This is a genomic window from Devosia sp. WQ 349K1 (assembly GCF_016595685.1).
In the GTDB taxonomy this organism is placed as follows: domain Bacteria; phylum Pseudomonadota; class Alphaproteobacteria; order Rhizobiales; family Devosiaceae; genus Devosia.
Window position 1 is genome coordinate 115,344 of record NZ_JAENGO010000003.1, and the last position, 230,686, is coordinate 346,029.

The 230,686-nt window shown below is 58.2% G+C and carries 213 protein-coding genes and 1 pseudogene (2 of these 214 only partly in view); 100 read left to right on the forward strand and 114 right to left on the reverse strand.

What is annotated here, in order from left to right; translation table 11 throughout:
* Positions 1–872, reverse strand: partial view of a bifunctional sugar phosphate isomerase/epimerase/4-hydroxyphenylpyruvate dioxygenase family protein gene (locus JHL21_RS06690; RefSeq protein WP_200212627.1) — the start only. The gene continues 1,009 nt to the left of window position 1, outside the view; 872 of the gene's 1,881 nt are visible here — the first part of the coding sequence; its start codon is at positions 870–872; its stop codon lies beyond the left edge, outside the window.
* A 329-nt stretch (positions 873–1,201) separates the two neighbouring features.
* Positions 1,202–1,879, reverse strand: a complete 678-nt coding sequence (locus JHL21_RS06695) for a TetR/AcrR family transcriptional regulator (RefSeq protein WP_200212628.1) — start codon at positions 1,877–1,879, stop codon at positions 1,202–1,204.
* Between the two features lie 156 nt (positions 1,880–2,035).
* Between JHL21_RS06695 and JHL21_RS06700 the strand changes: the two genes are divergently transcribed.
* Positions 2,036–2,950: a shikimate dehydrogenase gene (locus tag JHL21_RS06700; RefSeq protein WP_254081976.1), complete on the forward strand. Its 915-nt coding sequence runs from the start codon at positions 2,036–2,038 to the stop codon at positions 2,948–2,950.
* On the opposite strand, the gene JHL21_RS06705 is transcribed toward JHL21_RS06700, so the two are convergent.
* A complete protein-coding gene (locus tag JHL21_RS06705; protein ID WP_200212629.1) occupies positions 2,947–3,612 on the reverse strand; it encodes an FCD domain-containing protein in 666 nt (221 codons plus the stop codon). The genes JHL21_RS06700 and JHL21_RS06705 overlap by 4 nt on opposite strands.
* A gap of 190 nt (positions 3,613–3,802) precedes the next feature.
* Between JHL21_RS06705 and dctP the strand changes: the two genes are divergently transcribed.
* The 4 genes from dctP to JHL21_RS06725 all read left to right on the forward strand — a co-directional run bounded on the left by dctP (position 3,803) and on the right by JHL21_RS06725 (position 7,141).
* Positions 3,803–4,783: a TRAP transporter substrate-binding protein DctP gene (gene dctP, locus JHL21_RS06710; protein WP_200212630.1), complete on the forward strand. Its 981-nt coding sequence runs from the start codon at positions 3,803–3,805 to the stop codon at positions 4,781–4,783.
* Between the two features lie 86 nt (positions 4,784–4,869).
* Positions 4,870–5,388 (forward strand): TRAP transporter small permease, encoded by a 519-nt coding sequence (locus JHL21_RS06715; RefSeq protein ID WP_200212632.1) that lies wholly within the window; start codon positions 4,870–4,872, stop codon positions 5,386–5,388.
* Complete coding sequence (locus JHL21_RS06720; protein WP_200212633.1) at positions 5,385–6,698, forward strand: TRAP transporter large permease; 1,314 nt, start codon at positions 5,385–5,387, stop codon at positions 6,696–6,698. The genes JHL21_RS06715 and JHL21_RS06720 overlap by 4 nt, the downstream gene beginning before the upstream one ends.
* Entirely contained in the window at positions 6,695–7,141 is a 447-nt protein-coding gene (locus tag JHL21_RS06725; RefSeq protein ID WP_200212634.1) for a type II 3-dehydroquinate dehydratase, read from the forward strand. Before JHL21_RS06720 ends, JHL21_RS06725 begins: the two co-directional genes overlap by 4 nt.
* 94 nt (positions 7,142–7,235) lie before the next feature.
* Here the strand turns inward: JHL21_RS06725 and JHL21_RS06730 are convergent, their stop codons facing one another.
* From JHL21_RS06730 to JHL21_RS06755, 6 genes are all read right to left on the reverse strand, one after another.
* Positions 7,236–8,087 carry a sugar phosphate isomerase/epimerase gene (locus tag JHL21_RS06730; RefSeq protein WP_200212635.1) on the reverse strand — a complete coding sequence of 284 codons (852 nt, stop codon included), beginning with the start codon at positions 8,085–8,087 and terminating at the stop codon, positions 7,236–7,238.
* 320 nt (positions 8,088–8,407) lie between these two features.
* Positions 8,408–9,457 (reverse strand): ABC transporter substrate-binding protein, encoded by a 1,050-nt coding sequence (locus tag JHL21_RS06735; RefSeq protein WP_169194762.1) that lies wholly within the window; start codon positions 9,455–9,457, stop codon positions 8,408–8,410.
* 25 nt (positions 9,458–9,482) lie between these two features.
* Positions 9,483–10,727: a DUF1501 domain-containing protein gene (locus JHL21_RS06740; protein WP_200212636.1), complete on the reverse strand. Its 1,245-nt coding sequence runs from the start codon at positions 10,725–10,727 to the stop codon at positions 9,483–9,485.
* Between the two features lie 13 nt (positions 10,728–10,740).
* On the reverse strand, positions 10,741–12,468 hold the full coding sequence (locus JHL21_RS06745) for a DUF1800 family protein (protein ID WP_200212637.1): 1,728 nt from the start codon (positions 12,466–12,468) through the stop codon (positions 10,741–10,743).
* Positions 12,469–12,591: 123 nt separating this feature from the next.
* Positions 12,592–13,407 (reverse strand): ABC transporter ATP-binding protein, encoded by an 816-nt coding sequence (locus tag JHL21_RS06750; protein WP_200212639.1) that lies wholly within the window; start codon positions 13,405–13,407, stop codon positions 12,592–12,594.
* Positions 13,404–14,222: an ABC transporter permease gene (locus tag JHL21_RS06755; RefSeq protein WP_199531754.1), complete on the reverse strand. Its 819-nt coding sequence runs from the start codon at positions 14,220–14,222 to the stop codon at positions 13,404–13,406. The genes JHL21_RS06750 and JHL21_RS06755 overlap by 4 nt, the downstream gene beginning before the upstream one ends.
* 140 nt (positions 14,223–14,362) lie before the next feature.
* Here JHL21_RS06755 and JHL21_RS06760 point away from each other — a divergent pair, with 140 nt between their 5' ends.
* The 8 genes from JHL21_RS06760 to JHL21_RS06795 all read left to right on the forward strand — a co-directional run bounded on the left by JHL21_RS06760 (position 14,363) and on the right by JHL21_RS06795 (position 22,048).
* Positions 14,363–15,340 (forward strand): LysR family transcriptional regulator, encoded by a 978-nt coding sequence (locus JHL21_RS06760; RefSeq protein ID WP_200212641.1) that lies wholly within the window; start codon positions 14,363–14,365, stop codon positions 15,338–15,340.
* Positions 15,341–15,426: 86 nt separating this feature from the next.
* Positions 15,427–15,756, forward strand: a complete 330-nt coding sequence (locus JHL21_RS06765; protein WP_200212643.1) for a DUF2322 family protein — start codon at positions 15,427–15,429, stop codon at positions 15,754–15,756.
* A 226-nt stretch (positions 15,757–15,982) separates the two neighbouring features.
* Positions 15,983–16,957, forward strand: coding sequence for an ATP-binding cassette domain-containing protein (locus JHL21_RS06770; RefSeq protein WP_200212645.1), 975 nt, complete (start codon positions 15,983–15,985; stop codon positions 16,955–16,957).
* Positions 16,954–17,769: an ABC transporter permease gene (locus JHL21_RS06775; RefSeq protein ID WP_248305919.1), complete on the forward strand. Its 816-nt coding sequence runs from the start codon at positions 16,954–16,956 to the stop codon at positions 17,767–17,769. The genes JHL21_RS06770 and JHL21_RS06775 overlap by 4 nt, the downstream gene beginning before the upstream one ends.
* Complete coding sequence (locus tag JHL21_RS06780; protein ID WP_200212647.1) at positions 17,766–18,587, forward strand: ABC transporter substrate-binding protein; 822 nt, start codon at positions 17,766–17,768, stop codon at positions 18,585–18,587. The genes JHL21_RS06775 and JHL21_RS06780 overlap by 4 nt, the downstream gene beginning before the upstream one ends.
* 178 nt (positions 18,588–18,765) lie before the next feature.
* Positions 18,766–19,356 (forward strand): c-type cytochrome, encoded by a 591-nt coding sequence (locus JHL21_RS06785; RefSeq protein ID WP_169194753.1) that lies wholly within the window; start codon positions 18,766–18,768, stop codon positions 19,354–19,356.
* Positions 19,357–19,405: 49 nt separating this feature from the next.
* Positions 19,406–21,163 carry a PQQ-binding-like beta-propeller repeat protein gene (locus tag JHL21_RS06790; RefSeq protein ID WP_182395131.1) on the forward strand — a complete coding sequence of 586 codons (1,758 nt, stop codon included), beginning with the start codon at positions 19,406–19,408 and terminating at the stop codon, positions 21,161–21,163.
* A gap of 63 nt (positions 21,164–21,226) precedes the next feature.
* A complete protein-coding gene (locus JHL21_RS06795; protein ID WP_200212649.1) occupies positions 21,227–22,048 on the forward strand; it encodes an ABC transporter substrate-binding protein in 822 nt (273 codons plus the stop codon).
* Between the two features lie 3 nt (positions 22,049–22,051).
* On the opposite strand, the gene JHL21_RS06800 is transcribed toward JHL21_RS06795, so the two are convergent.
* Positions 22,052–22,657, reverse strand: coding sequence for a hypothetical protein (locus JHL21_RS06800; protein ID WP_200212651.1), 606 nt, complete (start codon positions 22,655–22,657; stop codon positions 22,052–22,054).
* Between the two features lie 219 nt (positions 22,658–22,876).
* Positions 22,877–23,320 carry a pseudoazurin gene (locus tag JHL21_RS06805; protein WP_169194749.1) on the reverse strand — a complete coding sequence of 148 codons (444 nt, stop codon included), beginning with the start codon at positions 23,318–23,320 and terminating at the stop codon, positions 22,877–22,879.
* A 401-nt stretch (positions 23,321–23,721) separates the two neighbouring features.
* Here JHL21_RS06805 and JHL21_RS06810 point away from each other — a divergent pair, with 401 nt between their 5' ends.
* The 10 genes from JHL21_RS06810 (at position 23,722) to JHL21_RS06855 (ending at position 36,168) form a co-directional block, all read left to right on the forward strand.
* Complete coding sequence (locus JHL21_RS06810; protein ID WP_200212653.1) at positions 23,722–24,579, forward strand: NADPH-dependent oxidoreductase; 858 nt, start codon at positions 23,722–23,724, stop codon at positions 24,577–24,579.
* A 99-nt stretch (positions 24,580–24,678) separates the two neighbouring features.
* On the forward strand, positions 24,679–26,571 hold the full coding sequence (locus tag JHL21_RS06815) for an adenine deaminase (RefSeq protein WP_200212654.1): 1,893 nt from the start codon (positions 24,679–24,681) through the stop codon (positions 26,569–26,571).
* A gap of 137 nt (positions 26,572–26,708) precedes the next feature.
* Positions 26,709–27,749 carry a PotD/PotF family extracellular solute-binding protein gene (locus JHL21_RS06820; RefSeq protein ID WP_182395121.1) on the forward strand — a complete coding sequence of 347 codons (1,041 nt, stop codon included), beginning with the start codon at positions 26,709–26,711 and terminating at the stop codon, positions 27,747–27,749.
* A gap of 70 nt (positions 27,750–27,819) precedes the next feature.
* Positions 27,820–28,644 carry an ABC transporter permease gene (locus JHL21_RS06825; RefSeq protein WP_169194745.1) on the forward strand — a complete coding sequence of 275 codons (825 nt, stop codon included), beginning with the start codon at positions 27,820–27,822 and terminating at the stop codon, positions 28,642–28,644.
* Positions 28,641–29,432, forward strand: coding sequence for an ABC transporter permease (locus JHL21_RS06830; RefSeq protein ID WP_169194825.1), 792 nt, complete (start codon positions 28,641–28,643; stop codon positions 29,430–29,432). Before JHL21_RS06825 ends, JHL21_RS06830 begins: the two co-directional genes overlap by 4 nt.
* Before the next feature lie 9 nt (positions 29,433–29,441).
* Complete coding sequence (locus JHL21_RS06835) at positions 29,442–30,503, forward strand: ABC transporter ATP-binding protein (protein WP_169194744.1); 1,062 nt, start codon at positions 29,442–29,444, stop codon at positions 30,501–30,503.
* A gap of 268 nt (positions 30,504–30,771) precedes the next feature.
* Complete coding sequence (locus tag JHL21_RS06840; protein ID WP_200212655.1) at positions 30,772–32,097, forward strand: amidohydrolase family protein; 1,326 nt, start codon at positions 30,772–30,774, stop codon at positions 32,095–32,097.
* A complete protein-coding gene (locus JHL21_RS06845; protein WP_200212656.1) occupies positions 32,094–33,479 on the forward strand; it encodes a M20/M25/M40 family metallo-hydrolase in 1,386 nt (461 codons plus the stop codon). Before JHL21_RS06840 ends, JHL21_RS06845 begins: the two co-directional genes overlap by 4 nt.
* 3 nt (positions 33,480–33,482) lie before the next feature.
* The gene (locus tag JHL21_RS06850; protein WP_200212662.1) at positions 33,483–35,285 is read left to right on the forward strand and encodes an adenine deaminase; all 1,803 of its coding nucleotides are present in this window, start codon (positions 33,483–33,485) and stop codon (positions 35,283–35,285) included.
* Positions 35,278–36,168, forward strand: coding sequence for a nucleoside hydrolase (locus tag JHL21_RS06855; RefSeq protein ID WP_200212664.1), 891 nt, complete (start codon positions 35,278–35,280; stop codon positions 36,166–36,168). Before JHL21_RS06850 ends, JHL21_RS06855 begins: the two co-directional genes overlap by 8 nt.
* On the opposite strand, the gene JHL21_RS06860 is transcribed toward JHL21_RS06855, so the two are convergent.
* A complete protein-coding gene (locus tag JHL21_RS06860; protein ID WP_200212666.1) occupies positions 36,165–37,334 on the reverse strand; it encodes a M20 aminoacylase family protein in 1,170 nt (389 codons plus the stop codon). The two genes, JHL21_RS06855 and JHL21_RS06860, sit on opposite strands and share 4 nt — an antisense overlap.
* A gap of 74 nt (positions 37,335–37,408) precedes the next feature.
* On the opposite strand from JHL21_RS06860, the gene JHL21_RS06865 reads away from it, so the two are divergent.
* A complete protein-coding gene (locus JHL21_RS06865; RefSeq protein WP_200212667.1) occupies positions 37,409–38,089 on the forward strand; it encodes a phosphoribosyltransferase in 681 nt (226 codons plus the stop codon).
* Here the strand turns inward: JHL21_RS06865 and JHL21_RS06870 are convergent.
* Together JHL21_RS06870 and JHL21_RS06875 are read right to left on the reverse strand one after the other, a co-directional pair.
* The gene (locus tag JHL21_RS06870) at positions 38,086–39,336 is read right to left on the reverse strand and encodes a sensor domain-containing diguanylate cyclase (protein WP_200212668.1); all 1,251 of its coding nucleotides are present in this window, start codon (positions 39,334–39,336) and stop codon (positions 38,086–38,088) included. The two genes, JHL21_RS06865 and JHL21_RS06870, sit on opposite strands and share 4 nt — an antisense overlap.
* A 144-nt stretch (positions 39,337–39,480) precedes the next feature.
* Entirely contained in the window at positions 39,481–39,819 is a 339-nt protein-coding gene (locus tag JHL21_RS06875; protein WP_248306562.1) for a helix-turn-helix transcriptional regulator, read from the reverse strand.
* A gap of 81 nt (positions 39,820–39,900) precedes the next feature.
* On the opposite strand from JHL21_RS06875, the gene JHL21_RS06880 reads away from it, so the two are divergent.
* Genes JHL21_RS06880 through JHL21_RS06895 form a run of 4 tightly spaced genes read left to right on the forward strand, consistent with a single transcriptional unit; the run spans position 39,901 to position 42,023 of the window.
* A complete protein-coding gene (locus JHL21_RS06880; protein WP_200212669.1) occupies positions 39,901–40,329 on the forward strand; it encodes a YeeE/YedE family protein in 429 nt (142 codons plus the stop codon).
* A 1-nt stretch (position 40,330) separates the two neighbouring features.
* Entirely contained in the window at positions 40,331–40,759 is a 429-nt protein-coding gene (locus JHL21_RS06885) for a YeeE/YedE family protein (RefSeq protein ID WP_200212670.1), read from the forward strand.
* A 20-nt stretch (positions 40,760–40,779) separates the two neighbouring features.
* A complete protein-coding gene (locus tag JHL21_RS06890; RefSeq protein ID WP_200212672.1) occupies positions 40,780–41,694 on the forward strand; it encodes an MBL fold metallo-hydrolase in 915 nt (304 codons plus the stop codon).
* A gap of 5 nt (positions 41,695–41,699) precedes the next feature.
* Positions 41,700–42,023, forward strand: a complete 324-nt coding sequence (locus JHL21_RS06895; RefSeq protein WP_169194735.1) for a TIGR01244 family sulfur transferase — start codon at positions 41,700–41,702, stop codon at positions 42,021–42,023.
* Positions 42,024–42,095: 72 nt separating this feature from the next.
* Here the strand turns inward: JHL21_RS06895 and tal are convergent, their stop codons facing one another.
* Together tal and JHL21_RS06905 are read right to left on the reverse strand one after the other, a co-directional pair.
* Complete coding sequence (tal, locus tag JHL21_RS06900; protein ID WP_169194821.1) at positions 42,096–43,040, reverse strand: transaldolase; 945 nt, start codon at positions 43,038–43,040, stop codon at positions 42,096–42,098.
* A 360-nt stretch (positions 43,041–43,400) separates the two neighbouring features.
* Positions 43,401–44,186, reverse strand: coding sequence for an EAL domain-containing protein (locus tag JHL21_RS06905; RefSeq protein WP_254081979.1), 786 nt, complete (start codon positions 44,184–44,186; stop codon positions 43,401–43,403).
* Positions 44,187–44,724: 538 nt separating this feature from the next.
* On the opposite strand from JHL21_RS06905, the gene JHL21_RS06910 reads away from it, so the two are divergent.
* From JHL21_RS06910 to JHL21_RS06920, 3 genes are all read left to right on the forward strand, one after another.
* Positions 44,725–45,393 carry a response regulator transcription factor gene (locus JHL21_RS06910; RefSeq protein ID WP_199531726.1) on the forward strand — a complete coding sequence of 223 codons (669 nt, stop codon included), beginning with the start codon at positions 44,725–44,727 and terminating at the stop codon, positions 45,391–45,393.
* Positions 45,390–47,849: an extracellular solute-binding protein gene (locus JHL21_RS06915; protein WP_210338864.1), complete on the forward strand. Its 2,460-nt coding sequence runs from the start codon at positions 45,390–45,392 to the stop codon at positions 47,847–47,849. Before JHL21_RS06910 ends, JHL21_RS06915 begins: the two co-directional genes overlap by 4 nt.
* 123 nt (positions 47,850–47,972) lie before the next feature.
* Positions 47,973–48,143 (forward strand): hypothetical protein, encoded by a 171-nt coding sequence (locus JHL21_RS06920; protein ID WP_169194732.1) that lies wholly within the window; start codon positions 47,973–47,975, stop codon positions 48,141–48,143.
* Between the two features lie 64 nt (positions 48,144–48,207).
* On the opposite strand, the gene JHL21_RS06925 is transcribed toward JHL21_RS06920, so the two are convergent.
* From JHL21_RS06925 to JHL21_RS06950, 6 genes are all read right to left on the reverse strand, one after another.
* Positions 48,208–49,755, reverse strand: coding sequence for a tripartite tricarboxylate transporter permease (locus JHL21_RS06925; RefSeq protein WP_182395099.1), 1,548 nt, complete (start codon positions 49,753–49,755; stop codon positions 48,208–48,210).
* Positions 49,755–50,255 carry a tripartite tricarboxylate transporter TctB family protein gene (locus JHL21_RS06930; RefSeq protein ID WP_169194730.1) on the reverse strand — a complete coding sequence of 167 codons (501 nt, stop codon included), beginning with the start codon at positions 50,253–50,255 and terminating at the stop codon, positions 49,755–49,757. Before JHL21_RS06930 ends, JHL21_RS06925 begins: the two co-directional genes overlap by 1 nt.
* Positions 50,252–51,196, reverse strand: coding sequence for a tripartite tricarboxylate transporter substrate binding protein (locus tag JHL21_RS06935; protein WP_200212674.1), 945 nt, complete (start codon positions 51,194–51,196; stop codon positions 50,252–50,254). The genes JHL21_RS06930 and JHL21_RS06935 overlap by 4 nt, the downstream gene beginning before the upstream one ends.
* A gap of 192 nt (positions 51,197–51,388) precedes the next feature.
* A complete protein-coding gene (locus JHL21_RS06940; protein ID WP_200212675.1) occupies positions 51,389–52,381 on the reverse strand; it encodes an acryloyl-CoA reductase in 993 nt (330 codons plus the stop codon).
* A gap of 72 nt (positions 52,382–52,453) precedes the next feature.
* Entirely contained in the window at positions 52,454–52,942 is a 489-nt protein-coding gene (locus JHL21_RS06945; RefSeq protein WP_199531723.1) for a group III truncated hemoglobin, read from the reverse strand.
* Positions 52,939–53,541: a metalloregulator ArsR/SmtB family transcription factor gene (locus tag JHL21_RS06950; protein ID WP_200212676.1), complete on the reverse strand. Its 603-nt coding sequence runs from the start codon at positions 53,539–53,541 to the stop codon at positions 52,939–52,941. Before JHL21_RS06950 ends, JHL21_RS06945 begins: the two co-directional genes overlap by 4 nt.
* A gap of 239 nt (positions 53,542–53,780) precedes the next feature.
* Between JHL21_RS06950 and JHL21_RS06955 the strand changes: the two genes are divergently transcribed.
* From JHL21_RS06955 to cysQ, 7 genes are all read left to right on the forward strand, one after another.
* Positions 53,781–54,350: a flavin reductase family protein gene (locus tag JHL21_RS06955; protein ID WP_210338865.1), complete on the forward strand. Its 570-nt coding sequence runs from the start codon at positions 53,781–53,783 to the stop codon at positions 54,348–54,350.
* Between the two features lie 61 nt (positions 54,351–54,411).
* Positions 54,412–54,690, forward strand: a complete 279-nt coding sequence (locus JHL21_RS06960; RefSeq protein ID WP_169194724.1) for a hypothetical protein — start codon at positions 54,412–54,414, stop codon at positions 54,688–54,690.
* 315 nt (positions 54,691–55,005) lie between these two features.
* The gene (locus tag JHL21_RS06965; RefSeq protein WP_200212679.1) at positions 55,006–59,643 is read left to right on the forward strand and encodes an NAD-glutamate dehydrogenase; all 4,638 of its coding nucleotides are present in this window, start codon (positions 55,006–55,008) and stop codon (positions 59,641–59,643) included.
* Between the two features lie 108 nt (positions 59,644–59,751).
* Entirely contained in the window at positions 59,752–60,699 is a 948-nt protein-coding gene (locus tag JHL21_RS06970; RefSeq protein ID WP_200212680.1) for a class 1 fructose-bisphosphatase, read from the forward strand.
* 78 nt (positions 60,700–60,777) lie between these two features.
* Positions 60,778–62,037 carry an AGE family epimerase/isomerase gene (locus tag JHL21_RS06975; RefSeq protein ID WP_254081963.1) on the forward strand — a complete coding sequence of 420 codons (1,260 nt, stop codon included), beginning with the start codon at positions 60,778–60,780 and terminating at the stop codon, positions 62,035–62,037.
* A gap of 72 nt (positions 62,038–62,109) precedes the next feature.
* Positions 62,110–62,892 carry an SDR family NAD(P)-dependent oxidoreductase gene (locus JHL21_RS06980; protein WP_200212682.1) on the forward strand — a complete coding sequence of 261 codons (783 nt, stop codon included), beginning with the start codon at positions 62,110–62,112 and terminating at the stop codon, positions 62,890–62,892.
* Positions 62,893–62,983: 91 nt separating this feature from the next.
* A complete protein-coding gene (cysQ, locus tag JHL21_RS06985) occupies positions 62,984–63,817 on the forward strand; it encodes a 3'(2'),5'-bisphosphate nucleotidase CysQ (protein ID WP_200212683.1) in 834 nt (277 codons plus the stop codon).
* Positions 63,818–63,891: 74 nt separating this feature from the next.
* On the opposite strand, the gene JHL21_RS06990 is transcribed toward cysQ, so the two are convergent.
* The 8 genes from JHL21_RS06990 to JHL21_RS07025 form a co-directional block, all read right to left on the reverse strand.
* Positions 63,892–65,787, reverse strand: a complete 1,896-nt coding sequence (locus tag JHL21_RS06990) for an ABC transporter ATP-binding protein/permease (RefSeq protein ID WP_200212684.1) — start codon at positions 65,785–65,787, stop codon at positions 63,892–63,894.
* Positions 65,787–66,143: a helix-turn-helix transcriptional regulator gene (locus JHL21_RS06995; protein WP_169194717.1), complete on the reverse strand. Its 357-nt coding sequence runs from the start codon at positions 66,141–66,143 to the stop codon at positions 65,787–65,789. The genes JHL21_RS06990 and JHL21_RS06995 overlap by 1 nt, the downstream gene beginning before the upstream one ends.
* Before the next feature lie 72 nt (positions 66,144–66,215).
* Positions 66,216–67,814 (reverse strand): LysM peptidoglycan-binding domain-containing protein, encoded by a 1,599-nt coding sequence (locus JHL21_RS17680; protein WP_200212686.1) that lies wholly within the window; start codon positions 67,812–67,814, stop codon positions 66,216–66,218.
* A gap of 196 nt (positions 67,815–68,010) precedes the next feature.
* Entirely contained in the window at positions 68,011–69,615 is a 1,605-nt protein-coding gene (gene cimA, locus JHL21_RS07005) for a citramalate synthase (RefSeq protein WP_200212687.1), read from the reverse strand.
* Positions 69,616–69,634: 19 nt separating this feature from the next.
* Positions 69,635–70,123: a GFA family protein gene (locus tag JHL21_RS07010; protein ID WP_200212688.1), complete on the reverse strand. Its 489-nt coding sequence runs from the start codon at positions 70,121–70,123 to the stop codon at positions 69,635–69,637.
* On the reverse strand, positions 70,110–70,493 hold the full coding sequence (locus JHL21_RS07015) for a VOC family protein (protein ID WP_200212689.1): 384 nt from the start codon (positions 70,491–70,493) through the stop codon (positions 70,110–70,112). The genes JHL21_RS07010 and JHL21_RS07015 overlap by 14 nt, the downstream gene beginning before the upstream one ends.
* 73 nt (positions 70,494–70,566) lie before the next feature.
* Positions 70,567–71,946, reverse strand: a complete 1,380-nt coding sequence (gene cysS, locus JHL21_RS07020; RefSeq protein ID WP_200212690.1) for a cysteine--tRNA ligase — start codon at positions 71,944–71,946, stop codon at positions 70,567–70,569.
* Between the two features lie 310 nt (positions 71,947–72,256).
* Positions 72,257–73,264 (reverse strand): fumarylacetoacetate hydrolase family protein, encoded by a 1,008-nt coding sequence (locus JHL21_RS07025; protein ID WP_200212692.1) that lies wholly within the window; start codon positions 73,262–73,264, stop codon positions 72,257–72,259.
* Between the two features lie 140 nt (positions 73,265–73,404).
* On the opposite strand from JHL21_RS07025, the gene JHL21_RS17965 reads away from it, so the two are divergent.
* Positions 73,405–74,541 carry a DUF2865 domain-containing protein gene (locus JHL21_RS17965; RefSeq protein ID WP_200212694.1) on the forward strand — a complete coding sequence of 379 codons (1,137 nt, stop codon included), beginning with the start codon at positions 73,405–73,407 and terminating at the stop codon, positions 74,539–74,541.
* Here JHL21_RS17965 and gltX read toward each other — a convergent pair.
* From gltX to rpiA, 6 genes are all read right to left on the reverse strand, one after another.
* Positions 74,486–75,814 carry a glutamate--tRNA ligase gene (gene gltX / locus JHL21_RS07035; RefSeq protein ID WP_200212695.1) on the reverse strand — a complete coding sequence of 443 codons (1,329 nt, stop codon included), beginning with the start codon at positions 75,812–75,814 and terminating at the stop codon, positions 74,486–74,488. The two genes, JHL21_RS17965 and gltX, sit on opposite strands and share 56 nt — an antisense overlap.
* A complete protein-coding gene (locus tag JHL21_RS07040; protein ID WP_200212696.1) occupies positions 75,811–77,478 on the reverse strand; it encodes an NAD+ synthase in 1,668 nt (555 codons plus the stop codon). Before JHL21_RS07040 ends, gltX begins: the two co-directional genes overlap by 4 nt.
* A 132-nt stretch (positions 77,479–77,610) precedes the next feature.
* Positions 77,611–78,990: a class II 3-deoxy-7-phosphoheptulonate synthase gene (locus JHL21_RS07045; protein ID WP_200213032.1), complete on the reverse strand. Its 1,380-nt coding sequence runs from the start codon at positions 78,988–78,990 to the stop codon at positions 77,611–77,613.
* Between the two features lie 80 nt (positions 78,991–79,070).
* Positions 79,071–80,447, reverse strand: a complete 1,377-nt coding sequence (gene gor / locus JHL21_RS07050; RefSeq protein ID WP_200212697.1) for a glutathione-disulfide reductase — start codon at positions 80,445–80,447, stop codon at positions 79,071–79,073.
* A 108-nt stretch (positions 80,448–80,555) separates the two neighbouring features.
* Entirely contained in the window at positions 80,556–81,080 is a 525-nt protein-coding gene (locus tag JHL21_RS07055) for a DUF2059 domain-containing protein (protein ID WP_200212698.1), read from the reverse strand.
* Between the two features lie 20 nt (positions 81,081–81,100).
* Complete coding sequence (gene rpiA / locus JHL21_RS07060) at positions 81,101–81,799, reverse strand: ribose-5-phosphate isomerase RpiA (protein ID WP_200212700.1); 699 nt, start codon at positions 81,797–81,799, stop codon at positions 81,101–81,103.
* 249 nt (positions 81,800–82,048) lie between these two features.
* On the opposite strand from rpiA, the gene JHL21_RS07065 reads away from it, so the two are divergent.
* Both JHL21_RS07065 and moaA read left to right on the forward strand, forming a co-directional pair.
* On the forward strand, positions 82,049–82,639 hold the full coding sequence (locus tag JHL21_RS07065; protein WP_169194705.1) for a L,D-transpeptidase: 591 nt from the start codon (positions 82,049–82,051) through the stop codon (positions 82,637–82,639).
* A gap of 92 nt (positions 82,640–82,731) precedes the next feature.
* Positions 82,732–83,745 carry a GTP 3',8-cyclase MoaA gene (moaA, locus tag JHL21_RS07070; protein WP_200212701.1) on the forward strand — a complete coding sequence of 338 codons (1,014 nt, stop codon included), beginning with the start codon at positions 82,732–82,734 and terminating at the stop codon, positions 83,743–83,745.
* A gap of 26 nt (positions 83,746–83,771) precedes the next feature.
* Here moaA and JHL21_RS07075 read toward each other — a convergent pair whose 3' ends face one another.
* On the reverse strand, positions 83,772–84,257 hold the full coding sequence (locus JHL21_RS07075) for an Lrp/AsnC family transcriptional regulator (RefSeq protein WP_169194703.1): 486 nt from the start codon (positions 84,255–84,257) through the stop codon (positions 83,772–83,774).
* Between the two features lie 280 nt (positions 84,258–84,537).
* Here JHL21_RS07075 and JHL21_RS07080 point away from each other — a divergent pair, with 280 nt between their 5' ends.
* Both JHL21_RS07080 and JHL21_RS07085 read left to right on the forward strand, forming a co-directional pair.
* Positions 84,538–86,064, forward strand: coding sequence for a sensor histidine kinase KdpD (locus tag JHL21_RS07080; protein ID WP_254081965.1), 1,527 nt, complete (start codon positions 84,538–84,540; stop codon positions 86,062–86,064).
* A 72-nt stretch (positions 86,065–86,136) separates the two neighbouring features.
* Positions 86,137–86,805, forward strand: coding sequence for a DUF6683 family protein (locus JHL21_RS07085; RefSeq protein WP_200212702.1), 669 nt, complete (start codon positions 86,137–86,139; stop codon positions 86,803–86,805).
* Here JHL21_RS07085 and cobT read toward each other — a convergent pair.
* The gene (cobT, locus tag JHL21_RS07090; RefSeq protein WP_200212703.1) at positions 86,802–87,824 is read right to left on the reverse strand and encodes a nicotinate-nucleotide--dimethylbenzimidazole phosphoribosyltransferase; all 1,023 of its coding nucleotides are present in this window, start codon (positions 87,822–87,824) and stop codon (positions 86,802–86,804) included. The two genes, JHL21_RS07085 and cobT, sit on opposite strands and share 4 nt — an antisense overlap.
* Before the next feature lie 65 nt (positions 87,825–87,889).
* Here cobT and JHL21_RS07095 point away from each other — a divergent pair, with 65 nt between their 5' ends.
* The gene (locus tag JHL21_RS07095) at positions 87,890–88,708 is read left to right on the forward strand and encodes an adenosylcobinamide-GDP ribazoletransferase (protein WP_200212704.1); all 819 of its coding nucleotides are present in this window, start codon (positions 87,890–87,892) and stop codon (positions 88,706–88,708) included.
* A gap of 66 nt (positions 88,709–88,774) precedes the next feature.
* Positions 88,775–89,461 carry a TIGR02281 family clan AA aspartic protease gene (locus tag JHL21_RS07100; protein WP_200212705.1) on the forward strand — a complete coding sequence of 229 codons (687 nt, stop codon included), beginning with the start codon at positions 88,775–88,777 and terminating at the stop codon, positions 89,459–89,461.
* On the opposite strand, the gene dusA is transcribed toward JHL21_RS07100, so the two are convergent.
* Complete coding sequence (gene dusA / locus JHL21_RS07105; protein WP_200212707.1) at positions 89,458–90,462, reverse strand: tRNA dihydrouridine(20/20a) synthase DusA; 1,005 nt, start codon at positions 90,460–90,462, stop codon at positions 89,458–89,460. The two genes, JHL21_RS07100 and dusA, sit on opposite strands and share 4 nt — an antisense overlap.
* 247 nt (positions 90,463–90,709) lie before the next feature.
* On the opposite strand from dusA, the gene JHL21_RS07110 reads away from it, so the two are divergent.
* From JHL21_RS07110 to JHL21_RS07125, 4 genes are all read left to right on the forward strand, one after another.
* Positions 90,710–91,180, forward strand: coding sequence for a hypothetical protein (locus JHL21_RS07110; protein ID WP_200212708.1), 471 nt, complete (start codon positions 90,710–90,712; stop codon positions 91,178–91,180).
* A gap of 820 nt (positions 91,181–92,000) precedes the next feature.
* Positions 92,001–92,453: an SMI1/KNR4 family protein gene (locus JHL21_RS07115; RefSeq protein WP_200212709.1), complete on the forward strand. Its 453-nt coding sequence runs from the start codon at positions 92,001–92,003 to the stop codon at positions 92,451–92,453.
* Between the two features lie 1,464 nt (positions 92,454–93,917).
* Positions 93,918–95,303 carry an FGGY-family carbohydrate kinase gene (locus JHL21_RS07120; protein ID WP_200212710.1) on the forward strand — a complete coding sequence of 462 codons (1,386 nt, stop codon included), beginning with the start codon at positions 93,918–93,920 and terminating at the stop codon, positions 95,301–95,303.
* A 30-nt stretch (positions 95,304–95,333) separates the two neighbouring features.
* Complete coding sequence (locus JHL21_RS07125) at positions 95,334–96,623, forward strand: NAD(P)/FAD-dependent oxidoreductase (protein ID WP_200212711.1); 1,290 nt, start codon at positions 95,334–95,336, stop codon at positions 96,621–96,623.
* Between the two features lie 32 nt (positions 96,624–96,655).
* Here the strand turns inward: JHL21_RS07125 and JHL21_RS07130 are convergent, their stop codons facing one another.
* Both JHL21_RS07130 and JHL21_RS07135 read right to left on the reverse strand, forming a co-directional pair.
* On the reverse strand, positions 96,656–97,570 hold the full coding sequence (locus JHL21_RS07130) for a DMT family transporter (protein ID WP_200212713.1): 915 nt from the start codon (positions 97,568–97,570) through the stop codon (positions 96,656–96,658).
* A 175-nt stretch (positions 97,571–97,745) separates the two neighbouring features.
* Entirely contained in the window at positions 97,746–100,265 is a 2,520-nt protein-coding gene (locus JHL21_RS07135; protein ID WP_200212714.1) for a glycoside hydrolase family 2 protein, read from the reverse strand.
* Positions 100,266–100,472: 207 nt separating this feature from the next.
* Between JHL21_RS07135 and JHL21_RS07140 the strand changes: the two genes are divergently transcribed.
* Positions 100,473–100,769, forward strand: coding sequence for a type II toxin-antitoxin system RelE/ParE family toxin (locus JHL21_RS07140; protein ID WP_200212715.1), 297 nt, complete (start codon positions 100,473–100,475; stop codon positions 100,767–100,769).
* Here the strand turns inward: JHL21_RS07140 and JHL21_RS07145 are convergent.
* The gene (locus tag JHL21_RS07145; protein ID WP_200212716.1) at positions 100,759–101,040 is read right to left on the reverse strand and encodes a type II toxin-antitoxin system RelB/DinJ family antitoxin; all 282 of its coding nucleotides are present in this window, start codon (positions 101,038–101,040) and stop codon (positions 100,759–100,761) included. The two genes, JHL21_RS07140 and JHL21_RS07145, sit on opposite strands and share 11 nt — an antisense overlap.
* A 301-nt stretch (positions 101,041–101,341) precedes the next feature.
* Positions 101,342–103,174, reverse strand: coding sequence for an ABC transporter ATP-binding protein (locus JHL21_RS07150; RefSeq protein ID WP_200212717.1), 1,833 nt, complete (start codon positions 103,172–103,174; stop codon positions 101,342–101,344).
* 285 nt (positions 103,175–103,459) lie between these two features.
* Here JHL21_RS07150 and pepN point away from each other — a divergent pair, with 285 nt between their 5' ends.
* Both pepN and JHL21_RS07160 read left to right on the forward strand, forming a co-directional pair.
* Positions 103,460–106,096 (forward strand): aminopeptidase N, encoded by a 2,637-nt coding sequence (gene pepN / locus JHL21_RS07155; RefSeq protein ID WP_200212719.1) that lies wholly within the window; start codon positions 103,460–103,462, stop codon positions 106,094–106,096.
* Between the two features lie 283 nt (positions 106,097–106,379).
* On the forward strand, positions 106,380–107,912 hold the full coding sequence (locus JHL21_RS07160; protein ID WP_200212720.1) for a HAMP domain-containing sensor histidine kinase: 1,533 nt from the start codon (positions 106,380–106,382) through the stop codon (positions 107,910–107,912).
* Here JHL21_RS07160 and JHL21_RS07165 read toward each other — a convergent pair whose 3' ends face one another.
* The 8 genes from JHL21_RS07165 to ccmI all read right to left on the reverse strand — a co-directional run bounded on the left by JHL21_RS07165 (position 107,913) and on the right by ccmI (position 118,658).
* On the reverse strand, positions 107,913–110,783 hold the full coding sequence (locus tag JHL21_RS07165) for a bifunctional [glutamine synthetase] adenylyltransferase/[glutamine synthetase]-adenylyl-L-tyrosine phosphorylase (RefSeq protein WP_200212721.1): 2,871 nt from the start codon (positions 110,781–110,783) through the stop codon (positions 107,913–107,915).
* Between the two features lie 89 nt (positions 110,784–110,872).
* Positions 110,873–112,288: an ATP-binding protein gene (locus JHL21_RS07170; RefSeq protein ID WP_200212722.1), complete on the reverse strand. Its 1,416-nt coding sequence runs from the start codon at positions 112,286–112,288 to the stop codon at positions 110,873–110,875.
* Positions 112,289–112,292: 4 nt separating this feature from the next.
* Positions 112,293–112,964 (reverse strand): response regulator transcription factor, encoded by a 672-nt coding sequence (locus JHL21_RS07175; RefSeq protein ID WP_169194685.1) that lies wholly within the window; start codon positions 112,962–112,964, stop codon positions 112,293–112,295.
* 58 nt (positions 112,965–113,022) lie between these two features.
* A complete protein-coding gene (locus JHL21_RS07180; protein ID WP_200212724.1) occupies positions 113,023–114,558 on the reverse strand; it encodes a Do family serine endopeptidase in 1,536 nt (511 codons plus the stop codon).
* A 131-nt stretch (positions 114,559–114,689) separates the two neighbouring features.
* Positions 114,690–115,145 (reverse strand): cytochrome c-type biogenesis protein, encoded by a 456-nt coding sequence (locus JHL21_RS07185; protein WP_169194683.1) that lies wholly within the window; start codon positions 115,143–115,145, stop codon positions 114,690–114,692.
* Entirely contained in the window at positions 115,142–117,115 is a 1,974-nt protein-coding gene (locus JHL21_RS07190) for a heme lyase CcmF/NrfE family subunit (protein ID WP_200212726.1), read from the reverse strand. Before JHL21_RS07190 ends, JHL21_RS07185 begins: the two co-directional genes overlap by 4 nt.
* Positions 117,112–117,585 carry a cytochrome c maturation protein CcmE gene (gene ccmE / locus JHL21_RS07195; protein ID WP_254081966.1) on the reverse strand — a complete coding sequence of 158 codons (474 nt, stop codon included), beginning with the start codon at positions 117,583–117,585 and terminating at the stop codon, positions 117,112–117,114. Before ccmE ends, JHL21_RS07190 begins: the two co-directional genes overlap by 4 nt.
* Positions 117,582–118,658, reverse strand: a complete 1,077-nt coding sequence (gene ccmI / locus JHL21_RS07200; RefSeq protein ID WP_169194681.1) for a c-type cytochrome biogenesis protein CcmI — start codon at positions 118,656–118,658, stop codon at positions 117,582–117,584. The genes ccmE and ccmI overlap by 4 nt, the downstream gene beginning before the upstream one ends.
* A gap of 137 nt (positions 118,659–118,795) precedes the next feature.
* On the opposite strand from ccmI, the gene JHL21_RS07205 reads away from it, so the two are divergent.
* The gene (locus JHL21_RS07205) at positions 118,796–119,869 is read left to right on the forward strand and encodes a hypothetical protein (protein ID WP_200212727.1); all 1,074 of its coding nucleotides are present in this window, start codon (positions 118,796–118,798) and stop codon (positions 119,867–119,869) included.
* The gene (locus JHL21_RS07210) at positions 119,866–121,800 is read left to right on the forward strand and encodes an FAD-dependent oxidoreductase (protein ID WP_200212729.1); all 1,935 of its coding nucleotides are present in this window, start codon (positions 119,866–119,868) and stop codon (positions 121,798–121,800) included. The genes JHL21_RS07205 and JHL21_RS07210 overlap by 4 nt, the downstream gene beginning before the upstream one ends.
* Here JHL21_RS07210 and JHL21_RS07215 read toward each other — a convergent pair.
* The 13 genes from JHL21_RS07215 to JHL21_RS07275 form a co-directional block, all read right to left on the reverse strand.
* Entirely contained in the window at positions 121,797–123,011 is a 1,215-nt protein-coding gene (locus tag JHL21_RS07215) for a hypothetical protein (RefSeq protein ID WP_200212731.1), read from the reverse strand. The genes JHL21_RS07210 and JHL21_RS07215 overlap by 4 nt on opposite strands.
* Positions 123,012–123,096: 85 nt before the next feature.
* Complete coding sequence (locus JHL21_RS07220; protein WP_182395051.1) at positions 123,097–123,582, reverse strand: RT0821/Lpp0805 family surface protein; 486 nt, start codon at positions 123,580–123,582, stop codon at positions 123,097–123,099.
* Between the two features lie 56 nt (positions 123,583–123,638).
* Entirely contained in the window at positions 123,639–125,018 is a 1,380-nt protein-coding gene (locus JHL21_RS07225) for a HAMP domain-containing sensor histidine kinase (protein ID WP_200212733.1), read from the reverse strand.
* A gap of 9 nt (positions 125,019–125,027) precedes the next feature.
* Positions 125,028–125,696, reverse strand: a complete 669-nt coding sequence (locus tag JHL21_RS07230) for a response regulator transcription factor (RefSeq protein ID WP_169194675.1) — start codon at positions 125,694–125,696, stop codon at positions 125,028–125,030.
* Between the two features lie 23 nt (positions 125,697–125,719).
* Positions 125,720–126,019 carry a hypothetical protein gene (locus JHL21_RS07235; RefSeq protein WP_200212734.1) on the reverse strand — a complete coding sequence of 100 codons (300 nt, stop codon included), beginning with the start codon at positions 126,017–126,019 and terminating at the stop codon, positions 125,720–125,722.
* A 145-nt stretch (positions 126,020–126,164) separates the two neighbouring features.
* Entirely contained in the window at positions 126,165–126,902 is a 738-nt protein-coding gene (locus tag JHL21_RS07240) for a glycoside hydrolase family 108 protein (protein ID WP_200212736.1), read from the reverse strand.
* A complete protein-coding gene (locus JHL21_RS07245; RefSeq protein WP_200212738.1) occupies positions 126,895–127,254 on the reverse strand; it encodes a hypothetical protein in 360 nt (119 codons plus the stop codon). Before JHL21_RS07245 ends, JHL21_RS07240 begins: the two co-directional genes overlap by 8 nt.
* 85 nt (positions 127,255–127,339) lie before the next feature.
* Positions 127,340–128,596, reverse strand: coding sequence for a DNA-packaging protein (locus JHL21_RS07250; protein WP_254081967.1), 1,257 nt, complete (start codon positions 128,594–128,596; stop codon positions 127,340–127,342).
* Entirely contained in the window at positions 128,574–128,978 is a 405-nt protein-coding gene (locus tag JHL21_RS07255) for a hypothetical protein (RefSeq protein ID WP_200212740.1), read from the reverse strand. The genes JHL21_RS07250 and JHL21_RS07255 overlap by 23 nt, the downstream gene beginning before the upstream one ends.
* Before the next feature lie 80 nt (positions 128,979–129,058).
* Entirely contained in the window at positions 129,059–129,556 is a 498-nt protein-coding gene (locus JHL21_RS07260) for a DUF2165 family protein (RefSeq protein ID WP_200212742.1), read from the reverse strand.
* 96 nt (positions 129,557–129,652) lie between these two features.
* Positions 129,653–130,912 (reverse strand): Hsp70 family protein, encoded by a 1,260-nt coding sequence (locus JHL21_RS07265; RefSeq protein ID WP_169194669.1) that lies wholly within the window; start codon positions 130,910–130,912, stop codon positions 129,653–129,655.
* Positions 130,913–131,001: 89 nt separating this feature from the next.
* Positions 131,002–131,634 carry a diguanylate cyclase gene (locus JHL21_RS07270; RefSeq protein ID WP_200212749.1) on the reverse strand — a complete coding sequence of 211 codons (633 nt, stop codon included), beginning with the start codon at positions 131,632–131,634 and terminating at the stop codon, positions 131,002–131,004.
* A gap of 76 nt (positions 131,635–131,710) precedes the next feature.
* Positions 131,711–132,166: a YcgN family cysteine cluster protein gene (locus JHL21_RS07275; RefSeq protein WP_169194667.1), complete on the reverse strand. Its 456-nt coding sequence runs from the start codon at positions 132,164–132,166 to the stop codon at positions 131,711–131,713.
* Between the two features lie 137 nt (positions 132,167–132,303).
* Between JHL21_RS07275 and JHL21_RS07280 the strand changes: the two genes are divergently transcribed.
* The 5 genes from JHL21_RS07280 (at position 132,304) to JHL21_RS07300 (ending at position 137,337) form a co-directional block, all read left to right on the forward strand.
* The gene (locus tag JHL21_RS07280; RefSeq protein ID WP_200212751.1) at positions 132,304–134,454 is read left to right on the forward strand and encodes a transglycosylase domain-containing protein; all 2,151 of its coding nucleotides are present in this window, start codon (positions 132,304–132,306) and stop codon (positions 134,452–134,454) included.
* Positions 134,455–134,807: 353 nt separating this feature from the next.
* Positions 134,808–135,494: an outer membrane protein gene (locus JHL21_RS07285; RefSeq protein ID WP_200212753.1), complete on the forward strand. Its 687-nt coding sequence runs from the start codon at positions 134,808–134,810 to the stop codon at positions 135,492–135,494.
* A 171-nt stretch (positions 135,495–135,665) separates the two neighbouring features.
* Entirely contained in the window at positions 135,666–136,238 is a 573-nt protein-coding gene (locus tag JHL21_RS07290) for a DUF1214 domain-containing protein (RefSeq protein ID WP_200212755.1), read from the forward strand.
* Complete coding sequence (locus JHL21_RS07295; protein ID WP_200212757.1) at positions 136,235–136,780, forward strand: hypothetical protein; 546 nt, start codon at positions 136,235–136,237, stop codon at positions 136,778–136,780. The genes JHL21_RS07290 and JHL21_RS07295 overlap by 4 nt, the downstream gene beginning before the upstream one ends.
* Positions 136,777–137,337 carry an NUDIX hydrolase gene (locus JHL21_RS07300; protein WP_200212759.1) on the forward strand — a complete coding sequence of 187 codons (561 nt, stop codon included), beginning with the start codon at positions 136,777–136,779 and terminating at the stop codon, positions 137,335–137,337. Before JHL21_RS07295 ends, JHL21_RS07300 begins: the two co-directional genes overlap by 4 nt.
* Here JHL21_RS07300 and chrA read toward each other — a convergent pair.
* Together chrA and JHL21_RS07310 are read right to left on the reverse strand one after the other, a co-directional pair.
* On the reverse strand, positions 137,334–138,512 hold the full coding sequence (gene chrA / locus JHL21_RS07305) for a chromate efflux transporter (RefSeq protein WP_367948164.1): 1,179 nt from the start codon (positions 138,510–138,512) through the stop codon (positions 137,334–137,336). The two genes, JHL21_RS07300 and chrA, sit on opposite strands and share 4 nt — an antisense overlap.
* A gap of 18 nt (positions 138,513–138,530) precedes the next feature.
* On the reverse strand, positions 138,531–139,382 hold the full coding sequence (locus JHL21_RS07310; protein WP_200212763.1) for a hypothetical protein: 852 nt from the start codon (positions 139,380–139,382) through the stop codon (positions 138,531–138,533).
* Positions 139,383–139,710: 328 nt separating this feature from the next.
* On the opposite strand from JHL21_RS07310, the gene JHL21_RS07315 reads away from it, so the two are divergent.
* Entirely contained in the window at positions 139,711–140,853 is a 1,143-nt protein-coding gene (locus tag JHL21_RS07315) for a DUF2336 domain-containing protein (protein WP_200212764.1), read from the forward strand.
* Here JHL21_RS07315 and JHL21_RS07320 read toward each other — a convergent pair.
* Genes JHL21_RS07320 through JHL21_RS07330 form a run of 3 tightly spaced genes read right to left on the reverse strand, consistent with a single transcriptional unit; the run spans position 140,850 to position 144,238 of the window.
* The gene (locus JHL21_RS07320; protein WP_367948165.1) at positions 140,850–141,191 is read right to left on the reverse strand and encodes a DUF1491 family protein; all 342 of its coding nucleotides are present in this window, start codon (positions 141,189–141,191) and stop codon (positions 140,850–140,852) included. The two genes, JHL21_RS07315 and JHL21_RS07320, sit on opposite strands and share 4 nt — an antisense overlap.
* The gene (locus tag JHL21_RS07325) at positions 141,192–142,433 is read right to left on the reverse strand and encodes a peptidoglycan-binding domain-containing protein (protein WP_200212767.1); all 1,242 of its coding nucleotides are present in this window, start codon (positions 142,431–142,433) and stop codon (positions 141,192–141,194) included. It lies immediately after the preceding gene.
* On the reverse strand, positions 142,430–144,238 hold the full coding sequence (locus JHL21_RS07330) for a PAS domain-containing sensor histidine kinase (protein ID WP_199531433.1): 1,809 nt from the start codon (positions 144,236–144,238) through the stop codon (positions 142,430–142,432). Before JHL21_RS07330 ends, JHL21_RS07325 begins: the two co-directional genes overlap by 4 nt.
* A 319-nt stretch (positions 144,239–144,557) precedes the next feature.
* On the opposite strand from JHL21_RS07330, the gene JHL21_RS07335 reads away from it, so the two are divergent.
* Together JHL21_RS07335 and JHL21_RS07340 are read left to right on the forward strand one after the other, a co-directional pair.
* Positions 144,558–144,854 (forward strand): hypothetical protein, encoded by a 297-nt coding sequence (locus JHL21_RS07335; protein WP_200212768.1) that lies wholly within the window; start codon positions 144,558–144,560, stop codon positions 144,852–144,854.
* 52 nt (positions 144,855–144,906) lie between these two features.
* Positions 144,907–145,329 carry a SufE family protein gene (locus JHL21_RS07340; protein ID WP_169194652.1) on the forward strand — a complete coding sequence of 141 codons (423 nt, stop codon included), beginning with the start codon at positions 144,907–144,909 and terminating at the stop codon, positions 145,327–145,329.
* A 104-nt stretch (positions 145,330–145,433) separates the two neighbouring features.
* On the opposite strand, the gene JHL21_RS07345 is transcribed toward JHL21_RS07340, so the two are convergent.
* The 10 genes from JHL21_RS07345 to JHL21_RS07390 form a co-directional block, all read right to left on the reverse strand.
* Positions 145,434–145,910, reverse strand: a complete 477-nt coding sequence (locus tag JHL21_RS07345) for a DUF6456 domain-containing protein (RefSeq protein ID WP_200212769.1) — start codon at positions 145,908–145,910, stop codon at positions 145,434–145,436.
* On the reverse strand, positions 145,907–146,263 hold the full coding sequence (locus JHL21_RS07350) for a helix-turn-helix domain-containing protein (RefSeq protein WP_200212770.1): 357 nt from the start codon (positions 146,261–146,263) through the stop codon (positions 145,907–145,909). Before JHL21_RS07350 ends, JHL21_RS07345 begins: the two co-directional genes overlap by 4 nt.
* 153 nt (positions 146,264–146,416) lie before the next feature.
* Positions 146,417–146,836 (reverse strand): MucR family transcriptional regulator, encoded by a 420-nt coding sequence (locus tag JHL21_RS07355; protein ID WP_169194649.1) that lies wholly within the window; start codon positions 146,834–146,836, stop codon positions 146,417–146,419.
* Between the two features lie 131 nt (positions 146,837–146,967).
* On the reverse strand, positions 146,968–147,321 hold the full coding sequence (gene mnhG / locus JHL21_RS07360) for a monovalent cation/H(+) antiporter subunit G (RefSeq protein ID WP_182395926.1): 354 nt from the start codon (positions 147,319–147,321) through the stop codon (positions 146,968–146,970).
* Positions 147,321–147,572 (reverse strand): monovalent cation/H+ antiporter complex subunit F, encoded by a 252-nt coding sequence (locus JHL21_RS07365; RefSeq protein WP_367948172.1) that lies wholly within the window; start codon positions 147,570–147,572, stop codon positions 147,321–147,323. The genes mnhG and JHL21_RS07365 overlap by 1 nt, the downstream gene beginning before the upstream one ends.
* A gap of 53 nt (positions 147,573–147,625) precedes the next feature.
* Positions 147,626–148,105 carry a Na+/H+ antiporter subunit E gene (locus JHL21_RS07370; RefSeq protein ID WP_200212772.1) on the reverse strand — a complete coding sequence of 160 codons (480 nt, stop codon included), beginning with the start codon at positions 148,103–148,105 and terminating at the stop codon, positions 147,626–147,628.
* Positions 148,102–149,709, reverse strand: coding sequence for a proton-conducting transporter membrane subunit (locus JHL21_RS07375; protein WP_200212773.1), 1,608 nt, complete (start codon positions 149,707–149,709; stop codon positions 148,102–148,104). Before JHL21_RS07375 ends, JHL21_RS07370 begins: the two co-directional genes overlap by 4 nt.
* A gap of 4 nt (positions 149,710–149,713) precedes the next feature.
* On the reverse strand, positions 149,714–150,091 hold the full coding sequence (locus tag JHL21_RS07380; protein WP_169194645.1) for a Na+/H+ antiporter subunit C: 378 nt from the start codon (positions 150,089–150,091) through the stop codon (positions 149,714–149,716).
* A gap of 1 nt (position 150,092) precedes the next feature.
* Positions 150,093–150,518, reverse strand: coding sequence for an MnhB domain-containing protein (locus JHL21_RS07385; RefSeq protein ID WP_169194644.1), 426 nt, complete (start codon positions 150,516–150,518; stop codon positions 150,093–150,095).
* Positions 150,515–152,923 carry a putative monovalent cation/H+ antiporter subunit A gene (locus JHL21_RS07390; RefSeq protein ID WP_367948166.1) on the reverse strand — a complete coding sequence of 803 codons (2,409 nt, stop codon included), beginning with the start codon at positions 152,921–152,923 and terminating at the stop codon, positions 150,515–150,517. Before JHL21_RS07390 ends, JHL21_RS07385 begins: the two co-directional genes overlap by 4 nt.
* Before the next feature lie 206 nt (positions 152,924–153,129).
* Between JHL21_RS07390 and JHL21_RS07395 the strand changes: the two genes are divergently transcribed.
* The 5 genes from JHL21_RS07395 (at position 153,130) to JHL21_RS07415 (ending at position 159,308) form a co-directional block, all read left to right on the forward strand.
* On the forward strand, positions 153,130–155,211 hold the full coding sequence (locus JHL21_RS07395; protein WP_200212774.1) for a S9 family peptidase: 2,082 nt from the start codon (positions 153,130–153,132) through the stop codon (positions 155,209–155,211).
* 98 nt (positions 155,212–155,309) lie between these two features.
* Positions 155,310–155,918 (forward strand): superoxide dismutase, encoded by a 609-nt coding sequence (locus JHL21_RS07400; protein ID WP_200212775.1) that lies wholly within the window; start codon positions 155,310–155,312, stop codon positions 155,916–155,918.
* A gap of 155 nt (positions 155,919–156,073) precedes the next feature.
* The gene (locus tag JHL21_RS07405; protein ID WP_200212776.1) at positions 156,074–156,613 is read left to right on the forward strand and encodes a two-component system response regulator; all 540 of its coding nucleotides are present in this window, start codon (positions 156,074–156,076) and stop codon (positions 156,611–156,613) included.
* A 162-nt stretch (positions 156,614–156,775) separates the two neighbouring features.
* Positions 156,776–158,167 (forward strand): autotransporter outer membrane beta-barrel domain-containing protein, encoded by a 1,392-nt coding sequence (locus JHL21_RS07410; protein WP_200212778.1) that lies wholly within the window; start codon positions 156,776–156,778, stop codon positions 158,165–158,167.
* 130 nt (positions 158,168–158,297) lie between these two features.
* Positions 158,298–159,308, forward strand: coding sequence for a hypothetical protein (locus JHL21_RS07415; RefSeq protein ID WP_200212779.1), 1,011 nt, complete (start codon positions 158,298–158,300; stop codon positions 159,306–159,308).
* A gap of 77 nt (positions 159,309–159,385) precedes the next feature.
* Here JHL21_RS07415 and JHL21_RS07420 read toward each other — a convergent pair whose 3' ends face one another.
* The gene (locus JHL21_RS07420) at positions 159,386–159,919 is read right to left on the reverse strand and encodes a hypothetical protein (RefSeq protein ID WP_200212780.1); all 534 of its coding nucleotides are present in this window, start codon (positions 159,917–159,919) and stop codon (positions 159,386–159,388) included.
* Between the two features lie 8 nt (positions 159,920–159,927).
* Complete coding sequence (locus tag JHL21_RS07425) at positions 159,928–161,424, reverse strand: helicase HerA-like domain-containing protein (protein WP_200212781.1); 1,497 nt, start codon at positions 161,422–161,424, stop codon at positions 159,928–159,930.
* Between the two features lie 168 nt (positions 161,425–161,592).
* Between JHL21_RS07425 and JHL21_RS07430 the strand changes: the two genes are divergently transcribed.
* On the forward strand, positions 161,593–161,955 hold the full coding sequence (locus tag JHL21_RS07430; RefSeq protein WP_200212782.1) for a hypothetical protein: 363 nt from the start codon (positions 161,593–161,595) through the stop codon (positions 161,953–161,955).
* Here the strand turns inward: JHL21_RS07430 and JHL21_RS07435 are convergent.
* Both JHL21_RS07435 and JHL21_RS07440 read right to left on the reverse strand, forming a co-directional pair.
* A complete protein-coding gene (locus tag JHL21_RS07435; RefSeq protein ID WP_200212783.1) occupies positions 161,952–162,956 on the reverse strand; it encodes an asparaginase in 1,005 nt (334 codons plus the stop codon). The genes JHL21_RS07430 and JHL21_RS07435 overlap by 4 nt on opposite strands.
* 89 nt (positions 162,957–163,045) lie before the next feature.
* Complete coding sequence (locus tag JHL21_RS07440; RefSeq protein ID WP_169194634.1) at positions 163,046–163,387, reverse strand: SH3 domain-containing protein; 342 nt, start codon at positions 163,385–163,387, stop codon at positions 163,046–163,048.
* Between the two features lie 266 nt (positions 163,388–163,653).
* Between JHL21_RS07440 and JHL21_RS07445 the strand changes: the two genes are divergently transcribed.
* Positions 163,654–164,913 (forward strand): DUF3422 domain-containing protein, encoded by a 1,260-nt coding sequence (locus JHL21_RS07445; protein ID WP_200212784.1) that lies wholly within the window; start codon positions 163,654–163,656, stop codon positions 164,911–164,913.
* A gap of 41 nt (positions 164,914–164,954) precedes the next feature.
* Here JHL21_RS07445 and rhaM read toward each other — a convergent pair whose 3' ends face one another.
* The 7 genes from rhaM to JHL21_RS07480 all read right to left on the reverse strand — a co-directional run bounded on the left by rhaM (position 164,955) and on the right by JHL21_RS07480 (position 171,370).
* The gene (gene rhaM, locus JHL21_RS07450) at positions 164,955–165,284 is read right to left on the reverse strand and encodes an L-rhamnose mutarotase (protein WP_367948173.1); all 330 of its coding nucleotides are present in this window, start codon (positions 165,282–165,284) and stop codon (positions 164,955–164,957) included.
* On the reverse strand, positions 165,284–166,279 hold the full coding sequence (locus JHL21_RS07455; protein ID WP_200212785.1) for an ABC transporter permease: 996 nt from the start codon (positions 166,277–166,279) through the stop codon (positions 165,284–165,286). Before JHL21_RS07455 ends, rhaM begins: the two co-directional genes overlap by 1 nt.
* A gap of 84 nt (positions 166,280–166,363) precedes the next feature.
* A complete protein-coding gene (locus JHL21_RS07460) occupies positions 166,364–166,720 on the reverse strand; it encodes an endonuclease domain-containing protein (RefSeq protein ID WP_200212786.1) in 357 nt (118 codons plus the stop codon).
* A 121-nt stretch (positions 166,721–166,841) separates the two neighbouring features.
* Positions 166,842–167,810 (reverse strand): ABC transporter permease, encoded by a 969-nt coding sequence (locus JHL21_RS07465; protein ID WP_200212787.1) that lies wholly within the window; start codon positions 167,808–167,810, stop codon positions 166,842–166,844.
* A complete protein-coding gene (locus JHL21_RS07470) occupies positions 167,807–169,312 on the reverse strand; it encodes a sugar ABC transporter ATP-binding protein (RefSeq protein ID WP_200212788.1) in 1,506 nt (501 codons plus the stop codon). Before JHL21_RS07470 ends, JHL21_RS07465 begins: the two co-directional genes overlap by 4 nt.
* 218 nt (positions 169,313–169,530) lie before the next feature.
* Positions 169,531–170,523 (reverse strand): rhamnose ABC transporter substrate-binding protein, encoded by a 993-nt coding sequence (rhaS, locus tag JHL21_RS07475; RefSeq protein ID WP_169194629.1) that lies wholly within the window; start codon positions 170,521–170,523, stop codon positions 169,531–169,533.
* 40 nt (positions 170,524–170,563) lie between these two features.
* Positions 170,564–171,370 (reverse strand): DeoR/GlpR family DNA-binding transcription regulator, encoded by an 807-nt coding sequence (locus JHL21_RS07480; RefSeq protein WP_169194628.1) that lies wholly within the window; start codon positions 171,368–171,370, stop codon positions 170,564–170,566.
* 262 nt (positions 171,371–171,632) lie between these two features.
* On the opposite strand from JHL21_RS07480, the gene JHL21_RS07485 reads away from it, so the two are divergent.
* Together JHL21_RS07485 and rhaI are read left to right on the forward strand one after the other, a co-directional pair.
* Positions 171,633–173,729 carry a bifunctional rhamnulose-1-phosphate aldolase/short-chain dehydrogenase gene (locus JHL21_RS07485; protein ID WP_200212789.1) on the forward strand — a complete coding sequence of 699 codons (2,097 nt, stop codon included), beginning with the start codon at positions 171,633–171,635 and terminating at the stop codon, positions 173,727–173,729.
* Positions 173,730–173,842: 113 nt separating this feature from the next.
* A complete protein-coding gene (gene rhaI, locus JHL21_RS07490; protein ID WP_200212791.1) occupies positions 173,843–175,132 on the forward strand; it encodes an L-rhamnose catabolism isomerase in 1,290 nt (429 codons plus the stop codon).
* Positions 175,133–175,178: 46 nt separating this feature from the next.
* Here rhaI and JHL21_RS07495 read toward each other — a convergent pair whose 3' ends face one another.
* Both JHL21_RS07495 and JHL21_RS07500 read right to left on the reverse strand, forming a co-directional pair.
* Positions 175,179–175,640 carry a DUF5680 domain-containing protein gene (locus JHL21_RS07495; protein ID WP_200212792.1) on the reverse strand — a complete coding sequence of 154 codons (462 nt, stop codon included), beginning with the start codon at positions 175,638–175,640 and terminating at the stop codon, positions 175,179–175,181.
* A gap of 152 nt (positions 175,641–175,792) precedes the next feature.
* Positions 175,793–176,683: a LysR substrate-binding domain-containing protein gene (locus tag JHL21_RS07500; protein WP_200212793.1), complete on the reverse strand. Its 891-nt coding sequence runs from the start codon at positions 176,681–176,683 to the stop codon at positions 175,793–175,795.
* Positions 176,684–176,790: 107 nt separating this feature from the next.
* Here JHL21_RS07500 and JHL21_RS07505 point away from each other — a divergent pair, with 107 nt between their 5' ends.
* Together JHL21_RS07505 and ybaK are read left to right on the forward strand one after the other, a co-directional pair.
* The gene (locus tag JHL21_RS07505) at positions 176,791–176,982 is read left to right on the forward strand and encodes a hypothetical protein (protein ID WP_200212794.1); all 192 of its coding nucleotides are present in this window, start codon (positions 176,791–176,793) and stop codon (positions 176,980–176,982) included.
* Between the two features lie 36 nt (positions 176,983–177,018).
* Complete coding sequence (gene ybaK, locus JHL21_RS07510; RefSeq protein WP_200212796.1) at positions 177,019–177,492, forward strand: Cys-tRNA(Pro) deacylase; 474 nt, start codon at positions 177,019–177,021, stop codon at positions 177,490–177,492.
* Positions 177,493–177,584: 92 nt separating this feature from the next.
* Here the strand turns inward: ybaK and JHL21_RS07515 are convergent, their stop codons facing one another.
* The 4 genes from JHL21_RS07515 to JHL21_RS07530 all read right to left on the reverse strand — a co-directional run bounded on the left by JHL21_RS07515 (position 177,585) and on the right by JHL21_RS07530 (position 180,867).
* Complete coding sequence (locus JHL21_RS07515) at positions 177,585–177,731, reverse strand: DUF1127 domain-containing protein (RefSeq protein ID WP_169194622.1); 147 nt, start codon at positions 177,729–177,731, stop codon at positions 177,585–177,587.
* Positions 177,732–177,984: 253 nt separating this feature from the next.
* Entirely contained in the window at positions 177,985–178,119 is a 135-nt protein-coding gene (cydX, locus tag JHL21_RS07520; RefSeq protein WP_200212798.1) for a cytochrome bd-I oxidase subunit CydX, read from the reverse strand.
* A 10-nt stretch (positions 178,120–178,129) separates the two neighbouring features.
* Entirely contained in the window at positions 178,130–179,275 is a 1,146-nt protein-coding gene (cydB, locus tag JHL21_RS07525) for a cytochrome d ubiquinol oxidase subunit II (RefSeq protein ID WP_200212799.1), read from the reverse strand.
* The gene (locus JHL21_RS07530) at positions 179,272–180,867 is read right to left on the reverse strand and encodes a cytochrome ubiquinol oxidase subunit I (RefSeq protein ID WP_200213039.1); all 1,596 of its coding nucleotides are present in this window, start codon (positions 180,865–180,867) and stop codon (positions 179,272–179,274) included. The genes cydB and JHL21_RS07530 overlap by 4 nt, the downstream gene beginning before the upstream one ends.
* Positions 180,868–180,997: 130 nt before the next feature.
* Between JHL21_RS07530 and cydD the strand changes: the two genes are divergently transcribed.
* Positions 180,998–182,743, forward strand: a complete 1,746-nt coding sequence (gene cydD / locus JHL21_RS07535; protein ID WP_210338867.1) for a thiol reductant ABC exporter subunit CydD — start codon at positions 180,998–181,000, stop codon at positions 182,741–182,743.
* Complete coding sequence (gene cydC / locus JHL21_RS07540; RefSeq protein WP_200212801.1) at positions 182,740–184,392, forward strand: thiol reductant ABC exporter subunit CydC; 1,653 nt, start codon at positions 182,740–182,742, stop codon at positions 184,390–184,392. Before cydD ends, cydC begins: the two co-directional genes overlap by 4 nt.
* On the opposite strand, the gene JHL21_RS07545 is transcribed toward cydC, so the two are convergent.
* Positions 184,389–185,075, reverse strand: coding sequence for a Crp/Fnr family transcriptional regulator (locus JHL21_RS07545; protein ID WP_282567673.1), 687 nt, complete (start codon positions 185,073–185,075; stop codon positions 184,389–184,391). The two genes, cydC and JHL21_RS07545, sit on opposite strands and share 4 nt — an antisense overlap.
* A gap of 210 nt (positions 185,076–185,285) precedes the next feature.
* Here JHL21_RS07545 and JHL21_RS07550 point away from each other — a divergent pair, with 210 nt between their 5' ends.
* From JHL21_RS07550 to JHL21_RS07560, 3 genes are read left to right on the forward strand one after another with little or no spacing between them, the layout of a single operon-like run.
* Positions 185,286–187,544, forward strand: coding sequence for a heavy metal translocating P-type ATPase (locus tag JHL21_RS07550; RefSeq protein WP_200212802.1), 2,259 nt, complete (start codon positions 185,286–185,288; stop codon positions 187,542–187,544).
* Positions 187,541–187,948, forward strand: coding sequence for a Cu(I)-responsive transcriptional regulator (gene cueR, locus JHL21_RS07555; protein WP_169194615.1), 408 nt, complete (start codon positions 187,541–187,543; stop codon positions 187,946–187,948). The genes JHL21_RS07550 and cueR overlap by 4 nt, the downstream gene beginning before the upstream one ends.
* Positions 187,949–187,950: 2 nt before the next feature.
* Entirely contained in the window at positions 187,951–188,151 is a 201-nt protein-coding gene (locus tag JHL21_RS07560; protein WP_199531402.1) for a heavy-metal-associated domain-containing protein, read from the forward strand.
* A 61-nt stretch (positions 188,152–188,212) separates the two neighbouring features.
* Here JHL21_RS07560 and JHL21_RS07565 read toward each other — a convergent pair whose 3' ends face one another.
* From JHL21_RS07565 to JHL21_RS07575, 3 genes are all read right to left on the reverse strand, one after another.
* Positions 188,213–189,160 carry a substrate-binding domain-containing protein gene (locus JHL21_RS07565; protein ID WP_169194613.1) on the reverse strand — a complete coding sequence of 316 codons (948 nt, stop codon included), beginning with the start codon at positions 189,158–189,160 and terminating at the stop codon, positions 188,213–188,215.
* A 65-nt stretch (positions 189,161–189,225) separates the two neighbouring features.
* On the reverse strand, positions 189,226–190,251 hold the full coding sequence (locus JHL21_RS07570) for an ABC transporter permease (protein ID WP_169194612.1): 1,026 nt from the start codon (positions 190,249–190,251) through the stop codon (positions 189,226–189,228).
* Entirely contained in the window at positions 190,232–191,770 is a 1,539-nt protein-coding gene (locus JHL21_RS07575; protein ID WP_200212804.1) for a sugar ABC transporter ATP-binding protein, read from the reverse strand. The genes JHL21_RS07570 and JHL21_RS07575 overlap by 20 nt, the downstream gene beginning before the upstream one ends.
* A 191-nt stretch (positions 191,771–191,961) precedes the next feature.
* On the opposite strand from JHL21_RS07575, the gene JHL21_RS07580 reads away from it, so the two are divergent.
* The gene (locus JHL21_RS07580; protein WP_367948167.1) at positions 191,962–192,981 is read left to right on the forward strand and encodes a LacI family DNA-binding transcriptional regulator; all 1,020 of its coding nucleotides are present in this window, start codon (positions 191,962–191,964) and stop codon (positions 192,979–192,981) included.
* On the opposite strand, the gene JHL21_RS07585 is transcribed toward JHL21_RS07580, so the two are convergent.
* Positions 192,978–193,898 (reverse strand): helix-turn-helix domain-containing protein, encoded by a 921-nt coding sequence (locus JHL21_RS07585; protein ID WP_182395024.1) that lies wholly within the window; start codon positions 193,896–193,898, stop codon positions 192,978–192,980. The two genes, JHL21_RS07580 and JHL21_RS07585, sit on opposite strands and share 4 nt — an antisense overlap.
* A gap of 159 nt (positions 193,899–194,057) precedes the next feature.
* Here JHL21_RS07585 and JHL21_RS07590 point away from each other — a divergent pair.
* The 4 genes and pseudogenes from JHL21_RS07590 (at position 194,058) to JHL21_RS07605 (ending at position 200,139) form a co-directional block, all read left to right on the forward strand.
* Positions 194,058–196,135, forward strand: a pseudogene (locus JHL21_RS07590) (ABC transporter substrate-binding protein).
* 139 nt (positions 196,136–196,274) lie between these two features.
* Positions 196,275–197,273, forward strand: a complete 999-nt coding sequence (locus JHL21_RS07595; RefSeq protein WP_200212805.1) for an ABC transporter permease — start codon at positions 196,275–196,277, stop codon at positions 197,271–197,273.
* 56 nt (positions 197,274–197,329) lie between these two features.
* A complete protein-coding gene (locus JHL21_RS07600) occupies positions 197,330–198,463 on the forward strand; it encodes an ABC transporter permease (protein ID WP_200213042.1) in 1,134 nt (377 codons plus the stop codon).
* 11 nt (positions 198,464–198,474) lie between these two features.
* Entirely contained in the window at positions 198,475–200,139 is a 1,665-nt protein-coding gene (locus JHL21_RS07605) for an ABC transporter ATP-binding protein (RefSeq protein WP_200212806.1), read from the forward strand.
* A gap of 62 nt (positions 200,140–200,201) precedes the next feature.
* Here the strand turns inward: JHL21_RS07605 and JHL21_RS07610 are convergent, their stop codons facing one another.
* Positions 200,202–201,656 carry an alpha-glucosidase/alpha-galactosidase gene (locus JHL21_RS07610; protein ID WP_200212807.1) on the reverse strand — a complete coding sequence of 485 codons (1,455 nt, stop codon included), beginning with the start codon at positions 201,654–201,656 and terminating at the stop codon, positions 200,202–200,204.
* 96 nt (positions 201,657–201,752) lie between these two features.
* Between JHL21_RS07610 and JHL21_RS07615 the strand changes: the two genes are divergently transcribed.
* A complete protein-coding gene (locus JHL21_RS07615; RefSeq protein ID WP_200212808.1) occupies positions 201,753–202,619 on the forward strand; it encodes an AraC family transcriptional regulator in 867 nt (288 codons plus the stop codon).
* A 65-nt stretch (positions 202,620–202,684) separates the two neighbouring features.
* Here JHL21_RS07615 and JHL21_RS07620 read toward each other — a convergent pair whose 3' ends face one another.
* The 4 genes from JHL21_RS07620 to JHL21_RS07635 form a co-directional block, all read right to left on the reverse strand.
* Positions 202,685–203,422 (reverse strand): glucosamine-6-phosphate deaminase, encoded by a 738-nt coding sequence (locus tag JHL21_RS07620; protein WP_200212809.1) that lies wholly within the window; start codon positions 203,420–203,422, stop codon positions 202,685–202,687.
* Between the two features lie 219 nt (positions 203,423–203,641).
* Positions 203,642–204,742 carry a Xaa-Pro peptidase family protein gene (locus JHL21_RS07625; RefSeq protein WP_200212810.1) on the reverse strand — a complete coding sequence of 367 codons (1,101 nt, stop codon included), beginning with the start codon at positions 204,740–204,742 and terminating at the stop codon, positions 203,642–203,644.
* A gap of 141 nt (positions 204,743–204,883) precedes the next feature.
* Positions 204,884–206,467 carry an ABC transporter substrate-binding protein gene (locus JHL21_RS07630; RefSeq protein ID WP_200212811.1) on the reverse strand — a complete coding sequence of 528 codons (1,584 nt, stop codon included), beginning with the start codon at positions 206,465–206,467 and terminating at the stop codon, positions 204,884–204,886.
* Positions 206,464–207,132 (reverse strand): helix-turn-helix domain-containing protein, encoded by a 669-nt coding sequence (locus tag JHL21_RS07635; protein WP_200212812.1) that lies wholly within the window; start codon positions 207,130–207,132, stop codon positions 206,464–206,466. Before JHL21_RS07635 ends, JHL21_RS07630 begins: the two co-directional genes overlap by 4 nt.
* A 203-nt stretch (positions 207,133–207,335) precedes the next feature.
* On the opposite strand from JHL21_RS07635, the gene JHL21_RS07640 reads away from it, so the two are divergent.
* The 5 genes from JHL21_RS07640 to JHL21_RS07660 all read left to right on the forward strand — a co-directional run bounded on the left by JHL21_RS07640 (position 207,336) and on the right by JHL21_RS07660 (position 211,353).
* Positions 207,336–208,340, forward strand: coding sequence for an ABC transporter permease (locus tag JHL21_RS07640; RefSeq protein ID WP_367948174.1), 1,005 nt, complete (start codon positions 207,336–207,338; stop codon positions 208,338–208,340).
* The gene (locus JHL21_RS07645; RefSeq protein WP_169194600.1) at positions 208,337–209,239 is read left to right on the forward strand and encodes an ABC transporter permease; all 903 of its coding nucleotides are present in this window, start codon (positions 208,337–208,339) and stop codon (positions 209,237–209,239) included. The genes JHL21_RS07640 and JHL21_RS07645 overlap by 4 nt, the downstream gene beginning before the upstream one ends.
* Positions 209,239–210,072, forward strand: coding sequence for an ABC transporter ATP-binding protein (locus tag JHL21_RS07650; RefSeq protein ID WP_200212814.1), 834 nt, complete (start codon positions 209,239–209,241; stop codon positions 210,070–210,072). Before JHL21_RS07645 ends, JHL21_RS07650 begins: the two co-directional genes overlap by 1 nt.
* Positions 210,069–210,797 (forward strand): ABC transporter ATP-binding protein, encoded by a 729-nt coding sequence (locus JHL21_RS07655; RefSeq protein WP_200212815.1) that lies wholly within the window; start codon positions 210,069–210,071, stop codon positions 210,795–210,797. The genes JHL21_RS07650 and JHL21_RS07655 overlap by 4 nt, the downstream gene beginning before the upstream one ends.
* A 61-nt stretch (positions 210,798–210,858) precedes the next feature.
* Entirely contained in the window at positions 210,859–211,353 is a 495-nt protein-coding gene (locus JHL21_RS07660; RefSeq protein ID WP_200212817.1) for a GAF domain-containing protein, read from the forward strand.
* Positions 211,354–211,506: 153 nt separating this feature from the next.
* Here the strand turns inward: JHL21_RS07660 and putA are convergent, their stop codons facing one another.
* Positions 211,507–214,884: a bifunctional proline dehydrogenase/L-glutamate gamma-semialdehyde dehydrogenase PutA gene (gene putA, locus JHL21_RS07665; protein WP_200212818.1), complete on the reverse strand. Its 3,378-nt coding sequence runs from the start codon at positions 214,882–214,884 to the stop codon at positions 211,507–211,509.
* Between the two features lie 124 nt (positions 214,885–215,008).
* On the opposite strand from putA, the gene JHL21_RS07670 reads away from it, so the two are divergent.
* From JHL21_RS07670 to JHL21_RS07680, 3 genes are read left to right on the forward strand one after another with little or no spacing between them, the layout of a single operon-like run.
* Entirely contained in the window at positions 215,009–215,476 is a 468-nt protein-coding gene (locus tag JHL21_RS07670) for an Lrp/AsnC family transcriptional regulator (protein ID WP_200212819.1), read from the forward strand.
* 49 nt (positions 215,477–215,525) lie between these two features.
* Positions 215,526–216,404 carry a hypothetical protein gene (locus tag JHL21_RS07675; protein WP_200212820.1) on the forward strand — a complete coding sequence of 293 codons (879 nt, stop codon included), beginning with the start codon at positions 215,526–215,528 and terminating at the stop codon, positions 216,402–216,404.
* The gene (locus JHL21_RS07680) at positions 216,397–216,759 is read left to right on the forward strand and encodes a hypothetical protein (RefSeq protein ID WP_200212821.1); all 363 of its coding nucleotides are present in this window, start codon (positions 216,397–216,399) and stop codon (positions 216,757–216,759) included. Before JHL21_RS07675 ends, JHL21_RS07680 begins: the two co-directional genes overlap by 8 nt.
* On the opposite strand, the gene JHL21_RS07685 is transcribed toward JHL21_RS07680, so the two are convergent.
* From JHL21_RS07685 to JHL21_RS07715, 7 genes are all read right to left on the reverse strand, one after another.
* A complete protein-coding gene (locus JHL21_RS07685; RefSeq protein WP_200212822.1) occupies positions 216,756–217,703 on the reverse strand; it encodes an N-acetylglucosamine kinase in 948 nt (315 codons plus the stop codon). The genes JHL21_RS07680 and JHL21_RS07685 overlap by 4 nt on opposite strands.
* Positions 217,700–218,365, reverse strand: a complete 666-nt coding sequence (locus tag JHL21_RS07690) for an N-acetylmannosamine-6-phosphate 2-epimerase (protein ID WP_200212824.1) — start codon at positions 218,363–218,365, stop codon at positions 217,700–217,702. The genes JHL21_RS07685 and JHL21_RS07690 overlap by 4 nt, the downstream gene beginning before the upstream one ends.
* The gene (locus JHL21_RS07695; protein ID WP_200212826.1) at positions 218,366–219,241 is read right to left on the reverse strand and encodes a carbohydrate ABC transporter permease; all 876 of its coding nucleotides are present in this window, start codon (positions 219,239–219,241) and stop codon (positions 218,366–218,368) included. It abuts the gene before it with no gap.
* Positions 219,238–220,158: a carbohydrate ABC transporter permease gene (locus JHL21_RS07700; protein WP_169194589.1), complete on the reverse strand. Its 921-nt coding sequence runs from the start codon at positions 220,156–220,158 to the stop codon at positions 219,238–219,240. Before JHL21_RS07700 ends, JHL21_RS07695 begins: the two co-directional genes overlap by 4 nt.
* A gap of 127 nt (positions 220,159–220,285) precedes the next feature.
* Positions 220,286–221,527 (reverse strand): extracellular solute-binding protein, encoded by a 1,242-nt coding sequence (locus tag JHL21_RS07705; RefSeq protein WP_200212831.1) that lies wholly within the window; start codon positions 221,525–221,527, stop codon positions 220,286–220,288.
* A gap of 49 nt (positions 221,528–221,576) precedes the next feature.
* On the reverse strand, positions 221,577–222,638 hold the full coding sequence (locus tag JHL21_RS07710; protein WP_200212832.1) for a sn-glycerol-3-phosphate ABC transporter ATP-binding protein UgpC: 1,062 nt from the start codon (positions 222,636–222,638) through the stop codon (positions 221,577–221,579).
* 143 nt (positions 222,639–222,781) lie between these two features.
* Positions 222,782–223,630 carry a MurR/RpiR family transcriptional regulator gene (locus JHL21_RS07715; protein WP_200212833.1) on the reverse strand — a complete coding sequence of 283 codons (849 nt, stop codon included), beginning with the start codon at positions 223,628–223,630 and terminating at the stop codon, positions 222,782–222,784.
* A 110-nt stretch (positions 223,631–223,740) separates the two neighbouring features.
* Between JHL21_RS07715 and murQ the strand changes: the two genes are divergently transcribed.
* The 8 genes from murQ to JHL21_RS07755 all read left to right on the forward strand — a co-directional run.
* Positions 223,741–224,667 (forward strand): N-acetylmuramic acid 6-phosphate etherase, encoded by a 927-nt coding sequence (gene murQ / locus JHL21_RS07720; protein WP_169194585.1) that lies wholly within the window; start codon positions 223,741–223,743, stop codon positions 224,665–224,667.
* A 1-nt stretch (position 224,668) separates the two neighbouring features.
* Positions 224,669–225,157: a GNAT family N-acetyltransferase gene (locus tag JHL21_RS07725; RefSeq protein ID WP_200212835.1), complete on the forward strand. Its 489-nt coding sequence runs from the start codon at positions 224,669–224,671 to the stop codon at positions 225,155–225,157.
* A 5-nt stretch (positions 225,158–225,162) separates the two neighbouring features.
* Positions 225,163–226,188, forward strand: coding sequence for a glycoside hydrolase family 3 protein (locus tag JHL21_RS07730; RefSeq protein ID WP_200212837.1), 1,026 nt, complete (start codon positions 225,163–225,165; stop codon positions 226,186–226,188).
* A 28-nt stretch (positions 226,189–226,216) separates the two neighbouring features.
* Positions 226,217–227,875, forward strand: coding sequence for an ABC transporter substrate-binding protein (locus JHL21_RS07735; protein ID WP_200212839.1), 1,659 nt, complete (start codon positions 226,217–226,219; stop codon positions 227,873–227,875).
* An 83-nt stretch (positions 227,876–227,958) separates the two neighbouring features.
* Positions 227,959–228,936, forward strand: a complete 978-nt coding sequence (locus JHL21_RS07740; RefSeq protein WP_169194581.1) for an ABC transporter permease — start codon at positions 227,959–227,961, stop codon at positions 228,934–228,936.
* 3 nt (positions 228,937–228,939) lie between these two features.
* Positions 228,940–229,827 (forward strand): ABC transporter permease, encoded by an 888-nt coding sequence (locus JHL21_RS07745; RefSeq protein ID WP_200212841.1) that lies wholly within the window; start codon positions 228,940–228,942, stop codon positions 229,825–229,827.
* The gene (locus JHL21_RS07750) at positions 229,824–230,642 is read left to right on the forward strand and encodes an ABC transporter ATP-binding protein (protein ID WP_200212843.1); all 819 of its coding nucleotides are present in this window, start codon (positions 229,824–229,826) and stop codon (positions 230,640–230,642) included. The genes JHL21_RS07745 and JHL21_RS07750 overlap by 4 nt, the downstream gene beginning before the upstream one ends.
* Positions 230,639–230,686 carry the 5' portion of an ABC transporter ATP-binding protein gene (locus tag JHL21_RS07755; RefSeq protein ID WP_200212845.1) on the forward strand. The gene runs 858 nt beyond the window's last position, so 48 of the gene's 906 nt are visible here — the first part of the coding sequence; the start codon lies at positions 230,639–230,641; the stop codon falls past the right edge of the window. Before JHL21_RS07750 ends, JHL21_RS07755 begins: the two co-directional genes overlap by 4 nt.

A 230,686-nucleotide genomic window follows, 5' to 3' on the forward strand; every position in this document is an offset into this window, starting at 1 on the left:
ACGCCTTCAACCTTGGCGCGGGCCGGTAATGCAGGGGTAATGATGGGGGCGTCCGGCTCGGCCAATCGGGCCTGGTCGGCAAGAAAGATCAACGAGCGTTTCCCATCTGCGGCGATGGTGCGTGGCGATCCGGCACGGAACTGATCGTTAAATATCTCCAATGACAGAGGACCAGAGTAGCCCGTGGCAAGAACGGCGCGGGTGAAATCTACCACGGGGAGATCGCCCTCGCCCGGCATATTGCGGTAGTGGCGGCTCCAATAGAGAAGGTCCATCGAGAGCGCGGGAGCGTCTGCGAGCTGGACAAAGAAGATCTTGTCACCCGGAATAGAGCGAATGGTGTCTGGGTTGATGCCGCGCGACAGCGTGTGAAAGCTATCGAGAATAAGCCCGACATTGGGATGATCAGCGCGCCGAACGACCTCCCACGCGTCACGGTGATCGAACACATGACGACCCCAAGCTAGCGCTTCAAAACCCACCTTCAGGCCGCGCTTGGCAGCGCGCTCGCCCAGCTCGCGGAAGTCAGCGGCAGCGCGATCAATTCCGCCCAGTGCTGCTGGGGCAACGCTGGAACAGACCAAAACTAGGGGCGCACCCAATTGCTCCATAAGATCGAACTTACGCTCGGCTCGTTCGAAGGCGGCGCTGCGATGCGGTTCTGGCAGGCCTTCAAAGTCCCGAAATGGTTGGAAGAGCGTAATCTCAAGCCCTAGATCGGCGCACATTTTGCGCACTTCAGCGGGGGATTGGTCGTAGGCGAGGAAGTCGTTCTCGAAGATTTCGACCCCGTCAAAGCCAGCAGCAGCAATGGCCTCCAGCTTCTCGCGCAGATTGCCGCTGATCGAGACAGTAGCGATCGACGTGTTCATAACCCCTCCACTAACTAACTAGTTCGTACAAAGTGACATGGAGGAATTGGGAGGTCAACGGGGGCAATATTTTGGAGGATGTGGGCGCAATCTCGGAGGGGGCAACCCGGTGGAGGCAGCTCAAGGGGGCACCGCCCACGAGGCTCCATGGGCGGCGTGCCGGGAGGGGCAGAATGACGGACTGCCCTCTATACCTGCACCGAGATCAGCCAGGTTCGCGGGGTAAGCTGGCGATGAGAACGGGGAACTAAGGCAGCGTCGAGCCATGCTTTATGGGTCCGCACTCATTGAGCACGCCCGGGCATGGTCGAGACAAGGCTGGCCTAGAGTTAGCCGAGGGCCTCTGGTTTTGAGACAAAACGCAGAACAGCGTTCACCGCGTGTTCTTTCAAGCGGATCTGGCTATCCGGCGCACCAAAATCGCGATCGAACAGTTTTGAGAATGTCGCGCGATTGGAGACGTTGAAAAAGCAGAGCGCACTGATCTGCCAGTGGATGTCCAGCGGATCAATGCCGGGGCGGAAATTGCCTTCGGCAACGCCCCGCTCATAGAGATCGCGGATATTGGTGATGGCCGTGACATTGAGTTCGCGCACGCCCGGTGAGGTTTCAAGATATTGGCCGTGATGGATGTTTTCGATCATCACCATGCGAATGAAATCTTCATGCTGATGGTGGTGTTCGAAAGTGAACTCGACCAGTTTTTTGAGACCGTCGATCGGCGAAAGCCCTGCGATGTCGAGCTTTGCTTCACCCTGTCGAACCTGCGCATAGGCGTGCTCGAGGGCGCTGCGATAGAGCCCTTCCTTGTCGCCAAAGTAGTAGTAGATCATGCGCTTGGACGCACGGGTCTTGGCGGCAATTTCATCTATGCGGGCGCCCGATAGGCCATTGAGCGCGAACTCTTGCGAGGCAATTTCGATGATATTCTGCTTGGTCCCTTCCGGGTCCTGCTGCCGTGTTGGCGTACGGCGACCGGACGGCTTGGGAGCCTGAACATCACTCATTATAGGCACCTCTCTCGCGCGCGCCAGAATTGACTAAACTAACCAGTTCGTACATTGTGACGCAAATCGTCTGCTATCGTTGTAACGGGGCAGCAGCGCATAAAACAAGTGCGCGGGTGAACCAACGCCCAGCGACGGGGAGCATTGGTCGTGTCTATGCAGTTTGAGCGTGCAAAAGCGGCACTTTCGCGTGTCGACGCCATGCGATCCGACCTCAATCAATCTGGCCCAACACTTCGAATCGGACTGCTGGGACGCGGTATTGGCGCGTCGCTGACCCCGATCATGCACGAGAAAGAGGGCGAACGTTTAGGCCTCGCTTATCGCTATGATCTGATTGACTTTGATGCGTTGGACCTGCCCGACAGCGCGCTTGCCGAAGTGCTCAGCGCCATGAAGGCAAAGGGCTATCGCGGATGCAATGTGACCTTTCCATTTAAGCAGGCGATTGTTCCGCTGCTTGATGGATTAAGCTCGGAGGCCCGCGCTATTGGCGCAGTGAACACTGTCGTGTTCGAGGCGGGCGCGTCCCACGGTTACAACACTGATTGCTCTGGCTTTGCGCAAAGTTTTACGGCGAGCTTTGGCACCCAAGATTTGGGCCGAGTGATCCAGTTGGGCGCAGGTGGTGCTGGCTCTGCCGTGGCACAGGCGCTGATTGGGCTTGGCGTTAGCGCACTCGATATTGTCGATGTCGATGTTGAAAAAGCCCGGGCCTTGGCGGAGCAAATGGAAAAGGCGAACGGCGCACGGGTTCGGGCTATTTTGCCAGATCAGCTGCGGTCAGCGATTGTTGGGGCCGGCGGCGCGGTCAATACCACGCCAGTGGGCATGGATAAGCTGCCGGGAATGCCTCTGGCGCCAGACCTGCTTTGCGCCGAGCAATTCATTGTCGATATTATCTATTTTCCGCGCGAGACAGAGCTGATCAAAACGGCTCGGGCAAAGGGATGTCGGGTACTCTCCGGCGGCGGCATGGCGATCTATCAGGCCGTTGGAGCATTCACGCTGTTTGCCGGGCAAGCAGCGGACCCGCAGGAAATGGCCAAAACCTTTGCGCGCTTTGCCTAAGCCGCGAGGAGCTTGGTCTGCAGCACATGGTTGAGGCCGCTCTCAATATGGGTGCTGAGCATGGCGAGTGCGCCTTGCGTATCGCGCGCTAAAGCAAGCTCAAGGAGTGCTCTGTGGTCGGAAACGACGCCTGATCCGCGAAAGCTTGCTGCCAGCATGTGATAGCGCAAAAAGCGGTCGAATATGGTGGCGTGCATAGTGAGCAAAGACCGCGATCCGCAGGCGGAAATCAGCGCATTGTGGAAGGCAAAGTCATAGCGCACCCACTCCACCGTCTGCTTGTTCTGCCCGCCCAGAAGTTGCTTTTCGATGGCCGCAAGCTTGTGATGGGCCGAGACGATTTCGCCTTCCCAATCAAGGTCACCACGCGCGATAGAGAGCTTTAGCGCGTGGCTTTCAAGCAGGAGGCGCAGGTCTGCTGTTTCGCGCAAATCGGCCACTGTGGCGGGTGCCACCGCAAACCCCTTTTGCCCTTCAGCGACCACCAAATCTTCACTCGCCAAGCGGTTCAGGACTTCGCGGAGGGTACCTAAGCCCGTGTCATAGCGTGCTTTTAGCGGCTCAAGCTTGAGCTTTTGACCGGGGGCAAGGTCGCACGAAATAATATCGGCGCGCAGACGACGATAGATTGCCTCGCCTATCGTCTCTTCCGAATTGATCACCGCATCGCCTCACCGCTTGCATTCAACCGATGATTATAAGAATATCGGATGAAATGAAAGATCGCATATTGATGCGACGGAAACAATGTTGACATGAACGTACTAGTTCGTACAAAGTGACAGAAGCCGGTGGAGAGGGCCTTCGGCGACGTCGGAACAACCGACAAATGTTTTCTGAGGGAGGAAAATCATGATGCTAACGCTATCGCGCCGCGCGCTGATGGTTGGCGGGCTTATGCTCGCTTCACTGTTGCCCACAATGGCTCAGGACAAGCCTGTCCTGCGTTTCTCGGCTGTATTTTCTGAAGCCGATATTCGCGCTGAGATGATGAGCATGCTGTCTGCGCAAGTGGCAGACGACTACACCATCGAAACCTATCTCGGCGGCAACCTCTTTAAGCAGGGCACTGAGCTCGTCGCGCTGCAGCGCGGCAACCTCGAAATGGGCAATATCGCTCCGCAAGATATCTCCAATCAGATCCCGGCCTGGTCGGTTCTGACCTCGGCTTATCTCTTCCGTGACGCGAACCATCTGCGCACCTTCTTTGATAGCGACGTTGGCGCTGAGTTCAAGAAGATGGCCGAAGACCAGCTGGGCATTCACATCATCGGCCCAACCTATTTCGGCGCACGTCACGTGGGTCTGATCAGCGAAAAGAAGATCAACACCCCTGCCGACCTCGCTGGCGTAAAGCTGCGCATGCCGGGTGGTGACGCTTGGCAGTTCCTCGGTTCGTCCATCGGCGCCAACCCAACGCCAATGGCTTATGCCGAGGTGTATACCGGGCTTCAGACCGGCGCGATTGACGGGCAGGACAACCCACTGCCGAACGTCGAGAACATGAAGTTCTACGAAGTTATGAAGCAAATTGCCCTCACTTCGCACTTGGTTGGCTTTGACCTTCTCGTGATCTCCAAGTCGTCTTGGGATGCAATGAGCCCAGAGCAGCAGACCAAGTTTGAAGAAGCCGCCAAGGCAGCCATCGACTTCAGCCAGAATGAGCACGTTGCCCGCGAAGCCGAACTGGCCGAGCGCTTCCGCAGCGCAGGTCTTGATGTCTATGAGCCTGATCTTGCTGCCTTCCGCAGCTTTGCGCAGCAGAAGTACCTTGAGTCTGATCTTGCCAAGGATTGGCCAGAAGGCGTGGTTGAGCGCATCAACGCCCTCTAATTTGCTCCAAATTTGAGGCGGCGCAATCGCGTCGCCTCTTCCGTCTTGCCGCTGGCCGCGTGCTAGCTCCCGAGGAGAGTGGACGGATGTCTCCCAAGATTTCCGCAATTGGCCGCTGGCTGCATGCCCGGGCAGAGAACCTGCTTGCCGCTATGCTGGCAATCATGTTCATCGTTTTCATCCTGCAGATCGTGTTCCGCTATGTGCTGAACCTGCCGATTGGCTGGACACATGAAATCAGCGTCATTATGTGGCTCTGGATGGTGCTGTTCGGCACGGCCTTTGTCGTGCGCGACAACGAAGAAATTCGTTTTGACCTGTTTTATGGTGCGGCTAGGCCCGGGGTGAAGCGTGTGATGGTGTTGATCACGTCGCTCACTTTGGTGGTGCTCTTTACGTTCTCGCTGCCAGCGGTGATCGACTACATCTTGTTCATGAAGGTGGAAAAGACCGCCTATCTCAAGATCCGCTTTGACTATCTCTATTCCATCTACGGGATTTTTGCCGTCGCGATGATCGTACGCCAGCTCTATGTGGCTTGGCAGGCTGCCTTCGGGCGTCTCGCAGATGACGCTGATCCAACCAAGGTGAGCTCGGGCATATGACCACGATTTCTCTGGCCTTTGGCATTGCACTGGGTCTGATCACGCTCCTCGCCTTCCTCGGCTTGCCGATGGGTGTGTCGATGATCTGCGGCTCACTGGTCTACCTCTTCATGCGCGGCCAAGACCCCGGCATTGTCGCTGAGCAGTTCCTCAACGGCATGTATTCCAACTACATCATGTTGGCTGTGCCGCTGTTCATTCTCGCCGCCGAGATTATGAATTCGGGCACACTATCTGACCGTTTGCTCAAGTGGTGTGACGCGCTCGTCGGTCGCTTCCGAGGCGGTCTGGCGCAGGTGAACGTGCTGCAATCGATTGTCTTTGCCGGCATGTCAGGCTCGGCCGTGGCCGATGCTGCAGGCTCTGGCAAGATGATGCAGCACATGATGACCAAGGACAATAAATACACCCCGTCCTATGCTGCAGCGCTGACAGCTGTGACCGCGGTTATTGGCCCGATCATTCCCCCGTCCATTCCTATGGTTCTCTATGCCTTGGTGGCCGATACCTCCATTGGCTATCTGTTCCTGGGCGGCGTGGTGCCGGGCCTGATCATGGCGGGCTTTATGATGGTGCTCATCGCCATCACGGCACGGGTGAAGAACTTCCCCATTGAGCCGCCAGTGCCATTGCGCCAGCTGCCGAAAATGACATGGGAAGCGCTGCCGGTGCTGATGATGCCGGTCGTTCTAATGTACGGGATCTATGGTGGCGTAACGACACCAACCGAGGCCGCCGCAGTGGCCGCTGCCTATGCACTTCTCGTATCGGTGATCTTTTATCGTGCCGTCAAAATGCCGGAGCTTTATCAATCGCTGCTGACGAGCGCCAAAACCACGGCCTCCATCGGCATGCTGATCGCTGGCGCGCTGGTGTTCAACTATGTCGTCACCATCGAGAATATCCCCCGCACCATCAGCGCCATTTTGCTGTCTTGGGATATGGACCCGATCACCTTCCTGATCGTCGTCAACATCCTCCTGCTGTTGTTGGGCTGTGTTCTGGAAGGCACGACCATTCTGCTGGTGATTGTTCCAGTGCTGATCCCAGCGGCGCAGGCACTTGGCATCGACATGGTCCACTTCGGCGTCGTTGCCGTGGTCAACATCATGCTCGGGCTAATCACCCCGCCCTACGGCCTATTGCTGTTCATTATGACGCGAATAGCCAAAACGCCGATGCGCGCCTTAATCAGCGAGGTTCTGCCCTTCCTTTGGGTCTTGATTGGCGCACTGATCCTGTTCACTTTCGTGCCGGATACGGTGCTGTGGTTGCCGAAGATGTTCGGATACCAAGGGGTCTCGCTGTGAAGCCGCTCTATATTCTCAACGGTCCCAACCTCAATCGTCTGGGGAAGCGCGAGCCGCATATTTATGGCACGACGACGCTCGCCGAAGTCGAGGAGATGTGTCGGCAGGCGGCAGGCCGTCGCAAGGTTGTCTTTCACCAGACCAATAGTGAAGAACAGCTGATCAACTGGGTCCATGAGGCCATCGACGAAGGGGCTGGGATTGTTATCAATCCCGCCGCCTTCACCTTCACCTCACTGGCGCTGCTTGATGCGCTTAAGATGTTTGAAGGCCCGGTGATCGAACTCCATATCTCCAACATTCATAAGCGCGAGCCGATCTACCACCGCTCCTATGTTTCTATGCGGGCCGACGCAGTTATCGCCGGTCTTGGAGCGCGGGGTTATTCCGTCGCGACGGCCGCCATCCTCGACATTTTGGATGAGCGCGCGAGCGAGGGCTGATGCGATACTAGGCCCTTGAGGGGAAAACTCTCTCTGGGCAAAGTCGGCAGTTTGGCACGTTCTATGGGGGCGGGGATAAGTCCTCGCCCCTGCCCTATTCCGCTACAGCCCAAGTCTGCCGAATGAAGCTGGCGCTTTCAGAGAAGAGGGTTTCGTGATCGGGGAAGAGCGGGCGCCAGACGCGGGTGGCGGCGACTATGCCCGGCAGACCGGCACCAAAGGCTTCCAGGGTGAGCCAGCCGGCATAGCCGGATGCGCGTATCGCTTTGAAAATGTTAGCAAAGTCGATGTGGCCACGACCGGGGATGCCACGGTCATTTTCTGAAACATGGACAATGCCGACGTGGGGCGCGACGGTTTGGAACGCCGCGACTTGGTTGCCGTCTTCGATATTGGCGTGGAAGGTGTCGTACATGATCCGGAAGGCGGGATGGTCGACACGAAGCGCGTAATTGCGGCACTGGGTGGTGGTATTGAGGAAATAGGTCTCGAAGCGATTAAGCGGTTCCAGACTTATAAAAAGACCATTATTTTCAGCGCGCTGAGCGAGATCGCGATGGGCTTCGGCGCCATAATTCAACTCGCTTTCGGTGGGACCAGAGCCGGTGAAGTGACCGATGGGCGCGTGCATGGGCCCACCTAGACTTTGCGCGCCCAGAGCAATTGCGCAATCGAGCGCCCAGTTGAGGTGGGCGCGGCCTCTGGCGCGGGTTTCTGTGTCTGCCGCAATGGGGCTGACGTCGGGTGTCGGCACGATGGCTGTGGCGCAACGCTCTAGACCAATGGCGGCAAGCTGGCGACCAAGCCACGCGTAATGGTCAGGCTCGCCGGAGAGGATGGGGATTTCGATGCCGTCATAACCCAGAGCCTTCAGGCGGCGCAGAACGGGCAGGTGATCCTCTGTCACGAAATCGGTGAGACAGAGCAGGTTAATGCCGAGCTTCATAAATCCTCCAAAACCGTCCTCCAACGGTTTGGGCACTATGCGACCAAGAAATTGGTTCGGCTAGTCGCCTGCGATGGATATGGGGATTTTGCCATGGACGCGCGAGGCGGGCATGAACATCGGAAAAGGGGCAGTGACGCAAGGGCTTAGCGCGTTTGCGCTGGCGCATTTCGAGGCGAAATGCCGGAGACTAACGGCGTGATTTTGGTGGGGCGTTTGAGTGGCCTCAATGGGCCGATTATTGGCTTTTGGCCAGCCTTTATGGGCTCCCGGCGCGGCATGGTCACCGCGCCGAGGGGCTTATGGCAGAAATGTGCCTCTTAGCGTGCGTCGAGAATATTGCCTTCGGCCTTGCCGAGGGTTTCCATCATCTTTTCGGCAAAGCTGGCGTCGTAAACGTCGCTGGCCGGGATTTCCTTCACTTCGGCGAAATCAGCGGTCGAGTAGGCATAGGCGACGGTCTTGTCGAGGCTCTCTGGGTTCATACAGCCATTGACGCACCAACGGCGGACGTTGATCTCGGCGGTCGATTTGATCGCTTCTGGCGTGAGGTCTTCGCGGGCTGCGGAGATCGCATCGATCCAGATTTGCGGATCCTGCTGCATGGTGCGCGATGCATCGGCGAGAGCATTGGTGAAGCGCTGAAGAGCTTCACGCTTGCCTTCGAGGGTTGGCTCCAAAGCGGCGACGAATTTGGACTGGCCAGGCGAGCGCTTGGCGAACTCGTCGGCATCGACCAGAACGTGGACGCCTTCAGTGCCAGCGATGGACTGATAGGTGCCGAAGGAGACGGTGGTCGCATCGACACGGCCGACGGCCAGGGCCTGAACGCGAATGTCTGGCGCGCCAATGGCGACGAAATCTGGACCGTCAATGTCGACGCCGAAGCTGTCGATCACAGCACGCGAGAGGTTGTAGTCCAAGCTGCCGTTATCGGCGACGGCGTAGCTACGGCCAACGAGCTGTTCAACCGAGGTGATGTCGGTCTTGGTGGCGATGAGGAAGGGGTTGCCGAGGGCAACGGAGGTGAAGCCCTTAATGGCGACATCATTTTCGGCGCGGAGACGAACCGCTGCGTCGATGGAGATGTCGGCGATGTCCACCGCACCCGAGTTCAAAGCTGCAACAGCCTGTGGCGTGCCATCAAGCGCGACGATCTCAACCTTTACGCCGTGCTTTTCGTAAAAGCCCAGAGTGTCGGCAAGACGATAGACCGATGCCGTGGTGGGGTTGAAGTTGACGTCGGCAGTGCCGAGCGCCAGCTTGAGCTCGAGCATGTCGGCTGGCTGGGCGAAAGCGCCAGTCATGGCAGTGGCACTGGCAAGGGTGAAGGCAGCAGCGGCTAGAATAGAACGGCGGGTAAGAGACATCGGATTTTCTCTGCTTCTCGTTGGTTCAATGATTTCGGGCAAACAAGTCGATTGGGGCGAAGTCGGATTTGAGGATTTCTGAGGTGTTTTCGTAGCCCATCCACCCATTGATCAGGGTCGAGTAGATGCGCCGGAAGTCGGTGGTGTATTTGAGGTTGCCGTCGTCGAGATCGGTCAGGCTCGGCATAGCGCCGTATTGACCGCCCTTAACACCCTTGCCGATGACGAAGGCAGGACCGGCGGTGCCATGATCGGTGCCGAGGCTGGTGTTTTCAGCGACGCGACGACCGAATTCAGAAAAGACCATGACGACAACATCGTCGCCGCGGCCAATGCGCTCCATGTCTTCAACAAAACCGGCAATGTGGTCTGAGGTGTAGGACCACAGACGCGAATGCAGATCGGACTGATAGACGTGGGTATCAAAGGCGTTGTTCCGATAGGGAACGTAGTAGACCTTGGTCGGGAAATCGGCAGCGATGAGAGCGGCAACGCGCTCTAGGCCGAAGGGGATGAGGCCGTAATCCACCGGGGTCTCATAAGACGAGCAGGCGTCGCGCACCAATTGCTCGGATGAGTTGGCGCTGGCGGCAATGTCGAGCAGGAATTGCTCGGAGGCATTGGTCGAGCCATTGCCATAGTTGCGGTCGAGCGCTGCAATGGCAGCGTGTTCCTCGTCGAGCAGGCGACGGGTGAAATTGTCCGGATTGTTGAAGACCAGCGGCACGTGATGCATGGAGCGTACGGCGAGCGACTGGCTATCGTCGATGTTGACGAGGAAATTGGTCGAGTGGCCCTGCGGGTCGATGGCATCGGCCATGCGGCCAAGCCAGCCATAAGCTTCGCCAGAGTTCGGTGCGCCGGTCTGCCAGAAGGCCATGGACGAGAAGTGCGAGAACGATGGCTGGTCATAACCAACCCCGTTCACAATGCTCATATTGCCGTCTTTGTAGAGACGCTCAAAGCCGGTCATGGTGCGCTGGAAGCCGATGTGATCGTCGATCTTGAGCAGTTTTTCCTTGCGGATGCCGAGATTGGGGCGCGCGCGATAATAGGCGTCGTCGGCATAGGGCACGACGGTGTTGAGACCGTCATTGCCGCCGGAGAGTTCGACAATGACCAGAATACGATCATTGGCCTGAGCGTCGGCAACTTTGGAGAACACGGGCGAGGTGGTGATGCCCCCTGCCCCGTTCATGACCATAGAGGAATAGCCCTGCTCGATCAGGTTGAGCTTTTCGGTATTCGAGAGTTTTGGAGTTTTGGCCATGGTCAAAAATTCCTCACGCCAGCTGATATTGGGGCGCGCTCATGATCATGTGCGCGACGAGGCGGAGGCCGTATTCCATATAGGTTTGGGCTTCGAGAAGAGAGGTGGTGCCAAGCTCGGCGTCGAGCGTGTCGATAAGGGCTTGGCGGGCCGGCGGGGCGATGGGCACGCGCAGGAGACGCACAAGCAGATGATCGACCGCTGCTTCGGTGGTTTCAGCGCCGGCTGCGAGAACCAGCTGTGACAGCGAGAAGTTTGCGGCAAAGCGGGGTGTTGGTTTTAGGCGGCGGAGCGCTTCGTTATAGCCCTGAAGGCTGGCGTAACGCGTGTTGAAGGCTTCCTGAATGCCAGCGGTCGCGCTGGGGGATGCACCCTCTTCCAAAGTGGCTTTGGTGATTTCCATGCCAGCATTGATATTGGCGTTGACGCGGCGCACTTCAGCGCCGGGATTATAGAGCGGATCACGGAATTCGATGATGTTGGGGAACATCACTTCCTTGGCAAAATTACCGCGCTCGAAGAGCAGGCCCGGGGTCATCCAAGAGCGACCGGAACCCCAACCAGCAACGGTGGGCGGATAGAGCGGCACCTGGCCCAAGGACTTGGTGACCGACACAGGATCGGGAATGGTGGGCAGTTCAGCCAGACCGAGCTTGCGATAGGTCGAGACCAAAAGTTCGACGGGCGATTTGATGTGGGTGCCAACGGAAGGCTGGCTATAGAAATCTTCGGAGAGGAACAGTTCTTCGAGGAAGGCCGAGATGTCGTAGTTGAGAGCCTGCAGCAGCGCGCCGACCTCTTCGGCAAAGGCGGGACTGAGGTCTTCGCGCACGAAGAAGCGGTAGAGCTTGGAGGCGATATAGATGCCGGTTTGGCGCTGGGTGAGAATGATGCGCAGGATATCGTCGCCGTTGAAAGCGCCGGTGTAGCCGAGGAAGTTCTTGTCGCCACCGTCATGCTTGGCGCGATCAAAGACGAACTTCAGATCCTCATTGCCCCAGCCTGTGAAGGCACGGGCGGCTTCACGGATGTCGTCTTCCGAGTAATGGCCCACACCCATGGTGAAGAGCTCCATGACCTCACGGCCAAAGTTCTCATTGGGGGCGCCTTTGACGTTTTGCGCGGCATCGAGAAACACCAGCATGGCCGGATCTTTGGAGATGGCGTTGAGCAAATCGCCGAAATTGCCAGCGGCATGGGTGCGCAGGGTTTCGAGATAGAGCCCGATCTTGCGGACGTCGCGGAGCTTTTCCTCGGAGACGGCGAAATGGCCGTGCCAGAACAGGGTGAGCTTTTCTTCGAGCGGAGCGGAGGTGCGCACCATGCGATCGAGCCACCACATGGAGAGACGGCGCGTTTCGAGCGTGGTGGCGCGGAGCCAATAGAAGAACCGGTTGGTGACAGGCTGCAGCGGGCGGGAGCCTGCGGGCTTGACCTTAACGCCCATAGCCTCGCCGGTGCGCTCAGCTCCTTCGGTGGCGGCGGGACGGCTGACCGGGAACTGGACGAGACTATCGTCCCAGATGTCAGAGCCTTCGAAAGTGGGCAGAGCCACATTCACCGAATAGGAGTGGTAACCCACCAGACTACGGACGGCACAGACAGGGTCTAAGGCGGCGAGGCGATCGATTTCTGCCGGAGTGCCACCGAAACCCGCGCGTTCAAGCAGATGGGCTGCAGTTTCCCGCGTCCAATGCGCTGGACTAATGGGGGCAAGGCGTTCCGTACAAGGCGTAGTCATGGCAGTTCCTAAGCCGCCGGAACACGCTTTCGCGCAAAGAAATCTCCGACGTGGAAATTACTCACCATCAATCGCCGCCCGCTTCACTCTATGCGTGCTATTGGAAAAGCTTATGCCGCTAAGCTATGGCAGTTCCTTGGGAAATGCGCCGGACAATTCCTCAAGCTTTGTGCCCTCTTTGGCCATGTCCTGAATGCGCTGCCAAATACTGGAGCGGTAGGTGGCGAACTGGGGATAAGTACGCGGGTCTTGCGCAAAGCGCGGCTCGGGCAGATCGACATTGATCACGCTATCGACGCGTCCGGGGCGCGGCTTCAGCAGCACAATGCGCTGGGAGAGCAAGATGGCTTCTTCGATGTCGTGGGTGACAAAGACGATGGTGGTCTTGCGGCGGGCCCACATCTCGTAAAGCTCGCGGCGGAGCACCTCACGGGTGATGGCATCGAGCGCGGCGAAGGGTTCGTCCATAAGAAGAACTTTTGGCTCAACAGCCAAAGCGCGGGCGAGACCAACACGCTGCTGCATGCCGCCGGAGAGTTCATGAGCAAAGGCCTGGGCGAAATCGCGGAGGCCGACGGCACCGAGCAAGGCATCGGCGCGCTGGCGACGTTCGGCTTTGCCCATGCCCCGCAGCTCTAGCACGAACTCAATATTGCCGCTGACAGTGAGCCACGGCAGGAGGCGCGCAGACTGGAACACCATGGCCAGATCGGGACCGGGTTCTGGCGCTTGGCCAAGCGAGATAACCTCGCCATGGTCAACATCAATCAGGCCATTGATGACGCGCAGAAGCGTGGTCTTGCCGCAACCGGAGGGGCCGACAAGGGACAGAAACTCGCCCTCGGCAACGTCGAAGGAGACGTCCTGCAGCGCGGTCACTTCGCCGTTTTTGAATGTCTTGGTGATTTTTTTGACGGAAATAATCGGGGCGCGGCTCATGAGGCTTCTCCCTGCGCAACGCGCCAGCGGCCAAGGCGGCGCTCGATATAGCGCAAGAGCGCAGTCAGCGCTGTGCCCAGCGCCATGAGTACTAGCACGACAGCAAAATAACGATCCATCTGGAAGCGATTGCCGGCCTGCGCCAAGAGACCGCCGAGGCCAGACTGGGCCATGGTCAGCTCGGCGATGACCGTGCCGACCGTGGAGATGGCAGCGCCAATGCGCAGGCCGCTCAGAATGGAGGGCAGCGCATCGGGGATCATGACGCGCCAGAACAGGGTCGCCTTTTTGGCACCGAAGGCGCGGCCCATTTCCACCAGATCTTTATTGGCATTGGAAATACCAGCGGCAGTGTTGATGAGAATGGGGAAGAGCGCCGCATTCCACACGACCACAATCTTGGCTTCGGTGTAGAGGCCGAACCAGACAATGATCAGCGGGATGAAGGCTGCGCCGGGAGTGGAGTTCAGCGCGTTGACGAAAGGATCGAAAACGCGGGCCAGAATCCGGTTACCACCCAGCAGCACACCGAGCAGAATGCCGCTGACCGCCGAGAGCAGAAAGCCCAAACCAATCACCGTGACCGACTCGCCCAGAGCCTTGAGCATGGTGCCATCGGACCACAGGCGAATGCTCTGATTGAGCACATCGGTGGGCTTGGGCATGACCAATTTGCCCGCGACAGCATTGAGGGCGAACATGCCCAGAATAATCGCCAAACCCACCAGAATCTGAAGGCCGAAGACGGCCGAACCGGAGAGCTGGCCCGGCTTTCGCGGGGTGGATTTGGAGGGTGTAGTAGGCCTAAGGCTCATCCGACTAGTGCCGATCAGACTGAAAGTTTGCGCATCTGTCGCATGAGAGCTATCGACGCGGGGACCCTTTGCGCTTTAACGGAAAGCCAGCAAAGATGCTACACGCTGCTTCGGCGCTGTCCGAAGTCAATTCGAGGAGAGTGACCCTGAGCACGCGCGATCTAACGCTACACCAGCTAAAAATATTCTGGGCTGTCGCGCAATCGAAGACGCTGACGAAGGCGGCAAAACAGCTTGGCCTGACCCAGCCCTCGCTCTCCCAACAGCTGGCAAAGCTCGAAACAAATACAGGCACTTTGCTGTTTGAACGGCGTGCCAGCGAAATGGCGCTGACGGAGGCTGGTGGCTATCTATTGCCTAAGGTGGAGCATCTGTTGCGCACCCTAGGCGAGGTCGAAGACGGGCTGCAGCAGTTTCAAGACGGCAAGCGCATGACCATCGGCATTGCCGGGGTGAACTCGCTGTTGCGCGTGTTGCTGCCGCAGGCCTTGGCCGACATGCAAGACAGCGGCCATGCGCTGGATTTTGATATTCTGGAAGCTGCGCCCAATGAGGTGCTCGAATATCTTTATGCGCGCCGGGTGAAAATCGGGCTGTTGGCGGCGAACTCGGTGGCGGAGGCCGGGGTGGGCTTTGTGCAGGTGCCGCTTCTGGAAGACCCCTATGTGCTGGCGGTGCCGAGCAGCCTCAAGCTGGAGGCAACGCGGTCCATCGATGACCTCAACGACGAACAGCAGACACAGCTCAATCGGGCCATTCAGTTTTCCTTCGGCACGCAGCACACCAACCAAAGCATTGATTGGTATGATCGGGTTTTGCCCGACCACCACATCACCGCGCGCTGCCGCAGTTTTGAGACAGCCATGGCGCTGGTAAGCGCGGGCAATGGCGTGTGTCTGACCCCGCTGATGGTGGCGCATGGATTGGATCGAAGCGGGGTGACGTTCTATCGGTTCCCCAACCAAATCCGCCGCATCGTAGCGCTGGTGCCGACGCAATATATGCGCGCCGAACCCTATGCGAGCCTCATTGGGGCGCTGGAAACAACGGCGAAGGGGTATCAGGCACCAGAGACGGTGGGCGCACCGGACTGGCTGGTGGCGCGGGCGCTGGGGTGAGATGGGGGGCAATGCCCCCTCTCCCCATCCTCGCCGTTCCCTGCTAAACGGCCTCGAACCAAAACTCCTTCCCTTACGAGGCACTGATGATTGAACCTGGCGCGGATTTTAAAGAGAATTTGGGCCTGCTCCCGGCTATCGACGGGGTGGCGCGGATTGAGTTGGTGGATGGTGCGGGCGCAGTTGTGGCCACAATAGAAAATGCGCCGGGTAAGCAGGGCTCGCTCAAGGTTTATCAGTATCTGCAGCAGGAATTTGGCGCGCTGAACGTGACTGCCGCCGAGCATGGCTTGCTGGTTTTTGGTGAACACACCGAAGACGCCTGCAACAATCCGGGCGCGCACCCCAATATCGACCGCCTGATCGACGTAGTCTCTTCGGGCGATGCGCTGACAATCAATGTGATTGCTGCCTGAGTTTTAACGGCAAAAGCAATTGGGACGCCCCGAGTTATGCTTGGGGCGTTTTTGTTTGAGCCGGATTGCGCAAGCCATTCACAATGCTCAGATTTAGCATTGAACCCGGGTGTTGCAGGCGCAGTTGTCACCAAAAACTGCGCAGCTGCGTTACAGCTTGGCTTTGACCTCGCTGCGGAAACGTGGCAACGCCCGGACAAGTAACAAAGAGATAAGGCCCATTTCCATGACGGCCAATGCTGTGACTGTGGAACATGTCGTTGCCCGCTATGGCGACCACACAGTGCTCAAAGACGTCAGCCTGACCATTCCGCGCGGCGCCAGCTATGCGTTGCTCGGGCCTAATGGCGCGGGCAAGACCACGCTGGTGAGCATTTTGTGCACGCTGCGCCGCCCCGAGGCGGGCTCGGCGAGCATTGCCGGGTTCGACGTGGTCAAGCAATCGGCCAAGGCGAGACGCTCGCTGGGCGTGGTGTTTCAAGATTCGAGCCTCGACGACCGGTTGAGCGCCTGGGAGAACCTTGATTTCCACGGACGCGTTTATGGCCTCTCGCCCAAGGAGCGCAAGCAACGCAGCGCTGAAGTGCTGGCGCTGGTCGAGCTGACCGAATGGGAAGACGACATTGTGCGCAATTTCTCGGGCGGGATGCGGCGGCGGCTCGAGATCGCACGGGCGCTGATGCACAATCCGGAAATTCTGTTTTTGGATGAGCCGACGGTTGGGCTCGACGCGCAGACGCGCAATCGAATTTGGCTCTACTTGGACAAGCTGCGTGCCGAGCGCGGGCTGACCGTGCTGACCACGACCCACTATATCGAGGAAGTGGAAAGCGCTGACCTCGTGTGTGTGATCGACCATGGCGAGATTATCGCCAAGGGCACGCCGGGCGAATTGAAGGATCAATATGGTCGGCGCTGGTTGCAGGTGATGCCCAAGAGCGAGGCCGTTGGGCAAGCGATTTTGGGCAGTTATGCGGGTGGGCAGACCATGGCCGATGGGCGGATCATGCTGCCGGCCGACGACAAGGGCGCGGTTGACGCGTTTCTGGCGCAGTATCAGGGCGATCTCGCCAGCATTCACTTCCAGGACCCATCGCTGGAAAGCGTGTTCCTGTCGCTGACCGGGCGTGCGCTGCGCGACACAGCCGAGGGCAAGCGTGACGCAGAAAAAGCCGCTGGCCGCCGAGGGGGCAGACGATGAGTTCAACGGCAATGATCTGGCTGCGCGGCGTGCATGGCGTCTGGCTGCGCGAAATTTTGCGGGCAACGCGTGACCGGGGGCAGATGATCGGGGGCGTCAGCCGACCCCTCATTTGGCTGCTTATTCTGGGCGTAGGGCTGAACCCCTATTTCCGCGGCGAGGTCTATGGGGAGGTGCGCTATGTCATCCCCTATACCTATCTGCAGTTCCTGTTCCCGGCCGTGATCGTGCTGAACATCATGTACACCTCGATACAATTCGCGGTGTCGGTGATCTGGGATCGAGAGTTTGGGTTTTTGCGCGAGGTGCTGGTTTCGCCCCTGCCCCGGCCGCTGATCCTCCTGGGCAAGGTTTTGGGTGGGGCGACGATTGCCACCCTGCATGGCGCGATCGTGCTCATTCTGGCGCGGTTTGCCGATGTGACGCTGGGCGTCGATCAGGTGCTGCTGGCGCTGTTTTTGATGTTCTCGCTATCGTTCGGGCTGACATGCTTTGGCGTGGTGCTGGCGGGCAAGGTGCGCAGCTTTGAAGGCTTTGGGGTGTTCTCCAACACCATCATCCTGCCGCTCTATTTCACCTCATCCTCGGTGTTCCCGCTTGATCCGGCGCTGACGCGCACGCAGACGGCGGTGATGTATCCGGAATGGCTGGTGTTTCTGGTGCAGATCAACCCCGTGACATATGCGGTTGATATGTTGCGCGGCGTGCTGATCAACTTCAATCAGTTCCCGGCCTATATCGGGCCGACGATGACGGCATGCATGGCCGTGGGCTTCTTCCTGCTCGCGCTTTGGGACTTTGGCCGCAAATGAGGCGCAAGGGCCGAAACCGCTGGCTGAGCACGGCCATCAATATTGGCATTATCGTTGTCGGCCTGACGGCGGTGAGCTTTCTGCCAGCGGACACCTCGCTCAAGGAGCGGCGCGACGCGGGCTTTATCAAGCTGTGCGTGCCACCAGCCTTCCCGCCGCTGGTGACGGGCAATCCGGAAGCGCCCGGCTATGACATCGAGCTGATGCAGATGATCGCCGATCGCATGGAACTGCGACTGGTGGTGAATACGCTCGCCTCGATCGGCGCGGATTTTAACCCACGGAATTGGCTGCTGACGCGCGCGCAATGCGACGTGATCGCGGGGGGTGTTGCCGATAGCGAACAGACCCGCGGCTATTTGCAGACGATTCCAACCGACGCAGTGACGGGCTGGGTGCTGGTCGCGCGCGATGGAACCATACCTGTCGCAGGCGACTCGGTTGCGGTTTTGCCGGGCACATCAGGGCTAAATCGCCTCGCCGTCTCGGGTTGGCTGCGTGAGAGCGGATTTAAGGCGAAACCCGCGCGAAATAGTGAACAGTTTAAGGCGGAACTCCTTTCAGGTGCTGTCAGTTTTGGTGTCACGGAGCGGTTTATAGCCGCATCCGCGAACCTCGAAGATGCTGACTTCTCACTGTTCTGGCTTCCCGAACAGTCCGTTCAACTCACCGTGACAGCCATTGGCATGTGGAAAGGCGACCAAACCCTAAAGTCCGAAATTATTCACTCATTATCGGAAGTTAAGGCCTCAAAAGCCTACGAACTCCTAAGGGAAAGATATCAGATTGATGGGGAAATCGGTCGACTTGGATCATAAGTTTCTATTGATCTTACCGATAGGAGAAACCTATACCTCCTTAGGCCTTTAAACGTTCAAACGACCGGATGTTTGCTGGCTTCACGCTCCCACGGCTGTACGACGCTCTGCCGCACGACCGTATCAAATAACCAAAGCAACTTTGGTTGCTCCACCTCACCTTGTTGGGAGGGTAATCGTGACTCGAACCTCTAAGCGGCTCACTGCCGCTATGGTGGCATTCACCGCCTTTGCAGGCGTAGCGAATGCTGCTGGCTTCACCGCAGAACAAGCAGCCGCTGGTAAGATCGTTTATGACCAGCAGTGCGCTGCATGTCATGGCCGTCAGCTTGAAGGCCCGGACGCTCCAGGCCTTTTCGGCATGGACGTTATGCAGAACTGGGATTCTGCAGGCGGTCTTTATGACTTCATCGCTGTTGCTATGCCGCCATCTGGCGCTGGCACCCTCGGCGACGAAGCCTATCTGAACATCGTTGCATACATCATGGAATTCAACGGCGCTGAGCCGGGCGATGAACCGATGGTTGCCGACGAAGATCTGCTCTACGCGATCTCGCTTCAGGCAGAAGTTGAAGCTGGCTTGGCTAACCGCCCTGCAGCAGCAGCTAGCGAAGTTGCCGCGCCGGCAACGGGTCCAGCCGTTCCGCAGGCTTACACTTGGGGCAAGCAGCTCCCGGGTGGTGCTGAACCAGCTGCACCGGCCGCTCCAGCAGCGCCGTCCGTGCCGCAGGCATTCACTTTCGGCAAAACCCTGCCGGTTGCTAACTGATCTAAGAATTCCGGGCACACAGACTATGTGCCACGTGAAGGAGCATCTTATGAAATCGAACGTCCTCAAGAGCATGCTGATCGCCTCGACGGCTTTCGTTGCTGTTGCTAGCCCGAGCTTTGCTCAGAACGTGATCGAAGGCTACGAGCCGGTCACTGCTGAAATGCTGCTCAACCCACCAGCTGAAGAATGGCTGATGTGGCGCGGTAACTACGAAAACCACGGCCACTCCAAGCTCGACAAGATCAACAAGGACACCGTTGGTGACCTGGAACTCGCTTGGGCATGGCCAATGGCTGTTGCTGGCATCCAGGAAACTGCACCGTTGATCCACGACGGCATCATGTTCCTCCAGACCAACAACGCTATCGTTGAAGCGCTCGACGCGAAGACCGGCGAACTGATCTGGAAGTACACCCACGCTGCTGCGGAAATCCCAGCAACTTGGTCGTACCAGGCGAACCAGGCACGTCGTCAGAAGAACTCGATCGCCCTCTATGGCGACAAGGTTATCCTGACCACTCCTGACGCGAAGATCGTTGTGCTGAACGCAGCAGACGGTAAGGTCGCATGGGAAAAGCAGGTTCTCGATTACAACCTCGGCTATTCCTACACCATCGGTCCAGTCATCGCTGACGGCAAGATCATCTCGGCTATCTCGGGCTGCTCGATCGCCGGCACCGCTGGCGGCTGCTACATCATGGCTCACGACGTTGAGACCGGTGATGAGCTGTGGCGCTTCAACACCATCAACGATCCAAACAACCCCGAGCAGCAGGCTTCTTGGGGCGACGTTCCACCAGAAAACCGTTGGGGCGGCACGCCTTGGGCAACTGGCGCATACGACGCTGAAACCAACACCACCTACTGGGGTGTCGGTATGCCTGGCCCATACGCAGAACTCATCCGCGGTTCGGGCGATGGCGACGTGCTCTACACCAACTCGACCCTCGCTATCGATGCTTCGACCGGCGAACTGAAGTGGTACTACTCGCACCTGCCACGCGATAACTGGGACCTTGACGCTCCGTTCGAACGTATCCTGGTTGACCAGGAAGTCGACGGCGTAACGCACAAGATGGTTGTCTCCGTACCAGGCAAGATCGGTATCGCATGGGGTCTCGACCGCGACACCGGTAAGTACCTCTGGTCCAAGGAAACCGTTGTTCAGAACGTTGTTTCCTCGATCGACGCAGACGGCAAGGTCAACATCAACGAAGACCTCGTGTTCTCGTCCGTTGGCGAAACCCACATGATCTGTACCTCGGTTTCCGGTGGTAAGCTGTGGCAGGCTGCTTCGTACAACCCAGACAACGCATCGTTCTTCATTCCGCTGAACGAAGCTTGCAACACCGTTGCTCCGACCCAGACTGAATTCACCGCAGGTAACGCTGTTGGTGCAGTTAAGTTCGGCCCACGCGTTCTGCCAGAAGGCATCACCGAAGCTGGTCTGGTTCAGGCTCTGACCGTTTCGCCAACTGCTGGTGAAGACAAGTGGAAGGTCCGTTCGCGTCCATCCATCACCTCGTCGGTTCTCTCGACCGCAGGTGGCCTCGTGTTCGGTGGTGACGCTGGTCGTTACCTCAAGGCATGGGATCAGGAAACCGGTGAAGAAGTTTGGTCGCAGCGTCTGAACGCTCCGATCGGCGGCTACCCAGCAACCTATGAAATCGACGGCGAACAGTACCTGGTTATCCCAACCGGTTACTCGAACTCGGCTTCGTCGATCTCGTCGGCTCACCCGGAAGTTTCGCTTCCAACCGGTACCGGCAACTCGATCTTCGTTTACAAGCTGGCAAAGAACTAATTTGCTGACTGTGCGATTTGGAAAAGGGGCTTCGGCCCCTTTTCTCGTTTATAGGAGAGCCAAATGATCCGCATGACCGCCGCAGCCCTCGCAACCGCCTTGCTGGCAGGCACAGCATTTGCTCAGACAGGCATTCCCCAGGAGCTGTTCGACAACACCCGCCGCGTTGCGGGCGACAGCCTGACCGCATGCTTCGACATGACCAGCCAGGCCCGTCAGTTCGATGATGCCATCGCCCGTGCCATTGGCGACGCCCTGTTCCTCGAGGTCAAATCGCTCGAAGGCTTTGGTGGCTTCCCCCTCAATGGTGAAGGGTTCATCGACGAGCTGTCGCTGGCGATGAACAATGACTGCGATATTTTCATGGGCATTTCGGTTTCGGTGAACTCGCCGATATCGGAAGCTTTTGCGATCACCCGTCCCTACGCGTCAGTACCCTTCGTACTCGCCGTCAAAGACACCGACTATCAGAGCCTTGCGGACATTCCCAAGGACGTGCGCCTTGGCACGGCTATGGCCAGCCTTGGTGAGCTCAATCTGATCAACTGGAACTTGCAGCAGGCAGAAGATCAGCGTTGGCGCCGCCTGCCCTATGCCGACCCGAATTTGATGGCCACACGCGTACTCGATGACACCATTGGTGGCATGATCCTGTGGCAACCCGTTTTGGCCAAAATGCAGCGTGAGCGCGAAGACACCAAGGCCCTGCGGATCATCGGCTCAACGCCTTTGCCAGAAAGCGTGGTGCATATTGGCGCGCTGGTCACCAGCCGCAATACGTTCCTCCGTGATCAGGTCGATCAGGCAATTGATGCCCTCGTCGCCGATGGCACGATCGCCGCGATTATGGACGAGTTCGGATATACCGGCCACGCCGGGGAATAGTTCCTAGAGCCGCGACAGGAAGGGCAAGGTGTAGCTGGCAAGATTGGGCACAATCCCAACCACCAAGGCGATGATCACCAAGCCCACACCCAGCGGCTCATGACGCAGCAAGCGCTTTTCGCGCTCCGGCCAGAGTGCCGTCCAGATAGAGCCCATCGCGAGACCCGGGATGGGCAGCAGGTTCAAGAGAATTGAACCGGCGGCAAGCAGCTGGAATTGCTGCAGGATGAGAATTACAGCGTAGCCACCCGTGCGCGGCAGCATCAGCGCCACGCTGCGCAGCCAATCGGCAATCGGAATAAAGAGCGCAACAGCCACAAGGCTCAGCACGACCGCCGCGATCACTCCAGCAAGGCCGAAGCGATTGGCGGAGGCGCGCATGCGCATAGGGCGCGGCCATGTCAGCGCAAAGAGCGCGCCAATAACGGCACCCCAGACAGAGAGCTGCGCAAAGGGATTGGGCGTCAGACGGCCTTCATTCTGCGGACGGCGATCGCCCATAAGGCGCGCAAAGAGGGCGAGGAAGAACCCTTGCAGGGCGACGAAAATCAACACGCCCGCAACGCGCGAGAGCAGAGTTTCAAGACTGAGTTCGCGTAACAAGGCCATTGACCGCACTCCCATGTTACCGCCGAACCATTAGATCAGCGCTGCCCATATCCACCCATAGGTGTTCGCATAAGTCAGTGCCGAGCGACAAGCAAAGCGCGCGTGAAATAGCCGATTTATGGGGAGTTAGAGGATCGGAGCCATGCTCAACGATCAAAACGCTTGCGAGCAAGCGAAGAGGGCGCGGGCGACGAAACGCCGCCCGAACCCAACAGCAGTTTACTTAACCATTGCTGCCATTGCTGCGAAGGCGTCTGCCGACTTCTTCGGCATCTTTGCAGCAGTGATGTCAGCAAGGTTTGCTGGTGCGTCGCCAACGACGATCAGACCAACCATGCCCATGCCCAGGTGCGGAAGGCACTTGTAAGCATATGCGCCTTCAACGTCGAAGGTTACGGTGATTTCTTCGTTCAGCTTGCCCTTGAATGGGGTAGCGCCTTCAGGAATCAGATCCTTGATCGATTCAGCGTTGTGCGACTTGTCGGTTGGGATGAAGGTTACCGAGTCACCAACTTCGATCTGCAGGAAAGCAGGCTCGAAAACCATTGGAGTGCCGTCAGTGCCCTTGTTGAGCATCTTAACTTCGTAGTTAGCGGCAGAAGCTGCTGCGATGGTCATAGCAGTTGCCAAACCAGCGAAAGCGATCGTGCGGAGAAGGTTCATTTGTCTCACCAAAAAAGCGCGTAATCCGGCAGGGGGCGCCAGTACGCAGTTGAACGCGGAGTATTCCCCGCGCTGGTTTCACCCTGCGGGTGTATGTAGTCGCATCGCCCCCAGTCCGCCAGAGGATGAAACCATTGTGACTGGGATGGCAAATCGCCGCAGCCAAATTAATCCCAAACACCAGCGGATTACAGTGGGTAACGCAGGAAATTGTGCCCGCGTTCCACCGCCAATACCATCGACCGTTTGGCGTAATTAAGGCGCGGTGTGCGGTTCGCCATCTAGCACGCTGAACAGATTACGCATGATGGACGTTTTAACACTCGCCAATGGCCCTTACCGCGGGAAGCGGATAACGCTCAAATCCTGGTACGGACACGTAAGAGAGTTTCGATATTCCTATGTCGCCTGCGCAAGTGAACACGGACGCCAAGTCGCAAAACACCACCGCCGCAACCCGTCTGGCGCGGCGCTATGGCGTCGATGCCCCACAGACCGGAGCGGTGTGGTCTGACACCATTGGTCTGATGCTCGACCATAAGTCGGCGCGCGCCTACTTGCCGAAGCCCGTTGAGCCTGGTGCCGTTGAGGCTTTGGTGGCGGCAGCGCAATCGGCACCGACGTCATCCAATGTGCAGGCCTGGAGCGTGGTGGTGGTGCGCGACGCGGCGCGCAAAGCGCGGCTGGCGGAATTGAGCGGGGGCAATCCCCATATCGTCGCCGCACCCGTGTTTCTCGTCTGGATCGCGGATCTGGCGCGGTTGCGGACACTGGCGCAACGCGAAGAGCTGCCCGGAGACGGTCTCGCCTATATGGAGAGCTTTCTCATTGGCGTTATCGACTCCACTCTAGCGGCACAGAATGCAGTTGTGGCGGCGAGTTCGCTCGGGCTCGGCAGTTGCTACATTGGGGGCATGCGCAACAAGCCAGCAGAAGTGGCCGCCGAACTCGGGCTGCCAAAAGAATGCGTGGCCGTTTTTGGGCTGACGCTGGGCTATCCGGACGAGGAACGCGCCTCGGAGGTGAAGCCGCGACTGCCACAAAGCCTCGTGTTGCATGAGGAGACCTATGGCGATGCCGCTGATGCTGAGACGCTGGCGCGTTACGATCAAACCATGCGCGGCTTTCAGGAGAACCAGGGCATGACTGTGATCGACTGGACCAAAATGATCGCTAAGCGCGTGGGCACGGTTAAGGCTTTGCGCGGGCGCGAGGCGCTGAGTGGTGTGCTCAAGGGCTTGGGGTTTGGGTTGAAGTAGGGGAGTTTTGGGGGCCGGGTGTGGGGAAGGTTCGGGCTGCGCGCTTTCGGTAGATCGATCATCGTGTTAGGTCAAAATTGAACGCTGGCAGCCCGGCAGATGGATTCTACGATGACCGATTTCCCAAATGACCTCCTCATCAATGCGCGCGACGAAGTGGCGATCCGCAAGCATTTGGCACTGGTGGCACTGGGCAAGAAGCCTGCCGACACAGCTATTCGCGTCGGTCGGCTTTTGGACGTCTATGGCCGCAATTGGCATGAGGACCAAGAGATCGTCATCTCGGGGCGTCGCATCGCCTGGGTTGGACCAGCCGGCGCATATCCGGGCGAAGTGGGCGAGCGGATCGACCGCAGTCATCTCTCGGTCGTGCCGGGCTTTGGCGAAGTGCATAAGCATATTGAATCGAGCCACCTCACCCCGGAATGGGAAGCGGCGCTGGTTTTGCCCTTTGGCTGCACCTGGACCTGCGAAGCGAGCCACGAATTTTCCAATGTCGATGGGCCGCACAATCTCGAATTCTGGATGACCGCGCGCGCCGCAGGTTCGCCAGCAAAGATCTTCCCCCTACCCGGCTCCGCTGTGCCACCCACTGCCTATGAGCATGGTGGCGGGCATTTCGGCTATGGCGAGCAGCTCAAGTTCATGACCACAAATCTGGCTGTTTCGGGCCTTGATGAGGTGATGGATTGGCCAGCGGTGTGGAACCCAGAGAACCCGTCGCACGAGCGCCTTTGGGGCATGATCGAAGCGACGTTTGAAGCGCGCGGTGTGGTCGAAGGCCATGCGGCGGGGATGCGGGCGATTGACGATATCAACGCCTTTGCCGGTGCGGGCATGGCTTCGGACCACGAAGCGTGGACCGCCGAGGAAGTGGCAGACAAGCTGCGTCGTGGTCTCTTTATGGAGCTGCGCCCGCATTCACTGACCGACATGGTGAAAGGCTTGCTCGAGCGCGGGCAGCAGGATTGGTCGAACTTTGCGCTCTGCACCGATGACCGTTCGTGCTCGGACACGATGAAGCTGGGAGCGACGGATCATAACGTGCGCCTCGCCATTCAAGCCGGGCTACCGATGGAAGTGGCCGTGCAGATGGTGACGATCAACCCCGCGCGCCACATGCGCCTCACCCCTTGGGTTGGTTCGATCTCGCCGGGGCGTTACGCCGATCTCGTGTTCCTTGACGACGAAGCGACACTGTCGATTTCGGAAGTTTGGGCCGATGGGATGCAGGTTTCGAAGGGCCGCGAATATATCGCTGAGGTCCCCACGATCGACTGGCCACAATGGGCGCGCCAGACGGTCAATATCGGCCGCGACCTGACCGCCGCCGATTTTGCCATCGCCGCGCCAGAGGGAGCGACGGACAGCTGCAAGGCGGCGCTGCTGCGTCCCTTCCATTGGCATGACGAGTTCATCACCACCGATCTGTCGATTGTCGACGGCTTGGTGCAGCGCGACGACAGCCGCAACATCACGAAGTTCGCTATTGTCGACCGGTTCTCAGGCACGGCGAGCGTTTCAAAAATGTTCTGGCTGGGGACAGGCCCCAAGACGCCGAACACGGCGCTGGCCTGTTCGATGGGGCACGACAAACACAACATCTGGGCGGTCGGCTCGTCCGACGAGGCTATGGCGCTGGCGGTCAATGCGCTGCAAGAGCAGCAAGGCGGGTGGGCGCTGGTGCACGACGGTAAAGTGCTGGCCCGGGTAAACTATGAAATCGGCGGGCTGATGACCTGCCGCCCTGCCCCTGAACTCGACAAGGAAATGCTTGAGCTTTACGCGCAGGGCGAAACCATCGAGTGGATGTATGAGCCAACCTATTCGCCGCGTTGGTGGGCTGGCTTCCCTGAGCGTCTGGCTTTTGCGACTCTGACCTGCGCGCCATGGCGCTGGGTGCTCGTTGCCCCCTCTCCCTTGGCACCGGAAGGCTTTGTAAACGTGCAGAACGGCCAGATTCACCCGATTGTGTGGTGCGGCAAATTGTAAACAAGAGGTAAATCTTGTGAGGTCCGTACCACACGCCTAAATATGCAACTTGCACCGGCATAGCCGAAAAAATAGGCTTATTCCCAAGATACCCACGTCTGCGAGACAAGTATCTAAAGGGAACAAGGATTTTCGGTATGCACAAGAACCTAGCGCGTACGCTGGCATTGGCAATTTCGGTCGGCACCCTCGCGAGCGCAGCGCCCGCTATGGCACAGACCAAGACTCTCACCATTTCCTGGTGGGGCTTTAACGGTGAAAAGCTCGAAAGCCTCGTGCTCGCGCCGTTCCGCGAACAGTGCGGCTGTGAAATCGTTTTTGAAACCGGCAACAACGGTGAGCGTCTGAATAAGATCCAGATCCGTAACGGCGGCGGCGTCGACGTTGCGTATTTCTCGGATAGCTTCTCGCAGCAGGGTATCGAGCTGGGCCTGTTCCAGCAGATCGACCAGAGCAAGCTCCCGAACCTAGCCAATATCTATGAAATGGCTAAGGACCCTCAGGACGGCTTCGGCCCAGCTTACACCATCGGTCGCGTTGGCATCGTTTACGACAGCGAAGCTGTGACCACTCCAGTGACCTCGTGGAACGACCTGTGGCGCGAAGACTTCAAGTCCTCGCTCTCGCTGCCAGGCATCACCACCACTGCAGGCCCAATGGTTGTTCTCAAGGCCGGTCTCTACAAGGGCACTGACGCGTTTGACGACGATACCGCAGCTTTCGAAGCTCTGAGCGAACTCAAGCCAAACGTAGTCAAGAACTACAACACTGGCTCGGAAATGATTAACCTGTTCTCGACCGGCGAAATCACCGCGTCGATCGCACAGGACTTCACCCTCGCACAGATCCAGGCTGCTAAGCCATCGGTCGTCTGGGCTGATCTTGAAGAAGGTTCGATTGCGACCCTCAACACCGTCAACATCCCAGTTGGCGCTGCTGAACCAGAACTCGCATACGAATTCATCAACTTCATCCTCTCCGATGAAATCCAGCAGAAGCTGGCTGAAGAAGGCGTCGACGCTCCAGTCAACACCAACGTCAAGCTGACCCCGGAACAGGCTTCGATCTGGACCTATGGCGCGGACGTTATCGGCTCGCTCGAACGCATCCACTACGGCAAGATGAACGCAGCCAAGGGTGGCTGGGTTGACCGTTGGAACGAAAACTTCGGCATGTAATGCATAGCGCTGCGCGGGTTCCCTTTACCCGCGCAGCACCCTTTTATTCCTCTCTCGAAATGCCAGGCTCATGAAACGCTTTGCCGGCTGGACCCTAGCCTCACCTGCGACACTGCTGATCCTCCTCGGCCTCGTCGCTCCTGTGGCCGCGACCATCTACGCTACCTTCGGAACGCCCGGTGGCCCCTTCGCCACCTATCAGGCCTTTTTCAGCAGCGGTTTCCGCCGCACCGTTCTGATGCGCACCATCACCATCTCGCTGGCTGTGACTGTCATCGCTTTGGCGGTAGGCTTCATCACCGCCTTTGTGGTGTCGCGCGCGCCGGGCTGGTTGAAGTCTGTGCTGATTATCGCCGCTGTGTTCCCGCTGCTCACCGGTGTGGTGGTCCGCTCGTTCGCTTGGCTGATCATTCTGGGCAAGAATGGCATCGTCAATTCGACGCTGATGAACCTTGGCATTATCTCTGAGCCCTTCCAGATGCTCTACACGCAGGGCTCTGTGATCGTGGCGATGGTCTATCTGTTTGTGCCGCTGATGATCCTGACGCTTGTTGGCGTGCTGGAAGGCATTCCGGACGATCTGATCCAAGCCTCGTCTTCGCTCGGCGCAAAGCCATTCGCGACCTTCATGCAGGTTATTTTCCCGCTGGCCGTCCCCGGCCTGATCGTTGGCGCGGTGCTCGTGTTCACCGGCTCGTTCACCTCCTATGCAACTCCCCAGCTTTTGGGTGGCGAGCAGGTGATGGTGATGGGCACGCTGATGCACCAGCAGGCCATGGTCACCTTTGACTGGGTAAGCGCCTCCACCATCGCTGCCATTATGGTGGTGATCACTATCGCAATCGTGCTGGCAATGACCAAAATTGCTCGCAAACTGAACCCAATGGCCGTCTGATGCCCACCAAGCTCCATCCGGCCCTTATCGGCTTTACCGTTCTCGTCTTTATCTTCCTTGTCGGTCCGCTGGTGATCATTCTGGGGTCGTCGATTTCCGACACCACCTATCTCACCTTCCCACCACAGGGACTGTCGCTGCGCTGGTTTGAAAACATCTTTGCGATGGAAGCTTTCCGTCGGACGATGATGACCTCGCTGCAGGTGGCGGTGATTTCAACCTTTGTGGCGCTGCTCATTGGTATTCCGGCGGCGTATGCGCTCAACCGTCATCGCATTCACCTGCCCGGTTGGCTGTCGAGCTTCTTCGTGCTGCCAGTTCTGGTGCCAGAACTGGTGCTCGGCTTCTCGCTGCTCAAGAATGTCGCCTATACGTTCAACGCGCCGCTGATGGTGTCGCTGATCGTCGGGCACACGATCCTGATCCTGCCCTATGTGATCCGCGTGATTTCGGCATCGCTGGCCTCGTTTGACTTCTCGATCGAAGAAGCAGCGGTCAGCCTTGGCTCGCCACCGCTGAAGACCTTCTTCACCGTGCTGCTACCGAACGTGCAGTCGGGCGTGATCGCGGCCTTTATTCTGGCCTTCATCACCTCGATCAATGACGTATCGATTTCGATCTTCATGACGGGTCCTGGTCTCTCGACCCTCCCCATCCAGCTGCTCGCTCACATGGAGCAGTTCTTTGACCCCACCGTGGCCTCGGTCTCGGTGCTGCTCATGCTGCTCACCGTTGGCGTTATGGCCGTGGTGGAACGGACCTTGGGCCTCACCTTCCTTGCCAAATAGAGATCAGCTGTGACCAAACCTCTTTCTATTCGCAACATCACCGCCCACTACGGCAAGACCAAGGTTTTGGAAGACCTCAATCTCGAGATCGGGGAAGGTGAGCTCGTTTCGCTCCTCGGTGCTTCGGGCTGCGGCAAGACCACCACACTGCGCCTTGTCGCTGGCTTCTTGCAGCCGACATCGGGTTCGATCTCTCTGGGCGGTCGCGATCTGACCACCCTGCCAGCGCATGAGCGCGACATTGGTCTGGTGTTTCAGAACTATGCGCTGTTCCCGCACTTGAGCGTTGCCGACAACGTAGGCTTTGGCCTGAAGCAGCGTGGCGTTGCCACTGCGGCCAAGAACAAGCGCGTGGCGGATATGCTTGAGCGCGTGGGCCTGGCGCACCTCGCTGAACGCCTGCCAGCAGCGCTTTCGGGCGGGCAGAAGCAGCGTGTGGCTCTGGCCCGTGCGCTGGTTATCGAGCCGCCGCTCCTGATGTTCGATGAGCCGCTTTCCAACCTTGATGCGAAGCTGCGTATCGACATGCGCGTCGAAATCCGCAAGCTGCAGCGCGCTAATGGCACGACTTCGGTTTACGTGACACACGATCAGGAAGAAGCCTTCTCGATCTCTGACCGCGTGGCGATTATGCACGCCGGTCGCATCATGCAGCTCGATACGCCAGAAAACCTCTACCAGCGTCCGGCCAATGCGTTCGTCGCGCGCTTTGTGGGCTTTGAAAACCTCATCTCGATGAAGGTTGTGGCGCGCAATGGCGAGACCGTGACGGCAGAAGCGCTCGGTGGCGTGCGGCTTGATCTCAACCAGAACCTGTTTGGCCCGATCCAAGACGAGTTCATTCTCGCTTGCCGCGCCGATGGTCTGAATGTGACCAATGATCCAGCAGCAACTGGCTTCCCGGCTGATCTGGGCCTGCGCACCTATCTTGGTCGCGCGTATCAGTATCAGGCGGAAACCACTGCGGGTTCGCTACTGGCCAATGGTTCGCTGACCAATATCTTGGAGCCGGGTTCTCAGGCTAAGCTGGTTCCAGTGCCGGAGCAGTGCACGATTTTGGCGCACGAGTAGTCGGTTAAGGCCCCCACCTGACCTCCCCCGCGAGCGAGGGAGGGACGAAGGGGCACCCGATTTTATCGTCGACCTTGGGATAGTCGCCCCCACCCTCTGTCCCTCCCCGCAAGGGGAAGGGAGGAAGAGCGGTATTTAAGGAAAGACCGAGGGGATAGGCCCCCTCACCCGATGCTGCGCATCGACCTCTCCCCCTAAGGGAGAGGTGAAGAGAGGCACCGAAGTATTCCTTCCCCTTACGAGGGGCGGTGAAAAAGGACCAAAAACAATGACCACGCTGCTCACCAATGCTTTAATCGTCACGATGGACGATGCTCTTACGTTTCATGAGAGCGGCTGGGTGCGTGTGGATGACGACACCATTACCGCGATTGGCTCTGGGCCCGCGCCGCAGGTGGATGGGGCGGAAGTGGTCGATTGCGCTGGCGATATCGTTATGCCAGGCATGGTCAATACGCACTGCCATATGGGGATGAGTGTTTTCCGTGGGCTGGGCGAAGATGTCGATGATCGGCTCTATCGCTATATTCTGCCGCTTGAACGCACGTTCGTTTCGCCCGAAATGGTCCGCATCGGGTCGGCCATGTCGGCGCTGGAGATGATTGCGGGCGGGGTCACAACCGTCGCGGACATGTATTATTTTGAAACCGAAGTGGGCGATGTTTGCGACCAAGCTGGGTTGCGCGCCATTGTCGGGCAGACGCTGGCGGACTTTGATCCGCCGGACCACAAGACCTTTGATGAAGGTTTTGCGCGGGTTGAAGAGCTGGTCGAGCGCTTTGCAGGCCACAAGCTCGTCACCCCATCTATTGCGCCGCACGCTCCCTATTCCACGGGTTTGAAGACCATGGAGCGCATTGCGGAGTGGTCGGCAGCGCATCCCGATGTGCCGGTGCAGATGCATTTGGCGGAAAGCACCTTGGAAGTGAATTGGGCGCGCGACACCCACGGCAAGTCGACCGTCGCCGTGACGGCGGACGCCGGGCTTTTGAAGCCGAACCTGATCGCCGCGCATTGCTTGCAGCTTGATGATGCGGACATCGCGATGATGGCTGAGCATCAGGTGTGTGCAGTCACCAATCCGCGCTCGAACGGCAAGGCGGGACGCGGAATTGCGCCGGTCGAAAAGATGCGCAATGCGGGCATTCCGGTCGGCATTGGCTCGGATGGGGCGATGAGCGGGAATACGCTCGACCTCTTCTCGCAATTTGCGCCGGTTTCGATGTTTGCCAAGCTGCTCGCTGGTTCGCGAAAACCGCTCCCTGCGCTCGAAATCATCAGAATGGCGACCATTGAGGGGGCGCGGGCGTTGAGCCTCAACCTCAAGACAGGCTCGCTTGAAGTGGGCAAGCAGGCGGATCTTATTCGGATTTCGCTGTCCGCGCCGCGCATGCACCCTATGTACGACCCCTACTCCGCGCTCGTGTTTGCCGCCATGCCGAGCGACGTGACCGACACCATGGTCGCGGGCCGCTGGCTGATGCGGGATCGAAAAGTTCTCACCCTCGACACGGCGAAAACCGTGGCCGATGCCAACCAAATCGCCCGCCAGTTCAAAACGGAAATGGCGCGGCTGGATAGTCTCGCACAATGACCCAACTCGACGCTGTTCTTGCCCATGCCGATGCAAACCTTGAGAACAGCCTCGAGCGGCTGTTTGAGCTGATCCGTATTCCCTCGGTTTCGACTGAGCCGGAATATAAGGACGACGTGCGCCGTGCGGCGGAGTGGCTGCGGGACCAACTCGCAGAACTCGATTTTGACGCCAGCGTGCGGGACACCACCGGCCACCCAATGGTGGTTGGTCATGGGCCGAAAACGCCCGGCCCGCATGTGCTGTTCTACGGGCACTATGACGTGCAGCCGGTCGACCCGATTGAGCTTTGGAATACCGATCCGTTTGAGCCGTCGCTCTCCCCGCAGCCCGATGGCGAAACCCACATTCTGGGCCGTGGCGCATCGGACGATAAGGGGCAGCTGCTCACCTTCGTTGAAGCCTGTCGCGCCTGGAAGGCGGTGACGGGGAGCCTCCCCATTCAGGTGTCGATGCTGTTTGAGGGCGAGGAAGAAGCAGGCTCGCCATCGCTTGGGCCATTCCTTGAAGCCAATGCGGACGATCTCAAGGCGGATACGATCCTCGTCTGTGACACCGACATGTGGGATCACGAAACCCCGGCGATCACCACCATGTTCCGGGGCTTCGTCTCGGAAGAGTTCGAGATCACGACGGCAGATCGCGATTTGCACTCCGGCATGTTCGGCTCGGCGGCGCGGAACGCGACCCAAGTATTGGGCACGATTATTGGCAAGCTGCGTACGGATGATGGCGTGGTTGGCATTCCCGGATTTTACGACGGCGTCGAAGAGCTTCCAGAAGCCAATAGACGCGAATGGGAACGCCTACCGTTCGACCCGGAAAAGTTCCTTGGTGATATCGGTCTTTCCATCCCGGCGGGCGAGCAAGGCCGCTCGGTGTTGGAGCAGGTCTGGGCGCGTCCGACGGCGGAAATCCACGGCGTCTGGGGCGGATATTCGGGTGAGGGTTTTAAAACCGTCATTCCGGCAAAGGCTGGCGCCAAGATTTCGTTCCGGCTTGTTGCAGGGCAAGACCCACATCGCATTCGTGAGCTGTTCCGCGACTTCGTGCGTAGCATAATCCCAGCCGATTGCTCGGTGAAGTTCAAGAGCTATGCGGCGGCTGAAGCGCAATCTATGTCGCTGGATGGCGCGCTGCTCCGCAAGGCGCAGGCGGCGCTGACGACGGAGTGGAACCGCGAAACTGCGCTGGCAGGCACAGGCGGCTCAATCCCTATTTTGGGCGAATTCAAGAACCGCCTAGGCATGGAATCCCTGCTCATTGGGTTTGCGCGCTTTGATAACCGCATCCATAGCCCGAACGAAAAATACGACCTCTCCAGCTTCCACAAAGGCATCCGCTCTTGGGTGCGCATCCTCCACGCTTTCTCGGAGCAATAACCTATGGCGATGATCACGCGCTTCTCTGTAAGCCCGCTCTATACGCAAATTACCCAGCTCGCGGCTGTTGCCGGGGGCCGTGCTGCAGCCGATGTGGTCATTACGGGTGCACGCGTGCTCTCGACCTATTCCGAGCGCATTCTCGACAATAAGGAAATCTGGCTCTCGGGCGGTCGTATCGCGGCGATCAAGCCAGCGGGCGCTTATAAGTCGGCACCGGCACCCAAGCAGGTTTACGACGCCAAGGGCGGTATTATCGCGCCGGGTCTGGTGGACCCACATATTCACATTGAAAGCTCGATGGTGACGGCCTGCGCATATGCGGAAGGCGCGCTGCTCAACGGCACGACGACTATTTTCTGTGACAGCCACGAAATCGGTAACGTCATGGACGTTGCAGGCGTTGAGGCCATGCTCGAAGACGCGCGTTTGGCGCCGCTCTCGATCTTCCTCACAGTGCCGTCCACGGTTCCGGCGACCTCGCCAGAACTCGAAACCGCTGGTGGCGATCTGACGCCTGAAAAGATCGGTGCGATCTTTGACAAATGGCCAGAAGCCGTGGCGCTCGGCGAGAAGATGGACTTTGTGCCGGTTGCTATGGGCGACCCGCGCTCGCACGCCATTATCGCGGAAAGCCTCAAGCGCGGCCGTCCGGTTTCGGGCCACGTCTATGGCCGTGAGTTCGTTGCGCCCTATGCGGCAGCAGGCGTGACCGACACGCATGAAGCGGTCGACAAGGACATTTCGGAAGATTTCCTCGAAGCTGGGATCTGGGTATTCCTGCGCGGCGGCAACCCAGCGACGCCTTGGAACTCGATTGTTGAGGCGATTAAGCCGATCACGGAAATGGGTGCGAGCCACAAGCGTTATGCGGTGTGCACCGACGACCGTGATGCGGACGACCTTCTTACATTCGGTCTCGACTGGGTGGTGCGTGAAGCCATCCGTTGCGGCGTGAAGCCTGAACAGGCTTGGGCCATGGGCTCGCTACACGGCGCGACACGCTTTGGCATGGACGATGAAATCGGTGGTCTGGGCGGCGGTCGTCGCGCTGACCTCGTGCTGCTCAATGACGATCTTAAGCCAGTCAACACCTGGTACGGTGGCGAGCTGATGGTCGAGGGTGGCAAGATCACATCGCTGCTCGATGAAACGCTGGAGCAGCGCTACGTCTATCCACGCGCGGCGTATAATACAGTCCATTTGCCAAAGGGCCTAAAGCTCACCCCAGAGCTGCCCGCAGGTCCGGTGACAGCCAATGCTATCGGCATCGAAATGCCAGGCATCACCCTGCCCCATCGCAAGGTTGAAATCACCCCAACGGGCGATTGGGCGACAACACTCAAAAACCACGACCTCTGCTTCGTTACCGTGGTTGAGCGTCACGGCAAAACCAATGGCGGCATCGCGCATGGGTTCTTGCATGAGTTCAATCTCAAGGGCGGCGCGGTTGCGTCTTCGGTTGGGCACGACAGCCACAACATCATCATCGCCGGCACCAATGAGGCCGACATGCAGCTGGCGCTCAAGACCATTGAAGACGCCAATGGCGGTATCGTTGTGGTCAAGGACGGCGCGGTGCTGTCCTTTGTAGCGCTGCCTGTTGCGGGTCTTATCTCCGACAAGCGCGTTCATGAGGTGGCGGAAGAAACCAAGGTTCTCAAGAAGGTCTGGGACGAGATGGGCTGCGCCATTCCGTATATGGGCTTCAACCTCATCCCGCTCTCGGTGATCCCGGAAATCCGCATCACAGACAAGGGTCTGGTAAAGGTTCCTGAAATGGTGATTCAGCCGCTCTATGACTAATCGCTCAGTTATTATCGACACCGATCCCGGTCTCGACGACGCAATCGCTGTGCTCTTTGCCTTTGGCAGTGAGCGTTTCAATGTTCTCGGCCTCACTACTGTGGCCGGGAATATCGGGATTGAGCGGACCACGGCGAATGCTGCAAGCCTTGCGACTTTGATGGGTCGCGGGGATGTGGCGATTGCCCGGGGCGCAAACGCGCCGCTGGTGCGAAACGCTATTGATGAAGTGGCGATCCACGGCAATGACGGGCTCGGCGGGGTCACTTTAGCGTCCGGTCAGAATCCGGTTACTGCCCCGGCGCATCTGTGGATGGCTGAACAGCTGCGGGCAGCACCCGCTGGCTCCATCGATATTCTGGCTCTCGGCCCGCTGACCAATCTGGCTTTGCTCATTCAGCACGATCCGGAAGCGGCGCGTCGGATTGGCCGTGTGATCGCTATGGGCGGGGCTATCGTTGAGAAGGGCAATGTCGGCCCGCGTTCGGAATTCAACTTTGCCGTTGATCCGGAAGCGGCGGAGATGGTGTTCGGCTTTGGGTTTGACCTGACGCTGATCCCGCTCGATGTGACGCGAAAAGTGCGGGCAGATGAGGGATACGTCGCATCCTTTAATGGCACGCCGCATGGCGACGTCGCCGCGAAATTGTTGGAAGCCTATTTTCTTGATGGCCGCCAGAGCCGCCCGCTGCACGACCCTTGCGTCATGCTCTACGCGCTTGAGCCGGAGATTTTCGGGATTGAAGAGCTGACCATTGCTCTTGATCTGACCGACGATCCGGGTGCGTTGGTGGTCTCGAACGCAGGCGTGCCGTTAAAAGTCGCCATGACGGTGGATGTGCAGAAGACGCTGGATCTCCTGCACTCCGGTTTCGTTTCTTAAGCCGGCAGATCCTGCTCGACGAGCGTTGCCCAATAGCGCGCGCCGGTCAGGATCGCGTCGTCGTTAAAATCGTAGCGGGAATTGTGGTGCAGCGCGCCGTCTTGCGCAGGGCCATTGCCCAGCCAGACATAGCACCCAGGTACGCGATTGCCGAACTCAGCAAAATCATCGCCAGCCGTGGACGGCGGGAAATCCGTCACCACGGCGCGGCCTGTCGCAGCTGTTGCCGCCTTGTGTGCACGGGCGGTGACCTCGGCATTGTTCACAACAGGCGGAATACGGCGATTGAAGGTGTAGTTCACCTCAATGCCAAAGCTCGCAGCGACGCCATGGGCGAGACGGCCGATTTCTGCTTCGAGCTGATCGCGCACCGCAGAGGTGTAAGCACGCGCAGTGCCGCCGATGCGGACGACATCAGGAATGACGTTGAGCGCTTTGAAATCACCTGCCGATAGGGCGCAAGCGCTGACCACGGCGGGCTGAAGCGGATCGACAACGCGCGCCACAATGGTGTGGAGCATGGTGAGGAAATGGGCGGCAGCGGTAACCGCATCCTTGCCCAAATGCGGCTTGGCGCCGTGGGTACCAACACCAGTGAAGGCGACTTCCCAGCTGTCGGATGAGGCCAGTTGCGGGCCGGTTACGACGGCCATTTCATCGGTGGCGAGACCGGGCATGTTGTGGAGGCCATAGACGGCGTCGCAGGGGAAAAGATCGAAGAACCCATCCTCGATCATCGCCTTAGCGCCACCGCGGCCTTCTTCAGCGGGCTGGAAGATGAAGTGGACAGTGCCGTCGAAATTCTTGGTGCGGGCAAGGTAGCGCGCGGCAGCGAGCAGCATGACGGTATGCCCGTCGTGGCCGCAGGCGTGCATGGTGTTGGGCGTGGTGGATTTGTACTCGCGGTCGGCAAGCTCGGGCATAGCGAGCGCATCCATATCGGCACGCAGGCCGATGAAACGGGTGCCATTGCCGACTTTGAGAGTGCCAACGACGCCGGTTTTGCCGAGGCCGCGATGAACGGTTATGCCGACCTCCGCGAGTTTTTCGGCGACGATGCCGCTGGTGCGCACTTCCTCAAAGCCAAGTTCGGGGTGGGTGTGCAGATCGCGCCGCAGGGCGATCATGTCATCAAGTTCGAACGGGGCGTTATCGAGGTGTTCCATTGGCTCAAGAGTCTGGGTAAAGGTGCTGGCACATTGCGTTATTCGGAACGCAGCGACAAGAAAAGAGACGCGCTTTGCCCCTAGAACCGCATCACTTCTGGCAGGAGGTTTTCCCAGCAGGCACGCACGCTAAGGGTGAGAGCTATACGGGCTTTTATCCGGCGGAGTTTGCCGATGGGCGTCAGCTCGCCCTGCCCTTGCGCGTGCTGCCCGGCGACGGGACGCGGGCAGTGTCGTCGCTGATCGTCAATCAGGCGAGTTTTGTGGTGGAGGATGCGCTCGCACAAGGCATGGCGGACCTGATCGCGCCGTATAATGTCGATGCGGTGATTGGTGTGCCGACGCTGGGCTTGCCGTTGGCCAATAACGTGGCGCGACGGCTGGGGCACGCCAGAATGGTGCCACTGGGGACGTCGCGAAAATTTTGGTATGTCGATGAGCTGTCGGAGCCGCTGAGCTCGATCACCAGCCCGACCCATGCCAAGACCATCTTTATCGATCCTCGCATGTTGCCGCTGGTTGAAGGCAAGCGCGTGTGTCTGATCGACGATGTGATCAGCTCCGGCTCTTCGATGGTGGCAGTGCTACGCCTGCTGGAAAAGGCGGGTATTGAGCCCGTGGTGATTGCAGCGGCGATGCTGCAATCGAACCGTTGGAAAGACGGGCTGGCGCGGTATCAAGACCGCATCGTCGCCCCGCTCAAGTCTCCGCTCTTTGAAAAGACCGAAGACGAGCGCTGGGCTCCAATTGCTTAGCCTTTGGGCGTGTCCAGATAGACCATTTCTACGGCACCGACACTGCGCTTGAGCAGCTTGCAATGATATTGCTCGGTCGAGCCTTTGATCCGCAGATCAAAATGGTCGGGCAGGACAGTGGTCAGGGCCAGTGTCGCTTCAGCGCCGTCGTCCCATAGGCTGCGGATGGTGCAATCATAGGTCGAACGGCCATCGTTGAAGATGATCTGACCGGCCTTAAGCACGCGACGCCGATTGAGCTTGGCTGCTTCATCGGGCTTTGGCGCAAGGTGGACACGATCTCGTCCCGTCCGCTTGGCCGTATAGAGCGCCGCATCGCTGCGCGCGATCAGCGCTTCAATGTCGTCGCCGGGAACCAGCGATGCCACACCGAAAGACGACGTCACTGAAATGGGCGGGCGGCTGTGTGGGAAACGCAGCTTTTTGACAACCTGGCGCAGCTTTTCAGCGACATCCATAGCTGTCGCTTCTTCAGTCTGCGGCAGAAGCACGGCAAACTCTTCGCCACCGAGGCGGCCGACAATATCGCTCTGGCGCAGCGTCTCTTTGAACGCCTTCACGACACCGGTGAGGACCTGATCGCCAGCGGCATGACCGTAGGTGTCGTTGATCTGCTTAAAGTGGTCGATGTCGAGCGAGATGCAGCTCAGCGGCGAGTTGTTACGGTTCGACAGCGAAATGTGCTTTTTCGCTTCTTCCTTGAAGGAGCGGCGGCTGCTGGCACCGGTCAGAACGTCCGTGATGGCTTCCTGTCGTAGCTCCAGGCCCTGCATGACAACGGCTGCGAGGTGACGGAGGATTTCCATCTCGCGTGGGCCAAAGGTCCGTTTCTTGGTGTCGACAGCGCAGATTGTTCCGACCATCAGCCCCTTTGAGGTGAAGATGGGGGTGCCTGCGTAAAAGCGGATATAAGGCGCACCGACGACTTTCTCGTGGTCAGCGAAACGAGCGTCTTCGGTCGCGTCATTGACGATGACCGTATCGCCCGCTTCGAGCGTGAAGCGGCAAAAGGCGCTATCCAAGTCCTGCTCGGTATTGGTCATGCCGACAGAGGCTTTGTACCACTGACGATGCGCGTCGATCAGCGTCACAAGCCCGATGTCGACGTCAAACACCAAGCGGATCAGGTCTGAAATTCGGTCGAAGGCCGGTTCGCGCGGACTGTCTAGAATATCCAGAGCTTGTAACGCCGCGAGGCGACTATTGTCACCGCTGACATCCTGCCAACACTGTGTAGGCGACGACATGCGACCTCCATGCCCTAAAGACCACAAACGGACCAATCGCTTGCTCAATGCGCAAGCCGCTAGCACAGTTGGCGCAGCGTCAAAAGTCTAACTGAGAATGCTTTCGGGTCCGTGAAGGCATTTGCGCAGATGATCCACACCCAATTAAGCGCAGTAAATCTCATAGAGGGTCGTGAGAAGCCGCGTGACGTTCTCGGACGAGAGCCGATAGTAGATCGTCTGGCCATCGCGCCGGGTTTTCACGAGGCCTAAGGCGCGCAGCTTGGAGAGATGTTGGGACAGCGGCGACTGTTCCAGGCCCACGAGTTTGGCCAGATCGCTGACGCTACGCTCTTGATGCAACAGGTTACACAAGACCAGCAGGCGCTTTGGGTTTGCCATGGCCGTAAGCAGTTGCGCGGCTTCTTCAGCGCGTGGCTCAAGTGCCGCCATGTCCATCGGCTTCTCCGACGCGTTCGGGATAGCGCTTTCCTGAGTTGACATATTAGGACATTCGAATATATTGATCCACTGAACATTAGCGGTTTCGCATAGACGCCGCGCTTTTGCAACTTTGGATGGCCGATGATCACCCAGTTCACCCCTATTGAGGCCATATTGGGCGGCAGCCTGATAGGCCTTAGCGCTGTGCTTCTCATGGCATTTCATGGCCGTATCGCTGGCATGACCGGCATTTTGGCAGGAGCGATCATGCCAAAAGGAGACGCCGGTTGGCGTATTGCCTTCCTTCTCGGCGCCATCGCTGCGCCTGTGCTGCTGACGCTCGTTACCGGCAGCCCCTTGCCATTCGCGGCCGATTTCCCGGTCTGGGCGATTGTCCTGAGCGGTTTGCTCGTTGGCGTGGGCGTAACCTTTGGCGGCGGCTGCACCTCGGGACATGGCGTTTGCGGCATAGCGCGGCTGTCGACCCGTTCGATCGTTGCAACGGTGACGTTCATGGCGACGACGCTGATCACCGTTTTTGTTATTCGGCACGTGCTCGGAGGCTTCTAATATGATCCGCATTCTGTCTGCTGGTCTTATCGGCCTCGTTTTCGGCGCTGGAATTGTAATTTCGGGCATGGGCAATCCAGCCAAGGTGCTCAATTTCTTCGACGTCTTCGGCACTTGGGACCCTAGTTTGATGCTGGTGATGGGATCTGCCCTCGCCGTCACATTCATTGGCTATCGCTTTGTGCTCAAACGCCCGATGCCCGTCTTCGACAAAGTGTTTCACCTGCCGACGAAAACCACCATCGATAAGCCGCTGGTGATTGGCGCGGCGGTGTTCGGCATTGGTTGGGGGATCGCGGGATTTTGTCCGGGCGGAGCCATTCCGGCGCTCGGCTCAGGTAACATCCAACCGTTTATCTTCGTTATGGCCATGATCGCCGGTATCGTCGCGACCACCGTCTTACGCACACGCGCCACCAAGGCGGCGTAAAGTTAGATTGAGAGACTAAAATGACTGCTGCCCCGATCCCGTTCACGCCGGACCTCAGGGTGAAACCAGACGTCGTCGCCTTCTTCGATGATGACTCCAACACCATCAGTTACGTGGTCAAAGACCCCAATTCGAACGCCTGCGCTGTGATCGACAGTGTGATGGACTTTGACTACGCCTCGGGGGCCATTTCCTATGAAAGCGCAGATGAGATCATCGCGTTCATCATGGAAAAGGGCTGGACCGTTGAGTGGCTGATCGAAACCCATGTCCACGCCGACCATTTGTCCGCCGCTCCCTATATTCAGGGCAAGCTCGGCGGCCAGCTCGGTATTGGCGACCAGATTTCGGTGGTGCAGGACACGTTTGGGAAGATCTTCAACGAAGGGACGGAGTTCCAACGTGATGGCTCGCAGTTTGACCGTCTGTTCAAGGACGGCGACAGCTATCAGATCGGCACGCTAACCGCCCACACCCTGTTCACTCCCGGCCATACGCCTGCGGATATGGTGCATGTGATTGGCAATTCTGCCTTTGTCGGCGACACGCTGTTCATGCCGGATGGTGGCTCGGCGCGTGCGGATTTTCCGGGCGGAGACGCACGCACACTCTATCGCTCGATCCAGCGGCTGTTGCAGCTTCCGGACGAGTTGCGCCTGTTTATGTGCCACGACTATGGACCGAATGGGCGCGACATCCGTTGGGAGACCACTATTGGCGAACAGCGGGAATTCAATATCCACGTCGGCAAGGGCACGACGGAAGATGAGTTTGTGGCGATGCGTGAAGCGCGCGATGCCACACTCTCCATGCCGCGCCTAATCATCCCTTCGCTACAGATCAATATGCGCGCCGGTCATCTGCCCAAAGCCGAAGACAATGGCACGAGCTATCTAAAAGTGCCCCTCAACGGGCTCAATAAGAAGAAGGATTAAGTTTGATGAACATCAACATTGTTGACGAACGCTTTGGCCAGACCGGGCAGATCCAGACTTCCGACATCCCCGAAATCGTCGCAGCAGGCTATAAGGGCATTGTGTGCGCGCGTCCGGACGATGAAGACCCAAACCAGCCAAGCTTTGACGACATCGCCGCAGCAGCGAGCGCAGCCGGACTGCAGGCCTTTCATGTTCCGGTGTCGGGCCCACTCGGCGAAGGTCAGCTGATCAAGTTCACCCAAGCCCTTGAGGCCATTGATGGCCCAGTGCTCGGCTATTGCCGCTCTGGTGGCCGTGCCGGCAGCCTTTACGCTGCAACGCGCTAAAGCTTAGCTAGACAAAACAAAACGGCGGCCCGGTTTCCCGAGCCGCCGTTTAATATTTACAGCAGAAGCGACTTAGCGCGCTGCGATCTTTTCGTTGATCAGAGCGTAGAGCTTCTTGGTGTCGGCGTTGAAGTTGCGGATGCCTTCCGAAAGCTTTTCGGTAGCCATTGCGTCTTCATTGAGCGCCCAGCGGAACTTGGCTTCCGTCAGGTCGATCTTGGCAGGCGAGCCCTTTGCGCCGTCGAGCGCACGTGGCAGTTCGCCGGTGTCGGCAGCAAGCTGTTCGAGCAGCGCTGGCGCGATGGTGAGGCGATCGCAACCAGCAAGGGCTTCAATCTGGCCGGTATGGCGGAAGGAAGCACCCATCACGATGGTCGGGATGTTGTGCGCCTTGAAATATTCATAGATGCCGCGAACCGAAATGACGCCGGGATCCTGATCTGGGGTGTAAGTCTGGCCCGTCGACTTGGAGAACCAGTCGGTGATACGGCCAACAAATGGCGAGATCAGGAACGAGCCAGCGTCTGCGCACGCAATAGCCTGAGCCTGCGAGAAGACGAGGGTCAGGTTACAGTCGATGCCAGCCTTCTGCAGAGCGCGGGCGGCAGTGATGCCTTCCCACGTCGCAGCGAGCTTGATGAGAATGCGGTCCTTGGAAATGCCACGGGCAGCATAGGCGTCGATGATCGCCTTGGCCTTGGCTTCAGATGCGACAGCATCAAAGGACAGGTCTGCGTCAACTTCGGTGGAAACGCGACCGGGAACGAGTTCGGCAAGAGCTGCGCCGACGTCGATGGTCAGGCGGTCAGCAATCTTGGTGACGGCATTGGCTTCGCCAGCGAGCGCGCCAACAGCTTCGTCGAAATGCGAAGCAAAAGCTGGGCTCTGCAGCGCCTTCAGCACGATAGAGGGATTGGTGGTGCAATCCTGAGGTACAAATTTGCGCACCGCTTCCAGATCGCCTGTATCGGCGACAACCACCGACATTGACTTCAACTGTTCAAGCTTACTTGTCACCATCAACTCCGGGACTCTTTGCGTTCACTGCTCTGGCCATATGGCCAAGCTCCGAGGAGAGCAATATCTCAACCGCTTCACTGTGCAAGTCGGTCATTCGCCGCCTCGTCCACTTGCAACGCGTTTGCGCGCGCATTGTAGCGACAAGCGGGGGATGTTGCACCCCTTAAAGAGTGGAAAGTGTTTGTCGAATTGGCAGCCAGATTAGCCAAATTTGGCGCGGTTGTCGTCAGAGCTTGGCCCATTGGAGCCCCCCACACTCACCATATCGCGCGGCGCGGTGATCGTACCGAGGGCCCGTTTTGTTGCACCGACGACAGCCCGAAATTCACGCGAGATGCGGACAGGAGCTTAGTCCGGCTACTGGCTCACGCCAAACCCTTGAATCCACGAAATTCCTGCCATGAAAGCTGTGTTTCGATCGAACTCGGTTTCTATGCCCTCGAGGACGAGAACACCGCCAAAGGCGCGCAGATCTTGCGCGACGCCGCGCAGTTCGATGGCCGCGGGTTCACCCTGTCGCGCATTCCGCGTGTAGTGCCCGTTGATCTTAACAATGTCAGGCCGGATTTGCGTCAAGCGCTCTTGCGTGCTGTGGCCGACGCCATAGTCATCCAGCGCGATCTTGATGCCGCGCGAGCGCAGAGCTTCTATGAAACTTCCATAGCCTACCGGTAGAGCGGCCGTCTCTGTAACTTCGACCACGAGGCGCGTGGCCACTCCGGCATGTGCGTCAACGAGAGCAAAAAACTCGCCCCATTGATCGTCGAGCACAGCGCTGTTTGCCGAGATATTGACGCCAAGGCGCGCCTCCGGCTGGTCAATCAGCCACTGCGCCACTGTGAGTGCCACGAAATGGTCTATCGGGCGGATACGACCAAGTCGCTCTGCGGCAGCGATGCCTATGAATAGAGATGGACCGTTTAGTTCACCGGAACAGCGGCGCAAAAGGCATTCATGGTAGAGCGTGTGTTGCGGGTTATCACGCTGATGGATGCCCTGCTGCACAAGCGTCAAACGGCCAGCCGACAGATCGGCCAGCAGACGCTCAGCCTCTTCCGATTCCATTACGTCCGCTTCTGAGACCCTCGCCGGAATGACCGTGTCGAGTTGATCGTCTGAAACGGCTCCATTGCCGTTTTCCATCGACAACTGGTCCTTCTGTGAGTAGGCCCGACCCATACGCTTCCAAACCTGCGAAACTATATCCGACCCACAATATCCCAGCACCACCTTAAGAAGACATCATTGGTTATGCTTTGAAACGAGTATGGCCACTCTAAAGAATTATATCTATTTTTCCGTTCACACCAGAACCTTATTCAATATATCTCAGAGTATCTCAATCTGAATACGCGCCAATAGCAGCTGCCCCGCTTACCGAAACGGCCCGCAAGATATTCATAACTGACAAATAGATTTTGAAACTATAGCCTCAACAGGGCGCATTTACCGCTCGTCTGCAGCAACACAACTATCAACTACATCTATAGGCAACGAGAAGTTGGCGGCGATACCAGCCTGCGGAAGCGCAGTACTGCCCGGCTGGCGCGGCATTATTTTCGCGGCGGACTCGAGTTTTTTACAGAACGAGTAGGGCCGCATATAGTCTTGAAAAACAACTCGCTACCCCACGCCAAAGCACAGGAAATGAGCTAGTATACATGCAGGGAGACTCTGGCGCATGCGTATACTGCTGGTGGAAGATAACGAGGACCTTGGGGAAGCTATCGAACAGCGCCTACGCAATGCGGGCCATTCGGTGGAATGGGTCAAGGACGGAGCGGACGTGGTGGCCACGGCCGAGAGCGATGCTTTCGATGTGGTCGCACTGGATTTGATGCTACCCAATAAGGACGGCATTACCGTGATCGCAGAACTGCGGAAGCGGCGGTTTAGCGCGCCAGTATTGGTCATGACCGCACGGTCTGAGATCGACGACAAGGTCTCGATCCTTGACCTTGGGGCGGATGATTACATCGTCAAACCCTTCGATTTGCGAGAGCTGGAAGCGCGTTTGAGGGCCTTGCTGCGTCGCTCTGGCGGGCAAACCTCAAGCCTGGTGGAAGTGGGCAATCTCACCCTTGATGTGGCGGGCATGCATGCACTGATCGGCGGCACGCCGGTGGAATTAGGGCGCCGTGAGTTTCGCTTGCTGGAAATTTTGATCGTCAACATTGGTAAGGTGGTGGCGAAAGAACGGCTGATGAACCAGCTGTTCAGCTTCGATGAAGGCGTATCCATCAACGCGCTGGAGTTGCACATTTCGCGCCTGCGCAAGAAGCTGGCGGAAGCGTGTATCGAAATCGGCACTGTCCGCGGCGTTGGCTATATCGCGCGAGTTGTATCTTGAGCACAGACTTGCCTGCACGACGTTTTTCGATCCGCAAGCGCATCTTCATTCTGGCGATATGCCTCTTATTGGTGTCGTCGCTGAGCCTGATCGTCTTCATTCGGGACTATTCCGAACGCGCAGCGGACCGCGCCTTTGATCGGCTTCTGGCGGCCTCTGCACTGACAATCGCGGGCGCGGTTCAGGTGGAGAATGACGATGTTATCGTCGAACTGCCGTTCGCGGCTTTTGCCATGTTCTCCGGTCAGGATCGGGTATTCTACGCTGTAGAGGACCCCGATGGGCGCACCGTGACGGGCTATGACGATCTCGCCCAGTTCATGCGCGAGACGACAGAGGCCGTGCCCCTGTTTCATGACGTTTCCTATCGCGGCGAGTTGGTGCGTGTCGCCAGTGTGGGGCGGTTGATTTCGACCCCAACGGACACGGGTTGGGTGACAATCCATGTGGCAGAGACCCAGCGACAGCGAGAAGCCTTGGCGGCGGAAATTCTCTCCAATGCCGTGCTGCCGGTGGTGGCGCTGACGGTCCTCGCAATCGGTCTCGTTTGGTTCGGCATTTCGCGCATGTTTGCGCCACTGACCCAGCTGGAACACAATTTGCGCGCGCGTCGTCCGGAGGATTTGGATCCGGTGGATGTGCCTGTGCCGGTGGAAGTCGATCATCTGGTGGTGGCGCTGAACGGGTTTATGGCCCGTCTGCGCAATGCCATGGAACGTGTGTCGGGCCTTGTGGCGGAAGCGGCACATGAAGTGCGCACGCCTCTCGCCTCCATCCGCGCCCAAGCAGAGGTGGCGCTGGAAGAACAAGACCCGAAAAAGCTTCGACAGCGCGTCGCACGTATTCACGGTAGTGCGGTGCAGGCCAGCCAATTGGTCAATCAGCTGCTGATGGAAGCGACCGTTTCCCATCGGCTGGATAATCATGAGGGCAGCACAACGTCGATTGCTGCTCTCGTCGACGAAGTGGTGACCCGATTGGATGAAAAGCAGAGCGCGCGTGTGGGCGTGAGCATTTCCCCTGCCGCTGCGCTCGCGACGATACCGGGCGACCGCGTGGCATTGCGCGAGATGCTGCGCAATGTGGTCGATAATGCACTGACCTATTCCGATGGGCCCATCGACATCGCCGTAACCAACTCAGAGAGCGATGTCGTCTTGCGCGTGCTTGATCGCGGACCGGGGCTGGAAGCGCATGAGAAGAACGAAGTGATGGGCCGCTTTAAGCGGGGTAAAGCCAGTGCGGGCAAGGTCGGATCGGGGCTCGGATTGTCCATCGTCGCGCGCGTGGTCGAAGCGCATAAGGGGCAGCTGACACTGAAAGATCGCGCTGAGGGTGGATTGAACGTCGAGATGAAGTTTCCCGTGCCAAAGAACCATTTGACGCAATGGACTTGGGTTGTCGGCGTCGCTTTAGCAGTCAGCCTCATCCCCATGGTGTCGCCATTGGCGGCGTCGACCCGGTATCCTGCACTCGATGAAACCAGCCCTACGGTTCTGACCATTGTAGGGGTAACCGATACCCCGCTCTTTGCGCATTTTATAGAACGGTTCCAGCAGCTGCATCCGCAGGTCGAGGTGCATTATGAGGAAATGGCATCCCTGCCCCTCTATGAGGCATTCCTCGATGGTACGATCATTGAAGGTACCGACCTCATCATCAGCTCGGCTTCCGACTTGCAAGTCAAGCTGGCCAATGACGGTTATGCGCTGGCCTATGACAGCCCCTATCTCGGCGCGCTGCCGGATTGGGCGCATTGGCGCAATGAGGTTTTCGGGTTCACGTTTGAGCCCGCGGTGACGATCTATAATCCCGATTTGGTCGCTGCAGAGGAAGTGCCACGCACCCATCTCACTCTGGCAGAACTGCTCGAAGCGCAGGCGGAGAGATTCTCCGGGCGCATCTCGACATATGACATCGCCCTATCAGGCGTAGGTTATTTGTTGGCTGCGCAGGACCAGATGATTTCATCGACCTTCTGGCGATTAGCGACCGCTTTTGGGCGGGTAGGCGCGGAGTTTTCAGGATCGAGCCCGGCCATCTTGAATGGCGTTGCTGAGGGACGCCTGGCGCTGGGGTTCAATGTCCTGGGGTCCTATGCCTTTGCTCGCAAAGCGGAGGGCGCCAATATCGAAATCGTGGTGCCGGACGATTACGTGTTGGTGCTGACACGCTCGATGTTCATCCCGCAGACGGCGGACCACACCGATCTCGCCAAAGCGTTTGTCGACTTCGCGCTGTCGCCCGACGGGCAAGCTGTGGCAGCGGGCCCCACCGCGCTTGGCTCGGTTATTCCCAATACGGACGGCGAATGGTCGAGCGAGACGATTGCCGCGCTCGGGCGCGGCGTGATCCAGCCTATTCCGCTGGGACCGGGGCTGCTCGTTTCGCTCGATACGTTGCGGCGCCAAAGGTTTTTGGAAACCTGGCAGGAGATCGTATCGCCAAAGAACTAAGCAAGGCCAGGCGCTCAGTGCATGGCTGTTTTGAGCAAAGGCCCGGTACTCTTGGGCGGAAAGCAACCTATCTTAAGGGATGCAACGTCCCGTGACTGTCACGGGCCCAGAAAGGATAGACCGATGAGCACCGCCCGCAAGAACAAGTTCTTTGCGACCCTCGACACCTTTGTGACCGTATTCGGCAGCGCTGCTGCAGTTTCGGCAGCTGTTGAAGGCGGACGCGCACCGAAGGCTAAGCATCTCAACGCATTGGGCATTGACCCAGCGCAGTTCGAGAGCATCCGCCGCTAAGGCTCGATAGCCTTTCCTCGCAGAAGAATTAAGCCCGGCTGATCACTCAGCCGGGCTTTTGTTTTTAGTCTTCGTCGCTGGCGAGGCTGCCGAGCACTTGCCCCTTGCCTTTGAGGCGGAAGTACATCGGCACCGCCACCGCGATAAAGGCCGCCACATAGAGCACGATGGCGATTGGCGAGGCGAAGAGATAGCCAATGTCGCCCTGGCTGATCGCCAGCGCCCGGCGCAATTGCTGCTCTGCCATCGGGCCGAGAATAAGCCCGACCACCACAGGCGCGATTGGATAGCCAAAGCGGCGCAGGATGTAACCCAAGACGCCAAAGACCAAGAGCAGTACCAGCTCGAACGAGATGCGAACTGGGCCAATACCCATGGACATAGCGCCATTGGCACCGAGTGTGCCCAGTGTCGCGAACACTAGAATGCCGCCGTAGAGCCACGGCTTTGGCACGGTGAGCAGCTTCACCCAGAGACCAATCAGCGGCAGGTTGAGAACCAGCAGCATGAAGTTGGCGACCAGAAGCGAAGCAATCAACGCCCAGACGAGGCTGGAGTTGTTGGTGAAGAGTAGCGGGCCCGGCTGCAGACCGAACTGCTGGAAGCCCGCCAACATAATCGCAGCGGTTGCTGTGGTCGGCAGGCCGAGCGTCAGCAGCGGTACGAGCGTGCCCGCGGCGGAGGCATTGTTGGCAGCTTCCGGGCCGGCAACACCTTCGATGGCGCCATGGCCGAACTCTTCCGGCTTTTTGGCAAAGGACTTTTCGGTGCTGTAGGAGAGGAAGCTCGCGACGTCCGCGCCACCCGCAGGCATGGCCCCGATTGGAAAACCGATGGCCGTACCGCGCAACCACGGCATCCACGAGCGTTTCCAATCCTCAATGGTCATCCACACAGAGCCTTTGACGGCCATCACCTGAGCGTTGACCTGATCGCGATCCGATGCGGTTTTGAGAGTTTCCCCGATTGCAAAGAGCGCAACCGCGAGGGTGGTGACCTCGATGCCGTCGAGCAAATCCATGACACCAAAGGCGAGACGGGTCTGACCCGATTGAAGATCGATGCCAATCAGGCCCAGGCCGAGACCAATGAACAGCGCGGTTAGTCCGCGCAGCGCACTATCGCCAAAGGCGGCCGAGACGGTGACGAAGGCCAGAACCATGAGTGCGAAATAGTCGGCAGGGCCAAAGGCGAGCGCGAATTTTACGACGAATGGGGCGATGAAGGCTAAGCCAAGGGTTGCCAAGAGACCGGCGACGAACGAGCCAATCGCGGCCGTGGCGAGAGCAGGACCACCCCTGCCCTTGCGTGCCATTTTGTTCCCTTCCAGCGCGGTGACGATGGACGCACTCTCGCCGGGGGTATTGAGCAGGATGGAAGTGGTGGAGCCGCCATACATGCCGCCATAGTAAATGCCCGCAAACATGATCAGCGAACCTGCTGGATCAAGCTTGTAGGTGACGGGCAAAAGCAGCGCGACGGTGAGCGCCGGGCCGATGCCGGGCAGAACACCAACGGCCGTGCCGAGGGTTACGCCGATGAGCGCGTAGATCAGGTTTTGCACCTGCATCGCGGCCATAAGGCCTTGGGCGAGAAGTTCGAATGTGTTCATCAGACGAAACTCCCCGTGGTTAGAAACCGCTCAAGCACGCCCATGGGAAGCGAGAGTTGCAGCCCCTTGGCGAAGATGAACCAGACGACAAAGGCAAAAACGATGCCGATAGGGATGGTTTGCCAAAGCGGACCGCGGCCGAATGCTTTTGCCGTAAAGGCAAAAAGAAGACCTGTAGCGATCGAGAAACCAGCCGTTGAGAGCAGGAGTATCTGTGCGACGAGACCGCCAACCACCCAAAGGATCGGCCCGATGTCGTCTTTACTGCGTTCTGGGAAACCATTTCGTGCAGCGGAGATAAATGTCCCCACGGAGAGAAGCGCCAACCCGGTCGCGATGACATAGGGGAATACGTGCGGACCCATTTTTTGCTGAATGGGCGGTATGCGCATCTGGCTGGTTTGCCAGAAGATCACAGCAGAAATGATGGCGAGGATGACGCCGATAATAAGCGCCGCCCCATCGGGGCGACGCGTCGGCTGTGGTGAGCCGTTGATCATTGGACGAGGCCAATGTCTTTCAGAATGGCTTCGGTGGCAGAAATATCTGCTTCGAGCTGAGCGGTGAAAGCATCGCCATCGAGATAGGTGTCGACCCAACCGCGGCTTTCAAGGGCGGCCTTCCATGTTGCGGATTCGGCCATCTTCTTGATGTCGGCAGTGATAGTAGCCTTCTGCTCATCGGTGATGCCGGGTGCAGCTGCAACCATGCGCCAGTTCTGAACAGCGGTATCAACGCCGGCTTCCTGAAGGGTTGGCGCATCAAAGCCTGGAACGCGGGTGTCGGTCGACACGGCCAGGAGGCGGAGATCGCCGGTTGCGATTTGCGACGCAAATTCGCTGATACCGGAAACGCCAACAGTCACCTGATTGCCGAGGATAGCAGCGAGCGCTTCGCCACCGCCGGAATAGGCAATGTAGTTTACTTGGGTCGGATCAACGCCAACGGCCTTGGCGATGAGACCTGCAGTGATGTGGTCAGCGCCACCAGCAGAACCACCAGCCCAAGACACGCCGCCTGGGTTTTCCTTGAGCTTAGCGACGAGGCCGTCCATGTCCTGAATGTCGGACGCGCCTGGAACGACGATACCAACGGCTTCACCAGTGAGGCGCGCAATTGGGGTCACATCAGCAAGCGTAACGGGCGATGCGTTGGTGAGGATGGCGCCAACCATCACATAGCCGCCGACGATCAGGGCATTGGCATTGCCAGATTCCTGCGTGGCGAACTGGGCAAGACCAATGGTGCCGCCTGCGCCCGGTACGTTGGTAACCTGCACGTTAGCCGAGATACCATCAGCAACGAGTGCTTCTTGCATGGTACGGGCCGTCTGGTCCCAACCACCGCCCGGCGCGGCCGGAGCGATGATAGAATAGTCAGCGGCGAATGCGGGTACGGCCATAGCGCTGGTGACCAGCGCTGCTAAAAATAGCTTGTTCATGGTTCCTCCCTAGAACAATAGCGAACGTTTTTCGTCCGTCCCTCAGCTTACGGCGCAGAGTCTGTCAGCGTCCTGTCATCCTCCCTCCCCGGCCGTAATCCGCAAACGGGGCGACCTCTTCGATCCAGATAGTTGTGGCGACAAATCGGATGCAATTGCAAGACCCGGCACTTTTGCGCGCGAGAATGGGTCCTAGAGCGATGGATTGACGACCAGCTTGCCGTGGGTTTTTCCGGCAAGGATTTGCCGCGCCTTTTCCGGCAATACCGCGAGGCCTATCTCTTCGACATTGCTGGCGTATTGGGCTTGATCAAAGATATCCCCCAAGCGCCCCCAGGCGGCCATCCGCGCCTCATAGGGCTGCATGACACTATCGATGCCGAGGATGTTTGCGCCGCGCAGCAGGAAGGGCAGCACATTGGTGTTCAGCTCAAGGCCCGCAGCATTGCCCAGGCTTGCGACAGAGCCATCATAAGCAAGCTGACGCAAGACCTTACCCAAGATATTGCCACCCACACAGTCGACAACGCCTGCCCAGCGGGCGGTTTCGAGTGGTTTGTCGGGCTCTGCCAGAAAATCGTCTCGGCTGATGATGCTCTTCGCGCCAAGCGCTTTCAGCATTGGCGTGTGTTCAGCGCGACCTGAGAGTGCGGTGACGGCATAACCCAAATTGGACAGAAGGCCGACCGCGATAGAGCCGACGCCCCCGGCAGCGCCTGTCACCAAAACATCGCCAGAAGCTCGGGTCAGGCCATGCCCCTCAAGACGATTGATGGCCAGCATGGCCGTAAGCCCGGCAGTACCGAGCACCATGGCGGCACGGGTATCGAGCTTGGTATGAAGGGGCACGAGCCAATCGGCGTTGACGCGCGCAAGTTGGGAGAAGCCGCCCCAATGGAGCTCGCCCACCCTCCAGCCGGTGAGCACAACGGCGTCTCCGGGAGCATAGCGCTCGTCCTTGCTATCGCGAACAATGCCCGAAAAATCTATGCCGGCGATGTGCGGGAAGCTGCGAACGAGACCGCCTCTACCGAGCAGGCAAAGGCCATCTTTGTAATTGAAACCGGCGAAATCAATGTCGACGACGACATCACCGGGCGGCAGTTGCGCGTCGTCGAGGGTGACAAGTTGGGAGACGAGGCCAGCCTCATCAGTCTTGCTCGTCAGCAGTGCTCGAAAACTCATGCTCGCTCTCCCTTGTGTCCACCCAGCTATGTGTGGCGCATATGGGGGCGATCCGAAAGAGGGTTTTGTGCCTTAGTCTTCTGGCCGCCAGACAGGCGAGGCTTCTCGTGGCAGTGGGGCGAGACGCGTGATGTCATCGCCGCGACGCATGAAGATATTCATGCGGAAGGAATTGCCAATACGCTCAGAGCGCTCAATGAACACGGCCGCGATATCGGGCGGACACAGCTCGGTTACGGTTTCGCGGAACAGACGGAGCCAGCGCATGAAATGGGCGTCCGACAGTTCGGGGATGCCCATATGTTTGGGCATGGGGCGACCATCGTAGCGCCCGGAGCCGAGCAGCATGGAACTCCAGAAGTCGGCGATTTTACTGAGATGGTGAGGCCATTCGTCAGCGGCGATTTTGGAATTGAACACCGGGCCAACGACATCATCCCTGCGCGCCCGGGCATAGAACTCATCCACGACAGCGCGGATCAGCTCTTCGCTGAGGCCATCGGGCGTATCCCAGCCTATGCGGTGCAGGCGCGTGCCAACGGGGCGGTCTGATTGGGTCATGATGAAATGGGCCTAATGGAGTAGGAGCAACGACGACCACCGGAGACAACGTGCTCGAGCCGCTCAACGGCAACATCGTCGCCCAATACCGATTGGAACACCGATAGTTCTGATCGGCAAAAGCCTTGGCAGGACGTCGCGGCAGCGCAAATTGGGCAATGGTTCTCGATGAGCAGGATCGATCCGTCTTCGGCCTGCGACCAAGAACTCATATAGCCTTCGGTGCTGCGGGCCTGCGCCAAGGCGTCGACGCGATCGGTGAGCGCGGTGAGGTCTGCGGTGGCGGCAGAATAGAGCTTGAGCGTATCGGCCTCGCGTTGCGCGACGATCTGGTCCAAGGCGGCTTCACCGAGGGTGGCGCGCACGATGTCGAGGATTTGAACGGTCAGTGCGGCGTGCGTATCCGGGAAATGGGACTGTGCCGCCGGTGTGAGTGACCAAATCTGGGTCGGGCGGCCCGCTTTGGAGGGGACCGGGCACGCTTCGACCAGACCGTCCGCCGCTAGGCGCAAAAGCTGCTGGCGAGCAGCCTCTCCGGTGATTCCGAGCTTATCGCCAACATCGGCAGACGACAGCTCGCCGTGCATTTTCAGGACCATCAACAGACGCTCCGACGGGCTGCGGGGCGACCACTGAGCGTCTTGACGATCAGAGCTTGACTTATCTTGCTGCACGGTTTTCAAAGGCATGACTTGGAAATACCGTTTCTGAGCTCCGTATGCAAGCGAGTAACATCTGAAACCTCGGAGCAGCGTTGATCTGCTGCCTAACGGACCGCCGATGGGCATCAGAGCATCACCTGCCAAACGCTTTACCGAACGCGAGCCGCGTAGACATTTTGACCACGAAACGACCGTCCCCGCCGATGATTGCTGAATTCGATTTGCCCGACACCATGCGGATGCGTCCGTTACGCAATTCTACGGTCGGCGAAGCAGAGTTTCGGCAGGCTATGGCGACCCTCGCCTCCAGTGTGCATGTGGTTACGGCGAGACGGGGCGATGAAATGGTTGGGCGTACGGTCACCTCGGTGATGTCGCTTTCGGCGCAGCCTCCATCCATTTTGATTTCCATCGATATTGTTAGCCGGTTGGCGGATGTGATTGCCAAAACAGGCGGTTTTTCTCTGGCGCTGCTCAGAGATGATCAAAGCGATATTGCAGACGCTTTCGCCGGCAAGCTTGCACCAGAGCGGCGCTTCGATGTGGGGCGCTGGACACGCTGGCACTCGGGCCATCCCAAACTCTTGGGCGCGGCTATGACAGTGGATTGCGAAGTGATCGGTTCAATGGAAACGGGAACGCATGTGCTGTTTGCCGGAGCGTTGATCGAGGCAGAAACCAACACAAAAGCGACACCATTGCTTTGGCATAATCGTAACTATGCCCTGCCCAAAAACAGCGGGTAACACAGGAGTGGCAACGGTTTTGCCCTCTGTCGCGTTATCTTTGGGTGATTGGAGATCGAGCGTGCCGCGTTTTTATTTCAACCTTCGCATAGACGACGAGTTGTTCCGCGATGACGTGGGCAGCGAACACAGTAATCTCGACGCCGCAGAGCAGAATGCTGCTGAGATGGGGCGAGCTATCATCGAGAGAATTGCAGGCGATCATGAACAGCTCGGCGTGCCGCGCTGTATCGAAATCACCGACGAGGATGGGCGCGATCTGCTCTACATCGTCTTCTGGCAAGGGCCAGAGATCGATACTCGAGATTTCGCAGCGCTGCCGCAGCAGACCCTACATTAGAGATCAGAAGAATGGACCGGCGTGGGTCGTGACCACGATGCCTAGGATCAGCGCGCCCGCGAGGGCTGCGTAAGAGACATAGCGTTGGAGTTGGCGCATGAGGGCCTCCGAACTTTACCCCCTAACACTACCACTCTGGTCGGCATTAACAAGCGTTTAACAATTCGTTCTCAGGCCGAATTGAGAAACAGTTTGCCCCAATGTGACATTCTGATGAAACAAGTGCCGTAGCATAATGGGCGTTTGAAACAGACGATGGAGACATATCGTCCGTTTCCGGCCTACTCTTGGCACGCGAGTCAGGGAGCAAGCGGCATGAATGACGAAGTCATTTCACGGATTCTAGAAACATCTCAGCAGTTTAATTCAGACGACAGCGGTGAAAATGACTTCCTCAAATCAGCACTCAGGACGATAGACGCTAGCGATCTTGAGCGCGCAGACAGCGCAGTATTGCTGGCAGACCTGCGGAACACTTACCAGCGTCTCCAAGAGATCGACACCACCAAGCTGAAATTGTGGGTCACCCCACCAGCAGGCGCAGGTGCGCCCCTGGTGCTCGATATTATCTCTCCAGACATGCCCTATATCGTCGATAGCGTGTTAGCGGCAGTGCGCAGCGGGGGCGGGAATGTGCGCCTGTTTGCCCATCCTATTGTCCGCCCGCAAAGCGCGGCCGAGCGGCAAGTAAGCGTTTTGCATATCCAGACTGATCCGGTGGCTGATCAATCTGCATTGATCGAAGAGATTGCGCAAACCCTGCGCGATGTGCATAGCGCCGTGACCGACCTATCGCCGATGTTGTCTGCGGTGCGTGCTGCAACGCAGGCCATACCTGAGACAATGGCAGGGGCCGCTGAGGCAAAGGCGTTTGTCGAGTGGCTGACGCATTACAATTTCATCTTTGTGGGCGTGAAAGACTTCCGCCTTGTGGGCGATGAGTTGATTGAGGCCGATGGCCCTGGTCTTGGCCTTTTCCACGAGCCTAATTTTAAGGTGGTGCGCAGCGGGGCGGACTATGTCCACTCGACGCCGGAGCTGGTTGGCTTTGCGAAAAGCGACGAGCCGATCCTTGTGACGAAAGCCAATTTGCGCAGCCGCATTCATCGGCGTGCGCATCTCGATTACATCGGCATCAAGCGCTATGGGCCGAGCGGTGAGCCAATCGGGGAGCTGCGCGTTGTCGGGCTCTATACTGCGCAGGCGCAATCAGCGGCGCATACGGACGTTCCGATTATCCGGCAAAAAATCGCCGAGGTTATGCAGCGCTCAGCGGTTGATCCGCTAGCTCACGCGGGGCGGATGCTGCTCAGCGCGCTCAATAGCTACCCACGCGATGAATTGTTTCAGGTTTCGACCGAGCAACTCACCGAGTTCGCGGAAGCTATCGCTGCGCTCTACGACCGACCACGGGTGCGCGTGTTACCGCGGGCGGATCGGTTTGATAATTTCGTGTCGATCTTGGTCTATGTGCCCCGCGATCTCTATGACGGCGATTTGCGATCACAGATCACGCAATTCCTAGCGCAGGAATACGACGGGCGCGTCTCGGCATTTTATCCGCATTTCCTCGAAAACGAGCTCGTCAGGCTGCATGTGATTATCGGGCGCAATGGTGGCCCGACGCCGCGCCCCGAGAGACAGCGTTTGGAACACGCTATCGAGGCGCTGACGCATAATTTCGGCGATCGTCTGGCCGACGCTGCGAGCGACCCGGCGCATATCAGCGATTGGCGCAATGCGTTCACCACCGCCTATCAGAGCCGCTCGAGCGTAGAGGATGCGCTTGAGGATATCGGCGTGTTCAACCGGCTGGGCGAGGACATAGCGGTACGGCTGCGGACACGGGCCGAGAACGATGGTTCGCTGGGGTTGAAGTTCTACAAAAAGGGTCAGCCTATCCCGCTGAGCGATCGTGTGCCGATGCTGGAGCACTTTGGCTTCCGCGTGATTGATGAGCGCAGCTACACCATCACCCCACGCGACGGCGAAGTGCGATATTTGCACGATATGCTGCTGGAAGTGGGAGACGATGCGCGCTCGGACATTGCGCAGGTGGCGCGGGACATCGAAGCGGGGATTTTAGCTGTTTGGCACAAGGATGCTGAAAGCGACCAACTCAATACGCTGATCACCACCACTCCCCTCACCTGGTCGCAAGTGGCGCTGCTGCGCGCCTTTTCGCGCTATTTGCGACAGGTCGGAACGCCGTTCTCACAGCGCTACATCGCGCAGGTACTGGTGACCCAGAGAGAGGCCGCCTGTGCCTTGATCGACCTGTTTGCGGCGCTTCACGATCCATCGCAGAGCGACCCGACTCGTGCTGCCGAAGACGCACGGAGCCGTTTGTCGATCCTGCGCGGCCAGACAAGTTCGCTCGACGAAGACACGATCCTCGCGCGGTTCCAAAACCTTATGGAAGCGTCGCTGCGCACCAATGCCTATCAGGCGGACCGCCCGGCGCTGGCGATCAAGTTTGAGAGCGCCAAGATTGAGGGGCTGACTGAACCGAAACCCTATCGCGAAATCTCTGTGTATTCGCCGCGCGTTGAGGGCATTCACATGCGGTTTGGCGCGATTGCGCGCGGCGGCCTCCGCTGGTCGGATCGTCCTGAGGACTATCGGACTGAAGTGCTAGGTCTAGTCAAAGCCCAGCAGGTCAAGAATGCGGTGATTGTACCCGTCGGGGCCAAGGGCGGCTTTGTGCCTAAACATCTGACGGCGGGGATGGCGCGCGAGGATTTCCTGAAAGAGGGAACCGAGAGCTACAAGATCTTCATCGGCTCGCTGTTGGATGTGACCGACAATCTGATCAAGGGCGCGGTGGTGCCACCGCAAAGTCTGGTGCGACGCGATGGTGATGATCCCTATCTCGTGGTTGCAGCGGATAAGGGGACGGCCAGCTTTTCGGACTTGGCCAACTCTATCGCGATATCGCGTGGCTTCTGGCTCGGCGATGCTTTCGCCTCAGGCGGCTCGGCCGGCTACGACCACAAGAAAATGGCGATTACAGCGCGCGGCGGTTGGGAAGCTGTGAAACGTCACTTCCGCGAAATGGGGCATGACACGCAGTCTGAGCCCTTCATCGTGGCTGGTGTTGGCGACATGAGTGGGGACGTTTTTGGCAATGGCATGATGCTGAGCGAGCATATTCGCCTGGTCGCCGCTTTTGACCACCGTGACATTTTCCTCGACCCAAACCCAGACGAAGTCACAAGCTTTGCCGAACGCAAGCGGCTCTTTGCCCTGCCCCGCTCCAGTTGGCAGGACTACGACAAGGGCCTCGTTTCCGATGGCGGTGGCGTTTATTCACGCGCGGCTAAAACGATCCCGCTGAGCCCGGCGATGCAGGAGCGGCTTGGACTGCTCAAGGCCGAAGCGACGCCTGCCGAAGTTATGCGCGCGATCCTGCGAGCACCGGTGGACCTGCTTTGGTTTGGCGGCATTGGCACCTACATGAAGGCGGCCAGTGAAGATGACGCACAGGTCGGCGACCGCGCCAATGATGGCATTCGCGTTGCGGCCGAAACGGTCCGAGCCAAGGTGGTGGGCGAAGGGGCAAACCTAGGCGTGACGCAGTTGGGCCGCATTGCATTTGCGATGGGCGGCGGGCGGATCAACACCGACGCTATCGACAATTCCGCTGGTGTGAACTCGTCTGACCTTGAGGTGAATATCAAGATCGCGCTGTCGCCCGTTGTTGCGCAAGGTGCGTTGGACGCGGAAAGCCGGGTGCAATTTCTAGCCAGCATGACCGATGAGGTGGCGCAGCTGTGTCTCGACAACAATTATCGACAGACGCTGGCGCTGACCCAATCGGAGCAAGCAGGGATTGGCGAACTTGCGGCCCACCGAGGGCTCATTGCGTTTCTTGAAGCGGAGGGGCGGCTCAACCGTCTCGTTGAGTTTTTACCCAGTGACGAGGCGCTCGATGCGCGGGCGCGCGACGGAAAAGGGCTGACGCGGCCAGAGCTGGCGGTGCTTTTGGCCTATGCCAAGCTTTCGCTGTTCGATCATTTGATTGACGGCCCTGCCCCAGACCATGCTTACCTGGCCAAAGAACTAAACCGTTATTTCCCGACCGCGCTCAATGAGCGGTTTGGCGAAGCGGTGGAAAATCATCAGCTGAAGCGTGAAGTTGTGGCGACGGTTCTCGCCAATGAGATGATCAACTTCGGCGGCCCAAGTTTTGTTTCAGACTTGAGTGCTGCGACCAGTGCCACTGCAGCTGACGCCGCATTGGCCTATATTGCCGTCCGCGACAGTTTTGGCTTGGAGGCTTTGATCGCGGCAATCGACGGGCTTGATGGTCGTGTGTCGAGCGCGGTGCAGCTCACCCTTAATGATCAGATCCGCGATTTGTTGCGGCGCGAAACACTCTGGTTCATCCGTAACACGGAGCTGTCGGGTGATTTTGCGTCAATCGTCGAAACCTATCGCCAAGGCGTCGAAACGCTTCTTGCTGAGGGGCACCTTTTGACCAGCAGCCAGCGCGACGACCTCAACGCGCAAGTATCGGCATTAACGCAGAATGGAGTGCCATCAGAGCTAGCCCAGCGGATAGCGGAGCTGCCGATTATGGCCCACGCAACCGATATTGCGCTGGTGGCGAACCGCTCAAACACAAGCATCACGAAGGCGGCGAAGGCCTATTTCAGTGTCGCTGGGCAGTTTGAGCTTTTTGGCCTTATGGCCGAGGGCAAGGCGATTGAGCTTAGCGATCCGTTTGAGCGCATGGCGCTGGATCGGGCGCAGGCAAATCTGATGCGGGCGCTGCGCGATCTGACAACAGATGCACTCGCTGCTGGTTCGTTTGAAACGCTGCTCGCGCTGCGCGGTGACAGTATGTCGAAGGCGAGCCAAGCGATTTCTCGCCTCCGCGAGAGCGCGCTGAGTGTTTCAAAACTCAGCGTCGCAGCGGGGCTACTCGCTGACCTCGCTCAAGAAGCGTAACGGCAAGCTGACAAACGGGATGGGGTCGTCAAGGGCCTCATCCCAAAGTCGCGCTTGTATGCCAGGCCGCATTCCCCAATGTCGGTTTCAGCAAATCGAGGACACCCTATGACGACTCTCGCGCAATGGCTCGCCCTAGAAACACCTGACACAGCATTGGCGAGCGTAATCGCCTCCATGGCTTCAGCCGGAGCGGACATCGCCGCGACTTTGCGGATGGCGCCGATTACCGGAGATACCGGACTGGCAGGGGCGACCAATGTGCAGGGCGAGGCGCAGAAGGCACTCGACATTATCTCCAATGACATTGTGCTGGCGCATCTTCGGGACAATCCCAAGGTTTCGCTGCTCGTCTCTGAGGAAATGGATGATGCCGTAGAGCTGTCGGTCGATGCACCGTTTATCGTCGCCACAGACCCCCTTGATGGGTCATCCAACCTCGACGTGAACGTTACCGTTGGGACGATCTTTTCCGTCCTTCCGACGCTCGGCGGACCACTCCAGAAGGGCACAGCGCAGGTCGCTGCAGGCTATATTGCCTATGGCCACGCCACCACGATGGTTTTGCGCATCAAGGGCAGAACCTCTGGCTTTGCGCTCGACACTTCGGGCGAATGGATCGAGATCATTGCCGAGGCAAAGATCCCCGAGGCCACAGGTGAATTTGCCATCAATACGGCGCGCGAGCGCTTTTGGGATGCGGCAACCGCCGGCTATGTGCGCGAGAGCATTGCCGGAGAAACCGGCCCCGCCGGCAAGCGCTACAACATGCGTTGGGTCGGTTCGATGGTGGCGGACATGCATCGCATTCTCATGCGTGGCGGCATTTTCCTTTACCCACTCGACAGTGAAACTGTGAGCAAGGGCGGCCGTTTGCGGCTGCTCTATGAAGCAAACCCCATGGCATGGCTGGCGGAAGGCGCTGGCGGACGCGCCTCGACCGGCACCCAATCGCTTTTGAGCGTCCAGCCGACAAGCATTCACCAGCGTATTCCGGTTATTCTGGGCTCCGCCGAGGAAGTGCTCCGCGTTGAGGCTTGGTACGCCAAAAGCTAATCGCACTTCCATACATCAAGCAAATTGCATCGACTCTGGGGCTTGGATAGAACCATGCAAGCCCCGGAGGAGATTGCATTGACAGACGCACCTATTCACCTGCCCAAAACCAATGCTGGCGCTTGGCAGGATCGCCCGTTTCACCGTCAGTATCTGACGGCTCAGGCCAATCAGCTTTTTGATTTCTTCGAGGCGACATCGGTCAATCCCAAGGGTGGGTTCTTTGAGCTCAACGATGACGGCACGCCGGTTCAACCCGACAATGCCACCCGTCAAATCCATGTCACCTGCCGCATGATTCACTGCGCGGTGATTGGAAGCCTGCTGGGCCGCCCTGGGTCCGCCGCGATCGTTGACCACGGCATGAACTATCTCTGGAACAAGCATCGCGACACCAAGAACGGTGGCTATGTCTGGTCGCTCAATGACGACGGCTATCAGGACGACACCAAGCAGGCCTATGGCCATGCGTTTGTGCTCTTGGCCGGAGCAAGCGCAAAGCTCGTTGGACACCCACTCGCCGATCAGGTGATCGCGGATGTCACCGAGGTGATCAACACCAAGTTCTGGGACGAGAGCATTGGTGCCGTGCGCGAAGAGTTCGGCAATGATTGGTCTGAAATCACCGCCTATCGCGGGCAGAACTCAAACATGCACCTGACAGAAGCGCTGATGGCCGCGTTTGAGGCGACAGGTGATGCGGAGTATCTCAATAAGGCACAGCGCATTGCCGAGTTGATTATCCGCAAGAACGCAACCGCGCTTGATCATCGCGTTGCTGAGCACTTCCATTCAGACTGGTCGCTCGACAAGGAATTCAAAGGCTCGGAGATGTTCCGCCCTTCGGGCACGACGCCGGGCCATGCGCTTGAGTGGTCGCGCTTGCTCTATCAGCTCTACACTCTCGGCGAGAAGAAACACGCGTGGATGACGGATGCGGCACGCGGACTGTTCCAGCAGGCCGTCACACTGGGCTGGGATAAGTCCCACGGCGGGTTCTTCTATACGCTGGACTGGGACAACCAGCCCATCATGCGCGAAAAGCTGTGGTGGCCGGTGGCGGAGGCCATTGGGGCAGCGGCGTTCATTGGCGCTCATGACAGCGACGACTATTTCCAGCACTGGTATCGCCAGCTCTGGGACTTTGCCGACGCCCATCTGATCGATCATGCGCGCGGCGGCTGGTTGAGCGAGCTTAAGGAAGACCTGACGCCAACCTCGCGCCTGTTCGTGGGCAAGCCCGATATTTATCACGCGCTGCAAGCCTGCCTGATCCCGCTTTATCCGGCAACTGGCAGTCTGACCCAGGCCATTATCGAGGCCGATCACGGCCACTAAGGGCAAAACGGGCTAAGTCTGACAACCAAACAGCTTTCTCCTGCGTTGGGCGACTAATGCAGGAGATTTTTTATGGGTCAACTAACGGGGAAAACAGCGCTTGTGACAGGCGCTGGTTCGGGGATCGGGAAAGCCGCTGCGCTGGCGCTTGCCGCAGCGGGCGCGCGCGTTGTGGTGCTCAGTCGTACGGCCAAGGAAATTGACGCCACGGCCGCCGAAATAGAAGCACGGGGCGGCAAAGCGCTGAGCATCGCGGCCGATACCACTGACGATGGAGCCATGAAGGCCGCTGTCGCACAAACCGTGAAAGCCTTCGGTGGGCTCGACATCATCGTGGCCAATGCAGGCATCAATGGCGTTTGGGCACCCATTGACGATCTCAAGCCTGACGAGTGGAATGAGACCATTTCGGTGAACCTCAAGGGCACCTATCTCACCCTCCACTACGCTGTGCCTCACATGCGCAAAACGGGCGGCTCAATCGTCATCATATCGTCGATCAATGGCACGCGGACATTTACCTCCGCCGGCGCGTCTGCCTATTCGGTGACGAAGGCTGGGCAGCTCGCCCTTGCCCAGCAATTGGCTTTGGAGCTGGGCAAAGACAAAATCCGCGTCAATGCGATATGTCCGGGGGCAATTGAAAGCGAGATTGACGACAATACCGATCAGCGCGGGGCCGATATCGCTGGCGTTCGCGCCACGTTTCCAGATGGCGACATCCCTATGACTGGCGGCAAGCCAGGCAAGGCCGAAGAGGTCGCTGAGCTTGTGGTTTTCCTCGCCTCGGATGCATCAAAGCATATTACCGGGTCGCCGATCTGGATCGACGGGGGGCAGAGTTTGCTGCGTTAGCAGCGAACGAAACAAAACCATACCCTTGGCGCGAATTGTCAGCGCGCAAGGCACGGAGTAAGCGTGACAGATCGCAATATGCTGGTCTGCCATGCTTCCCCTCTCGACTAATCCCATCACCGCGCTTGCCATCCGCGCGTCCATCGACGCCGCTAAGGTGATCTGCGAAGTTTACCATCGGCCTATCGCCGTGGTCAGCAAGAGCGATGGATCGCCCGTGACAGAGGCGGATGGCGCAGCTGAAGCGGTCATTTTGGAGCACCTCAACACAACGGGCATTCCCGTTCTCGCTGAGGAAAGCGCAGCCGCAGGCTACATCCCCGAGCTGGGTGAGAAGTTCTTCGTCGTGGACCCGCTCGACGGGACGAAGGAGTTCATCAAGCGCAATGGCGAGTTCACGGTCAATATTGCGCTCGTCGAGGGCGTAAAGCCCGTCATGGGCGTCGTTCTCGCCCCCGTCAGCGGGGAGCTGTTCGTTGGCGACAGAAATGGCGCTTGGAGCGCTGTGGTTGTCGATGGGGAGGTCACCAATATCGTGCCGCTGCAAGTGCAGTCCTCCGACATCATGCGTGTGGTGGCCAGTCGCTCGCATGGGCATGTGGCCCTAGAAAAGCTTTGCGCGCACTTCGCTATCGAAGAAGATGTGTCGGTGGGCTCGTCACTCAAGTTCTGTCTTTTGGCTCGCGGAGATGCGCAACTTTATCCGCGTTTCACGCCGACCAATGAGTGGGATACAGCGGCAGGCCAAGCGGTTCTGGAAGCCGCTGGAGGCGTTGTTCTAACCCTCGATGGCCTCCCGCTCGCCTATAAAAAGGCAGAGAGCAATTACCTCAATCCGTTCTTTGTCGCGGCCAATAGCGAAGAGCTGGCGCAGCGCGCGGCACTGAAAATGGTCACGACGCTGAACGAGCTCGAGCCGAGTTAGTCGGCTCAGCACAAAAGAAACGGGGCCATAAGCAAGCTTACGGCCCCGTCGGGTACATTGGCGTTAGACGATGACTACTGCCCGGCAGGTGTGCCACGGGTGACAAAACCGTCGGGATCGTCCTTGGTCTGCGCCAGCTTTTCTTCAGCTTCGGTCGCTTCGCGCTGGCGGCTCCACATCTGTGCGTAGAGGCCATCCTGAGCCAAGAGCGACGTGTGATTACCGCGCTCAGCAACGAGACCATCACGCAAGACCAGAATTTCGTCAGCGTTGACGACCGTAGAAAGACGGTGGGCAATAACGACTGTGGTGCGGTTGCGCGAAACTTCGTCCAGCGCCTGCTGAATGTCGCGTTCGGTTTTGGTGTCGAGGGCAGATGTGGCCTCGTCAAGGATCAGGATCGAGGGCGATTTGAGGATCGTGCGCGCGATCGCAACACGTTGCTTTTCACCACCCGACAGCTTTAGGCCACGCTCGCCAACGGGGGTTTCATACCCCTTGGGAAGACGGGTGATGAAATCGCCAACCTGCGCCATGCGCGCCGCTTCCTTGACCTCCTCGATGGAGGCTCCCGGACGACCATATTGAATGTTGTAGCCGATGGTGTCGTTGAACAGCACGGTATCCTGCGGAACCATGCCGATGGCCGAGCGCAGGCTCTCCTGCGTGACATCACGGAGGTCTTGACCGTCAATGGTGATGCGGCCGCCCGTGACATCATAGAAGCGGAACAGAAGACGCGAGATGGTCGACTTGCCCGCGCCGGTTGGCCCAACGATAGCAACCGTTTTGCCTGCCGGTACTTCGAAGCTTACGCCCTTTAGGATGGCGCGGTCAGGATCGTAGTGGAAGGTAACGTCTTCAAAGCGAATAACCGGCCCTGTGACGGTCAGCGGCTTGGCCGTCGGCTTGTCCTGAATTTCAGGGTCCTGATCCAAGAGCTTGAACATTTCTTCGATATCGGTGAGGCCCTGACGGAGCTCGCGATAAACAAAGCCAATGAAGTTCAGCGGACGATAGATCTGCATCAGGAAGGTGTTGAGCAGAACGAAATCACCGAGGGTGAGCGTGCCGTCCATGACGCCACGGATCGACATGATCGAGATGATCAGGAAGCCGCTATAGAAGATCAGCGCCTGACCGAAGTTCAGGAAGCCGAGCGAGGTCCAGATACGAACCGCAGAGCGCTCATAGCGCGCCATGGCTTTATCAAAGCGCGCCGCTTCCATCTTCTCATTGGCGAAGTACTTCACCGTTTCAAAATTGAGAAGGCTGTCGATCGCCTTACCATTGGCATCGGTGTCGCTGTCGTTCATGTCGCGACGGATCGCGATACGCCAGTTCGACGCCTTGATGGTGAAATAGAGATAGGCCCAGATCATCACCACCAGCACGCCAAGGTAGCTGATGCCGAAGAGCCAGACGAAAATCACGCCAACAATGATGAATTCAACAATCGTCGGGGCGATGTTGAGCATGGCAAAGCGCACAACGGCTTCGATGCCCTTGGTGCCACGCTCGATAACACGGGAAAGACCACCGGTACGGCGCTGCAGATGGAACCGCAGCGACAGCTTGTGCATGTGGTGGAAGGTCTGTAGCGCCAGCTTGCGCACAGCATTCTGGCCGACGCTGGCAAACAGAACGTCACGCAGCTGCTGGAAACCAGCATCGATGACGTTGCCGAGCACATAGGCGATCACCAAGGCGATCGGTACGGCCAGACCCAAGATCAGCTGGTTGTCGGGCTGCGCACCATCGAGACTGTCGATGACACCCTTGTAGGCGAATGGGATGAGTGTGGTGGCGACCTTGCTGAGCAAAAGTGCGCCAATAGCGAGCATGACCCGTGTTTTCAGATCAGGACGATCTGCAGGCCACATATAGGGCCACAGGTTCTTGACCGTAGAAAATACGGAACCTTCGTCCGCGTTAACGGACGGCTTCTTTTCGGCAGTGGGAGGCACCATTAGGCTGGTTCCGCTTCCTTGGTTGCGGTTAGAGGCAAGAGCCCCTGCAGAAGTCCGCCAAAAGCTGAGTTTAGCTCAGCCAAAGTGTCATGGCGGATGCAATAGCGATTGCGCGTGCCGTGTGGTCGACGCTCGATCAGTCCAACATCCAGAAGCACTTTAATGTGCTGGGACACCGTGGACTGGGCCAGAGTGAGGCTATCGGTTACGTCGCCGCAGCAACACTCGCCTTGTTGTTGGGAGGCCATAATACGCAAAATCTCTAGGCGCACAGGGTGGCCTAGGGCTCGCATCATGTTGGCAATATCGTCGTCGCGCATGGGGCTTTGCTTGATCGGTGAATTGCGATGGAACATGGCCCTTTGTGTCCGTAATTGCAATAGGCGTAAAAACGGCGCCCGCAGGCGCCGTTTCGTTTTCCTATAAGATTAGTTAGCCGCTTCAGGCAGGCTGAAGACCTGCCCAGGATAGATGCGGTCCGGATCGCGGATCTGGCCAGTATTGGCTTCGTAGATCGTGGTGTACTTCAAACCTTCGCCATAAACGCGACGCGCGATGGTCCAGAGATTATCACCACGGCGAATGATCGCCTTGCCCGAGGCAAAACGCTGCGCGTTCGGATCACCCAGGGAAACTGCGACCATGGTTGGTACTGCAGCTTCTGGAGCCGCTGCAGGCGCCTCAGCGACCGCAACAGGCTGTTCAACAGCTGGGGTTTCAACTGGCTGTGCAGGTGCCGCCGGCGTTGCCGGTTCGGTCTGGGCCGCAGGTGCTTCAGCAGGCGCAGGTGTTGGCTCTGGAGCTGTTGCAGCGGCAGGCGCTTCCGCCACGACGGTTTCCGGTTCGACTGGCACGTCGAGGACGAAGTCCACCTCAGCGCGGCTGATGACCTCGGAGGTTCCAGACTTGAGCATATCAATGCGGACGCGCTGGTTGCCAGGCTTTAGCACCGACTCGCCCTCAATCAACCAGCGGCCATCTGCGATGGTGGTGTCAGCAATAAAGCCATCGTCGACATAGAGGCGGATCGTGGCATCGTTGGTGCCCGCACCAGCAAAGAAGCTGCGCGTGCCTTCGAGTTCGATTGCGTCAATCGTTGGCGGGATGACAGCAGCGACGACGGCAGGAGCAGGAACAGCCTCCGTTGGCGCGGGAGCCTCAACAGTTTCTGGCGCGACCGGTGCCGCAGGTTCTGCAACGACAGTCTCGGTCGATGGCGTTGCGGGCTCTACGGGCACAGCTGCCGGTTCCGTCGTCGCAACTGGCTCTTGCGCAACGACAGGCTCTGAAGTTGTAGCAGAAGGTTCCGTTGGCGCGGGTTCGGCCTGAGCAACGGCTACCGGTGCGTCTGCCACGTCAACCGACGGTTCCGCAGTTTCGGTGACTGCAGGTACTGCTTCGCTTGGCGCAACAGGTGCTTCGGGTGTAGCAACTGCCGCTGCGGGGGCCATAGCCACCTCTACGGCTGTATCATCGGATGCGTCAGCGTCGGCTGTTCCGGCCGCAGCGTTGGACGCGACCAAGCCCTGCAACACTTCGCTGATTTTTCCAGGCGCGCTGGCAACGACGAGCGGCTGCGTGGTCTTGTCTTCGTTGATGACAACGATGAAGGCCTGATCGGTCGAGCTTGGCTCACCATTCTGGCCCAGCGTGATTTCAAGGCCGCCCGTCGCGAGCGGCTGCTCAGGAACGAAGACCCAGTCGCCGCTCGGCTCAACTTCGGTTTCACCCAGAAGGTCGCCATTAGCAAAGAGCTGAATGTCAGCGCCCGGCTGACCGCTACCCGCGATAACAACAGAACCATCGGGCTCTGCACGCAGCAGGGAGAAGGTGGCAGCTACAACGCCGTCAACGTCGATTGCCGGTGCGGCTTCGGCAGGCGGGGTAACGTCGAGCACTGGCTCGCTCGAAACCGCTTCCGGTGTTGCTTCAGCCACAACTGGCGCAACCTGCTCAGCAGGCGCTTCAGCAGGAACTTCAGCGACAACAGGCGCAGGCTGAGCGGGCACAAGTCCAGCATCGGCCATTTTGCCGTGCAGGCACTGGCCCAAGCCTACAGGGCTATTGAAGCAGCTAACAAACGACGGGCCAACGAGCACGCCGAGGATGACAAGAAGTGTGACCGCCGCCGCTCCGATCGTCAGAGCAAGTGGTCTTTTCGGAGCAGTGTCGGCCAGTTTGCCCTCCCGGAGAATAGTTAAGCCCGATAGTTATTATGAGGCTTTAGACTGTTTGCGACTGATGCGCTTCAGTTTTCAGCAGCTTGAATGTGATCGATTCATACAGAGCTTCAAAGCTTGCATCAATGATATTGGCGGAGACTCCGATTGTAGACCAGCGCTCGCCGGTGCCGTCGCGGCTTTCGACCAGTACACGAGTGACCGCGCTCGTGCCGCCGTCAAGGATACGCACCTTAAAATCAGCGAGTTCGAGGTCTTCGATCCGCGAAGAATAAATGCCGAGGTCCTTACGCAGTGCCACGTCTAACGCATTAACAGGGCCGTTGCCCTCGGCCACGGACATCAAGCGCTCGCCACCAACGACAATCTTCACCACCGCCTCGGTGACCACTTCATCTCCCTGAGCATTAGGGCGGCGTTCGACCATGGCGCGGTAATGCTCAACTTGGAAGTATTCGGGCAGCGTGCCGAGGATACGTCGGGCAAGAATAGCAAAGGAAGCATCGGCCCCGTCGTAAGAATAACCGCGCGCTTCTCGCTCTTTAACTTCAGCCAGGAGCTTTTCGAGACGCGGATCGTCCTTTTCGAGGACGATGTTATGGCGCGCGAGGGCGGTGAGCAGGTTCGACTTACCGGCCTGTTGCGACACCATAATGGCGCGCTCATTGCCGATGCTTTCGGGCGGAACGTGCTCATAGGTCGAAAAATCTTTGAGCAGTGCCGAGGCGTGGATACCGGCCTTCGTGGCGAATGCAGCCTTGCCTACATAGGGCGCTTGCGGCGCAGGGGCGCGATTGAGCCGATCATCAAAGGCGCGGGAAATATGGGTGAGACGCTCAAGCTGGTCCGCTGTCACGCCGGTTTCAAAACGGTCAGCGTAGAAGGGTTTTAGAACAAGCGTCGGAATGAGCGTGATGAGATTGGTGTTGCCACAGCGCTCACCAAGACCGTTGAGTGTGCCCTGAACCTGACGCACGCCGCTTTCAATCGCAGCAAGAGCGTTCGCCACCGCTTGGCCCGTGTCATCGTGCGGGTGAATGCCGAGACGGTCGCCGGGAGCGATTTCCAGCACCTTGCCAATGATCTGGCGGATTTCAGAAGGCATGGTGCCACCATTGGTGTCACACAGCACGACCCAACGCGCGCCAGCGGCTAGGGCAGTCTTGACGCAGTCGAGGGCATAGGTGGGATTGGCTTTAAAGCCATCGAAGAAGTGTTCGAGATCGACGAGCACTTCCTTGCCCGCCGCCGCAGCGGTGCGGACCGTATCGGTGATGCCTTCCAAATGCTCGTCAGTGGTCGAGCTGAGGGCGAGTTCGACCTGATAGTCCCATGCCTTGGCGACAAAACAAGTCGCGTCGGCAGCGGACTGCACAATGGCGGTCACGCCGGGATCGTTGGAGGCAGAGCGCCCTGCCCGCTTAGTCATACCGAAGGCGGTGAATTTGGCGTTTCTGGTGCGACGTTTTTCGAAGAACTCGGTGTCGATGGGATTAGCACCGGGATAGCCGCCTTCGATGTAGTCGACGCCAAGCTGTTCGAGCAGCTTGGTAATAGCAATCTTGTCTTCCAGCGAGAATTCAATGCCAGCCGTTTGCGCGCCGTCGCGCAGCGTGGTGTCAAAGAGATAGAGGCGTTCGCGAGACATGATTGAGCCTAACTGAGTTTTATTGTTCTTGCGGCCAGACGGCCGTGTCGTGGTCAGGGTGTTGGTGGTTGCTGAGCCGGATCTCTTCGACGGTCTCCAACTCCTCGGCAGAGTATGGCCCTATATCGGGCAGTTGGCCGAGCTGATTGGCCCAGGACAGTCGGGATTCCGTGCCGTGTTGATCTTTGGGAGGGAAGGCTTCCGGCGTATCGAGCGAGCCAATGGAAACACTCATCCATTCGCCATCACTGTATTTGAAACTGAGCGGCGTACCGCAGGCATTGCAGAAGCCGCGCTCGACCAGATCGGAAGACCGGAACAGGGTGATCGTTCCGCGCGTGACTTCGAAGTTGCGAACATGTTCGCCAACAAGGGGCGCATAGAAGCCGCCAAACGCCTTCTGGCACATTCGACAATGGCAGATATGTGCGCCACGAGGGCGCACATTGAAGCGATACCGGACAGCGCCGCACTGGCAGCCGCCACTGAACGTCTCACTCTGGGGCATGAATGACCGCCTCTATGTTGTTTCCATCCGGATCGATGACGAAAGCGCCGTAGTAGTGCTGGTGATACTGGGGGCGTGGGCCGGGGGCACCATTGTCCTGCGCACCAACCGCCATTGCCGCAGCGTAAAACGCGTCCACTGCGGCGCGATTTTCCGCCGTGATCGCATAATGACGACCGGTGCCAGGATTTGGGTGTTCGGTCAGCCAGAAATCAGGCTTGGTCTTGCCATAGCCACCGACCTTGACGCCGCCGGTGTATTCCAGAGGTACCTCAGCCAGCATGGTGATGCCTAAAGGCGCAAAGGCAGCATCGTAGAAGGCCTTCGAACGGGACCAATCCGAAACGAGTATGCCGATGTGGTCGATCATTTTTCTCTCCTAGAATGATGTACCAAGGCTTTAGGCGTTTACCGTGACAAGTTATGTCAGTAGCTTCAATGGATTAGCGCTTTAGCTCCCACTTGGTGGTGCGCTGACCGTTTTCATCCTTACCATCAAGAAGCGCGATCCCCTGTGCCGCGAGTTCATTGCGGATTGCATCGGCCTCAGCGAAGCTTTTGGCGTTGAGTGCAGCAAGACGGGCGGCGACCTTTTCGGCTACGCTCGTATCAACAGCCATATCACGCTTGATCTTGATACCCATGAGATCGGCCAGCGCCAGACCGTCGGCAGCGCGCCCTTCATCCATGATCAGAGCATGGATTTTCGCGACCGCGCCGGGCGTATCGAGATCGTCTGCGAGCTGGGCGACAAGGTCTGGGGCGAGTTCAGCCGCAGGCGCGGTGTCACCAGCGGCACGTTCCCATTTTTCGAGCAGGTTCAGCGCCTCTTCCAAACGCCGCTGCGTAAAATCAATCGGCTCACGATAATTGGTCATAAAAATCGCAAGGCGCAGGACTTCACCGGGCCAAGTGCGGCCGCCGAAATCCGTGGTTTCGAGCAGCTGCTGGATGGTGAAGAAGTTGCCCAAGGATTTGGACATCTTCTGGCCTTCCACTTGCAGGAAGCCATTGTGCATCCAGACGTTCGCCATCGCGTGCGAGCCATGAGCGCAACGGGACTGAGCGATTTCGTTTTCGTGGTGTGGGAAGATCAGATCAAGCCCGCCGCCGTGGATGTCGAAGGTCTTGCCGAGATACCGCTCGGACATGGCAGAGCACTCAATATGCCAGCCCGGACGGCCGCGGCCCCATGGGCTATCCCAACCAGGCTCCTCGGGAGAGGACTGCTTCCAGAGCACGAAGTCCGCAGGGTTGCGCTTGTGGCTTTCGACGGCAATGCGCGCGCCGGCGAGATTGTCCTCAAGGCTGCGGCCCGAAAGCTGGCCATATTCGTCCATGCTATCGACAGCAAAAAGCACTTCGCCATTGGTTTCGTAGGCATGGTCGCGTTCGATCAGCGTCGCGATCAAGCGCTGCATTTCTTCGATATTATCGGTGGCGCGCGGCTGAACGGTCGGCTCCATGCAGCCGAGAGCGGCGACGTCCTTCTGGTACTGCGCAGCCGTCGTTTCGGTGACTTTTCGGATCGCTTCATTGAGCGGCAGATCGGGATGATCGCGCAGTGCACGAGCGTTGATCTTGTCGTCAACGTCGGTGAGGTTACGAACGTAGGTCACGTGTTCAGCGCCATAGGTGTAGCGCAGCACGCGGAACAGCAGATCGAAGACGATAGCTGCACGACCATTACCGATATGAGCAAAGTCATAAACCGTCGGCCCGCACGCATACATGCGGACGTTGTTGGCATCCATAGGCTCAAACGGCGCTTTCGAGCGCGTGAGCGTATTGTAGAAATTCAACTTCGGCTTTGCCGTGCTCATGGATGGGTCCTGTAGGCCAGACGGTTTGATGCCCTGGCGGGAGCCTCTATCCATTGCGCACTATCAGGATGAAGAAGACTGCTCCGCCAACGCTTGGTTAGCAGCTAATAATGCAGGTGATAATCGTGCACAGAGTCTTCATGGGCGGGACATTGGCCGTGCCCTTGAAGAAAAGCAAGTGAAAACAAAAAATGGGCGACCCCACGGGGCCGCCCTATCGCTTTGGAGGCGAATAATCTGGCAGCGCGGCTGCCTTTACAGACACTCTACACCGACGCCACATTGCACCAAGGCGTACACGGGAATGTGATCACGCTCCGGCGACACGAACCGTTTGATTGATATCACCAAAAACGGACTGCCCCGCTTCGTTGATGGCGGCGATGCGAACCCGATCGCCGCTCTTCAGGAAGGGCGTGCGCGCGCCCCCGAATTTGGCCTTTTCGGCCGTGCGTGCTTCGGCGATACAGGCAAAGCCAATGCCGTTTTGCTTGATCGGCAAGGTCTCGTCATGAGCATTGGAAACGGTGCCGCTCCCGATGATTGTGCCAGCAGCGAGAGAGCGCGTTCTTGCAGCCTCGACAATAAGATCGGCAAAATCAAAGTGGACACCAACCCCTGCATTGGGCTGCCCGTAGAGCGTGTCGTTGACCTCGATTTTCACCGGCAAGTGCAGGCGGTTTTCACGCCAGAGAGCCCCTAATGCGTCGGCTGTCGCCACCACTGGAGCAAAGCTCGTGGACGGTTTGGCGTGGAAGAAACCGAAGCCGTTTTGGAGGTCATCAACGACAAGCTTGCGCAGCGAAACGTCGTTGCAAACGGTGATGAGCCGAATGGCGGCAGTGGCCGTTGCTTTGTCCGCACCCATCGGCACTGCGCCGATGATTACGGCAACTTCCGCTTCGAAATCGGTCGCGAGGTCATCCGAGGGGACCAAAATCGGATCCGTCGGGGCAGAAAGCGAATCAGAACCGCCCTGATAGAGCAGCGGACGGACCGACTGCAGCTCTTCGTCCTTGCTTCCCTTCAGCGACCGAACGCGTTCGAGATGGCTCATATAGCCGGACCCATCAATCCACTGATAGGCGCGCGGCAGGGGCGCTAAAACCTGTGCGGAGGCGAAGGGCTGGCCGGCGATCTGGTTGGCTTCGAGCTGAGCCGAAAGGGCCGCAAGAGCAGGCTTGGCACTGTCCCAGTCATCTAACGCAGATTGCAGCGTTGCTGCGATGCGGCCCGCCGAAACATATCGCGACAGGTCATTCGATACGACGACCAGTTGTCCATCAGGGCGGCCGTTGCGCAGCGTTGCCAGTTTCATCCTAGGTATAACTCCAAAGCTTTGCGTCACAGCATAGAGGTAACAATCCCTCGCGCCGGGCGTATAATGTTGCGAGGAGCCCTAGCGATGTCTTAAGGACTCCAAGGTCGCTTAGGTTGCGACTCGTCAAGGGATATTACGTGACCAAAATTTCGACCGGTCTTCGTTCCGTCTTTCTTTTCGCTCTGGCCGCGATCATGCTCGTGCTGGACGTGAATACCGCCTACGCGCAAGCCGCCCAATGTGCGCAGCTGCAGAATGCGCTGGTGCAGTTCAACAGCAATGGCGACTTCCAGAGATTTGGCAATAATCCCAATGTTCTGCGCCAATTGCAGCGTCAGGTGCAGGATGCGGAAAGCCGCTATATCCGTCGCGGTTGCAATGACGACGCGCGTGCGGGTCGGCAGCTGAATCAGGAATGCCAAGGCATCGCGCGCGATGTGCTAAAGGCCCGCGAAGACTTGGCCAATGCCTCCCAAGGCATGCAGAATGCCACCGCAGTAGCCCAACAGCGCGAAGCGATTTTGCAGGAAATGGCCCGCTTTGGCTGTGCGGCGAACACCGGCATGTCCGGCGACCGTCAAAGCATTTTTGATCGTATTTTCGGGTCGTCCTCAGAGCAGGACTTCACCAATGGCGATTTTGTCGAAGGCGGCTGGGGCAATTCTGGCTACAACACCGTTCGTACACTCTGCGTGCGCCTGACGGATGGCTACTTCTGGCCAATCAGCTATTCGACCTTGCCGGACTATCTGACGAATGACGCGCAGGCGTGTCAGCAGATGTGTCCCAATACGCCGGTTGATTTGTTCTATTACAACAATCCCGGCGAAGAACCCGAGCAGATGCGTAACACTGGCGGCGTCGCATATAGTGCGATGCCCTATGCCTTCGCCTATCGCGAAAAGTTCGACAATGCGTCGAGCTGCAAAGCCGCTCCGTCCATTGCAGGCGCGGTTAAGGTCGCCAGCACAGACGCTGGTCAGCAGGTTGAAATGATGGAAATCAACGGGATGACTTTCCCGATGCCACGACGGGACCCGCGTGGCGTTGCGCCCGTTCAGGCAGCAGTTCAGCCCGAAATGCTTGCAGTTCAGGCTGTCGCTATGGTCGACGTCCCCCTGCCCCGTCCACGACCATCTGGCCCGGGAGAGATTGCCCGTCGACCCGAAGCCCCTGCACCGCAGGAACTCCGGATCGTCAATTTTGACGGCAAGGCCGTTAGGGTAGTCGGGCCAGACACTCCGTACGCCCAAGCAGGACGATCAGGCTCTTAAGTTCTGGGCCGTCATGACGGCCAGTTAGCGCCATGCGCAGGGGCAAGAACAGTGCTTTGCCCTTGCGACCGGTCGATGCTTTGAGCGCGTCGGTCCAAGTCCCCCAAGTGGTCAGATCCCAAGGCTCTGGTGGCAATGCCGCCTTGGCAAGCGCGAGGAACTCGCGATCTTCGTCGGCAACGACGGGCGTGATCGGGCCGGTGAGGAGCTCATTCCACTCGACGATATCACCGAACTTGTTGAGGTTTTCACGCAGCAGGTTCCAACCTGCCTCGCCCTCAACACCAAGCGCTGACAGGCGATTAGCGGCCTGTTCGTAGGGCATGGCGTGCAAGAGGCGCGCGTTGACCGCGGCGAATTCCGCCGGATCAAACCGAGCCGAACCGTGTGAGATCATCGAGAGTTCGAGCTTTTCGGCGATAGCGTCGAGGCTATCGAAGGCTTCGACCGAAACGCTCGTGCCGGTGAGCGTTGCCATGATCGCAACAGCCAGAGGCTCAAAACCTTCTTCGCGGTAATCGGCAATCGACTGCGAGCCAAGGCGCTTGGAGAACCCTTGCCCCTGAGCATCGGTGAGCAGATTGTGGTGACCGAAAATCGGCGTCGGTCCGCCCAAGGCTTCGAAGATTTCGATCTGCGTACCGGTGTTGGATACGTGGTCTTCGCCGCGGATCACATGGGTTATGGCGAGGTCGATATCGTCGACAACAGATGGCAAGGTATACAAATAGCTGCCGTCAGCACGGATGAGGACGGGATCGGACATGGAGGCGGTATTGACCGTCTGCTTTCCCTTGATCAGGTCTTCGAAAATGACGGGCTTGCCATCGAGCTTAAAGCGCCAATGTGGCTTACGGCCTTCGGCTTCGAGACGGGCCTTGTCTTCGTCCGAGAGGTCGAGCGCGGCACGATCATAGATCGGGGGCTTGCCCAGAAGACGAGCGCGTGCACGCTTACGATCAAGCTCTTCTTCCGTTTCGTAGCATGGGTAGAGACGCCCGGCGGCGATGAGCTTGTCACGCGCTGCATCGTAAAGCGCAGTGCGCTCTGACTGACGGACCAGCAAATCTGGCTTAACGCCGAGCCAGTCGAGGTCAACCTCGATGCCGTCGGCGAATTCACGCGTCGAACGGGCCCAATCTGTGTCGTCCATGCGCAGCACATATTTGCCACCATGACGACGTGCAAAGAACCAGTTCAGCAGCGCAGGACGCGCATTGCCGAGGTGGATACGACCTGTGGGGGACGGCGCCCAGCGAACAGTTACGCTCATCCGACGATCAAATCCTTATAGCCATTGGTGATTGGATACTTTCTGCCAAGGCCAAATGCCTTAGCGCTCAGCTTAGGGCCCGGAGGGGCCTGTCGCCGCTTATATTCTGCAATATTTATCAGGCGCTGCATCCGCAGCACCATTTCGCTATCGAAACCGTCAGAGACGATCTCCGCAACCGATTTCTCATCCTCCACTAGTGCTGTGAGCACGGCGTCGAGAACTGGGTAAGGCGGGAGAGAGTCTTGGTCCTTCTGGTCCGGGCGCAGCTCGGCGCTCGGGGCCTTGTCGATGATGTTCTGCGGAATGACCATGCCGGATGGTCCAAGGCAATCGCCCGGCACATTGGCATTGCGCCATGCCGCGAGGCGATAAACTTCCATCTTGAACATGTCCTTGAGCGGATTATAGCCGCCGTTCATGTCGCCATAGATGGTGGCGTAGCCAACAGCCATTTCGCTTTTATTGCCTGTGGTGAGCAGCATGCTGCCCAGCTTATTGCTGACCGCCATCAGCACCACGCCGCGCATACGCGACTGGATGTTTTCTTCGGTGAGGTCTGCAGGACGCGTCCCGAAGACGGGCTGGAGTTCGACCAGGGCCTGATCAACGGGATTGCCGATGGAAACAACGTCGTAGCGTACGCCCAAAAGCTCTGCGCATTCGCGCGCATCTTTGATGCTGGCTTCGGAGGTATATCGGTATGGCAGCATGATGCAGTGAACGTTCTCAGGGCCCAGAGCATCAACCGCCATGGCCGCAACAACAGCACTATCTATGCCGCCAGAAAGGCCGAGAACGACATTTTTAAAGCCGTTCTTTTTGACGTAATCTCGCAAGCCCAAGACGCAGGCGCGCCAAGGGGCTTCATCAGTCGATGTCAGCTCTTCAATCTTGCCATTGGTGCAGGTCCAACCCGCCTCACCACGAGCCCAGTCCGAAATGATAAAGTCGGCTTCAAAGGACTTGCCCTGGAAAACGAGCTTATTGCCCGGCTCCATGCCAAAGGAGGCGCCGTCATAAACCAGCTCATCCTGCCCGCCGATCTGATTGAGATAGAGCAACGGGATTTGATCTTCCTCGGTGCGAGCTCGGACGAGATTTTTGCGCACGTGCTGCTTGTTACGCCAATATGGCGAACCATTCGGGCAGAGTAGGATTTCCGCGCCCATTTCAGTGAGCTGCGCGCAGACTGCTTCGTGCCAGATGTCCTCACAGATCGGAATGCCAACAGTTACACCCTTGATCGTCACCGGTTCTGGAAGAGCGCCCGCTGTGAAGTAGCGCTTCTCAAAGAACACATCTGAATTGGGCAGTTCATGCTTGGTGCGGATGGCGGTGATCTCGCCATTCTCGGCAACGATGACAGCGTTATGCAGACCCAAGCTATCCTGCCAGATCGTCGGCAAGATAATGACTACGTCTGTCCTATCCGTCGCTTTGACGAGCTCTTTTGCCGTTGCTACCGCATCAGCGATGAATTTGGGTTTGAACAGGAGGTCGTCGGGGAAATAGCCGGTTAGGAACAGCTCGGGGAACATTAGAATGTCCGCCTGAGCGCTGACAGCATCGGCGAGAGCCTGACGACCGAGCGCGAGGTTGCCAACAAGGTCACCGACCTTGGGATTGAGCTGTGCGAGGGCGATGCGAAGCTGATCGGTCACGTGGTTGAGCCTGTTCGAAGGGCAGAAACCCGGAGTCCGCCGGGCTAGGTGGCGAGACTTAGCCCCTCACTGATTGAAGGGCAAGCCAGCGCGAAACGGATCGCGTTCCGCGCCGGTTGCGAATGTAAGGTCTTATTCGGCTGCCGGCGCGACTTCACGCACTGGCTTCTGAGCGTGAATTTCTTCAGCCACCAAGAATGCCAGCTCAAGTGCCTGAGCACCGTTGAGGCGTGGGTCGCAATAGGTGTGATAACGATCCGACAGAGACTGCTCAGTGACCGCCGACATACCGCCGACGCATTCAGTGACGTCGTCGCCAGTCATTTCGATGTGCACACCACCTGCGTAAGTGCCCATTTCGCGGTGAACGGAGAAGAACTCCTTCACTTCTGTAAGGACGCTATCGAATGGACGGGTCTTATAGCCAGTGGAGGCCTTGATGGTGTTGCCGTGCATCGGATCGCAGCACCAGACAACGGTGCGACCAGCCTTCTGGACGGTTTCGATCAAGCGCGGCAGGTGATCACGAACCTTGTCAGCACCGAAGCGCGAAATGAGCGTGATACGACCAGCCTCGTCAGTCGGGTTGAGACGATCGAGCAGACGCAGGAGATCGTCATTCGACAGGCTCGGGCCACACTTGACGCCGATTGGGTTGTGAATACCGGCAAAGTACTCAACGTGCGCATCGTCTGGATTACGCGTGCGATCGCCGATCCAGAGCATATGGCCCGAAGTGGCGTAGAAGTTTTTGGAAATACTATCGCGACGGGTCAGCGCTTCTTCATAGCCCAGGAGCAGCGCTTCGTGGCTGGTGTAGAAAGACGTCTGCTTCAGCGCAGGGGTGTTTTCTGGGTTGAGGCCGAGCGCGCCCATGAAGGTGATCGCGTCGTCGATCTTCTTGGCAACTTCTTCAAAGCGGGCGTTCGAATTTGAGCCCTTCATGAAGTCCATGGTCCACTCATGGATGCGGGTCAGTTCGGCATAACCGCCGCTCGAGAAAGCGCGCAGCAGGTTGAGCGTTGCGGCAGACTGGCGGTAGGCCATCAGCATACGAGCCGGATCTGGAACGCGCGAGCCTTCGGTGAAGGCGATGTCATTGATGATGTCGCCGCGATAGCTCGGCAGCTCGACGCCATCGATCACCTCGGTATCGGCAGAACGAGGCTTGGCAAACTGCCCTGCCACGCGGCCAATTTTGACGACCGGCTTAGAGCCACCATGCGTGAGCACCACCGCCATCTGCAGGAAGACGCGGAAGAAGTCACGAATGTGATCCGCACCGTGTTCTGCAAAGCTTTCGGCGCAGTCGCCGCCCTGAAGCAAGAAGGCCTCACCGCGCGCAACAGCCGCAAGACGGGACTTAAGCTCGCGGGCCTCACCAGCAAAGACCAATGGAGGGAAGCTGGCGAGCTGACGCTCCGCATCTGCCAAAGCAGCCATATCAGGGTAAGCAGGCACCTGCTTAACAGGCTTCTGGCGCCAAGAGCTCGGGGTCCAGTCGGTCATTATTCGTCTCGCTTGAGGCAGGCAGGCGGAAGTGTTGCGCTCGGCTCTAGCAAGACCGAGGGCTGGTGCCAAGTTTAAACGCGTTAGACCTTGGTGCCATTTCGATAGGAATAGCTCGGTGACTTGAACGTCACGAGTTCTTCGGCTGCACTAGGATGCAGAGCAATTGTCCGATCTAGGTCCTTTTTGGTCGCGCCCATGCCAACGGCAATGGCAACCATCTGGATCATTTCGCCCGAACTTGGACCGAGCAGATGCACACCCAAGACCTTGCCCTCGTCTTTTTCGGTGATCAGCTTGATCACCACACGCTCCTGCCGATCGGAGAGCGTATTCGCCATGGGGCGGAAACGAGCAAGGTAGACGTCGACATCACCTGATTGAGCGACGGCTTCGTCTTCGGTCAGGCCAACAGTCCCGATCTCCGGCTCCGAGAACACAGCGGTGGGGATCAGGGAATGATCGACCGTCAGCGGATTGTTGTTGAATAGTGTTTCAGCGAAGTACCACCCTTCGCGAATAGCCACTGGGGTCAATTGCACGCGACCGGTGACATCGCCCACCGCATAGACGGATGGAACGTTCGTCTTCGAAAACGCGTCGACGACAATGTTCTTCTGGCCATCGAGAGCGACTCCTGCGGTTTCAAGCCCAAGACCATCAGTATTGGGTGTGCGACCGGTGGCGAACATAACTTGGCTATAGCTGGCGCTGTCGCCAGATTTGAAGGTGACAGTGACGCCGTCTGCGCTCTTTGCCAGGCCTGCAACACCATCGTTATAGCGCAGCGCGATGCCACGCGCCTTAAGGCCAAACTCGAGCCCGTCGCTCATGTCCTTGTCGAAAGTGCGCAGCAGCCTATCGCGGCGATAGACGAGTGACGTGTCCACACCTAGGCCCGCGAAGATGGTGGCGAACTCAACGGCGATGTAACCGCCGCCCTCAATAAGGATCGACTTAGGCAGTTCAGGCAGATCGAAGGCTTCGTTGGAAGAAATGCCCAGTTCCTTGCCCGGAACGTCGGGAATGAACGGGGTCGCGCCTGTGGCGACGAGAATGTACTTAGTCGTCAGCTCGCGGTCGCCCTTGAGCAGCTTTACGCTGTTTGGACCGGTAACGACGGCGCGGTCGCGAATGATTTCTGCACCCGGCTTGGCCAGATTGGTTGCGTAGGCGTTTTCGAGACGGGTGATCTCTTTTTCCTTGGCAGCGACAAGGGTCGGCCAATCAAAGCTTGCATCCACCTGCCAGCCAAAACTCTCGGCGAGCTCAAACTCGTCGCGGAAGCGCGAGGCATAAACATAGAGCTTTTTGGGAACGCAGCCACGGATCACACACGTGCCGCCAACCCGGAATTCTTCAACGACCGCGACTTTGGCACCGTAAGTCGCCGCCATACGCGCCGCGCGAACTCCGCCAGAACCTGCACCAATAACAATCAGGTCGTAATCAAAGCTCATCGCGGCACCTAAGTTTCATCGCCAATACGCGCTGTATATGGGGCAAAAGCTTAGGCAAAAAAAGACCCCGCACTGGGCGGGGTCAATCAGATTATTTTTGATCACGCCTTAGAGCGTGATGCCCTTGTCACGCAGACCCGCGCGAACCTTGGCAAAGAATTCGACGCGCAGGTTGTTTTCGTAAACCTGAAGAATGCGCTGGAGGTCCATGTTCACTTCCGAATTCGCCGCTGCCAGCTTCTGGCCAACCGCAGAATCGTAGAAGTTCACGATTTGCTGCAACTCATCGGTGGTGAAACGCAGAGCGTAAACACGTGCGAACTGATCGAGCAGATCACCCTTACGGCCGTTGTATTCCTTGATAACGTCGCCGATGACTTCATCGAGCTGCGCTTCAATTTCAGGGTTCTGCGTCAACAGCTGAGCCATGCTGTCGATACCAACCGTAACAACGGTGGTTTCGAAAACCGCAGCACGGTCCGTCAGATCAACATACTTACGAGCCAGCGCCAGCTGCTCTGGAGCAACTTCCTGCGCAAAGGTCGGGGCGCTAAACGCAAGCGCGCCTGCTGCCACTGCCGCAAATGCGGCGACTCGTGCGCCACGAATCCAATTACGGTTCACAAAGGTCATCAGCCCCGGTCCACCCTCAATCAATTACCTGTTTCAATCACCACTACGCCATCTGGCGTCGCGACATAAGCCTTGCGGCACATATTCAGGAAAAGTCCGTGTTGGACAACACCCGGAATGTTCAGCAGGTCGTTCGAAAGCACTTCTGGCTGCGAAATACGGCCAAAAAAAGCGTCAAGGATCAAGTGTCCACCGTCAGTGACAAAGACTTGCCCTTTATCTTCGCCGCGTAACTTGAGGCCGCCCTCCGCTCCATGGGCCTTAAGAACCTCCTCGACAGAGCGGCGCGTCGCGCCCAAGCCGAAGCGGTTGACCTCAATAGGCAAAGGAAAACGACCGAGCATTTCGACGCGCTTGGTGCCATCGGCGATAACAATCATCGCGTCTGAGGCAGCGGCCACAATCTTTTCACGCAGCAGCGCGCCGCCACCACCCTTGATGAGATTGAGGTGTTCATCGAGTTCATCGGCACCGTCAACAGTCAGATCAAGGCGATCCAAAGTATCGAGATCTGACAAAGGGATATTCAGGCTTTTGGCTTGTGCGGCAGTGACTTCAGAAGTCGGCACACAGATCACGTCCAGACCGTCTGCAACACGCTGGCCCAACAGATCAACGAAGTGCTTGGCGGTCGAGCCGGTGCCCAATCCCAGCCGCATGCCGGACTTTACGTCCGCAACAGCCATTTCCGCCGCTTTACGCTTGAGGTCTTCGCTCATGCCAAAATCCTTCTATCCGATGGCCCGCGATGTGGCAGGACCCAGTGTTCGCGTCAACCAAACCTTCGTCGCGTATGCGCGCCGACCAGGAGCAATTGTAACCGACTAGCAACACAATAACCGTATGATGCGTCGCGGAAAGCCGCCAATGGCCTGCATTATCTTTTCTAGTGCCCTTGGTCGCAGTAAGTACACAAGTTGTCGCGACATAGGTACTGAGTCGCACAGTCAATAAGGCCAAGTGGACGCATGAGCATTACAAAAATAGCACTGGCGTTCGGTCTGTCGATCCTGCTGGCGATCAGCACGGTCCTACCGAGCTCCGCCGCACGCTGGTACAACCCAGATACAAATCAGTTCGAAGAACGTGTCGCGACACCGGGTGGCCGCGGCGGCAGCCCAATCAAGAAGCAAGTGGTTGATTACGAAACCAACCAGAAGCCCGGCACGATTGTTATCGAAACCGGTGAACGCCGCCTGTATCTCGTCTTAGAAGACGGTAAAGCGATGAAGTATGGTATCGGCGTTGGCCGCGACGGTTTCACTTGGAGCGGCGCGCACCGGGTAACCCGCAAGGCAGAATGGCCCACTTGGACGCCGCCGCCAGCAATGCGCAAGCGCGTCCCAGACCTGCCAGCCTTCATGCCGGGCGGCCCTGATAACCCGATGGGCGCACGGGCTCTCTACATCGGCTCGACGCTCTACCGCGTCCACGGCACGTCTGAGCCTTGGTCGATTGGACAAGCCGTTTCATCCGGTTGTATTCGTCTGACCAATGACGACGTTATCGACCTTTATGATCGTGTTCAGGTTGGCGCACGCATCGTCGTCAATCACTGATCGACGCCAAATAGATTTTGAAGGGTCGCTTCGGCGGCCCTTTTTGTTTTCTACGCTTTCCGTCGCATCATTCGGCCATTAGATTGGGCGACATGAATGCATCTATCGCGCCATCACGACCGCTCATTGACCGCTATGGTCGACAGATCAGCTATCTGCGCATTTCGGTGACAGATCGCTGTGATTTCCGCTGCGTCTATTGCATGGCCGAAGAGATGACCTTCCTGCCCAAAAAGGAAGTGCTCAGCTTTGAAGAAATCGAAGCGATTGCTGAGGCGTTTATCGCACGCGGTACGACCAAAATCCGCCTGACCGGCGGGGAGCCTCTGGTCCGGCGTGATATCATGGATTTGGTGCGCAGCCTCGGAAGCCATATCGGCGAGGGGCTCGAAGAACTCACACTGACGACGAATGGTAGCCAGCTGGCGAAATATGCCGAAGACCTAAAGGCCGCCGGTGTTGAGCGGATCAATGTGTCTCTCGACACTCTCGACGAACAGCGATTTCGGGAGATCACTCGGCGCGGACGGATCGGTGACGTCTTCCAAGGCATTGACGCTGCATTAGCTTCTGGCCTCAAGCTCAAAATCAACATGGTCGCCATGCGTGGCGTCAATGACGATGAGATTGGCGCCATGATGGCTTGGGCCCATGGCAAGGGCATGGGCCTCACGCTGATCGAAGGCATGCCGCTCGGCGAGGTGGGGCTAGATCGCGTCGATAGCTACCTGCCCCTGCGCGAGCTCCACGATCAGCTAAAGCAGCGGTATACGCTCACGCGTTTGGATAAGCGCACGGGCGGGCCTGCCCGCTATGTGCATGTGGCCGAGACCGACGGCATTTTGGGTTTCATAACGCCGATGAGCCACAATTTTTGTGAGAGCTGCAATCGGGTCCGTCTAACGGCGACAGGCCAGCTGTTCTTGTGCCTTGGCCAAGAGGACCAAGTCAGTTTACGTGATGCGTTGCGTGATGGCGGCCTCGAAGGGCTTGAAGCCGCCATGGACCAAGCGATGCTCATAAAGCCCAAGGGCCATGATTTCGTGATTGATCGTGCGCGACCAGAGCCAGCGCTGGGGCGTCATATGAGCGTGACCGGGGGCTAGTCGCCCCCAATCGCTACCCGCAAAGCCTATTTGTCGTCGTCAACAACGATGGCGAAATCGAGCGGCAGAGCCGTCGTGTATTTGATCTGCCCCATCGCGAAGGCCGAGCTGACGTCGGTCAGGTTAATTTTGCTAATGAGGCGCTTATAGAATGTGTCATAGGCACCAATGTCTGGCACCACCACGCGCATCAAATAATCGACCTCGCCGCTCATGCGATAGAATTCCACGACTTCTGGAAATTCATCAATCACACCAGCGAATTTGCGCATCCAAGCATCGTTGTGCTCGTTTGTTTTGACCGAGACAAATACGGTAACGCCAACATTGACCTTGCCCGGATCGAGGACAGCAACACGACGCTGAATAACGCCGTCTTCTTCCATTTTTTGAATGCGGCGCCAGCATGGAGTGGTCGACAACCCGACTTTACGCCCAATCTCGGCGACCGGCATCGTCGCGTCTTTTTGTAGAATGGTGAGTATTTTACGGTCAATTTTGTCGAGCGCCATTCTGCTCCCCCAGAAATCAGATTCCACTACAAGGCCGAACCAACCGGCCAACTGGCCCTTCTGAGTGCCACATCGGCGAATTTTGCGCAATAAAATTGCGCACGACAACGTGTTCGAACGTCTCAGGAGAATATTAACCAGTTTCTAGCCGCGCACCGCCGGTCGGATATGCCCAATGCGGCGGGTTAGATACACGCCTCGTTAACCACGAGACGCCTAATGTCCCACAAAGATGGTGCGAGCGCGTAATTGCTCGCTGTTGTGTAACGAGTAAGAGTCCATGGCGTCCATGCCGGCTTATATTGCCGATGACCGTTTGCGTTCGGCGCGCGACGGCAAGCGCATCGCCCAAAAAACGGTGTTGGAAGCACGTCAACGATTGACGTCCAGTTCTGGCACGCGCGCTGATTTCGATTATGAATTGATGCGGGACTACGCCAACGCCCGCCTCGGCGCAGCGCTGCCCATGGCAGCAATCATTATCATTCTTGCCGTCGTTGCCAGCTTCTGGGTCCCGTTGACCATTACGGGCCTATGGGCCGGGGTCGTTATTGCGAGCCTGCTCGTGGTCGTGCTGATGGCGCGCCGCTTCTTGTCGGTGCCCCCAAACCGTTTCAACGCTGCCCGCTGGACCACTAACTTCGCTATCGCTGAAACCATCGGCGGCATGGCCCTCGCCTTGCTTGCAGTCTTCCCAATGCTGGAAGCACAAGCGGGCCTGACGCCGGTACTGTTTGCCATGGTGCTGGTGACCATCGCCAGCAATGCCATAGCCACGCACACACTGCCCATTGCAACGCTCGCAAGCACCCTGCCCGTAACAATCTCAGCATCGGCTGTGATGATGCTGGCTGGTGGCACATTGAACTTCACCCTGTCGGCCGTGGCCATCTGTGGGGAAGTGTTTTTCCTCTACCTCGCTCGCCAGCTTCACGCTTCCGAACTTGAGACGATCGCGCACCAGGCCGAAAAGGATGCGCTGATCGCTGAGCTGGAAGAAGCGCGCAACATGTCGGACGAAGCGCGCCGCCACGCTGAGCAGGCCAACATTGCCAAGAGCCAGTTTCTGGCAACGATGAGCCACGAATTGCGCACGCCACTGAACGCGATCATCGGCTTCTCCGAAGTGCTCAAATCCGAGCTATTGGGCGCGCACCAAGTTGCGCAGTATCGCGAGTATGCGACCGATATTCACGCCAGTGGCCAGCATTTGCTGAACCTTATCAATGAGCTGCTTGACCTCAGCCGCATTGAGGCAGGCAAATACGAGCTCAACGAAGAAGCAGTATCGCTGATCGACATTTCGGAAGATTGCCGCCGCATGATGGAACTGCGCGCGCGCTCACGCGGTATCGAGTTGGCCTATAATTTTGGCGACAACCTGCCAAAACTCTGGGGTGACGAACGCGCCATCCGCCAAGTTGTGCTCAACCTTCTGTCCAACGCCATCAAGTTCACCCCCCAAAACGGCAAGGTGGTTTTGGTCGTGCAGCGCAGCGCTGACGGCGGGCAAATGATCTCGGTTAAGGACAATGGTCCGGGCATCCCAGAAAACGAAATCGAGACCGTTCTGTCGTCATTCGGTCAGGGATCTCTGGCACAGAAGACGGCCGAACAAGGCGCTGGACTGGGCCTGCCGATCGTTCAAAAGATCATGGACCTGCACCAAGGTCGTTTTGATCTCTTCTCCAAGCTACGCTTTGGCACAGAGGTCATTGCGACTTTCCCGCGCCAGCGCGTGATGGATGCCGTTGCGCCAGTTGTTGAACGCCAAGACCGCCTCGAGATTTATTCCGCAGCGGGATAAGCTTTCACATCGCCTGACATAGGATCGACATTTTCGACGCGGATAGCGACTATGTCCGCGTCGGAGGATTTTATGCGAATTTTAGCGTCTCTACTGTTTTTCGGTTTCAGCCTGACTGTTGGCATTGCGCAAGAGGCCACTTCCACTGCACCGATGGCGCCAACCGAAGAGGTTGAAGACGAGACGTTCGACACTTCATACCATTTTTCTCCCACCACCTCGGCGCGCATTGAGCGCGAGTTCCTTGAAGAAATCCGCTGGTCGGCAGGCGTGGAAGCGCGCGACAATCTGCGAGAGGCTTTTGAGAAAAACTCGGCTCTGGACACTTGGCAGGAGCTCGTGGCCAAGGATGGGCTGGAGCTGGGAAATGTCGCGGATGCGCTGACGTCGTATTGGATTCTCAACTGGATCACGGCTAACGGCGCTTACTCGACCAAGGTCGACAATTCCGCCGTTCAGACGCAACTCCGCGCTGCGTTTTCGATCGATCCTGCCTTCGCCCAGCTGAGCGACCAGCAAAAGCAGATCATGGCCGAGACTTACATCCGGCACTTCCTGGTGGAGCACGCGGCCCTCAATGCCGCAGTGAAGGCAAAGGACATCACCGCGCTCGAAATGCTTGCGGCAGCTTCGGTATTGCGCTTCCGCAACGACATGAGCGTTGACCTTTTGGCCCTTGAACCGGGGCCAAAAGGTTTTGATTTTAAGCCGCTGCCAGATGAAACCTCGGCAGAGAACTAGGCCTGCTTGTTCGAGACCGAGGCCGATTCAAAGGTTGCCATATTGTTGTGAAGGTGCAGCGCGGTCTTGGCCATGACGGCTGCGAGTGCGGCACCCGTGCCTTCACCAAGACGCATACCAAGATCGAGCAAGCCAACCTGCCCCAGGTTTTCCAAGACGCGCGCGTGGGCGGTTTCGGCCGAAACATGCGCAAAGAGGCAGTGATTGATCGCGGCTGGGTTGATCGCGTGGGCGATAGCAGCGGCGGCCGTGGCCACATAACCATCAATAACAACAGGAACTTTCTGGTGGCGAGCCGCGAGCAAGGCGCCGAGCATGGCCGCGATCTCCCGGCCGCCGAGGCGTGCGAGAATCTCAAGCGGGTGCTCGAGATTTCCGGCATGGAAGGCCAAAGCACGATCGACTGCATCGGCCTTGCGCGCGAGGCCCGCATCGTCAACGCCGGTACCCCGACCAACCCAGTCCGCGCCATTGCCGCCATAAAGCGCTGCGTAAATGGCGGCAGCGATTGTGGTATTTCCGATCCCCATTTCGCCCAAGCAGATCAGATCCGGCTTACCGGCGACGGCTTCCATGCCATAGGCGATGGTTGCAGCGCACATCTGATCGTCGAGGGCTGGCTCCTTAGTGATATCGCCTGTGGGCAGTTCAAGGGCGAGTTCAAAGACGCGCAGATTGATCTCGTGCAGTCCGCAAATCTGCGAAATCGCAGCGCCACCATTCGTGAAATTCTGGACCATTTGCGCGGTCACTTCACGCGGATAAGGCGACACACCCTGATCCGTAACCCCATGATTTCCCGCGAAGATCGTGACCATAGGATTGTCGAGACGCGGCTTGGAACGGTGCTGCCAACGCGCAAGAAACTCGACCAATTCTTCCAGACGCCCGAGCGAGCCGACGGGCTTTGTGAGCGCTGCGTCGCGCTGGCGCACTGCCGCGACCGCGGCATCATCGCCATCGGGTACTGCAATCAACAGTTCAATGATGTCGGCAAATGCGGGATTGAGAGCGGGCATGGTAGGTCCGGCGCAATATGTTAGAGAAGCGCGGGTCTTGTTGCCCATATCGGAGCTGAATGCAATTGACCGATTTGCCGAAAGAACCGGGCGAAACGCACGCTAAGAGCAATGCCCTCACCCGGTTTTGGGCGGATATTGTGATGACGCTGCGATTCTTTTCGCGGCTACCGACCGGGTCTTCGCTGCATGAAGTTCCCGACTTAGGGCGGATCGCGCGGGCCCTGCCCTTCGCCTCCATCATCATCGGCATATTCCCAATTGCTGTTTTAGTGCTTGGGGTTAGCGCGGGTCTGCCGACCGCTTTTGCGGCGACCTTGGCGGTTGCGGCGATGATCATTGTCGGCGGCGGGATGATGGAAGACGCTATCGCCGATGCGGCCGATGGGCTGTTTGGCGGCTATACGCCGGAGCGGCGGCTGGAGATTTTTAAGGACAGTCGGCACGGCACTTATGGGGTGGCGGCGCTGTGTCTGTTTCTGGTTTTGCGTGTCACCGCCCTCACCGCAATGGCTGAACAGACCGCGATTATGGGGGCCATTTTGTGGCTTTGTGCCAGCACTTATGGGCGCGTGGCGGGGCTTTGGATGGCACATGCCCTGCCTCCAGCGCGTTCTGACGGCGTCGCGGCCACAGCCGGCGTTCTCTCCGCGCGCGACTTCTGGATTGGCATAGCGCTGACGACAATTCTGTTCTGCATCGGCTGCGGATTTTATGTGGGCCCGATTGGCACTCTGGTCGCGATGGCAGGCATCGGGCTCCTGAGCTTTGGCTGGACCAAATGGTGCATGCGGCTCGTGAAGGGACAAACGGGCGACCTTTTGGGCGCAGCGGGCGCGCTGGGTGAGATCGTCGGGATCACTCTTTTACTTCTCTTCATTTAACGCCTTTAAAATGTCGGCAGTGCGCGCCTAAATGGACTGCGTGCGACGGTGCGGAGCGAAACGAGAATGCTGTTTATTGGCCTAGCCCTGGTGATCGCGGTTGGCATTGCGCTGTTGATCAGCGCCGATGCAGGCACGCTGATCGGCCTGAGCCAAATGCAGACGGCCCAGCTGGTGCCGCTGGTAATTATTTTGATCATAGTGGCGGGTGGCATGTCTGCCCGCCGGTTCCGAGCGGCTGAACTGGTCGGCGGGGTGATTGGCTGGGTCGGGATTTTCGCCATTGTCATCGTCACCTACACCTATCGCGATGAGATTTTTAATGTCGCCCAGCGCGTCGCGGGCGAACTCCAGCCCGGCGTGGCGCTTGTCGATGCGCAAGGCGGCACGGCGACGTTCCGCCGTGGCATGAACGGGCACTTTGAAGTGCGCACGAACGTGAACGGCCACGAAACCCCAATGGTGTTCGACACGGGCGCATCGACTGTGGTGCTGACCGTACCGGATGCGGAAGCGGCGGGGATTAATACCGAGGATTTGCGCTATATCGTGCCGGTCTCCACCGCCAATGGGCAAGGCCTCGCCGCACGGGTGCGGCTAAGCTCGATCAGCGTTGGCGGTATTGAGCGGCGCAATATCACGGCGCTGGTGACGCGCGAAGGCGTGTTGGAAACCAGCCTTTTAGGCATGACTTTCCTAGAAACGCTCAGCCGCTATTCGGTGACGCAGAATTCGCTCGAAATCGCCGATTAGGTCATTTCTTCAACAGCGCGGTCTTCGACCACGGCCACTGCGCGCGCAAACACTTCCGGTCCCGCGCCTGCCTTGCAGGCATCGACACTCATGATTTGCCGGAACTGACGCGCGCCGGGATGGCCATTAGCGAGGCCCAGCATGTGGCGGGCGATATTGTTCAGCCGCGTGCCCTTAGCCAATTCGCCTTCGGCATAATCGGCCATAGCAGACATGATTTGCGTGAAATCGGGCACGGCGCGGGTGTCGTCGAAGAGACGCGCATCCACCTCGGCCATCAGCATGGGATTGTGATAGGCCGCGCGGCCCACCATCACCCCATCCATATGCTGCATATGCTCATCGATCTGCTCAAAGGTTTCGATGCCGCCATTGATCAGCATCTGCACATGCGGCAGGCGCTGCTTTAGGCGATAAACGCGGGCATATTCGAGCGGCGGAATGGTGCGGTTTTCTTTGGGCGACAGGCCCTTCAGCCACGCCTTGCGCGCGTGGACATAAAGCGCGTCCACTTCGGCTTCGACCATTTTGTCGGCGAAGCGATCCAAGCTCTCTTCAATGTCCTGATCATCAATACCGATGCGGCATTTGACGGTGACGGGGAGCGAGGTTGCGTCGCGCATGGCCTTCACACAGTCAGCCACGAGATCAGGCTCGGCCATGAGGCAGGCGCCAAAGCGGCCGGACTGGACGCGATCTGACGGGCAACCGACATTGAGATTGATCTCGTTATAGCCAAAAGTTTCGGCGATTTTGCACGCTGTGGCGAGATCGACAGGGTCGGACCCGCCCAATTGCAAAGCGACGGGCTGTTCGACCGGATCAAACCGCAGGTGACGCTCCGCATCGCCATGCACCACCGCACCCGTTGTCACCATTTCGGTGAACAGCAGGGAATGGTGCGTCAGCAGCCGATGGAGCACGCGGCAGTGCCGGTCGGTCCAATCGAGCATAGGGGCGACGGAGAACCGTCGGGAGCGTTTTAGGGTCTGAATGTCCATGCGTATTCTATCTGCACCACGTCGAGGGATCGTGGCACGGCACTAAACTTTTGCCGTCTGTACCATGGAGAGGGCGATAGGGCCACTCAAAGAGATGTGGGGGCGATAGGGCTGTCCGCAACTTCACAGCGGACGGGTATCGCCCCCGAATGCGCCGCGTGGGATCGACGGAAACGGGTGTGGTTTGCGGACTGACGGCTTATATGCAGAATGACGGCTAAGTTAACGCATACATAAGGGCGGTAGATTGAATTTGAACAATGTCGTTCGATTAATCTTGCTTGCCCTAGTTTTGCTCGGAGTCGTCTCCTTCTGCACGCTTGATTTTGGTTATTGGGAAAGCAGCGCAGAATATGAGCCCGATGAATTGACCGTCACGGTTGGCCGAAGTGGAGGCTCCCGAATCCTTAAGCTGGTCGATCGGCAAGGAGCGCTTGTCGAAGTAAGCCTACTCACTGAGTGGGGACCAGATTTGCGGACCAATCTATACCGAACGGAAGATGGAAAGCTGGGAATCATCGACTTCGCAGGTGCATGGAAAGTTTTACAGGCACCACTCAGGCTGGAGCGGGCCAAACCGTCGGACCATTGGGACTACGTCGGCACCTTTATGCGCGATGGATACGCACCGGCGTCACAAGCAAAGGAGTGCATGGACATATTGCTTGATGAGCCGCCGCCACCCGACCGAAGCGAGATGTATCGCAGGCGATGCTAAAGATGTGAGCACATGCTTAGGTGTCTGCTTTGGGAGGAGTGATGACGCGGCTCAAATGACCGCAATGTGAGAAGGGAAGGTTTGGTGCTTTCAATGGTCTTGCGACGGTCGCGCCAAGTGAAGAGCCCTTGCCTCAGGGCCGAGAGTGACGGCTGGTCGCGGGGGATGCTAGTGGCTGGAGCGAAGCGCTCGGAAGGGTGAAGTTTGATGGGCAAGGGCTGCGGACGCCTTTGTTGATCACGACATTTGCCACACACTCTCGCCGTCATCCTAGGCCTTGAGCCGAGGGGCTGTGCTTGCTGATACGAGAGCTTGGTGAGTGGTGGGCTCCACTCGGCGTTATCCTCGGGCTTGTCCCAGGGATCCAGTGCAATCGTGGTTCAGACTGGATTGCCGGGACGGGCCCGGCAATGACGGCGTTGAGGGTGCGGTGCGTCAGTAACGGAGGCCCCCGCTTTCGCGGGGGTACGGGGTGAAAAGTGCAGGCCTAAAGTGTAGCGCCATCCGGTCAAGCCCGAGGGTGACGGCTGGCGTTGTGTGACGATTGGCGGGAAGGTGACGCACGCACCCAAGGGTGCCGAGCGCAATGAGGGGTATATCCTGATCACTGAAACGATCGCATAGACCAGAACCCAAAGTCTTCGTGGGGGACGAAAGGCAGTGGAGACCAGACCAAACGTAGAGCGTTTGCCGAGCGGGCGCTCCACATTTGCTCCAGATGGTCAGCCCGTGAATTTGCATCACCGGCGCCAGATAAGCCTACGTTCGATCGTCGACATGGCACATACTGGCGATAAGGACCTCTCAACTGGAATTTGGAATGAAGTTTGAGCAATTTTCGGCACTCATGAAAATGGGGCAGGATCAAACGTTTAATCTGGGAACCCCTGACACTGCCCCCTCAAGGGATTGGATTGAGAGTGCCGAAGTTGCGCTCGGTCACGCGTTCCCGCCAAGCTACCTAGAGTTCCTGGCTAGACATGGCGGCGGCGAAATCCATGGCGACGAGATCTTCTCCATTTATGGGATACCATTTGATCAAGGGGTTGGTGGGGACATCGTCTATCAGACTAAAAAGCTTAGAAGCGACGGCCGTATCGGAGAGGTCGATGTTGCCATTTGCGTAACGGGGTTTGGCGAAATATTTGTATTGGACAGCACCAGTGTTGGCGACGACCGGGAATATGAGGTCATCCGCATAGTCGGAAAAGAGCGCGAGTGGTACGCGCCTTCCTTCGTCGACTTTTTATTGAAATTCTCGGCGGCCAACTAGCCCATCAAGCTCACATCGCTCGAAACGATAATCGGCCTGGCTCGCACCGAGGTTCAAGATCACCGTCGTTGGAGGAGCGACGGCGACATCGTAGCTCAGCGAAGCGCTCGGAAGGGTGAAGTTTGATGGGCAAGGGCTGCGGACGCCTTTGTTGACCGCGACATTGGCCACACACTCTCACCGTCACCCTCGGCCTTGAGCCGAGGGGCTGTACTTGCTGAGGCGGAGAGTTTGGGGAGATGAGGTGTTTCAATCAGCGTCATCCTCGGGCTTGTCCCGGGGATCCTGTGCGATGGCGGTTCCGACTGGATTGCCGGGACGGGCCCGGCAATGACGGGGTGGAGAGTTCGGAGCGTCAGTAACGGAGGCCCCCGCTTTCGCGGGGATACGGGGTGGAAAGTGTTGGCTTGAAGTGTAGCGCCATCGGGTCAGGCCCGAGGGGGACGACGAGGGCTGGTTTGAAGGCAAGGTCAGGTTACCACCAGCGCCCAGTGCTCCTGACATCGCTAATCAGAACGGCGACTGAATAGGCGATGGCGATGATCATCCCAAGACTGATGAGGATATCCACATCGTTGGCGGCACCACTCCGAAACCGCTCGTAAAGAGACGGCCCTTTATTCGGATATGTTCCCGGCCGAGCGAAGGAAAAGACGGCTAACACGAACACAGTGCCGATTAGTTGATAAAGCCCGTACGATGATCGACCATGTCCAAGTCGCGACAATTCACTACCTTCCACAATAGAAATAGAGTTGTACTAATAATTCGGAAACAAGATTTCTCGACAGCTCGATAGCAAATTTCATTACCAATACTGAACACTATAACCTAAAACCAATGACGGCTCTTTTGTAAACTTTATTAAAACTGACTGCGTTAAGCAGAAATCAGAACCACAATAGACGAGACGATTTCCACTCCATAGCTTGCCAATAATGCAATGAATCGCCCAGTTTAGTTTTTCCATGTCTTATATGCTTGACCCACCACCCAAGCGATTCAGAAATCTCATGATCACTTGGGCACTAACCGCCGCAGTCATTCGAGTGGCGTTCGGCTTTGTGGAATTCAAAGGGATCATAATTTTCCCGTCGCACGGTGATGCGTCGATCCTTCTTGCAACATTTGTCTTCGCGTTTATTCTGTACGTTAAAACACCAGCTGGCGATGACGAGGACTAGGCCGTATTGAGGCTATTCGCACCAAAACTGCACCGTGAGCATGGGCTGTTTCAGAAAATACCCCTGTGGGAGCGGGGCAGGTTTCGCTGGCCTGCGTCCGTGTGAGAATTGGAAAGTGAAGAGCCCTCGGGTCTGGCACGAGGGTGACGGCTCGTGGTGGTTGCCGCATGGGACGATCCCTAGGCACGCGTAGAACAGCCAAAAATCCCTACCATTCCAGCGTAGCCCCCGCCCAAAAAATCATTTAGTTTCGTGTGGTTCGTTGTGCTGGGGAGGGCCGATGACCGCTTCGTCTAATCGCAATATTGCTGTCATCGATATTGGCAAAACCAATGCGAAACTGGTTTTGCTGGGGGGCAATGGACAGCTTATCGATACGCGCTCGACACCCAATCGGTCCATCGAATTGGACGTGGGTGGGACCACTATTCTCGCTCATGACACAGAGCGGCTCTGGAAGTTTATTCTCGACGGGTTGCGGGCGTTTGAGGCGGAGTATGGGGTGGGGGCGATTTCCATCACCACGCATGGCGCAACGGCGGCACTGGTGGCGGGGGATGAATTGGCCCTGCCGGTGCTCGACTATGAAAGCCCCCTGCCCGAGACTTGTGCGCAAGCCTATGCGCTGGCGCGAGGGGAGTTTGAAGAAACACTGTCGCCGCGCTTGCCCAATGGGCTCAACCTTGGGGCGCAGATTTTCTGGCAGGCGCAGAGTTTCCCGGACAAGTTTGCGCGGGTAACGGCGATCCTGACCTATCCGCAATATTGGGCTTGGCGGCTGACCGGAAAGCGCGCCAGCGAGGCGACCTCATTGGGATGCCATACCGATCTGTGGAACCCCAATACGGGGGATTTTTCGGAAGTGGTGGTGCAGCAAGGGTGGCGCGCGCTGTTTCCGCCCGTCAAACCGGCTGCTGCGGTTTTGGGGCATATTACGGCACGGGTGGCAGTTGAGACCGGGCTGCCCGCAGACACGCCGGTTTGCTCGGGCATTCACGATTCAAACGCGTCGCTGGTGCCCTATCTCACCCGGTTTCAGAATCCGGTTACTGTCATATCCAGCGGCACCTGGACCATTTGCATGACCCTTGGGGGCAGCACTGCAGCGCTCGACAAGGAACGCGACAGTCTGGCCAATGTCGACGCGCTGGGGCGTCCTGTACCGACGGCGCGGTTTATGGGGGGGCGCGAGTTCGATCTCTTGGTGCCGAACTATGCCGAGCCGAGCGCGGCGGACATTGCTTTCGTGATCGAGCAGCAGGTGCAGGCCTATCCGAGTTTTGTCGCCGGCGTGGGCCCCTACGGGCAGAGGCGAGGCGAATGGTCTGTGGACAAGTCGGTGCTGACAGAGGGGCAGCGCACGGCTGCTGCGACACTGTACCTCGCGCATTTGACCCGCGCAGCCTTGGGACTTTGCGGGGTCGGCGAGGCGATTATTGTGGAGGGGCCGCTGGCGCGGAACGCCTTGTATTGCCGGGCTTTGACGGCGCTGACCGAGAGGCCGGTCCACGCCTCGCAGGACAGCACAGGAACCAGTTTCGGGGCCGCGGTATTATGTTGTGAAGATCTCCCTCAAGCCCCCCTCCCTGCGGCATTTCCGCCGCTTGTCGTACAAGGGTTCAAAAATTACAGCGAAGGTTGGGAGAAAAAGACCAAGAATCTCTAGCGTCTAAGACGCACTATACAAGGACTAGCCATGACGAGCCGTAAACACCGCGTCGTAATTGTGGGCGCCGGGTTCGGCGGAATGGCTGCGGCGAAGGCCTTGAAGTCCGCTGACGCCGAAGTGGTGGTGATCGACCGTCGCAACCACCACTTGTTTCAGCCCCTGCTCTATCAAGTCGCGACCGCCGCGCTGAGCCCTTCGGAAATCGCTTGGCCGATCCGCCACATTTTGCGCAGCCAAGAGAATGCGCATGTGTTGATGGCGACAGTGACCGGCATCGATACCGGGGCGCGCGAAGTTGTGCTCGAGGACGGTACGCGCGAAGCCTATGACAGCCTGATTTTGGCGACGGGTGCGCAGCACGCCTATTTCGGCCATGACGAGTGGGAAAAATACGCGCCGGGCCTGAAGACGCTCGAAGACGCGACCGCTATTCGCCGCAAGCTGCTGCTGGCTTTTGAAGCCGCAGAGCGCGAGAACGACCCAGAAAAGCGCAAGGCGCTGCTAACCTTCGCTGTGATCGGCGCGGGTCCGACGGGTGTGGAACTGGCAGGCGCGATTATCGAATTGGGCCGGATTTCGCTCAAGAACCAGTTCACCCACATTAAGCCTGAAGAGCTGCGCGTGGTGTTGATCGAAGCCGCGGGCAAGGTGTTGGGCAACTTCCGTCCGGCATTGTCGGATTATACGCTGAGCGCGCTCAATAAGCTGGGCGTAGAAGTGGAACTTGGCTCGGCTGTGGTGCATATCGACGATGAAGGCGTGCGCTATGGCGTGAAATACCTGCCGACGCGCACTGTTATCTGGGCCGCGGGTGTGTCGGCGTCGCCGGCTGCCAAGTGGCTGGGCATTGAAGGCGACCGCGCAGGCCGCGTGCAGGTTGGCGATGATCTGCGCGTGCCGGGCATGGACAATGTTTTCGTCATCGGCGACGTGGCAAGCACGACTTTCAACGGCAAGCCTGTGCCGGGTGTGGCTCCTGCTGCCAAGCAGATGGGCGCCTATGTGGCAGGCGTTATCAACCGTCGCCTCGTGGGCGATAGGCGGCATGTGCCGTTCAACTATAAGCACGCGGGCGATCTGGCGACGATCGGCAAGCGCTCGGCAGTGACCGACTTCGGCAAGGTGGTGTTCACCGGCTGGGTGGCGTGGTGGCTATGGTGCATTGCGCACGTCTATTTCCTCGTTGAAATCAAGACGCGCATCTTCGTGACTATCAGCTGGCTGTGGACCCATTTCACCGGGCAGCGCTCGAACCGGCTTATTGTTCACGGCGCGGCAGAAACCAAAAAGCCGCTCGAAGAAGTCACCGAGAAATAAAATTAGGGCCAGCTTTCGCTGGCCCTTTTGTTTTAGTCGACGAGGGGCACGGCAGCGGCTTGTCGCGCCACTTTGCGCTCGCGCAGCCAGATATAAATACCCGAACCAATGATGATCGAAGCGCCGAGGATAAACCAAGCATCCGGCGGCTCGTTGAAAATCAACCAGCTGGCAATCGAGAGATAGACGAGGCTGACATAGGTGAAGGGCGCGAGGATGGACGCGCCCGCGTATCGGAGGGCCGTGGAGTTTAAGATGTGCCCGAAGAGCCCGGCGGCACCCATAACGAAGAAAGCAACCCAAGAGATCGAGCTTTGTGGCCAGACCCAGCCTGTGAGCGCCACTGGGGCCAAAAGCGTGATCGGCACAATGCTGGCGTAAAACTGCTGTGTCAGAGCGGCATCTACCCCCGCGAGCTTGCGGGTGAAAATGGTGAAGAGTGCGAGGAAGACCGCGCAGCCAAGGCTGATGAATGCCGCGGGGTGGAAAGCCTCAGAGCCGGGGCGAACTATGATCAGCGTGCCGATAAAGCCAATGCCGATGGCCATCCAGCGACGCCAGCCCACCTTTTCGCCCAGCATGGGACCGGACAGAGCGCAGACCATGAGCGGCGCCGTGAAGGCAATGGCGCTGGTGACGGTGAGGGGCAGATAGCTCATCGCCCAGAAGTTGAGCGAGGTGGTGCTAAACAGGCAAAAGCCGCGCACAAGCTCAAGCTTGATATTGCCCGAGCGGAACAGGTTTTTGCCCTGCACCGGCAGGAAGAGCAGCATGAGCAAAATGAAGTGCATGCCATAGCGCACGAAGACGATTTCGGTGGTCGGCATGCCCGAGAGCGCCAGCCATTTGGCCGATATATCGAGCACCAGTAGCACAACTTGGGACAGCATCAGGAAGCCAATGGCGGTGTTGACGCGGTTCTCGACCGGCAAAACAGGAAAAGCCATTAGCGAAACTCAAACGACGGCCCGCCCAGAGTGGGCGTGGACGAAAATTCTATGAACAAGGGTGGTACTCCGCGGCGGGGGTCTTATGCGCCGCATCGGTAGGGTTGAAGAAAGCCGCACCCAAGTCAATAGGTGCGGCTCACAATCTTGTATGGAAGCTTAGAGCGTTCCCGGTTTAGAAGGTTTCAGCGAGGTGCTGAACCGTCAAACCCTCTGACAGCGTTGCAACGCTAACCTCCGCGCCGCGGCGTGATGTGAAGGTGAGCGACACAGGACGACCCGGCAGAAGTGTGACCGCATTGTCGGAGAAATAGCCCGGAACATTGGTCGACGCCGTGACAAAGAATGCGGGGGCGTCCGCCTCAAGGGTAAGGACCGGCTGACCATTTGCCTCGCTCCACTTGGACGAGACGACCGCCTGGGGCAGTTCAAAAGCCTTGTAAGGTTTGAGGAAGAAGTCGTTTTCGCCCAGAATAGTGCCGTCGGCGTCTTTCCAGATGAAATAGAGGAACTCGTCCTCAGCAAGGGTGCTCGTGGCGATTTCGGTTACAGCAATGGCCGCATCGGGACCGACAGCGGCATTGCCCGACCACAGCTGCCGCTGTCCGCCGGAAACGCGAACCGCGAGGACTTCGAGCGCGATCGTTGCGGCGTGGCCTGTGTCATTGATTGCCTTGAGGACGATTTCACTCGGCAGCTGGCCTTCAACGGGAATGCCACGCGTATTGGTGCGCACTTCGGTGTGCTGAGGCACGGCGACAACATTGATCGGCAGGAAGAAGCGGCGCGCCATATAGTGCATCAGCTTCCACTGACCGCCGTAATCGAGGGACGACCAAGACGCGACCGGCCAGAGATCGTTGATTTGCCAGTAGAGCGTGCCCATGCAGCGCGGCTTGGTGGAACGCCAATATTCAATGGCCGTCTTGATCGCGAGACCCTGCTGGATTTGCGACAGGAACACCATCTGGGTGAAATCGCGCGGGAAGCGGAAGTAGCGCGTCATGGTTTCGAGAATGCGCGCATTGCCGCCCGCATTGCGCTGGTGGTTTTCCATGACGGGCGACGATGGATTGCGATCCTTTTCCTCAGAGAAGGTCTCGATGACATTCATTGAGGTGAAGCTCTGGAAGCCGAATTCGGAGGCAAAGCGCGGATTGACCGTGCGGTAGGCTTCAAAGCTTTTGGCGGAGTGCCAAACGTCCCAATAGTGGAGGTCACCGCGCGTGTCGGAATGCCAGCCATCGGAGAAGTCCATATAGCCCAGCGAAGGGGAGGACGGCCAGAACCGACGGATTGGGTCTTCGTCTTCGACGATGCGATGGAGGAGCGAATTTACGCGGTCATAATTGGCTATGTAGCGCTCTTTGTCCTTCTTGGTTTCGGGATACCAATCGAGCGAGCCAATGACCTCGTTATCGCCGCACCAGAGGGCGATGCAAGCGTGGTGCGACAGGCGGCGGACCTGCTGGGTGACTTCCGTTTCGATGGACGCCAGGAACTCACGGTTGGACGGATAGCTCATGCAGGCGAACATGAAGTCGTGCCAGATGAGAATGCCGAGCTCATCGCATTTGTCGTAGAACCAATCGGGCTCGAACTGCCCACCGCCCCAAATGCGCAGCATGTTCATATTGGCGGCTTTGGCGCTGGCGAGGAGATCTCCAACAACTTCTGGCGTGATGCGCGAAGGGATCGCATCAGCAGGAATCCAATTGGCGCCCATCATAGTGATATCGCGACCATTGATACGGCACTTGAAGGTGTGGTCGATCTCGTCCTTTTCGATCACCCATTGGAGATCGCGCAGGCCAATCTTGCGGGTGGTGACTTCACCTTCAAGGTCGGTGACGAGCTCATAAAGATGCTGTTCGCCCTGCCCTGCTGGCCACCACAGTTTTGGATCGTGGATCGTGACATTGTGGGTGAGGACGTTCTCGCCCTTTTGGACCGCAACACGATCAAGGATCTGATGACCACCGATGGTGTGGGCGACTTCAACCTCGCCATGAGCGAAAGCGTGAACGATGGTTTTGATCGAGAGCTCAACGGTGGTTTTGCCGTGAACCTGATCGACCTGCACGCTTTCCTGCCGAGCGAGGCGCGATTTGCGCAGGCTCATGGTGCCATAGACGCCAACCGGCATGGTGCAGATGCCCCAATCCCAACCCGCGTGGCATGCGGGCTTACGGATGAAGTTCATCGGAATGCCCTTCAGCCCATTGGTCTGGTAGTTTTTGGTGAAGGGAATGGGGAATGGGTGCGCTGCGGCGCGGGCGTTGGCGATGTCTTCGGCAACGGCGAACTCAAGGCGCAGAGTGTTGTCGCCAAGCCGTACTTTGCCGGTCACGTCGATGTCGTAGCGGATGAAGGTGTTGTCCGTGCGGGCAATCTCTTCGCCGTTGAGGAAGATCGTGGCGATACAATCGACCTCTGAAAGCGTCAGGGTCAGATAGCCATCAATGTCGGCCTCTGTCGCGGAGAAGACGCGATCCATGGTCCAAGCGGTTTCACCGACCCAAAGCACCTGCTTTTCGTTCTCGCCCCAATAGGGATCGGGGATCAAATCGGCATTCAATAGCGCGGTATGCACGTCGCCCGGCAGAGCGATGGTGGTCGCAATGTCGCGCGAGATAGCGCGCAACGAAAAGTCACCGCCCAAAGACAGGGCGGCGTTATACGCCGGAACGGCCATGACAAGTCCTCCTCAACTGGCAAAAGGGCCAGTGCAATCGATTTCGATCACCTTATTTGTAGCGGAGGGAATGGTGGCGTCTAGGGGGGCGAGAGGATTTTGTATGGAAGGATTTTGGCAAGGCGCGAGGACGTGGGAAGGAAATTTGCCGATAGCGCCACATGCTCAGATCGCTTGTGATGCGTGAATGATTTTTGAGGTGGGGCGATGGCAGAAACACCGGTGATAGAGGTCCAGTGGTCATCGCTCGCCACTGACGACGCTTTAGCCATCGTCGAGTTCATCGCTGACGACAATCCACGAGCAGCGGAAGCACTCGTTGATTTGATAGAACAAAGGGTCGGTCAACTTGCAATTATGCCCAACCGAGGACGCGTCGGCCGCGTAACTGGGACCAGAGAACTCGTGCGGACGCCCAACTATATAGCAGTCTATCGGCATGAGGCGGGACGGGTTCATGTTCTACGCGTGCTACACTCTATGCAGCAGTGGCCTAGGACTTGAGACGAGAGCGGAAGGCGGCTACGGCCTGACCACGTGACTGAGTGGGGGCGTCGCTTGCTAGCGCCTGCTGAACTTTTGCGCTGAACCACTCATCGTAAGCGGCTTGGTCCGCAATCAAACCCGGTGGCAGAGTACCTTCGTGCGCGACACGAGTGAGGAGAATGCGAACGGCATCGGAAACGGTGAGGCCGACATTGGCCAATGCCTCAGAAGCCTGGGCTTTGAGGTTATCATCGACACGAACGTGGAGCATGCTGGTTTTTGCGGCCATGCCGGAGTGTGTATCTCAAAAGAGATACAGTCAAGGTCGAGTGTTTGAGCCTCAGCCATGCAACGTGAGAACTGGTCTCAGTCTCAGTTCTTCACCCGCGGGCTTGACCCGAGGATGACGTGCGGGGGTGTTGGGAACCCAACGCAAGGGCGAATGGGAGGCAAGAAATCCCCCCACCCCGGCCCTCTCCGCAAGGGGGAGGGAGACGATGGAGTGGAGAGCTTTGCGCTGGGAAGGCCCCTTACCGACCTGCTTTCGACCTCTCCCCGTGGGGGAGAGGTAAAGTGGTGCCTGGCGGGTCTTAAACGTCGGGGTCCAAGAAGCCGCCGGATTGGCGGGACCAGAGTTGGGCGTAGATGCCGCCGGAGTTGACGAGGACGCTGTGTGGCCCCTGCTCAACGATCTGCCCCTTGTCGAGAACAATCAGGCGATCCATCATCGCGATGGTCGAGAGACGATGAGCGATGGCGATGACGGTTTTGCCGTCCATCAGCGAGACCAACTGTTCCTGAATTGCTGCTTCCACTTCGCTGTCGAGAGCGGAGGTGGCTTCGTCGAGGACAAGGATCGGCGCGTTCTTGAGGAGCACGCGGGCGATGGCTATGCGCTGACGTTGCCCGCCAGAGAGCTTTACCCCACGCTCGCCCACATGAGCGTCAAAGCCCGTGCGCCCTTTCGCGTCGGTCAGGCCGGGAATGAAGCCGATGGCCTCCGCCTTTTCGGCAGCGGCGCGCATCATCTCTTCGGACGCATCGGGGCGACCATAGAGGATGTTATCGCGTACGGAGCGATGCAGCAGCGAAGTGTCTTGGGTCACAACGCCGATATTGGCGCGTAGGCTATCCTGCGTGATTTCAGCGATATCCTGCCCGTCGATAAGGATGCGGCCCGATTGACGGTCGTAAAAGCGCAGGAGCAGGTTGACGATGGTCGATTTGCCCGCACCGGAGCGGCCAACGAGGCCGATTTTTTCGCCCGGCTGAATGTGCAGATCGAGACCTTCGATAACGCCCTTATCCTTGCCGTAGTGGAAGGAAACGTTTTCAAATTTGATGTCGCCGGTCACACGGCCAATAGGCTTTGCGCTCGGCTTGTCAGCAACCACACGCGGTAGCGAAATGGAGGAAATGCCATCGCGCACCACGCCGATGTTTTCGAACAGCGCTGACATTTCCCACATGATCCACTGGCTCATGCCCTGGAAACGCAGAACCAAAGCGGCGGCAACGGCAATGGCACCGGGGGTCATATTGCCGTTGAGCCACTGGCCAATGCCGACGGCAAAGACCGAGAACAACAACACGCAGTTCATCACCGTAATCGTGGTGGTGAGCAGAGTGACAAGGCGCATCTGGGAATGGACGGTATCGAGGAAACCATCCATGCTTTCGCGGGCGTAGCTCTCTTCGCGCTTGGAGTGCGAGAAGAGCTTAACGGTGGCAATGTTGGTGTAGCTATCGACGATACGACCGGTCATGACCGAGCGCGCGTCTGCCTGTAGCTCGGATACTTTGCCGAGGCGCGGAATGAAATGGCGCAACAGCAGAATGTAGAGCACCAGCCAAACGATGAAGGGCACCGCGAGCCAAGGGTCGCTCATAAACGCCAACACGATTGCGCCGGTGAAGTAGACGGCCACATAGACCGTGACGTCTAGGACCTTCATCACCACTTCGCGCACGGCGAGCGAGGTCTGCATCAGTTTTGCGCCGATGCGACCCGCGAACTCGTCCTGGAAATAGCTCATCGACTGGCGAATGAGATAGCGGTGCGCCATCCAGCGGATACGCTGAGGGAAGTTGCCGAGCAGGGTCTGGTGGATCACCAGCGTATCGGCGAACTGCAAAACAGGAATGACGATGAGCAGAAGCACGGCCATGCCGGCCAGCTTCCAGCCCTCGCTTGCAAGGAAGGTTGCGCGGTCGGCAGTGCCGAGCCAATCAACGATGGAGCCCATGAAGCCGAAGAGGGAAATCTCAAGGATCGCCACCCCGGCTCCCATCACTGTCATGGCAGCAAGCCACTTTTTGGCGCCGTGACTGTAATGCAGGCAAAAGCCCAACAGGGTTTTTGGCGGTTCGACGGGATCGTTGTGCGGATAGGCGTCGATGCGGCTTTCAAACCAACGGAACATCTTCACTCTCGTATAATGGCTGGCGCATGTCGCGCCGTAGAGTTTTCAAAACTTCTGGAGCGCATGGAGCCGAATTCTTGGCTGCGGATTACAGCAAGAACAGACGTGTGTCTTCCAGATTAGCACGTCGGGATAAGATGTGATGCTTTACCCTATTCCCGACTTATTTGACGCCGACGACTGGGCGACACGCTAAAGTGCCGCTTAAGATACACTCTAAGGCGGAGTCGGCAGCGCAGATTGCGCGCCCTACGTCACCCGAAACTTCAAGTCTTTGGACATTGCATGCGCACCGATAGTGATCACACGATTTATCTCAAGGACTATGCAGCGACCCCGTACCGGATCGTGTCAGTAGACCTCGATTTCTATATCACCGAGGAGAATACGCGCGTCCGCTCGCAACTCACCATTGAACCGCGCGACGGCACCGAGCCAGGTACTTCGCTGGTGTTGGATGGCGACGAGCTGGTGCTGAAATCCATCGCCATCGATGGCGCGCCTTTGGCGCTTTCAGCCTATCTGGCGGAACCGAATAAGCTGACGGTCGTCGAGCCGCCAAACCGCCGCTTCGTGCTGGAAGTTGAGACCAGCCTCAAGCCCGCTGAGAACACAAAGCTAATGGGTCTGTATCGCTCCAGCGGCACTTGGTGCACCCAATGTGAGCCAGAAGGCTTCCGCCGCATCACCTATTACTACGACCGCCCCGATATTCTCGCGCCGTTCAAGGTGCGGATCACGGCACCGCTCTCGGTCGCACCGGTCTTGCTGTCGAACGGGAACCTCATCGATAAGGGGATTGCGGGCGACAATATGCATTTTGCCGTCTGGCAGGACCCGTTCCCTAAGCCGGCGTATTTGTTCGCGCTTGTCGCGGGTGATCTTGGGTCGATCCACGACAGCTTCACGACCATGAGCGGTCGCAAGGTCGAGCTCGGCATTTACTGCGCGCATGGCAAGGAAGGCGAATGCGACTACGCCATGGACAGCCTCAAGCGCTCCATGGCTTGGGATGAGACACGCTTTGGTCGTGAGTATGATCTCGACATTTTCAACATTGTTGCCGTTTCCGATTTCAACTTCGGCGCGATGGAGAACAAGGGTCTCAATATCTTCAACGACCGCCTCGTTTTCGCGAAGCCGGAAACCGCGACAGATGGCAATTACCACGGCATTGAGCGGGTGATTGCGCATGAGTACTTCCACAATTGGACCGGCAATCGCATCACCTGCCGCGACTGGTTCCAGCTGTGTCTGAAGGAAGGTTTCACCGTCTATCGCGATCAGGAATTCACCAGCGACGAGCGGAGCCGCCCGGTGCAGCGCATCCACGATGTGCAGAATTTGCGCGCCTCGCAATTCCCGGAAGATGCCGGTCCGCTGGCGCATCCGCCACGTCCGGACAGCTTCCGCGAGATCAACAACTTCTACACCACCACCGTCTACGAAAAGGGCGCGGAAGTGGTGCGGATGCTCGCGACGCTGCTCGGTGAAGAGGGTTTCCGCAAGGCCTCGGACCTTTACTTCGAGCGTCATGATGGAGAAGCCACCACCATCGAAGCATTCCTCAAGGTGTTCGAGGATGCCTCGGGGCGCGACCTTAGCCAGTTTGCGATTTGGTATCATGAAGCAGGGACGCCGAAGGTTTCGGTTTCCGATAGCTATGATGGCGCGAGCCAGACTTATACGCTGACGCTGAGCCAGACTATCGAGCCAACTCCCGGTCAGCCGACCAAACAGGACCGCGTTATTCCGGTGCGTTTCGGGCTTCTGGGTCCGAATGGCAGCGAGATGACTTGGACCGCGGTTTCTGGCGGGGTGGTTGAGGACGATCTCATCGTTCTCGACAAGGGTGAGATGACACTGACGTTCACGGGCGTTGCCAATAAGCCAGTGCCCTCGCTGTTCCGTGGCTTCTCGGCGCCAGTGAAGGTTGAGAGCAATCTCTGCCAGGACGATTTGCTATTCTTGGCGCAGCACGACAGTGACCCATTTAACCGCTGGGATGCTGTGCAAACGGCCACCACGAAACTGATGGTCGACGCGGTCGCGGGCAAGGCTTGGACAGAAAGCGCCATCAGCAAGCTTGGTGCAGCATTGGTTGATACGCTGGAAAACGGCAATCTTGACGATGCGTTTAAGGCGCAAGCGCTGGAAATCCCGGGCACTGGCGGCATTCTTCGCGCCATCGGCAAGGGCGTGAACCCCGAAGTTGTCCGGGACGTGCGCAACTCGCTGCTCCGCGAACTCATCGCGCCAATCGCTGATACGCTCGAAAAGCACTATCACGCGCTGGCATCTGACGCGCCCTATTCGCCCGATGCAAAACCTGCTGGTCGACGGTCGCTGCGCAATCAGTTGCTGGTGTTACTGGTGGGCGGTTCGGATCGGGGCGCAGCTTTGGCCAAGGCGCAATATGATAGCGCCGCCAATATGACCGACCGCTATGCAGCGTTGAGCTATGCTTCGGCCTATAACACTGCCGATGCGCAGGCGATCCTTGGGGATTTCCGGACCCGCTTTACGGCAGACCCGCTGGTTCTCGACAAGTGGTTGATGGCCACGGCGATGTCGAGCGACGATGGTGTGGTGGAACGGATCAAGGCCATTATGACCGATCCAGAGTTCCCAAAAACCAATCCGAACCGTGTGCGGTCGCTAGTCGCCAGCTTTGCGATGAGCAATCTGGTGCAGTTTACGCGCCTCGACGGCAGCGGATTCCGCGTTGTGACGGACACAGTTGCGGAAATGGACAAGATCAACCCGCAGGTGGCCAGCCGCATTCTGACGGGGTTCCGGATTTTGCCAAACTTGGAAGCCCGCCGACAGGACCTTGGTCGTTCTGCGTTGGAAAGCCTGCGCGCGCAGCCGAACCTCAGCCGAAACGTTAGCGAGATCCTCGACCGTATTCTGGCAGGCTAATATATTTACAAAACACCGAATTTGGCGGCGCACCCACGGGTGTGCCGCCTCGTTTTTCCTGAATTAGTACAACACTGGCAGCGAACGTTCGCGGGGTGTTCCGCAGGGCGATCTGTGGAGAACAATTTTTCTTCACCGCTAAGTGATTCAATCGACTCTCGTTTTTCCGCTGCCGCAAAAATTGCATTCAAACGAGGCTGGACAATCACAGGGTACATGATTCATACCTTGTTAAGGGCTGTCCTTGTCGGGGCTTAACCCGTTTCAGTAGATGGAGAATTTTATGCGGTCGTCGGAGGTATCCGGCGCCGGCGCGCTTGGATTCCGCGCTGGCCAACTCAAAGCGAAGGATAAGCGTACTGCCCGCTTTGGCAATCGCTCGGTTGCATTGACCGCTTTTGCTGCTGCAGCTCTTTTCATCGCCTATGACGCAAACACGCTGCTGACCAACGGTACTGACGATATTGATGCCATCGGCGCATTGGTTGCCGCTGAGCTTGCCGCTCCAGCGCCCGATCTTATCGCCAGCGTCGCCAATGCGAGCATGATGACAGCATCGCCGCCGCCCGATGCGCTGACCGCAACTCCGGACACAGCGGTGATTACAGAGATTGTTGGCCACGGCGCGATAGCGCTTGGCCTTGCCGGGCTTGCGAGCTTTTTCGCAACGCGCCGACGCCGCGACGAAGAGGTTTCTGAGATCGAAGCGCCAGTGGGCAGCTACGAGAGCCTATGCTCGGCAATTCCAATGGGACTTGCCTGCTGGACTGGCACTGGCGAGATGATCGTTTGCAACGCCGAGTATCGCGCCCACCTCGACCACACTTCGGGCCAGCTGCGCTACAAAGAGGCCGTCAACGCGTTGATTGATGGCGGGCATATGAACACCGTCAGTGACGATGACAACGGTCGCCTGCTGGAACTCTACCGAGGCGATGGTACCTGCTTGCTGATTGACGAACGTCCGCTCGACGATGGTGGGTTTATGACGCTTGTCAGCGACATTACCGAACGCAAGCGCACCGAAGCCATGTTGGAAACTATCCGGCATGAACAACGCCTGCTGGCGCGCAAATATCACGAGGAAAAGCTCAAGGCGGAAGCGGCGAGCCGGGCGAAGACCAATTTCCTCGCGCATCTCAGCCACGACATTCGCACCCCGCTCAATCACATCATCGGTTTTGCCGATTTGATGCAGATGCAGATTTCCGGACCGCTCGGGGACGAGCGTTACGTCGAATATTCCCGCACGATAAAGAATTCAGGCGAAATCCTGCTGAACTCCTTCGCCGCTATTCTTGATCTGGCAGAGCTTGAGGGCGGACAAAAAGCGCTGCGGCATGATCCGGTGCTGCTCGACGAAGTTGTGCAGTCCGTTGTGGCGCGGTTCAAGCCGCAGACGCAGCGTGCGGGCATCCACTTTATCGTTGGCCCGCATACGGGCGCTGTTCTGCGCGGCGACCGACTGGGTCTCACCCGTATGCTCGGCAATATCATGGACAATGCTGTTCGCTTCACCAAGGCTGGCGGGCAGATCACATTGGCGACGTTTGCCGCAGACGATGGCGTTGTCATCGAGATCAGCGACACCGGTATTGGCATGAGCGAAGAGCGGCTTTCAACGCTCAGCCAGCCTTTTGCAATGGGCGACGCCACCTTCACCCGCACCAGCGGGCCAGGCTTGGGCATTTCCATCGCCCGCGCCATTGCCGAACTCTCTGGCGGCCATATCGCGATAGACTCGAGCCCATCGCTGGGTACGACCGTCGCGATTTCGCTGCCGCTCGACGCGGCAGCGGCACAACTCGCCGCTTAGCTAGAGCGCTTTAGCGCGCTCGTACCAAGCGGCGGCAGCGGCAGCGACTTCTCCCTGCATGTCAGCAATATCTGTCTCCAGCATGGCAAAGCTTGGGTAATGCACGAGCTGCGCCAAGAGGTCTTTAAACGCTGGCGACCACGCTTCCTCTTGGAAGGGCGACATGAGCGCAGAGCTCATTACCTGCAGGATCGTTGCATAGACCGACAGAATTTCGGCCAGACGCGCCCCCTCTGGGACAAGACCGATCTCGCCGAGACGAGCGAGAACCCGCCCTGTTTGTGCGCCCGGCAAGGCGATCTGGTTGAAGGCGACGAGCTGAGCGGACTGCGCGATGAATTCGAGGTCCACCAGGCCGCCATTGGCGAGTTTCAGGTCGAAGGCGTGGCGCGGCTTGCGCTCGCGGGCCATCAGCTCGCGCATGGTCACCACATCGTCGATGGTCTTTTGAACATCGCGCGGCCGCGCCATGATTTCATCCATTTCGGTGTGGAGACGCTTCTTGAGCTCGCCTGAGGCAGAAACGACGCGCGCCCGGCTCAGCGCCAGATGTTCCCAAGTCCAAGCATTGTCCTTGTGATAGGCCTTAAAGCCCGCCAGCGACGAGGCAAGCGGCCCGGCATTGCCGGAAGGACGCAGGCGCATATCGGCTTCGTAAAGCACGCCTTCGCTTGTGGGCGCGGACACAGCCGAAACCAAGCGCTGGGTGAGGCGAGCAAAGTAATGGGATGCGGACAGCGGGCGCTCGCCATCGCTCTCGATTTCGGGCGCGTCATAGAGCAGGAAGAAATCGAGATCTGACGCGTAGGTCATTTCGCGGCTGGCCATTTTGCCGAAGGCCAGAATGGCGACATCCGCCCCCGGAATGCGACCATGGCGCACGGCGAACTCGTCCTGCACTTTTTCGAACAGACGATGGAGAAGCGTTTCGGCAAGGGCCGTGAACTGCTCCCCTGCCCCTGCGGCGCTGACCGTGCCGGACAGGAGACCCGCAGCGATTAGGAATTTTTGCTCCTGACCGATAATGCGGGCGCGGTCGATGAGCTCCTCATAGGAACGCGCGTCAGCCAGAAATGCATCGACCTTGCCCACCAGAACGTCGCGATGGGTGACGTCATTGGCGAAAGCGGGATCAATCAACCCGTCGACGACGTGGGCGCGATGGATAACTGCTTCCGCCATGCGGGGCGCAGAGGCCATGAACTGGACCAGCAGCGTGCGCAATTGCTCGTGGTTGCGCAGAAGAGCGAAGAGCTGAACACCCCCGGGTAGGCGCGACAGGAAGTTATCCATCCGCGCCAGCGCTTCGTCGGCATTGCCAGCACGCCCGAGCGTGACAAGGAGAGAAGGTAGAAGCTCTGTGAGATGGGCGCGGGAAACCGAGGAGCGCGTTGCAGCGTAGGAGCCGTAATGCCACTTCCGGACCGTCTCGATGGCCTTGTGGGCGTCAGCAAAGCCCATATTGGTGAGCGTTTCGAGGGTGCCCGGATCATCGTCAGAGCCGGTGAAGACGAGATTTCCCTCGCCCGAACCCAAAGTTTCGCCCTCGGTGAACAGCTCTGCATAATAGCGGGCAACACGCTCCAAAGCAGCGCGATAGCTGGTTTCAAACGTCTTGAGATCGGGCTCGCCCATCAAGCGGCCGATGACAGCGACGTCCTCTGGTGTGTCCGGCATAATATGGGTCTGCTCGTCGCGCAGCATTTGCAGGCGATTTTCGATCGCACGGAGATACCAATAGGTGTCGGTCAGCTCTTTGGCGGTGCGCGGACTGATCCAGTTCGCCTCAGCCAGAGCGGCCAGCGCATAGGAGGTTGGGCGCACCCGCAGCGACTTGTCGCGACCACCGGCGATGAGCTGTTGAGTTTGTGCGAAAAACTCGATCTCGCGAATGCCGCCGCGGCCGAGCTTGACGTTATGACCTTCGACACGAATGTCGCCGACCTTTTTGGAAACGTTGATCTGGCGCTTCATCGCCTGAATGTCGGCAATGGTGGCGAAGTCGAGGTGCTTGCGCCAAATATAGGGTGCGAGGTCTTTGATAAAAGCGTCGCCAACCTGTTTATCACCAGCGCATGGCCGCGCTTTGATCCACGCGGCGCGCTCCCAATTCTGGCCACGCACTTCGTAATAGGCCATGGCGGAATCGACCGACAGCGCTACCGGGGTCGAGCCGGGGTCAGGTCGCAGGCGCAGGTCTGTGCGGAAGACATAGCCGCCCAACTGCTGATCTTGCATGATGCTGACCAGTTTTTGGACCATGCGGGAATAGAGTTTTGTCGCTTCGCTCGGATCGGCCAAAACGGCTTTGTGCGGATCAAAAAACGCGACGATATCAATATCAGAGGAGTAATTGAGCTCGCGGCCGCCATGCTTGCCCAGAGCGAAGAGAGCGAGACCGGAATTGGCGGCGCAGGCCTCGTCGAGGGGGATGGTCAGGCGCCCCTTTTCAGCTGCCTGTCGCATGAGAAAATCGAGACCGGCCTCAAGCGCCGCGTCAGCAAGGTCGGACAGCGCCTCGGTGGAGCGTGCAGTCGTCCAGAGTTTTCCCACCTCGGCAACAGCGGCGAGCAGAGCGGTTTGCCCCTTGGCGCGCCGCAGCGAAACCATCAGCTCGTTCTCGTCAGAGGTTTGGCCTGCAGTTGCCACGTCTGCCAGCAAGGCGACGAAACTGGCGTCAGCGTCTCCCGACAAAGCGGTCGCCAACCACGACGCGTTTTTCCGCGCTAGATCGAGAAGATAGGGCGCTTGCTCGAGCAAGGGGCCAAGAGCCTCGGCATTGGCGGAAAAAACAGAGGCGTTACCATGCTCCAGCTCCGCAAGAAATGCATCGAACTGTGGGTGAGCGACGGCAGGAAGAGGAGAGAGCATATTTGACATGCTTAAGGCATAGCGCGCCGAAAAATGGCCGACAAGTCACACTGATAGCGCCAAGCGGCGAATTGTTTTGCCGCAGACGGTTAGCTGTTTGTCGGCAGCTCCAGCACGGCCAGTACGCCCGGCGCATTGTCTTCAATGCTAAACCGGCCGTTGTGCAATCGGGCGACCGCGTTGACGAGCGCAAGGCCAAGACCAGAGCCGGGTTCGGACCGGCTGGTTTCGAGGCGCACGAAACGCTCAAGAACGCGTTCACGGTCCTGCTCGGGAATACCAGAGCCATTGTCGCCCACGGCAATGCGGACAAAACCATTCTGGCGGGCCAGAGCCACGTCAATACGCCCCGCACTACCATCTTCCGGCTTGGCGTATTTGACAGCATTTTCGAGCAGATTGACCATCACCTGCCCGATCAATTCGCGGCTGGCATTGATGGTAATGCCGGGCTCAATATTGGCCAGGACCTCAATGCCGCTATCCTCGGCGACGGGGGCATAAAGTTCGGTCATATCTTCGACGATGGCAGAGATATCGGTCTCGACGAGAGTGCCGGATGGCGCGCCAGCCTCGGCGCGGGCGATCATCAATAGCGCATTGAAGGTGCGGATGAGGCGATCGCTTTCCGCGATGACCGTCTCCAGTGCTTGTTCGCGCGTCTCTTCGCTGGCGTTGTCGCGCAGCGCCGCTTCAGCCTGACTGCGGAGGCGCGTCAGCGGCGTTTTGAGATCATGGGCGACATTGTCGGTGACCTCTTTGAGGCCCTGCAGCAATTGCTCGATACGATCCATCATGGCGTTGAGGTTTGTCGCCAGACCGTCAAACTCATCATTGCGGCTCGTAACCGGGACGCGCTCCGACAAATTGCCGGACATGATTTTTGTTGAAGTTTCGCGGATCGTATCGATGCGTCTCAGCACGCGCCGCGCGGTCAGACCGCCAGCGATGATCGAGAACAAAATGATGCCGACGACGCCAACAAAGAAACTCTGCAGGATGATGGCGGAAAAGCCGCGCTGCTGCCCAACGTCTCGACCGACCACAAGGCGCAGGCCACTCTGCAGCGTGATAGAACGCGCAATCGCCACGCCCGTGAACTTGGGCCGTTGCGGCGAACCATTCATCTCATCGAGCGGGTTTTCACGCTCATAATCAAAATTATAGACACCGGGCTCCTGCAAAACCTCTGGCGGCATTTCGGTGACATTGCCCAGCATGTACTGGCCATTCACATCACCAAGGAAATAGAGCCCCGGTCCCGGTCGAGCGGAGATTTGGTTGACGGCCAGCGCCAAGGTCCGCAACCCGTCAGACGCTTCGATCTGGAGCAACTGCCGGATTTCACTGTCAATCTGTTTGGCTTGTTCGCGCTGGATTTGGAGCGCCGATTGCCACGAAATAAAGCCGATGAGCATAATGGCGAAAATGCCGAAGATGGCAATGAAAGTTGCCGTCAGACGAACTGTGGATGTGCGCCAAACCTGAGCGAAATTGCGCAGCAATGCTCTAGTCCCGGATCATATAGCCAGCACCGCGCACCGTATGCAGCAGCGGGGACGCATGGCCCTTGTCGATCTTTGAGCGCAGCCGTGACATGTGGACGTCGATGACATTGGTCTGGGGATCAAAGTGGTAGTCCCAGACATTTTCGAGCAACATCGTGCGGGTCACAACCTTGCCCGCATGCTTCATGAGATATTCAAGGAGGCGGAACTCGCGGGGCTGGAGAAGGATGGTTTCGCCATCGCGCTCGACTTTTCGCGATAGACGATCAAGCGACAACCCACCCACAGAATAGCTGGTGGCAGCTTCGGAGGGGCTGGAGCGGCGCGCCAGCACTTCGACACGGGCAAGCAGCTCGGTAAAGGCATAAGGCTTGGTCAGGTAATCGTCGCCCCCTGCCCTCAGGCCGGTGACGCGGTCGTCGACTTCGCCAAGGGCGGAAAGAATAAGAACGGGGGTCTGATCGCCTTCGGCACGCAGGCTTTCAATGATGGACAGACCATCGCGGCGCGGCAGCATACGATCAACAATCAGGACGTCGTAGTCCATGCCCGAGGCCATCGCATAGCCGGTTTCGCCATCGGCAGCATGGTGGGTGACATGCCCTGCTTCATCCAAGCCTTGGATGAGATAGCTGGCCGCCTCGCGGTCATCTTCGATCAGCAGGATTTTCATGCCCAGTACCCCATCGGACAGAAGAAGCCCCGGAGCGTACTCCGGGGCTCAGGATCAATTATTCGGCGAGCGGCAGGCCGATGAAACGGGTCGCGCCATTACGGTCGACCATAATCAGAGCCGTATTCAAGCCCTTGCCTTTGACACCTTCAATGGCCTTGTCGAAGTCCGCAGCGCTGGCAACGCTTTGGTTGTCGACCTGGAGAATGATGTCGCCTGTTGCCAGACCGCGTTCGGCAGCTTGCGAGCCGTCTTCAACGCTCTGCACCAGCATACCGCCCGAACCGTCGCCATTTGGCACCAGAGCCATGCCGAGGGTCTTGGTGACTTCTGGCTCAATCACTTCCGGCGCTGGCGCTGCTTCATCGGTCGTCGCATTCGCGACTTCTTCAGTCAAAGTGCCCAGCTTAACCGAAAGCTTGGTCTCAGCGCCATCGCGCCACAGTGTCAGCTCCACGGTAGAGTCTGGAGCGTGGCTGGCAATGGTACGGCTCAGATCGAGCGCATCATCGATCTTTTCGTCATCGACCATGAGGACAATGTCACCAGCTTTGATACCGGCTGCCGCAGCAGGACCGTCAGCGCTTGGGTTGGAAATGATCGCACCGGTCGCGGTCGAGAGACCTACGCCTTCAGCGATGTCCTTGGTGACGTCCTGGATCGCAACGCCGAGATAACCGCGCGTGACCGAACCAGTATCAATCAGCTGATTGACGATCTGCTTAACCGTGCTTGCCGGGATGGCAAATGCGATACCGACGTTGCCGCCGTTTGGCGAATAGATGGCGGTGTTCACGCCAACCACTTCACCATTGACGTTGAACGCAGGACCGCCCGAGTTACCGGTGTTCACGGCAGCGTCAATCTGCAGGAAGTCGCCATAGCTCGAACCGCCGATGTCACGACCCTTGCCCGAGATAACACCAACAGTCACGGTGCCACCGAGGCCAAAAGGATTGCCGACGGCAACGACCCAATCACCAACACGGCTTGCCGTGTCTTCAAAGGTCACGAACGGCAGGTCTTCGCCTTCGATCTTGAGAACAGCCAGGTCAGTGCGTTCGTCAGTACCGACAACGGTTGCGACCTTTTCGGTGCCGTCTTCGGTGATAACGGTGACCTTGGTCGCGTCGCTCACGACGTGATTGTTGGTGACGACATAGCCGTCAGCGGAGATGATGAAGCCAGAGCCGGCAGCCATGAACTGACGTGGGCGCGGCGCACGGTCTGGTGCTTGGCCGCCACGTGGGCCACCGAATTGATCAAAGAAATCACGGAAGGGGTGATTTTCTGGCAAGTCAGGGAAATTGAACTCAAAGTTGAAGTCGCGGCCACGGCGCTCAACTTGGCGGCCAGGCGCTTCGGCTTCGACGAGAATGGAAACAACCGCAGGCTGGACGGCTTCAACCAGATCAGCAAAACCTTGCTGAACGTTAGCCTGAGGGACCACGATCTGAGCGGCATTCTGATACTGCGCGTTAGCCGCAGAGCCAGTCAAAACGTAAGCGCCAGTAACGCCACTCACACCAGCAATGATCGCCAGTGCGGATGCGCCGAGCCAGCGACGGGTGCGCGAAAGAACAGTCGAACGCATGAGAATGTATCTCCTAGGGTTAAGCTCAAACTCGCTTATGGGGATACATATGGAACGGCACGCCTTTCTTTGAAGTTGCGTGCACATTAAGCTTTAGCAATGTTGGCGGCGCGAATGTGGCGGGAAGCGTCCTACTTCCCGTTACGGAGTTCGTCGAGGGCGGCCTGCTCCTCTGCGGTCAGCTCGGTGATGCTGGTGCCAGAATGTTTACGGCGGGCAAACATTAAGCTGATCAAGCCGACGATTAAGAGCGCTGGCGCAGCGATCCACAATAGGATCGTATTGATGTTCAAACGCGGATTAAGCAGCACAAATTCGCCGTAGCGATCGACCAAAAATTGTTCGACCTGTTCGTTGCTATCGCCTGCGACAAGGCGCTCGCGCACCAAAACCCGCAAGGAACGCGCCAGATCAGCGTCACTGTCGTCGATAGATTGGTTCTGACAGACCATGCAACGCAGACCCGCAGAAATATCGCGGGCCCGTTGTTCGAGAACAGGATCAGGCAAAATCTCGTCCGGACGCACGGCATAGGCCGTGTTGGTCAGCGACAGGAGAATAGTGACGAGTAAGATGAACCGCTTCATGCTGCGGCCTCCGCGACAGGCTTCTTCGCTGTCTGAGGCGCGCCAACGCGCAAACGACGATCAGTCAACGAGAGGAAGCCAGCGAAGGACATGACCAAACATCCGATCCAGATCAGAAGGATGTAAGGCTTGTGCCAAACACGAATGACATGGGTATCATCCAGCGGCTCGCCGAGCTGCACATAGAGCTGGGAGAAGCCATAGGAGTTGATCGCAGCCTCGGTGGTTGGCGAGCCCTGACCGACGTAATACCGGCGCTCAGCAGCAAGCTTTGAAACGTCACCGCTTGTGGAGGTCACCGTGAAGAAGCCAGTATCAGCCATGTAGTTCGGCCCCGGCACTTCGGCAAACCGATCGAAAGTAATCGTGTAGCCAGCAAGCTGAGCCTGCTCGCCCGGATTAAGCGTCGTCACCAACTCGCTTTCCCAAGCGGTAACACTGACAATCCCGAGAACGGTGATGCCCAAGCCCAAGTGGCCAATGGCGGTCGACCAAATGCTGCGCGGCAGCCCAGCCAGACGGCGTAGGCTATCAGAGAAACGGATGCGGCCAAGTTTGCTGCGCTCGATGAGTTCAGCAACGGAGCCGAAAACGACCCAGAAGCCCAAGAGCAAGCCAATCGGCACCAGCGAGATCGAAACACCACCAAGTGCTGAGAGGAGAATGGTCAGGAACAGGGCCAGGCCACCGAGAGCGGCCAAACGCTGCGCCACGGCGACAATATCCGCACGCTTCCACGCCAACAAAGGACCGAAAGGCAGCAGGATAAGCAGCGGCACCATCAGAGCGCCGAAGCTGACGTTAAAGAACGGCGCACCGACAGAAATCGTTGTGCCGACCAAAGCGTCGAGCAGCATTGGGTAGAGTGTGCCGACCAGAATTGCGCCGGTTGCGGTCGCGAGGAAGAGATTGTTGAGGATCAACGCTCCTTCGCGGCTGATGGGGTGGAACAGGCCACCCTGACGCAACGCTGGCGCGCGCACTGCGAACAACACAAATGCCGCACCAATAAGCACCGCCAGAATGGCAAGGATGACCATGCCGCGCGTCGGGTCGGATGCAAAGGTATGCACCGAGGTTAGAATGCCGGAGCGGACGAGGAATGTACCGAGGAGCGACAGCGAGAAGGTGATGATGGACAAAAGGATTGTCCAGATCTTGAGCGCGTTACGCTTCTCCATAACCAGCGCCGAGTGCAGCAATGCTGTACCCGAGAGCCATGGCATAAAGCTTGTGTTTTCAACCGGGTCCCAGAACCACCAGCCGCCCCAGCCCAATTCATAATAGGCCCAGTATGAGCCCATGGCGATGCCGAGGGTCAGGAAGGTCCAGCTCAGCATGGTCCACGGACGCACCCAGCGCGCCCAAGCCTGGTCAATACGACCCGAAATCAGGGCCGCGATGGCGAAGCTGAAGCAGATCGAAAAGCCCACATAGCCCAGATACAGCAACGGCGGGTGAATGGCCAAACCGATGTCTTGCAGCACAGGGTTGAGCCCTGCCCCTTCGAGAGGAGCCGGGTTGAGGCGCTCAAATGGGTTTGAGGTGAAAATCGTAAAACCGGCGAAGGCAGCGGTCATCAGGCTTTGGGAGCCGAGCACCAAGTTCTTCAGATCGCTTGGCAAATTGCGGCCAAACGCGGCAATCATCGCACCAAAGAGCACAAGGATCAGAACCCACAGAACCATGGAGCCTTCGTGATTGCCCCAAACGCCAGAGATTTTGTAAATCAGCGGCTTGAGGGAATGCGAGTTATTCGCCGCGAGCGCCAGACTAAAGTCCGACTCCATGAACGCCTGAACGATTGTGGCAAATGCTACAGCGACAAGCACCAGCTGGAAAATCGCCGCTTGGCTCAGAACGGCGGCGAGGCGATCGCCGCGTCGCCACAGGGTCAGGCCACCAACGGCACTAACGCAGGCCAGAGCAAAGGCAAGAATAAGCGCGAAGTGACCTAATTCGATGTTCATTCGGCCGCCTCTGGGTACCACTCGCCCTTTTCTTTGAGGGCTTCAACGACTTCACGCGGAACATAATTCTCATCATGCTTGGCGAGGACGTTGGTCGCAAGGAAGCTGCCGTCCGGCTGGATGCTGCCTTCAGCGACAACACCCTGACCATCGCGGAAGAGGTCGGGCAAAATGCCAACGAACTTAGCCGTGATCTGATCGGCACCATCTTCGATGATAAAGATATTGTCCTGACCGGAGCGAACCCAGCTCTTGTCCTGAACCATGCCGCCAAGGCGGATTGGTTGGCCAACGGCCACTTCCTTGGCTGAGATGTCAGCAGGCGTATAGAAGAACACGATCTGGTCGCGCAGCGCGGTCAAAACCAAAGTGGTGGCCAAAGCCAAGACAACAGCCAAGCCAGCAATAACAGCAATACGCTTCTGCTTACGGGTCATGCCCTTGCGACGGGCGGGAGCCTGCATGGTCATCGCGTGCCTCCATTCAATTTAAGACCGGCGCCGAGCGCCAGAGAGTCAAGTTCACCGCGATCAAAGGTCAGCGGATAGGCAACAACGGCAGCATCGAAAGCGCGCTGCGCATTATCCAAGTCGTCCAGCACAATGTAGGACTGAACCAGTTGTTGCCATTCTTCGATCGTGCCGCCGGACGCATAGAGGCGTTCAGACAGGCCACCGACCATTGCGGCGATCATTTCATTTTGCTGCTCGAGCGTATTATCGACGCCGTCATTCTGCGCGACGACTAGGCCCTGACGAGCGGCGGCGAGCCACGGCTCCGTGCCTTCAGCCAAAGCAATCGCGGCGCTCCACAAGCGCTCTGCTTCGCGATAATCTTCAACACGCATCGCTTCAGCCGCCAGATAAAGACGCGAGCGCGCATGTGTTGGATCTTCAGCGGCCTTTTGCAGAGCAGCAATTGCGTCTTCCGCGCCTGCACCCGTCGGTTCAGACAAGCGCGCTTCGGCGAAGGCGGTCAGGAGCTCAGGTGTTTCGCCGCTCAGATCCATCAGCGTACGGAAAGCATTGGCAGCATCATCAAACCGACCCAACTGCATATACGCAGGGCCAATGACTGCCCAACCGCGCACATCGTCTGGTGTTTGCTTCAAGCGTTCTTCGATGCTCGCGATTGCAGCGTCGAGATCGATCGACTGCGCAGCAACGTCCTGCCGCTCAGCAAGTGGGTTTGCTGGCAAGTCAGGACTACCGAGGAAGCCATAGATACCAAATGCGATCGCAGCAACCGCAACAGAGCCGGCGATGACTGGCGCACGACCCAGTTCGACACTCGACTTAGGGCGAGCATCTTTGCGTGCCCTGAGCATTTCCCGGGCCAATTCGCCCTTCGCTGCGCGCGCCTGCTCTTCGTCGAGCTTGCCGCTCGCGAGGTCAGCATCAATGCCCTCTAGCAATGCGCGGAATTGATCCGTCTGCTCTGGCATTTGCGCTGTTGATGAATTGACCATTCTCCCAGCGCCCGCATAGACTAAAGCAACGCAGGCTGCGGCTGTAATGGCGATGGCAATAAACCAGAAAATCATGGGGCCTAAACGCTCGTCTGCCACGGTCGGCAATGGGTTTGCATGTATAGTCCGAATATGGCGAAATGCCACCCGTTGCCTGCTCAAAAATGGGGACGCTTTGCCACAGGATGGTCAGGCCATGGCAGCAATCCAAAATGACCAGTAAGCTTTATGACTTTGCCATCATTGGAAATAGTCCAGCGACTAAGCTGCTCGCGGCGCTCCTGACCCGTGATCACAAACGACGTTGTGTTTTGCTCGGTGATAATCAGGTGCGCTTCAGGCTGCCACAGTTCAGCTGCAGCTCGTTTGCCCCTCTAACGCGGCCCGAGCATTGGAGCTTGCTCGAACAGACCATTCCAGAAACACTCAAACTCTTGGGTCGAATAGGCGCAAAAGCCGCTATTCGGCGCGGCAACGCCTTGTGTTTAGCTCAAAACCAAGTGTCCCGAGAGACCCTCTCTCACATCCGCACTATGGCGGCCCTACACGGCCACACAGCGCAGGTGACCGGCCCTCACCTATTGCCGAGCGATAGCATCGCTTTTTCTTTCGCTGACCAAGTCCACCTCGATCTCATTGGGGTTGAGCCTCATTTGAACCGCTGGCTGGATGACCTCGGCGTTCTTCGTGCGACAAGCCAGGGCCTAAAACTGCTCAAGGACGGGTCTTCGACATTAAGCATCGGAGACGAAACACTCGCGTTTCGGCAAACAATTTTCTTGGATGACCAAGCGTTAGTCGATCACCTACCTCTGCCTCAGTGGCCGCGCGTTGTCCGTCGACAAATCTATTCTAGCCTTCTCATTGCACCCAATCGGCCACTGGTAGCGCCCACGGTCTTTGACATCGACAGCGGGTCGTCCCTCGTGAGCCTGTCCGGGGGCGGCGTGAGCCTGATCGCCGTTGGCGACACTACCCTCGCCTATGCCGACGCTCAGCGGCTGTTGGAGACCATTGGCGGCGGCGAAATTGTTGGGCAGCGCCAATTCACGCGGCTCCTCACGACAGACGGCCTGCCTGCGTTTGGGCGTGTGGGGATCGGTTTGGGCGCAGACGTGGTGTTGTCGGCGGAACCATATGCGAGCTTTTTGGTGCCCGCCCTAGCGCGTTGGATCGGGGGCGTCCCAACGGAGACTGAAGCTGCATATTTTGCGGAGCGCTTGGTCACACGCTCAAACAAATCGCCGTCAGAAGCTGTTCCGACACGCATAGCGAGCTCGTCATGAACCGAACTCCCGCCCGGCTTCCCGCCGACAGTGCAAGCGGCTTTTCAGGTCAGTGGATTGATCGGTCACGACCCGTAACTTTCCGGCTCAACGGGCGCATGTACTCGGGCTACGCTGGCGATACTGTTTACTCAGCGCTCGCCGCGTCGGGCATTATCAGCTTGGGTCTCCATTCTCGCTTTCCTATCGGTCTTGCAGCGCGATCATTGCCTCACATTTATCCTGTCGAGGCGCTCAGCGATGTGGCCGCAGCATTTCCCATGGCGCGCACGCCGATCACGCCTGGAGCCAATTATGTCACGGCTCCCAAGCCCCCTATTGGCGGCCTCAGGAAACTATTTCAAGGAGGACATACGCTCGGCCTCGCGCTCGATGGCGTTCGCCAAATTCAGCCGTGGCGCAACGCGACTGCGGCAGATCACCTAGGCGCTGATGTGGTGGTTGTCGGGGGCGGTGTTGCGGGGATGGCCGCAGCTCTAGCGGCGTCACGCCGGAACTTGTCCGTTATTTTGATTGAGGCGGATCAAGCTCTAAGAGGACATTCGGGGCTGTTCGGCGCTCAAGAGGGCGAAGACAACGCTGAAGCCGCCATGCTGCGTCTCAGCCAGACTGTCACCACCAACCACAATATTCGGGTCCTGCTCAACAGCCAAGCAATTGCTATCCGGCAAGGCATGGTGCGGGTGCATAGCATTGAGACGCATCGGGATGGTGTCACCAGCAAACTACTCGACATCGCGGCCCCGCATTTGGTCATTGCCACTGGCTCCCTCGAGCGGCTCCCGCTCTTTTCAGGCAACCGCTTACCCGGCGTCATTGGCTCACTCGAAGCCTATGAGCTCGCGACCCGCTTTGGCATCTGGCCGGGCCGCTCAGCGCTGTTTGCGACCAGCACAAACACGTCCTACCGCCTTGCCGTGAAGGCAAGAGAAGCGGGCATTGCCGTCAATCGAGTTTTAGATACTCGCCCCAATCCGGCTTCACGCTATATCGAGTTCAGCCGTGCTTATGGCTTGGTTCAGGTGCCGTCGAGTTACGTAGAACATGCGCGCTTCACCGGCTCAACTTTGCATGTGCACTTTGACAGTGCGAACCAAGAACCCGTCACGACGTCACGATTGATCGTCAATGGTGGGTGGCAGGCCAATCTGGACCTTTGGCACATGGCGGCAGGGAAGAGCCATTGGAACAGCAAAAATCACTGCCTTGAGGCTATCGGTGCGCTAGAGGGCATTGCCCTCGCCGGAAGCGTCGCCGGATATCAAACGCGGACCGCCTGTATCCAAAGCGGGGCTGATGCGATTGATCGTCTCCTCGGAAACCCCAGAAAGCAAATTGAAGAGGTGTTGATAGACCCGCTCTATGAAACGCCAGATGCGCCACTGGCCATCGCACGAACGGAAGCGTCCGCGCCAAGCTATTTGGATGCCAGCACGTCATATCTCGCTCGACCACAATCGGTCCAGAATGCAGCCGACCCGCTGCCCGCAATATCCGAAATGGCCTTAGCGCTGTCCCTCAACGATATTACGGCAGCGACTTGCCTTGGCTGGATACCAGTCACGATGGCCAGCACCGTCGCAGTGGAGCGTACCCCGTCGCCGCCCTTAGGCATGAAGACGGACCTCGAACCGACAGTAGACGTGGCACCGACAACGGATGTGCCGACCTATCTGTCGGGGCGTTACGGGGAGCAAGCGAAGGTGGTAAAACTCTTCATCGCCGATCAGCGGATGGTTTCGAGCGGATCGTTGATCTTCCGTAACTCGGACAGCCGCGAGGCGGACAAGGCGATTGGCGTGGTGCTGCGCCACAATCCTGAAGGGCCAATTGCGCTTTTAACGGCGGAGGCCTTCCAAGCGGCGCTCCCCGTCTCTATTCGAGATCAGGGCAGCACGATCGCTGCCCGGATCGAAAGCATTGCCGATTAGCCACGACGCTCGGCAGCAGCGCGAGCACGGCGTAGGGTTTCGGCATATTCAGCGTTGAAACGAATTTCCGCCATCTGGATTGCCGCATCCAGTCGAGCGCCGTTCACAGTATCACTTGGATTCTGGCGAGCGGCGTCGAGGCAACGCTGAATGTGAATTTCTAACGCCTGCGCAGATTGGGTCCACGCTTGGTCATAGACCGCATTGAGCGCCAGTGACTCGCGGCTATCGCGCACAGCAGCCAGCAGATACATGCCGCTAATGGCGCTCAAAATCTTGTCGTTGTCCAAACGGTCAACGCCCTCGCGGGGCTTGCGCAGCGCCTGATTGAGATCTGGCACAACTTCCTTGAGGCGAGGCTCAACCCGATCAGAGACAGATTTGGTTAGTGCAGCCAGAACCTTCGTGGCCGAGCTACCGCGGGTGAACTCGATATTGCCGGTCAGCGCACGCACCAAGCGATGGTAGCGATCCAGCCCACGACATACCATGTCGACGTCCGCAAACGGACCGCTCATCCGCAGATACTGAAGCTGGTTCTGCGCATGTGCCAAGAAGGCTTCCACAATCGGGTTAAACCCATAGCGCGCTACAGCGTCATCCGTGTTCTTGCCACAGATCTTGAGCATCGCCGTAATCATGCGCGAGGGGTTCGACACATGCCCCAGTGCCGCCTGGAACATCAGGGCCGCCAGATGCGCATCCTTGAGCGGCATGGATTGAATGGCAGTCGCCATTGCAGCGTCGTCGTTGATCGCATTGATCGCCTTCCCGAACGCCTGCGCCTTCGGCAATAGCGAGCGAGCGCGCAGCGCCGACATGACGACTTCGATTTCTTCGCGTGCTTTGTCGCGACCGTATTGCGCGCGGAAACGATGGAGGCGCTCAATATCGCCATCAACCTCGTCAAGCGCTGCGCGCATACGTTGGAGAATTTCGGGAATTGCGGGCGCTAGGTCACCAGACCGCAAAGTGCCCTTTTCGACCGCGGCAGCTGAAACAATGTCACTGGACAGGTCACGCAGGACCCAAGTCCAAGCTGCGTCGGCGGCATCGCGACTAATCGAACCTGAGAATGAGTAGAGCACTGGCTCTTCAACAAGGATCGGATCAATAAGCCCGCAAAAAGGCTTCGAGCGGGCAGAGGCGCGGCTAGAGGAACGGCTCGGCACAGACGCTGGTACGTCAGTTTTTGGGGCGGTCTGGCTCATTGACACTTCAGGTTTGGGGTAGTCCTAACCCCAAACCTAAATGGCGATGGTAAATAAACTTTTTCTTTCTTGACCCAAATATGGATCAAGCTGCGCTCTGGACCACGTTCCAGTTGCCAGTACCCTCGCGGCAGGCCGTGCCTTTTTTCACATATTCAGCGCCATTGATCTTCACGGTATGCGTGAAATCGCGGCAATCGAGGTTGTTGACACGCACGTAAGGGCCAACGGCCACGGAGCCAGTTGTGCCACGATCACCAGCCCACTGACGCGGTGCGCCTGGACGGCCAAACTGCAGCGCATAGAATTGTGCGCTATTGGCTTCACTCGAATCCTTGGCGGTCATCAGGCTGACTGCTGCCGGGTCAACGAAGCCGTTGGCAATGGAGGTTGTCAGGCGTGCTGTCTGCACGACCTGTGCGGCCGCAGGCACCATAGGCTGCATTACGACCGGCGCCTGTGCGACCGGCGCTTGATAAATCTGCTGGGGCGCATTGCCAGTGCTCGAACAGCCCGCAAGGGCCAAGGCCAACAGCGGAGCGGCAATTAAAGCGGTGCGATTCATATTCAAACTAGCCCTCACGGTCATTCTGTCGGTACTTGTTGGCCTATTGCGGCGAAAGTGCGTCACCCGGCATTTTGCCGTGTCACACTTCCTAGACGCGCGGAGGGCAGCCGGAGTTCCACCAAGAGCCCGCCTAATGTTGATCGCTTCAAGTCCAAGCTGCCACCATACACGTCGACAAGCTCTTTGACGATATCCAGCCCGAGACCACTCCCGGGAGTCTTTTCGTCTAAACGCACGCCACGACGCAAAACTTTCTCTGCCTCCTCGGCAGACAATCCTGGACCATTGTCATCAATGGTCAGGAGCAACTGAATTGTCCGGTCTTTTCGCTCGGTGAGAAATTTTACCTGCACTTCGCCGTTCGACCACTTGCAAGCATTGTCGATGAGATTGCCTGCCATCTCCTCAAAGTCCTGCTCGTCGCCGCGGAACCAGGGGAGTTTGGGGTCAATGGGATCGAGCGTCACCGTCGTGTCACGATGGATCTTATCCATCACGCGACACAGCCGCTCCAAAGCCAACTTCGCATCGGACTTTTTGCCAACGACGGAGGTGCGCGCGGCCAGGCGTGCGCGATCGAGATAGGTCGAGACCATCGTGCCCATCTTCTCGATCTCAGCGGTCACAACTTGCGCCAGGGGACTTTTGTCGCTCCCGGCCTCATTGCGCAGCACGGCAATGGGCGTTTTTAGTCCATGGGCAAGATTGCCCACTTGGCTGCGCGCCCGCTCAATAATCTGCGTATTCGACCGGAGCAGCGCGTTGACCTCTTCTGCCAAAGGCGCAATCTCAACCGGATAGGTGCCAGAAATTTCAGGACTGTCGCCTTCGCGTACCGCCTCCACCGCATCGCTCAGTCGAGAGATTGGTCGCAGGGCAAAACGCGCGATCACCGCACTCATAATGGCCAGCATGGCCCCGACCGCCCCCAGCACGATAAACGCTTGGTAGCGGAAAATTCCCACCTGTTCGAGTATCTGAGTCAGATTACCTGAGACCGCAATAAAATACCGTGCTTGATTGAGGTAGACGGCGCGCTCAATCACCCGCAGCTTGGTGCCAAAGGCATCTTCAACCACAGCGCTGCGGCGTCCCATGATGTCGAGCGGGTTTGAAAGTTCCGGCAAGTCGATACCGACAACGGAGTCCGAGAGGTTGACCAGCTCCCCCAGATCATTCCGGATAATCCAATACCAGCCAGACCGTGGTCGGCCGAAACGCGGATCAGCGAGCGCAATGCCAAGGTCACTTGGATCACCGGCTTCGAGGAGAGCCGCCGTAAGACCTTCGACGTTGAAGTCGACCTGCTCTGCAAGGGTACGGTCTTGTGAGCGCGAATAGAGTTCGCCCAGCAGAAAGCCTGTGGCGACGAGCGCCACCACGAGCCAGATAGCCGAGAAAATGAACAGCGAGGCCGCTATGGAGCCTTTACGCAGCACGAGCCGACCTCACGCGGCGCCATCGCCGACGATCTTATAACCGAGCCCGCGCACGGTCTGAATGCAATCTTCCGGCAGCTTCTTGCGTAACCGGCCAACGAACACTTCGATAGTGTTGCTGTCACGATCAAAGTCTTGATCATAAAGGTGTTCGGTGAGTTCAGTGCGCGAGATGACCTTGTCCTTATGGTGCATCAGATAGCTCAGAACGCGCAGCTCATGACTGGTAAGCTTGATGGCACTGCCATCAACCGTAACCTTGCCCGATTTCACATCTAGGCGTACCGGCCCGCAGGAAATTTCATTGCTCGCGTGACCCGCCGCGCGCCGGACGAGGGCGCGCACGCGCGCCAAGACTTCTTCCATGTGGAAGGGTTTGGCGACGTAGTCGTCAGCGCCCGCATCAATACCTTGAACCTTGTCGCTCCAGCGGTCGCGCGCCGTGAGCAACAACACCGGCATTACCCTGCCGGCGCGACGCCATGCTTCGAGCACCGAAAGCCCGTCCATTTGCGGCAGACCAATGTCGAGGATCACAGCATCATAAGGTTCGGTGTCACCGAGAAAGTGCCCCTCTTCGCCGTCAAACGCGACATCTACCGCGTAGCCAGCTTCCAGCAAGGATTCTTTGAGTTGGCGGTTGAGATTGACGTCGTCTTCGACAACCAGAATGCGCATCCGTTGACCCCGATAGAAATGACTTACTGCGCGCTCAATACCAAATTTTTGGCCTGACCGTCTGAGGTGAGAACAGCGATCACATAGACCATGCGCCCACCTTCATCACACACCTGCACATTCAAAATGTCCGCGCTCGCGTCGACGCCACCCGAAGCCAAGACGGCATCGAGAGATTTGATCTGCCCCGAGGACACCGCCTCTTGGATCTGGCGCTTATCGAGGCAGCTCTGGGCCGCAGCATCCTCCGTCGTCCCAAATGTGACGAACAGAGCCATAACGAGGGCCGCGGCGACAGCGAAAATGTTCAGGTTCGGTTTCATGAAACCATCAATACAAGCAGTTTGCTGAATGGGACCTGAATGAGGCAATCAAACGAAACAAACTGTATGGGCATAAGGAAAAAGCGCGCCACCCTTCACGGGCGACGCGACAAGTATCATTCAGCGCGGATGCAATGACAAGGCGCTAGCTCTGTGCCAACACCCCCTTCACGCTTTTGCGTAGGAACACAAAGGCCAAGGCCTCGATGATCAAATTCCCCGCTGACGCTTGGTCAAAGGCGGGCAGATCAATCCCCAAAAGCTGCGCCAGTCCCACCAGCAACATGATCGCAGACACAATATAGGTTTTGTAGCCGTCCAACATTGGAAATCCCTCCAGTTGCGTTGACGTCTGATGTTCGCCCGCCATGCCGAGAGCGGCCGTGCGGACCGCACTCACCCGGCGCGTCCACCCTTTTCCGAAAGTGACAAACGTTCCGAGTTTTCCGAGAAAGCCCATACGCTGATCACACAAGGCATTGATGAGCAGCCTTGGCCGGGCACGCGCCAAAGCGCCCAGCGTCACGGGGCCAATCATGCCGTCAGCCGCTACACCGAGACAGACTTGCAAAGCCTTGATTGCGCGGCTCGGACCGGAATTGACCGCATAGTCAAACACGGCCAGATCAACACCGGCGGGCATTTCTCCAGCACGACAGACGCGCCAATAGTTCGCCTCATAAATCGCCGCGGCCTCAGCGCGTGTCAGCGCCCGCACCGCCGCTTTTGGCAGTTGCGTGAACGGCACCACGCCCCGCCAATGCGCGAGCGCTTTTCGCGTTATGCCCATGTTGGTCGCGCCGCCCGGATCGAGCGGATGATCAAGATAGCCTCCCTCGTGGGCCAGAACATGCGCCAGGCAGCGCTCAAACCCTTCACTCATCGAACACTGCCTCCGCCTTGTGCCCGGCGCCAAGCAGCGCGCTCACCTGTTCGACACGCCAAGTAAAACTGCTGGGGAGGACGCCAAAATCAGCGATCTGCTGTACCTCGGAATACACAACTGAGGCTGTGCTCACCGCAAAGCGACGCACCTCAATGCCACTCGACACCACGCTCAGCTCATAAGCTTCCGGGATGTATTCCAGCGGCGGGTTCGCCCCGCTCCATCCATCCCCAACCGCACGACTGCGTCGTTTCCAAGTAAAGATGATGTCGTCATTGGGCTTTCGCTCTGCCACGAGATGTAGGGGTGCCAGAGGCAAAACCGGCGCGGTGTCTGGCAGAATGCTCAAGGCGACTTCTGTCAGCAGAGGTCAGATGCGCCGACGCCACAGTTCATCGCCCCTCCCCCGACTTCGCGGGAGGTCGGGTGGGGGCTCAAAGTCCCCGCAATCTCAGCCGCACATCATTCAGAAGCAGCTCCGTCAGTCCCCAGACGAGCGCATCCACCCGATCCGGCGAATGCCCCCCAGCCTTGCCATCAGGCCCAAAGGCGCAGAGCTCATCTTCAAGCGCCACCAGCCCCTCAACATGAAACACCAGCCCGCGCCCATAAAGTGCCGCCACCGGCTCCGCTCGTAGCCACTTGCCTCGGCTCGCCCGCACAGCCTTCATCGGCACTGAAGGATCAACCTGCTCGATCATCGTCCGCACCAGATCGCCGCCCTGGTTCACCTCCACCACGAGACAATCCGCCTGATGCGCGTGATAGGCCGTCACCGCCCGCCGCGCCCAAGCCAAAGGCGGCGCGGGTTTGAGCGTTGCGTCTTCCAGCACCACAGCGTTTTCGCCGATGCGCCCAACAACGATAATCCCGCACGCGTCTGACTTGGCCGTCACCGTCACCGGCGGATCCACTGCCACCACCACGCGGCCTAAACTTTCGGCCACACCGCGCTTAAACATCGCCCTTTGCCAGAGCGCATTGGGCAAGTCCTCGATCATCTCCCCGTCGAGTTCCTGCCGCCCCAGCACGCTCCCCTCGTAGCGCGCCACCACAGCGTCGAGAAAACTCGGCGCCAGATTTCGCGCATTGTCCGCGGTCCGCATTCTCACAGTCTTTGTGTGCTCGTCCGCCAACAGCCTTTTGATCAGCCGCGTCGGTCTGGGCGTTGTTGTCGCCAACTGCCGTGGACGATCCCCCAGCCGCAGGCCAAACTGCAACATGTCCCAAGCCTCCTCGGCATTGGGCCATTTGCCGATCTCATCGCACCATGCGGCCGCAAACTGTGGTCCACGAAACCGCTCCGGGTCCGAACCCGTCATAATCGCGGCCTCCACCCCATTGGGCCAGATCAGCCGCGACTTTCCGCGTAAAACAGGACGTTCCTCATCCGGATGCACCGCCAGCAAGCCGCTTTCGCCGCGCACCATGATGTCCACCGCCTCGGTCATGGTTTCGCCGACCAGCGCAATGGGCCCGATGCCGCGTCGCGCCAGCCGCCGCACCCATTCCGACCCGGCTCTGGTTTTGCCCGAGCCACGACCGCCGAGCAGCAACCAGGTCGTCCAGTCTCCCGGCGGCGGCTTTTGCTCGCGTCTGGCCCATTTGGGCCAGCAGAAATACATCTTATAGGCCTGCTCATCGGTGAGGCCGTCGACCCGTCGCGCGTTATTTTCGCTCGGACTGGTCAAGACGCTTGATCAGCTTATTGCGAATGTCCGCCATATCGCGACGACTGGGCGGCTCCACATTGCGTTCGCTCGCGCCCATCTTCAGCACGGCGTCGAGCGTCTTCACCTCAGCGGCGAGCAGTTTGGATTTCTGGTCGATTGGCATATCCGTCGCTTTCTCCAATGCGCTGATCTGGTTTCCCAAAAGGCGCATAATTCGAGCGATCAAGAGCGCTGCCGTTGGCGTGTCTTTTCGCGAGGTGGTCCAGAGTTGGTTCTCGCGTTTGTAGCGCACCTGTTTGAGTGAAATTCCGTGGCGCTGGCAGATCACGCGCGGTGAGAACGAATGGCTCTCATATTCCGCGCGAACAATGTCCCAGTTCGGCGTTGCGTTCCGAAACATCCCCTCGCCCCAGACCCAATTTCTTGATCATGCCTGAAAGCTACCATCTCTGCGTGACGCGAGGATAAGAGGGATAAGTTTTAGTCGATCTCGCCGTCCGGCAGCGCCACATAGATCAGCACGCTCATGATGAGGATGAATACGCGGAAGGCCGATTCCAGCCCGTTCCACGTTTCGGACATCCACATGCCAAACCACTCGCCGCCAATGGACATGAAGCCCACCTGCCAGACGAGAAATCCGAATGTTAGCCCAGCGATGGCCCAGGATTTTTGGCGGTTAAAACTTCCTGCGCTTGCCTTGCGTGCCCTATAAAGCCTTGCTGCGCCGACCCAACAAGCGACGGCAGTCGCCAGTTCAGCGGCAATAATGAGGATATAGGCGACGTGGTGCGCAATCTCATTGTCGATGGCGCGATAGGTGGTCCCTGCGTCAGGAAACACCGTATCCATCGCCAACACATGCTGCACGAACGCAAAGTTTGAGCCATAGTCGGTGATATTGCCGAAGGCCACGAGGCTCGCATAAAGCGCCACCGCAGCAACAGTGATCACCTTGCTGATCCTGAGCACAAGCATTCCCGCCTCCATTATTCCGTGCGGGTTATCTGACCCGAGTTCTATTCGCCCGACTTGGTAGACGACTCGTCCCGCCGAAGCGATCTCGCGTTTATGTCAGGCCCCAAATATGCGCTTGGCTTCCAGCGACAGGCCAAGCCCAACACTCCCCAACACGTCGGTACGGATCACCTCAGCCTCGGGGAAGCGGGCCTGCAATCGGTTCGCTACCGCCGGAACCAGCGTCGAACCGCCGGTCAAGATCAAGCTGTCAATGTCAGACGCCTTCACCCCGGCCTGCGCCAGTGTTGCGCCAATGGTGGTTTCGAGCTTGCCAATCGAGTCATCAAGCGCCTCGGCCAGCTGCTCGACGCTAATATCGGTGCGGATGCGGCTACCGTTTACGTCGAAGTCGAACGCCGACACGGGCTTATCCGAAAGCTCAATTTTGGAGCCTTCCACCGCGCCAATCAGCCGATGTCCGAGCCGCTCCTCAACGAGCGTTATCATCGTCTCGACCCGCTCCGCTTCCACAGCTTCCCGCATAGTCGAGCGCAGGTCTCGAATAGCCTGTGCATCATAGAGCCGGTTGATGCGGTGCCAGGTCGAGAGGTCATAATAGGGCGCAACCGGAAGGTGACGCTTCCCGTCCTTGGTCATGCTCCCCAGGCCGAGCTCGGGCATTACCCGGCTCATCGCCAACAGGCGGTCAAAATCCGTCCCCCCGATATGAACGCCGCCCGTGCCCAGAATATCGTCGGAACGGTCAGCCTTGTCGGCATTGCCCGGCGCAACCTTCACCAGCGAGAAGTCCGAGGTACCGCCACCCAAGTCAATGATCAGCGCCAGACGCTCGCCATTGACGTGACGCTCGTAATCCAGAGCGGCCGCGATCGGCTCAAACTGGAAAGCGATATCCTTAAACCCCTGCGCGCGTACGGCGGCTTCCAACTGGTCTTGCGCCTGCCGATCCGCTGCCGGATCATCATCCACGAACTGCACCGGACGGCCGAGCACAACCTGTGTCAGCTCATCGCCCAGATGCGCCTCAGCGCGCTTTTTCAACTCAGCGACATAGGTGCCGATGATATCGCCATAGCCATAGCGCTTGGCTTTGATGCGGGTCGTGTCGTTAAAGAGGCTGGTGCCCAAAACGCTCTTAATCGAGCGCATCAAACGCCCTTCGGCGCCGGTCACATATTCCGCCACGGCATCGCGGCCAAAGTGGATTTGATTGTCTTCAAAGCTGAAGAACAGAACGCTCGGAATGGTCGCGCTTCCATTTTCCAGCGGCACCAGATGGGGCTGGTTGTCAGCGCCAATCCGTCCAAGCGTAGAGTTGGACGTGCCAAAGTCGAGGCCGCAGGAAAGTGTCATAGTCAAGCTGTCCGGAGAAAGCGCGCTTCAGCGCGTTTAGAGGACGGCTCTCATAGCGAGGGATGGCAGGCCAGACAATCGCCCAATTGTCACGCTGCGGTTTTTCGCTCCTGCGATGGACGGAAATCCACCACTTCAAGGCGCGCCAAGCCACGGCGCTGCGCACGGCGCACGGCCATGTTGGCTGCGTCCAGCACTTCACGATCGAACGCCCCTTGCGGATTGACCACGGCTAGACCCATGCTCAGCGTGACCTGACCGGCGTGGCTTTCCTTGTTGGCGATCGCTAGTGTGCGCACGCCCGCAGCGATCTTTGCCGCGATATCACGGGCCATCAAATTGGGCATGTCTGGCAGGACAAGGACAAAACCGGCGCGACCATTGCGCAGGCACGCCTGCTCATTGGGCACGTGTGAGCGGATCAAGTGCTCCAATTGCTCCAGGCAATCTTCCACGCCGTTGCGTCCGTAAGACGAGAAATAACTGGCGTAGACGTCCATTTCGAGGGCGAGAACGCAGAGCGAGACCTTGCGCTCAGCTGCGCTTTCCCAGGCCCGACGCAAGCTTGCGTCGATCCGTTGCGCTGGGCGAAGCTTCTTTCCGGGACGTTTGGCGATCTCGGCCTTGCCATAAGCAGGTTCAGAACCACCAGGAGCACGGCTCAGCGCTGCGCGCACGCGCGCCCAAAAGCCGTTGTCACCACTCATTGTCACCCGATTCATATAGCCCGTTCCTAGGCAGAAGTCAGTTGCCCACAGTCAACACAGGTTTCAGTTAACACAAGGTAACAATACCTAGTCAGATGTGCTCGGGCGGCTCCCATTCTGGCCAATCCACAGCATGTTCTTCCCATTCTTCCGGGTCGACTTCACTTTCGAGATAAGTCCGCCCCGTTACCGAAACTCCCACATCAATAACTGTTTGCGGGTCGCCCGAAACAAGTGGGTGCCACCAGGCCAGCCCTTTTCCTTCCGCAATACGGCGATAAGCGCAGGTCGTGGGAATCCACGCGATCTCTCTCACGTTTTCGGGAGTGAGCTTAATGCAGTCCGGAACAATAGCTTTGCGGTTCGGATAGTCGGTGCATTTGCAGCTGTCCCCATCCAGCAATTGGCAACGCACGTCGGAAGTGATGAGGGTTCCCGTGTCCTCGTCTTCCAGCTTGATCAGACAGCACCGCCCACACCCATCGCAGAGCGCTTCCCACTCGGCCGTGGACATTTCTTCGAGTGTCTTCTCTTCCCAAAAGGCCATGTTTACTCAAACTGTGTTATCGTGGGGCTGGAAGAAATACTTGGGACGAAACCGTCCACGGTCATTTTCCAGTCACACCATTGCATAATGCCTGTGTCCCAGACAAATACTGGGACGACGCGGCGCGGGACCAAATCTTGCAAGATCCATTCTACATCAAGGAAAAGAAGCGAAAGCCCCAAAGCGGCATGTTGGCCGCCGACGCTTGGCTCGATTCTTCCCTTTATGAGTTTTGGAACGCGCTTGGTCGAGGCTATACGCGATTTCAGGACTTTATGTCCCGTTTTCATGTCACCGGTGTAAAGCGCTTCGTCGTCGAAATCCTGTCCGACGCCTTTTCCTTTGGGGCCATCGGCGCGGTGCTCATGACCGCCCTCGCCCTCCCCGCCTTCGACATCACCGATCGCGGAGCCTTCAATAAGGCCGAGGATTATTCGGTAATCTTCCAGGATCGTTATGGCGCCGAGATCGGCCGCCGCGGCATCCGCTCCGACGATAGCGTCGCGCTCGACCAAATGCCCGACTATCTGGTCAAGGCTACGCTAGCGACCGAAGACCGACGCTTTTACGAACACTTCGGCATTGACGTCGTCGGCACGCTGCGCGCCCTCATGAGCAATGCGCAAGGTGACCGTGGCACGCAGGGCGGCTCGTCCATCACCCAACAGTTGGCCAAAAACCTTTTCCTCTCCTCAGAGCGCACGCTCGAGCGTAAGATTGTTGAGGCGTTTTTGTCGGTCTGGCTCGAGTGGCACTACTCCAAGGACCAGATTCTCAAACTCTATTTCGACCGCGCCTATATGGGCGGCGGCAATTATGGCGTCACCGCCGCCTCTGAGTTTTACTTTGGAAAGCGCGTTCAGGACATCAACCTGTCCGAAGCCGCCATGTTGGCGGGCATGTTCAAGGCACCCGGCAATTATGCGCCCCATATCGACCTTGCCGCTGCGCGTGGCCGCGCCAATCTGGTGCTCACCAATATGGTGGCTGCCGGCTTCCTCACTGAAGGCCAGGTGACCGCCGCACGTCGCAATCCCGCAGCCGCCATAGATCGCCGTAAAGACATCGACTCCCCGAACTATTTCCTCGACTACGCGTTTGAGGAAACAAAGAAGAAGATCGAAGAACGCGCGGCCAACGGTAATAATTTCGTCGTCCGCACGACAATCGACACAACGCTGCAATCCTATGCCGAGGAAGCCATCACCTCGGTTATCCGCGACTCTGGCGAACAGTATCGCGTTGAGCAGGGTGCGATGGTGGTCACTGATACTGAAGGCGCTATCCGCGCTATGGTTGGCGGGACCGATTACGCCAAGAGCCAGTTCAATCGCTCGATCGTCTCCAATCGCCAACCCGGCTCCGCCTACAAGCCCTTCGTCTATGCCGAAGCGATGGAGCAACTTGGTCTCAAGCCGAGCGATCGCATCTCAGACGCGCCCGTGTGCATCGGCGATTGGTGCCCGCAGAATTATGGCCGCAGCTATCGCGGGCAAACCACGCTCATCTCCGCTTTTGCCTCGTCGATCAACACCGTCCCGGTCACGCTTTCGATCAAAACCGGCCGCGATAAAATCGCCGAATTGTCGTATCGCATGGGCCTCCGTCAGGAATATCCAGTCACGCGTTCCCTCGCCCTCGGCGTGGCGTCGGTATCTGTGCTCGATATGACCAGCTCCTACGCGGTCTTTGCCAATCATGGCTACAAGACCCCCGCCTATGGTCTGACGCGCCTTATCGACTCCCGTGGCGAAACCGTTTGGGAATATGACGAAACCGTCCCGCGCGAGCGCGTTCTCTCCGAGCAGACGGTTGCCTATATGAATGAAATGATGCGCGCCGTTGTCACCTCCGGCACGGGCCGTCGCGCGCATATTGATGGCGTGCCCACCTTGGGCAAAACCGGCACCACCACTTCGTATCGCGACGCGTGGTTTGCAGGCTTCACCGGCAATTATGTTGCCGCTGTGTGGTTCGGTAACGACGATTATCGCACCACCAATGATCTCACCGGCGGTCTTCTGCCGACTGTCGCCTGGCAGAAGTTCATGGCCTATGCCCATACCAATATCGCGGTAAAGCCCGTCTTCGGCATTGAGTTTGACTTGCCAGAAACCCTGATCGCCGCAGCACCGGAAGAAACCGAAGAAGAGATCGCGCAACGACCGCCCAATCTCAAACCCGCTGCCGCCAGCAAGCTCCTCGACCTCGCCGCGCGCCTCTCGTCCAGCCAGTCATCGGACCAGCTTGCTACAGCGCCATCGGCCGACAGCCAGCCGACACTCTAATCAGGTCACCCCTCCCGGCCTTCGGCGCTAAATTTTCGCAACATTCAATATACAGAAGACACCACACAATATCTTCAGTATTTGGCCGAATCTATCTCCAGACAGCCGAACACATACTCATCAACACCCCAGAAACAAACAAATCACACCAGACTTTGTTGCATAACCGCAACTACGGGTAAATCACCAGAACCACACTCAGAGTCTAGTTTTATTATTTACTGACAACAACTAAGTCAAGATAGGCGCCAGGACACAATTCACAACACCCAAACACAAGATACACTTCATATTCTTGAAGTCTAAACACAATCATGGAACCATATGGACCTCAACCAATGGGCGAGGGCTAAATGTTCAAGAAACTTGTTATTGTAGCCGCTGCTAGCGCAGCAGTTACTCCTGCAGTCTTTGCTGCAGACTTGTATACTCCAGTTGCAGACCCACCAGTTTACACCGCGTCTGGCTTTGACTGGACCGGCATCTACGCCGGCGCCGTCGGCGGCTATGTGTGGGGACAGAGCATTGTATCAAGCACAGGCTTGACAGACACAACTACCGTAAACCCTTCTGGTGGCCAATTCGGCGTTACAGCAGGCATGAATGGCCAATTCGAGCAGTTCGTTCTCGGTCTAGAAGGTGAAATTCTCTGGTCGGGTGTCACCGGAACAGCTGGCATTGTCGGCCTGACCGTTGACGACATTCTAACTGTTAAATCCGATTGGCAAGGTGCAATCAAGGCTCGAGCAGGCGTGGCATTCGACCAAGTTCTTGTCTATGCCCACGGCGGGATTGCATTTGCAGACTACCACGCAAGACACGACGATAACGGTGTATTTGTATCAGATTACCGCACGAGCCGCACTGGCTGGACCGTTGGCGCCGGCGTTGAAATGGCTGTTACTGAGAATGTTAGCGTTAAAGCAGAGTATGCCTATTCCGACTTTGGAAAGTGGTCCGGCACTGACTCACTTGGTAACGCACACGACTTCACTCACCACACCCACGCGATCAAAGCTGGTGTGAACTTCCACTTCTGAGTTCCTCCTCCCGTGCATGGGGTGATTAGGGCAGCTTCGGCTGCCCTAATCTTTTCAGCGGTTCCAGCACCTCGCCCCTTCCGAAGCAGCCGCGCGGTTGCTACAACTTCCTAGTCTGCAACAGCTTCGGTTCCTGTCGCCCATGCCCTATTTGCGAATGAGCTGAGCGCCGTGGCCTTTGTCCTCCGCCTCCTCGTTGCTATCGCCGTCGCGCTGAGCATTGGCTTTGGCCTGAGCTACTACGCCCTCACCGATGGCCGGTTCATCGCTGCAAACATGCTCGGCCCTTGGATCACCTGGCAAGATGTCGGCGTGCCGAACCCAAATCCCTATACGCGCAGCCAGATTGCTCGCGAAGGCGCGTTGCAGCTCGGACGCAGCGAAGGCCTGCGCTTCACCGCTGCAACAGACAGCGCTGGCAAGCCTCTTGATCTCAGCTGCACCTACCGCATCTCTGGCCGTGTTCCGATTTCGAGCTTTTGGACTTTGTCAGCCGTCGACAGCGACTCGCGCAATCTGGCCGCACCAGGCGAAGACCTTGCCTTGCGCTCCAGCGAGCTCGTCCGCGACAACGACCGCAGCTTCCGGATTTATGTCGGCCCACATGTCATGCCGATGAACTGGCTTGAACTCGCCGGCAGTGGCCCATACGAGCTGGTGCTCACGCTCTATGACACCACGGCCTTTTCCGGCTTCACCAATGACACGGTCATGCCCTCCATCACCGAGGAGCATTGCCCGTGATCCGCAGTTTTCTCTGGCTCTTAGGCGGCGCCATTCTGGGCGGCATCATCCATATTGTGGTGATCCTGTCCTTGCCAAGCTTGGCCGAAAACACCTCGTGGACCCGAATTTCAGCCCTCGATGCCGATCACAAAATGCTGGTCCTACCTGCCATTACGGCTGGTGGTGACAACCCATTGCAGCTTGATCCCGAGCTCGTCTACGGCATTTGCAAAATTGACATCAATGAGGCGCCCGCCTTCGTGCAAGGCACGCTGCCCGACGCATTCTGGTCTGTCGCCGTCTATAACTCTGATGGCATCATCACCTATTCGACGACCAATCGCGATGGCATCGGGCAGACAGTTGAGCTCGGAATGTTCAACTCAGCCCAAACCCAACTCCTCGCCCAGCAGCAGATTGAAGTGTCGCCCAATCTCTTGGTTGTAGAGATGGCGCATAGCGAAGCGGTTGTCGTCGTCCGCGCCGCGCCGCCGCATGACGTTATGCGCCCCCGCTTTGAAGTTGCCCTCGCCGCCGTCAGCTGCGGCCCTCGCCCATGATGAATTCTGAGACTTTCGACGCCCACCTCTCGGCTATTGTCACGCGTTACCGTGCCGATGTTGCCGAGCCCGGTGAACATCTCGCCCTACTCCGCTGGCAGATGGACAATAACCACCGCCTTGAACTGCGGGATACTTTCCCCGGCCATATCACCACTAGCGCGCTGGTGATCTCGCCGGCCAAAGACAAGATCTTACTCATAGATCACGTCACCATCGGCCGTTGGCTGCAGCCCGGCGGGCATTATGAACCCAGCGACAGTTTCTGGGCCTCGGCTTTGCGTGAGGCTGTTGAAGAGACCGGCGTTATCGGCGCAGTGCTCCACCCATGGCACAAAGGCGATCTCCCGCTCGTGATCGACAGTCACGACGTGCCCGGAAAACCCGCGCGCAATGAGCCGCCCCACGTCCACCATGATCTGCAATATGTGTTTGTCGCCAGCGCCGACCAGCCTCTGACGGCCCAGTTGGACGAAGTTCACGCGGCCCAATGGCAAGACTTTTCTGCCCTGACCGCAATTTCCGCCCGCGCCGCCAAACGCATTCTCGCGCTTTAAAACAGCGCCAGCCCGCCCGACACCGTCGCCAGGCCAAGCACGACCAGCCAACTCGGCACTTTGGCAAAAACCAATAGCGCAAAGCCGATCAGCGCCAGCCCGAAATCCAGCCAGCTCCCAACGCCGCTGATAAACACCGGGTCGTACAGGGCTGCGGCGAGCAAACCGACCACGGCAGCATTTGCCCCTGCCATAGCCGCTCGCGCTTGTGCCTTTGCCGCCAGCGCCGCCCAAAAGGGCAAAACTCCAATCAGCAAGAGCATGCCGGGCAAAAATATCGCCACAAGCGCAATCGCAGCGCCCGACACACCATGGCTCAGGGCGCCCAGATAAGCCGCGAAGGTGAGGAGTGGCCCGGGCACGGCCTGCGTCGCGCCATAACCAGCGAGAAACGCATCCTTGCTGACCCAGCCAGAGCCCACAACCTCTGCCTCGAGCAATGGCAAAACCACATGCCCGCCGCCGAACACCAGCGCACCCGCGCGATAGAACGCGTCGAACAGCGCTACGCCGTCCCCCGCCCCCGCCAAAAGCGGCAAGCCAACCAACAGCACGACGAAGGCGAACAGCGCCCCAATACCAACACCCTTTGACACCAGCGGTAGTGCGTCGCCCCCCTTGCCCGCAACATGACGACAGACCACCAGCCCAAGCAGCCCGCCAATCACGATGGCCGCCATCTGCCCAAAACTGCCGCCGATCAGCACCACCAGTACAATCGAACCCAATGCTATGGCGACACGCTGCAGGTCCGGCGTCAGGCTTTTAGCCATGCCGTAAACCGCCTGCGCCACCACAGCGACAGCAACAAGTTTGAGCCCATGCACAATCCCCTGCGCCAGCGGCCCCTCAAACGCGGCAGCACCGAGCGCAAAGAGCACAAGAAGAATTGCGGATGGGAGGGTGAAACCGACCCAGGCCGCCAATGCGCCGAGAGGACCCGCGCGTTGCAACCCTAGGGCGAAACCAAGTTGGCTCGATGCTGGACCGGGGAGAAACTGACACAGCGCGACCAGATCGGCGTAAGCGCTCTCGCTCACCCATTGACGCTTGGTCACCAGCTCATCGCGAAAATAGCCAAGGTGGGCGATAGGCCCACCAAAGCTGGTCACACCGAGCTTTAAAAATGTGAAAAAGACTTCGGCGGGCGTTCCGCGCTTATTCTCCCTCGTCACGCCCACCCCGTACTCACATCATTTCGGAACGATGTTCTCTCGATCAATCGCCATAGTCTGATAACGCGACGGTATTGTGAAGCTTGGCCCACGATTGCCGCCAGTGCCACCATCACCGCAGAAGTCATGACGGTTGGCCCGGTCGACCCAAGGCCGGAGCTTCCGCAAGTTCTCATCGACGCCCATCGATTGCTCATGCGGCGTTTCCACCAGCAAATGATCAAGCGCATAGGAATAGCTGAGATAGCGATAATTCAGTGCCCGCACGAACCAGTCGATATGCCAATCGTTCTCAGTTTTGCGCGCCTGCATATTGGTGCGCACATCGGTCCCAACAGCTGGCAGACTAGACGCCGCAATCTGGCGCTGGCGATCGACTTCCACCACTGCACAAATCGATGCGAAAGTGCTGCTGACCGTATCAAGATCGGCCAGAATATGCCGACCAACGGTGGAATAGCGGGTCCGCGACGAGTTGTATTGTTCGTTGCGCAGCCAGTTGTAATAGCGTTCTTCGGTGAACCGGAAGTCGGTGGCCGAACTCAACCGTGTCCGTTGCAACTCCACCGCGCCGTCGAACAGCCAATCCTTGCTGTGCGCAGCCGTGACGAAGCGCCAAGTGCGGTTATGCATTTCCCGCTCTTGGTCCGTCATGTTGAAGTTGGACACCGGCTCCTTGCGTATCTTAGCAATCACACCACCAACAGCAGGCATTGCCGTATCATGTGTAAAACTGGGCCGCGCCCGGCCGAAGTCGCTCACTGGTCGCGCAACGCAACCGGCGAGAGCCGCAGCCACAATCGCGCCAAGGACTAACCGCTGGCCGATTCTAAAAATTCTATCCGCGCTTTCGCTTGCGCCTTTTGGCATCTAGGTTCGTTTCAGGTGTTAAAGAGCCGCGTTCGTAGCGCACCCCAGTAAACAGTAATATCTGGGCGTCAACGCTTTTCAGTTGTGGCTTAGTCTGGCGCCTTCTGCGCCCGTCTATATGCAACACATCAGCCAAAATGGCCTCCATTGTGCGCCACTCCCCCTTTCCAGTGAGGGCAGCGAGTTGGAAGTTGATCGTCCTGCGCGACGCCCCTCGCGCAAATGCCATTAAGAGATCGTCAAGGTTAACAGCCTATTAACGAATTGCCAGCAATGGTGGGTCAGCATCGGTTTTGATGTAAATTGTGATTCAGTGGTTCCGCCGCAAATGCTTGGTTTTCAGCCGTACGAGACATTTCAGCTTCTGATTGAAACGGGTGGTGTCGATCGCACCAACACGCTGCTCATCGCCGCGTGTGATGCATACGCCCGCCGCGGCAAGCCAACCATTCCCGAAATGGAACAGTTTGAAACTCTGGCAGCGCGCCTCTTCCCGGCCGCGACAGATCAGGCTCGTTCTAAGGCAGCGGCCCTTCTCGGGCGCGCCGAACATCTGTCACCCATGCTCGAAAACCTCGTCATCGAGAACATTGGCGACGATCTGATTGATTTCCTGCGCGGCGCGCCGGAACTGTCCGAACAGACCATGTTCACCCTGCTCGAGCGTTTCGGCGCACCGGCGGCCGCAGCCATCGCCACGCGTGGCGACATGACCGACGCCGTCTTGTCCAAGCTCTTCCAGATGAACTCGCGCAAGGTCTATCGCGCTCTCGCAGCGAACCTGCACATTGTGCCAAAGGGCGCATTTGTCAGCGCCTTGGCCCGTTCGGCGACCATGGATCACCTGGTTGCAGAAGCTCTCGGCAATCGCGAAGACTTTGACGCTGGCCTGCTCGCACCGGCCTTCTTTGACCTTTCCGATGAAAACCGCATCAAGGTCATTCGCTCTTTTGCCCACCGCTCTACCCCAGTGGCTCCAATCGCCCGCACCATTGAGCAGCTCTCCGTCGCTACGGCCGATCTGACCAAGGCGCTGATGAAGCTCTTTACCGAGAACCGTCGCCCCGAAGTCACCAAGCTCTTGTCGCAGATAACGGGTCTGGATGAAGTGCGGTGCGGCCAGATCGCCCACGACGTGACCGGCGCATCGCTTTTCGTCATCCTGCGCGCTTTTGGTGCGACGTCTTACGATGGCTTGAAAGTGCTGATCCACGCCACCAGCCAGGACGGTGATCGTTCCAAGTCGCTGGCCGAGTTTGCCATCCTGTTCAATGACATAGCTCCGGCCTCAATGGCCTATCTGATGAGCGCTTGGCGTGGTGAAGTGAACCTGCTGGAGCTGACCAAGCCAGAATACGTGCCACTCAATCAGGACAGCAAGCGGACCGCCAAGCTGGCCACTGCGCACAATGCCATTGTCGATCAGGCAATCGATGCTTTGGCCAAGATTGGTATTCGTCGCGCCGTTTAACGCGGCTCGACGATATCAATACCCGGGTCATCCCCGCGCATATCAAGGCTAATCACCCAGAGATCGGGGTCAAATTCGGTCTCTTGGTTGATGCGATCACGCACTTTGAGCGGGTCCACATGGGAAAAGCGGCGCTGGAATACCAGCCCCACCCCATCTCCGGCGCGCAACATGGGCGCAGGCGTAAACAGGCTCCGTGTTCCATCGAGGTGATCGATCTCGATGAAAACCTGCCCGGCGATGGGGTCCCCACGCCGCGCAAGCACACACATATTGCCCAGATCATTGTGGCGGCGCACAAACGCCATGCACCACAGATCGCTTCTGAGGCGTCCCACTTAGATCGTCGCGCCCGCAGTCACCAACAGATCCACCAGATCAGGCTGAACCTGGCCGGTCATCTTGTAGCGATGGAAGTTCTCGAACTCACGGATCGCGCGCGCCGTTTCCGGGCCCGGCTTGCCGTCGATTGGCGCTCGGAAGAACCCGAGGCTGGCCAAGCCACGCTGGATTTGCATCACCAGTTCTGCGTCGTTCGCAGGCAAAACCTTCACGGTTTCAGCAACCGGCGTCGCGGTCGCAGCAGGTGCAGGAGCCGCAACTGGAGTTGGCGGCTGAACAGGCTCTAGCGACGCGACAAGCGTCGGCGCGGGCTGCGGCGCAGGCGCGACCACAGGCTGAGCCATCTGCGCAACCGATGGAGTCGGCGTTGTTGGCGCGGCTTCGGGCGAACTCATATTGGCCAAAATGCCATCAATTGTCGTCGCTGCGGCGTGCGCAACTTGCGGCTGCGCCTGAACCACTGGCGCGACTTCCGGCGTCGGCGGCGCAATTGGTGGCAAAACGACAGCCTGCGGCTGAACAGGCGGCGCGATCATTTCAGGCTGCGGCGCAGGCTGCACCACCGGCACGGGTGCTGGCGCATAATACACCTGCTGCACTGGCTCTGGCGTGCGGATTGGCGTCGTAATCGCCTGTTCCTGCACGGGCTGCGAACGAGCACCAGACACACGACCTGCCGCATCAGAATTCAGAATAGCATCGACAACCGATTTGTCAGCCGAACCCGTTGGGTTCATCCCATTCCGATTCTGGAACTGGCGGATAGCAGCGGCGGTCTGTGGACCGTAATAGCCATCGACCTTGCCAGCGAACAGCTGCAATTCGACCAGCTTCTTCTGCACGGCGAACATCTGCGCATTGCCCACTGGCTCGTCCGGCACCGCGTTCTGCACAGGCGCACTGGCATAGGTAGGGGTCTGCGTCGGCTGGGTCAGAACAGTCTGCTGTGCTGGCGCGAGTGCGACCTCTTCCAATGCAGGTCGATCGACAACAGGCGTCGGCATGACGGCATTGACCTGGCTGGTCTGCACGAAAAATGGCGACGGATGTTCGGTCGTTTGCATGAACAGCGCATTGCTGCCCGCCATTGCCGACAGGGTCACCATGGCGAGAACAGCCGTGGATGCCAATGGCGCGCGCATATAGCGGTCAAACGACCAATAACCAGCCTTGGTCAAGGTCGTAACCACAACGCTCCCCGCCATCAGCGGAAGCTGGGAAAGGGTGTTCGTTGTCATTGTGCTTTTCTTTTTTCGCTTGGCCATGAGAGTGTGGATGCAGCCTGTGGCTCACGATGAAGAGGAAGGACTTCGGCGGTTTCAAGGCCACCATTGGGTCCTGCGATCGGCAGGAGGACGGTAATCGTCGTCCCCGCCCCGATCTCTGACATGGCACGTAATGTGCCCCCGTGCAGTTCGACCATTCCCTTAACGATGGAGAGGCCAAGCCCCGTGCCTTCGTATGTGCGGTTCAGGCCATCTTGCACCTGGAAGAAGGGTTCGCCAATGCGGGCGAGTGCCGCTGGTGCCATGCCGATACCATTGTCTCTAACCGAGATATTGATCGACTGGCCCTGACGCTTGACGGACACCGCCACATCGCCGCCTTCATGGCTGAACTTTATGGCATTAGAGAGGAGGTTGATCAGAATCTGGCGGCAGACACGCTCATCAGCGTGCAGTGTCGGCAGGCCCTGCTCCACATCCGTACGCAGCGAGACGCGGCGCTCCTGAGCCATTGTGTCGACCATGGACACGCAAGCCGGAACAATCTCTGCCGGAACCAGCGGCTCGGCGTGAATTTCAAACTTGCCCGCTTCGATACGCGACATGTCGAGCAACATGCCCACGACGTCGAGAAGGTGACGACCGCTCTGCTTGATCAGTGTCGCATATTCCATATGCGAAGGCGAAAGCTCGCCACCGATCCCCGAGGTCATCATTTCAGAAAAACCAACCACAGCATTGAGCGGCGTCCGCAGTTCATGCCCGATGGTGGCGAGGAAACGCGACTTAGCCTGCGAGGCATCTTCCGCAGCGCGACGGGCTTCGCTCATCGTCACTTCGGCATCCTTGCGCGCCGTAATATCGCGCAGCAAGCCAATAACATCGTGACGACCAGCCTTAGCTTCTTCTTCTAGAATGGGCGAAAGCTGAATTTCGCACCACACGAAGCGCGGCACATTGGAGTTCGAGCGTGGGTCTTCCTGGCGCACACGCGCTTCAATCGTGCGGCTGCGTCCGCCTTCAGAAGCATCGGCGAATGCGGTCAGGAACACAGGGCGATCCAGCACATGCAGACGCTCGCCGAGGCCACGACCGCTGATCTGATAGCGTGGGCAACCAAACAGGCTTTCCGAAGCGCGCGACGCAAGCAGCACGATGCCGTCAGTACCAAAGCGCAGCACCGCGTCCTGAACATGCTCCACCAAATGGCGGTATGCGTTCATCTGCGCCTTTTCCTGGCTGTCAGCCCGCTGGCTGACGCAGTGCGCCGAATAGGTGACGATCCCGCAGCTCACGACGAAGGCCAACATGCCCGCGATCTGCAACGCCAGTGCACTGTCCATAACGCGCGGCAAGCCAAGCAGCGAAGCGCTGATGCTGATCATCAGGATTGGCGCCAGCATGATCCAGCTGACAACACGCAGACGCGTCTTGGTGGTCAGTACGGCCAGAACCGGACCGAGCAGCGCGACCGCAAGGCCAGCGTCGACCAGGGCGCGATCAGCAACGGAGAGCACCAGGCCAGAGGCCATAAGAACTGTAACATTGGCAGCAGCAGCGGCGTCATAGCGGCCCGCGCGCACCATAGAGAGCGCGATCAAACCACCTGCCAGCACGCTTGCCGCCAGAATAAAGGCAACGCCCGAGCCCGACACTAGGCCGTAAACAGCGGGGAACATGCCGACCAGGGCCACGACGATGAAAATGCGTGCGGTATTTCCGATGGCCTGCAAGCGCATGACTTCTGGGAAACTACCCGTGTCCAGCGAGGCAAGGGTATTGCCCCATTTGGCTCCGAAGAGACTGAAGTTACGCATCAACACACTACTCACACTACCGACGCCTGTCTGAACTGTTGGGTTCAGATGTGGGCTCTGCCGCCCTCGCCCGACTGATCGGGTCTCGTATGTGAGCAACCTCGTCCGCCAACCTCTAATGCAGGTTTAAACTCGGGGGGCGTCTAACGCTTTATGGGGAGTTTCGACCGTGTTTCAAAAAACAGCGTAAACAGGTTATTGCCAAGGCACCCCCCGTGGTCGCAATTGATTCAACCTTTCTACAAAAGGTCCAACAGATTGTAGCTAATCCGCGCTAGGGTGCGCCTAACCTACGGATTCCCTAGGGGGACTGGCGATCATGTTCCTTTTGCGCTGCGCATTTTGGCTCACATTGGCCTTCATCATCATCGCCCCGAGCGCTGAATTGAGGGATCGCGCCACCGCGACTGCAACACAGGCTGTCGCTGTCGGCACCGCCCAAATCGCCAAGGGCGTAGAATCAATTCCCTGCGATTCTTGGGAATGCGTCACAGGCAAAGCCGTCGCCACTGTCGCTCTGAACTCAGTGGTGCCGCCCCTGCCCGAAGAGCTGCCGGCGGCCGGCAAGCTCGTCACCGTCACCATGCCCGTTCCGCGCCCCGCCGATCTCATCTAATCTCGACAAGAGGCTCTGGCGCTCTCGCACACCATCTCTTAGATAGTGCTTTATGACCCAGCCTCAAAAATTCCAGGAAATCGCCGAGAACCTGTCTTTCCTAGACGATTGGGAAGACCAGTTCGAATATATCATCGAGCTCGGCAAGGCCCTCCCCAAACTCTCTGACGCCCAGCGTGTGCCCGAGAATAAGGTCAGCGGTTGCGTTGCCCAGGTCTGGCTCGCCGTCGAGCAGACCCCGTCCGATGCTGGCCCGGTGTTCCACATCAAGGGCGAAAGCGACGCCATGATCGTTCAGGGCCTCGTCGCTGTGCTGCTCGCTCTTTATTCCGATCGCCCGGCTTCGGAGATCGCGGCCACCGACGCTATGGCTATCTTTGACGAGATGGGCCTGCGTGAGCATCTCACCACCCAGCGCAGCAATGGCCTAATCTCAATGGTCAATCGCATTCGCGCGCAGGCGCAAGCCGCCTAAGTCGCCAAACCGCCGAAGCCGCTACGCCAGCGGCTTTTCGGCGAACTCACACGCAATCGCCGCATCTGCGCGTCGCGTACTAGGTTGAATTGCCCCTTAACGCCTCAGTCCGCGAACATCGCGGGCCGCTCAGGCAACCAGCCCGTCACCCCCTGCCCCTCTCCAACCGCCCGCGCATTGATCCCCCAGCGCTCCGCTAGGTGCTCAAGCGCGATCCGCAGCACCAGCTTCGCGCCCCGTCGCGGCCATTGCCTCTGCGTTTCAATATCTTGCAGCCCGAGCTGATAGAAGCAAACATCGCTAAGCACCGCCCAGCAGTCCCGCGGGAGTGTTTGCGCCAGCCGGTTCAACTGTGCCCGCGCTTCGGCCGCACTCAGCGCCATATCTCCTTGCGGCGCACCGCCTGCTTTATTGCCAATGCGCGTCGGGTCATAAGACATGGTCACCCGCTGATTGAGACGCGCTCTCCAAAACAGCGCAGTCAACCGCCGCGCCGCCTCCAAATGATGGTCGAGTAAAAACATGTGCGGGCCGCTGCCCTTGGCAAGCCGAAGGATCGGGTCAGGCAGAGCCCCGCTCATGCCCCGGCCCCTTCAATCAAGCTTTCCAGCCGAAAGACTTCCGTTTCGAAAGCGGGATCATCGCGCATATCTTCGATTAAAGCGCAGGCATACGAGACAGTGGTCCTATCCCGCCCAAATGCTGCCCCCACGGCGGTCAAGGTAAGGCCGAGGCACACATGGCACAGATACATCGCCAGTTGCCGCGCAAATGCAGTTTCAGCTCGACAACGGGATTTGTTTATTAGCAGTCGAATAGGTGTGCGCTTCTCGCGAGCGACCAGTTCAACGATGCGCCTTACAGAAAGATCGCGTGGCGCGATGTGAACTAAGTTATGTGCCCGATCCGAAGCAGATACGCTCAATGAGTGCATGATTAGCTTCCGATAACTACTAGGACGATAGTCCTAATAATCCAGCAAAGCTAGCGAGCGGGGATAAGTTCGGCAAAAGAGAGTAAATTACAAAAGGAAATGGCCACCCCAAAGGAGCGGCCATTTACAGAATTCTTATTTCAGGACAGTAACTTAAGCCTTGCGGCCCAGACCGTTGTCCTTCGCCAGCTTCGAGCGTGTTGCCGAATAGCTTGGAGCGACCATTGGGTAGTCTGCAGGCAGGCCCCACTTTTCGCGGTATTCTTCTGGCGACAAGTTGTAGTGGGTGCGCAGGTGGCGCTTCAGCGACTTAAACTTCTTACCGTCTTCGAGGCAGATGATGTAGTCGTTGTTAACAGACTTGCGAACAGGAACAGCTGGCTTGAGCTCTTCAACCTGAACAGCAGGTTCGTTGGTGCGCAGTGTACGCAGAGCATTGTGAACATCAGAAATTAGACGCGGCAGATCACCGGGGCTAACAGCATTGTGGCTCACGTATGCAGAGACGATTTCGGTGCTGAGTTCAACCAAGTCAGATTCAGCACTGACGAACGAGCCGGTATCGTCGTTCATTTTTCAACCTTTCGATTATTTTTCTATTTGGACGGTGTCAGGGGCAGACCCGTCATACTTCACCTGTTAAAACCGTTTACTAGCTAGCGCAACCCCCGCAAGCAGCAGGAAGATGAACGTATTGTCGCGTTTTATCGATCCTGAGATTTTTCGCGCGCTGAGCCAAATTCATCGAGTATCGTGTTTTTATTTGGACTGTGACCGGCAAAGTAGCTGGCACGCGCCAATAAATGCGCTGACACCGGAGTGGTCAGCAGTAAGAAACTAATTCCAATAAAGGCCCGCAATGAGACTGCGACGTCTTGACTTAAAAAAGCAACGGCCAGCAACACCAAACCGCCACCGACCGCACCTGCTTTAGACGCCGCGTGCATTCTTGTATAAAGATCGGGAAGACGCAAGACGCCAACAGCGGCTAAAAAGGAAAATGCCGCACCACAAACAAGAACAATACATCCAAAATATATTAGAAGCTGAGACAGCATCATTCAACTTCCTGTCCACTAAGTGATTTCTGCCCCGCTTTAATCAGGATGTATCGCGCCAGAGCAATAGTGGCGAGAAAGCCTAAAAGCGCGACCGCGATAGCTATATCCAAATACAGCATCAGCCCGGTCCGAACAGCCACTGCGGCAATCAAGCCCATCGCAATAACTGTGAGTAAATCGAGCGCCAACACGCGATCGCCCAGTGTTGGCCCAATAATGATACGGACAACAGACAAGAGCAACGCCATAGACAGTAACGTCAGCGCGATCAGACTTGCCCAATCAAGTGCGATTTCGGGTGTCACTGAAACACCTCCTTGACCTGTTTCTCAAAGCCATTGGAAATTTCAGCGATGAGCGCGTCCCGGCTTTCGAGGCTAATCGTGTGGACGTAGAGAAACTTCTTGTCCTCTGAAACATCAACACTCAGTGTTCCGGGCGTCAGCGTCACGAGATTGGCTAGGATTGTAATCTCAGCCTCAGATTTCACAGTCAGCGGCACTTTTACAAAGGCCGGACGAATGACTTTGTGCATGTCAGGCCGCATCACCAGTACGGCCACCTTCACAGCGCTCGCCATAAGCTCATAGGCAAAGCTCCCGGCCAGCCGAGCGATGCGCATCGCCCGCTTGCTCACCCCAGGGCTGAACAAGTTCTGTCGCAGCAACAGCACCGCCACCAGTCCGATCACCGCGCCGAACAGCAGATTGGCGAGAGAGAAATTGCCATTTATCCCGGCCCAGAGCAGGGCCATGACAATAATTGTGGCGACAGTACTCATTTCCCGTCCTCCGCCAGATTGGTGGCTGCAATATAGCGGCTTGGGTCAACAATGTCGGCCGCGCCCTGCTTGATATTGGCCATCAAAGGGCCCGGCCACAGGCCCAGCACGATGATCGCCACGGTAAGACCGCCCACCGCGCCGAGGCCAATCTGCCCGCGCTTCCCGAGCGGCAGCACCGTGCTGCTCACATGCTCTGATGTGTCACCCTCCGGTCCATTGCGCCAGAACACATGGGCCCAGAGGCGCGTCCCAGCGATCAGGGTCAGCACGGCATTGATCAACAGCGACCACAGCAACCAATTGCCCACCCAGCTCCCCTCGCCCGCAACGCCATCCGCAAAGCTGGCTTCCAGAAGCAGAAGTTTTGGCCAGAACCCAAGAAACGGCGGCACGCCCGCTGCGGCCAGCACCAGAACAAGAAACAACACCGAAAGTGGCGCATGCTTGGCATAAAGCCCGCCCATTTTGCGCGTATTGGTCTGCCCCGTCACTTTCTCGATCAGGCCAACCACCATGTAGAGTGCGGTCATCGTCAAAATAGCGTGGACGATATAGAGGCCCGACCCGGCCAAACCCGTCTCGCTGGGAATAGCTAGGCCGACCATGGCTGCGCCAATCCCACCGATAACGAAAAAGCCAATAGCCCGCCGCAGATTGGTTTCGGCAATCGCCCCGAGCGGAGCCACCAGCAGCGTTCCAATGACCAGAACGGCAATAACTGGCTCGAGCAGCTCGCGGCTCCCCGGCAACACGGCCACTAGCGAGCGAATGAGCGCATAGACGCCAATCTTGGTGAGGAGCCCAGCAAACAGCGCCGACACGGCTGGCGCTGGCGTATGATAAGACGCCGGAAGCCAGGCATTGACCGGAAACGCTGCCGCCTTCATGCCGAAGGCCAAGAGCAGCAGCGCAGCGATACCCGCCATAGCCGCCGGGTTCGCGCTCGGCGCCAGCAGCAAAATATCGGCCATATTGAGCGTCCCAACCGAACCATAGGTCAGGCCGAGTGAGAGCAGAAACAGCGTTGTCGCAAGGAAGTTCAGAAAGCCGTATTTAATCGCTCCATCGAGCTGAAGTGGACGCGATCCCTGCACCAAAAGGCCGAAGGACGCGATCAGCATCACTTCAAACCAGACATAGAGATTGAAGAGGTCGCCGGTGAGGAACGCCCCCGTCACACCGGCCAGCAACAGCAGCACCTGCGAATGGAACGCGTCCTTACTGTCCGCTTCCCCGCGGTCGGCCTCTGCATAAATCAGCACCACGAAGGTGACGATGGAAGCGACCAGCGCGAAAGTCGCGCCAAACAGATCTGCCGTCAGAGCAATCCCGAAAGGCGGGAACCACTTGCCCATAGTCATGCTCGCCGGCCCATTGGCCACAACGTCGAGCAGAAGTTGCACTTCGCAGGCGATGATCACGCCGACGATGATCAGCGCGCCAATCAGCGGCGCCTTATTGATCTGACGCAGCGCCAATAGCGCAGCCGCGCCCATCAGTGCCAGAGCGACGGGCAGCACCAAGACCCAATCGGCCAGTGGCGTCGCCATTTCGATCATTGCACCGGTGGTATCGACAGGAGAGGAAGAAGGACTTGCCATCGGATCAATAGCTCAGCGGCGGCTGCGGAGCGTCTTTCGGCTCGGCGAGACGCATGGTGTCAGTATTGTCGGCATCAAGGCTCTGATAGGCGCGGAACGCCAACACCAGCAGAAACGCGAACATCGAAAAACCGATAACGATAGCCGTCAGGATCAGCGCTTGCGGCAATGGATTGGCGATCACGCCCTCCGGCACGCTCTGTCCCCAAGGCACAATCGGCGCGACTTCGCGGGTCACACGACCACTGGTAAAAATCAGCAAATTGACGCCATTGCCGAAAATGGTCATGCCGATCAGCATCCGGATCACCGAACGCGACAACAGCAGATAGACCCCCAGCGCGATGAAAAGACCAACGAGGCCCGCAAGAATATAGTCCATTTTACAGGTCCTCCTCACGGTCGCTTTCAAGGGAAAGCGAAATGGCCGAGATCGTGCCGAAGACGACGAGATAAACGCCAATATCAAAGAACATCGGCGTCGATAGCGCCACCTCATTGCCGCCCACGCTCATGAACCACCAGATAGAGGTCATGAACGGCGCATCGATAAAGACGCTCAATAGGCCCGAGGCCCCTGCCAGCAGCACGCCGATCCCGGCGAAGGCCAGCGGATCAAGCCGCAGGGCTTTGCGCACGGTCGGCACGCCCACGGCCATGCCGTAAACGGCAATGGCGGACGCCGCGATCAACCCACCGATAAAGCCCCCGCCCGGCTCATTGTGCCCACGCAGGCAAATGTACCAGGAGAAGACCAACATGGTCGCCACGATCAGCGGTGCCAGCGTACGGAAAATGACGGTGTTCATGGCGTCACCTTCTTGGCTTTACGCGGCGCTCGAGTCTTCTTCGCCACAGGCTCTTTCTTGGGGCGACGCAGCAGCGCCAGAATGGCCATGCCTGCGCCCATCACCACGGCGATCTCACCCAGGGTATCAAAGCCGCGATAGTCGACGAGAATGACGTTGACGATGTTATGGCCATGGGCAATCGGCACGCTGGTCTGGATAAAGAAGTCCGACAGGCGCGTGTTCAACTCGCCATTGAGCACCAGCATCAAGAGAAGGCTCACCCCTGCCCCGCAAATGATGGCAATTGTGCCGTCGCGCGCCCAGTCTTCAAATGGTCGATGGTCCTTCACATCAAGCCGCAGACGGCTCATGACAAAGGTCAGCACCACCACCGACAGCACTTCCACCATCAGCTGGGTGAACGCCAAATCCGGCGCGCCAAAGATCAGGAAGATCAGCGCAACCGACGTGCCCTGCACGCCCAGCGCCAGAATGGCCACGAGGCGCGTCGGAGCGCACAGCACTGCCACCAGCCCGATAATCGCCGTGATGAAGATCGCCCACTCGTAAAAATGGAGGCTCGGCAGCACGAGGCGCAGGCTCCAGTCACCCAAGTCACGGGTCGGCACCAGCCAGTCGAACCCGCCCCAAGCCAGCATCGGCCCAAACAAGGCTAGCCCCAAGGCGCAGAATACGACGACGAGATAGATCTCCAGCTTGCCGTGATGCAGGGTTTGCGTCACCCGCGCCGAAAAGCGAATGAGGCCGAACATGACACGATCGAACACAGTGTCTGCCGTCCAGCCAATCGCCGAGTCAAATTTGCGAAGCACACTGCGCAAACTGTTCGCTTGCAGATAAGTGGCCACACCAACGGCCCAAGTGGCAATCGAGAGCCAGATCAGCGGCGAGGTGACATCAATCGCCAAAGACAAATGGCTGTCTACTGCACTGCCAAAAATTGCGCTCGCCGCTGGCTCCAGAATATTGGCACCAACAAAGCCCGGCATCGCACCAAGCAGCACACCAATCACGCCGAGCAAAACCGGCCCGACCAGCATAGCAATCGGAGCCTCGTGCGCATGCTTGGGGGTATCGATCTGTGGCCCCATGAATGGCTTGATCATCACGATCATCGCCACACCCGCCAAGAGCCCATTGCCAATTACCAGCACCGCCAGCGTCAGCAAAACTGTCCACTCGCCAGAGAGGAGCCCCGCATACATTTCTTCCTTAGCGAAATAGCCAAGGGTGAGCGGCAGGCCGATCATCGAGAGAGCGCCGAGCACAGCGCCCGCAAAAGTCACAGGCATTGCCTTGCGCAGTCCACCGAGGGCGGTGATCTCGCGCGTGCCGGTTTCATGATCCACCGCGCCCGCGACCATAAAGAGGCCCGCTTTGTAGCAGGCATGCGCCACGAAATAGACGGCGACACCGGCCACGGCATAGCTCGAGCCAAGCCCCAACAGCAGCACCAGCACACCCAGCGAGGCGATGGTGGTTTGCGCCAGTATCTGCTTGAGATCGGTTTGCTTGATCGCGCCGAGCGCGCCCCACAGCAGGGTTATACCACCAAAAATGGTGAGAATACTCGTCCACTCCGCTGTCCCGCCAAGGCTCGGGGTCATGCGAGCGAGAAGATATACCCCCGCCTGCACCATGGTGGCAGAATGGAGGAAAGCCGACACCGGCGTTGGCGCTTCCATGGCGTTGGGCAACCAGAAGTGCAGCGGAAACTGCGCACTCTTGGTAAAGGCCGCCCCGAGGAAGCACAGCAGAACGACAAGATAGAGCGAATGCTCGCGCAGGACATCACCCATGCCACGCACCGCGCTCATCTCCCAGGTGCCAGTGAGCACATAAACGAGGATCGCCCCGGCGAGCAGGCACATGCCGCCGACATTGGTGATCACCAGGGCCTGAATTGCCGCCCGCCGCGCCGCCTGGCGCTTATGATCAAACCCAATCAGCAGGAAGGAGGTGATCGAGGTCAGCTCCCAGAAAACGAATAGCCCAAGCAGGCTATCGGCCAAGACGAGGCCCAGCATGGCGCCCATAAAGGCCAGCATAAAGCCAATAAAACGCCCCTGATGTTCATGTCCCTTGAGGTAAGCGCTGGCATAGAGAATAATGAGCGTTCCAATGCCCGAAATGGTCAGCGCAAAGACCAGCGCCAGACCATCGACAAAAAAGCTCAAACCAATCCCATAGGCCGGAATCCAGTCCAGCGAGGTGGCAATTGTTTCGCCACTAACCACCGCTGGCGCAAAGCCGATCAAATAGTAAAAGATCGCGGCCGGGACGAGAGCGAGAGCCAAACCACTAATTTGACCGAACAACCGCCCGAGCAGCGGCGCGAATACCGCTGCAACAAAAGGCGCGATCGCGGCCATACCAATATAGTCTTGAGTATCGAGCTCCAAGCGGACCGCCTCTTATAAAAGGGTTCGATTCTTACTGCGCGCGAGATTCGGACCTTAAAGAATGACTGGACTGTCACAAGCAAAATCCGTCCCCGCCGGTACGCCAGTTTCGTTTTTCAACGTATTCCGGGCTGGCAAAACCCGACGGGGCGTCCTATCTCCATGTCACTTCACCTGCATGTCATCGCAGGCCCATTGGAGAGATCATGACTGAGCTCACACCGCCCGTCGCCAAGCGCGTTTTCCATAGCCACACGCATCACGGTGTCACCGTTGAAGACCATTACGCGTGGCTTCGCGCTCAAAACTGGCAGGCGGTGATGCAGGACCCATCGGCACTCGACGGTGAAATCCGCACCTATCTCGACGCCGAAAATGCTTATTATGAAGCCCACTTCGGCAAGCCGACAGAGGCGCTGCGCGATAAAATCTTCAAGGAAATCAGAGGCCGTATCAAGGAAGACGATAGCGGCGTCCCGTCTCCAGATGGTCCTTATGCCTACAACACCCGCATGCTTGAGGGTAAGCAGTATCCGCTGATCGTCCGCACCCCGCGTGAAGGTGGCGAAGAAACAATCCTGCTCGATTGCAATGCTGAAGCTGGTGAAGGTTACTTCGGTTTTGCCGGCGCATCGCACGACAATACCCACAGCGTTCTCGCTTGGGCCGCGGACCGCGCGGGCTCGGAATATTACGATATCGTTCTGCGCGACATCGCCACTGGCAATGACCGCGACGAGGTCATCAAAGACACTGCTGGCGGCTTTGTTTGGAGCAATGACAGCTCCTCGATTTACTACGTCGAATACGACGATAACCACCGCCCCTTCCGCGTCCGCCAGCACATCATCGGCACGGCGCAGGACAGCGACGCAGTGATCTATGAAGAAGAAGATCCGGGCTTTTTCGTCGGCATCGACAAGACCCTCTCGGAAAAATTCCTCATCATCGACGCCCATGATCACCAGACCAGCGAAGTCTATCTGATCGACGCGGAAAACGGCGGGGACCCAATCCTCGTCGCGCCGCGCGTGGTTGGACGTGAATATGAAGTCGATGAACGCGATGGTCTGCTCTACATCCGCACCAATGCGGACGGGGCCGAAGACTATAAAATCGTTACCGTTTCTGCCGACGCCCCGGCGCCAGAAAACTGGACCGATCTCGTCCTCCATAAGGAAGGCGTTCTCGTCCTCGACGTCGCCCTTCTCAAAAACTACATGCTCCGCCTTGAGCGTGAAGATGGCCTGCCGCGCATCGTCTCCCGCGATCTGCGCACGGGCAAGGAAGAGATCGTCGGCTTTGATGAAGACGCCTATTCGCTCGGCATGGCGACGGGCTACGAGTTCGACACCGCCGTCTTCCGCCTCTCCTATTCTTCCCCAACGACACCGCAGCAGCTCTTTGACGTAAACCTCGAAACGGGCGAGCGCACGCTCCTCAAGACGCAGGAAGTCCCCTCGGGCCATAACCCGGAATACTATGAAACCAAGCGTCTTTTCGCCAAGGCTGCCGACGGCGAAGAGGTTCCTGTTACCCTGCTCTACCGCAAGGGCCTCAAGCTCGACGGCTCCAACCCAGTGCTGCTCTACGGCTATGGCGCCTATGGCATGTCCATGCCTGCGGCCTTCTCGGTTTCAAAACTTTCGCTGGTCGATCGCGGTTTTGTCTATGCCATTGCCCACATCCGTGGCGGCATGGAAAAGGGCTATCGCTGGTATCGCCTCGGCAAGACTGCACACAAGACCAACACCTTTGGTGACTTCATCGCCTCCGCAGAAATGTTGATCGGTGAGGGCTATACCTCAGCGGGCAAGATCGTCACCGAAGGTGGCTCCGCTGGCGGCATGCTGATGGGTGCCATCGCCAACATGCGCCCGGACCTTTGGGCAGGCGTCATCGCCAACGTGCCCTTCGTCGACGTTCTCAATACCATGCTCGACTACACGCTCCCCCTCACCCCGCCGGAATGGCCAGAGTGGGGCAATCCAATCGAGTCCGAAGACGACTACACGCGCATTGCGTCCTACGCGCCCTATGAGAACGTCGCCGCGCAGGAATACCCGCCGCTCTTTGCGCTCGCCGGTCTCACCGACCCACGCGTGACCTATTGGGAACCAGCCAAATGGGTCGCCAAATTGCGCGCAACCAAGCTGGGCGATGCACCATTGTATCTCAAGACCAATATGGGGGCAGGACATGGTGGCGCCTCTGGGCGTTTCGAACGCTTCAAAGAGACCGCCGAGTGCTATGCCTTTGCGATTAAGTCGGTCGGAATGGACGAATAGTCTATTTCACAACATTGTTGTGCCGCTTCAGGCTGATATAAGGTCAGTCGAAATTCGGCGTCGCCATCGGATTACGATTACACTCAACGGAGGCTTTTATGACCACCAAGTTCACCCTGCCGCCACTGCCTTACGCATACGACGCTTTGGGCCCGTACATGTCGGCAGAGACGCTTGAGTTCCACCACGACAAGCATCACCAAGCTTATGTCACCAACGGCGAAAAGCTGCTGGAAGGTTCGGGTCTGGAAATCCTGCCACTAGAAGACATCGTTCGTGAAAGCTTCGGCAAGAACGCAGGTCTGTTCAACAACGCTGGCCAGCACTACAACCACGTTCACTTCTGGAACTGGATGAAGCCAAACGGCGGCGGCAACAAGCTCCCAGGCAAGCTGCAGGCAGCAATCGACAGCGACCTCGGTGGCTTCGACAAGTTCCGCGCAGACTTCCTCGCTGCTGGCACCACCCAGTTCGGTTCGGGCTGGGCATGGCTGTCCTTCAAGGACGGCAAGCTGGAAGTAACCAAGACTGCCAATGGTGAATCGCCACTCGTACACGGCGGCAAGCCACTGCTCGGCGTCGACGTTTGGGAACACTCCTATTACATCGACTACCGCAACGCGCGTCCAAAGTACCTCGAAGCTTGGTTCGACAACCTGGTGAACTGGGAACACGTAGAAAAGATGTTCGAAGAAGCCACTGCCTAAGCCATTACTCTGAAAAGAGTTTTTGCGCGAACCCGTCGATCTTCGGATCGGCGGGTTTTTCTTTATCTACAGCCAATCCTTTAACTTATGCCCGCGCTGCTTCTTTGCCTCATCCTCGCGTGTTAACAATGCATTAACGCAAGAAGGAATCGTTCTTGGTCGCTCGAGGCAAGACAGTCGCTGTATTGGCCGCCACCCCCGCACTTACCGCTGTTTTGGCGATGGTGTTGGCCGGTGACTCGCGCCTGCGCGTCCGCACATTCGAAAGCGACATTGAGCTGTTCGCCTATATGCGCATTGCCCCGCTTGATCTGCTGGTGGTGGATTTTGACCGTGATGGTCGCCCGGCCTATGAAATGGTGGAGGCCATTCGCCTCGACCCAAGCTTTGTCAACCGCGATCTGCCGGTCATCGCCCTCACCCGCCGCATTACCCCCGACACGCGCGAGCAGTCGGTCTCAGCAGGGATTGATGAGGTCGTGGTTAAGCCCATGTCGCCCCGGCACCTGCTACAACGCGTTCAGCAGCGCCTGCTCAAGCACGACGTCGTTGGCACGGTTGACTTCGGCTATTTTGGCCCCGACCGCCGCGGCATTCTACCCGAGCCAGACGTGCACCCGACCCGTCGTTTCAACGACAATATTGTGCCCTTCGTGCCCCGTTTGAGCCCCGAAGCCCCGCAGCCGACAGTATAAAGCTGGGCTAATACCGCGAAGATTGGTGACATCCCACATCTTCCAGTCACCTTCTCAGCTGCACACATTCCTAACTGCACCAACTGTCGTTTTTTCGTTGATTAACAACACTTAGAACACTATTTCTGGCAGCATTGCTGCCGTCACGTCCTGAGATATTAGATGCATTTTACCCGCCTTGCCTTTGCCACACTGCTCGCCTCTAGCGCTATCATCGGCACAGCGCATGCAGTTATCCCGACATCAGCAACCGTCACGCTCAATTCAGGCTCCTGCGCCACAGGTCAAATCAGCCTAGCCGTCTCAGCCGAGCTGGGGGCGCTTAACAGCGACTACAGCATCTATTTGGTCGACAGCAGCAATAAGATCCTGCGCTCCATAGATGACACCGCCCAGTATCAGTCCACCAAATGGGTCGCCTTCTATCTGCAGGCCCCATTCTCGACCGCGCCCCTCACCCTGTACTTGCAGGATCGAACAACCGAAAAAACCCGCTATTCCATGGGCCATACCTTGCCCACCTCGCTAGCCACCATGGAAACGCTCAACACGTTCACGCTCAGTACACTCGACAGCACTTGTGCGGTCGAACAGGCGGGTGTTGGCGCGCGTCAACAGGCCAAGCAAAGCTTTCTCACCGATCGCACCAACCTGCTCGGCAATTCCATCCGTCCGACTGGTCAGCGTATTTCGCGTCTCAATGGTCAGCGTAGTGGTTCGGGCATGAATGGCGGCGACGTGCTCAATTACGTCTCTTCCTTCGCCGCCACCGGCAGTCTGCCGATCTCTGCCTCGCTCTCTGCCATTGCCGATGTCGATCAATCCGGCGCGCTGCGCACAAGCCCATATGACGTCTGGCTGGAGGGCACGTTCTCGCTGCTTGAAGCTGGTGGGCAAAACGGTCGTGCGACCTCAGCCACCATTGGCGCGGACTACCTCCTCACCCCTGATGTTCTCGTCGGTGGTTTTGTCAGCATCGACCGCTTGGACAATTTTGAAACCGCCGCCGACACCTTCTCTGGCACCGGTTGGATGGCAGGTCCTTATCTCACCGCCCGTTTGACCGACCAGCTTTATCTTGATCTCACCGCAGGCGCGGGCACGGCCGCCAACAAGAAGCGCAATTCTTCCGGCGAGGACAATTTCAATTCCACCCGCGCCTATCTCAACGCCACTTTGGAAGGCCAGTTCGGCGAGGAAGCCATTCGCTTCACGCCACGCCTAGGCCTCAACTATGCCGGTGAATGGGCTGCTGGCTACACCGACCATAACGGCGCTTGGACCGATGCTACCTCAAGCACTTCAGGCAGCGTCTTTGCCGGCCCCGGCGTCACTTTCACCGCTCATGATAGCGACATCACTCGCTCCCTAACCTTACGCGCCGATGCCAACACCACTCTCGGGGATGGGGCACAGCTCACCGCGGCTCTGGAAGCTGCTGTTCAACTCGGCTTTGCCAATGGCGTTGATCTGTCCGCCCGCGCCAATTGGGCAGGCATTGGTACCAGCGCCAAAACGCTGAGCCTCTTGCTCAAAGCCAGCGCCGGTTTCTAAGCTCCAATATCCCCGCTTCGGCGGGGATATCTTTGCTGTTTCTTAACCATGAGATTGCTCGGCAAACACGGCTCTGTTAGCGCTGACAGCACGTCCAAGCTGCATCTCGCAGTGTTATTCTGAGCGCCCTATGTCCTTTACCCGCCTCGCCTTTCTCGCTTTCTCACTCACTGCAACTGTCACAACCTCTGCCTATGCAGCAGCCTATAGCCACGAAGATTTCGGCTCTTCGGTAGAGACCTTTGCAGCGGGCCATGCGGACATTCTGGGTGCAAGCCTGATCTCGTCGCAGCAGCGCCTCGCGCGCCTCGTCGGCGGCTCCACCGACACCGGCCTGACCCAGGGTGAGATGCTCAGCTACATCGCATCCACCTCCCCAAGCGCTGCCGCAACTGCTGCTGCCGTGCAGGCCGCGACACCGAGCTACAACCCGTTCGCTGCTTGGGTCGATGGATCGTTCAGCTATCTCGAAAGCAATAAGGGCTCCGGTCGTGCCGTTCTGGGCGCTGCCGGTGTCGATTACCGCGTGAATTCATCCCTTCTCGTGGGTGCATTCGTGTCGCTCGACAAGCTGAACGAGTTCAAGACCGAGTATGGAACCGTCGACGGCTATGGCGTGATGGTCGGCCCATATATAACCGCCCGCCTGACTGAGCAGCTCTCGCTCGATGTTACTGCGGCTGTTGGCGCTGCCAAGTATACCAGCCAAGTGCCATTTGGCGGTCTCGAGGCGACCACCGATGCAACACGTGCTTACTTCAATGCCACGCTCAACGGCGTTTTTGGCGAGGACAGCATTCGCTTTACGCCGCGCGCGGGCCTGACCCACGCCGCTGAATGGACCAATGGCTACACCGACGGTGGCTACGTCGCGGGCGAAACCTATTCCAAGACTGTCGTCTTCGCCGGTCCCGGCGTGACCCTCGCCCACACGGCTGATGGCATCACCAGCTCGGCAAGCTTGAATGCCGACCTCAAGTCGACCCTGGGCGACAAGGCTCAGCTGTCGGGCGCCATTGAAGCTGCGACCAAGTTTGAATTCTCCAACGGCTTGGGTCTCGGTGCTAGCGCCAGCTATTCGGGCATCGGCACTTCAGACCGCTCCCTGAGCCTCTCGCTCAAGGCCAGCGCCAGCTTCTAAGCCACTTGCGCGCTAACAAACCAAAAGCCCCGCATAGCTTTCCTATGCGGGGCTTTTTAACGACGAGCGAAAGGGTTCTACCGGCGCTGTTCCACCGCCCAGACGGTCTTCCCCCACAAGTCTTCGACCGTTTCCGCGAACTGAATATTGCGGTCGAAATTATTGACCGAATGAGACAGAACGTCATTGGCAAAGCCGCGGATCACCTCAAAGGCCCGATGGTGATTGAGCATGATTACCGGGCGATTGTGCTGGCTCGACCAGGCCCCAAACAGCGCAAGGCCAGAGCTGAGCGAGCCCGGCAGCGCGACCAGCGCTTGCGTCCGCTCCGCCAAAGCGGCATGGCGCGCACGCTGATCGGGAATGACGCTAATCGGCACATCAGCCAAGGCTGGTGGCAGTGTGACGCTAGCATCAGCCAACACTTCCACCACGCCCCCCGCAGCGCGCGCGGCGGTGATCAGCGGAACGGGCACAATGCCGTCTTCGGCCAGACAAATCAGCTTGGCGCCCTTCCGCGCAAAGACGAGACCAAATTCACTCATGATGGAGGCGCGCTGCGGATCGCCCGGACCACGATCGGAAGCAAAAACGGCAAGAGTAGGCGTCATATTTGAGCTCATCGACGGCGCTTCAAAGAACCGAAAATGCCGCGCACAATCTCGCGGCCAAGCGTATTGGCGACGGTGCGCGCAAAGCTCGTCGCAGCAGCTTCGGTGGGGCTTTGCCGGGTCGACCGGCGCGGCGCAGCAGCGCGTTCTTCCTTGGCCTGACGGGCCAGTTCCTTTTCGCGCTCTGCCTCATAGGCCGCACGCTCTTCCTGCAGTTCAATCTCTCTCGCGCGCTTGTTGAGGATTTCATAAGCGCTCTCGCGGTCGATGACGGAATCATAGATCCCGCCCACGGGCGAATTGGCGATGGTTGCGTCGCGCTCTGCCGGGCTTAGCGGACCCACCTGCGCGCTCGGCGGACGGATCAACGTGCGCCCAACAATCGATGGAATGCCCTTGTCTTCCAGCACCGAAACCAGAGCCTCACCAATCCCCATTTCGGTGATGACCGCTTCGGTCGAAAACGCCGGGTTAGGGCGGAAGCTTTCGGCGGCCACGCGCACAGCCTTCTGCTCACGCGGGGTATAAGCGCGCAGCGCGTGTTGGATGCGATTGCCCAACTGCGCCAGCACGCTTTCCGGGATATCGGCCGGGTTCTGCGTTACAAAATACACGCCCACACCCTTCGAACGGATGAGCTTGACCACCTGCTCCACTTTGTCGATCAGCGCCTTGTTGGCTCCGTCGAACAGCAAGTGGGCTTCGTCAAAGAAGAACACCAGCTTTGGTTTATCCATGTCACCCACTTCCGGCAGTTCTTCAAAGAGTTCCGAGAGCAGCCACAGAAGGAAGGTCGCGTAAAGCTTTGGGGCTTTCATCAGCTGGTCCGAAGCCAACACTGAAATAAAGCCCTTACCATCGGTGTCACGACGCATCAGGTCGGCGATTTCAAGCGCTCGCTCGCCGAAGAAATCGTCCGCGCCTTGCTGCTCCAACACCAGCAGCGAACGCTGAATAGCGCCGATCGAAGCCGTCGCCACATTGCCGTAGCGCGCCGAAATTTCCTTGGCACGGCCCTGAATTTCGACCAACAGAGACCGCAAATCCTTGAGGTCGAGCAGCAGCAGACCTTCTTCGTCAGCCACGCGGAAAGCGACGTTCAACACGCCTTCCTGGGTGTCGTTGAGGTCAAGCATCCGCGCCAGCAGCACGGGTCCAATTTCCGAAATCGTCGCGCGGACCGGGTGGCCCTGCTTGCCGTAGAGGTCCCAGAACATGGTGGGGTATACGTCGTCGACATAGTCGTCAAAGCCGATGTCGGTCGCCCGAGCTGTCTGCCAGCCCTGCGCCACGCCAAGCTTGGCAATGCCCGAGAGGTCGCCCTTAATGTCGGCCGCAAAAACAGGCACGCCCGCGGCAGAAAACCCTTCGGCAAGCACCTGCAAGGTCACGGTCTTGCCCGTGCCGGTCGCGCCGGTCACCAGCCCGTGGCGATTGCCATATTTGAGATTGAGATATTCGGGCCTATCGCTCACACCAAGAAAGATTTTGCCGTCAACGAGCATGAGCCAACCTCCTAATCTTCAATACATCCATATAGCCGCGCTCGCAGCGCGCTCACAAGCACGAACCGTCAGGTCTCAGGCTTTGTATGGCCATGAGGCCGCATGACGGCCGGCGCATTCAGCTCCAGTTCAGCGACCTAGCGATAGAGCTTTTATATGGAGGGGCGAATGCACCAAATCATGACACCACTCATCGCCGCCCTGCTGGTTTCGCCAGCCCTTGGAAATGCTTCGGCAGACCAACGCGCACCCGACTACTCCGGCCCAATGCTGGTCGACTACCGGCCTGTCATGTGCGTGCGCGCGCCCTGCCCTCCAGGCGTTTACGTGATCGAAGGCGACGGTTTCACCACGCGCGCCCGCACAGTGATCATCGAGGATGCTGGCGCAATCAATCAATATAGTGGCCAATATCTTGAGGTCGAAGATATCATTGGCTCCATATGGCTCGGCGCCGATGCAACGGGCACCCCACTGCCATTGGACGTTGTCTATATTGCGATAACAGCAGAAACAGCGCCCACGCCTTAGAATGCGTCGACCGCCCTCATCTCGCCCACGACCGTACCACGTACATTCTTAATCGGCTGGCGCGCGAACTGCTCCAGAACCGCGCGTTGGGCGTTGTTCGGATCAGCATACTTCAGCAGCAGTCCCGAAATCATCGCGTGGCTTGCCGCCATATTCCCATCGTCACACTTCAGCGCATAGCCCCAGCCCTTGGAGCGGATCGCGCCACACTGCACGCCTTCCGCGCCACCTTTTTGCATCAGCTCACCCGCATAGGCGTTCATGATCAGCGTATCGAGATGCCCTGTGCCCGCCACGAGGTGCGGATGCTTGGTCGCTGCATTGAAGAGCGCTTGCGCACCTTCAGCGTAATGGCTCGGCAGGCCCTCGCCCGTCGCCATCTTAGCAAAGCCTGTCGCCCAAGCCCGCAGCGGCGCCGCCCAGGTCGGGATCGAGCAGCCATCCGTGCCGCAGCGATCTTCGGTGAGGCTCTCGCCGATCACTGTTTCAACCGCTTTGCGCACGGCCTTCTGTACAGCGTGTTCGCGTTCGACATAGCCGTGCGGATCAACGCCCATGGCCAGCGCCACGCTGAGCATGCCCGAATGCTTGCCCGAGCAATTATTGTGTAGCGCACTGGGGTTTTCGCCCGCCTTACGTAGCGCGTCACGCGCCGCGTCATTGGTCGGCATGTGCGCGCCACATTCAAGGTCAGCAACGCTCAGGCCCATGCGCCCGAGGAAGGCGCTCACATTGGAGGTGTGGTCGTCCTCACCGTGATGGGAAGCGCAGGCCAGCGCCAGTTCTTCCGTACGGTGATGGAATTTTTCAATGGCGTGCTGATCGAAAATCGCCAGCGCCTGCATGGATTTTACGGCCGAACGCGGGAAAATTGGACGCTCAACATCGCCACCAGAGGCGATAACATTGCCTGTTGCATCCACAATGATGAACGCGCCGCGATGACGGTTCTCAACCCAGTTGCCGCGTAGGACTTCGGCGAGAATGGGGTTTGCGTCCATAACAAAAAACTCCGGTTCGTGCTGTCTTGGAGGAACAGCGCCGAACCGGAAAAGTCAACATGCATGGGTTGGAGGCAGAAAGCTTGTGATCAGAACCACTGATCCGTGGGGGTGAGGTAAGAGGCGTTCACCCAGCCGCGCATATGGTAAACCTCCACAAGGCACCAATCGGCGGAATTCTTGGCAGAATTGTCGATGCAACGCTCGACCCAAACATCCGTACCGTTTGGAACTGCGCTAATCTTTTGCGAGTAGGACGCCGGCCACTTGCGGATATTGAGATTATCCCAGCTGGCCACACCACTCACCTGAGCGGTCGATTGAACATGATACCCGGCAGCCATTGCTGGCTGGACCGCGAAGGCCCCTGCTGCGACCAATACGAGGCCGCAGAGCGATGCCATCAAAACCTTTTCCTGTGCCTTGTTCATCGCCGTCTCCTCTCGGTGATCTCTAGCGTTGAGATGACACTAGCTGCTCCCAATTGAACTCAGCCTGATCCCCCCATTCAGATTGCGTTCATGTTTTTGGGCCGGGGCATCTCGCGCCTCCGCCTCCCTCCCCTCGTGGGAAGGGATTGAGGGTGGGTACGCCGCCCCCAACTTGCATACCTCTTGTGCGCATTCGCCTCATTGTGCCAAAGGCATAATTCGCGCCTTCTTGCGCCTTGGCAATTCGCCGAGACGAGTTTGTAGTTATGACTTTTATTCCGCTCGACCACCCGGATCGTCACGCCATTATGGACGAGGTTCACGCCCGTCCGGTCGAAATCCTGCCATCCGAATGCCGCTTGCGCCGCTTGGTTCTGGTCATGCCGGGCGAGCCGGGCGCTATGCAGCGCGCGTTCCAGCGATTTGCCGATTTCCGCCTCGCGTCGGGCGTCGAACTCGAACTGGCAGGAAGCCGTCAATACAGCTTTGAAACGCCCACCCGCTCCGTCACCTGGGAGTTTCATACAGAGTTCGTCACCATCACATGGCGCGATAGCCTGACCGGCGCGGATAATTTCCCGAACGACATTGGCCTTGAGGCTATTGGCGAAGGCCAGTTGCTTGGCGCGGTTCGTATCGACGTTATTGCCGATCACACCATTCCGGATCGCCTGATCCCGGGCTTCTCGCTTGCCAGCCTCTGCCTGTCGAACGTTGAAGACGGTAAAGCGCAGGTCGTGACCGACTTTATTCCCGATGCCGAAAAATTCACCCGCATCGAGTTTGCGGCGGGAGCGCTGACGCCCTTGCGCCGCTCCATTCTCACCCGTCGCTTGCTCGAAGTCGAAACTTATCGCGCCATAGCGCTGCTCGGCCTGCCACTCGCGCGCGCCGCATCGCCTGATCTGCGCGGCATGGAGAGCGAACTCTCGACCGTCATCAATTCGCTGTCTGAAGTGGTCGATCCAGCCAGCGCCAAGGGCGTGCTCCACGGCCTGCATGAATTGTCGGTGCGCTCGGGCCAAATGGCGGAACGCCTTGGCTATCGCTTTGCCGCTGGTCGCGCCTATGGCGAAGTCCTCAATTCGCGCCTCAAAGGTCTGCGCGAAAGCGGCACCGACAAGGGTTCGACCCTGTCGCGCTATATTGCCAACCGCGTTGAGCCGGGCCTAGCCACTTGCGCCGCTATCGAGCAGCGCTTGCGTGTCCTATCGCGAAAAATCGAACGTGCCATTGGCCTGCTGAACGTGCGCATTGGCGTTGACATGCAGGTGCAAAATGCCTCGCTGCTCGACAATATCGCCCGCACCGCGCGCAGCCAGTTCCTTCTCCAGCGCACCGTTGAAGGTCTCTCGACCATCGCCATCAGCTATTATGCGCTTGGCATTGTCGGCTATCTCTTGGGCGGTCCGCTCTATCATTGGAACATCGACAAGACGATGGCGCTCTCAATCCTCGCGCCGCTCGTTGTGCTGTTCGTCTGGCTCTCCGTTCGCTCCGTCCGCAAGAAGCACGAAGGCCACTGACCCAAATGCAAAGGCCCCGGATCATCTCCGGGGCCTTGTTTTTACCGCAGCCAGAACATTGGCTTTAAATCCACCGAGAGCGGCTCATTCTTATCATTGGTGGCCATGATGTCGGCCATATGCGCCCACCAGCGCTGCATCACGGCCGTATTCGGCAGATCGTCCATGGTGTGATCCACGCGACGCCATAAAACGCCGAACAGCGTATTGGTCTCCTCGTCGAGATGGATGGAATAATCCTTCACCCCCGCCTCATGCAGCAGCTCCACCAGCTCGGGGAAAATCTCGTCGTGACGCTTTTTATATTCGGTTTCCATGCCCGGATTGAGCTTCATTTTGAAAGCGTGTTTTTCAAATCCTGCGTCCGCAATCACGCCCGTCGCTCCTTCATCATCCGATAGAGAATTGGCAGGGCGATCACGACGATCAGCAGCCCACCAGTAAAAATGCTCATGACAATGCCCGGCACATTGAGCAGCCCGAGCCCAAATGTCACCAGCCCGATAATCAGTGCAGCAATCACCACGCCAAGGATAGATCCGGCCCCACCGAGGATCGACACGCCCCCCAGCACCACCATGGTGATCGCTTCCAGCTCCCAGCCCTGCGCGATGGAGGGCCGCGTTGAGCCCAGACGCGCGGTCAACAACACTGCCGCTATGCCGCTCATCAGACCTGTGAGGCAAAAGAGGATGAACCGCACCCGATCGACGCGCACGCCGGAAAACTGCGCCGCCGTCGCATTATTGCCAATGGCAAAGACACGTCGGCCAAAATTGGTTTTGTGCAGCAGCACGTAGAAAATCACCGCGCAAACGGCGAACAACACCAGCTCGAACGAGATCACCCACCACACATAGCCCTGCCCGAACCACGAAAAACTGGCCGGATACCCCTTATAGCTCTGGTCCCCGAGAACGATGAACGCGATCCCACGAAACAGGCTCATTGTGCCGATGGTGACAACGATGGAGGGCAGTTTCAGTCGAGTGACCAACACGCCATTAAAGGCGCCGCAGGCCAGCCCAACGGCAACACCCACAGCCACCAACACGGGCGTATCCGCCCCATATTGCAGCGCCAGTCCCATCAGCGTCGAACACAAGGCAATGATGGAGGCGACCGAGAGATCAATCTCGCCAGCGATAATCAGCAGCGCCATCGCCAGCGCAATCAGCGCCTTTTCGGTGAAATTGAATGTGAGGTCCGAGAGGCTCCAGGCGTTGAGGAAATAGGGAGAGGCAAAGCTATTCGCGATAAAAATCCCAATCGCCACGAGAACCAGCAAGCTCTCCCAACTCAACACCCCCGCCTTCCAAGTACTCCCCAATCGGTCCGGGAGTTTTTTTGTCACTATGTCTGTCATCTCTTCCTCCCGGCACGGCTCTCTCCACACCCACCAGCCCGCCTCCCTCCCCCTTGAGGGGAGGGCCGGGGTGGGGGTAGAGACCTACGTGTCCTTGCGCCCAATCCCGTCACGCTGCTCAAGCAAATCCACCACTTCCCGCATCACGCCATCCAAATTCTGCATCACATCAACATTGCCCACGCGCAGCACCTCGAACCCGACGCTCTCCAGAAACCCATCTCGCCGCGCATCGCTCGCCTCGCGCCCCGCATGGCTATCCCCATCCACTTCGATCACCAGCTTGGCTTGGTGACAGGCGAAATCTGCGTAGTAAGGCCCAATCGGCACCTGACGACGGAAATGAAAGCCGAGAGGTTTGATCTCTCGCAACGCATCCCAAAGCTTAGCCTCAGGCTCCGGCATGTTCTTGCGCAATTCCCGCGCCCGCTTGATGCTCATGTTCCCCCACCCTTAATCCCTCCCCTCAAGGGGGAGGGAGACGATGAACATTTTAGCCTCTACCCGACACGCACTCGGTCCAACTCCCTCCCCCTTGAGGGGAGGGCCTGGGTGGGGGTAACTACGCCCCCCGCAAAATCACCCGGCCCTTGCTCCTCTCGCCACGCGCATTGAGCACCACCGCCAGCAAGATCGCCGCACCGGAAATCGCCATCTGCCAGAAAGGCGACACCCCGATTACCGGCAGCGCGTTGTTGACGACGCCGAGGAACAGTGCCCCCAACAGCGCCCCGCCAACCGTGCCAATGCCCCCAGCAATCGACACCCCGCCGATCACACAAGCTGCGATGATATTGAGTTCATAGCCACTCGCCACTTCCACCGAAGCGATCACATAGCGGGAAATCCAGAGATAGCCCGCCAGCCCCGAAATCGCCCCGGCCAGCACAAAGGCATAAAACTTCGTCTTGCCGACATCGATGCCGGTGTAAACCGCCGCCGTCGGATTAACGCCAATGGCGTAGAATGCCCGGCCCAGCGGGGTCCTTGTCATCAACACATAGACCAGCGCCGCCACCATAATCGCAAACCAACTCAACACCGGCAGGCCCAGAAACACGCTGCGCTGCAGCTGGATAAAGTCTGGGCTCATCTGCGCTGCGTTCACCCAAGCACCGCCCGAAATGACGAAGACCATCCCGCGGAAAATCGTCAGCGTTCCCAGCGTCACAACAATGGCCGGAATGTTCAGCTTCCAGACGAGCAACCCATTGAACGCTCCCAGCGCCGCGCCAACAACCACGCAGCCCAGAATAAGCAGTGGCACCGGAATAAAAGGGAAAGCCGCATTAGCCATAGCCACAATCATACCCGTCAGCGCCAGATTGGAGGCCATGGACAAATCGATACAGCGGGTCAGAATGACCGCCATTTGCCCCAGCGCCAACATCATCAAAATGGACGTATCGTTGAAGACAGTGAGCAAATTGCCCGGCTCAGCAAAGCGCGGAAAGCGCAGCGTCACAGCCAAGATCACGGCGACAATTGCCAGCCCCAGCCAAATTTCGCGGTGTTTGAAAAGGCTCTTCATGCCGCCTGCTCCTCAGCAATACCGGCGGCCAGGCGCACCAGCGTCTCCGGCTGCAACCCATCATTGACCAGCGTGTCGACCACCAGCCCCTCGCGCATGACGACGATCCGGTCACTCATGCCCAACACTTCGGGCAGCTCGGACGAGACCATGATGACGCTCAATCCCTGCGCCACCAGCTCGCCCATGAATTCATGCACCGCCGCCTTCGAACCAATATCGATGCCCTTGGTCGGCTCGTCCAAAATGATCACCTTCGGCAGCGTCGCCAGCCATTTGGCGATCACCACTTTTTGCTGATTGCCACCCGATAGGGTCGATACATTCTGGCTCAACGATGAGGCGCGCAGATCAAGCCGCTCAGTATATGTGCGCGACAGCGCGAACTCTGCCGCCATGCGCAAAAAGCCGCTGCGGCTGGTCTTGTCCAAACTCGGCAGCGAGACATTCTTAAAGATCGGCTCGCCGGTGATAACGCCCTGCTTGCCGCGCTCCTCAGGCACGTAAACAATCCCGGCCTCCACCGCGTCGGCCGGGGATTTTGGCATGAGTGTTTTGCCCTCTAGGCTGATGCTCCCGGCGCTGGTTTTGGTCAGACCGAACACCGCCTGCATCACCTCAGAGCGCCCTGCCCCGACCAGCCCGTAGAAGCCCAGGATCTCGCCCTTTTTCACCTCAAAGCTGACGTCATGAAATTCTGTCGGGTGACAGAGCCCCGATACAGACAGCACCGTTTCCCCAATCTGCGCGGTCCGCACCGGAAAAATGTGGTCCACCGAACGGCCCACCATCATCTTCACGATGTCCGTTTGCGGGGTGTCTTTGATAAACCCCTTGCCCACCATTTCTCCATCGCGGAACACGGTGTAGCGGTCCGCAATGCGGTAAATTTCGTCGAACTTATGCGAGATGAAGAGGATCGCTTTGCCATCGGCTTTGAGAAGCTCGATCAGCACATAGAGGTCCTCGATTTCCTTCTGGCTCAGCGCCGCGGTCGGCTCGTCCATAATGACCACTTGCGCTTCAACGTTCAGCGCCCGCGCCACCGCCACCAGATGCTTCTTGGCAATGCCGAGCTCTTTCAGAGGCGTCGTCGCATCAATCCCTGCCGCCATTGAGTCCAGCGTCAGCTGCGCCTCGCGCTTCATCGTCGCCCAATCGATCAGCCCAAAGCGCGTCTTGGGCGCATGACCGAGATAGATGTTTTCCGCCACTGTCAGTTCATCAAACAGCACGGTTTCCTGATGGATCGCGGTAATCCCCGCCGCCGAAGCCGACACTGCCGTTGGCAAGGTCACCGCCTTGCCATTGACTGAAATAGTGCCGCCATCCGGCTGGTAAATCCCAGTCATGGTTTTCACCAGCGTCGATTTCCCAGCGCCATTCTCGCCAATCAGCGCCGTCACCTCACCGGCATAAAGCTCCAACGAAACCTCATGCAACGCCCGCACACCGGGAAAGCTTTTCGAGATGTTTTCAAGCGTGAGAATGGGCGTTTTCATATTCTTGGTCCTTGGCGCTCACATCCTGAACTCGCTCGAACTCCCTCCCCTTGACGGGAGGGATTGAGGGTGGGGTGACGGGGCCTTGCAAGTAACCTGACGCCCCCACCCTGCCTCCCCCGCAAGCGGGGGAGGAGCACGTTCGTTGTCTTGAAAAGATTGCGTTCCCAACACCAGTCCAGTCCCTCCCCCTGTTTCAGGGGGAGGCTAGGAAGGGGTCAGTAGATCTTTGAAAACTCTTCGATATTACTCTTATCGAACTGGAACGGCGCGGCCATTGCAGCGGAGTTGGTGTCGTCGAGCGTGACTTCACCCACCTTGCCGATGGAGAAGGTCGCGCCCGGCTTAGCTTCAGCACCATCAACTAGGGCGTCCGCCAGCATGACTGCCGAATAGCCCAGATCAATTGGGTTCCACAGCGCCACCGCCTGGCTCGCGCCATTGTCGATAAACTGCTTGAACTCGCTTGGCAGAGCCAGCCCAGTGACGTTGATCTTGCCGATCAAATTCTGGTCGGTCACCACCTGCGCCGCTGCCACAACACCAACGGTAGTTGGTGCAATGATCGCCTTAAGGTTCGGATGGGCTGCAATCAGACCACGCGCTTCTTCGGTCGACTTCACGCTGTCGTCGTCGCCGTAAACGGTGGCCACGAGGTTGATGTTGGAGAACTTGGCTGGAATGGCTGCCTTAGCCGCTTCAATCCATGCGTTCTGGTTGGTCGCGGTCGAAGCCGCCGAAAGGATCGCAACATCGCCGCCTTCAGGCAGGAAGTCCGCCGCCAGCTTGATGATGGTTTCCCCGATCAGACCAACGTCGGATGGGTTGAGGTGAATCTGGCGGCCTTCTGCAGCAACGCCAGAGTCCCACGAGATGACCTTGATGCCGCGTTCCATGGCGCGCTTGAGCGCTGGCACGAGGGCGTCCGGATCATTTGCCGAGATCGCAATCGCATCAACCTGCTGAGCGATCAGCGAGTTGACCACTTCGATCTGTGCTTCAGCGGTTGCAGCCGTTGGGCCGGTGTAGATCACTTCCACATCGCCCAATTCAGCGGCAGCTTCCTGCGCGCCCTTATTGGCGGCATCGAAAAAGCCATTGCCGAGCGATTTCACGACCAACGCGATGCGGGTCTTATCCTGTGCCATGGCTGGCGCGGCCAGCATCACAGCGGTTGCAGCTGTTGCTGCAAGAAGAGTCCAGAGCTTCATTATTTCCTCCCAGAAACGAAAACCTAGTCTGTGTTTGGGCTTAGGCCGCGTCCCCCTGCGGTTCCGCCTGTCCCATCGCATCCGCGATCACCAGCTTCACCCCTGCTTCCTCAAGCATCAAGCGATCTGCGTCGCGGATCCCACCGTCGGTAATGACGGTAGAAATTCGGTCGAGCCCACAAAGAATGAGGCTCGAGCGACCCGAAAATTTCGAACTATCGGCCAAAACGATCACTTCGTCGGCCTGCCCGATCAGCGCCAGTTCCGACTGCACCACCATGGGGTCAGCCTCCATCAGGCCATGTGACCCGATCCCCTGACAGCCGATGAACATGCGCTTGGCGTAAAAATGGCTCGCCACCACGCCACCAAAGGGCGACAGGATGACGTTTTGCTCGCGATAGATCGTGCCGCCCGGAATGACGACCGAGTTGCGCGAATTGTGGATGAGAAACTCGGCAATGGCGAAGCTGTTGGTGAACACACTCAGCCGCTTTTCCATCAGATAATGCACCATCTGATAGGTCGTTGTGCCGCCGTTAATAATCACCGGCTCGCCATCGGCGCACAGCTCTGCCGCTGCTCGCGCAATAGCGCGCTTTTGCGCGATATTGATCGTTTCATTGACCGAGAATGGGCGGCCCATCAGCCCACCCTGTGCTGGCGGGGTCAGCGCTTCCGCGCCCCCTCGCACCCGGCGCAACTTGCCTTGCTCGTCCAGCGCCGCAATATCCCGGCGGATCGTCGCTTCCGACGAACCGGTAATGTCACACAACTCCGCCACCGTCACGACGGGGCGCGATTGCGCAGCAGCCAGAATAACGCGATGGCGTTCGGTTTCGTGCAAGTTGTTTCTCCCTGCCCTTAGTGCTTCCACCTCTTCCAAGCAGAGTCAATCATCATTCGCAAGGTTTCGATCATTTCCATTCACTCATGAAAGATTCTGATTGAAGCTGATTGACACCTTGCAGGATTGGTGAGCTATTTTCACCCCTGACTGACCGCGCTCTGCGGCGAACAATGCGTCCATCTACGGGTTATGCCCACGGAAGCGAGTTGAAGAGAATTGCGGCTCATAGGAAAGGGCCGCTTCTGGGGAGGAAATTGCCATGTCCACTGCGCCGAAGCGCCTCGAAAACCTATGGGACGATGCCAAAGCCGCATCGCTAAGCGAGCCAGAACGTCTGGTCTACCGCTCCAATCTCTTGGGCTCCGACAAGCGCGTCACCAATTTCGGTGGTGGCAATACGTCCTCCAAAATCTGGCAGAAAGATCCGCTCACCGGCGACACCGTTGAAGTCCTTTGGGTCAAGGGCTCCGGTGGCGACAATGCTTCCATTAAGCTCGATGGTTTTTCGACCCTCTATATGGAAAAGCTGCGCGCTCTGAAGGGGCTCTATCGCGGCCTTGAGCATGAAGACGAGATGGTCGGCTATCTTCCCCACGCCACCTTTAATCTCAACCCGCGCGCTGCCTCCATCGACACTCCGCTCCACGCCTATGTGCCGCGCCCCTATGTTGATCACATGCACCCCGATGCGATCATCGCCATTGCCGCCTCCAGCAACTCCAAAGAGCTCGCTCAGCAGATCTTTGGCGACACTATCGGCTGGCTCCCTTGGAAAAAGCCGGGCTTCGAGCTTGGCTTGTGGCTTGAAAAATTCTGCCATGAAAACCCCTTCGCGAAGGGCGTTATCCTTGAAAGCCACGGCCTCTTCACTTGGGGCGACGATCCAAAAAGCTGCTACGAAACCACCATTGCCATTATCAATCAGGCAATCGAATGGTTTGAAAACCAGGCAGCCGGCAAGGTGATCTTTGGTGGCGCTGTCACCACCTCCCTCCCTGCCGCTGAACGCCGCGCTATTGCCGCCAAGCTGATGCCGAAAATCCGCGGTTTCATCTCCGAGGACAGTTTTAAGCTCGGCCATTTTGACGATAGCGACGCCGTGCTGGAATTCGTCAATTCCAAGAATTTGCAGCCGCTCGCGGCGCTGGGCACCTCCTGCCCCGACCACTTCCTGCGCACGAAAATCCGTCCGCTGGTCATCGATTTCGACCCGGCCAATCCAGACGTTGATGCGGTCATTACCGGCCTTGCCGATCAGATCGCCGCCTACCGCGCCGATTACGCGGCATACTACGAGCGCTGCAAGCACGACAATTCGCCCGCCATCCGTGACCCGAACGCGGTCGTCTATCTCATGCCGGGCGTTGGCATGTTCACCTTCGCCAAGGACAAGGCCACGGCCCGCATCTCCGGCGAGTTTTACGTCAACGCCATCAATGTGATGCGCGGCGCGTCCACCGTCTCGACCTATCAGGGTCTGCCGGAACAGGAAGCCTTCGACATCGAATATTGGCTGCTTGAAGAAGCCAAGCTCGCTCGTATGCCAAAGCCAAAGTCGCTGGCTGGCAAGATCGCTCTCGTCACAGGTGGCGCGGGTGGTATTGGCAAGGCGACCGCCATTCGCCTCCTGCGTGAAGGCGCATGCGTCGTCCTCGCTGACATAGACCAGACCGCGCTCGATAGCGCCATTGCCGAACTCTCGTCCGTCTTCGGCGCCGATGTGGTCCGCCCGGTCAATATCAACGTCACACGCGAAGAACAGGTCACTGCCGGCTTTGCCCATGCCGTGGTCGAATTTGGCGGGCTCGACATTCTCGTCTCGAACGCAGGCCTTGCCTCTTCGGCCCCGATTGAAGACACGTCCCTCGAGCTCTGGAATAAGAACATGGACATCCTGTCCACGGGCTATTTCCTCGTCTCGCGCGAAGCGTTCCGGCTGTTCCGTCAGCAGAAGATCGGCGGCAATGTTATCTTCGTCGCCTCCAAAAATGGTCTCGCCGCTTCGCCAAACGCGGCCGCCTATTGCACCGCCAAGGCCGCCGAAATCCACCTTGCCCGCTGCCTCGCGCTCGAAGGCGCTGAAGCGCAGATCCGTGTCAACGTCGTCAATCCAGACGCCGTGCTGCGCGGCTCAAAGATTTGGGCTGGCGAATGGCTCGAACAGCGCGCCTCGACCTATAAGACCGACAAGGACGGTCTTGAGGAAATGTACCGCCAGCGCTCAATGCTGAAACGCTCTGTCTTCCCCGAAGACATTGCCGAAGCGATCTATTTCTTCGCCTCAGACGCTTCAGCCAAATCCACTGGCAATATTCTCAACGTCGACGCTGGCAACGCCCAGTCGTTCCCGCGTTAAGCTTGGCTCCACGAGTCAGCAACAGAACTCGATACAACCCCTCCCCCTCACAGGGGGAGGTTGGGTGGGGGTAGACCCCAGCGGCTGGAGAGAGGCCGCAAGGGAGGAAACACATGACCGAACAACTCATCGCCGCTTCGACCGTCGAAGCCGAAAACGCCAAGCGTTCTACTGATCTGCGCAATGACTACGACAGCCTTGGCGAACGCCTCGACCGTCGCGGCATTTCCATCGACGCGATTAAATCCAAAGTCGCCGCTTTTTCTGTCGCCGTCCCCTCATGGGGCGTCGGCACCGGCGGCACACGCTTTGCCCGCTTCCCCGGCAAGGGCGAACCACGCGATATTTTTGATAAGATCGAAGATTGCTCTGTTATCGCCCAGCTCACCCAAGCGACCCGCACCGTCTCGCTCCACATTCCATGGGACAAGGCCGATCCAAACCGTCTCAAGCAAGCCGCTTCCCGCTTTGGCCTCGGCTTTGACGCCATGAACTCCAACACCTTTGCCGATGCCGCCGGGCAGTTGCAGAGCTATAAGTTCGGCTCTCTCTCTGCCGCCAATTCCGCCACCCGCAATCAGGCCATTGAGCACAATCTCGAATGCATTGAGATCGGCAAAACCATTGGCTCAAAGGCCCTCACCGTCTGGATTGGCGACGGCTCCAACTTCCCTGGCCAAGTCAATTTCGCCAATCAGTTCGAGCATTACCTCAATTCAATGAAGGCGATTTACGCCGCCCTCCCCGAGGATTGGCGCGTCTATACCGAACACAAAATGTACGAACCTGCCTTCTATTCGACCGTCGTGCAGGATTGGGGCACCAACTATCTCATCGCCAAAGAGCTTGGCGACAAGGCCTATTGCCTCGTCGACCTCGGCCACCATGCGCCCAACGTCAACATTGAAATGATCGTTTCGCGCCTTGCCCAGTTCGGCAAGCTCGGCGGCTTCCACTTCAACGACAGCAAATATGGCGACGACGATCTCGATGCGGGCTCCATCGACCCATACCGCCTGTTCCTCGTCTTCAACGAGCTAGTCGACGCCGAAGAGAAATATTCCGATTTCCGCCCGGCCCACATGCTCGACCAGTCGCACAATGTCACTGACCCGATCGAAAGCCTCATGCTCTCGGCGGCGGATGTGCAGCGCGCCTATGCGCAGGCACTATTGGTGGATCGCAAGGCTCTCACCGAAGCCCAGCACGGCAATGATGCCCTCGGCGCGACCCAAGCCCTGCGCCTGGCCTATCGCACCGATGTCGAACCGATCCTCGCCATGGCGCGCTACGAACAAGGCGGCGCGATTGATCTTTTGGCCACCTACCGTGCTTCCGGGTATCGCCAGCGTGTCGCCGAAATCCGCCCAGAAATCGCCGCCGGTTCCAGCGGCATCGTCTGACCGGACTTGGTCTTCCCCTCCCCCTGCCCAAGGGGAGGGGGCACTCCTAGGCCTTCACCAGCCCGCCAAAATACTCCAGCGCATAGGCTTCCACCCCACCGACTAGAATAGCCTCGCGTCCGCGAAACTGCTCCGGCCCACCGTCGTTGCGATCTTGATAGGTGCAGCCGCCACTGAGCCAGACAAAGCCACCGAGAAACCGCCCTTTGCGGTAGAGCGCCGATAGGGAGTCTTGGATGATGGCGCCTGCCTGCCCTGCATCGATCAAATCCGGCCGCTTTATATAGCCGTAGTAGTTCATGGCCCAAATCGGCTCATTGCGGTGCCAGAGCACTTCTTGCCCTAGAAAATCTGTTCCGCCGAAATAGCTATCAAGATAGCGCCAATCGCCCTCCTCCCAGGCGATCTCATTTGCGCCCTGACGCGATGGTGTCACCTTGGCCCCACCACCGACATAGCTTGCGGCCTTGGCCCGAACGATCACGCGATTAAGCTCTTCGCTGTCCATACCCCTGCCCTCCCTCACGCATAGATTATGCGCGCCAGAGACAGACTACGTCAGCATTCCACCTAAGGTCGAGCGGGCCCTACCTCCGCGGATCTGCCCGTGGCTGACGAGCTGCGTGCTGCACAGCAACGCCCTCGCCTACCAGTAGTATCCTAAACTCTAAACCCCGAAGTCGCCTCCAATATCCACTCGCGAAACACCTTCACCTTGGTCCAATTTCGTCGCGACTGCGGATAGACCAGCTGATAGGTGCACCCGTCCCAGCCCAGTTCGGGGAACAGTTGTACCAGTCGCCCACTCGCCAATTCATCACGGAAAAGAGCAGGTGTAATCATGGCAAAGCCTCTCCCTGCCCCGGCCGCTGCCGCCTCCAGCACCTGCGAGTCGAGCGTCACCACGCCGCGCTCCTTGGCCGGATATCCATCAACGCCCATCAGCTCAAACCAATGACCAATCCATTGGTCACTTGGCGAAATCGCTGGCACGCGGAGCAGGTCTCTCGGCTCCCGAATGCGATGCCTTTCGATAAAGTCACCGCTCATAATCGGCGTGAACTCTGCCCTCAGTAGCTCGTGCCCAATGACGCCCTCCGGCAGCTCGCCCCAAGACGCAATTATGCCGACGTCGAACATGTCCTTTTGAAAATCGACATTCTCCACCCGACTGTTGAACCGCACAGCAATGTCAGGGTGAGCCACCTGAAACAGCCCGATATTGGCGGCGAACCAGCGCGTGGCAAAAGTCGGCAGAGACAATATGGCCAATGTCCCGCTGACATGCTGATGCGTCTGCGCAAAACGATTGCGCAGGATATCGAAGGCCTGCATCACATCCGGCGCGAGGCGCTGCCCCACTTCACTCAGCTCCACGTGCCGCGCTTTTCGCACAAATAGTGCTGCGCCAATCCGCTCTTCCAAGAGCTTGATCTGATAGCTCACCGCCGCCTGTGACATGCCCAGTTCTGCAGCGGCGCGCGTAAAACTAAGCTGTCTCGCGACAGCCTCGAAAGCCCGTACGGAGGTCAGAGGCGGAATATCAGACATAAGCTTACCTTATATTTCCCCACCGGCATTCAATTGGAAAATCGCCGTATACTCGCGCTAAAGCAGAGCATGGCCAAGTCAAAGACATAAGGCAAGGATGTGTTCTGATGCTTCCATTTGCACTTCTCGAACTTCCCGCACTGCTGTTCATCAATACTTCGGCCAAGCGCGGCGCCGGCCCGCTCTGCATGTCCTCGGAACCTCTATCACCGCATTTGCGCCGCGATATCGGGCTCGACGCCATCCGGGATGAGCGTGCCGAAAACCTCTCGCCAATTCCCCCCGATCGCATAAAGTGAGGCCACTGTTTCGCTTTCTCATCTCAGCCGACGGCCATGTCAAAGACCACGCCCGCCACTGCCGCGCTCACCAAAGCCGGTATTGCCTTTGAACTCGCAACCTACGACTACGACCCAAATGCGGAACGCGTCGGCTTGCAGGCGGCCGAGGCCATGGGCGTGTCACCGGCCGAAGTGTTCAAAACGCTCATGGCCGAGCTCGATGGCAAGCCAATTTGCGCCATCGTCCCCTCGGATGAAGAAGTGAATATGAAAAAGCTGGCTGCGGCTTTGGGTGGCAAGTCGGCGCATATGATGAAGCCCGTCGATGCCGAGCGCCTCACCGGTTACAAGGTCGGCGGCATCAGCCCTTTGGGCCAGCGCAAGCTCGTGCCGACGGCGCTTGATGAAATGGCAACGCTCTACGACGAGATCTATCTCAATGGCGGTCAGCGCGGATTGCAGATCCGCATCAAGCCCGATGATCTCGTTTCAGCGCTCAACTGTGTCACCGCCGATCTGACACGCTAGACCACCCCCAGAAACGACAAAAGGCGCCCTGCAGGACGCCTTCATCGGATAGTCTTTTCTCTGCCGCCTTAGGCGACCGAGACGTTCGCTTATTAGGCTACGTAGGTGCCACGTGCGATCGACTTGATGTCACCCTTGGTGATGCCCAGGTCGTTCAGCTGACGGCTGTCAAGGCTGTTCAGTTCACGCAGAGTGCGCTGGTAGCGGGCGTAGTCAGAAAGCTTCTTTGCGATGTTCATTTCGGTTCCCCTTCGGTTGATGACCCCTATGTAGACCTAAGTCGTAGTGATTAGAAGATGGCCAATCTGCACATCCGTTATGCACTAGATGCAAGTGATGGGGGCATCTTGGTTAAGCAAGGGTAAATTCAAAAAAACCCAGCGAAACTCGGCAAAAATGAGGCGACCCGCCTTAATCACAATAGCAAAGGGCCGCACATCATCTGCATGATGTGCGGCCCTGCTTAATTTACAGGCAGATAATTAGGCCTGCCTACTCGCTCTTTGTATCAGCCATGCGCGCAGCGCGGGCCACGCGAATGTCGTCCTTCATCTCGAACCACATGGCATTGATGATGCCGAAGGCGCAGGCCAGACCGAGGCCGAGGATCCATGCAAAATACCACATACGACTGCTCCTAGTAGGCGTTGGGGTTTTTGGTGAGATTGTCGGCCGTAACCGGACCACGCATCACGCGGAACACCCAAGCGGTGTAGGCAACGATGATGGGCAGGAAGATAACGGTCGCAACCAGCATAATGAACAGCGTCAGATGGCTCGACGAGGCATCCCAGAGGGTCAGCCCCGAACCGGGAACCGTCGAAGACGGCAGCAGGAACGGGAACAGCGAGACACCAGCTGTCGAGATGATACCGAAGATCGCCGCGCTCGTTGCCAGGAGCGTGATCACATGCTTGCGGCCGATAAAACCGAGCACCGCTACAACCAGACCTACGAAGGCCAGGATCGGCGCAATCACCATCCAAGGATATTTGCTGTAGTTCAGCATCCAGCCGCCCTGCACCAGCTCAACCGACTTGGCGAGCGGGTTGATCGGCGCGGCCGGGTCAATCACGCTGGTCACCACGTGGCCGCTCATGAACGCAACCCAGAAGCCACCCAGCGCGAAGAGCACAAGAGTTCCAGCAGCAGCATAGAGCCCGAACATGCGCGCCCGCTCTGCCATTGCCCCTTGGGTGCGTCCGGCAATAACAGCCGCACCCTGCGCACTGATCATGCCCACGCTGACTAGGCCGCACAGCAGTGCAAACGGCATCAACAGCTGGAAGAAGTTGCCCGTGTAGAAGATGCGCATGGTGTCATCGAAGTGGAATGGTGCGCCCAAGAGCACATTGCCCACCGCCACGCCCATGATCAGCGCTGGCACAAAGCCACCGATGAATAGGCACCAATCCCACACAGCGCGCCAAGTCGGGTTATCGATCTTGCCACGGAACTTGAACCCCACTGGACGCAGGATCAGCGCCAGAAGGATCACGAGCATGGCAAGGTAAAAGCCCGAAAAGCTTACCGCGTAAAGTGGAGGAAACGCGGCAAAGATCGCGCCACCACCGAGAACCAGCCACACCTGATTACCTTCCCAGGTTGGGCCGATCAGGTTGAGCAAAATACGGCGTTCTTCATCGGTCTTGGCAGCGAAGGGGAGTAGAGTGCCCACCCCCATGTCGCGGCCACCCATCACGGCAAAGCCGATCAGCAGCACACCGAGCAGTACCCACCAGATCAGGCGGAGTGTTTCGTAGTCGAGAGGGATCGAGCTCATGCGACGATCTCCTTGTTTTCCTTGGTCGCCGGAAGGGCAGCCATGACGTAGTCCTCATCTTCTTCCGGAGTGAAGAGCTGATCCTTCGGACCCGCCTTGATGATTTTGACCATCAGAATGATCATGATGACCAAGAGCACGCTGTAGAGCAGTACGAAGAAGGTCAGCGACAGGACCAGGTCGAGCACGTTCAGACCCGAGGCGGCGTAGAATGTGGGCAGAACCCCTTCCACGACCCAAGGCTGTCGGCCGAACTCGGCGATGAACCAGCCTGCTTCAATCGCGATCCAAGGCGTTGGCAGCATGAACACCGTGAACCACAGCAGCGGCTTGTTGGTGTCGATCCAGCCCCGCGACGCGCGGTAGAACCAGAGCGCGAAGAAGGCGATGTAGAAGAACCCGAGACCCATCATAATGCGGAAGGTCCAGAACAGCGGCCATACGCTTGGCACGGTGTCGGCAGCAGCCAGCGCGATTTCGTCAGCAGTCGCGTTCTCGACATCAACGCGATACTTCTTGAGCAGCAGCGCATAGCCCAGATCTGGCCAGGTCTCTTCAAAGACCGCACGAGCATCGGTATTCGTGCCGTCGGCGCGAATTTCAGCCAGAGCGTTATAAGCGATCAGACCCATTCGGATACGATCTTCGGCGCGCTCAACCAGTTCGTGAATACCCGGCAGTTGCTGATCGAACGAACGCGTCGTGATCAGACCACCAACCCACGGAACCGAGATGTGGAAGCCAACGTCTTCGCCGTTCGAGCCGGGGAAGGCGATGATCGACCACGGAGCCGGAGCAGGCTCGGTTTCATACATGGCTTCGAGCGCAGCGATCTTCATATGCTGGTGTTCTGTCGCGACATAGCCGCTTTCGTCACCGAGCACGACCACCGACAGCGCCGAGGCCAGACCAAAGCTGGCCGCCACAACAGCGGAACGCTTGGCCAGTTCGACATGCTTGCCCCGCACGAGGAACAGTGCCGAAATGGCGAGAATGAACATGGCGCCGCAGAGATAGCCTGCGCTCACCGTGTGCACGAATTTTGCCTGCGCCACTGGGTTGAAAATCACCGCCATAAAGTCGGTTACTTCCATACGCATGGTGTCAGGATTGAACTTGGCCCCAACCGGGTTCTGCATCCACCCGTTGGCAACCAGGATCCAGAGAGCCGAGAAATTGGCGCCAATTGCGGTCAGCCAGGTCACAACCAAGTGACCCACCTTGCTCAGACGATCCCAGCCGAAGAAGAACAGGCCGATGAAGGTCGCTTCCAAGAAGAAGGCCATCAGGCCTTCAATGGCGAGTGGCGCCCCAAACACGTCACCGACATAATGGCTGTAATAGCTCCAGTTCATGCCGAACTGGAACTCCATAACCACACCGGTGGCCACGCCCATGGCGAAATTCACGCCAAAAAGCGTGCCCCAGAACAGGGTAGCCTTGCGCCAGACCTGTCGGCCAGTCATGACATACACGCTCTCCATGATCGCCATCATGAAAGAGAGCCCGAGCGTCAGGGGAACAAATATGAAGTGATACATGGCGGTGGCAGCGAACTGCCATCGCGATAAGTCAACGACCAACATGTCGATCATGGCATTGTTGCCTTTCGTTAGGGCGGCCGGAAGCAAGGTCGCCAATGCCTGTCCTGTAACGCATCTAAAATCTGACACCTTGATTCAGATCAATGCTCCCCGAAAAGTGCCGTGTATGTTCAAACGCATGACCCGCAGCTCCCCTCCCAGCGCACGCCGGCCAGAAAACTCGGTCTCGCACACGTTAAAACTCCTGCAAACACAGGGGGGAGCAGCGCTTTGGCTGTCTATCGCCGCACCCATTTTGGCAGGGGTGTTGCTGGTCTGGCAGGCATGGATTTTGGCCTCAACCCTGGGTCAGGCCATCGAAAATGTCGCACCGATCAGCACATTGTTACCAGGAATTTTCATTCTTCTGGGGATAGTTCTGGCCCGTGCAGGGCTTTCCGCAATCGCCGATCACACCGGAATCATCGCGGCTGAACGGATCAAGCTTCACCTCCGTCAGACGCTCTTCAGCCAGCTTCTGGCAAAACCGCCTCGCGCGGCCAATTCAGCAGCCTCTGGCCTTGCCGCCGCCTCCATTGTCGATCAGGTCGAAGCGCTAGAAAGCTATTTTGCGCGCTACATCTCCGCCTCGGCGCAGGGCATCGTTCTGCCGCTGGTGTTTGGCGCGATTATTCTGCCCATCGATTGGGTGGCGGGCGTGCTCTTCCTCGTCAGCGCGCCACTTATTCCAATCTTCATGGCCCTTGTCGGCTGGGGCGCGCAGGTCGCGACCGACCGTCAGGCCAAAGCCCTCAGCCACCTCTCAGGGCGTTTCAGCGATCGCCTGCGTGGTCTTCTCACCCTCAAGCTCTTGGGCCGAGAAGAGGCTGAAACCGAAGGCATCGTCTCTGCCAGCGAAGCGCTGCGCCAGCGCACGCTCAAGGTCCTGCGCATTGCTTTCCTGTCGTCGGCCGTCCTCGAATTCTTCGCCGCTCTCGGCGTCGCGGGCGTGGCGCTTTATGTCGGCCTGACCTTCATTGATTATCTCCACCTGCGCACGAGCCCCCTCACCTTGCAGCTGGGCATGTTCCTCCTGCTAATGGCGCCAGAGGTCTACAACCCGCTGCGTGTCATGGCCGCGCAATATCATGATCGCGCCTCGGCTAAGGCTGCGCTCAATGAGATCGAAGCCAATCTCGGTGCTTTGTCAGACGAGCGTGTCGACCACACGGATAACGCACCGCTCTCCGGCAAGCCCATCGCCCTTGAGGCGAACAACGTCACCCTGCGCACACCCGATCACATGCGCGCCGTCATCGAACACGTCACGCTGCGCGTCGAGCCGGGCCAGCACATTGCCCTCCTCGGCCCCAGTGGCTCAGGCAAGTCGACCCTGCTGGAAGCCCTTGTTGGTCTGCGCGACGCCGAAGGCGATATTGTACTCGATGGCCGCCCGCTGACCGAATGGTCCGAGCCATCCCTGCGCGGCCGCACATTCATCCTCACGCAAAAGCCACGCATTATCCACGCCTCGCTTGCCGACAACATCGCCTTGGGCCGCCCTGCCGCCAGTCGCGCTGACATTGAAAAGGCCGCCGAACTGGCTGGTGTCCTCGGCTTTACGGCGGGCCTGCCGCTCGGTCTCGATACCATCATCGGCGAAGACGGCGCTGGCATTTCGGGCGGTCAGGCGCAGCGCGTCGCGCTGGCGCGCCTCTTCCTGCGCGATGCTGGCCTGATCATCCTCGACGAGCCCACCGCTCACCTTGATGCTTCGCTCGAGCAAGAGATCATTCAGTCCATAACCCGCTATGCGCGCGGCCGCACCCTCATCGTCGCGACGCACTCGCCTGCCGTTGCCAAAAATCTCGATAGAGCGTGGCGCGTCACGCCCACCGGTCTTGTTGAAGCGCCGCTCTCCGCCCGCGCGAAAGGCGTCGCATGAAAGCCATCCTCACCTTCGCCCCGCTCTTCCTGAAGCGCTGGAAGTCGTTTTCGGCAGCCTTACTCTTGGCGCTCGTTACCCTTATCGCGGGCGTGTCTCTGCTCGGCGTGTCCGGCTGGTTTATCACTGCCACGTCACTGACCACGCTTGGTCTTGCGTTCAATCTGTTCGTGCCATCGGCCGGCATTCGCGCACTGTCCTTCGTACGTATTCTGGCGCGCTATTTTGAGCGCCTCGTTGGTCACAACGCCACCCTCAAGCTGCTGTCGGATTTGCGTGGCTGGCTCTTTGCCAGTCTTTTCCCCCGCCTCCCCCTGCCCGACCGATCCTTGCGTCACGGCGATCTCGTCAGCCGCCTCACCACCGATGTGGATGCGCTGGACACGGCGTTTCTGGTCGGTGTCGGCCCGCTGGTCGCAGCGCTCTTCGTCGGCACGGTGATGACGGTCATATTGGCGCTCTTCCTGCCCGGTGCTGCGCTCATCTATGGGCTGTGCATGGCCGCAGCAGCCCTGCTCGTGCCCCTTGCCATGATCACCCTGTCGCGCCGCGCCGGTCGTGCTAGTGTTGAAGCCAGCGCTGCCATGCGCATGAATGTGCTCGACGCTGTGTCCGGCCATGCTGACATTGTGGTGCTCGGTGCGCTTGGCACGACGCAGGATCGCTTCTCCGAAGCGGCCGCCACAGCCAGTGCGCTGAAGCGGCGCCTCAGCCTCTACACCACCTCCGGCAGCTTCGCCGTCCAGATCGCGGCAGGTCTCGCGCTTGTCGGCACGCTTTGGTTCGGTCTCGTCGCACTGCAAGCCGGCACAATCGACGCCCCGCTGATGGCTGCCCTCCTGCTTGCCGTCATCGGCAGCTTTGAGGCCACCAATGTCATCATTCGCAGCACCTCCAAGGCCACGGCCGCCATGGCAGCTGCCGAGCGCCTGCAGGCCCTCGCCAATATCGATATTCCCATTGCCGAACCCGTTGCGCCGAAAGCATGGCCGAGCGACGCCCCGATTACGCTTACGGGTCTCTCCTTCAGCTATGGGGCAAACCAGCCGGTTCTTAACGACATCGACCTCACCATCGCGCCCGGCGAACGCATCGCCGTCATTGGCCCGAGTGGCGGCGGCAAGTCGACGCTTTTGCGCCTGCTCCTGCGCTTGGTCGAACCGACCTCCGGCAGCATCTCGGTCGGCGGCATCCCACTCGATCAATTCGCCACGCGGGACGTTCACGCCCATTTCGCGCTTTTGAGCCAAGACAGCCCAGTGTTCATCGACACCATTCGCAACAATCTTCTCATTGGTCGCGATACGGCGTCCGAGGACGATCTATGGGCGGCCCTCGCCAAGGCGCAGCTCGATGAGCATGTCCGCAGCCTGCCCAAGGGCTTGGATACCATCATCGGGGAAGCTGGCCGCACGCTCTCCATGGGTCAGGCGCGTCGCCTTACCTTGGCGCGCGTTCTGCTGTCCAACGCACCGGTGCTCCTCCTCGACGAACCAACCAATGCGCTTGACCGTGAAACCGAGGAAGCCTTCTTCGCCGTGCTCGCGCAGGCAACGCGCGACCGCACAGTCGTGCTCGTCACCCACGCCACCATTCCCGAGGGGACGGTGGATCGGGTGCTCACGCTCAATCATGGTGAGTTGGTTTAGCCGCAGCGCAGACGGAGCAAAGCCAGATCGGGCACATGGATCGTACGATAGTGCTCGACGGCAATAACGCCTTCGGTTTTCAGCTTGGTCATTTGGCGGCTGACGGTTTCGATCGTCAGCCCCAAAAAGTCGGCAATATCGGCGCGGCTGAGTGGCAGATCAAACTGCGCCCCATCCTGATCATCGGTCGGGTCAATATGGGTCGCGATCAAGTACAAAAAGCTCGCGACCTTTTCTGCCGCGCTTTTCCGGCCCAGCGTCACCATCCAGTCGCGCGCTTCATCCAACTCGCGCAGCGCTTGCATCATGATGCGATGCTCAAGTGGCGCACTCTGTTGGATGAGATTTTCCAGCGCAGACTTGGGGATCATGCACAGATCAACTTCAGAGGCAGCTTCTGCACTCACCCGGCTTTCGGTGGCAAAGGGGCGGCCCAACAAGTCAGGCGCAAACTGCAGCCCCACCACTTGCTGGCGGCCATCTTCCAAAACCTTGGTCAGCTTGATCACCCCGCGCAGCACATTGCCAAAGGCCTCAATAGGCTCGGCGTCAGCCATCAGGGGGTCGCCCGGGTCCTTACGAACACGGCGTGTGCTGCGGGAGAGTGCGGAAAGTTGTTCGGCGTTGAGCGCCCCGCAAATGCCTTGGTGACGCGCTTCGCAACTTTGGCAAAGCACCGGCATCTCCGAGTTATGGATATCTTTCCGAACCGTTTGCATGTCCACGCGCCCTCTACAGAGTCTTTTATAGCTCCGCCCCCACACAACTATAAGAACGATAAATGACGCTGTGCCAACCGGTCGCAGACCAACAATGGGCAAACTAATACATTCAGGCCACTTGACCTTACCATCATTGGAACCTTTATATGCTTCAGGGCGAGGTTCATTGACATGCAAGCAAACGTCCAGAATTTACATCCCGAAAAGCCCGTAACGCTCGACATCACCGGCATGAGTTGCGCCTCATGCGTGTCGCGAGTGGAAAAAGCTCTGCTCAAAGTCCCCGGTGTTGACGCCGCCACTGTCAACTTCGCAACCGAACGCGCCCGTATTTCCGGTGGCGACACCGAAGCGCTGATCGCGGCCGTCAAAAAGATCGGCTACGAGGCAGTCCTGCGCCCCGAGCAAGCCCCCACCAACGCCCACTCCCACCACGACGAAGACGCAGCCGTGCTCAAGCGCGATGTCACAATCGCAGCGATCGCCACAGCACCGCTCTTTGCTCTTGAAATGCTTGGGCATTTTTACATGCCCTTTCACCACTGGCTGATGGGCATCGTTCCCATGCAGACGCTTTGGTATGTCTACTTTGCCCTCGCAACCTTCGTGCTCTTCGTGCCGGGCCTAAGGTTCTTCCGCCACGGACTGCCCGCCCTCTTCCGTGGCGCGCCGGAAATGAACTCGCTGGTCGCTCTCGGCGCAGGCGCAGCTTGGCTCTATTCCAGCGTCGTCACCTTCGCGCCCGGACTTGTGCCCGCCGAAACGCGCTTTGTGTATTTTGAAGCCGCCGCCGTCATCGTCACGCTCATCCTTGTGGGCCGCTGGCTCGAAGCCAAAGCCAAAGGGCGCACGGGTGCCGCCATTCGCTCCCTCGTCCAGCAGCAGGCCAAAACCGCTCGCGTCGAACGCTTCGGCGCGCTGCATGAAATCGACATTGCCGATGTGCGCGTGGGCGACATTGTCGAAGTCCGTCCCGGCGAGAAAATCGCCGTCGACGGTGAGGTTGTGGACGGGCAAAGCCATGTCGATGAAAGCATGCTCTCGGGCGAACCCCTCCCTGTCGCCAAACGCATCGGCTCCGCTGTCGTCGGCGGCACCCTCAACACCTCCGGCAGTTTCCGCTTTCGCGCCACTAAAATCGGCGCCGATACCATGCTCGCCCATATCATTGGAATGGTCGAAGACGCTCAGGCCGGAAAACTCCCCATTCAAGCCGTGGTCGACAAGATCACCGCTTGGTTCGTGCCTGTCGTCATCGGTCTCGCGCTCATCACTTTTGCGCTCTGGATGATCTTTGGCGGCGAGCAGCGCCTCAGCTTCGCCTTGGTCAATGCCGTCGCCGTGCTCATCATCGCCTGCCCTTGTGCTATGGGTCTGGCCACTCCCATGTCGATCATGGTTGGCACGGGCCGCGCCGCCCAACTCGGCGTGCTGTTCCGCAAGAGCGAAGCCCTCCAGCAATTGCGCGACGCGCGCATTGTCGCTTTTGACAAAACCGGCACGCTCACCCTCGGCAAACCGGTCCTCACTGACCTCATCCCCTTCAATGGCTTCGATCGCGCCGCCGCCCTCTCCTTGGCCGCTGCCGCTGAAGCACGCTCTGAACACCCAATCGCCACCGCCATCGTTTCGACTGCCAATGCGGAAGGCCTCACCCTGCCCACGATCCAGGCTTTCGACAGCGATCCGGGACGCGGCATCACGGCCACTATCGACGGGCGCACGGTGCGCGTCGGCTCCTCAAAACTCCTCACCGGCATCGACCTCTCATCGGCGCAGGCCTTGGTTGACGATCTCGCCCAGCAAGGCAAGACACCCGTCTTCCTCGCCGTTGACGGCACGCTCGCCGCCGCCATTGTCGTGGCCGACCCGATCAAGCCCTCGAGCAAAGCCGTTATCGCCGCCCTCCATCAGCAGGGCCTCAAAACCGCGATGATTTCGGGCGACAATCGCCTCACCGCGCAAGCCATTGCCACCCAGCTTGGCATAGATGAGGTTCACGCAGAGGTTCTGCCCGCCGACAAGGTCGCCACCATCAAGGCCATGAAAGCTTCGGGGACAATCGTCGCCTATGTCGGCGATGGCATAAACGACGCCCCCGCTTTGGCCGAAGCCGACATTGGCCTAGCGGTTGGCTCCGGCACGGACGCCGCCATTGAAAGCGCCGATGTCGTACTATTGGGCGGCGACCTCAAAGGCGTCGTCGACGCCATCACGGTCAGCAAAGCAACCCTCAAGAACATTTGGGAGAACCTCTTCTGGGCCTTCGGCTACAATGCCGTGCTCATCCCCGTCGCAATGGGCGCGCTCTACCCCAGCTTTGGCATTTTGCTCTCACCCATGATCGGCGCGGGCGCGATGGCGCTGTCCTCGGTCTTCGTCATCGCCAATGCCCAGCGCCTGAGAACACTTTCCGGAGTAAGCCTATGAACATCGGACAAGCCGCCGAGCATTCCGGCGTTACCGCCAAAATGATCCGCTATTATGAGCAAATCGGCTTGGTGCAGGCGCCCAAGCGCACCGGCAGTAACTATCGCGTCTATAGCCCAGATGAGATCCACGTCCTGCGCTTCATCAAACGCTGCCGCACTCTCGGGTTTTCGGTCGAAGAAACTGGAACACTGCTGTCGCTCTGGCGCGACAAATCCCGCGCCAGCGCTGAGGTCAAAACCATTGCCACCAGCCATATTGATGCGCTGCAAACCAAGATTACCGAGCTGCAAAGCATGGTCAAAACCTTGACCAATTTGACCCACTGCTGCCACGGCGACGACCGCCCCGACTGCCCCATTCTGGATGATTTGGCTGGCGTTCCAGCCCACAAAGGAAACTGAAGATGAGCGACACCACCACCTTCACAGTCAACGACATGACCTGTGGTCATTGCGCTGGCACCATCCGCAAGGCGCTCGAAGAGGCGCTTCCCGGCAGCGCCATTGAGATCGACGTTCCGACCCACAAAGTCACGTTCTCTGGCGACAAGGCCAAAGGCGAAGAGGCCATTCGCGAGGCCGGCTACACGCCCGAAGCGGCCTAACTCGCAAACAAAAAAGGGGCGCCCGCAAGCGCCCCTTCTCTCATCCTGGGAGGATAACCGATCAGAATGGGCTGTCTGGGAAGTAGAACTGCGCCGCATTCTCCTTGGTGATCAGCGGCGAGCCCAGAATATAGCTGCCCGTCACTGGACCATTGGAGGTGAAGTGCGCCACGGTCACGTCCATAGCGGTCGCGATCTGTGCTGGCGGATAGAGCACGTCGACAGGAACGAGTTCGTCGCCGTCCATCACGCCCTTGATGATTTCCTTCATACCAGCGCCGCCGACAACGAACATTTCCTTTTCGCGGCCAGCCTGCTTGATGGCTTCGACCACGCCTAGGGTAATGTCGTCGTCCTGCGCCCAAACCCCATCAATGTCTGGGAAGCGGCTCAGGAAGTCCTGCATCACTTCAAAGCCATCGTCGCGGTTCCAGTTGGCGAACTTGTTGTCGAGCACGTTGATGCCCGTACCTTCAATGGCGCCCATGAAAGCGTCAAAACGTTCTGTGTCGAGCACGGTCGGAATACCGCGCAGGATGACGATATTGTCGCCTTCCCCGAGACGGGTCTTCATGTACTCAGCCGAGTTCACACCCATTTCGGTGTTATTGCCCGAAACATAGACGTCCTGAATGGACGGATCGGTCAAACCACGGTCGACCACGGTGATGAATGCACCCGTCGACTTTACCGCACGAACAGGCTCGGTCAGGGGTTCGGATTCAAACGGCAGAACCACAAGCGCCTGGATTTGCTGCACCGAAACCAGATCTTCGAGATCGCTCGCCTGATCTTCTGGGCCGTCCGCCGTGACGATGATAATATCGATGTTGGAGTGCGCTGCCTCCAGACGCTTTTCCGCTTCAGCGGCATGCCAGTTCAAACCACCCATAAAGCCGTGGGTGGCGGCTGGGATGGAGACACCGATTTTGATTTTCTCCTGAGCGATAGACGCGCCAGTCAGCATGCTGGTGGCCAACAGGCCCAGTGCCAATGCCTTAATAGTCATATTCTACTCTCCCTTGTTAAAGGCGCTCCTCACGCCTTGCTACCGCGCTTTTTTGAGCGCGGAATTCATTCCGCCGCCTTTTTGCGACGCGTGTTCAACGACCCGCGCTGCAGATAGACTGCGGCGACGATGATCACCCCCTGAACGGCTCCGTTGAGGTAGTTGGAGATGATCTCGGTCAGATTGAGAATGTTGCCGATTGAGGTCAGGATCAGCGCGCCGATCACCGTGCCGCCGACCCGGCCAAACCCGCCCTTGAGCATGGTCCCACCAATGATCACCGCGGCAATCGCTTCCAATTCCCACAGCACACCCGTCGCCGCCGAAGCAGAGCCCAGACGCGGCACATAGATGATGGTAGCGAGCGACACGCAGAGGCCCTGCAAAATATAGGTCCAGGTCCGCACCCGATCGACCTTGATGGCCGAATAGCGCGCCACGTGTTCGTTCGAGCCGATCGCCATGCAATAGCGCCCAAACGCGGTGCGATTCATCAGCACCCAGCCAACAATGGCCACGGCGATAAACACCCAGACCGGATACGGCACGCGCAGGAAGCTATCGTAATAGACCGGGCGGTAAATCTCGCGCGCCCCAGAATTGAGCGAGAGCGTGCCACCATCGGCAAAATAGGTTACCAGCGAGCGGTAAATCCCCATGGTCCCGAGCGTCACGATAAAGGCTTCAATCTTAGCCTTGGTCGTCAGGAAGCCGTTGATGAAGCCCGCACCAACACCGAGAATAATCGAGCAGCCAATGCCGATGAGCACGGTCCACACCGAGGCGCCCATGCTGGCCACGGTCCAGTTCATGATGATGATCATCACACCAGCGATAAAAGCCGCCATCGAGCCAACCGACAGGTCGATACCGCCTGCAGTAATGACGAAGGTCGCCCCCACCGCGATAATGCCGATGAACGCCGAGCGGGTCAGGATATTGGTGATATTGCCTTCCGCCAGAAACAGCGGGTTGAGCACGTAACCAAGGATGACCAACAAGATTAGCGCCAACAGCGGCCCGAGCGTCTTGAGATCCAGCCTGAACCCTTTTGCGGGTTTGGTCGCCACTTCAGGCACTGATACGGTCATGCTCTCCACCCTGTTTAATGCCCGCGGCGTAACGCATAATTTCGCCCTCGGTGATTTCTGCGCCTTCCAAAACCCCAGCGATCCGCCCCTGGCGCATCACCACCACCCGATGGCTAAGGCCAATCACTTCCTGCAACTCCGATGAGATCAGGATGATGGATTTCCCCTCCGCGGCCAGCGCGGCGATGATGTGATAGATTTGCTGCTTGGTACCGACGTCGATCCCGCGCGTCGGCTCGTCCATAATGACGATCTGCGGATCACTCTCCATGGTTTTGCCCAGCATCAGCTTTTGCTGATTACCGCCGGAGAGCTTGCCCACCTGCACTGAGGGATCACGGGCGCGAATGTCAAAACGCCGCGTCGCGCGCGCCAGCGCCTCTTCTTCGCTCTTATTATTGAGGAACCAGTTTTTGAGGTGCTTTTTCAGCGTCAGCAAGGTCAGATTGGGCTGCAATCCCCCGTTGAGCAGCAACCCCTTCCCCTTACGATCCTTGGTCATATAGGCCAGCCCGGCATCAACCGATTTTGAAACGTCGGCGAAGTCCCGCAGCTCACCGTCGAACCGCACCACGCCACTGGTCTTTTTGGTCAATCCCACCAGCGCCTCGGCCATCGCCGTGCGCCCTGAACCGATCAGCCCAGCAAAGCCAAGAACTTCGCCCCTCTTGAGGTCAAAGGAGGTACTGCCAATGCCCGGCCCCGCCAGATTACGGACGGACAGCACCACTTCCGCATCGACATCAGGCTCATGCTTGGGCGGATAAAGATTGGATAGCTCCCGCCCGACCATCATTTGCGCAATCGCGTCTGGCGTGAGGTTTTCTGTGCCAACGGTGGAGATCAATTGCCCATCCCGCAACACCGTCACCCGCTGTGCCAGCTCCATGATTTCGTCGAGCTTGTGGGAGATAAAAATCACCGCCACGCCCTTGGCCGTGAGACGGCGGATCTGCTCGAACAGAGTTGCCGTTTCGCCCACGGATAGAACAGCCGTCGGCTCGTCCATAATCAGCACGCGCGCTTCGCGGCTGATCGCTTTGGCGATCTCGACCATTTGCTTGTCCGCAACCGAGAGCGCGCTGATCCGCGTGTCAGGATCAATGTTGACGTGCAGTGTATTGAGAATGGCCTGGGTCTGCTCGCGCATCGCCTTGGCGTTGAGAAACAGACCGTTCTTCAGCTCGCGTCCGAGGAAGACACTATCGGCCACCGTCAGATGCTCAGCCAGCAATAGCTCTTGGTGGATGACCACAATGCCCAGAGCTGCAGCTTCTCCATTCGGAGGCAGCACCACAGTCTCGCCGAGATATTCGATCGTGCCGGAGGTTGGTTGCTCAATGCCAGACAGGATTTTGATCAGCGTGGATTTGCCAGCGCCGTTCTCGCCAATAATGGCGTGCACTTCACCGGGACGAATATCAAAATCGATGCTGAACAGCACCGGCACATCGCCGAATGATTTCGAAACGCGATGAGCCGCCAAGACCGGCTGCGATGACTGGGCTTCACCCTGCATCGTTTTCTCCTCCATCCCGCCACGGTGCATCTTTGGCACTCATTGACTGAATAGTGATGTAAACCTTTTCATGATGCATGTAAAGGTTTACAGTCTGCACAAATGACTATGCAACTTAGCAACGCGCCTATACCGCTGTTGAGCTTTGTGCTGGATTTGAATCCAGTCCGTTGTGCAAGGGTTTAGAGAACGTGCAGCAGACCAAGCTGGCAACTATTGAAGACGTCGCCGCCATGGCAGGCGTGTCTATTGCCACTGTTAGCCGCGCTCTCAATGAACCCACCAAGGTCGCAGAAAAGACTCGCCTGAAGGTCACTGAAGCTGTCGCCAAGACAGGCTATACGACCAATGCGATGGCCCGCTCCCTGCGCATGCGCCGCTCCAATATGATCCTCATCCTCGCCCCCGACGTTGGCGACCCGAATTTCTCCAACATTCTTGTTGGTCTGGAAACCGAGGCCAGCAAGCGCGGCTATGGCCTGCTCATCGGCAATACCCAGAACGACCCGGCGCGTGAAGCCAACTATCTGCGCTTCATCAGTTCAAACCAGGCGGACGGGCTGATCCTCTTCACCGGCCACCTGCCCTATGGCTATGCCCAGACGCAGGAAGCCTCGCGCCTCCCGCCCATGGTCGCCGTCAGCGAGCCGGTGGTTGGCGCACATGTTCCCTTCGTCGGGGTCGATAATTTTCAGGGCGCGCGTGTCGCGGTTGAATACCTCATCGCACAGGGCCACAAGCGCATTGCTTTCGTCGGGAAATCGGGCCGCGAAACCAGCCGCCTCCGCGAAGAAGGCTATCGCGCTGCGCTCACGGCTGCGGGCCTTCCGATCGAGCCCAAACTCATCATGGATGGCGACGGCACCACCGAGAGCGGTCGCGCTGCGGCCGAACTCATGTTCGTGCGCGACATCCTCCCCACCGCCTTTTTCTGCGTCAACGACGCGACCGCCTTGGGTGTCACCATCTGCCTCAATACCCGCCGCTATAGCCTGCCGCAGGATTATTCGGTCATGGGGTTCGACGATATCTCCTTTGCCAGCTTCATGGCCCCCTCGCTCACGACCATGAAGCAGCCGCGCTCCACCATTGGCGAAGCCGCCATGGGTCTACTTCTGGAAACACTGAGCGAGGCGCGGCCTAAGCAAAAGGAAATCCTCCTGCGCGCCGAGCTCATCGTCCGCAATTCCGTCACCTGGCCGAAACACTAAAAAATTCGGTTCTCGCGCATGTGGCTCGGGGTCATCCCATACGCCTTGCGGAAATGCTCATAAAATTGCGTCTGGCTCGAGAACCCGGCCTGAAATGCAATATTGGCAACCGCCATGTCGGTATCGAACAACAAGCTGCGCGCCCGGATCAGCCGCATTCGAATAACGAATTTCTGGATCGAGATATGCATCACCTTGGTGAAGAGGTTGGTGGCATAGTTGGGATGCAGACCCACGGTTTTGGCAATATCGTCGACGCTGAGCGGATCGGTGATATTCTCAACTATGTGCCGAACCATGCGCACCACATAGCGCACCGGGCTCGCCGTTCGGCTGCGGGCCGAGCTCTTTTCCACCCAAGCGGGCAGCAGAGTGTCCCAGCCCACAATAGCGGCGCGACGAAACATGGTGCCGATTTCAGAGCGCACAAGATCTGAGCGCAAGGCATTGCCCGAGCGATAATCGCCATGCCAGCGCTCCAACGTTTCAAGCCCGATACAGTCGGGCGAAAGCTGGATTACCCCACCGCCCATGAGCGTTTCGGTCAGCCGCCCCAATTGCGGCATCTCCAAAAACGCATCCATCGGCAGGTAGATATTGAGTTGCTTTTCTAGGTCCGTTCCGGTCAACCCGACCGTCTGATGCGGTATCCCCGCCCAGAACGCTACCAGCCTATTTTGCCCGACGGTTAGCGGCCCACCGTCGAAAACATAGTCCATCGAACCGCCCGTCAGCCAATTAAACTCGATATGTCCATGAGTGTGCGGTTCGGCCATAATCTGCGGCTTGAAGGAGCGAATACCAAAGCGTCCGAAAGCTTTGCCCGAAGCATAAAAGCTGCGATCGGATCGTGGCGTTGGGCGCGGCGCAAGACCTGCTGCTCGACCCGGTGATGGCGTAATCTGTTGTGGCGTCATAGATTATTCAGACTTCTTAGAAACCCGAAACTATCCATTACTATTCCGGATTGCGTCAACATACGCAAGAGTTAGGCTTTCTGTCCGAGCGAAGTTCAGGGTCGAAGAGGAGACCCGACCCGAGAGCGTCACGCTGTCTTCGCATCGCGGGAGGAAATCATGAGAAAGCATATCTATGCCCTTAGCGGGGCAGGACTACTGCTGTCCGTATCGCTAACTGCATTAACTGCTCAAGAACATTCTGGCGCTCTGCCAGCACCACCAGACTTTGCAGCGCAAAGTGAACCCAACTTTGTCAGCCTGTCTGACATTCAGGAGTTCCGTGCGCTCGATAAATATAACGAGCCCGATTGGGTCACCAAGAAATTCGTCGAAGCTGGCACGCTGCCGCCTGTCGCCGAGCGTCTCCCCAAGGAACCGCTGGTTTACAAAACGGCCAACATGCCGGATGGCGTTGGCGTTTACGGCGACGTCATGCGCCACGTCATCGGCGGCCGCCCAGAAGGCTGGAACTACATCGGTGGCCAAGCTCAGGGCTGGGGCGGCATCGACATCGGTCTTTCCGAATGTCTGACCCGCACAGGCCCACTCTTCACGGTTAAGGCCGAAGAGCTTGAACCCATGCCGAACCTGGCCAAGAGCTGGGAATGGTCAGAAGACGGTCACACCCTCACCATGCACCTGATCGAAGGCGCGAAATGGTCTGATGGCGACCCCTTCGATAGTGAAGACCTGATGTTCTATTGGGAACATCACGTTCTCGATGCAAACGTCTCCCCGCTCAACGGTGCAACGCCTGAAACTTTGGTGTCGGCACGACGCTAGAAGCCATTGACGCTTACACCGTTAAATGGACCTTCAAAGAGGCCTTCCCCAAGCAGTACCTCTGGGCCATGGCCTATGGCACCTTCTGCCCCGGCCCTGCGCATATCCAGAAGCCGCAGCATCCAAAATACTCCTCGAATACCTACGAGCAGTATAAAAACGCCTTCCCGCCAGAGTTCATGAATATGCCGTCGATGGGCGCATGGGCTGTGGTTGAATATCGCCCAGACGACATCGTCGTCATGCGTCGTAACCCCTATTATTGGAAGGTCGACGATCAAGGGAACCAGCTCCCTTACCTCAACGAAATGCACTACCGCCTCTCGACTTGGTCGGATCGTGACGTGCAGGCTGTTGCTGGCTCGGGCGACTTCTCCAACCTTGAGCAGGCCGAAAACTACGTTGAATCGCTCCGTCGTTCGGCTGAAGACACCGCACCAGCGCGTCTCCAGTTCGGCGCGCGCACAATCGGCTATGCGCTCCAGCCAAACCTCTCCGGCAATGGATGGGGTGAGCCTGATACCCGCGCACAGGCCGTCCGCGAACTCAACCGCGACTTGAACTTCCGCAAGGCAATTTCGATCGGTCTCGACCGTCAACGTCTTGGTGAATCGCTCGTCCGCGGTCCGTTCACCGCCATCTATCCCGGTGGGCTTTATGCCGGCACGTCCTTCTACGACGCTGCCTCCACCGTCTACTACCCGCATGACCTCGAAGTCGCGAAGTCGCTGCTCGATGGTCTCGGCCTCGTCGACACCGACGGCAACGGCGTCCGTAACTTCCCAGCCGACACTGCAAACGGCGCAGACGTGGAAATCACTCTCCTCGCCAACTCCGATTATGGCACTGACACCAATCTTGCCGAAGGCGTCATCGCGATGATGGAACCGCTCGGTCTACGCGTCATCGCCAATTTCCAGCAGGGCAATGCCCGAGACGACGCTGCTACCGCAGGTCAGTTTGATTGGGCGGTCAATCGTCAAGGCGCTTCGATGGTCTCGATCGTCCAGAATACGGCCGAACTTGCTCCCACAGGACCACGCGTTCATCCATTCCACCGTGGCGGAACTGATGGCACGCTTGATCTGCTGCCGTTCGAAGAAGAACTGGTCGCTGTGGTCAACAAGTTCATTGCCACCAATGACAATGCTGAACGCGCTGAGCTGATGAAGCAGTATCAGAGGCTTTACACCGAGAACGTCTACTCGATCGGCCTCACCCAATATCCGGGCGCGCTGATCGTCAACAAGCGCTTCGCCAACATTCCGGCTGGTGCGCCAATCTTCATGTTCAACTGGGCTGAAGATAGCGTCATCCGTGAACGCCTCTATGTCCCCGCGGACAAGCAGGCTGACCACGAGCTGCATCCAGAAACGCTGCCAGGCGAACCTGGCTCTGCCGGTCCCGTCTGATTGCAACATCGAAGGGTGGCCCACCGCCACCCTTCACCGCCTTTATCCCCTTAAACGCGCGCCGCTCTACCCCACGAGACCGGTGTCTGACCCAAGGGTCAGGACAGGGGGCCAGCCCCTCAGCCCAGCGAGGCCATGCATGCTCCGTTTCCTTATGATGCGCATCTTGGGAGCCATCCCGCTCCTCCTCCTCTTGAGCATCGTCACATTCGCCATCATCCAAGCACCACCCGGCGACTATGCCGACTACATCAAGTCCATGCTCATCAATCAGGGCGGGGTTCGCCCCGACCTCGCCGAGGCGCAGGCAGAGATTTATCGAGAGGCCAATGGCCTCAACGATCCGATCGTCGTTCAATATTTCCGCTGGATCACCGGCATTATTACCCGGTTCGATTTCGGCCACTCGCTCTACTACAATAAGCCCGTCGGCAATGTGATCGCCGAGCGCCTCCCCCCGACCATCGCCATAGCGCTGGTCTGCCATATCCTGGCTTCGCTCCTCGGCATCATCGCCGCGACCCGCCAGTATTCGTGGACCGACACCTTCCTCGGCATCATCTCCTTCCTCGGCATGACCGTGCCGCGCTTCCTCATGGCCATCATCATTCTTTATGTGCTGGTCTTTAAGCTCAATGTCTCAGAAGTCGGCATGTTCTTCTCCGCCCGTTATGGCGGCGCGCCGTGGAGCTGGGACAAGTTCGTCAACCTGGTGCAGCATGTCTGGCCGGTGATCTTCGTCGCCACCTTCGGCGGCCTCGCCTACAATATGCGTGTCATGCGCGGCAATTTGCTGGACGTTCTTAACGCCCAATATGTCGAGACGGCTCGCGCCAAGGGTCTCTCCGAGGGCGCCGTGATCATGAAACACGCTGTCCCTAACGCGCTCCACCCGCTCATCGCGTATCAGGGAGTCGCCCTGCCCTACATGCTCACCGGTGAAATCGAGGTCGCTATCGTTTTTGGTCTCGCAACGGTCGGCCCGGCCATTGTCGGCTCCATGGGCGTTGGCGACGTTTTCGTCACCGCTAGCTTCATGCTCGTCGTCGCCACGACCCTGATCATCGGCAACATCATTTCAGACCTACTTCTGGTTGCGCTCGACCCGCGTGTTCGTCTGGGAGGGCGTGCAGAATGACCGACACCACCAATGCCAACGGCACGCCCCACGACGCGCCCAAAAGTGCCAGCCAGATGAACCAATCTGGCCCCGAAAATGCCAACGAAACGCCCATCGTCGTGAGCCGTCACGGCTCGGGCAATGAGACCTATGCAAGCTTAGTTTGGCGGCGTTTTCGTCGCTCCACCATGGGGATGATCGGACTGATTTTGGTCTGCATGCTGCTGGTCATGTCGATCTTTGCCGACTTCTTCGCACCCATGGACCCGAAGGCTGCAAACCTCCCCTTCGCGCCGCCAGACCTCATCGCCTTTGAAGATCCAAACGGCAATTTCAGTCTAATCCCTTGGGTCTACCCCATTGGCGATACTGGCGAATTTGACCCAGTTACCTATCAGCCACTCACCGGCGCAGTGAAGGACGACCCAACGCCCACTGGCTTTTTCGTCCGGGGGTATGAATACCAAATGCTCTGGTTCATCCCCGCCAATATCCATTTCTTCGGCTCAACCGACGGTCGCCCGCTCCACCTTTTGGGGACCGACCGCATGGGCCGAGATATTTTGTCCCGCGGTATCCTCGGCTCCCGAATATCGCTTATGATCGCTCTCGCAGTGGTCGCGCTCACCACAACAGTAGGCACGCTGGTGGGCATTACCTCCGGCTATATCGGTGGACGGCTTGATGCGTGGTTGCAGCGTTTTGTTGAGTTCGTTCTCGCCTTCCCCCAGCTGCCACTTTATCTGGCGCTGACCTCGCTAATACCGGTCACCGCACCATCTAACCTATTCTTATCATTCGTAATTTTCGTAATGTCAGTGTTAGGATGGGCGCAGCTGGCGCGTGAAGTCCGCTCCAAAACCCTGTCGCTGGCCCGCATCGAATATGTCCGCGCGGCAATCGCTATTGGGGCCACGGATCGGCGCATCATTCTGCGCCATATCCTCCCTAACGTCTTGAGCCACATCATCGTTTCGGTGACGCTGGCTATTCCGACCGTGGTGCTTTTGGAGAGCTTCTTGGGTTTCCTCGGCTTTGCCGTGAAGCCGCCCCTCATCTCATGGGGGCTAATGCTGCAAGACACCGGCGTTTTCTCCGTCATAGGCTCCTACCCTTGGATCCTCGCGCCGGTAGGCTTTGTTCTTGTTACCGTTTTTGCCTTCAACGCGTTGGGTGACGGCCTGCGCGACGCCATAGACCCCTATTGAGGAGCGCGACCATGACACAAGAGAACCTCGCTCCCCCCGAACGCCTCGACCTCGGCCAACATGGACGTGAGCTCATCCTCGACGCTCGCAATGTTGGCGTTGATTTCAAAGTCGAAAATGGCATCGTCAACGCTGTCCGCGACGTGTCCTTCCAACTCCACAAGGGCGAAACCATCGCCATTGTGGGCGAGAGCGGTTCGGGTAAATCCGTAACCGCCCGCACCATCATGCGGCTCCTCACCAAGCGCGCCAGCATTCTCCCCCAAACGCGCATATCATTGGCGGGAAAAGACATTGTCGCCATGAGCGATAAGGCGATGCGCAAGCTTCGCGGCAATGATATTGCCATGATCTTTCAAGAGCCTATGAGCTCCCTGAACCCCGTTTACACCATCGGGCAGCAGCTGTGCGAAGTGATCCATTTGCACAATCGCGTCTCCCGCAAAGAGGCAATGACCCGGGCTGAGGCCTTGATGGCCGAGGTCCAAATTCCTGATCCCAAGGCGCGCCTCCAGCAGTATCCGCACCAGCTGTCGGGCGGTCAGCGCCAGCGTGTCATGATCGCCATGGCTCTCGCCAATCGCCCGGACATTCTTATCGCCGACGAGCCAACCACCGCGCTAGACGTTACCGTTCAGGCCCAAATCCTCAATCTTCTCAAGGATCTCAAGGACAAGTACGGCATGGCGGTGATCCTCATTACCCATGACCTGACCATCGTCCGGCAATTCTCAGACTATGTCTATGTGATGCAGAACGGTCGTGTGCAGGAGCACAACGTCACTGAAGCGCTGTTCCAAAACCCGCAACACCCTTACACCCAGCACTTGCTGGCCTCCGAACCCAAGGGCACCGCTGAGCCGCTCGCAGACGGCGCGCACGACACCGTGCTCGAAGGTCAAAATGTGAAGGTCAGCTTCACGCTCAAACGCGGCGGGCTCTTCAATGCCGAGTTTTACGAACTCAAGGCCGTGGACAATCTCGACATTAAACTTATGCGCCACGAAACCCTTGGAATCGTTGGCGAAAGCGGCTCGGGAAAGACCACATTTGGTCAGGCTCTTGTGCGTCTCATCGGCAATCAAGGCGGCCAGATTACCTTCGACGGCCAGCGGATCGACGGTCTAGACCGAAACGGCATGCGACCGCTGCGCTCGCGTATGCAGATCGTTTTCCAGGACCCGTTCTCATCGCTCAACCCGCGCATGTCGATCGGCCAGATCATTGAAGAGGGCCTGATCGTCAATGGCATAGGCGCCAATCGCGCAGAGCGGCTCGACCGCGTGCGGCAGGCCCTACGCGACGCTGGCATGCCCGACACCATCCTCCAGCGTTTCCCGCATGAGTTCTCCGGTGGTCAGCGCCAACGTATTGCCATTGCTCGGGCCATCGCGCTCGAGCCGGAGTTCATTCTCCTCGACGAGCCTACTTCCGCACTCGATCTTTCGGTGCAGGCGCAAATCATTGAACTGCTTCGCAAATTGCAGAACGAACGCGGCCTTTCCTACCTTTTCATCTCCCACGACCTAAAAGTTGTCCGCGCTCTCTGCCACCGGGTTATGGTGATGCAAAACGGAAAAATCGTGGAGCAAGGCCCGGTCAATGAAGTGCTGTTGAACCCGCAGACCGATTACACCAAGCGCCTTGTGCGTGCGGCGTTTGAAATCGCGGCTTAGTCAAAAAGGCGACGCCCCGCCGGGAGGACGGGGCGTCTTGAGGAACAGAGGAAGTTGTCGTCTTAGTGGTGCGCACCACGCATTTCGCGCAGTTCGTCCACGGAGCGGACACGCTTGCGCGCCGCCCCTTCCCAGTCACGTGTCTTGACCGTGGATTTCGCCACGCGTTCAGCCGCCGCTGGGATAGCATCGGCGTATTGCGGCAACCACTGAGCCTGAGCGACGACCATTTCGTCGACCATGGCCCAGACCTCGTCCGGCGTACAAATCGCGCCAACGAGTGGGTCGTGCAACACTGCCAATTTCAGAAGGTTGAGATCGCCCGTCATCGCTGCTTCTACCGACATGCGCTGCACCGACACGGAGACAGAACATGTGGCCGCACAAGCAGTTGGCAAAGTTATCCCCTCCACCATACTGATGCCGAAGCGGTCTACGAAACCCGGGCTTTCAATAATCGCGTCAGCGGGGAGATTGGTAATAATCCCATTGTTGCGGCGGTTAAAATGCCCGCGATAGGTACGGCCTGTTTCCATTGCTTCGATGATATAACTGGCGTGTTCAGAGGTGCGTTTGTGCTCAGAGAGCGGCTTATTGGCCTGCTCCTTGAACATCGGAAAATCGGTTTCAAACCAATTCCGTCGCTCAGTTGAATAGCGCAGATAGCCCCCGGTTTCCCCGTGGATCCAATCGCTCATGTCGATCCAGCGGCTGATTTCTTCCGGGCGCTTGCGATACCAGGGCAGGTATTCTGAAAGGTGGCCATTGCTCTCGGTCGAGTAGACACCAAACCGCTTGAGGACGTCGATGCGGACCTTCTCCTGCTTTGAATAAACCGGGTGGTTTTCAAAGCCAGCAATCAGCTCATCCGCCTCAATTTTCCGTCCTTTAGCGCGTACATCGATGTACCAAGTCTGGTGATTGATCCCGGCGCAGACATAGTCCAGTTCATCGTCCGTCACGCCCAGCACATTGGCGATCTGATGCGCCCCATGCTGCACGCCGTGACACAGCCCCACGACATTGACGCCGCCATAGAGGTCGGCCGCCCAAGTGTTCATCACCATAGGGTTGGCATAGTTGAGAAACAGCGCGCCAGGCTCCGCTACTTCGCGGATATCCTTGCAGAAATCGAGAATGACCGGAATATTGCGCTGCCCGTAGAGAATACCACCGGCGCAGATGGTGTCGCCCACGCATTGATCGACGCCATATTTCAGCGGCACGTTGATATCGTGGGTAAAAGCCTCAAGCCCACCGACACGGACGCAACTCATCACATAGCGCGCCCCAGCAATGGCCTCACGCCGGTTGGTCGTCGCCGTCACCTTGGCGGGGAGCTTATTGACCGAGACGATCGTCTCAATAATCTGCCGGACCATATCGAGATTGTGCGGATTGGTATCGGTCAGCGCGAACTCGCACTCCACGAACTCCGGCACTTTCAACAAGTCTGAGATCAGGGTCTTGGTGAACCCCACCGAGCCCGCACCGATAACAGTGACCTTAAACGACATAATTCCTCCCGAGCGCCGAGACTGCACCTTACCAATAGAGCTAGCCCACACGCCTTATGCGGTGTAGAGAAAGCTTGTGCGATTTCGGGTAATTTTATGCTCAGCCAACTCATCGATCATGGTTTTGATCTCAAGCGCCTAACGCCGCCGCGCAGCGGGATGAACCTGCACTGCATGGCTGTCAGCGCAGGCTATGAACAACGGCGCAATGAGCACTATTCATGGGACGGAATGAAGCGCGGCACTGCGCCCTTCCTCGTTCTGCAGCACACCACATTTGGGGAAGGCATTCTTGAATATGCTGGTGTTCGCCACAAGCTAACCCCGGGCAAAACCATGCTCGTCACCATGCCCCATGACCATCACTATTTTCTCGATCGCGGCGGCCATTGGGAGTATTTCTGGATGGTCATCAGCGGGCGCGAGGCCATGCGGCTGGCGCTCGAAATTCTGTCCCACGCCGGTCCGGTGCTTACTCTATCTGAGAGTGAAATCGACCGTCTGGTAGCGACGACACTCGCTTGCCTCACCACCCCATCGGTCAGCCCCGGTCAAGCGGCCAGCCTCGGCTACGCGGCGCTAACAACCTTGCATGACGCCGCGTTCCGCGCGCACGCTCATTCCGCGCAAACGCACCCACCGGCCATAGACCGTGTCATCACCTATGTTGAGGACAATCTGGCGAGCGAACTGCATGTCGATCGCCTTGCGGGACTAGCGGGGATGAGCCGAGCCCATTTCGTGCGCAGCTTTACGGCCGCCGTCGGCACGCCCCCGTCGACCTATGTTCTGGAACGCCGCATCGCCCGAGCTGAGCGTCTGCTACTCGCCACCGAAATGAGCGTCGTCGATATCGCTGCCATGACCGGTTTTGCCGACGGAAACTACTTCGCAAAAGTCTTCCGCCGCGTTCGCAACACCGCTCCGCTCGCCCATCGCGCCACCCGCTTCGAGGCGGCGTAGTTTTACCCAAAGAAAAGGGCAGAGGTTTCCCCCTGCCCCTTCAAAATCTAAGTCTTCAGCAAAACTTAGCCTTCGATGTCGCCCTTGGCAGCGGCGTCGCAATAGACCACGACCTTGCCGTGGGCCTGAAGAGCCGAGGCAGGGCAGTCAGTGCTCGGTGCCGATGCAAACGCGGCCTTGAGGGCCTCGGTCTTATTGGCGCCCAGCGCCACCAGCACGATTTCCTTGGCATCGACGATGGTACCCACGCCCATGGTCACAGCGCTTGGCGGCGGCAGTTCGCCAGCAGGGAAGTCCGAGGTATTGGCTTCAATGGTCGACTGGGTCAGCTCAACCTGACGGGTGCGGCTATCGAAAGCGGAACCGGGTTCGTTGAAACCGATGTGACCGTTCTGGCCAATGCCGAGGAGCTGCAAATCAATGCCACCACGGGCAGCGATAGCGGCTTCGTAGGCGGCGCAGGAGGCTTCGACTTCCCCTTCAACGCTCGGCAGATGCACGTCCGCAGCAGGCAGATCGACGTGACGGAAGAGATTCTCTTCCATGTAGCTGCGGAAAGAGGCAGGGTGACCTGCAGGCAGGCCAACATATTCGTCCAGGTTAAAGCTCGCAGCCTGCGCAAAGGTCATCTCGCCCTTTTTGAAGCGTTCAACAACCTCGGCATAAATCGAGATAAAAGTCTTGCCAGTTGCTAAGCCCAAGGTTGCTGCGGGTTTTGCCGACAGGGTTTCTGCGAGGTGGCGGGCGACAGCAGCGGCAACTTCTTCACCCGAGTTAAAAACGCGGAATTCTGGCTTGGTCATAGCAAACACAAATCTCTATTCGGGCGCGCAATGAACGCGCTGCAACACGGACGAGCCCAAGTCGCAGAAGACGTGTGGCTTGAGCAGAAACGGGTCATCAGATGTCTCTGAAGACCGCCATTGAATGGGTCACGCTCGCAGCGGTGTCAATAACTTCGCTACGAACTAAGCAAGGGTGTCCCCGACCAAAGTCGTAGACACCCGGCTTGTGTGGCAGATTTAACCCGCAGCAACGGCGGTGCGCGCCATTTCCGAGAAGATCTTGGCCTTGCCATCGCGGATGATGACAATCTCCTCAAGACGCAAACCGAACCGGCCCTGCAGATAGATGCCCGGCTCGATCGAGAACACCATGCCGTTGTCCAAAATGGTCTCCGACGCGCCGGTGATGTAAGGCGCTTCGTGCACGTCGATGCCCAGGCCGTGGCCAGTGCGGTGTACGAATTTTTCGCCATAACCAGCCGCTGTGATCACATCGCGCGCGGCCTGATCAACGATACGGGCCGGCACACCGGGAACTGCGGCCGCGAGCGCAGCTTCCACTGCAGCATCAACCACAGAGTGGATGTCGTCATAGCCTTCGGGCTTGGTCTTAAAGAAGCCCATGCGCGTCATGTCGGAAGGATAGCCGCCAATTCGACCGCCTGTGTCGATCAATACCGCGTCGCCGGCTTTGAGCTTAGTGTCACCGGTATGGTGATGCGGGAACGCAGCATTCGGACCAAAGCAGACCGAGCAAAACACGGTTTCAGCGCCATTGGCCTTGTAGAAACCCTTGATGAAGTCAGCGACTTCGCTCTCGGTCATGCCTTCCTTGAGCTGAGCAAAGGCAGCTTCAACGGCACGGTCATTGAGCAGATGCGAGGCCTTGATCGCGGCCTCTTCGGCTTCATCCTTGCGCGAACGCAGATAGCCAACAGTATCTGCAGTGAAGCGACGGCTTGCACCCGGCAGAGCATCAAGAACGAGCAGCGCAAAGTCAGCACGCATGGTTTCGTCAAGCACAACCGATGGTGCGCTGCGGTCAATGCCGGTGGCGTCCAGCAGCTGCTCCAATGCCGCGTTCGGGCCTTCAGCGTCTGACCAAGGGAAGAACGGTAAATCTGTGTGCTGACGCGCCGCATCGGCGTTCAGCGCAGGCATGAGGAACCCGGCATAACTCTGGCTCACCATCAACATCACCGGGCGCTCATCGCCATGCGGCGAGAGATCGGCCAGATAGACCATATGGCTGGATGGGCCAATCACCACGAGGTCCGTGGATGTGGCGGTCATGCGCTCGCGCAGCTTTTCGAGGCGGGCGGCGAGAATGGGGTTCATGATGCAAATCCTGCAGGTTTAAGAAGTCCAAAGCCGGCCCGAGGCCGGCTTCGGTTTTTTGTCTTTTGGGCCTAGCTGCTCCCGCCCCTTCCTCCCATTGCTGGGGAGAGGCGGAAGCAATCAGACAAACATCACAAGAACTTAGTTCTTGGTGACGAGACGGTAGTAAACGAAGTCCGAGTTCGAACCGTTGACGTAACCGTTGACATTGTTCGCCATGCCGATGTTCAGGGCTGCCTGGAACATGATGACAATCGGGCCATCTGCCTGAACCTGCTTCTGCAGGTCGAGGTAGATCTCGTTACGCTTGTCCATGTCAGCTTCAGCAAGAGCCGCAGTGACCTTGTCGTTCATTTCCTGCGGAACGGCCCAAGCATTGCGCCAAGTGGTGGTCGCTGCATATGCGTCGTCGGCATTGTTGGAATTGTACGCGAACGCCTTAGCGTTCGAGTGCGGATCCATGAAGTCTGGGCCCCAATACAGCAGCATCGCCTGGTGGGTACGTTCACGGTACTTGGTGATGACCTGGGCGCCGGTGCCTGGCAGGATTTCGAAGTTGATACCAACTTCAGAGAAACCAGCCTGTAGCGACTGCGCGATGTCGGTGAACGGAGCCGAGTTGATGACGTCGAGCGTCACGTTGAGCGGCGTTGCAACACCAGCGTCAGCCAGAATCTGCTTTGCCTTTTCAACGTCGTAGGTGAACGGGGTGTCTTCCAGAGCGCCTGGGAAGCCCTTTGGCCAGAAGGCCTGGTGCTTTTCCATCTGACCCTTGAGGAAGGTCTGGGTCATGCCGTCATAATCGACGAGGTAACGTGCAGCTTCCCAAACAGCTGGGTTGGTCAGCTCTTCGGTCTTCTGGTTGAACGAGAGGAAGTGAACAGCCGACTGCGGATAGGTTTCAACCTTAACCGCATCGCCCAGACCACCGATCTGGTCGGGGGTCAGGTTCTTGGCCATGTCAACGTCGCCGGAGGTCAGCAGAAGCTGCTGAGTTGCGGCTTCAGCCACGTGGCGGATGATGACCTGTTCCATTGCCGGAGCGCCGCCCCAGTAATTGGCATTGGCCTGCATACGGACCATTTCGGCCGCACGGTAGTCGGTCAGAACGAATGGACCCGAACCAGCCGAATTGGTGTTCAGCCAAGCATTGCCCCAGTCGCCGTCAACTTCGTTGGCGCTGACGAGAACCTGGTCAACAATCGAGCCCGGACGTGCTGCAAGCACGTTGAGAACGAATGCTGAAGCGAAATCGCCCGACCAACGAACGGTAACGGTGTTGCCGTCAACAGTGACCATTTCGTCAATGTTCTCTGGGGTCCAGCCGAGCTGGGTCAGAATGAACGCCGGGGTCTTGTTGAGGGTCACAACACGCTTGAAGGTGTAGTGCACGTCTTCTGCACGGACAGGGTTGCCCGATGCGAAGGTTGCGCCATCACGCATGGTGAAGGTCAACGACTTTGCCGCTTCGTCTGCAACCCAAGAAGACGCCAGACCCGGTGCCAGAACAGTGGTGTCTTCTGCTGCGTACTGCACCAGGTGGTCATAGAGGTTGGCGTTGATTTCGCCAGCCGAGAATTCATAGGCCTGTGCCGGGTCCAGCGCGACGATATCGTCGATGTTCTGGGCAATGACCAGGGCGTTTGCAGGGGTTGCTGCGTTTGCACCAACTGCCGCAGGCAGGGTGAGCGCAGTCGCCAGCAAGGCAGCGCGGAAGAGCTTCATGAGCGTTTCTCCTTAGGGTTTATTTTACGAGCCGGCTTGTTTGCGCCGGTTTTGGTTGTGCTCTGGCCAGCACGCGGGCCGGCGTTTGAGCGAAAGAGTGTAAGGGTTCCCGTCCACAGCAGGCGCGCCGGCTGATCGGACAAATTGAACCACGAGTGCGGAAGGTTGCCGCGATAGTGCAGGCTGTCGCCTGCGCTCATCACCATATCTTCGCCGTCGAGACGTTGGGTGATCGACCCTTCCAGAACAAAAATAAGTTCTTCGCCCTCATGGGCAACGGTTTCGGAGCGATAGCCCGGCGGCACAGTCAGCAGAAAGCTCGACAATTGATTGCCTGGAAAATCTGCGCCGATCCGTTCGTAGACGACCGAGGATCCGTCGACCGAAAAACGATTGCGTTCCCCTGCCCGCGTCAAGGCGTTGGCGGTCGTGGGCGCGGAGATGAAGTAGTCGATTGGCACCTCAAGGGCGCGCGCAATCTGCGCCAAGGTTCCCAAAGATGGTGTGGCATGGTCGCGTTCGACTTGGCTCAAATAGCCCACCGAAACCTCTGCGGCCTGCCCTAGTTCCACAAGGGTCAATTGCTGCTGACGACGGCGTGCGCGAATGAGTGCACCAACCTTCGGGTGATCCGCCTGGTTCACTTTCGCGACCGCTTCTGTCATACCCATCCCACCAAAATTTTTTTGATATAAGCAAAATTGCTAGTATGGTGAAAGCGAAATCTGCAGCCATTGAAACCGCAAAATGAACTTTTTTGCGGTGCTAAATTGCTGTTTCTAATAAAGGAAATTACGTGGCGCTCGACCAAACATCGACACCATCAGCAAGCCCGAACAAAAACCGGAATCGGCGCCTCAAGCGTCAGATTTCGGCGGTTGCCGGCTTTGTCATAACTCTTTTCCTCACTTTTCTTGGCCTTTTGGCGATAACCTTCTTTATCGGCCGTGTGATCCCGATTGACCCGGTTCTGGCAGTCGTCGGTGACCGCGCAACGCAGGCTCAATACGACGCCGCCAAGATTGCGATGGGGCTAGATCAGCCGCTCTGGCAGCAGTTCATCACCTATGTCGGTAATGTCTTCTCAGGCGATCTGGGCAAATCGGTGTCCACTGGTCGTGACGTTGCTGACGACATCAGCCGCTTCTTCCCCGCGACCTTTGAAATGGCCACCTTGGGCATTCTCATTGGCGTCGCGATGGGCGTTCCGCTGGGCGTCACAGCTGCCGCCAAGCAGGGCAGCTGGATTGATCAGGTCATCCGCGTCATTGGCCTACTGGGCTATTCCGTTCCGGCCTTCTGGCTTGGTCTCGTCGGCCTTGCCTTGTTCTACGCACACCTGAAGTGGGTTGGCGGTCCGGGCCGACTGGACATCTTCTATGATGGTCTAGTGCCCCCGATCACCGGCATGATCCTGATCGATAGCGTCATCTCCGGCGATTTCGACATCTTCTGGAATGCGGTTTCTCACCTCATTCTCCCAGCGTCTGTCCTCGGCTTCTTCTCGCTCGCTTACATCGCCCGCATGACGCGTTCCTTCATGCTCGATCAGCTGAGCCAGGAGTTTGTCACCACGGCTCGCGTCAAGGGTGTTCCGGAGCGCGTCGTCATCTGGCGCCATGCGTTCAAGCCCATTCTCGTGCCTCTGATTACTGTTATTGGTCTGTCTTATGCGGGTCTGCTTGAAGGCTCGGTGATGATCGAAACCGTGTTCTCCTGGCCCGGCATTGGTAACTATCTGACCTCTGCACTGCTCAACGCCGACATGAATGCTGTGCTGGGGTCCACCCTTGTCATCGGCGCCGTGTTCATCGTCATCAACAAAGTTTCGGACGTGCTTTATCGCGTCCTCGATCCGAGGGCCCGTTCATGACCACTCGTGATTGGCTACTGGCCGATTCCCCGACTTCGAAGCTTCAGGCCAATGTGGGTCGCGCCTATCGCGTCTTCACCGCTCTGCTGCGCAATCCCCTCTCCGTTCTGGGTGGTGTGATCATTCTGGTGCTGCTGTTTACCGCAGCTTTCGCGCCATGGATCGCCCCCTATTCGCCAACCGGCCAAAACCTTGGAAATCGTCTGCTGCCGCCTTCGGGTGACCACTGGATGGGCACCGACGAGCTTGGGCGCGATATCTTCTCGCGCGTCGTCTATGGCTCGCAGATCACCCTCACCATCGTCATGCTGGTGGCACTGATCTCGGCGCCACTCGGCCTCTTGGTAGGTGCGATTGCTGGCTATTTCGGCGGCTGGGTCGACAAAATCCTTATGGGATTCACCGACATTTTCCTGTCGCTCCCTAAGCTCATTTTGGCTCTCGCCTTCGTGGCGGCGCTTGGCCCTGGCATCAACAATGCCATTATCGCCATCGCCATCACCGCTTGGCCGGCCTATGCCCGTATCGCGCGCGCTGAAACTCTCACCATTCGCAATGCCGAGTACATTTCGGCAGTGCGCCTATCCGGTGGTGGTCCAGTCCGTGTGATCGTCAAGCACATCCTGCCTCTCTGCACCTCGTCAATGATCGTTCGCGTCACTCTCGACATGGCGGGCGTCATCCTTACCGCTGCCGGTCTTGGCTTTATCGGCCTTGGCGCACAGCCGCCGCTGCCAGAATGGGGCGCCATGATTTCGCGTGGCCGTACCTTCATTCTCGATCAGTGGTGGGTCGCCACCATGCCGGGCTTCGCCATCATCATTGTCTCCTTGGGCTTCTGCTTCCTCGGCGATGGTCTGCGCGACGTGCTTGACCCCAAGAGCGAGGGCAAGAGCTAATGGATACTCTTCTCACAGTTGAAAACCTGCGCGTCAGCTTCCCCACCAATACCGGTCGCGTCGAAGTGGTGAAGGGCTTGTCCTTCAACCTGGGTCGCGAACGGCTGGGCATTGTGGGCGAAAGTGGTTCGGGCAAGTCGATGACGGGCCGCTCCATCCTCAAGCTGATCCGCAAGCCCGGTCAGGTCACTGCCGACAAGCTTGAGTTTGATGGCATCGACCTCATGGCCCAGTCCGACAAGCAGATGCGCGCCATTCGTGGCGCACGCATTTCCATGGTCATGCAGGACCCAAAATTCTCGCTCAACCCGGTCATGACCGTGGGCGATCAGATCGCCGAAGCTCTGGTCACACACCAGAAGCTACCGCGTAAGGATGTTCACGCACGCATTATCGAAATGCTGCATGCTGTCCGTATCAACGATCCAGAACACGTCGCTAAGCTTTACCCGCACGAAGTCTCGGGCGGCATGGGCCAGCGCATCATGATCGCCATGATGCTGATCCCCAAGCCTGAACTGCTGATTGCGGACGAACCAACCTCGGCGCTCGACGTTTCGGTGCAGGCTCAGGTGCTCGACATCATCGACGACCTTGTCACCAGCAAAGGCATGGGTCTGATCCTAATCAGCCACGACCTCAACCTCGTCAGCCGCTATTGCGACCGCATCCTTGTGATGAACTCAGGCCAGGTTGTTGAAGAATGCGTGGCCAGCGAACTGCACAATGCCAAGCATCCGTATACGCGAGGCCTTCTGGCCGCCATGCCGGTGCTCAACGAAACCCGTGACGAACTTCCTGTGCTCGACCGCACACTATGGGCTGGCACATGACCGCGATTGAACTCAAGAACCTCGACATTTCCTATGGCGACAGCAAGGTCGTGCATGGGGTGAACCTATCCATTCCTGAGGGCGAAAGCTTTGCCCTCGTTGGTGAAAGTGGCTCGGGCAAATCCACGATTTTGCGCGCCATTGCGGGTCTTGCACCGGAATGGACCGGCGAGATCTCGGTGCTCGGCAAGCCGCGCAGCCACAGCATTGACCGCAGCGTATCACGTCAGGTCCAGATGGTGTTTCAGGACCCCTATGGGTCGCTGCATCCGCGCAAGACCATTGACGACGTGCTCACTGAGCCTTTGGCCATTCACGGTATTGGCAATCGCGATGAGCGCGTTGACGAAACCTTGCGTAATGTCGGTCTCGACAAGCGTTTCCGCTTCCGCTTCCCGCACCAGCTTTCGGGTGGTCAGCGCCAGCGTGTTGCTATTGCGCGCGCTTTGATGCTCGAACCCAAGGTCATGCTGCTCGATGAGCCGACCTCGGCGCTGGACGTTTCGGTTCAGGCTGAAATTCTGAACTTGCTCAAGCGCCTCCGTAAGGAACAGGGCCTCACCTATCTCATGGTGACGCACAATCTACCGGTGGTGAGCTTCCTCTGCGACCGCCTTGCGGTCATGCAGAAGGGTCAGATTGTCGAGATTGCTGACGTCGCAGATCTTAAGCGCGGCGAACTCAAAGAACCCTACTCGCGCGAATTGATGGCCGCTAACCACTAGGTGCGGCCATTGGCATTCCCCTGCCCTTCTCCAGGGCGCATCTCAGGACTATTTTTGAGACATGACTGACCATACTAAAGCTGTCGTGGCCTTCGATGCCGCTATTGCCAAGGCAACCACTGCCGACGACGCCTTCTCGGCTCTGCAGACGTTGGTGCGTGACGTTGTTGGCGCAAAGCTCTTCACCGTCATGCTGGTCGACTGGGACCTCGAGGTCTCCCGCCGCGCCTACACCAGCCACCCGGAAACCTACCCAACTTCCGGCACCAAGCCCCTGAACTATGGTCCGTGGTTCGACATCGTCCATGGCAAGCGTGAATGCTATGTCGCCAACACCATTGAAGACATCGCCAAGGTTCTGTTCGACCACGAAACCATCAACGCGCTGGGCTGCCAGTCGGTGGTGAACTATCCGGTTATCGTCAAGGACAAGCTCATCGGCACCATGAACATGCTGGACGTTGAGGGGCACTTCACACCTGAGAAGGTTGAAACCATCCGCAACGTACTCGGCACCCCAGCCAAGCTCGCTGTACTGGTTGCCACCACGCTCTAAGGCCTTAGGCACACGAAATTTGAAGCGCTCCCTTGGGGGCGCTTTTTTTGTGCCTGCCATCCATAATTGCGTCGTCACGCCTGCTCCACACACCAAAAGGCCCTCCCGTGGGTCAGCACAGGAGGGCCTCGCAGGTCGAAACCTGAAGCTCGTTTAGACGGCCGCAGAAGCCATCAAGGTCGCATTGCCACCAGCAGCAGTGGTGTCGATGCAGACATGACGCTCATGCTGCAAGCGCACGATATCCTGCGGGCCTGTGAGCAGCGGAGTAATCACGCCTTGGCGCTTGGCGAGATCCTGACGGATCGTACGCAACGTGTCGGCGTCACCGAACCAAGCGATTGCGTCGAAATGCTCGCCGCAAGCACGCCAGTCTTTTTCGGTCTTGTCGGCAAAGAACACGCAGCCAGTTGCTTCTGCCATGGCCTTTTGCGCCGCAATATCGGCGTCCGTTGGTCCAAGACCGAGGAAGACACCACGCGGGAAGACATGCAGCGTATTAGTTTCACCCGTTGGACCCGGCAACTCGATCGCTGCCGTCTGCAATGCACCTGCACCCTTGGTGAAGCGTGGCAGATAGTTCGGGCCACCAGCCTTGGGGCCTGTGCCCGAGAAGCCTTCGCCGCCGAACGGCTGGCTGCCTACGACCGCACCGATCTGGTTGCGGTTGACGTAGATATTGCCGCAATGAACTTGTTCGGCAATCGACTTCACGCGGGTCGAGATACGGGTATGCAGTCCAAAGGTCAGGCCATAGCCCGATGCGTTGATCGCTTCGATGACCTTGGGTAGGCCCTCGGCCTTGAAGGTGGCGACGTGCAGAACTGGGCCGAAGATTTCTTCCGGCATGTCTTCGATACCGTCGACCTTCAAAATGGTCGGAGCAACGAACGTGCCGCCCGCGGGAGCCTTCATCTGGTGGATGATATTGGCCGTGCGCTCGGTCACATAAGCATCGATCTTGCCCGTTGCGGCAGCATCGATCACCGGGCCAACGTCATTGGCAATGTCCCAGGTATTGCCCAGACGCAGCTCATCCATCGCCCCCTTGATCATGGTGATGGTCTTGTCCGCACAGTCTTCCTGAACGTAGAGAATGCGCAGGGCCGAGCACCGCTGACCAGCAGACTGGAAGGCCGAAGCGAGGATGTCGCGCACCGCCTGTTCGGTCAATGCGGTGGTGTCCACAACCATGGCGTTGAGACCACCGGTTTCCGCGATAAGCGGCGCGGATGGATCGAGGTACTCCGCCATCGAGCTTTCGATGCGCTTGGCTGTTGGCAGCGAGCCAGTGAAGGCAACACCCTTCACATCTGGGTTCGAGGTCAGAGCCGCACCTACGTCCGGACCACCCGGCAGCAATTGCAGTGCATCAACCGGAATACCCGCGAGACGCATCAGTTCAGCCGCACGGTAAGCCACCAGCGGGGTTTGCGGCGCAGGCTTTGCCAGAACCGGATTACCGGCGACGAGAGCTGCCGCGATCTGGCCGGTGAAAATCGCCAGAGGGAAGTTCCAGGGCGAAATCGCCACGAACGGGCCACGGGCTTCGCCGCTCAGGTTTTTCGCTTCCGCTGCGTAATAGTGAAGGAAATCGACCGCTTCACGCACTTCCGCGATCGCATCATTCCAGCTCTTGCCGGCCTCACGAGTGAGCAGGGCAAAGAATTCTGCCGTATTGGCCTCAAACAGCTCTGCGGTACGGGTCAGTGCCGCAGCGCGGTCTGCGACCGGCACCTGTGCCCAGTTGGACTTAGCGGCATAGGTCGCAGCTTCCGCCACTTGCTCCGGTGTCGCGTCAATCACTGTGCCAACCACATCGTTGTGGTCTGCAGGGTTAATCACTGGCTTTGCAGCAGTGTCCGCGCGGCTCATCGCGCCATAGGGGGCGGCCACCCACTGATGGGTGCGGAATGCCTCGCGTGCTGCATCGAGCTGACCGAAAGCGATTGGGTGGGTCAGGTCATAGCCACGGGAATTAGCGCGATTGGGGAATATATCCCCTGGCATAGGGATCGCTGTATTGTGCAGCTGGTCGCCGAGCGCTTCGAGCTTAGCAATCGGATCTTCGGCAACGGTTGTCGCTGGAATGTCCTTGTCGGCGATCTGATAGACGAACGAGCCATTGGCACCGTTTTCGAGCAGACGACGAACGAGATAGGCGAGCAGGTCTTTGTGTGGGCCGACTGGTGCGTAAATACGCGAGGTCGTCTGGTGCTGCTGGCGCACGACTTCATGGAGCTGATCGCCCATGCCATGCAGACGCTGCAATTCCCAAGTGTCGGCGCTGCGACCAGCTGCCTGCGCTAGGTGTAGAATAGCGGCAACGGTGTGTGCGTTATGGCCCGCGAACTGCGGGTAGATGTTCTTAGAGGCAAACAGCTTCCGCGCTGCAGCCATATAGCTGACGTCCGTAGCGGCCTTGCGCGTGAACACGGGATAGCCTTCAAGGCCCATCACCTGCGCGCGCTTGATTTCGGCGTCCCAATAGGCGCCCTTAACGAGGCGGACCATGATACGGCGACCAAGGCGTTCGGCGAGCGCATCGAGCCAGTCGATCGCAGGCAGTACGCGCTTGCCATAGGCCTGCACGACAATGCCGAAACCATCCCAGCCCGCCAGTTCTGGAGTTTCCAGAACTGCTTCGATGACGTCGAGCGACAGATCGAGACGATCCGCTTCTTCCGCGTCGATGTTGAAGCTCATGTTCGCCTTAGCAGCGACGATAGCCAGTTTACGGGTCGCGTCGACCAATTCGGTCATGACGCGGTCGCGCTGCGCCACTTCGTAACGCGCATGCAGCGCCGACAGCTTGACCGAAATACCCGGATTGTCGCGCACCGAACCATGCACGCAATGTGGGGCCAGCGAGGTGATCGCATGCATATAAGCATCGAAGTAGCGCTTGGCATCTTCAGCGGTGCGGGCCGCTTCACCCAGCATATCATAGCTATAGCGGTAGCCCAGAGCTTCTGGCTTCTTAGCATTGGAAATCGCTTCGTCAATCGAACGGGCGAAGACGAACTGACCTCCTAGAATACGCATCGCCTGCTGAACAGCGGTACGGATCACCGGTTCGCCCAGACGTGCTACAACACGGTGGATGACATTGGTTGGGCCAACTTCTGGCTGACTGAGAACCTGCGAGGTGAGATTTAGCGCCCAAGAGGAGAAATTGACGAGGTTGCTTTCCGACGCCCCAAAGTGGCTCGCCCAGTTCGCGCCGCCAATCTTGTCTTGGATCAGCGCGTCAACGGTTTCATTGTCCGGCACGCGCAACAGCGCCTCGGCCATGGACATGAGCGCGAGACCTTCTTCGGTGTCGAGACCGTATTCGGAAAGGAAACTCTCCATCAGGCCAAGCTTGGCGCCGCTGCGCACCGCTTCCACCAGTTCTACCGCGCGGGCCGAAATCGCCTTGCGATCTTCCGTGGTAAATTCGGTGGCAGTGATCAGCGAGCGGACGAGGCTGGACTCGTCAGCGTAAATGCGTTCGTGCAGAGCGCGACGGGCGTCAGAAGCGGAAACCATGGGGCGAGACCCTAATAAGAAATCCGGATGATATTGCCAGAAGGCGAATAGGTGATTTCACTGATGATATGGATTTTTCGCGACATACGTGCGATTGTTTAGCTGCACTGCAGGACAATCACCCATGAAAGATGCCATCAATAGTCAAATCGACCAGATCGATCGCAAGATCTTGGACGAATTGAGCAAAGACGGCCGTATCAGCGTGGCTGAGCTGAGCCGCCGGGTGAACCTTTCGAAGACGCCGTGTCAGGCCCGAATTAAACGGCTGGAAGAACAAGGCTATATCCTAGGCTATCGCGCGGTGATCGATCCTAAACGCCTCGGCCTGCCACACGTTGCCTTTGTCGAAGTCAAACTCAGTGACACCCGCAAGGCGGCGCTCGAAGCCTTCAACAAAGCGGTCCGCGCCCTGCCCGAGGTCGAACAGGCCCATATGATCGCCTCAAGCTTTGATTATCTGCTCAAAGTCCGAACTAAGGACATAGCCGCATACCGCGAAGTTCTGGGCGAAAAGCTCTCGGCCCTTCCGCATGTCGCGCAAACCTCCACCCATGTCTCGATGGAAGCGGTCAAAGACGACGCGGAGTGAATGTACTGTCGCAGTAGTGTTGGCCGAATAAGCTTGCTATGACGCGCCCATGGCCATTAGCGAACTTATCACCAGCCCAGAAGATGCACGCCAACGTGGCGACTATCCGAGCATTTTCAAACCCTTGGTCACGACCGAAGGGCTGCTGTTCCGCCTGCCCATTTCCAGCCGCGTACTTACGCCAGTACAGCTCTCAAAGCTCAGCGAGATTTTGCTCCCCCTAGGCGCCGCCCGCGTTGGCATCTGTTCGCGCGGCACTTTAGAGGTTTCCAGCATCTCGCCAGAGGTTTTCACCCCCGCTATACGCGATGCAATTGTGGCAACCGCCGAGGTCGAACCAGCATTCTTCGTCGACCATAGTCCCCTACTCGGGCTCGACCCAACTGAAGACCCAGCCACTGCCCGTCTCGTCACACTTTTAAAAGAGCGCACTGCGCCTCTCGCCGCCCGCCTCGGCAATACGGTTCACCTCATCGTTGATGGCAGGGGTGCCATCACACTCGATGGTCTCGATGCAGATGTGTGCGTGACGGCACAAGGTAATGATCTCTGGGCCGTCACCATTGGCGGCGGCAAACCGCAAACCGTCGATTTCGATACTGCGGTGTCGACAACTCTGGCTCTGCTCAGCGCCCTCGCCGCACTCGGCCCCGAGGCCCGCGCCAGCGATCTCTTCGTGCCATATTCCAACAAGACAGCGTCTACAAAGTCTCCGCGCTTGGGTCGCATTGGCCTGCTCGGCGGAGGCACCAGCTTTGCGCTGAGCCTTCCCAAAGACGGTCTGCCGGCATCCGCGCTACAAAAGCTCGCCCAAGCGGCCAGCTCGGCATATGTCCCTGCCCTTCGTCTCGCGCCTCATTCTGTGCTGATGATCGACAGCGCTAGCGATGCTCTCATCGCTTCTGGCCGGGAATCGGGTCTTGTTTGAACACGCGGCCGCAAAGCTCCTGTGGGACCTGGATCAGGTGAAAACCTTCGATCTCCGCGACCAAGATGTAGAAACAGCCCTCAGCGCGGTAGAACCGGGGGCACGACTGATCCTCGCCCTTGGGGAGAGCAGCGATAGCCAAAAGCTCGCAGCACTTCTCACCGCCAATGGCTATGGCCGTTCGATCCTCACCCTTATAGAAAACCTCGGCCAGGTCGACGAGCAATTGCGCTCGCAAATGGCCGAGTTCTTTATGCTCACTGATGTCGCTCGAAATGCCATTTGCGCGGTCAGCGTTGTCGCCGTGCCGCAAGGGGCACCAACAAGCACTGCCACGCCGGGGCCTTGGGGCTAACCGAGCGTCGGCTTATGCGTTAGCGTCGCTTTCCAAGCAGCATCACCACTTGACTGCAGCCTTGCCGCCGTCAAAGCCGCATTGGTGTCAAGACGCGTCACATCGGAACCGGGCAGTGAGGCGCGGATGGTGTCGAAAATGATCGGGTGCAAATTGAGCACCCCGCCGATATAGCCCACCGGCTTAGTGCCGGCCCGCGCAATAAGCGCCTCGCCCAAAGCAGCAAGTTCTTGCCCCGCCCGGACGAGAATATCCCGCGCAATCTCATCGCCCTCATCGGCCGCCCGCGCCACGCCGACGGCCAATTGGCCAATCCGGCCACGGTCCCCGGCATAGACAAAGCTGCGAACAAAGTCCCAGCCCTGCCCGCCGACAAGCTCGAACATGTGTTTACCAAGTGGGCTCGCTTCAGCCGCGGAACCGAACCGGTCGATCTGGCGATAGAGCGCATCAAGCGCACGTAGTGCAATCCAGCTGCCCGACCCGCCATCATCGATGAGGATACCTCGGCCACCAACGCGAATATTGGGAGCCTCACCTTCGGCAATATGCACGCCAATAGAGCCTGTACCTGCAGAGATAAGATGCCCCTCGCCCGGCGCAAACGCCCCCATATAGGCCAGCACAATATCGTCGATCAGCACTATAGCGTCGCTTGGCAGCGCAAAAATGCCAGAGACCAGCACCAGCATATCGTCGCGCACTGCCGAGCCAAAACCGGTCATACCGACCGTCAGCGACTGAACCGCATATCCAGCAGCCAACACCTCGGCTGCAATAGCCTCAAAGGCTGCGGTGATCCGTAGTTTTTCAGCTGGGTTGAACAGATGCGCCGTTGCACCGGAAGTTTTGCCCTGCGCTAATTCAACACCGGTTTCATTCACGGCAACCCAGCGGCTGCCCGTGCCGCCAATATCAAGCCCAAGGTGCACCGCAGTGCTCATTTGGGGACGCCTTGGGAAACAAAGGTCCGGGTGATTTCGCGCGGATTGGTAATCATGGTGCCGACAACAACTGCATGAGCGCCAGCGCTAAACGCGCGCTGAACGAGGTCAGGTGTGTTGTAACGCCCCTCGGCGATCACCGGAAGCGTTTGCTGGGCCGCCAATCTTTCGAGCAGCAGATAGTCTGGCTCAGCTGGCTTAGGCTGGGTGTATTCGGTGTAACCAGAAAGCGTAGTGGCGAGATAGGTCGCCCCCCAATCTGCGGCCTTCAGTCCCTCGTCCAACGTCGAAATATCGGCAAAGACCTCGGCACCTAACTCGCCACGAATTCGACGTATGAGCACACTTGGATGTTCACCATGACGCGGGCGCTCGGTACAATCGAGCGCCACCACCTCCGCCCCCGCCTCAACGATAGCCGCAGCGGCCTCGAAGTTCGGAGTGATGTAGACCGGGCGGTCGTCTGCAAACACCTTGTGAATGCCGATCACCGGCAACCCCGCAGCTTTGACAGCCGCAATATCGACCGGGCCATTGGCCCGCACCGCGACAGCACCACCGTCGCGAGCAGCAAGCGCCATAGCGCCCATGAATCGTGGCCCGTGCAGAGGATTATCCGCACGCGCCTGGCAAGAAACGATGAGGCCTTTTGGAAGGTGCACTTATTTAACCGCGCCTGAAGTCATGCCAGCGATGAACTGCTTAGACAGAATGATGTAGATCAGAATGATCGGCGCAGCCGAGAGAGTCAGCCCCGCGAAGAGCACACCCCAATCGGTCGTGTACTCGCCCATAAAGGTGGTGAGGCCCTGCGGCAGGGTTTTCAGGTCGTCATTCTGGATAAAGACCAGCGGGAAGAAGAAGTCATTCCAGATTGGCACGACGTTCTGAATGGCAGCGATCACCATTGCCGGACGCACGAGTGGTAGCATGATCGACCACATGATCCGCGCTTCCGAAGCGCCATCCATACGGGCGGCATCTTCGAGCTCATTGGGCAGCGTGCGGATGAAGCCGGTCATAATGAAGATAGTCGTCGGCAGGCCCATAGCCGTGTAGACGAAGATCAGTGAGAGCTGATTGTTGAGGATCTGCAGATCACGCAAAAGCATGAAAAGCGGAATGATCGCTAGCTTCAGCGGCAGGGTCAGGCCAGCGAGGAAGAACATCAGAATAAAGGTCGAGCCTTTGAACTGATAACGCCCCAGCGCATACGCCGCCATAGTCCCGAGCGTTAGGATCAGCGCCATTGACGAACCAGTGACGATGAACGAGTTCATCAGATAGCGCAGGAAATTGGTCTGCGTCCAAATCTTCATGAAGTTGGCGATCTGCCCAAAGTCCGGCAGCGCATAAGGTGACTTGAAGATTTCCGGCGTCGTCTTGAACGCCGAAAAGACCATGATGACTATCGGCCCGAGCATGATGATGGTGTTGGCGATCAGAATGACCTGCAACAGACCATCACGCCCCAAAGTGCCGAGTAGGCCCTTACGCTGATAGAATTTGTTATCGGCAGCAGCGGAAGCAGAGGTCATATCTGGATCTCACGAGCGCGCAGGCGGGTGGTGATGACAGCAGCCACGACCGCAATAAAGACGAAGATGAGCACAGCCAGCGCACTGCCAAGGCCAAAGTCCTGTTGACCGGCAGAGACATTGCCGAAGGCGGTTCGGTAGAAGTAGAGGCCAAGCACGTCCGAGGAGCCGAACGGCGACCCATCAAGGCCTGCCATGATGTAAGGCAGCTCGAACCAGTTGAATGCGCCCACGAAGAGCAAGGTGAAAACGATTGTCGCGGATGGCGCGACCAGCGGCCAAACGACCTTGGTGATCTTCACCCATTCGCTCTCGGTTTCCATGCGGACCGCGTCAAGGATTTCTCCCGGAATGCGCTGCATGCCCGCAAGGAAGACGAGAGTTGGGAAACCAACCATATGCCAGGCCTGCGCGACAATGATCGACCACAGCGCCGTGCCCGACTGACCCAGCCAAGGTTGTGCGAGCCAGCCCAGTCCTACCGACTTCAGCGTCAAATTCACCACGCCGAACATCGGATGGTAGAAGAGTTTGAAGAGGTAAGCCACGATGATGGTCGAGAGCACCACGGGAAGGAAGACGGCGATCCGGTGGAAGCGGGCGCCGGGCAGTTCACGCCAGAGCGCATAGGCGAGGATAAAGCCCAAGCCGTTCTGCAGCACCATCAGCGCGAAGAATACTATGACGTTGTTCTTGAAGGCATTCATTGTCCAGCTGCGGTAAGGCTCGACGAAGAGCACCGTGTGGAAGTTTTCAAGACCAACGAAGTCGCCGCGCTTCAGCCCCTGCCAATCAAAGAAGGAATAGGCGAAGGCGGACAGAATTGGATAGACGATAAAGAGCGCCACGAAAGCCAGCGGCGGCACAATCAGCATGGTGATCCAGAGACCGCGACCGGTCATACGGAGTTGAGGCATTTTGGTGCTCGCTTGGGCTTAATAGTCAGGCTCTATGCGCTGGCCTTGCCTCCCCCGACCAGCGGGAGAGGAAGGGCAGGTGCATGCCGATGCACCGAGGCTAAGCCTCGGTGCGAGGGATCAAGAGTTACTTCTTGAACGGTTCGTACCAGGCAGCCAGACCGGTGGTGAGCGCTTCACCAATAGCTTCCGGAGTGGTTTCGCCCGAGAACAGCTTCTGCATTTCGCCCTGGATCAGGACCGAACCCGAAGGTTCGCCAAAGCGGAAGTGCGCCAGCATCAGGTACGGAATCGAGTTCTGGTTAAGCTCGTTGATTTCAGCCAGATCTTCGGTTTCGAACTTCACGCCTGGAACAGCCGAAAGGGTCTTCAGCTCATCAGCCATAGCCTGACCGAATTCGGTCGAAGCGAGGTAGTTGAGGAACTTGAAGGAAGCTTCCTTGTTCTTGCCAGCTTCGTTGATGGCATAGCCACCGTCGAAGTAAATGGCGACGAGCTTTTCGTCGTCAGCGGCCTTGCCCGGAGCGGCGAACATGCCGGTCTGGATGTCTGGGTTCATGGTCTTGAAGGTCGAGAGTTCATACGAACCACCGACGAACATTGCCGCCATGCCCGAAGCGAAGAGCTGCTGCATCGACGGATAGTCGAGACCGATGAAGCCTTCTGGGAAATAGTCCTTGGCGAGTGCTGCGATATCGCCGAGCGCGCCGGTGAAGCGCGGATCGTTGAAGTCGGTGGTGCCAGCGACCAGCTCATCATAGAAAGCGCGACCGAAGAGGGTCGAACCAAGACCGAAGGTGACGGTTTCGTTCTGCCATGCGGTTGCGGTGCCGTTAGCGAATGGAATAACGCCAGCGTCCTTGAGCTTCTGCGAAGCGGCAATCAGCTCTTCCCAAGTGGTCGGCTCAGCAATGCCGTGCTGGTCGAAGATCGCCTTGTTGTAGATGACGAGCTGGGTCTGCGATGCGAATGGGATCGCATACAGAGTGTCGTCAGCGCGCATCGATTCAGCCTTGAGAGCGGCTGGATTGAAGTTGGCAATCGCAGGAACGTTCTCAACCGTCAGCGGCTCAAGATAGCCACCCACTGCGAGGTTTTCGAGGCCACCATAGGCACGAACCTGAGCAATATCAGGACCGGTGCCGCCAGCCAGTGCGGTGGCGAGAATGGTGTTGTAGTTCGTTGCTTCGAAAGTTTCGAACTTAACGGTGATGCCCGGGTTGGCGGCTTCGAAGGTCTTGATAAAGCCTTCGTAAGCGGCCTTGTCTTCCTGGCGCCAGGACCAGAACGTCAGGTCCTGAGCGAAAGATGGGGCAGCAATCAGCATGGCGGCAAGTGCCGAACCGATGCGGAGCATATTGGTCTTCATGAGTTCCCTCCCAATGAAATCGACCTACTAAAATGGTACTTGGCCGGAGCTAAATGCGCCGACCATCCGTTGCGGAAAACAGATGCGCGCTACCAGGCAGCACCGTCACGGTTACTGCGGTGTCGGGCTCATAGAGATCGTCCGGCCCGGTGCGGGCAGCCAGCAAGGTGCCATCGACTAAGCGGACATACACATAGGCGTTGTCGCCTAGGTATTCGGTGTAAACCACGTGCGCGGCAAAGCCCGCAGCTGTGATATCGCGGCTGAGACCAACAGCGTCAGAACGCAGGCCCAGCTTAAACTCATCGCCCGCGGGCAGCTCACCAACAGAGACGGAGCCGCCATTCCCGGCGAGCTCAAGCCTATCCCCGGCGCGCACCACGTCAACGAGCGTCATGCGCGGTGACCCAATAAAACTCGCGACGAACGTATTGGCCGGGGTTTCATACAGCTCGCGCGGGGAGCCGACTTGTTCAATACGACCGGCATTCATGACCACGATTTTATCGGCGAGCGTCATCGCTTCAACCTGATCGTGGGTCACGTAAATCATCGTACCGCCAATCTGGCGATGTAGACGAGCGATCTCGAGGCGCACTTCGGAGCGCAGTGCAGCGTCAAGGTTAGACAGTGGCTCATCGAGCAGGAAGACACTTGGCTTACGCACCAAGGCTCGGCCAATAGCGACGCGCTGGCGCTGACCACCAGAGAGTTCGCGCGGCTTGCGCTTCAGCAGCGGCTCGAGGCGCAGCATGCGGGCTGCTTCTGCAATGCGGCTTTCGACTTCTTCTTTGCTCAGCCCCATGAGGCGCGCGCCGAAGGCCATGTTCTCGTAAACATCCATATGCGGGTAAAGCGCATAGGACTGGAACACCATGGCGATGCCGCGCTTGGACGGAGGCACGTCATTCATCAACTGACCGTTGAGATAAAAGTCACCGCCGGTGAGCGGATCAAGACCAGCGATCAAACGGAGGAGTGTTGACTTGCCGCAGCCCGAGGGACCGACAAAGACGACGAATTCCTTGTCGCCAATCTCAAGATCAACGCCATGCAAGACGTCAACGCTTCGGAAGCTTTTCTTGATGCCACGTAGCGAAAGTTGAGCCACGTTAAATCTCCCCTACACCTCAGAAAGACTTCCCGGGTCTTTCAACGCCCTACTTAGGACATGTGATCTTGGAATAGTAAATTCCACAAACCCACATGTGTCAAGAATATAAAATTACAACTCAGACGACGAATTCCGACAGTTCAGACTTTAAGGATCGTCACGGCCGACTCGCTGCCATGGATGTAATCGGTCGATCCTGGCTGGCGGCGTAACAGCAGGATGAAAAGCATATCTGTGAGAATGAATTGGGCGTCGCGCGAGGTTATTGCTGACGAGCGCACGCGTTCTTCATCACCCACCGTAAAGAGGTGAATATCGGCCAGATCGATCAGTGGGTTTGGCTGCAGGCCGGTCACCGAAATGACCGTTGCACCGCGTTTCTTGGCAACTTCCGCCGTGCGCAGGGTTTCCAAGCTACGCCCGGAATGGGATAGGGCCACAAAGACATCGTCCTTTGTGAGATTTGCCGCGTTCACCAGCTGAATATGGGTGTCGTTGTCGAGCATAACGACACGTCCAAGCTTCATCAGCTTGTAAGAAAAGTCCCGCGCCACAAGGGAAGAAGCGCCAACACCGCTGAGTTGAATGCGGTTGGCGCCATGCAAAGCCTCAAGCGCCAGATCAATGGTTTGCTCGGAGTTTGCGGCTGTGGTTTCGCGCATAGACAGAAGCTTAGAACCGATCAACTTCTGCAAAATAGTCATGTAGTTATCGGCAGAATCGATCGAACCGTGGATGACGCCACCGGGCGCCTGCCATTCCATCGCCTTGGCTTTGTTCACCGCCAACTTGAGCTGCTGATAACCGGAATAGCCGAGCTTCTGGCTGAACTTGACGACCGCCGATTGGCTACGCCCCGTTGCCTCCGCCAGGCCTGAAGAGGATAGCGCCAACATCTGTTCAGGCTGGTCTATAATGAATTGTGCGATCTGCCGATCAGCCTGCGTTAACGTGTCCAAATGGGCACTTAACAACCTGAGAACTGACATGCTCGCTCCCCACGATCATCGTTTCCACATATGGAATACATAATTCCAAGTTTGATTGACAGCCGGAATATTCGCTCCTAGCATCAAATCAATCCATGAGTGAAGGCACGATGTCCAAAAGCACCCTAATTGCAGAACTTGAGCACCTCGTGTCGGAAGCTCGCAATCCGGAAACCATGCAGATCGACTTGATGTCGACCGAGCAGATTCTTGCCGCGATGAACGCGCAGGACGCAAAGGTTGCGGAAGCTGTACGACACGAACTCCCACAGATCGCCCAAGCCGTTGATCGCATTGTTGATGCGTTCCGCAAGGGCGGGCGCCTGATCTATATGGGCGCAGGTACTTCGGGCCGTCTTGGTGTTCTCGACGCCTCTGAATGTCCACCAACCTTCGGCGTGCCGGACACTATGGTGGTTGGCATTATCGCGGGTGGTGACACTGCCCTGCGTTATCCCATCGAAGGCGCGGAAGACGATCGCAGCGAAGGTCAGCGCGATCTCGTTCGTGTGAACGCCACTGCCAATGATGTTGTCGTCGGCATCGCCGTCAGCGGCCGTACCCCTTATGTCATCGGCGCGCTGGATTATGCCAAGTCGCTCGGTGCCGTTACCGTTTCGCTCACCTGCAATCCGAATTCGCCAATCGCCAACATGGCTGACATCGCGATCTCGCCGCTGGTTGGCCCAGAATCATTGACCGGCTCGACCCGTCTCAAGTCAGGCACCGCGCAGAAGCTCGTGCTCAACATGCTGACAACCGCCAGCATGATCCGTATCGGCAAGTCCTATGAAAACCTCATGGTCGACGTGTCAGTGAGCAATGAAAAGCTGGCTGCCCGTGCGGTGCGTATCATCGGCGAAGTGACCGGCCTCGATACTGCCGAAGCTGAAATTTATCTCGACCGTTCAGGCAATAACGTTAAGCTCGCTATTCTCATGGCCCTTACTGGCCTCGATAAGGATGCGGCGACAACTGCTCTGACAAGTGCAGATGGCTTCCTTCGTCGCGCTGTCAGCGAGAACAAGGCGGACTGAAATGGACCTTCTGGTCAACCTCTATAGTCGCAAACTAGAAGAGCTTGGCGAGCGCACTACAGGTGTGGAGGCGACCATTCGGGTCGCCCTGCCCCCGGAAATGCATATTATTCAGAATTGGGTGCGTGAGCATTTTTCTGAATATTGGGTCAGTGAACTCACCGTCGCCATGGCACATCAGCCGCCAGGGTGTCTCGTAGCGATTGTAGACGGCAAGCTCGTCGGCTTTGCCTGCTACGATGCGACCGCCAAGGGCTTTTTTGGGCCAACCGGCGTTGACGAAAGTCAGCGCGGCAAAGGCATTGGCCTCGCGCTATTCCATCGCACACTCGTCGCCATGAAAGCCCAAGGCTACGCCTATGCGGTGATTGGCTCGGCAGGACCGATCGATTTCTATAAAAATGCGGTAGGCGCCCTACCCATCCCCTCTGACAGCGAAGACATTTACCAAGGGCTGCTTCGGATTAAGAAGCCGCTCGTCGAGGACTAGTATCTATGTCGACCTCAACTCCACTCGCACTTTTCGTTGGCATGCCCAGCCCTGAGTTGTCGGAAAATGAGGTCGCGTTCTTCAAAGATGCCAATCCGTTTGGCCTGTTTCTGTTCAAGCGCAATGTACAGAACAATGACCAGGTTCGCCGCCTCGTCGCCCAGTTTCGCGAAGCTGTTGGGCGCGACAATGCTCCGGTCTATATTGATCAGGAGGGCGGGCGCGTGCAGCGCCTCGACAATGGCAACTGGCCCCTATTCCGTCCGCTAGGTCACTTCGGCCAATTGGCAAAAATAGATTTGGACCTAGCCAAGCATGCGCTGCGTCAATCCCATCTAGCTATGGGCTCGATGATGAGCGAAATGCATATCGGCTCCGGAACGGCCCCCGTGGTCGACCTCGCCCGCGCCGGAACGCACGCCATCATTTCTTCGCGCACGTTCAGCTCCGATCAGGAAATGGTCGCCGCACTCGGGCGTGTCGCCATCGATGCGCTGCTCGAGACTGGCTCCATGCCGATCATGAAACATGTCCCCGGCTATGGCCGAGTTGAGGTCGACCCGCACCACGACCTGCCCGAGGTGCATGCCGATGTGGCCGATCTCATGACTACAGACTTCCTGCCCTTTATGCGCCTCAAGGACACGCCTTGGGCCATGGTCGCGCATCTGATTTTCACCAAGATTGACCCAGACCTGCCGGCGTCAATCTCCCCGAACGTCTGTGATCTCATCCGCAATACTCTCGGCTATGACGGCGTTCTGATCACCGACTGCCTCACCATGGACGCCCTCTCAGGCACATGGGACAGTCGCGTCACTGCCGCGCTCGATGCCGGTTACGATATCGCCCTTCACAGTCAGGGCGACCTTTCTCAAAGCGAAGCTGCATGCAAAGCTGCTCGTCCGTTGAGCGAGGTAAGTCTGAAGCGCATTGCTCGCGCCGAAGCCAGACTGGGGACTACTCGCGTGGACGTACAAGCGCTCCATGCCGAGGTTGAAGAAATTTTCAGGGAGAGTGGCATCGCCTAAAGCGAGCCGCCAAACAAGGAGACTGAAAATGAAGAAGCTCATGCTTCTCGCGGCAACGTCCGCAGCAGTGTTGACCATGGCTGCGCCTGCTTTTGCGCAGAACGTGCTGACCATCTCGTCGGAACAGACGACAACCTTTGTTCGCAACTTCAATCCATTCGGTCAGACATCTGCCCGCTTCACCACGCTCCACTTCATGTATGAGCCGTTGGTGGTGTTTAATCGCCTTAACGGCAACGAGCCGCACTTCCGTCTTGCCGAAAGCTTTGAGCTGGCTGACGATCTGATGTCGATCACCTTCACCCTGCGTGAAGGCCTCAAGTGGTCGGACGGTGAAGCCCTCACTGCTGACGACATCATCTTCACCTATGACTATATCGCCAAGTTCCCGGCTCTCGATTTCATCTCGGTCACCCAGCAGCTGAACTCGGTTGAAAAGGTCGATGATCGCACCGTTCGCTTCAACCTCAAGGAAGCCAACTCGCTGATCGCTAACACCATCGTCGACATGCCGATCGTGCCCGAGCACATCTGGGCGTCGATTGAAGATCCGGTGACCTTCGCCAATGAAACCCCTGTGGCTTCCGGTCCAATGACCGAAATCACCCGTTTCACCCCGAACGTCTACGAACAGTGCCGTAACCCGCACTATTGGGACAATGACAACCTTGCCGTTGACTGCCTGCGCATGCCGCAGCTGGCCGACAACCCGCAGGTTCTCGCGGCTCTCGCTGAAGGCTCGCTCGACTGGGCAACCAGCTTCATCCCGGACATCGACAACACCTTTGTTGCCAAGGACCCGGAGCACCACAAATATTGGTTCACCCCATCGAGCCTCGTCTCGCTGCAGATGAGCCAGGTTTCGCCAGACGAGAACGCTCGTAAGGCTTACACCGACGTCAACTTCCGTCGTGCGCTGAGCATGATCATTGACCGTCAGACCATCGTCGACATCGCTGGCTATGGCTATCCGCTGGTCAATGGCGATCCATCGGGCCTAGGCGAACTCTATGCGTCCTTCGGCAATCCGGAAGTGAAGGCACAGTTCGGCCAATACGGCGAATTCAACTATGACGCTGGCGTCGCTCTTCTGGACGAAGCTGGTTATGTTGACGCCGACAATGATGGCTTCCGTGACAATCCGGATGGCTCCAAGCTCGAAATCGACTTCATGGTGCCAAACGGTTGGACCGACTGGATCGACGCGGTTCAGATCTCCATGGAAACCATGCAGCAGGCTGGCCTCAACGTGAAGATGAGCACGCCAGAAGCCGCCGTGTGGACTGCTGCGCTGATCTCGGGTGAATACTCGATGACGCTCAACGCACTGGCATCGGCTGCCGATCCGTACTTCCCGTACATCCGTTCCTACAACCCGGATGATTTCGGCAAGTCGCGCTTCACTGCACCACACTGGTCGAGCGAAGAGGTTTCCAAGCTCCTGTCTGAATACAAGCAGAGCAAGGACCCGGCTATTCGTAAGACTGCGATGGACAAGATTCAGCTGATCATTGCTGAAGCCCTGCCAATCGTGCCGCTCTACAACAGCCCATCGTTCTACGAGTACAACACTAAGCGCTTCACGGGTTGGGCTGATGCCGAAAATCCGAAGTACTCGCCTGTTGTCTCGAACGCTAACCCGGCGCGTGTTCTGCAGCTGCTCGACCTCGACCCGGTCGCTCAGTAATCACCACTAAAAGGGAGGGCGTTGAACAACGCTCTCCCGATCCCCGCGGCGGAACTCGCGGGACACAGAAGGGATGACAGCTGATGGCCTTCCTGCTTCGGCGCCTCGCATTCTATTTCGCCGCCTTTATCGTTGCTGCGACAATCAATTTCTTCCTGCCGCGCCTTATGCCCGGCGACCCTATCCAGATCATGTTTGCGAGCGCGGGTTCTGAACTCAGCCTGGAAAATCTGAACGCTCTGAAGCTGACATTTGGCTTCATCGATGCGCCGATTGGCGAGCAATATCTGGCCTATCTCAAGAGCGTGTTTACCGGCGATCTCGGCCGCTCGATCAAGTTTTTCCCTCTGCCCGTGACCGAGCTGCTGATGCGCGCTCTGGTGTGGACGCTTGGGCTAATGGGCCTCGCCACCGTTCTGTCCTTCGTCTTGGGTACCTTGCTCGGTGTTATGGCCGCTTGGCGTCGTGGCACGATATTCGACTCCTTTGTGTCCCTGCTGGCGATTTTCGCCAGCTCGGTTCCGGCCGTTGTGGTGTCGCTGGTGATGCTGTTCATCTTTGGCTACACGCTAAAATGGTTCCCCAATGGCTATGCGGCCGATCCGATGCTCGATCCTGCCTTTAGCGGAGAGTACATCTGGAGCGTCATTCGCCACGGCACACTGCCGCTGCTGACCATGCTGTTCGTCATGACCGGCGGCTTTGCCGTGACCATGCGCAACAATATGATCAACCTGTTGGGCGAAGACTACATCGTCATGGGTCGCGCCAAGGGCCTCTCCGACAATCGCGTCATGATCTGGTACGCGGCGCGTAACGCGCTCCTGCCGACCGTGTCGAGCCTTGCCATTGCATTGGGCACAGTCCTCGGTGGCGCGCTGGTGGTGGAAGTGGTGTTCAACTACCCTGGCCTCGGCAACACGCTCTACCAAGCCATTCTGGCTCGCGACTATCCCGTCATCCAAGGGCAGTTGCTGATCATGACCGCCGCAATGCTGGTCTCCAATTTTGTCGTCGATCTGAGCTATGTCCTGCTCGATCCGCGCTTGAAGAAGGCGTAAGTCATGGACCTGCTCAACCAACTCAAACATAACAAGAAAGCCGTGATTGGGCTTTCGCTGTTGTTCCTTATCATCCTCGTCGCGATCTTCGCGCCGTTCCTGACGGAATACAGCCCAACCCAGCGCGTTGGCCGTCCGCACCAGCCGCCTTCTGCGGACCACTGGTTGGGAACAACCCGCCTTGGGCATGACGTGTTCACCCGCCTGATCTATGGCGCCCGCGTTTCTCTCGCCGTGGGCTTTGGCGCAGGTCTGCTCATCACCGTGATTGGCACCGTGCTGGGCATTATTGCGGGCTATAAGGGCGGTGTGGTCGATGAAGTGATCAACTTCTTCACCAACATGGTCCTCGTTGTTCCCAACCTGCCGTTGTTGCTGGTTCTGGCCGCATTCATTGGTCAGGCTAGCCCCTTGGTAATCGCCCTTATTTTGGGGTTTACCTCATGGGCCTGGGGCGTGCGGGTCACCCGTTCGGAAACCCTTTCCATTCGCCAGCGCGACTATGTCAAATCCGCCGAAATGCTCGGTGAACCGGCATGGCGCATCATGGCGCTCGAGATTTTCCCGAACCTGATTTCCATCGTCGGCATCAATTTCATCGGCTCGGTCATTTACGCCGTCATCACCGAAGCCACGCTTGAATTCCTCGGCCTTGGCGATCCAAACACCGTCTCCTGGGGCATTATGCTGTTCAACGCGCAGAACGCTTCGGCGCTCTCGGTTGGCGCATGGTGGGATCTGCTCTCGCCGTGCTTTGCGCTGGCACTTCTGGGCCTCAGCCTCGCGCTCATCAACTTTGCCATCGACGAAATCGCCAATCCGCGTCTGCGCACCGGTGGCATGCTGACACGCTGGACCAGAATGGTCCGTCTTGGAGAGGGCAAGCTATGACCGATCCCGTTCTCTCAGTTCGTAACCTCAACATCGACTATATCGGCGCGGACAAGAATTTCAGCGCCGTTAAAGACGTCAGCTTCGACATCGCATCGGGCGAGTTTTTTGGCCTCGCTGGAGAGTCCGGCTGCGGCAAGAGCACGATCGCTTTTGCAATTAGCCGCCTGCATCGCCCCCCGGCCCTGATCCGTAAGGGCAGTGAGATTATCGTTGGCGGCCGCGATGTGCTGCAGCTCAACGACAAGGAGCTGAAAAGCTTCCGTTGGCGCGAAGTGGCCATGGTGTTCCAGAGCGCGATGAACTCGCTCAATCCGGTTTTGACCATCGCAGACCAGTTCTACGATGTGCTGAAAACTCACACCAAGGTTACCCGCGCCGAAGCCCGTGAGCGGGCAGCAGAACTGCTCAAGCTGGTCGACATTTCGCCGGATCGCCTCGACGCTTACCCGCACCAATGTTCGGGCGGCATGCGCCAACGTATTGTTATTGCTATCTGCTTGTCGCTCAATCCAAAGCTGCTGATCATGGATGAGCCAACCACAGCGCTCGACGTGGTAGTGCAGCGCGAAATCCTCCAGCGCATCGACGTGCTTCGGACGCGCCTAGGCTTTTCGGTGTTGTTCATTACCCATGACCTGGGTCTGATGGTGCAGGTCAGCGATCGCATTGGCATTATGCTCAACGGCGAGATGGTCGAATGCAACGACAGCCAGACGATCTATAATTCGCCCCAGCACGACTACACCAAGAAACTCTGGGCCTCGATGCCCAAGCTCCATGGCGAGCAAATCCGCCCGGAGGCATCGGCATGAGCCAGACCCCAGTTCTCGCACTCGACAACGTCTCCAAGGTTTTT

What these genes read in the sequence shown, in the direction of transcription:
- JHL21_RS06695 (WP_200212628.1), bottom strand. Translation starts at nt 1,879, where the DNA reads ATGAGTGATGTTCAGGCTCCCAAGCCGTCCGGTCGCCGTACGCCAACA.
- JHL21_RS06700 (WP_254081976.1), top strand. Translation starts at nt 2,036, where the DNA reads ATGCAGTTTGAGCGTGCAAAAGCGGCACTTTCGCGTGTCGACGCCATG.
- dctP (WP_200212630.1), top strand. Translation starts at nt 3,803, where the DNA reads ATGATGCTAACGCTATCGCGCCGCGCGCTGATGGTTGGCGGGCTTATG.
- JHL21_RS06715 (WP_200212632.1), top strand. Translation starts at nt 4,870, where the DNA reads ATGTCTCCCAAGATTTCCGCAATTGGCCGCTGGCTGCATGCCCGGGCA.
- JHL21_RS06720 (WP_200212633.1), top strand. Translation starts at nt 5,385, where the DNA reads ATGACCACGATTTCTCTGGCCTTTGGCATTGCACTGGGTCTGATCACG.
- JHL21_RS06730 (WP_200212635.1), bottom strand. Translation starts at nt 8,087, where the DNA reads ATGAAGCTCGGCATTAACCTGCTCTGTCTCACCGATTTCGTGACAGAG.
- JHL21_RS06735 (WP_169194762.1), bottom strand. Translation starts at nt 9,457, where the DNA reads ATGTCTCTTACCCGCCGTTCTATTCTAGCCGCTGCTGCCTTCACCCTT.
- JHL21_RS06740 (WP_200212636.1), bottom strand. Translation starts at nt 10,727, where the DNA reads ATGGCCAAAACTCCAAAACTCTCGAATACCGAAAAGCTCAACCTGATC.
- JHL21_RS06745 (WP_200212637.1), bottom strand. Translation starts at nt 12,468, where the DNA reads ATGACTACGCCTTGTACGGAACGCCTTGCCCCCATTAGTCCAGCGCAT.
- JHL21_RS06750 (WP_200212639.1), bottom strand. Translation starts at nt 13,407, where the DNA reads ATGAGCCGCGCCCCGATTATTTCCGTCAAAAAAATCACCAAGACATTC.
- JHL21_RS06755 (WP_199531754.1), bottom strand. Translation starts at nt 14,222, where the DNA reads ATGAGCCTTAGGCCTACTACACCCTCCAAATCCACCCCGCGAAAGCCG.
- JHL21_RS06765 (WP_200212643.1), top strand. Translation starts at nt 15,427, where the DNA reads ATGATTGAACCTGGCGCGGATTTTAAAGAGAATTTGGGCCTGCTCCCG.
- JHL21_RS06770 (WP_200212645.1), top strand. Translation starts at nt 15,983, where the DNA reads ATGACGGCCAATGCTGTGACTGTGGAACATGTCGTTGCCCGCTATGGC.
- JHL21_RS06775 (WP_248305919.1), top strand. Translation starts at nt 16,954, where the DNA reads ATGAGTTCAACGGCAATGATCTGGCTGCGCGGCGTGCATGGCGTCTGG.
- JHL21_RS06780 (WP_200212647.1), top strand. Translation starts at nt 17,766, where the DNA reads ATGAGGCGCAAGGGCCGAAACCGCTGGCTGAGCACGGCCATCAATATT.
- JHL21_RS06790 (WP_182395131.1), top strand. Translation starts at nt 19,406, where the DNA reads ATGAAATCGAACGTCCTCAAGAGCATGCTGATCGCCTCGACGGCTTTC.
- JHL21_RS06795 (WP_200212649.1), top strand. Translation starts at nt 21,227, where the DNA reads ATGATCCGCATGACCGCCGCAGCCCTCGCAACCGCCTTGCTGGCAGGC.
- JHL21_RS06800 (WP_200212651.1), bottom strand. Translation starts at nt 22,657, where the DNA reads ATGGCCTTGTTACGCGAACTCAGTCTTGAAACTCTGCTCTCGCGCGTT.
- JHL21_RS06805 (WP_169194749.1), bottom strand. Translation starts at nt 23,320, where the DNA reads ATGAACCTTCTCCGCACGATCGCTTTCGCTGGTTTGGCAACTGCTATG.
- JHL21_RS06810 (WP_200212653.1), top strand. Translation starts at nt 23,722, where the DNA reads ATGTCGCCTGCGCAAGTGAACACGGACGCCAAGTCGCAAAACACCACC.
- JHL21_RS06815 (WP_200212654.1), top strand. Translation starts at nt 24,679, where the DNA reads ATGGATTCTACGATGACCGATTTCCCAAATGACCTCCTCATCAATGCG.
- JHL21_RS06820 (WP_182395121.1), top strand. Translation starts at nt 26,709, where the DNA reads ATGCACAAGAACCTAGCGCGTACGCTGGCATTGGCAATTTCGGTCGGC.
- JHL21_RS06825 (WP_169194745.1), top strand. Translation starts at nt 27,820, where the DNA reads ATGAAACGCTTTGCCGGCTGGACCCTAGCCTCACCTGCGACACTGCTG.
- JHL21_RS06840 (WP_200212655.1), top strand. Translation starts at nt 30,772, where the DNA reads ATGACCACGCTGCTCACCAATGCTTTAATCGTCACGATGGACGATGCT.
- JHL21_RS06845 (WP_200212656.1), top strand. Translation starts at nt 32,094, where the DNA reads ATGACCCAACTCGACGCTGTTCTTGCCCATGCCGATGCAAACCTTGAG.
- JHL21_RS06850 (WP_200212662.1), top strand. Translation starts at nt 33,483, where the DNA reads ATGGCGATGATCACGCGCTTCTCTGTAAGCCCGCTCTATACGCAAATT.
- JHL21_RS06855 (WP_200212664.1), top strand. Translation starts at nt 35,278, where the DNA reads ATGACTAATCGCTCAGTTATTATCGACACCGATCCCGGTCTCGACGAC.
- JHL21_RS06860 (WP_200212666.1), bottom strand. Translation starts at nt 37,334, where the DNA reads ATGGAACACCTCGATAACGCCCCGTTCGAACTTGATGACATGATCGCC.
- JHL21_RS06870 (WP_200212668.1), bottom strand. Translation starts at nt 39,336, where the DNA reads ATGTCGTCGCCTACACAGTGTTGGCAGGATGTCAGCGGTGACAATAGT.
- JHL21_RS06875 (WP_248306562.1), bottom strand. Translation starts at nt 39,819, where the DNA reads ATGTCAACTCAGGAAAGCGCTATCCCGAACGCGTCGGAGAAGCCGATG.
- JHL21_RS06880 (WP_200212669.1), top strand. Translation starts at nt 39,901, where the DNA reads ATGATCACCCAGTTCACCCCTATTGAGGCCATATTGGGCGGCAGCCTG.
- JHL21_RS06885 (WP_200212670.1), top strand. Translation starts at nt 40,331, where the DNA reads ATGATCCGCATTCTGTCTGCTGGTCTTATCGGCCTCGTTTTCGGCGCT.
- JHL21_RS06890 (WP_200212672.1), top strand. Translation starts at nt 40,780, where the DNA reads ATGACTGCTGCCCCGATCCCGTTCACGCCGGACCTCAGGGTGAAACCA.
- JHL21_RS06895 (WP_169194735.1), top strand. Translation starts at nt 41,700, where the DNA reads ATGAACATCAACATTGTTGACGAACGCTTTGGCCAGACCGGGCAGATC.
- JHL21_RS06905 (WP_254081979.1), bottom strand. Translation starts at nt 44,186, where the DNA reads ATGGAAAACGGCAATGGAGCCGTTTCAGACGATCAACTCGACACGGTC.
- JHL21_RS06910 (WP_199531726.1), top strand. Translation starts at nt 44,725, where the DNA reads ATGCGTATACTGCTGGTGGAAGATAACGAGGACCTTGGGGAAGCTATC.
- JHL21_RS06920 (WP_169194732.1), top strand. Translation starts at nt 47,973, where the DNA reads ATGAGCACCGCCCGCAAGAACAAGTTCTTTGCGACCCTCGACACCTTT.
- JHL21_RS06925 (WP_182395099.1), bottom strand. Translation starts at nt 49,755, where the DNA reads ATGAACACATTCGAACTTCTCGCCCAAGGCCTTATGGCCGCGATGCAG.
- JHL21_RS06930 (WP_169194730.1), bottom strand. Translation starts at nt 50,255, where the DNA reads ATGATCAACGGCTCACCACAGCCGACGCGTCGCCCCGATGGGGCGGCG.
- JHL21_RS06935 (WP_200212674.1), bottom strand. Translation starts at nt 51,196, where the DNA reads ATGAACAAGCTATTTTTAGCAGCGCTGGTCACCAGCGCTATGGCCGTA.
- JHL21_RS06940 (WP_200212675.1), bottom strand. Translation starts at nt 52,381, where the DNA reads ATGAGTTTTCGAGCACTGCTGACGAGCAAGACTGATGAGGCTGGCCTC.
- JHL21_RS06945 (WP_199531723.1), bottom strand. Translation starts at nt 52,942, where the DNA reads ATGACCCAATCAGACCGCCCCGTTGGCACGCGCCTGCACCGCATAGGC.
- JHL21_RS06950 (WP_200212676.1), bottom strand. Translation starts at nt 53,541, where the DNA reads ATGGTCCTGAAAATGCACGGCGAGCTGTCGTCTGCCGATGTTGGCGAT.
- JHL21_RS06965 (WP_200212679.1), top strand. Translation starts at nt 55,006, where the DNA reads ATGAATGACGAAGTCATTTCACGGATTCTAGAAACATCTCAGCAGTTT.
- JHL21_RS06970 (WP_200212680.1), top strand. Translation starts at nt 59,752, where the DNA reads ATGACGACTCTCGCGCAATGGCTCGCCCTAGAAACACCTGACACAGCA.
- JHL21_RS06980 (WP_200212682.1), top strand. Translation starts at nt 62,110, where the DNA reads ATGGGTCAACTAACGGGGAAAACAGCGCTTGTGACAGGCGCTGGTTCG.
- cysQ (WP_200212683.1), top strand. Translation starts at nt 62,984, where the DNA reads ATGCTTCCCCTCTCGACTAATCCCATCACCGCGCTTGCCATCCGCGCG.
- JHL21_RS06990 (WP_200212684.1), bottom strand. Translation starts at nt 65,787, where the DNA reads ATGGTGCCTCCCACTGCCGAAAAGAAGCCGTCCGTTAACGCGGACGAA.
- JHL21_RS06995 (WP_169194717.1), bottom strand. Translation starts at nt 66,143, where the DNA reads ATGTTCCATCGCAATTCACCGATCAAGCAAAGCCCCATGCGCGACGAC.
- JHL21_RS17680 (WP_200212686.1), bottom strand. Translation starts at nt 67,814, where the DNA reads ATGGCCGATGCTGGACTTGTGCCCGCTCAGCCTGCGCCTGTTGTCGCT.
- cimA (WP_200212687.1), bottom strand. Translation starts at nt 69,615, where the DNA reads ATGTCTCGCGAACGCCTCTATCTCTTTGACACCACGCTGCGCGACGGC.
- JHL21_RS07010 (WP_200212688.1), bottom strand. Translation starts at nt 70,123, where the DNA reads ATGCCCCAGAGTGAGACGTTCAGTGGCGGCTGCCAGTGCGGCGCTGTC.
- JHL21_RS07015 (WP_200212689.1), bottom strand. Translation starts at nt 70,493, where the DNA reads ATGATCGACCACATCGGCATACTCGTTTCGGATTGGTCCCGTTCGAAG.
- cysS (WP_200212690.1), bottom strand. Translation starts at nt 71,946, where the DNA reads ATGAGCACGGCAAAGCCGAAGTTGAATTTCTACAATACGCTCACGCGC.
- JHL21_RS07025 (WP_200212692.1), bottom strand. Translation starts at nt 73,264, where the DNA reads ATGAAACTGGCAACGCTGCGCAACGGCCGCCCTGATGGACAACTGGTC.
- gltX (WP_200212695.1), bottom strand. Translation starts at nt 75,814, where the DNA reads ATGAGCGTAACTGTTCGCTGGGCGCCGTCCCCCACAGGTCGTATCCAC.
- gor (WP_200212697.1), bottom strand. Translation starts at nt 80,447, where the DNA reads ATGAGCTTTGATTACGACCTGATTGTTATTGGTGCAGGTTCTGGCGGA.
- JHL21_RS07055 (WP_200212698.1), bottom strand. Translation starts at nt 81,080, where the DNA reads ATGACCTTTGTGAACCGTAATTGGATTCGTGGCGCACGAGTCGCCGCA.
- rpiA (WP_200212700.1), bottom strand. Translation starts at nt 81,799, where the DNA reads ATGAGCGAAGACCTCAAGCGTAAAGCGGCGGAAATGGCTGTTGCGGAC.
- JHL21_RS07065 (WP_169194705.1), top strand. Translation starts at nt 82,049, where the DNA reads ATGAGCATTACAAAAATAGCACTGGCGTTCGGTCTGTCGATCCTGCTG.
- moaA (WP_200212701.1), top strand. Translation starts at nt 82,732, where the DNA reads ATGAATGCATCTATCGCGCCATCACGACCGCTCATTGACCGCTATGGT.
- JHL21_RS07075 (WP_169194703.1), bottom strand. Translation starts at nt 84,257, where the DNA reads ATGGCGCTCGACAAAATTGACCGTAAAATACTCACCATTCTACAAAAA.
- JHL21_RS07080 (WP_254081965.1), top strand. Translation starts at nt 84,538, where the DNA reads ATGGCGTCCATGCCGGCTTATATTGCCGATGACCGTTTGCGTTCGGCG.
- JHL21_RS07085 (WP_200212702.1), top strand. Translation starts at nt 86,137, where the DNA reads ATGCGAATTTTAGCGTCTCTACTGTTTTTCGGTTTCAGCCTGACTGTT.
- cobT (WP_200212703.1), bottom strand. Translation starts at nt 87,824, where the DNA reads ATGCCCGCTCTCAATCCCGCATTTGCCGACATCATTGAACTGTTGATT.
- JHL21_RS07100 (WP_200212705.1), top strand. Translation starts at nt 88,775, where the DNA reads ATGCTGTTTATTGGCCTAGCCCTGGTGATCGCGGTTGGCATTGCGCTG.
- dusA (WP_200212707.1), bottom strand. Translation starts at nt 90,462, where the DNA reads ATGGACATTCAGACCCTAAAACGCTCCCGACGGTTCTCCGTCGCCCCT.
- JHL21_RS07115 (WP_200212709.1), top strand. Translation starts at nt 92,001, where the DNA reads ATGAAGTTTGAGCAATTTTCGGCACTCATGAAAATGGGGCAGGATCAA.
- JHL21_RS07120 (WP_200212710.1), top strand. Translation starts at nt 93,918, where the DNA reads ATGACCGCTTCGTCTAATCGCAATATTGCTGTCATCGATATTGGCAAA.
- JHL21_RS07125 (WP_200212711.1), top strand. Translation starts at nt 95,334, where the DNA reads ATGACGAGCCGTAAACACCGCGTCGTAATTGTGGGCGCCGGGTTCGGC.
- JHL21_RS07130 (WP_200212713.1), bottom strand. Translation starts at nt 97,570, where the DNA reads ATGGCTTTTCCTGTTTTGCCGGTCGAGAACCGCGTCAACACCGCCATT.
- JHL21_RS07135 (WP_200212714.1), bottom strand. Translation starts at nt 100,265, where the DNA reads ATGGCCGTTCCGGCGTATAACGCCGCCCTGTCTTTGGGCGGTGACTTT.
- JHL21_RS07140 (WP_200212715.1), top strand. Translation starts at nt 100,473, where the DNA reads ATGGCAGAAACACCGGTGATAGAGGTCCAGTGGTCATCGCTCGCCACT.
- JHL21_RS07145 (WP_200212716.1), bottom strand. Translation starts at nt 101,040, where the DNA reads ATGGCCGCAAAAACCAGCATGCTCCACGTTCGTGTCGATGATAACCTC.
- JHL21_RS07150 (WP_200212717.1), bottom strand. Translation starts at nt 103,174, where the DNA reads ATGTTCCGTTGGTTTGAAAGCCGCATCGACGCCTATCCGCACAACGAT.
- pepN (WP_200212719.1), top strand. Translation starts at nt 103,460, where the DNA reads ATGCGCACCGATAGTGATCACACGATTTATCTCAAGGACTATGCAGCG.
- JHL21_RS07160 (WP_200212720.1), top strand. Translation starts at nt 106,380, where the DNA reads ATGCGGTCGTCGGAGGTATCCGGCGCCGGCGCGCTTGGATTCCGCGCT.
- JHL21_RS07165 (WP_200212721.1), bottom strand. Translation starts at nt 110,783, where the DNA reads ATGCTCTCTCCTCTTCCTGCCGTCGCTCACCCACAGTTCGATGCATTT.
- JHL21_RS07175 (WP_169194685.1), bottom strand. Translation starts at nt 112,964, where the DNA reads ATGAAAATCCTGCTGATCGAAGATGACCGCGAGGCGGCCAGCTATCTC.
- JHL21_RS07180 (WP_200212724.1), bottom strand. Translation starts at nt 114,558, where the DNA reads ATGCGTTCGACTGTTCTTTCGCGCACCCGTCGCTGGCTCGGCGCATCC.
- JHL21_RS07185 (WP_169194683.1), bottom strand. Translation starts at nt 115,145, where the DNA reads ATGAAGCGGTTCATCTTACTCGTCACTATTCTCCTGTCGCTGACCAAC.
- JHL21_RS07190 (WP_200212726.1), bottom strand. Translation starts at nt 117,115, where the DNA reads ATGAACATCGAATTAGGTCACTTCGCGCTTATTCTTGCCTTTGCTCTG.
- ccmE (WP_254081966.1), bottom strand. Translation starts at nt 117,585, where the DNA reads ATGACCATGCAGGCTCCCGCCCGTCGCAAGGGCATGACCCGTAAGCAG.
- ccmI (WP_169194681.1), bottom strand. Translation starts at nt 118,658, where the DNA reads ATGATTTTCTGGTTTATTGCCATCGCCATTACAGCCGCAGCCTGCGTT.
- JHL21_RS07205 (WP_200212727.1), top strand. Translation starts at nt 118,796, where the DNA reads ATGACCAGTAAGCTTTATGACTTTGCCATCATTGGAAATAGTCCAGCG.
- JHL21_RS07210 (WP_200212729.1), top strand. Translation starts at nt 119,866, where the DNA reads ATGAACCGAACTCCCGCCCGGCTTCCCGCCGACAGTGCAAGCGGCTTT.
- JHL21_RS07215 (WP_200212731.1), bottom strand. Translation starts at nt 123,011, where the DNA reads ATGAGCCAGACCGCCCCAAAAACTGACGTACCAGCGTCTGTGCCGAGC.
- JHL21_RS07230 (WP_169194675.1), bottom strand. Translation starts at nt 125,696, where the DNA reads ATGCGCATTCTGGTTGTCGAAGACGACGTCAATCTCAACCGCCAACTC.
- JHL21_RS07235 (WP_200212734.1), bottom strand. Translation starts at nt 126,019, where the DNA reads ATGAAACCGAACCTGAACATTTTCGCTGTCGCCGCGGCCCTCGTTATG.
- JHL21_RS07240 (WP_200212736.1), bottom strand. Translation starts at nt 126,902, where the DNA reads ATGAGTGAAGGGTTTGAGCGCTGCCTGGCGCATGTTCTGGCCCACGAG.
- JHL21_RS07255 (WP_200212740.1), bottom strand. Translation starts at nt 128,978, where the DNA reads ATGTTTCGGAACGCAACGCCGAACTGGGACATTGTTCGCGCGGAATAT.
- JHL21_RS07260 (WP_200212742.1), bottom strand. Translation starts at nt 129,556, where the DNA reads ATGCTTGTGCTCAGGATCAGCAAGGTGATCACTGTTGCTGCGGTGGCG.
- JHL21_RS07265 (WP_169194669.1), bottom strand. Translation starts at nt 130,912, where the DNA reads ATGACACTTTCCTGCGGCCTCGACTTTGGCACGTCCAACTCTACGCTT.
- JHL21_RS07270 (WP_200212749.1), bottom strand. Translation starts at nt 131,634, where the DNA reads ATGAATCGGGTGACAATGAGTGGTGACAACGGCTTTTGGGCGCGCGTG.
- JHL21_RS07275 (WP_169194667.1), bottom strand. Translation starts at nt 132,166, where the DNA reads ATGGCCTTTTGGGAAGAGAAGACACTCGAAGAAATGTCCACGGCCGAG.
- JHL21_RS07285 (WP_200212753.1), top strand. Translation starts at nt 134,808, where the DNA reads ATGTTCAAGAAACTTGTTATTGTAGCCGCTGCTAGCGCAGCAGTTACT.
- JHL21_RS07300 (WP_200212759.1), top strand. Translation starts at nt 136,777, where the DNA reads ATGATGAATTCTGAGACTTTCGACGCCCACCTCTCGGCTATTGTCACG.
- JHL21_RS07310 (WP_200212763.1), bottom strand. Translation starts at nt 139,382, where the DNA reads ATGCCAAAAGGCGCAAGCGAAAGCGCGGATAGAATTTTTAGAATCGGC.
- JHL21_RS07315 (WP_200212764.1), top strand. Translation starts at nt 139,711, where the DNA reads ATGCTTGGTTTTCAGCCGTACGAGACATTTCAGCTTCTGATTGAAACG.
- JHL21_RS07325 (WP_200212767.1), bottom strand. Translation starts at nt 142,433, where the DNA reads ATGACAACGAACACCCTTTCCCAGCTTCCGCTGATGGCGGGGAGCGTT.
- JHL21_RS07330 (WP_199531433.1), bottom strand. Translation starts at nt 144,238, where the DNA reads ATGCGTAACTTCAGTCTCTTCGGAGCCAAATGGGGCAATACCCTTGCC.
- JHL21_RS07335 (WP_200212768.1), top strand. Translation starts at nt 144,558, where the DNA reads ATGTTCCTTTTGCGCTGCGCATTTTGGCTCACATTGGCCTTCATCATC.
- JHL21_RS07340 (WP_169194652.1), top strand. Translation starts at nt 144,907, where the DNA reads ATGACCCAGCCTCAAAAATTCCAGGAAATCGCCGAGAACCTGTCTTTC.
- JHL21_RS07345 (WP_200212769.1), bottom strand. Translation starts at nt 145,910, where the DNA reads ATGAGCGGGGCTCTGCCTGACCCGATCCTTCGGCTTGCCAAGGGCAGC.
- JHL21_RS07350 (WP_200212770.1), bottom strand. Translation starts at nt 146,263, where the DNA reads ATGCACTCATTGAGCGTATCTGCTTCGGATCGGGCACATAACTTAGTT.
- JHL21_RS07355 (WP_169194649.1), bottom strand. Translation starts at nt 146,836, where the DNA reads ATGAACGACGATACCGGCTCGTTCGTCAGTGCTGAATCTGACTTGGTT.
- mnhG (WP_182395926.1), bottom strand. Translation starts at nt 147,321, where the DNA reads ATGCTGTCTCAGCTTCTAATATATTTTGGATGTATTGTTCTTGTTTGT.
- JHL21_RS07365 (WP_367948172.1), bottom strand. Translation starts at nt 147,572, where the DNA reads ATGGCGTTGCTCTTGTCTGTTGTCCGTATCATTATTGGGCCAACACTG.
- JHL21_RS07370 (WP_200212772.1), bottom strand. Translation starts at nt 148,105, where the DNA reads ATGAGTACTGTCGCCACAATTATTGTCATGGCCCTGCTCTGGGCCGGG.
- JHL21_RS07375 (WP_200212773.1), bottom strand. Translation starts at nt 149,709, where the DNA reads ATGGCAAGTCCTTCTTCCTCTCCTGTCGATACCACCGGTGCAATGATC.
- JHL21_RS07380 (WP_169194645.1), bottom strand. Translation starts at nt 150,091, where the DNA reads ATGGACTATATTCTTGCGGGCCTCGTTGGTCTTTTCATCGCGCTGGGG.
- JHL21_RS07385 (WP_169194644.1), bottom strand. Translation starts at nt 150,518, where the DNA reads ATGAACACCGTCATTTTCCGTACGCTGGCACCGCTGATCGTGGCGACC.
- JHL21_RS07395 (WP_200212774.1), top strand. Translation starts at nt 153,130, where the DNA reads ATGACTGAGCTCACACCGCCCGTCGCCAAGCGCGTTTTCCATAGCCAC.
- JHL21_RS07400 (WP_200212775.1), top strand. Translation starts at nt 155,310, where the DNA reads ATGACCACCAAGTTCACCCTGCCGCCACTGCCTTACGCATACGACGCT.
- JHL21_RS07410 (WP_200212778.1), top strand. Translation starts at nt 156,776, where the DNA reads ATGCATTTTACCCGCCTTGCCTTTGCCACACTGCTCGCCTCTAGCGCT.
- JHL21_RS07415 (WP_200212779.1), top strand. Translation starts at nt 158,298, where the DNA reads ATGTCCTTTACCCGCCTCGCCTTTCTCGCTTTCTCACTCACTGCAACT.
- JHL21_RS07420 (WP_200212780.1), bottom strand. Translation starts at nt 159,919, where the DNA reads ATGACGCCTACTCTTGCCGTTTTTGCTTCCGATCGTGGTCCGGGCGAT.
- JHL21_RS07425 (WP_200212781.1), bottom strand. Translation starts at nt 161,424, where the DNA reads ATGCTCGTTGACGGCAAAATCTTTCTTGGTGTGAGCGATAGGCCCGAA.
- JHL21_RS07430 (WP_200212782.1), top strand. Translation starts at nt 161,593, where the DNA reads ATGCACCAAATCATGACACCACTCATCGCCGCCCTGCTGGTTTCGCCA.
- JHL21_RS07435 (WP_200212783.1), bottom strand. Translation starts at nt 162,956, where the DNA reads ATGGACGCAAACCCCATTCTCGCCGAAGTCCTACGCGGCAACTGGGTT.
- JHL21_RS07440 (WP_169194634.1), bottom strand. Translation starts at nt 163,387, where the DNA reads ATGAACAAGGCACAGGAAAAGGTTTTGATGGCATCGCTCTGCGGCCTC.
- JHL21_RS07445 (WP_200212784.1), top strand. Translation starts at nt 163,654, where the DNA reads ATGACTTTTATTCCGCTCGACCACCCGGATCGTCACGCCATTATGGAC.
- JHL21_RS07455 (WP_200212785.1), bottom strand. Translation starts at nt 166,279, where the DNA reads ATGACAGACATAGTGACAAAAAAACTCCCGGACCGATTGGGGAGTACT.
- JHL21_RS07460 (WP_200212786.1), bottom strand. Translation starts at nt 166,720, where the DNA reads ATGAGCATCAAGCGGGCGCGGGAATTGCGCAAGAACATGCCGGAGCCT.
- JHL21_RS07465 (WP_200212787.1), bottom strand. Translation starts at nt 167,810, where the DNA reads ATGAAGAGCCTTTTCAAACACCGCGAAATTTGGCTGGGGCTGGCAATT.
- JHL21_RS07470 (WP_200212788.1), bottom strand. Translation starts at nt 169,312, where the DNA reads ATGAAAACGCCCATTCTCACGCTTGAAAACATCTCGAAAAGCTTTCCC.
- rhaS (WP_169194629.1), bottom strand. Translation starts at nt 170,523, where the DNA reads ATGAAGCTCTGGACTCTTCTTGCAGCAACAGCTGCAACCGCTGTGATG.
- JHL21_RS07485 (WP_200212789.1), top strand. Translation starts at nt 171,633, where the DNA reads ATGTCCACTGCGCCGAAGCGCCTCGAAAACCTATGGGACGATGCCAAA.
- rhaI (WP_200212791.1), top strand. Translation starts at nt 173,843, where the DNA reads ATGACCGAACAACTCATCGCCGCTTCGACCGTCGAAGCCGAAAACGCC.
- JHL21_RS07495 (WP_200212792.1), bottom strand. Translation starts at nt 175,640, where the DNA reads ATGGACAGCGAAGAGCTTAATCGCGTGATCGTTCGGGCCAAGGCCGCA.
- JHL21_RS07500 (WP_200212793.1), bottom strand. Translation starts at nt 176,683, where the DNA reads ATGTCTGATATTCCGCCTCTGACCTCCGTACGGGCTTTCGAGGCTGTC.
- JHL21_RS07505 (WP_200212794.1), top strand. Translation starts at nt 176,791, where the DNA reads ATGCTTCCATTTGCACTTCTCGAACTTCCCGCACTGCTGTTCATCAAT.
- ybaK (WP_200212796.1), top strand. Translation starts at nt 177,019, where the DNA reads ATGTCAAAGACCACGCCCGCCACTGCCGCGCTCACCAAAGCCGGTATT.
- JHL21_RS07515 (WP_169194622.1), bottom strand. Translation starts at nt 177,731, where the DNA reads ATGAACATCGCAAAGAAGCTTTCTGACTACGCCCGCTACCAGCGCACT.
- cydX (WP_200212798.1), bottom strand. Translation starts at nt 178,119, where the DNA reads ATGTGGTATTTTGCATGGATCCTCGGCCTCGGTCTGGCCTGCGCCTTC.
- cydB (WP_200212799.1), bottom strand. Translation starts at nt 179,275, where the DNA reads ATGAGCTCGATCCCTCTCGACTACGAAACACTCCGCCTGATCTGGTGG.
- cydD (WP_210338867.1), top strand. Translation starts at nt 180,998, where the DNA reads ATGACCCGCAGCTCCCCTCCCAGCGCACGCCGGCCAGAAAACTCGGTC.
- cydC (WP_200212801.1), top strand. Translation starts at nt 182,740, where the DNA reads ATGAAAGCCATCCTCACCTTCGCCCCGCTCTTCCTGAAGCGCTGGAAG.
- JHL21_RS07545 (WP_282567673.1), bottom strand. Translation starts at nt 185,075, where the DNA reads ATGCCGGTGCTTTGCCAAAGTTGCGAAGCGCGTCACCAAGGCATTTGC.
- JHL21_RS07550 (WP_200212802.1), top strand. Translation starts at nt 185,286, where the DNA reads ATGCAAGCAAACGTCCAGAATTTACATCCCGAAAAGCCCGTAACGCTC.
- cueR (WP_169194615.1), top strand. Translation starts at nt 187,541, where the DNA reads ATGAACATCGGACAAGCCGCCGAGCATTCCGGCGTTACCGCCAAAATG.
- JHL21_RS07560 (WP_199531402.1), top strand. Translation starts at nt 187,951, where the DNA reads ATGAGCGACACCACCACCTTCACAGTCAACGACATGACCTGTGGTCAT.
- JHL21_RS07565 (WP_169194613.1), bottom strand. Translation starts at nt 189,160, where the DNA reads ATGACTATTAAGGCATTGGCACTGGGCCTGTTGGCCACCAGCATGCTG.
- JHL21_RS07570 (WP_169194612.1), bottom strand. Translation starts at nt 190,251, where the DNA reads ATGACCGTATCAGTGCCTGAAGTGGCGACCAAACCCGCAAAAGGGTTC.
- JHL21_RS07575 (WP_200212804.1), bottom strand. Translation starts at nt 191,770, where the DNA reads ATGCAGGGTGAAGCCCAGTCATCGCAGCCGGTCTTGGCGGCTCATCGC.
- JHL21_RS07585 (WP_182395024.1), bottom strand. Translation starts at nt 193,898, where the DNA reads ATGACGCCACAACAGATTACGCCATCACCGGGTCGAGCAGCAGGTCTT.
- JHL21_RS07595 (WP_200212805.1), top strand. Translation starts at nt 196,275, where the DNA reads ATGCTCCGTTTCCTTATGATGCGCATCTTGGGAGCCATCCCGCTCCTC.
- JHL21_RS07600 (WP_200213042.1), top strand. Translation starts at nt 197,330, where the DNA reads ATGAACCAATCTGGCCCCGAAAATGCCAACGAAACGCCCATCGTCGTG.
- JHL21_RS07605 (WP_200212806.1), top strand. Translation starts at nt 198,475, where the DNA reads ATGACACAAGAGAACCTCGCTCCCCCCGAACGCCTCGACCTCGGCCAA.
- JHL21_RS07610 (WP_200212807.1), bottom strand. Translation starts at nt 201,656, where the DNA reads ATGTCGTTTAAGGTCACTGTTATCGGTGCGGGCTCGGTGGGGTTCACC.
- JHL21_RS07615 (WP_200212808.1), top strand. Translation starts at nt 201,753, where the DNA reads ATGCTCAGCCAACTCATCGATCATGGTTTTGATCTCAAGCGCCTAACG.
- JHL21_RS07620 (WP_200212809.1), bottom strand. Translation starts at nt 203,422, where the DNA reads ATGACCAAGCCAGAATTCCGCGTTTTTAACTCGGGTGAAGAAGTTGCC.
- JHL21_RS07625 (WP_200212810.1), bottom strand. Translation starts at nt 204,742, where the DNA reads ATGAACCCCATTCTCGCCGCCCGCCTCGAAAAGCTGCGCGAGCGCATG.
- JHL21_RS07630 (WP_200212811.1), bottom strand. Translation starts at nt 206,467, where the DNA reads ATGAAGCTCTTCCGCGCTGCCTTGCTGGCGACTGCGCTCACCCTGCCT.
- JHL21_RS07635 (WP_200212812.1), bottom strand. Translation starts at nt 207,132, where the DNA reads ATGACAGAAGCGGTCGCGAAAGTGAACCAGGCGGATCACCCGAAGGTT.
- JHL21_RS07645 (WP_169194600.1), top strand. Translation starts at nt 208,337, where the DNA reads ATGACCACTCGTGATTGGCTACTGGCCGATTCCCCGACTTCGAAGCTT.
- JHL21_RS07650 (WP_200212814.1), top strand. Translation starts at nt 209,239, where the DNA reads ATGGATACTCTTCTCACAGTTGAAAACCTGCGCGTCAGCTTCCCCACC.
- JHL21_RS07655 (WP_200212815.1), top strand. Translation starts at nt 210,069, where the DNA reads ATGACCGCGATTGAACTCAAGAACCTCGACATTTCCTATGGCGACAGC.
- JHL21_RS07660 (WP_200212817.1), top strand. Translation starts at nt 210,859, where the DNA reads ATGACTGACCATACTAAAGCTGTCGTGGCCTTCGATGCCGCTATTGCC.
- putA (WP_200212818.1), bottom strand. Translation starts at nt 214,884, where the DNA reads ATGGTTTCCGCTTCTGACGCCCGTCGCGCTCTGCACGAACGCATTTAC.
- JHL21_RS07670 (WP_200212819.1), top strand. Translation starts at nt 215,009, where the DNA reads ATGAAAGATGCCATCAATAGTCAAATCGACCAGATCGATCGCAAGATC.
- JHL21_RS07675 (WP_200212820.1), top strand. Translation starts at nt 215,526, where the DNA reads ATGGCCATTAGCGAACTTATCACCAGCCCAGAAGATGCACGCCAACGT.
- JHL21_RS07685 (WP_200212822.1), bottom strand. Translation starts at nt 217,703, where the DNA reads ATGAGCACTGCGGTGCACCTTGGGCTTGATATTGGCGGCACGGGCAGC.
- JHL21_RS07695 (WP_200212826.1), bottom strand. Translation starts at nt 219,241, where the DNA reads ATGACCTCTGCTTCCGCTGCTGCCGATAACAAATTCTATCAGCGTAAG.
- JHL21_RS07700 (WP_169194589.1), bottom strand. Translation starts at nt 220,158, where the DNA reads ATGCCTCAACTCCGTATGACCGGTCGCGGTCTCTGGATCACCATGCTG.
- JHL21_RS07705 (WP_200212831.1), bottom strand. Translation starts at nt 221,527, where the DNA reads ATGAAGACCAATATGCTCCGCATCGGTTCGGCACTTGCCGCCATGCTG.
- JHL21_RS07715 (WP_200212833.1), bottom strand. Translation starts at nt 223,630, where the DNA reads ATGTCAGTTCTCAGGTTGTTAAGTGCCCATTTGGACACGTTAACGCAG.
- murQ (WP_169194585.1), top strand. Translation starts at nt 223,741, where the DNA reads ATGTCCAAAAGCACCCTAATTGCAGAACTTGAGCACCTCGTGTCGGAA.
- JHL21_RS07725 (WP_200212835.1), top strand. Translation starts at nt 224,669, where the DNA reads ATGGACCTTCTGGTCAACCTCTATAGTCGCAAACTAGAAGAGCTTGGC.
- JHL21_RS07730 (WP_200212837.1), top strand. Translation starts at nt 225,163, where the DNA reads ATGTCGACCTCAACTCCACTCGCACTTTTCGTTGGCATGCCCAGCCCT.
- JHL21_RS07735 (WP_200212839.1), top strand. Translation starts at nt 226,217, where the DNA reads ATGAAGAAGCTCATGCTTCTCGCGGCAACGTCCGCAGCAGTGTTGACC.
- JHL21_RS07740 (WP_169194581.1), top strand. Translation starts at nt 227,959, where the DNA reads ATGGCCTTCCTGCTTCGGCGCCTCGCATTCTATTTCGCCGCCTTTATC.
- JHL21_RS07745 (WP_200212841.1), top strand. Translation starts at nt 228,940, where the DNA reads ATGGACCTGCTCAACCAACTCAAACATAACAAGAAAGCCGTGATTGGG.
- JHL21_RS07750 (WP_200212843.1), top strand. Translation starts at nt 229,824, where the DNA reads ATGACCGATCCCGTTCTCTCAGTTCGTAACCTCAACATCGACTATATC.